Genomic DNA, 226,794 nt, shown 5'->3' with positions numbered 1-226,794 from the left:
GGAACCACATGGTGTCCCATTCCGGCGTGACCCATTTGCCGCCCGAGTGGCTTGCGCTGGCATAGCTGAGGGTGGAGGGCGCGCCCGTGGGCCAGCCGATGCTGCCCTTGGCGACGCCCTTGGTGCCTTCGACGCGCCAAGTGATGACCTGATCGTCTGCAAAGCTCTCTTCGCGCGGTCCGGCCCAGACGTCTTCGAGCGACAGTGCCATTACACCGGAAGCAAAGCGTAGCGTGGTGGCGACGATCCCATCCTTATGGGCAAAAGCGGTGCGCGGGTCTTGACGAGTAACAGAGGTGACCTCGGCCACATCGCCGAAAAGGAACCGGAGGGCATCAAGGTGATGCACGCTCATGTTCGCCAGTGTCAAACGGTCGTAGTCTTCCAGAAATCCTTGCCAATGCGGGATCGCATTCATGTTGATCTGGGCAAAGACAGGCTCCCCCAGCGCGCCCTGATCCAGCAATTGTTTGAGCACCTGCATGGATTGATCAAACCGCATGTTCTGGTTGACCGACAGGATCTTGCCCGCTGCTGCAGCCTCGTCACGCAGCGCAACGGCCTCCTCCAATGTCAGCGCCAGCGGCTTTTGCGCCAGGATCGCCTTGACGTTCGGGGCGGCGAGTGCTGCCCGGATCAATGCAGGTTGTTGATCAGGAGGATAGGCGATGTCGACAATTTCGACATCTGGATCAGCGATCAGCGCTTCTGGCGTGTCATGCACAACAGGGATGGACCAGCGTTTGGCCACGTCCTCGGCCCGCGACTTTGTGCGAGATGCGATCGCGACAACGTCAAACCCGGCTTCTGCGTAGGCGGCGAGGTGGCATTCGGCCATGATCATGCCTGCACCGATGCAACCGATCTTGAACTTTTTCACCCGAATGTCCGGGTCCGGTTTGAGGTCCAGCTTTGTCATCTCAATTGCCTTTCTTCATGCTGCGCTCAGCGCTTTGCCTTGTGCGTCGAAACAGTGCAGCGCCCCGGGTTCCACGCTTAACTCTACCGGTGCGCCGATGCTGTGCTCCGGCTGACCGCGCAAGGCGGCTTTCCAAGCCACCCCAGCGGCCTCAATCGACAGGATCGTAGTGGCACCCAGCGGTTCGATTCCGGTCACACGGCCTGGCCCGTCCTTGCGCGCCACGGTGAGGTGTTCAGGGCGGATACCGACAACGCTGGTGCTCTGGTTGATGTCCGGTGTTTTTGCCAGCGCGCCAATGGCCTCTGCCGTACTGGCCATGTTCATCGCAGGGGAACCCAGCATAGAGGCCACATAGGTGCTGTTGGGTGCATCATAGAGGTCATGTGGCGCTCCGATCTGGCACACGCGGCCTTCCTCCAAAATCAGCATCTGGTCAGAGACTGACATCGCCTCTTCCTGATCGTAGAGTCACATAAATCAGCGTCTTGGCCATGTCCTGCTGCATCCGGCGCAGCTCGACCCGTGTTTCCTCGCGCAGCCGCGCATCGAGCGCCGAGATCGGATCATCCATCAGATAGGCGACCGGATCACGCACCAACGCGCGGGCAATTGCAACGCGCTGCCGTTCCCCCCGGACAACTGGGAAGGCGGCTTGTGCAGGATGTGGGCCATGTGAAGCTTGTCAGTGACCTCAGCCACGCGGGCCTTGATCGTCGCCTCGTCGATGTTGCGTTCCACCAGCGGGAAGCCCACGTTTTCCAGCGCTGTCATATGCGGAAAGAGGGCGAGGTTCTGAAACACCATTGCCACGTTCCGGTCCGGCGGGCTGATGTCGCGCATGGGACGATCGTCAAAGAAAATCTCGCCGCTGTCGGGTGTTTCAAGCCCCAGAATGAGTTTCAGGATCGTGGATTTGCCGGAGAGTGGCGGCCCGAAGAAACAAAAGAATGCGTTGTCGGGCACGTCAAAGCTGACCTGATCCACCGCCAGCACACCGCCATAGGACTTGGACACATTTTCAAATCGGATGGAGGTCATTAATTCGGTCTCCCCATAAGCGCCTGACCCGTGACGGGGTCAAAGAGGCGAATGGCGTCATCTGGCACCGCGAAGGTCCAGTCTTTGCGCGCCGTTGGGGTGACGACGTCCGACAAAAGAACAGCCTTGGCCGACGCCGCGCCTTGCTCCATGTGCACGATTGTGCGTGCGCCGATCCGTTCGACAAATCCCACCTGCATTGTCAGTCCCGCCTTGGCCGCGTTGATCTGTTCCGGGCGGAACCCGACCAGGACATCGGGTGTTGTCAGCCGCGCTGCGGCGGCCTGCAAAGCAGGCGGCAGGGCGACCGAACCCAATCCCGGAAGGTCGACGGCGACGGTGTCTGCCTGCTGGGTGAGCCTGCCGTTGAGGATGTTCATGCCAGGTGCGCCAATAAACCGGGCCACGAAGGTATCCGCCGGGTTGTTGTAAATCTCCAGCGGAGTGCCGACCTGCAGGAGCTTGCCGTGATCCATCACCGCAATCCGGTCGGCCATTGTCATGGCCTCCAACTGGTCATGGGTCACATAGACCATTGTTTGTCCGAACTGTCCTTGCAGGCTCTTCAACTCCGACCGCATGACCGCACGAAAAGCCGCATCCACGTTGGACAATGGTTCATCGAGCAAGAAGATCGCGGGCTCCAGTATGGCGGAACGGCCAATGGCGAGACGTTGCAGGATGTTAACCGATAGGCCTGCGGCAGGGCGGTCCAGCATGGGCTCCAGTTGCAGCAGTTCCGCAAAGGCCTGCACGCGTTTGGTCATTTCGCCCGCCCGTACACCCTGCGCCCGAAGACCATAGGCGAGGTTTTCGCGCACCGACATATGGGTGAAGATCGCGTAGTTCTGAAAAACGAAACCCACACCGCGTTTCGCCATGGGCACGTCCACCACGTCCAGCCCGTTGAATTTGATGGTGCCTGTGGAGGGCCTTAACATGCCCGCAATCATGTTCATCGTCGTGGATTTGCCGCAGCCCGAGGGGCCCAGCAGCGCCATGAACTCGCCGTTGGCGATGGTCAGGTTCATATCTGCCAGCGCGGTGAAATCGCCAAAGCTCTTGCCAAGGTTTTCCAGTGCTATCTCGCTCATCCGTCTTGCCCCCGCTGCATGCGTTTGATGGCAAAGATCGAGACCACCGACAGTACGATCAGAATGGCCAATGCGATCGCCGCGACATAGCTCCAGATCAGTTCCTGTTGTGTGACCTTGTAGATATAGACCGAAATGGTCTCCGTCGCGACGCCGGGGCCGCCGCCGGTCATGATGAAGAGCGTGTCGAAAACCTTGAATATCTCGATCACCCGAATAGCCAGGGCAATGATGATGATCGACTTCATCCGGGGCAGCACGATAGTGAAGAACCGCCGCCACCATGACGCACCCAGCAGGATCGCCGCCATTTGCTGATCCTGTGGCACGCTGATCATCCCCGCCAGAAGGATCAGGAACATCAGCGGTGTCCATTGCCAGATGTCGGCCACCATGACCGCGATCAATGCAAGGTCGGGATCCGATAGCCAGGCGATGCGCACAGGCTCGCTGGTGAAGAAAGACAGCAGGTCATTGACCGGTCCCCCTGACTGGAACAGCATAAAGAACATGTAGCCGGCAACCGCTGGCACCACCATCATGGGAACCAAAAGGGTGGAATAGAGCACCCGCTTGCCGCGAAAGTCGTCCACAAACAGCACCGCGAGGCCAAGACCCAACAGGAACTGAACCGGCACACAGACCAGCATCACAAACAACGTGCGCCACAATGCGCCCCAGAACCGACTGTCCGCCATCAGGTCGGTGTAGTTGAGCAACCCGATCCAAAGCTCATGCGCCCGCCACCATGGGATGCCATCCAGCGGCGACCAGTCAGTCAGGGAAATGTAGACCTGCATCAGAATGGGAAACAGTGCGATGAATAGGACCAGCAACTGCGCAGGCAGCGTCAGCCACAGTCCGAGACGCGCGGCAGAGCTTGCTGGCGTTTCGGCTTTCTCAGTAGCTGGCATCAGTGTTGTGACCTCGGTCATTCTTTCAACGCTCCGAATGTCAGGCCGCGAACAAGGTGCTTTTGGATGGCGATGCCCATGATGATGGGCGGCACGGCGGCAATCACCCCCAAGGCGGCCTTGGCACCATAGAGCTGGCCTGTCATTGAGGATGAGAGCGACGCCATATAGACAGGGATGGTTGCCCAGTCGCGTGTCGTCAGCAGCAGTGCGATCAGGTAGTCCGACCAATTGAGGATAAAGACAAAGAGCGCGGAGGATGCCAGCGCAGGGCGCATCATTGGCAGCGTAATCCGCAGGAACACGCGCCAGCGCGTGCAGCCTTCGACCAGGGCCGCATCTTCGATCTCGCGCGGCATGTCGTCAAAGAAGGTTTTCATCAGCCAGAAGGCAAACGGCAGTGTCACGATGCCATAGATCAGCGACAGCCCGAACCAATTGTCGATCAGCCCCAAAAACGACCACATGATCATGACCGGGATCATCACGGCCATCGGTGGAAACAGGCGCAACTGGATCAGTGCCAAAGGCAGGTTGCCACCCTGACCAAAGCGTGAAAGCCCGTAAGCCGCAGCTGTTCCAGCCGTCATGGCGATCAGCGTGCCAACGCTCGCTGTTAGCAAAGAGGCGAAGATCGGCCGCCCTGCCGTGCGTTCCAACGCCACGATCAACTCGGTAGAAGATTGGCCAAAGATAAAGCGGAAATTGTCGAGTGTCGGATTGCGCGGCCACCACGTCAGATCAGCCCCCGCCGCCGACCATTCGGCGATCGGTTTGAACGCCATGGAAATCATCCACAGCGTCGGCACGAGCGAAATCGCGACGATAATGATGATCACGGCATATCTGAAAATCTCGAAAGTGACCGAGCGTTGCATGGGGCGTCCGTATGTTTCTGTATCAAAAGGAGGGAAGAGGCAGGTGGGAGTCCCCTGCCTCTTCGCTCAAGGCGTTGTGTTAGACAGGATCAACCAGATCCGGCCAAGCCGCCTTGTTGGCCCGGACGGCTTCGACCAGCTTGTCTTCGCCGACCCGTCGCGCGATGCGCTTCCACTGCCGTTCGGTATTGGCCATGGCATCCTCGGCAGACATTGATCCGGTCAATGCTGCCACAAGGTTTTCATCCAGCGCATTGTGGAAGGCCGTGGCACCGGGATAATTGATCGTTGGCACGGTCCGGCGCACGGATTCCCGCACGACATCCATGTGATAGTCATGATAGGTCTGACGTACCAACGGATCAGAGAAATTGGCCAGTTGGAAGGGATCAAAGAAGCCACCCGGGTTGGCCGTCATCCATGAATAGATACGCGACGAGCCCAGCCATTGCAGGAACAGATAGCACAGTTCGGGATGTTCCGACTGGGTCGAGACAGAAGCCGACAGGTTGAACCACAGCACCGTTCGGCTGACACGCCCATCCGCGTGGTCCCGGCCAGGCGGCAGGTGCGAGCCGATCTTGCCCGTCACGCTGGACCCGTCATTGCCCGGATTATCCAGGAATTTCGGCAAGTTGGAAAACGCACAGGTCATCGCGGCACCGCCAGTGGCAAAATTGCCGTACTGCTCGGGCCAGCCCCAGGAGATCGCGTCCGCCGAATGGTGCGATAGCGATGCGACATATTCCATCGTCGCCTGCACCCCTTGTTCGGAGTTGATCAACGCGGTGCCGTCATCGGCAAAGAGAAACTGGTTGGGCGACGCCATGGTCACATACCGCTGATACCAGTTGGTATAACCCCACCCCTGATTGCGCAGGTCCGTACAACCGATCAGCCCCTCGTCAGGACGGTGGAAGAACGCGGCGATTTCGTCATGCTCTTTCCAGGTCTTTGGCGGCGCGAGCTGGTAGCCGTACTTGTCGGCGAATGCAGCTTGCTCTGCCGGATCACCGAACAGGTCAGTCCTGTGGTTCCACGTTTGGAAATCTCCGTCCAGGCAAACTCCGTAGACCGATCCGCGATAGCCATTCAGCAGGCTGACCCCTTGTTCGCCGCCCACGTAGCCACGCTCCGGTGCGTCCCATTCCGGTTTGTGCGTCTCGACATATTCATCGAGATTGACGATCCCACCGGACTCGGCAAGGTCGCCCAACCGGTTCCATTCAACCGCATAGATGTCAAAACCACCCCCCTTGGTGGAGATGTCCTGCATCACCTTTGTGAATTCCTGACCGTTCGGGACACCTACGATATCCAGTGTGATGCCGGTTTCCTGCTCCCACAGTTCCTTGATCGATGGGGCGCCTTCGGGAAACGGCTGTGTGATCTGACCAATTGAGCCGTCGGACAGGCCCAGAACGATCCGATCCGGTGTTGATCCCGCGTCCTTCATCGCGCGCACTGCTTCGATGGCGCGGCCTTCGGGCGTATCAGGGCCATATTGATAGCGTTCAGCGCCGTCGAACCCGGTTGGTCCGCCAATCATCCCTGCAGCAAGGCCAGAGGCGGCGCGCGCACGATCCGGACGCAGATAAAGTGGTGTTGCGACTGCCAAGGCAGCGGCACCCGTTGATGACGTCAAAAACGACCGTCGTGACAGTTTGGATTGATCTGGCATTTTCCCTCCCACGGGATCTGAGTGTCCCTGGTGGAGCAGGTTTGATTGGAAATGGTCTTATCGCAAACATCATTTCCCATCATTTTCTGCCATTTTCTTTCTATTCGAACAAATTCACCCAAGAAGTGCAGAAATAATCTTCCAAAACTCTGAAATGATGGTTCTTGATGGTGTGAATTAGCCAAGTGAGGACCCCCAATGAAAGTCACCCTTGCCGAAATTGCATCGGAGGCCGGTGTTTCCGTCACCACCGTGGACCGGGTCCTGAACGACAGACAGGGCGTCCGCCTGCGCACGCGCGAAATCGTGTTGGAAATCGCGCGGCGGCGCGGGTGGTTTGGACCCGTCGAAGAAGAACCGGCCATCCGAATGGATTTCATACTACCGGCTGGCAGCAACACGTTCATGGGATTGTTGCACCAATACCTTCTGGAAGAGGCCCGAAACTATGGCGGGATACAGGCCATGGTGCATGTCGTGGATGGGCTTGAGCCTGACCACATGGCCCTGCGCCTGAACTCTTTGGTCGACAAAACGGATGCGGTTGGATTGGTCACTCTGGATCACCCCTCAGTGCGTGCGGCAATCGAAACGCTATCTGACAATGGCGTTCCGGTGGCTTCGCTGGTGTCAGATCTGCCGTCATTGCAAAAGGCGGGGTACATCGGCATCGACAACCGTTCTGCTGGTCGGCTTGCTGGTTTGCTGATGGGGCGGTTTTTGCACCCGGACAAAACGCATGACGTGGTGATCGTGATCGGCTCGCTGAGTTATCGCGGTCACGAGGAACGCGAGATGGGCTTCAAGTCCATCCTCGCTCAAGATTTTCGCAACCTGAAGATTTCTGAGATCGTCGAAGTCAGCGATGATCGTGACCGCGCCTACACCGAGATGCGCCGCATTCTTTCTAAATCGCCGCCCTCTGCCATTTACAGCGTGGGGTCAGGCAACCAGGGCATCGGGCAGGCCCTGAGCGAAGCAGGCATTCACCGCGAAACGGTGTTTATCGCCCATGACTTGACGGGCGCAACGAAACGGATGCTTCTGGATGGGACTTTGGATGCCGTGATCGACCAGAACCCCCGGGTCGAAGCACGTGAAGTTGTCAAACTGCTCGCTTCTTCGGTGCGTGGCGCAACCGAGCCTCAATATCTGCCACGCCTGCAAGTGGTGTTTGCTGAGAATATTCCGGAATTGTGAACCACTAGCTACCTAAGACGGAGACGAGTCCAAAGTCTGAATGAGTTGGAAAACAGTCCATCGCTTGGCAAGTCAGCATGCGCAGCAAACCAGCCGTTCAACAGCCCATACCAAATGACTGTAAAGTCTGCATACCGAACTTTCCATATCCCCACGCAAGACATTGCGTTTCACGTCACGTGAACACTGCGCCGATAAGCTGACGGAGGAACAACACCATTGCTGATGAAAAATCGCGAGAAACTGGCTTGGCTGGAGAAGCCGAGGTCAAAGCCGATGTCCGCCACAGCGTTCTCGGAATTCGCCAGCTGTTCAATCGCACGCTCCATCCGCAAGGCATTGCAAAAGAGGTTTGGTGTCAACCCGACCTGCGCGCGAAACAGCTTGAAGAAATGCGGGCGGGACAAGCCCACTTCGCGTGCGACATTGTTCAACTTAAGTGGCGCACCGACGTTGTCTTGCAGGTACTTCAAGGCCTTGCGAATGCGGAAATCCCGGCGCGGCAGGATCGGTCCTGTGAATTGCGCGCCGCGCGGTGTCCATTGCCAGGATTGATCAAACGCGGACTGCGTCAGATCACACAGCCGGTCTTCGATCAAGAGATCTTCGCGGTCCCCGTCTAGCATCGCCTGCGCTGTGCCAAAGACAAGACGGGACAGATGTTCAGTCATCTCGACGCCATTGCGGCCAAAGCAAAGCGAAGCTGACGCCCGCCGCGCGGCCTCCAGAAACCACGCCGGGCGTATGTAAAGGACCACAGCCAGAGTTGGCTCATGTCCATGCAGTGGTTTATAGTAATGACCTTGCCATGGGCTGACGGCGACGGCCTGCCCTGCGGATAGCGGATAGGCGGTGTCATTCACCACAACTTCGCCCGGCGGTCCTTGCAAGTGAAAGATGAGATGTCCTTCGCGATGCCCGTGTGGCACCATCTTGCGATCCATTGAGTACAAGCAGACACGGCCAAAATGCCCATGGTACACGGCCAATGATTCACTCATTGTTTCCTCCCAATTTTTTGTTTTTATTATTTTTATTTTGCCCGGACGTCTTTGGTCTCGTTTGGCTTTTCTGACGTTAACCTATAAACTGGCAGACACAAAACGCCCCGGTCCATACGGAACCGCATAAGTTAGACGTCACAGCGCTGCACGCATTATTCTTTCGTAGTCCCGTTCGGTCACATGGCGCGGATTGGTACGGCTTGACGGGTCTGCTGCGGCAGTGCGGGCGGCGGTGGGCACAAGCGCTGCGTCAACGCCGATCTCGGAAAGCCGCAAAGGCAGTTCGACGCGATGGCCCAAACGGCTGAGCGCATCCGCCAAATCGGCACCTTCTGGCAATCCCAGGACTTCGCGCAAAACGGTGAACCTGTCCGAAACCGCCGGGGCGTTGAAAGCCAGAAACTCAGACACAAGCGCGCTGTGCAGAACACCATGGCGCGCGTCAAACACGCTTTCGAGACCATGAGCCGCAGCCTCGATCCCGCCAAAGCCCTTTTCACCAGCCAGCCCTGCATCCAAAGCCGCAATCAGCATTTCACGCCGCGCGGCGATGTCAGTGCCGTCTTGCACAGCCTGCTCGAGGTTGACCACCGCACGCCGCAAACCATCAAGCGCTATGCCATCGGCAGGCGGGTTGAAGGTCGTGCTTAGATAGCTTTCGAGGCAGTGCACCAGCGCGTCCATCCCGGCCGCCGCCGTGGTCAATGGCCCCGCATCAAGCGTCAGCGTGGCATCACAAAGCACCGCGACCGGCAAATCTGCGCGCAGACTTGGCACGCCTTTGACGCTTTGACCCAGCGGACCCAGACCAACCGAGTTTGTGCGCGTGGGAATGGTGATCACAGGGACCTGTCGGCGCGACACGGTGCGCGCCAAATCCAATGCACGCAGGCCTCCAAAGGCGACAATGCCGTCGCTCTCGGCTTCCGCCAACAGCGCAATGACGCGGGCGCGATCTGCGGTGGTTTCGCTTGTATCGGGCAGGACAAACGTAGCCGGCGCGATGGTTGCAGGTATCGCATCCAGTAGCCTGTCAAGCGCGTCGGACTGTGTTGTGCTTTCGCTTGCGATCAACAGAGGCCGCGAAATCTGATGCCGTGTCATTTCAGATGGAAGAGCGTCTTCCAACGCACGATCCGCAAAATGGATGCGTGTGAGGTAGGTGATCAGAGACACGAGCCGTACCCCCATTGCGAACTGTCTCGGGCAAGATCAGAGCGAGCGTTGGTTTTTGGTCTGGTATTTAAAAGGCGGGGCCAAAAACAGTCTTTGGCCCCGCAGTCGGGAGTTTTCTAAAACCGAGGTTTCAGCCGCCGCCCAAAGCGGCGCAATCCGGTGTATCGCGCGACGGAAGCCCCATCGCCGTAAACTCTTCAACCGTCATCCCAAGGGTCTGGTTGACGTCGTCTGTGCGCGACTTGAACTCGTTTTTGAGCCCGCCTTCACCGTCTTCGACCACTTCGTTGATAAAGACCGATCCCGTTGCCTGTCGGTTTTCGTTCAAGGTGACGGGACCCAGCGGTGTGTCCAGCGTCATGCTGGAAAGTGCCGCCTGAAAGGCTGCCTGACCATCGGACAGGTCGCCCTCAACCGCGTTCAGACCCTCAATCGCCGCAAGTGCGGCAACGTAATAACCAACGCCAAAGAGCGATGGCGACGGAAAGCGCTCGCCTTCCGGGAAGGCGTCCTGATAGGCAGCAACGTATTCCTGCCAAGCCGCATCGGGGTTGTCATCGGCCATTGGGCCGGATGTCGGTGTACCGATCAGCGCGTCTTTCGCGCGGCCACGCGACGTCAGAACCGTTTGATCCGCCATGATCGTACCGCCGATGAGGTTCGTTTCGGCCCCCGCCTGCGAATACTGATTGAGGAAGTTGATGGCGTCCGTGCCACCCACACCCAGATAAATCGCGTCCACGTCATCGGGCAGCGCTGCAATGACGCCACCAAAGTCAGAGGAGCCAAGCGGCACCCAGAACCGTTCAACTATCTCACCACCCGACCGGCAGAAATCGACAGCAAAACCAAGGAAGTTCGTGTAGCCAAAGGAATAGTCCGCCGCGACCGTCGCGACCTTGGTCCAGCCCTTTTCATTCACAACATACGACCCAAGACCTGCACCCCATTGCGCGCCATCAAGGTTGAAGCGAAAGAAGTTGTCCGCAGGATCAACCCAGGTCGTTTCCAGCGCGCCCGAGATGCCATTGATCACCGTATTGCCCGGAACCGTCTTGGCGTAATCCCGCATCGCAATGCCTTCAGAGCCGGAAAGTGGCCCAAGGATTATATCCACTCCATCCTGTTCTATCAGCTTGCGCGCCTGGCGCACGGTTGTGTCGGGCGTGGTATCCGTTGGTGCGACAACGGTTTCGATTTTCATGCCACCGGCCATGCCCCCTGCTTGCTGAATCGCAAGTTCGACATTGCGCACACCGTCCGCGCCGCCTTCGGCAAATGCGCCTTCAAGTGCGACCAGAATGCCGATTTTCACCGTCCCATCCTGCGCCATGGCGGCTGCGGGCAACATAAACGCGAGCGCAGAAACCGAGGCGATCAACGATCTTTTCATGGTTTTCCTCCCAAATTTTGGCACAGGCTACAGCGTTGATTTAATTCCGCCCGGACGCCTGCAGATCAAAACGTGGCGGAGCGAAAAGGCTACGCGACTTTCGCCAAAATCCAGACCACACGGAGTGCGCCGACATATCCAATAGTCTCATTTTTTTGCATCTGACATGTTGTCGGTAACACCCAAGCGGCGGTGGGAATTGAGACGCGAGAGGTTACGGTTGAGAAAATTTTGGCTTGGCGCAGGAACTACAATGGAGAACGACTGCACAGCGCTATTCCTGCTTCCAAATCAGCCGGTAGAGGATGTTGGCGATGTCCCGCACATCGGCTAGTCGGTCGATGCCCAGGATCATGGTCAGGATCAAGCGCCCGATGATCTGGCTGGTGGACGGGTCCTCCTCAAAATCACCCTTTAGAACGCCCCATCCGTGATGTTCTCCCAAAGCCCACGCAAAATCCCGGGTTCTCGCTCTTGCAGTGGCGCAGCGGCCTTCGGATCTTCGTAAGGCTGCCGTCCTGGGTGATCGTGAAAGTAGAACTCGACCTGCGTGTGCTCATCGGGAAGCGGGACGTGGGCCTCGCCATTCTGGTCTTTTGTGCTTTGTCTCGCGTCCGAAACGTTCACGTTGAGTCCGCAAAAGCTCCGCTTTCACTGGTTGCCGGATCAGTCACTTGTCAGAACGTGATCCGTGACCGATGTGCAAGGGTTGCTGTCCTGCTGCCCCAAGCTGACCTCCGCCTGTTTTTTGTTGAACGCAGTGACCCGGAAAAATGATCGCGTACGATCCAGGCGTTGGCAAAACCTTGGTCGTTCTGCTTGCAACACTCTTCAATCTGGCCAATTCAGCGCAACCGTCAAATAACCGACATAGCGCGCCAGAATGCGATTTCATGTTGCACACACCGCGCACACGAGACCAATCAAGCGTTTGAATTTAAATATGAAACCGTCCAATCCATCATGGGCGCAGCGGACAAGCGTGCGGCGCACTTTGCCAAGCGCACCGGTCTGTTCTGCGCGTCCTCCGGCGCCAGATAGCGATAGGAGGTTACAAAAGCTCCCAGTCACTTACGCCAAAGACGGCAGCCATAGAACAATGGCCGGGAACGCGACCAGCAACGCAATTGTAATCGCGTCCGCGATGAAGAAAGGGGTAACTCCCCTGAACACGTCCTGCACGCTCAGATCATCGCGCACGCCCGCAACCACAAAGCAGTTGAGACCGATGGGCGGTGTGATCAAACAGAACTCGGCCATCTTGACCACCAGAATGCCAAACCAGATCGCACACATTGGCCCTGACATGCCAAATGTACTGTCCGCCGCACTTACGAATTCGCCCCCATTGAGCGCCATCACGGCCGGGTAGACCACGGGCAGGGTCAAGAGCAGCATGCCAATTGCGTCCATGAACATGCCCAGCACGGCATACGCCAAAAGTATGCAAACCAGGATCAACATGGGCGACACGGTCAGCGAAGTGATCCAGTCCGAGAATGCACCCGGCAGATCAGCGAACCCGAGGAAGCGCACATAGATCAGGACACCCCAGATGATGGTAAAGATCATCACCGTCAGTTTGGCCGTCTCGATCAACGCGTCCTTCAGCTCAGTCAAGCGCATGCCTCGGTACACCGCCATGAGGAATACAATGAACGCGCCCACTGCCCCGCCTTCCGTCGGCGTCCCCCATGCGTCGCCAAAGGGGTTGTAGACAAAGAAGATGATGATCACGACAACCGCTACGATGGGCAGCGCAGGTGGTAGAGCCAGCAAACGTTCTTTCCATGTGAAACCGGTAACGGGCGGGCCAACGGTTTTGAAAATGACCGCGATACCGATGATCAGAATGGCGTAGACAAAGGCGGAAAATGCGCCGGGGATGAAACCGGCCAACAGCAGTTTACCCACATCCTGCTCGACGATGATTGCATAGATCACAAGGATGGCTGACGGCGGGATCAACGACGCCAGCGTGCCACCGGCTGCGACAACACCAGCCGCGAATTGTTTGTTATAGCCGATCTTAAGCATCTCTGGGATCGCAATACGGGCAAAGACGGCTGCGGTTGCGACCGATGCACCCGACACTGCGGCAAAGCCTGCGGTCGAGAACACCGTGGAAACTGCCAAGCCTCCCGGCACCCAGGCAATCCACTTCTTGGCCGCGTCAAAGAGTGCGGTGGTGAGCTTGGCGTAGTAGGCCAGATAGCCAATCAGGATAAAGGTTGGGATCAGGCTCAGCGCATGTGCGGACACCTTGGAATGCGGCACTTGGCCCGCAACCTTGACGCTGATTTCCAGCGCTTTTCCAAAGCGTTCCGGCGCGTAATCAAAGCCGTTCCAGCGCAACCAGACCAAGCCAACGAAGCCAGCCAAACCAGCCGCAAACGCAACACGCATTCCCAGAAAAACAAGGCACAGCATGCCGCCTGTAACCCACAGGCCAATTGTGATCGGGTCCATCAGTCTGCTCCGTCCAGGGCTTCGGCTTCTGCACGCGCTTGCGCGGCGACACTCTGGATCAACGGCACTGCAACTGGGCGCTCAAGGTTCAGCCAGAAGGCACGCGCATAGCCGACGGCTTGCAGCACAAGTCGGGCGCACAGCACGGCAAAGGCTATTGGCACCAGCAGTTTCGATGGCCAGATCGGCAGCGAGATATCGATGGAACTGTCCCGACTGCAAAACGGCCGTGCGCAGTCAAAGGAACGGTCGAAATGGGCCCATGCCCCCCAAACCAAAGCAATCATGAGGACAAGGATCAAAACCACCATGATCAGCTCGACCAGCCACAGCAGGCGTCCCCGCATGGCACCGATAATGATGTCCATACGAATGTGCCCACCGTTTCGCTGAACATAGGACACACCCATAATGGCGATCAGAGGCATCAGCATTTCGATCAGGTCTACGTAACCCATGAGCGGTGCTTCGAAAAACTCCCGGCCTGCGACCGAATAAGCGGCAAGGAACATGAGGGAAAAGGCGGCCAGTCCGCTTAACAAGGCCATGACCCGCTCAATTGGCAATAGCGCCCTATCCAAACGGCTTAGAACACTGGAGTCTTCCAGCACTGTGGATGCACCTGCCATCCCTGCCCCCTGTTTTTATGTGTTTAGGGCGGGCCATGTGACCCGCCCCTTTAAGGCTTAGCTTCCGCCTTTGGCGTCAGCGAGTGTTTTGACGACCAGGTCATACAGTTCCTGACCGGGCAAGCCCTGCCCTTCCATGTCCGCGATCCACGCGTCACGTGCGGGATCAGCTGCAATCGACCGGAACTCGGCAATCACTGCGTCGTCGATCTCGACCTTTTGCACGCCCTTCTCTTCAAGAACACTGTCCCAACGCTCGAGCAATTCGGCATAGTTGGCCAGGTAGTGATCAATCGCCTCGGAAACCGAGCTTTCGAGCGCTGCCTTGTGCTCGTCCGACAAGCTGTCATATGCGTCGATATTCACAACCACCGGGCAGTTCACGGTGCCGGGGTTCAGGTTGGCCGTCCACCAGTCAGCCTGGTTGATCGTACCAAACGACAGGTGTGCGTGCTGGGCAAATGCCACCGTGTCCACAACACCGGACTCCATCGCCTGATAGGCCTCGGTTGCGGTGACAGATGTCGGAACGCCACCGACGCTTTCAAAGGCCTTGCCCAGGCCGCCTGTTGCGCGCACGCGCATACCTTCAAAGTCTGACAGCGTTGTCTTAGGTTCGCCCGTCCCGACCAAGTTGTACTGCGGCATCGGCGAGGTCATCAGAAGGCGTGCGTTCCACTGCTCCATCTCCTCGACGGCAGCGGGGTGTTGGTAGACGGCGGTCGCCACCGCCACTTCTTGCTCCAGGTTCTCGACCCCGAGGAACGGCAATTCCAAAACGGTGATCACCCGGTTCTTGTCCCGGTGATAGCCTGCGCAGAACTGTGCCATTTCGAACGCACCGATCGAGATGCCATCAAGGTTCTCGCGGTTCTTGGACAAGCCACCATAGCTGATGTTCATGGTGAATTCGCCGTTTGTCTTTTCAGAGACCAGCTCGGCCAGTTTTTCAACATGCTCGGTAAAGGCACGGCGCTTGCCCCAGACCGACACATTCCATTCCGTGGCCGCGGCTTCGAGCGCAAATGTACATGATACAGCGGCAACAACGCCGCCCAACGCGAATTTGTTCATGATGTTTCTCCCTTGATGCGGGACCTGACGGCCCGCTTAGAGTGGAAGCTAGCGTGGCGGCCTCGCGCTGCCAAGGGGCTGCAAACCGGCCAAATGCCAGCTTGATTCTCAAGCAACCGCCGTCGCTGCGATGCAGCAGGTGTTTTATCGCGGCTTTTCAAGTGCGTGGCGCGAAGATGCAGCGGGCCACCCTTCAAGGGATTTCGACAAAAAATATGTGTAAGTCATTGTAATTTATCAAATTTATCACCTCATCCGTCACATCACACGGCTTTGGCCCGACCTATACAACCAACGTCCCATTTATTTCCTTCTGCTCTGCATTGCGTATTATCACCAACAGAGGGAGGAGGCCGCGCGCACGGTTGCGTCATCATGGAGGATGGCACGTAAATCTTGCGCACCTCCAACAAGAATAGGACGACCCGGAGGAACCATGCCCGAAACCAAAACACACGCGCCACATCCCGATCTGGCCGCCAATGCACATGTGAATGCGGCCCGCTATGACGAGATGTATGCGGCATCCATGAGCGACCCGGCGGCCTTTTGGGGTGAGCAAGGGAAACGGGTGGACTGGATGACGCCCTATAGCGAGGTCAAGGACGTGTCCTATGATTTCGGCAACGTGTCGATCAATTGGTATGCGGACGGCACACTGAACGTCTCCGCCAACTGCATCGACCGGCATCTTGCAAAACGTGGCGATCAGACGGCCATCATCTGGGAACCCGACGATCCCAATGATACCGCCAAGCACGTCACCTATGCAGAGTTGCATGCAGAGACGTGCAAAATGGCCAATGTGCTCAAGGGGCTGGGCGTTAGCAAAGGTGATCGGGTGGTGATTTACATGCCGATGATCCCCGAAGCCGCCTATGCCATGCTGGCTTGCGCACGTATCGGTGCGATTCATTCCATTGTATTTGCGGGGTTTTCGCCCGACGCGCTGGCAGCGCGCGTATCAGGCTGCGATGCCAAGGTGGTCATCACCGCCGACGGCGCCCCCGCGGGGGCCGCGTGACCAACCTCAAGGACAATGTGAACCAAGCGCTGATCAACGTGATCAACGATACCAAGTGCCTGGTGGTGCAACGCACGGGACAGCAAATTGCATGGCGCGACGGGCTGGACTATTGGCTGCATGAAGAAACGGCCAATGTCCCGGCAGAGTGTCCACCGGAAGAGATGGGCGCAGAGGATCCTCTGTTCATTCTTTATACGTCTGGTTCGACGGGACAGCCCAAGGGTGTCGTCCACACCACCGGCGGCTACCTTGTCTATGCATCGCTCACGCACGAGATCACCTTCGACTACAAGGATGGTGAGATTTACTGGTGCACAGCAGATGTAGGTTGGGTGACCGGTCACAGCTACATCGTCTACGGCCCGCTGGCGAACGGGGCCACAACCCTGATGTTCGAAGGGGTGCCGACCTACCCCGATGCCAGCCGCTTCTGGCAGGTCTGCGAAAAGCACCAGGTGGCACAGTTCTATACTGCGCCTACGGCCATTCGTGCCCTCATGGGCCAAGGCAATGATTACGTGACCAAGTGCGATCTGAGCAGCCTTCGCATACTGGGTACGGTTGGCGAACCAATCAATCCGGAAGCCTGGAATTGGTACAATGACGTGATCGGCGGCGGGCGATGCCCCGTTGTAGACACGTGGTGGCAAACCGAAACAGGTGGCCATCTGATGACGCCCCTGCCCGGTGCCCATGCGACCAAGCCGGGCGCGGCGATGAAACCGTTCTTCGGGATCAAGCCATTGGTTCTGGAGCCTGCCACCGGCGACGTCATTGAAGGCAATGGTGTTGAAGGGGTGCTGGTCATCGCAGACAGTTGGCCGGGCCAGATGCGCACAGTCTGGGGCGATCACGAGCGCTTCGAGAAAACCTATTTCTCTGACTACAAAGGCTACTACTTCACCGGCGATGGATGTCGCCGGGACGAAGATGGCGACTACTGGATCACCGGCCGCGTGGATGACGTGATCAATGTCTCAGGGCACCGGATGGGCACGGCCGAGGTGGAAAGCGCACTTGTCGCGCACGCAAAAGTGGCCGAGGCTGCAGTGGTCGGCTATCCCCACGACATCAAAGGTCAGGGCATCTATTGCTATGTCACCTTGATGAACAACGAGAAACCGACCGAAGAATTGCGCAAGGAGTTGCGCACATGGGTCCGGTCCGAGATTGGCCCCATCGCCTCCCCCGATCTGATCCAGTGGGCGCCGGGCCTGCCCAAGACACGATCAGGCAAGATCATGCGCCGCATTCTGCGCAAGATTGCTGAGGATGATTTTGGCGCATTGGGCGATACATCAACCCTCGCCGATCCGTCCGTGGTTGAGGACCTGATCGAAAACCGGATGAACAAAAGCTGACCAAGCGGGGCCGCTTCACGCGGCCCCATGCGGCAACCCGATCACGCCAAATGACTTGCATATTCCGCCAAGCCGCTGGCTTGGTCGGGCAAATGTGGTCACACTGGCACCATGACCGCGACGCAAGAAACCTATTACAAGATTGCCCGGACGACCGAACAGTTGTGTGGGCTGTTGCAAGTGGATCCGACCGCCGTGATGCGGCGCATGCGGTTTCCGCCGGACTTTCTGCAAAACGAAGGGCGCGGCGTGTCCGCGGCGGACTATTTTGCGGGATGGAATGCAATCCTTGCCGAAGCAGATCGCGAAGACACCCCGCTCATGCTTGGTCGCGCCTATGCCCGCGGGCCATTCAACCCCGCATTCTTTGCCTTTACGTGCAGCCCCAACGTGGCCGTTGGACTGGAGCGACTGTCACTGTTCAAACCCCTGACCGGTCCACTCGTTCTCGGACTCAAGCGCACGCCATCGCAGGCTCTGGAGATCCACAAATCTTCGAACCAACCCAGCCTGCCCTTACCCGCGACCTTTGCAGCAACCGAGCTGGTCTTTCTGACCGAGGCGATACGCGCCTGCACCGGTCATCATGTGACACCGCGGACCGCCCGGCTGCCCGAACGGCTTGCCTGCCATGACGCTTTGGAAGAGTTCATCGGCATTCCCATTGAAACGGGAGGACCGAATATGATGATGCTTGCGCCCGAGGATGCCGACCGCAAGTTACTGTCGGCTGATCCGGCGCAATGGGCGCAGCTTGAACCTGGGTTCAAACGTCAGATGCAATTGCAGACCTCGGAACAGGCGATAACGGCACGGTTGCGCACAACACTGGCGGAAATGCTACCCGCTGGCGAAGCCACCATCGACGCCGCAGCGCGACGCATGCGGTTGAGCACCCGTAGCCTGCAACGGCATCTGCACGACGAAGGCACGCGATTTCAACAGGTCCTCGACACCACACGCGCAGACCTGGCGCGCGACTACCTGACCTCAACAGACTTGAACGTGGCCGAAATCAGCTACTTGCTTGCTTATCGCGACCCGAACTCCTTCTACCGCGCCTTCAACACATGGACCGGTCAAACGCCGCAGTCCGTACGCGCCACCGCCAATAGCTAGACGGCCTGCGTCACGTCGTGGCGATAAACCCAATCCTGCCGTGCATGTATCAGCCCGGGCACAATGCGCGCACCAAGAGCCATTGGCCCATAAAACGCGATACTGCCCAGCGGAGTGGCCTTGTGAAACATACGCGCGTTGGCGGCTGATCCCGCCTGGATACGTGCGGTACGGTCAATACGCAGGTCAAAATAGCGCTGCAAACCAGGCTCGACCGATGCAGCATTGTCAAGCACAGCCGCAAGCGTCCACGCATCCTCCAGCGCCTGCACCGCCCCTTGTGCCATGGATGGCAACATCGGATGCGCTGCATCGCCCAACAGGGTGACCTGCCCCTCATGCCAGCGGGGCAAAGGCGTCCGATCAAACAGGGCCCAGCGGTTCAAAACCCGGGCTTTTGCAATCAGCCCCGCGACAATTGGATGCCATCCGTCAAAGGCGGCCATCGCATCATCACGGCTGCCCTCGATCCGCCAACCTTCGGGCGCTGGCTCCGGCTCTTCAACCATGCCGACGAAGTTCGCCAATGTACCAGCGCGCAACCGCGTGGTGACGGCGTGGCGCTTGTCGCCCGCCCAGACACATGCCGTTGGCGGGGGCGGACGATCCAGTTCATCGACTGGCACCACCGCGCGCCAGGCAATATTGCCTGTGTATCGTGGCTTGTCCGGACCCAGCATTTGCTGACGGACCGCCGAATGCAGCCCATCGGCCCCAACAACCAGATCACCCGAGGCGCGGCTGCCATCAGTAAAAGCCACAGCACCGTCCGGATCATACCCAGAAACACCAAGACCGGTCTGCACGGCATCCGGTGACAACTCGTTCAAACGCTCCACCAACGCATCCACCAAGTCGACGCGATGGATATGTATGTATGGTGCGCCCCAGCGCTGGGCCGCATACCCTTTCATAGGAAGTGAAAACACCTGACGACCTGATACGCCCAGGCGCATCTCGATCGCTTCCGGTTCGAAGAGCGTCCGCGTCATGTGCGCAGACACGCCCAGCGCCTCAAGCACATGCCAGCCGTTAGGTGAGATTTGCAGCCCCGCACCCACTTCGGTCAACGCCGGGGCCTGCTCGAACACGGACACATCCCAGCCTCGCAAGCGCAAGGCAATCGCAGTGGACAGCCCTCCTATACCACCGCCGACGATCAATGCCTTCATGTCAGCGCTCCGTCCGCCCGAAGCGCGTCAATACTTGTCTGATCGTAACCGAGCTCGGACAGTACGGCCTCAGCGTCCTGCCCGGGTGCCGTCGACGATTTTGGATTACGCGGTGGAGTGTGATTCAGACGGGGCGCGGGTGCGGCCTGCCAAACGTCGTCAACGGACAAGTAGGTACCACGGCCCGCCATGTGCGGGTCATCCCGCGCTTCCTCCATCGACAGAACCGGTGCAACGCAGGCGTCCGTCCCAGCAAAGATGCGAGCCCATTCATCGCGCGGGCGCCGTGCAAACAATGTAGAGAACTTGCCGGTCAGTGCAGGCCATCTGCTTCGATCATTCTGATCCGGCAAGCTGATCGGCTCCAGCTCAAGCCCCGCAAGCAAGGCTGCATAAAATTGCGGTTCCAAGGCTGCGACGGCGACATCGCGCCCGTCAGCACAACGGTAACAGCGATAGAACGGTGCACCGCCATCCAACCAGTTCTGTCCGGGCTGATCAGTCCAAAACCCGTTGGCCATAAAGCCGTGCAGCAGCCCCATCATGGCCGGAACGCCATCCACCATGGCAGCATCAACCACCTGACCTTTGCCCGTCCAACCCCGTGCAATGACCGCAGAAAGAACCCCGAAAATCAGGAACATGGCCCCACCGCCGTAGTCCGCGATCAAGTTCAATGGCGGGCGCGGCGGTGCATCAACTGTCGCCATCAGGCTGAGCACACCCGTTTGCGCCAGATAGGTCAAGTCATGACCTGCGGTCTGCGCCAGCGGGCCGTCCTGCCCCCACCCGGTCATGCGGCCATAAATCAACGTGTCCGGCGTGTCATCCGGCCCCAAGCCAAGACGCTCCATCACGCCCGGGCGAAAACCTTCGATCAGGATATCAGCCTGTGCAAGCAAATCATGCGCAATACCTCGGCCCGTATCTGACTTCAGATTCAAGGCAATCGACCGCTTGCCGCGCCGGTTCACGTCGTACGGATCGGCAGGACCGGAGGCGCGGTCAATCACCACAACATCTGCCCCCATGTCAGCCAGAAGCTGCCCCGCCAACGGGGCCGGGCCAAGCCCGGCAAACTCAATCACCTTCAACCCGTGCAACGGTCCTGTCATCCATGTGCCTCAATCGTACCATCCGCAACCCAGCCATCAAAAACAGCCAGCGCTGCATCCACAAACGCATCGTCATTGATGTGAGCGGCAACCTCGGTAAACCCCAATGGTTCGGTGATCACCGTGCGCATCTCGTCGCAAAAGATGGCCAGCCCCTCTGGATCATGCGCCGGTTGCCCCAGACGATCCCATTCTTCGATCCCGCCAGATGGAAGGATCACATGCGCCGGGGTGTCACTCGCCTTGAGCCGCTTGGCAATTTCACGCGCGGTCGCGCGGCGTTCTTCCGCGTTGAATGCAGAGCATTTGATCAATCGATTATGCGCGTGGAACGGGCGGTCGCGATATTGCTCCGGGATCTCCTGCCAGCCCGCAAAGTCAATCAGGTCAAGACAACCCGGCGCGACGATCCGGGGAATGCCCGCGCGCCCTGCATTCAGCATGCGATCTTCACCGCCATTCACCACGGACCCCGCCATCAGGTTGCCAAGTTCGGACAGGGCAAAATCCATGACGCACACAAAGCCACCCTCGCGCGCAATGCTTTCAAACGCCATGCCGCCCATGCCGGTGGCGTGAAAGATCGCAACCTCGTACCCCCGCGCCTCCAGCTCTGGTTTCAGGCGCTTCATGTATCGCAGGCAAGATGAGCCAAGCGATGTCATACCAACCATTGGACGATTAGCCGCCGGAGGCTCAACGGCGCGTGCAGCCCCCAATACCGCCCCCGCCGCCTGGCTCAGCGATGCTTTGCAGACCGAATTCAGACCATAGAGGCCACCCGCCCACAGGATCATCTGTATGTCAGCCGACAACCGGTCTGTCGGGATGACTGGCGAAAAACTGACCGTGGACACCACATATTTGGGAACCCCCAAGGGCAACGCCTGACAGATATCCAGCGCGACATCCGTGCCCATGGAGCCGCCCAAGATGACCACCCCATCAAACCGTCCTTGATCCAGCAATGACCGCGCCAGCACACTCGCCCCACGCGCCATGATCTGCATGGCGGTGTTTTCATCACCGCTGTCGATCACCGCTTGAATGGTTGTGCCTGCCGCCTCCGCCACTTCAGATTTCCAGACATCGACTGGACGTTCGGGATCACCCAAAACCGAAATGTCCATTGCCAGCACGCCACCACCCATGGCGGTGATACGCTCGGCCATGTAGGTCAGTTCGTCATTCTTGGTATCGTAGGTCCCGACAACCAAAATGGTCTTGTCCGCCATATGCGCTTTCCCTTGCCATGCCACGACATGCAATCACAGGCGATCAAACAGGGAAACCGGAAAAGCTGTCGCGATCAGAGGCATCCAGACATGAGTGTTCAGAAACGCCATTCATGGGTGGTGCACGCGCCTACTTTTAGCTGAACACGCGACCCAAGACGGATTGCCGCCAGCATCAGGATCCTAGTCTAAAGACACAGCCGCCCAAACAAGGTCGTGGTCTGATAGCGGTTGCCCCGCGTCTGACAGCGACGTCCTGACACCACAGTCCCGGCAGCGCAAACCGCGTCCAGCAATCCAATCCAGCTTCATTTGCCGATCCGGATGCGGCGTGATCAGGCTGGGTCTCGTTGTCACACCCTCAGCTGTAAACTCCCACGAATAGCCGCGGCTTTCGGCCAGAGAAAACAGGGTTTCCTCGCGCCAGTCAAAGTCTGGCGGCATGTGGTTCCCGGTATTCAAATCACCGCCGATCACCACCGGGCCACTTGGCGCAAAATCGTCGATGGCATCCAACAAGATATCAAATTGGCGATGGCGATGTGGTGCATCCGCATTGCTTTCCAAATGCGTGGAAACAACTGTTATGGGTCCCTTCTCTGTCGGCAGTTCCGCCAACAAGGCCATCCGACCACCGACACGCGGCTGCTCCGGGTCCGATGCTCCGCTGTCGCTCGCAAACCAATGTCCATGATCATCGAGCCGAACCATCGTCACCCGATCGAAGGGAACGGCGGACAGGATTGCATTGCCGTGCCAGCCAAGCACATTGAAGTCGTCGGTGCACAGCGGCAGTTCAGTTGGGCCGCCTAGTCCCAACTCATGGAACTCGACTCCATAGGCGTAAACCATCGACAACGCGTCGGCAAAGCTTGCGGTTGTGTGGCGCTGGTTGGTACGGGCCATACCGTTGTCCACCTCTGACAACAGCACCACATCAGGCTTGATCGGTTCAAGATGATCCGCACAGGCTTCGGGGAACAGACACCGTTCAACATTCCATGCGACCACCGTAATGTCGCTTGGCAAGCGGTCCCGCTGCGCCCTGCCCCCACATTGAACCACGTTCATGGCAGGAATACCGTTCAGCAGCTGACGATGCGCGTCCGCCGTGCGCGGGGCAGACAGAATACGCGCGCGCTGTTCTTCGCTCACCGGTTCAAGAACCGTCCGAACATCGGTGATCATATCGCTTTACCGGTCTCCGGTTGGAACAGCCGGATCGCATCCGGTTTGATCTGCAGCCTGACCTCGCCTTCGGTTGCGGCGGCGTCCTTGCCGATATGAACGGTAAAGGCGTGCCCAGCCAAACGGCCATGCAACAGGCGATGGGCTCCCAGCTCTTCCACGATTTCAATCGTAAAGGGCGTCGAACCGGCTTCATCTATGAAAACGTCTTCAGGGCGAATGCCCATTGTGACCGGCCCGGAATAGGCTTGGTCCAAGGGAGCGGTCAGTACGGTGCTGCCGTTCATACGGATTTCGCCATTTTCCAGCTGCGTATCTATCAGGTTCATTGGCGGCGCGCCCATAAAGGACGCGACAAATTTCGACGCCGGATTGTGATAGATCTCTGCCGGGGTGCCGATCTGCTCGATCTCGCCACCGTTCAAGACAATGATACGATCCGCCATGGTCATGGCCTCGACCTGATCATGGGTCACATAGATCGACGTCACACCAAGACGTCGCTGCAAGGCCTTGATTTCGATCCGCATTTGGTTGCGCAATTTGGCGTCCAGGTTGGACAATGGCTCGTCGAACAGAAACAACGCCGGATCGCGCACCACGGCACGCCCCATCGCGACGCGCTGGCGTTGACCACCAGACAGTTGCGAAGGCTTGCGGTCCAACAAGGCGCTCAGATCGAGCATCTTGGCGGCATCCTGCACCTTCGCCTCGATCTCGGCGGCAGAGGTGCCACGGTTCTTGAGGCCATAGCCGATGTTCTTACGGACAGTCATGTGCGGATAAAGCGCATAGTTCTGAAAGACCATGGCGACATCCCTGTCCGCCGGATCAACGTCATTGACCTCGCGGTCTCCTATGTTCAGCGAGCCAGCGGTTATGTCCTCAAGGCCAGCCACCATGCGCAAAAGCGTTGACTTGCCGCAGCCTGATGGCCCCACAAGGACAACAAACTCACCGTCCGCAATGTCAAAGCTGGAAGGCTTCACCGCCTCAAATCCATTCGGGTAGGTTTTTCCAACCCCGTTCAGTGTAACTTGTGCCATTGGCGGTGTTCCTACTTGTCTGACTCGGTCAGGCCCTTGACGAACCAACTCTGGAAGAAAATGACGATCAGGACCGGCGGCAGCATCGCGATGATCGCAAGCGCCAGGGCCTGGCCGTATTCTGGGATGGAGTTTGCATCGATCATCGTCTGATAGATCTGCTTGATGCCCCGTACGAGGGTAAACAACCCCTCGTCAGTGGTGATCAGCGTGGGCCACAGATACTGGTTCCATCCGAAGACGAACATGATGATAAAGATCGCGGCAATCATGGTTTGCGACAACGGAACCAGAATATCGATGAAGAATTTCACCGGACCTGCCCCATCAATCCGGGCCGCCTCTGCGAGTTCTTCGGGCACTGATCGGAAGAACTGCCGGAAAAAGAATGTGCCCGTGGCGGATGCGATCAGCGGCACGATAAGACCCGAATACGTGTTGGCGAGGTTGAGGCGTTGAATAGCCTCGTAAGATGGCAGGATGCGCACTTCCAAAGGCAACAGCAGCGTTGTGAAGATGATCCAGAAGGCAAAGGTCGCAAAGCGAAGGCGGAAATAGACAAGGGCATAGGCGGCCAACATCGAAATGATGATCTTGCCGATGGCGAAACCCAACCCAAGGATCAGTGAGTTCTTGAGCATCACCATACCGTCGATCGTGGCAGTGAAGCCGCCCTTTTCAAACAGAGCCTTAGAATAGTTTTCTGCCAAGTGGCTTCCGGGAACGAACGATATGCCTTCTCGCGCAATCTGAACCGCGCTGTGACTGGACGTGATGAACGCAAGTGCCACGGGCACGAGCATGAAGAGCGCCCCGAGAATGAGGATCGTATGGTCGAATACGGGCGTCCATTTAAAGGACTTGCGGGTCTGTGTGCGTGCCATGACGTGGACCTCAGCTATAGTGAATGCGGCGTTCAATCAGCCGAAACTGAAAGACGGTAAGGACAAGGACCAGAACCATGAGGATCACGGATTGAGCTGACGAACCGCCCAGATCGTTTCCACGGAACCCGTCCATGTAAACCTTATAAACAAGGGTCATTGGATTGTTCCCGGGCTCGCCCTTCACCAGCGTATCGATGATGCCGAATGTGTCGAACAGCGCGTAGGTGATGTTGATGATCAACAGGAAGAATCCAGTCGGGGCGAGCAGTGGAAAGGTGATGTCCCAGAACCTGCGAACGCCCGAGCGATTGTCGATCATGGCCGCTTCGCGCACCGCCCGCGGAATGGATTGAAGGCCCGACAGGAAGAAGATGAAATTGACCGGAATTTGCTTCCAGACAGAGACAACGATGAACGCCGTGGCCGTGGAGTTATAGTCCACCAGAATTTTGAAATCCCAGCCCAGCGCCTTGAAAAAATCCGTCATGGGCCCCGTGTGCTGGTGAAACAGCATGATGCCCATGAACCCCGCCACCGGCGGCGCCACGGCATAGACCCACATCAAAAGCGTGCGATAGCTCTTGGCACCCCTGATGACCTTGTCCGCCTTCACGGCCAACAACAAGGCGATAGACAGTGAAAAGAAGGTCACAAGAACTGTGAACACCACGGTGAACCACGCGATCCGCATATACTCCGAATTCGCTGTCAGGTCGGTGTAATTTTCAAATCCCACAAATGTCGACCCAAAGCCAAACGGGTCCTGAAGATAAAAAGACGACTGAACCGCCCAGCCTGCTGGCCAATAGAAAAATATCGCGATGATCGAAAGCTGCGGAAAAAGCAATGCTACAGGCAGCCAAACGCTGGTAAACCCGGCTCGTTTCATTCGGAATCCCTTTGCAGAAAAGTGGCGGCCGCACTGAACGGTCGCCACCCAAGTATGAAACGTGCGGCTTAGCCTTGGGTCTTGGCGAAGCGCTCCAACAGCTTGTTGGATTCTTTCTCGATCGCCGCAAAACCGCTTTCGACATCGGTTTCACCGGTCAGGATGCGGCCGTATTCACGGTTCATCACGTCACGGATCTGGACGTAAAAGCCCATACGGTAGCCCCGAGTGAACTCGCCGGCAGGCAGCGAAAGCTGCTGGATGCCAACCTCGGCCGCCGGAAACTTGTCATAGTGGCCGTCCGCCTTGGCCGTTTCGTAGGCGGCTTCCGTGATCGGCACGTAACCTGTCGCCTGGTGCCAGAAATACTGCGTATCGGAGGCTGTCAGGTAACTGAAGAATTCAGCAGTTGCCTTGTTTTCCTCTGCCGATTGTCCAGACATGGCAAACAGTGCCGCGCCACCGATAAAGGTTTGTGTGGGTTCGGTTGTCACACCTTCCCAATAGGGCAGCATCGTCGCCGAGAAATCAAAGCCCAGGTCCTTGGCCAGCAATCCGCCGAAGGAGCCCGAAGATCCTAGCCACATCGCGACATTGCCGTCCTCGAACGGCTTGGCGTTGTCACCCCAACCGGTGCCGTACCATTCAAACAGCCCCTGATCTTTCCAATCTACCAAGGCAGAAAAATGTGCCTTGATGGCAGGGTTGTTGATCATGATCTGCGTGTCGTTGCTGTCGTATCCGTTATTGTTGGAGGCGAACTGCAGGTTGTGCCGGGAAAAGAAATTCTCGGTGAAAATCCACGGCAGGTGCGATTGGCTCAGCGGAATGTACCCGGCCTCTTTCAACGCCGGAGCGGTGACATTGGCGAATTCTTCCCACGTTGCGGGCGGCGTGACACCGGCTTTCTCAAGCGCCTGCACATTGTAGTACATGATCGGCGTCGAAGAATTGAACGGCATGCCGATCATCTTGCCATCCGCATCTGCATAGAAGTAACGCACACCAGCGATGTAGTCGTTGATGTCAAAATCGATGCCATTGTCCGCCAGCAGGTCCTGCACCGGGATAGTCGCACCTTGCGCACCGATAACCGTGGCTGCACCGGCATCAAAAACCTGGATGATGTTGGGTTGTTCACCCGCACGGAAGGCCGCGATGCCGGCAGTCAACGTTTCTTCATACGAACCTTTGAAAACGGGCGTGATTTTGTATTCGTCCTGGCTTGCGTTGAAGCCTGCGGCAACTTCGTTGACCGTTTCTCCAAGCTGGCCTCCCATCGCATGCCAGAAGGTGATTTCGGTTTCGGCCAAGGCCGCTTGGCCTGCAAATGCGATGCTGAAAGCAGCCGCGCCCAGTTTGAAAGATTTCATTACATTGCTCCGTGTGTCGTGAGACTAATAGAGTTTGGCAACTGGTGTCGGGACGTCTTTAGACCCCGGCAGGTCCAGCTGCTGTTTGGTTACAGGGAATAAACTGCCCCATGCTGCACGGAATGTGCACACGTGTTCAGTACGAGTTAAATGTAACGGCGATGCTACGGTTTCAGTTCCGTCTTGAAAAGTTTTTCCTACAACGGGAAGGTGCATGCGGATGCCCCAAACATCAATGAAACGCTTATAAATATGGCCAAACGCAAACGTATTACTGCTCAAATGGTGGCTGATCGTGCGGGCGTTTCGCGGTCTGCGGTGTCTCGTGCCTTCACCAAAGGCAGCTATTTGGAAGAATCAAAGCGCCGTCGAGATCTTGGGAATCGCGGCCGAAATTGGGTACCAGCCAAACGCACTCGCCGCGGGCCTGCAGGGCGGACGCTCCCGTTTGGTGGCGGTGATCGAGGGGGACATTCGCAACGCCCATGACACAACCCTGATCAGCCGATTGTGCAGCGCGCTCAATGCAAATGGCTTTTGGCCCATTCTTGTCAGCGGGACGCGGATCAACGGGTATACAGAGGCTCTGGCTTTTCCGCTGGATGCATTGATCGTGCGCGGCGGCAGCATGTCAAAAGACCTTGTCCACCGATGTGCCAAGCTCGGTATTCCAATGATCTGTTACGGGCGCCCGACCGAAGAGCTCAACATCGATTCAGTCCACTGCAAGAACCAGGCAGGGATGCAATTGGCAACCGAACTTCTGGTGTCAAAGGGCCGGCAAAAATTCGGTTTTCTTGGTGGACCGGACCAGTTCTATTCCTCCATGAAGCGGCGGAAAGGAGTGTTGAACGCACTCGAAAACGCGGGCTTGGATTTGCAGGCGGAGGCGGCCAGTGATTTTTCAGTGGATGGTGGTTTTACCGCAGCAAACACCCTGCTCGCGGAAAACAGACACATAGATGCGCTCGTCTGCGCAAATGATGCCATGGCCATTGGCGCACTCGGAGCGGCCCGCGCGCTTGGGATCGCCATACCAGACGCCTTGTCGATCGTCGGCTTCGATGATGCCGACATGGCGGATTGGCAGATCACACAGCTGACCACCGTGCGGAATCCGCTTGAGACGACAGTTCAGGAAGTTCTCAATCTGCTTGTCGACCGGATCAACAATCCCGATAGAGAGTGTCGTACGATCCGGGTCGAACCACAGCTTGTAATCCGCGGAACACACTAGTGTGGTTTGAGTGTTGCTTGCCAAAGCAACGTCGCTGCAACACAGCCGCCGCCGCAGAAAGCACCCATCAACTCAAGAGGGGAGCACTGTTTTGGCCGGTGAACGGTCCAGCCAATCACAAACCGGCGGGCCAGGTCGCGATTTCAACTCGGAAGGGTGGCGTGACCAGTCTGCCGCCCTATCTTTTTAAGTACCCACGTTCAGCACGGAGATCTAGGCATGGCACTTTCACTCAAGATCAATGGCAAGACCCAAGAAGTGGAGGCTGACCCCGGCACCCCGCTGCTGTGGGTCATACGCGATGAACTCAATATGACCGGCACCAAATTCGGGTGCGGTGTCGCGTCCTGTGGCGCCTGCACTGTGCATCTGAACGGCGAACCTGTCCGGTCTTGCCAAACCTACATCGAGGACGTCGAAGGTGCAGAGATCACGACGATCGAAGCCATCGGGGACAACGCAATCGGGGCCGCTGTGCAACAGGCATGGGTGGAACTGGACGTGGTTCAATGTGGTTACTGCCAGTCCGGGCAAGTCATGTCTGCCGTCGGCCTCCTGTCCGAAAACCCAAAGCCATCCGCTCAGGAGATTGACGACTACATGTACGGGAACGCCTGCCGCTGCGCCACGTACCAACGTATCCGCGCGGGCATTCAGCGCGCCGCAGACATCCTGGAGGCTTGATCATGACTGTGAACACATCCCGCCGCAGTTTTCTCAGGGGTGCTGCAGCCGCAAGCGCCGTATTGGTGGTCGGCATTCGCCCCGATGGCGCGCTAGCCGCCGCTGGAAATCCATCAATGCTGACACCCTTCGTGCAGGTTGGTGCCGATGGGTCGGTGACGGCCATCATCAAGCATTTCGAAATGGGTCAGGGTCCGTCAACCGGCCTCACAACGCTGATTGCCGAGGAAATGGGCCTGTTGATGGACCAGATCGGCTATGATTTTGCCCCGTCGAACCCACAGGTTTACAACAACACCCTCTTCGGCCCGATGCAGGGCACAGGCGGCTCAACAGCAATGGCCAACTCTTATCTGCAATATCGCCAAGCCGGCGCCGCCGCGCGCGAGATGCTTTTGCAAGCAGCAGCGGATGAATGGAGTGTGGACGCCAGCACACTCAGAATCGAAGACGGCATTATTTCCGGCCCGGCGAATGCCGCACCCCTCGGTCAGTTTGTGGAAGCGGCCGCCACTCTCGATGCGCCAGCAGAACCGCGCCTCAAGGATCCATCCGAGTTTCGCTTGATCGGCAACCCCGATGTCCGTCGCCTCGACAGCGCTGCGAAAGGCAACGGGACAGCGGTTTTCGCAATGGACATTCGGCGCCCGAACCAGATGGTTGCCATGATTGCCCGCCCCGAACAGCAACGCGCCACCGCCATCAGTGTCGATGCCACAGACGCCGAAGGGATCAAGGGGTTCATCAGCGCCGCGATCCTGCCCAATAAGGCGGGCGTGGCTGTATTTGCCGAAAATACATGGGCCGCAATGCAGGCCCGCGATGCGCTTTCAATCGAATGGGACACCTCAAACGCGGAAACCCGCAGTTCAGACCAGATCGAGGCGGACATACGCACAGCACTTGAGGCCGAACCGACCTATAATGTGAACAACGCAGATGTGCCTGCCGTGCAAGCGGCAATCGACGGCGCGGACACCGTGGTTGAGGAAACCTTCTACTTCCCCCTCCTTGCCCACGCCCCGATGGAGCCGCTCAACTGCACCATCGAACAGACCGAGGATGGCGGCATTCTGCTGCATGACGGGTGCCAGATCCCAACGATCCCCCATGGTGCGATTGCCCAAATCTTCGACCTGCCCTTCGAAAAAGTGCAGATCAAGACCGTGCTGGCAGGCGGATCGTTCGGGCGCCGGGCAACGCCCAGCGCCGACTACCAGGTCGAAGCCGCGCTCGCCTTCTCACTCACCGACCGATCACGCCCCGTGCATCTGGTCTGGTCGCGCGAGGATGACCTGCGTTCAGGCTACTACCGCCCAGCCTTTGGACACAAAGTGCGGGTCGGGTTGGACGGATCAGGCAACATCGTTGGTTGGGAACACCGCGTCGCTGGCCAATCGATCATGAAGGGCACGCCATTCAGATCCTTTGCTGTGCATGATGGCGTCGACCACTCCTCGATCGAAGGGACCTCGGACAGCCCGTACCAAATTCCGGGTGCAGCCTTTGGTTTGACAGATACCGAAAAGGCAACCAGCACCTTGTGGTGGCGCGCGGTCGGGCACACGCACACGGCCTATGTCATGGAGGTCATGATGGACATGGCTGCCAAGGCAGCTGGAATTGACCCCGTTGAATTCCGCCTGGCCTATCTCTCTGGTGACGGAGTTGACCAAACCCGCAAGGCAGGTGTCCTGAAACTGGTCGCCGAGAAAGCAAACTGGGGTAACCCTGCCGAAGGTCGCAGCCAAGGCATCGCCGTTCACAAATCCTTTGGCTCTTACGTGGCTGAAGTCGTGGAAATCTCCGGCAACGCAGAAGACGGAATCAGGATCGAAAAAATCACCTGCGCCGTCGATTGCGGTGTCGCGGTGAACCCGGACGTCATCAAGGCACAGATGGAAGGCGGAATTGGGTACGGCATCGGCCACAACATGCGTGACAAGATCACGCTGACGGACGGTGTCGTGGACCAGTTCAACTTCCCCGACTACGAACCGCTGCGGATCTCCGACATCGGTGAGATCGAAGTGCACATCGTGCCCTCGGCCGAGGCACCGACAGGCGTCGGCGAACCGGGCACACCGCCCGCGGCCCCGGCGCTCGCAAATGCCATCGCAGCGGCCAGTAACCTGCGCGTCGCGGCACTCCCCATGGAAGACAACGGCGTGTTCTTCGCCTGACCCAAGCCCCCGGCGTCAACGCCGGGGGCCACACTCTCTTGCCCTTCTGGCCGCGATGCCCATGATGGCGCCAAACGCAGGGACAGGAGACGCATATGCCCCACACCACCGCCGTCATCGGCCTTGGCTCAATGGGCTATGGCATTGCGCAATCCTGTCTGGCTGCTGGGCATACAACACACGGATTTGACATCGCCCCTGCGCAGGTCGAACGCTTCCGCACCGAAGGCGGTGCAGCCGGGAACCTCACCAGTATTGCAGACACGCTTGATGCCGTCATCGTGGTTGTCCTGAACGCTACCCAAACAGAAGCAGTCCTGTTCGGAGAGGCGGGGATCGTCCCGCATCTGAAACCAGGCACGGTGGTGATGGCCTGCGCAACCGTCCCCCCGGACTTCGCCAAGGACATGGAAGCGCGCTGCAACGCCCACAACATCCACTACCTAGACGCGCCAATTTCGGGCGGATCGGTGAAGGCTGCCCAAGGGGCCTTGTCCATCATGGCTTCCGGCACGCCAGATGCCTTTATCGCGGCAAAACCCGTTCTGGACGCCACCGCCGAAACCGTTTTCGAACTGGGGGATCATGCAGGCCCCGGCTCGGCTATGAAAGCTGTGAACCAATTGCTGGCAGGCGTACACATCGCCACGATGGCCGAGGCGCTGACTTTCGGCATGACCCAAGGCGTCGCCCCCGATCAGTTTGTCGAGGTGATTTCGAAATGTGCAGGGTCCAGCTGGATGCTGGAAAACCGCGCGCCTCATATCGTGAACGGAGACTACACTCCGCACTCATCGGTCAACATCTGGCCCAAGGATCTGGGCATCGTGCTCGACATCGCCAAGTCGTCCCGCTTCTCCGCCCCCATCACCGCCGCAGCCCTGCAACAATTCATCGCCGCCGCAGGCATGGGGCTCGGGGGCGAGGACGACGCCGCTGTCGCCAAGGTCTATGCCCGCAACGCGAGCCTTACCCTGCCCGGAGAGAGCGCATGAGGTTCTCTGCCAATCTGGGCTTTCTCTGGAACGACCGCCCCCTGCCCGATGCCATCCATGCCGCCAAGGCGGCCGGTTTCGATGCCGTCGAATGCCACTGGCCCTATGACATTCCAGCGGAAGACGTGCGCGCCGGGCTCGACGCAACGGGTCTGCCGATGCTGGGTCTCAACACCTCGCGCGGAGACGTGGCTGGCGGTGAAAACGGTCTCGCCGCCCTGCCGGGGCGCACGGATGATGCCCGCGCGGCCATAGATCAGGCGATTGCCTATGCCGGCATCGTCGACGCTGGCGCGATCCATGTCATGTGCGGCTTTGCAAACGGCCCCAAAGCCCATGCCACTTTCATCGAAAACCTGCGCTACGCCTGCGAAGCGACCATGCGCACGATCCTGATCGAACCGCTCAACCGCCACGACGCGCCCGGCTACTTTCTGCAAACGACAGATCAGGCCCGCGCGATCATCGCCGAGGTCAACGCACCCAACCTCAAACTGATGTTCGACTGCTATCACGTCGGCCGGACCGAGGGCGACATCCTGACCCGCATCGCTGACCTTGGCGATCTGATCGGTCATATCCAGTTCGCCTCTATCCCCGATCGAGGCGCGCCGGATCACGGAGAGTTGGATTACGCCACCATCTTCGCCGCGCTCAAAGACTGGCCACATCCGCTGGGCGCGGAATACAAACCCGTTGGAGACACAAATGCTACGCTGGGCTGGATGCAGCGCTATCGCTGATCCGGCCTATCGACAGCCAGCTCAGCACGATCATCACAGCCGCCGTTGCAAGGCACAGTGACACGCCGCCAAGCTGGTAGGCCAGTCCTGACAACACGGTGCCGATCAACCGGCCCGCCGCATTGGCCATGTAGTAGAACCCCACATCCATCGTGACCCGTTTTGCATCGGTAAAGGCAAGGATGAGATACGAGTGCAGCGACGAGTTGAGCGCAAAAAGCACGCCGAAGACCAACAACCCGAGCACGACAAAACCCGTCAGCCACAGCGTCGGCGTTCCCACGGACCAGACGGTCACAGCCAAAACAGCGGGCACGAAAAAGAGTGTTCCGACCCAAAACCGTGCCGCGCGTGCCAAATCCGCCTCGCTCCTCTGCGCGCTGCGCAGCATAGCTGGTGCCTTGGCCTGCACGGCGCCGTAAAGGATCACCCAAACAGCCATGAAAATGCCAATCATAAAGAACGCGGCCCGCTGCCCTTCCGGGCTGCCATCACTCAGCACCGAATAGAAATAAATTGGAATACCCACGACAAACCAGACGTCCCGCGCCCCGAACAGGAACACGCGGGCCGCACTCAGCCAGTTCACGCGCGGGTTCTTCGAAAATACCTCTTTGAACTTCGCGTCCTTCCGACCGGCCGGCAGCCCGCCGGGCATGCGTAGCAACACCACCAGAAGGATCACGGCAAGGATCGCGGCCATCCCCAGCACGCTTGGCGCAAAGCCAAACAGCGCCAGCGCCCCGGCCCCTAGTAGAAAGCCAAAGCCCTTGACCGCATTCTTCGATCCAGTCAGCAGCGCCACCCAACGAAACAACCCATCGCCCTCGGCGGGCGCCAGCAGCTTTACGGCAGATTTCGATGACATCTTGGCCAGATCCTTGGCCACGCCCGACAGCCCCTGCACCGCCATCACAAAAACAACCGATGCAGCGACGGACCATGCTGGATCAAGCTGCGCCAAGGCCAGAAGCGCAATCACCTGCAAACCTAGCCCGACATAGAGCGTCGAGGTCAGCCCAAACCGCGCGGCAATCCATCCCGCACTCAGGTTGGTCACAACACCCGCGATCTCGTACAGCACAAAGAGATAGGCCAGCTGCACCGGCGAAAAGCCCAGCGTGTTGAAGTGCAGCAGCACCAACATGCGCAAGGCGCCATCGGTCAGCATGAACGCCCAGTAGGCCGCCGTCACGGCCACATAGGCCGCAAAACCCTCCGGTCGGGTCAAAGGCTGTCACCTACCATCTGCGCCACATCGACAAGCCGGTGCGCATAGCCCCATTCGTTGTCGTACCAGGCATAGATTTTCACTTGTGTCCCGTTCACCACCATGGTGCTGGGCGCATCCACGATGCTCGACCGCGGATCGTTGGTGTAATCGGTTGAAACGAGGGGCCGCGTCTCGTACCCAAGAATGCCCTGGAGCGGCCCGTTCGCAGCCGCTTCAAACAGCGCGTTCACTTCTTCTACGGTTGTCTCCCGCTTCACCTCGAACACGCAATCGGTCAGGGAGGCGTTCAAGAGCGGCACCCGCACCGCATGACCATTCAGCTTGCCAGTCAACTCTGGATAGATCAGCGTGATCGCTGTGGCCGAGCCAGTGGTCGTCGGGATCAGCGAGTTCAGCGCCGACCGCGCGCGCCGCAAATCCTTGGCCGGACGGTCCACGATGGTCTGCGTGTTGGTTACATCATGGATCGTCGTGATCGACCCATGCTTGATACCCAACCCTTCGTGTATCACTTTAACAACGGGCGCTAAGCAATTGGTTGTACAGGATGCAGCCGTTACAATGGGTTGCCGAGTGTAGACGTCATTGTTAACGCCGTAGACAATGTTCGCCGTCTCTCCGTCCTTGACCGGTGCAGACACAACAACCTTCTCTACGCCCGCTTCAAAGTACGGGGTCAGCTTGGCTTCGGTTTTGAATACGCCGGTGCAATCAATGACAACGTCTACACCGTCCAGTGGCAGATCCTCGATGGTCCGGACAGACAGCGCAGGTATGCGCGTGCCATCAATGGTGATGCTGTCTGCATCTGCTGCAAAATCGGCATCCCAACGCCCATGCACCGTATCGAACTCAAGCAGATGCGCATGCATGGCCGGATCGCCGACCGCGTCGTTGACAAACGCAATCTCGCACCCGCGGTCCAGCAGCGGCTTCAGGGCCAGTTTTCCAATCCGGCCCAAGCCGTTCAACGCGTATGTCGTCATGTGTCTTCCTTGGTGCGACCGATCTCATCGACCTCGTTCTGCAGTGATGCGCGGCTCAGTGTGTCAAGCGGCAGCGCGGTAAAGGCGATGATGCGGTTGCGCATCGCGCCAAAGGTGTGTTGGAAGGCAAGTCGTTTTTCGGCATCTGTGCCTTCCACCTTGACCGGATCGGGCAGACCCCAATGGGCACTGATAGGTTGCCCTTCCCACGCTGCGCATTCCTCGTTCGCAGCCAGATCACAAACGGTAAAGACGAAATCCAGATGCGGCGAGTCTGGGCCTTGAAACTCCGAGACGTTCTTTGCCCGTAGGCTGCTCGTTTCGATCCCCTTCCCCGCAAGCATCTCAACGGCGAAAGGGTTCAACTCGGAAAATGGCTTCGTCCCCGCAGAATAGACGTTGAACCGGTCACCCGATTCATGGCGCATGATGGCTTCGGCCAAGATCGACCGGGCCGAATTGCCGGTACAGATGAACAGAACGTTATGTTTATGGTCAGACATGGGCGCCATCCTTTGCAGCGGATCGACCATTGCGGGCGGGCACAAATCGGGCCGACCATTGCAACAATCCGTGAAAAGCTGCGCCACCATGTCCCGCGCCCCGTCCAACTTCACAGCATAGCGCAGAGAATTCCCATCGCGGGTGTGATGGATCAATCCAGCCTTCTGCAAAGCCGACAAATAGACCGAGGTGGTCGAGGGCTTGAACCCCAGCACCTGTGCAACCTCACCCGCTGGCACCGCATCAGGACAGCGCCGCATCAGCAGGCGAAACACGCGCATCCGCTCAGGATGGCTAAGGGTCGAGAGTTGGTCGAGCAGCATGGTCCATATCTATTTCACGATTCCATGAAATATATATGACAGGAGGTGCCCGACCCTCAATCGTAAACGTTACAGGCTCAGCCGAAGAACCCCCGCAGCGGACAGCGCATGCCCCTCTACCTGCACCGGTTGATCGGTGTAGTTGAACCAGAACCGTTCGGTCCCCGTGTCGCGGCATCGCACGCCCTCTGGCATGGGCGTTGTTGCCAAATCAGGCGCGACCGCCTCGATCAGACGCATATGCGCCTCATCATCCCCCCATCCGGCGACATAGGTTGTCTGGGCGTCCAGACGCACAGCAACCGGTGCATCGGCAGTGTGCAAGACAATCTCGCCACCACCCTCAACCTGCTCAAGATAAAGATGAACGTGACCACCACCCTCAATCGGGACAGGCAGATCGGGGCGCATGGATTGCACCCGGCTGACCACCAGATCACTGCCGGGCCATGCGGGCGGCAGCGGGGTCGGAATGTTGAAATCGGCATCCCGCGCAGCCGTGCGCGGCCCCAGAATGACTTGTGCATCAGAGGCTTGCAGCGCAACCTTCAAGTCAAGCGGCACATGCATCATACCCGGCACAATCACGGCGACGTAGCCAGAAAACTCACGGGCCGAGGATGGCAAGATGTCAACCGACAGCCCCAGCTTCCGGCACGCCCGGTACCAGTCAAACACCAACCCGAAGTAACTCAGGGCCTCCCCATGCGGCTGCACAGACCACGCCCAATCCGCATCGTAATCAAAGACAATACCCACTGGCGCCTGCGCGGGCGCAACATCCGGCGCATCGGCCAGTTCTTCCATAACCTGCGCGGCCTCGCCAAATGCCTCCGCCGCAACTGAGTCTGGCCGCAACAGCCCGGCATGCATCTGCTCTTGGGCAAAAGGGGCCTGCCGCCAGCGGAAGTAGCACACGGCTTCTGCCCCATGGGCAAAGGCCTCCCAAGTCCACAACCGCACCATCCCCGGCAAGGGCGACGGGTTGTACGGCGCCCAGTTCACCGGACCGGGCTGCTGCTCCATGATCCACCAGCGGCCCTTGCCCACGGCACGATAGAGATCGTGGTGAAACGCCTGAAAGTCCGGGTCGCCCTGCCGCGCATAGGCACGCTGATGCGCAGCATCTGCCCCCACACGATCTTCAAGAAACCCAAGCGGGTAGCTGTCCCAAGACGCGATATCCAGATCGTCGCCAACCTTGAAATGGTCAAACTCGGTCACGCGGCCCATATAATTGTGGGCAATGGGCGCATCGGAATGGGCCCGAATGATCTCAACCTGTGCCCGATTGAAGGCCACGACCTCTTCGCTGGCAAACCGCCGGAAGGCGTGTACATGGGCCGGGTTCGGCTCGGTCACTGTCAGGTTCGGCAGGCCGATTTCGTCGAAATCATCATAATCCATCGACCAGAACACATTGCCCCAGGCGGCGTTCAGCGCGTCAATATCGCCGTCATTGCCCTGCCCCGGAAACTGCCTGCGCAACCAGCCGCGGAACCGGTCCCGCGCCGCATCGGAATAACTGATGACCGTGTCATGACAGCCATATTCATTGTCGGTCTGCCACGCGGCCACATGCGGGTTGCGGCCATAGCGTTCTGCGACGGCACGCACGATACCACGGCATTCCTCAAGAAAGCCCTGATGCGAAAAACAGTAGTGCCGGCGTGATCCGTAGCCCCGCGCATGGCCCTGTTCGTCCACTGCAAACATGTCCGGATGCTTCTTGCAGACCCATTTCGGTGGTGTTGCTGTTGGCGTGCCCAGCACGACCTTCAGTCCTGCAGCTCCCAGAGTCTCGATTGCGCGGTCCAGCCAGCCCCAGTCATAGTCACCTTCGCGCGGCTCCATCCGCTTCCAGGCAAATTCGCCAATCCGCACCCATGTCAGGCCCAGTTCGGCCATGCGCTGCGCGTCCTCGGCCCACTGCGCCTCGGGCCAATGTTCAGGGTAATAACACACCCCCAATGTTCGTTTCATAGGATCACCCGATGTTCGCGCTGGCCTGTTGTGCCAGCGGGTCCGTAAAGGTTTTCCCTCCCTCTGCTTCGTCCAGCCCGACTGCCGCAGTTGTGACGAAAAGCGTGGTGCCATCCGGCCCGCCAAAGGCCGGACAGCTTGTTTGCGATGCGGGCGCATCAATGGCGCGCACGAACGCACCCGCCGGGCTGTAGCCCGCCACACGGCTGGCCCCCCACTGCGCATTCCAAAGGTTTCCATCTGCATCCACGACAGCGCCATCGGGGTTCAGCCCCTCGCCCTGCAGATCCAGAAAGACCTCTGGCTCCCCCTCGGGCCAACCATCTGAATTCAGCGCAACCGCTTGTATTTGCTTCGAAAACGTGTCGCAAAAATAGGCGCGCGTGCCATCAGGCGCAAAGCAGATCGCATTGGGAATGGTGATGCGATCGAACAGCTTGCGCAGCTCCCCCTTGTAGTAGCGATAGATCGCCCCGGCATAGGCTTCAGCATTCAGGCCCATGGTCCCGATCCAGAACCCACCCTGCGGATCGGCCCGTCCGTCATTGGATCGCGTGATCGGATTGTCCGCCTCCAACGCCGTTACCAGCTCCCGATCCCCGGTCGGGACGTCAAAGCGCCACAAGCCAGAAGCCGACGCCATCAGCAGCGTATCCCTGTCCACCCAGCCACAGGCGGAAACATGTTCGTCAAACTGCCATTCGCGGCGCTGCGCGCCTTTTGCGAACATGCGCTTGCCCAGAATATCGAACCAGAACAGCTCGCCCCGCTCGGGGTGCCACATCGGCCCCTCGCCCAGAGCGCACGCCGTGTCATCAAAGACCTGCATCACGCCCCCGCGTCGTAGGCCGCCACCATGTCCACCGCACGCGATGCCACGTCAGCCACTGACATACCGGGCTTGAACACGGCCGAGCCGATACCAAACCCTGTGATGCCGGCGGCAAACCATTCCGAAAAATTGGCCGGTCCCACACCGCCCACGGCATAGGTCTTGGTTCCCTTGGGCAACACGGCACCAATCGCCTTCAACCCTTCAAGGCCAAGCAGCGAGGCCGGGAACAGCTTCAAACCATCAGCCCCCGCGTGCAGCGCCGCAAAACATTCGGTCGGTGTCATCACGCCGGGGAAGGACATCATGCCCGCCTGCTTTGTCGCCACGATCACGCTGGCATTGGCATCCGGTGACACAACCATATGTGCACCCATCTCGTGCAGGCGTTCGACGGATTGCACATCCAGAACTGTGCCTGCGCCGATCATTGCATGATCGCCGTGCGCCTCCAGCATTTTCCCAATGCTGTCAAAGGGATCGGGCGAATTCAGAGGGACTTCGATCCGCGTGATACCTGCGGCGACCAAGGCATCTGCAATCGGAAGGGCCTCGTCCGGGGTCACGCCCCGCAGGATGGCAATGATCTCACGGCTCATGCGGCCTCTCCATATATCTGGGTGTATGCGGCGGTCAGGCCCGCCAGTGTCATGTCTTCGGCGTCGGCCTGCTGGCACGGCACGCCCTGCGCCGCAAGGGCCGTGGCATAGGCATCAGATAAGCGATCCGCCCCGATCAGCGCCACCTGCTGGCCCAGCCAATACGGCCGCATGGACGCCAGCTCGGCCCCGATCAAAAGGCCAGACAAACGCGCCCGCGCCGCATCCTCGGCCAAGTCATCCAACAAACTTTCGGCCCGCAGCGAAAACAGGGCCGCCGCCAACCCCTCGGGTCGCGACAGGGATTGGTCAATGCCTGCCGCAAACGCATTAGCATCCCAGCCGTCGCCCATCGAATGGCGCAGCACGGATTGCTTGGACAAAAGGCCAAACATCTCGCCCGTCATGGCGGTGCGGAAACTCACGATCTCACCCGCGCTCACGTGCACCCACTTGGTGTGGGTACCGGGCAGGCAAATCACGCCGTCAAACCCGGGCGATGTGGCCAGATACCCGGCAATCTGCGTCTCTTCCCCGCGCATCACATCCGCGGGCCGGGCCTGTTTCACACCGGGCAGAATACGAACGTCCAACTCAGTGCCAGACACCTGGACTGCCTCCGCAGCCGAAGGCGGCGTACAAGGCACGGCACTGTAAGGCGCCTCTGCCCACCCCTGCCGCGACCCAACCATGCCACAGGCCAGAACCGGGGCGGGCAAAACATCCCCCACAAGGGCGCGCAACGCAGGCTCAAACCCAGCGCGGTCGAGCGTTCCCATCCCCTGCGCAGAAGACCGTCGATCCAGAACCGACCCATCCCCGCGCATCAACCACGCGCGCACATGCGACGTTCCCCAATCCACGGCAATCCACGCAACATCTGCCATCAGCCTGTCACCACAACACCACCGTCGATCACCATCGACTGGCCGGTCATCATGCGGCTTATCTCCGACGCCAGGAACAGCGTTGCACCCACTATATCGCGCGGCTCCAGATGCTCTTTCAGGCACTGACGCTCCATATGGGCGGCCAACCCCTCAGGTGTCGCCCATTTGTCGAGCTGTTTCTGAGTCAGAACCCAACCAGGCGCCAGCGCATTCACGCGAATCTTGTCGGGACCAAACTCGCGCGCCAACGAGCGTGTCATCCCGTTGATGCCGCTATTCGACCCCGTATAGATCGGATAGCCTGCATTCCCCATCATGTAGCTGATGGAGGAGAAATTGATGATTGAACCGCCACCAGCGGCCTGCATCCCCGGGATCACCGCCTGACAGGCAAAGAAATACGCCTTGAAGTTGATGGCAATCATCCAATCCCAAAACTCGGAATCCACGTCCATCGTGGCATGCCGCTTGTCGTTGGCCGCGTTGTTCACCAGCGCGGTAATCGGACCATGGGCCTCTGCCGCCTGCGCAATGCAAGACTTCAACAGTTCCGTATCGGTGATGTCGCATTGCATAAACAGCGGGCGCACCCCGTGCTTCTGCTCCATCTCGTCGCAGAATTCCGTGGCATCCGACCGCCCGACAAAAGCGATATGCGCCCCCTGCTCCATGAACCCATCCGTCAGCGATGCGCCAATGCCCGCGCCACCGCCGGTGATGAACACTGACGCGCCCTTCAGGTCGTGAAATGTGGCTGTCTCTTTCATGGCATCACTCTCAATTCAAAGGGTCAGGCAAGGTCGCCCTTGATCACCCACATCCGTTCCGGGAAACTCCATGGCAGCGTTAGGCCATGATACATCAGATACGCACCGCTCACCACGAACGGCCCGGTTTTGAGCGCATTCTGGCCGCGTGACAAATGGCTCGCGTCGGCGCGGTTTACAAGCTCAACACGATACTTCGCATCTGGTGACAAACGGGTCAGACGCAGGGGGCGCGGGGCAATCTGATCGCTGGTCGCAGCCTTGCCTGCGAATACTGCAAACTGCCCGCCGCCCTCTTCCAGATGCTGCTCGGCAAAGACGGCCGGATCAGCGCTATCAAGGCGCAGGATATCGGCGCCATACATCCAATCCCGGTTCTGCTTCCACCACCCCGTCACCTCGGTTAGCACATGCTTTTCGTCATCCGTCAGCTCACGCGGATCCATCTCGAACCCCATGTGCCGCTGGGCCGCAACCCAGGCACGGAAACGGATGTCGAGCGTGCGCCCAGACGTATGACAGGTGCGCGGCCCCACATGCGATCCAGTCACCGCCATCGGCAAGAAAATCGATGAATTGTGCTGAATGCGCAGCCGCTCGACGGCATCATTGGAGTCGCTCAACCAAACCCGCTGCGTCCGCTCCATGATACCGAAATCAATCCGGCCACCGCCCGACGCGCAGCTTTCAATCTCAACATCCGGAAACTCACGCCGCAAGCGGTCCAGCAAGGTATAGGACCCGCGCGTCTGCGCCGCATCGGGCATCGGCAGCACACGGTTGTGGTCCCATTTGATGTACTCGATGTCGTGGCGGCTAAGAATATCGCTCATCCGCGCAAACAGGAACGATTGCACCGCAGGCAGTGCCATGTTCAGCGCCATCTGCTGACGGCCCATGATCTGATCCTCGCCCCCCAGCGCCCAATCGGGATGGGCGCGGAAGATGTCGGAATTCTGGTTGATCATCTCTGGCTCGAACCAGATGCCAAAGGTCATGCCCAGCGACTTCACATGGTCAATCAGCGGCGTCAGGCCTTGCGGGTACTTGCGCGGGTCAACCTCCCAGTCGGACAACGCCTGTGTGTCGTCATCCCGGTTCCCGAACCAGCCATCGTCGAGCACGAAGCGTTCTGCTCCCAGCTTGGCGGCGCGCTCGGCAATATCCTTCAACTCATCTAGGTTGTGGTCGAAATAGACAGCTTCCCAGCAATTATAGTGTACCGGGCGCGGCGCATCTGGGCGCGGGAACGTGACGATCCGGTCGCGCAGATGGCGCTGGAAGGCGACGGCGCAGCCGTTCAAACCGTCATCCGAGAACACGGCATAGACCTTGCCCGTGGCAAAGTGTTTCTGTGCTGCCCCTTCAACACGAGCGGCATGACCGAACTGGATCTGACGGCGCCCATCGGGCAGTTCTTCGGCGACCATGCGGTGCCCGCCGGACCACCCATAGTGAAAGGCATAGGCGTGACCCGAGGCATTCGACGCCCCACGCACTGGTACGATCAAGCCGGGGAAATGCTCGTGCCCTGTCCGGCCGGTGCGGTTCTCGCGATAGCGGATGCCGGGCGACCAAGGCGTGCGGTTCATCTGGAACTCGCCGCACCAGCGGCCCGCAAAGTCGATCATCTCGTCTGCAAGCTGTGGCGCCGGAAACACCGGTGCGGACAGCCAGTGCAAGTGCATGGGTTCCAATGCATCCAACTCGGCACTCGCCTCGATCATGTGCGTGTCGGGATCGATGGCAAACCGCGCGCGATAGGTCAGCACCCGGTCCTGATCCATGTAGGTCAGGATCAGCACGTTGTCGGCCACATCCGACCGCTCAAGGCAGAACTTCGGAAGGAACGGCGTGCCGTCGCCGTGCCGGATGATCAGGCCCGGCTGTCCGGGAAAGGACCGCGTTGCCTCCGGGCAGATGCTGAGTTCGGGATTCGCATCCAGCATTCCGCCCGTCACATCAAGGGTATAAGCCTCGTAGAGAGTCGTCAGATCTTCTTCGTCCGGCAGGCGCGGTCCCCAATAGACAACCTCCGCCAATCGGCCCCTGTCGGAGCCGAGGACCAAAGTCTGACGCCCGTCATCCAGGCGCCAACATCTTATCACTTAACAGCCCCCAGCGTCAGACCGGCAATGAAGTGCCGCTGCATGAGAAAGAAGCAGACAACTGGTGGGATCGCCGCCAGCAGAGACGCCGCCGACACCAGATGCCAATTGTTCACAAACTGCCCGTTGAGCGCTCGCACACCCGCCGTGATCGGCTTGGCACTTTCGCCTTGGGTCAGCACGTTCGCCCAGAAGAAGTCGTTCCAGACAAAGGTAAAGATCAGCACGGCGAGCGCCGCGATGGCGGGCCGTACGAGCGGCAGAACGACGTACCAGAAGATACGCCATTCAGCGACGCCTTCGATCCGCGCAGATTCCACCAGATCAAAGGGCAAGGCCTTGATGAAGTTCCGCATGAACAGCGTGCAGAAGCCCGTCTGGAACGCCGCGTGGAACAGGAACTGTCCCGCGATCGTGTCATAGAGGCCCGTTTGGACCGACATATCCCGCACCGGCACCATCAGGATCTGGAACGGGATGAAGTTGCCCGCCACGAATAGGAAAAACAGCGGCAGAGCGACCCGGAACCGGTAGATCGCCAACGCGTAGCCCGCAAGGCACGCCAGGGCGACGGAAATGATAACCGTGGGTACGGTGATCAGAACCGAGTTGATCATGTACTGCGCCGCGGCCGACTGGGTGAAGACCGCTGTGTAGTTGGCGATCAGAGCGAACTCGCTGGGCCAGCCAAACACGTTGCCCGAGTTGATGTCCGCCGCCGACCGAATCGACGTGAGGAAAATCGCCAGCAAAGGCAGAAGCCACATGATCAGGGCGACCGGCAGGAACGCCTGGTAGGCCGCCTTGACCGTGGTGCCGGATTTTTCGATGGGACGTGGAAACATCTCAGCGCCCTCCCTTTTCATCCTGGTACATGCGCCACAGGAAATAGCTGATGAAGAACAACATGATACCGAACAGAACCGTCGCAACGGACGAGCCATAGCCGTACCGTTCGCCGTATTCGGAAATCGCAACTTCAAACATGTAGTGCGACAAAACGTTGGTTGAGCCGAAAGGTCCGCCCTGAGTCATAATGGCGATCATGTCGAAAGACCGCAGAGCACCGATCACTGTCACCACCACAGCAATGAAGGTGGCAGGCTTCAACTGCGGCACAACCACGTACCACAGCATCTTCCAACCCTTGGCTCCGTCCAAACGCGCCGCCTCGATCTGGTCAGCCGCCACGTTGTTCAGCCCGGTGAGATACAGGATCATGCAGTACGCAATCTGCGGCCACAGACCGGCGGCAATGATGCCGTAGGTCGCCCACTGTTCACTCGACAGAATATCGGGCACGGGGCGCTCGCAAATAAAGGTCGTGTTGCCAAGGATGTTGGTCGTTTCCTCGCAGAACATCGCCTTCCACACGGTCCCCACCACACCGAAATCCGGGTTGTAGAACCAGCCAAAGATCAGGCCGACCACCACCTGTGAGATCACGAATGGAAAGAAGAACATCGACTTATAAAAGCGCATCCCCGTCACCGTCTGGTTCAGGAACAGCGCGATAAAAAGACCCAGCGGAACCGCGAGCATGTAGAGGACCAGCCACGCAATGTTATTGCGGAGGGACGTCCAGAAATTGGGGTCATCCCAGAGCTTCACGTAGTTCTGGAACCCCACCCAAACGGCGGTCGAGTTGCCCTCGGCATCATAGAGACCGTTCCACTGATAAAGCGACAGCCACAGCGATTCAAAGATTGGGATGACCACATAGATCGCAAAAAAGATCAGGGCGGGGATCAGGAAAATCCACGGGGCGATGGCCAGCTTGTTGCGCCTGAGCCATCCCGGTTCAGACCGGGTTTCGGTTTCGGGCAAGACCGCATGTGTCATGGTCAACCTCCTGAGCTGGGGCATCTGTCCCCGCGGGGACAAACATAACCTTTTGAAACCACACGAATTAATATGTGTTTACAGAAGGTTAATCGATAAAATGAAGAAGGGGTGGGCACGACATGCCCACCCCGGAAAGGTCTTAGTAAACCTCGGCTTGGACTTCATCCAGACGCTGCAGGATCGCGTCTTTCTTGGACGGGTCCAGCATGAACTCCTGGAAGCCTTCCATGCCCGCCTTGGCCATGGCCGCAGGTGCGTCACGGTCATAGAACTGCGCCAGACCGGTGGCCGCGTTCAGCAGGGCAAAGCCTTCCTGGATGAACTTGTCATCCGAGATGTCCGCCTTGGAGTTGATGGGCAGCTGGCCGATGGTCTTGTTCCAATCGGTCTGCACATCGGGACGCGCGACAAAGGCCAGGAATTTCTTGGCGTCTTCAACGTTCTTGGCGTTTGTCGGGATAAAGAATGCGTCCGCAGGCGCTTCTTCCGCCGGAGGCACATCCGCGCTGATCGTCGGGAACGGCATGAAGTCGATCTGGTCTTCGGTCAGGCCAGCGTTCTTGTAGCCGTCGACCGAGAAGTTGCCCATCACGTACATCGCCGCGTCACCGTTGGCGAAAGGCGCAATCGCGTCCTGCCAGGACATCGAGGCGTGGTTGTCGACAAAGCCGCACTCGTTGATCAGCTGCTCCCAGTTGTCGAAGGTCGCGACAATGCGGGGATCGGTGTACTTGATCTCACCTGCTGTCAGTGCGTTGTGCACGTCATAGCCGTTGGTGCGCAGGTTGATGTAGTCGAACACACCGGCGGCGGTCCAAAGGAACTTGGTGCCGATGGTGAAGGGCGTGACGCCGTTCTCTTTCATCTTGCCGCAGGCCGCCAGCAACTCGTCCCATGTCTGGGGCTCTTCCAGCTCAAGCAGGCCAAAGATATCTTTGCGGTAGTAGATACCCCACTGGTAGTAGGAATAGGGCACACCCCAGATCTTGCCGTCGCGGCTCATGGTTGCCTTGATCGCCGACAGATCTTCGGAGAAGCCGTTTTCTTCCCATACATCATCGACGGGCTGGAACAATCCTGCGTCAACAAAGGGAGCCATACGGTTGCCCGGGTACCAGCTGGTCACGTCAGGCGCGTCAGCGGTCAGGAAGTTGCGGATCGCCGTCTTGTGCGCTTCGCGGTCGTTGATGTTGACGATCACGTTGATGTCAGGGTTTTCAGCCTTGAACTTTTCCACGGCATCTTCGAAGCCCTTTTTCGGGCCTGGATTCAGGTCATCAAAGTTGATGACCAGGTCGCGCGCGAATGCGGTGCCAGCAACAGCTGACAGAGCAATGGCCGCAACCGCGGTTTTAAGATTAAGGAACATGGTTCTCCTCCCGTTGGTTCCATTACGCTTCGCCGCCGAGCCTGAAGTCTTCCTGTCGGCGCCGAAATTCAGATTTTCTTTGACACCGGCCCCCGCATTGTGGAAGTTCCACATAGTGAAACCGGTTTCCAACTATTGGAACTATGCGGGGACACGACGCGCAGGTCAACAAGTTTCATGCGTGGCGTCTTGGGAGGAGACAGATGAATAATGCAGCCCCCGTTCGGGGGAGGGAACCATTGCCAAGGCGTTGGAAGTGCTGGACCTTGTCGCCCAGCTGGAGCGTCCTGTGCGGTTTTCCGAGCTGCTGTCATTGTCGCCCCATCCCAAGGCCACATTGTACCGTCTTGTCCAGACGCTGACCGCGCTTGGGATGCTGCGATATGACACCGATCGCCAGACTTATGCCCCCGGTTTGCGCCTTGTCCGCTTGGCCCATGCCGCTTGGCGGCAGAGTTCTTTGGCCCCTATCGCACGCCCCTTTATCGACGAACTGAGCACGCAGGTCGGCGAAACTGTGCATCTTGCGCAGATGGATGGCGGTCAGGTGCTGTATGTCGACAAACGCAATGCGGCAGAACCGCTTGAGATGTTCAGCCAGGCGGGCAAGGTCGGCCCGGGATATTGCACCGGCGTGGGCAAGGCGATGATGGCTTTTCTGCCCCCTGATGCGCTGGACATTGCCCTGTCCCAGCAAGCGTGGTTCGCGCATACGGCGCACACGCATACCAATCGCGAATCGCTTTGCGCTGAATTGGACGAGGTTCGCGCAGAGGGCGTGGCGTACGACCGCGAGGAGCACGAGCCCGGCATCATATGTGTGGCTGCCCCGATTCTTTCGGATGCAGGCCGCTCGATCGGCGCGCTGAGCGTCACCACATCCACCGCACGCAAATCCCTGGCCGATCTGGGCCAGCTTGCGCCGCATCTTCAATCCACTGCGCGCGACATCGCGAGTGCCGCTGCCAATTGGCAGTTTCCAAGTCAATAAGGGAGGACCACCATGACCGGTGTGACATTGCAAAAGGCCATCAAGAGGTACGGAGCCACACAGGTCATCCATGGTGTGGACCTGACCATTGAGGATGGAGAGTTCTGCGTCTTTGTTGGCCCGTCGGGCTGCGGCAAGTCGACTTTGTTGCGCATGATCGCAGGGCTGGAGGAGACGAGCGACGGCCAGATCAACATCGGCGCACGCGATGTGACCCATATGGACCCGGCCGAGCGCGGGGTGGCCATGGTGTTCCAGACCTACGCTCTGTACCCGCATATGACGGTCGAGGAAAATATGGGCTTTGGCCTGAAAATGAACGGTGTCGACAAGGCCGAGATCAAGCGCAAGGTCGATGGCGCGTCGAAGATTCTGAAGCTGGATGATTATCTGAAGCGCAAACCGGCCGCCCTGTCCGGCGGTCAGCGTCAGCGGGTGGCCATTGGCCGGTCGATTGTGCGCGGTCCCGAGGTGTTCCTGTTTGACGAACCACTGTCGAACCTCGATGCCGAATTGCGCGTGGACATGCGGGTGGAGATTGCCCGTCTGCACAAGGAGCTGGGGACCACGATGATCTATGTCACCCACGATCAGGTCGAGGCGATGACCCTGGCCGACAAAATCGTGGTGCTGCGCGCGGGCTACATCGAACAGGTCGGCAGCCCTATGCACCTGTATCAGGACCCGGACAACAAGTTCGTGGCCGGGTTTATCGGTTCACCCGCAATGAACTTCGTCAAGGGCGTTGTGGAAGATGGCGGTGTACGGGTGCCCGGTCTGGCCGACCGCGTGATCCCCACATCTGTATCCCTGCCCGCGACGGGAAGTGAAGTGACCGTTGGCGTGCGCCCACAGGACATGGCCTTGGATCAGGGGGCGTCACCGATCAAGCTGGACATCCGCGAACGGTTGGGCGGCGTGGCCTATGACTATCTGACCACCCCTACCGGAGAACGTCTGATCGTCGAGTCGCGTGGTGATATGGCGATGGACGAAGGCACCGAAGTGACCGTAAGCTTTGAGGATGATCGCGTGATGTTCTTTGACGCCACATCGGAGCAGCGGCTGCGCTAAGCGGTTTCGGACGCAAAACAGGCCGCCATCTGCGATGCAGGTGGCGGTTTTTTTGTGCTTTGCGAAGGGGGCGAGTGAGCTGTGAGTACTTCTTTGTTTTATCCGTTTATTGAAATTTATTGCGCAATATTACGGTATAAATATAAAATAAAGTTGAAATAAGAATATAATTTAGCTGACGAGCTCTGTCTTGACCCCTGACAGCACTACAGTACCGCGAAAACCTGCATCACGGCTGAAAATGACACAAAGCGTTCAGACACCGTCGCGAGAATTTGATTCTGGACGACTTTGCAGGGCATCAACCCTGATCGCGCAAATAGTCCATAATGGCCGGCCTGACGCTCATATCACCCCTGTGGCGTGCGTCAGCAATGACTTTGCGCACTTCGTCCAGATTTGAACGTCTTAACAATGACTTGACCGGACCGATGGACGCCGGGCGCATGGACAGGCTACGCAAACCGATGGCTGCAAAGCAAAGCGCCTCAACCGGGCGACCTGCGTCTTCACCGCAGAACGACAGCGGCGTATCTGTCTGGTCGCAGCGCTCAACGATGCGCTCGATGAAGCTGAGAAAAGATACATTCAGCGTGTCATAGCGCCGCCGCACCCGTTCATTCTCGCGGTCGGCCGCAAAGAAGAACTGCTTGAGGTCGTTGCCCCCGATGGACAGGAACTCCACCTCTTCAAAGAACTTCTGCGGGGAAAAGGCGAGACTTGGGGTTTCCAGCATCGCACCCACCTTGAGGGCCTCCGGCAGCACATGGCCCAGCCGCGCCTCACGCTCCATGGCTTTGTCCACCTCGGCGTGGGCACGGGTGTATTCTTCGTATTGCGCGACAAAGGGGAACATCACCGTCAATGGACGGCCGTTTGCCGCGCGGATCAGGGCCTGCAACTGCATCCGCATCACGCCCGGTTTGTCCAGCCCCACGCGGATCGCGCGCCAACCCAACGCCGGGTTCGGCTCATCGTTGGGTTTCATGTAGGGCAATACCTTGTCCGACCCGATGTCTAGGGTCCGGAACACCACCGGCTTGCCACCCGCAGCATCCAGAACACGGGCATAAAGCGCCGACAGTTCTGACCGCTTTGGCATTTGATTTCGGACAAGAAACTGCAATTCTGTGCGGAACAGCCCCACACCTTCTGCCCCGGACCCCTCCAGCGACGGCAGATCAGCCATCAATCCCGCGTTCATGTGCAACGACACGACCGATCCGCAGAGCGTCTCGGCTGCCTTGTCACGGATGGAGGCATAACGCTCAACCGCTGCTGCCTGCATCGCCATCTTGTCGCGAAAGGCCGTGACCACCGTGTCATCCGGGCGCAGGTGAACGATCCCCTGCTCGCCATCTACCATCACATGATCGCCGTTCAACGCCTCAAGCGTCGCCCGGTCCACATGAACGATCAGCGGAATCGCCAGCGCACGCGCAACGATGGCGGCGTGGCTGCCGACGGAACCGGCTTCCAGGATGATGGCCCGCAGGTTGCGCCCATAGTCCAACAGTTCGGCTGGTCCGATATTGCGTGCCACAAGGATGGGGTCCGCCGGCATCTCGGCCCCGGTGTCCGCCCCCTGCCCGGTCAGAATACGCAGCAGACGGTTCGACAGATCGTCCAGATCGCTTAACCGTTCCCGCAGGTAGTTGTCGGTCGCCTGCCCCATACGCGCCCGGGCCAGCGATTGTTCCTTTTCCACAGCAGCTTCCGCGCTCAGGCCATTGCTGATGTCCTCTTGCATGCGCCGCATCCACCCTTTGGAATTGGCAAACATGCGATAGGCTTCCAGCACCTGCGCCTGTTCCTTGTCAGCGGCCAGCGCCAGCATCTTGTCGACACCTACGCGCAGTTCCTCAACCGCTTCGGTCAGCCGCTCAAATTCGCGATGTGGGTCATCGGCGATCGGGTTCGTGACAACGACACGTGGCTCATGCAGCCAGATATGTCCTTCGGCCACGCCTTCCTGGGCGACGGTGCCACGCAGCATCGCGGGCTGCGAATGGCGCGCGCCCATGGCAGCACCTTCCCCAACAAAGGCACCAAGCTCTGCCATTTCAGCGAGGACCATGGCGACAACTTCAAGCGCATAGACCTCATCGGCAGAAAATTCGCGCGCTTCCTTCGATTGCACGACCAGCACGCCAAGCGACTCGCCCAGCCGCTGGATCGGCACACCGAGGAAGCTGGAAAACACTTCTTCCCCCGTCTCGGGCATATAGCGGAACCCGCGCGCGCTTGGGGCATCAGCGGTGTTCACAACCTGCCGACTACGGGCCACGCGACCCACCAAACCTTCCCCCAAACGCATCCGTGTCTGATGAACCGAGTCCGGGTTCAGCCCTTCGGTCGCACAAAGCTCAAGCGTCTCTTCATCTCGGAACAGATAGATCGAACACACCTCACACCCGATGCTGTTCGCAATCAGATGCGTGATCTTGTCCAGCCGCGCCTGGCCCGGGTCATCCCCCGCCATCGCGTCGCGCAAGCGGCCCAGCAGCTTGCGGCTTTCAGTTTCAAGGCGTTCGGCCATTGCCGCGCTGTCCCCACGTCCATTCTGCGACATCAGCTTAGATCACAGCAACACGCAAAGAGAAACGCCAAAGCGACCTGCCAGCCGCCATTATTCCCGCTTGAGTAGTATTTGCGCTGTAATCCGCGCCAGCAGGCGGATCACTCTGCCAACTGGGCAACCATCCTGTCGACATAGGCGCTGCATAGGAAAATTCTGCGCCCATTGCGCTGCCAGCCGGCCGTTCCGTCACATTGGGCCAGGTCCAGCGTGATGCGCGAATGCCAGTCGATACGGGAAAGTATCGTCAGAGCGTCCTCGACCAGATCGCGATTGGCGATGGCAATCGCTTCCAATTCCGGGTCCGCGCGCAGGCCCACCTCGGTCACGCGCGCCTCTGGGTCGATCCACAGCGGTGCAAGGGTCCGCCGCCAGCTGCGCAACAGTTCGGGGGCAATATCGGCGCAAGTGTCCCGCGCGTCTTCGTCCATTGCGTTGCGATCTGCCAACGCGGTGTAACGATCCGGATCAAAGCCATACAGCAGGCAAATCATGCGCCCGGCCATTTGATCATCCGGGCGGTATTCGGAAAACGGGCCAGGCCGAGCGCCATCGGCGCGATGTTGCGCGGCGCGCGCCTCGATGATCGCTTCGGCCCGGTCAGTTAGCGTGAGATAGATGAAGGTGGTGGCGAAATCCTCGGCGATGTCCTCTTCGGGGCCAAGGATCGGTAGATCGAATTCGCGCAAAACGGCGTGCCCTGCCTCATGCGCGATGACATGAAGCAGCGCGTTCCCGACCCGTTCGGGCAAAGTGTTGGCCAAGGCCGGGATCGCATAAATGGAAAGGATCAGAGCGTAGAGCGTGCGCAACATAGGATCGTCCCTTGACGTCTCGGTTGCGCTCTACATGGGGGTTCAGGCGGCCTTGTCCAACTCGAACGCATCATGCAGGGCCTGAACCGCCAATTCCATGTATTTGCGGTCGATCAGAACGCTGATCTTGATCTCGGACGTGGTGATGACCTTAATGTTGATGCCCTCGGCGCTCAGGCATTGGAACATCTTGGCCGCAACCCCGGTGTGGCTGCGCATCCCGATACCCACGACGCTGATCTTGGCCACATCCGTGTCGGCGATCAGTTCGTGGAAATTGATGATCCCTTCGCCCTTGGCTTCGGCCATCGCCCTTTCGGCACGTGCCACCTGGTCTGTGGGGCAGGAGAAGGTCATGTCTGTCCGCCCCTCTTCCGAGATGTTCTGGACGATCATGTCCACGTTCACGCCCGCATCGCTGAGCGCCGAGAAAATGGTGGCGGCGATGCCCGGGCGGTCCGCGACCGACACCAGCGTCATCTTCGCCTCGTCACGGGAAAAGGCCACACCGGCCACAACATTGCTTTCCATGATATCCTCCTCATCGCAGACCAGCGTCCCGGCCTCGTCGGATTGTTCCTCGAAACTGCTGAGCACGCGCAGTTTGACCTTGTAGCGCATCGCCAGCTCAACAGACCGGGTTTGCAGCACCTTGGCGCCGAGCGATGCCAGTTCCAGCATCTCCTCGAAGGCGATCTTGTCGAGCTTGCGCGCCTTGGGGCTCACACGGGGGTCAGTGGTGTAGACGCCATCGACATCCGTATAAATGTCGCAACGCTCCGCGTCGAACGCGGCGGCAAAGGCAACGGCGGTGGTGTCCGACCCGCCCCGGCCCAGCGTTGTGATCCGGCCTTCGGGGCTGATCCCCTGAAAACCTGCGACCACAGCCACGCGCATGCCTTCGCCAAACTTGGCATTGATGTTGTCAGGCGGGATCTCTTCGATCCGGGCGCTAGAATGCGAAGAGTTGGTTTTGAGCGGCACCTGCCAGCCCTGCCAGCTGCGCGCCGGAACGTCCATTTCTTGCAAGGTGAGCGCCATGAGGCCCGCCGTCACGTTTTCACCCGACGACACCACGGCGTCATATTCGCGCGCATCAAACAGGGGCGACGTTTCATTGACCCACCCCACCAATTCGTTGGTCTTGCCGGACATGGCGGACACGATGACAATCACATCATAGCCCTTGGCCACCTCGACACCCACGCGCTTGGCGGCGCGCCGGATGCGGTCCAAAGTGGCCACCGATGTGCCACCGAATTTCATCACGAGAACAGGCATGAAAGGCCCCAATTTTCCGTCCGCCTGCCTTTATCCCCCCGTATGCGGAGTTGCAAGGACAGCCCAGCAACACGTGACATGCGGCCTTCTTCTGACTGAAAATACCACGGGGAGTGTGAGGGGCAGCGCCCCTCACAAATCAAATCGAGCCGCGCGCCAGCGCGTCCATTGAACCACAGCTTGACGCACCGCACTCAGTACGCGTGGGCGCGCCCGTCCCATGTTTCAAAACAGCCGGTCGTTTCATGGCTCAGGGTGTCAAACCGCTCCACCAAACCTGACACTGCCTCATCCACCGTGATGTCGGCGCCTCCGCCGCCCATATCCGTTTGAACCCAACCCGGATGATAGATACCCACCGCCACCTCCCCCGCAAGCTCAGAGGCAAGGTTACGACCAAGGTTCAGCGCGGCGGCTTTGGACGCACGGTAGATATAACTGCCACCCGGCGCACGGGTGTGCGAAGCCATCTGCGACGAGATGATTGCGATACGCGGTGCGGGCGCTGCTCGAAGGTTGGGCAACAGGGTCTGTATGGTCAGAAAGACGCCCGTTACATTGGCCGCAAAACTCTGCGCCCACAGATCGGGGGCATAACCGGTCTCAAGCTCATTGCCCTTGTCCAGATAAACGCCAGCATTGCACACCAAGAGATCAATAGGTCGCCCCTCAAGCTGAGCAGCCATTGCGCGATGATCGGACGGTTGGGTGACATCCAGCGTGACCTCGGCCCCAGACGACCGGCCAGTGCCGGTCACATCATGGCCCTGTGCGCGGTAAGCCTCGGCCAACCCGGCTCCAATGCCTCGCGTGGCCCCGGTGATCAAAACATGCATGAAAAATCAGTTCGCTTTGCGTGATGGAACAAAAGGAAGCGGCGCAACCGGCACGCCGTCTTCAATCAGACGCTTGGCTTCTTCGCGGTTGGCCTCGCCCCAGATCGGGCGATCGGGCTGTTCACCCAGATGCTGTGCCAGTGCCTCGGATGCAAAGTTGCCACCCACATAGGTTGCGTTCTTCTCAACCGTCTCGCGCATCTGGATCAGGGCCGCTTCCACCTCTGATCCGGGTTGGCTCAAATCAGTGCCGGTGTCAGACACGTCAGTTTCCGTCGCGCGCGCGGTGCGGACGCGCGGTGCCATGATCGCTTTGTCCACATTCGCACTGCCACAGATCGCGCAAGACACGTGCCCAGCTGCCTTGAGACCATCAAAGGCATCTGCGCTGGCAAACCAGCTTTCAAAGCCGTGCCCATCGGCACATTTGAGTGTGTATTTGATCATCGTGATTCACACATATGCGACCCGGCGGTGCCGTCAAAGGCACAAAGATCAGAAATCAGACCAGAAACCTTGGGTCAAAGTCACGCAGGATGCGCGACAATTCGGGGGAATCCACCATTTGCGCCGCCTTTTTTCGTGTCACCCATTTGCGCTTCCGCTCTGCCGCCTCAGGGTAGTCGGTGGACAGTGACTTGACCTTCACGGCGTAGACCATGGCCGCGACAGGCAGGCCGTCGTCGTCGCCCATATGCTTGTTGTACGAAAACATGCCAAGCGGGCGTTGGTCAGCACGACCAACCACACCGGCCTCTTCCCACGCTTCTTGCGCGGCACTATCGCCGGGTGTTTGTCCATCGATCGGCCATCCTTTTGGAACGATCCACCGCTTGGTTCGGCGCGACGTCACCAGAAGCACCTGAACCTTGTCGTTCTTGATGCGGTAGCACAGCGCGGCGAACTGCGTCCGTACGTCTGCTTTCTTGGCGCGCCCCAGCGAAAGGGGAAGCTGTTTTATCATCGGGGCCGTCACTGCCCTGCCCTCCGTTATTCGGACTGTTATACTGGAATTAACCAAGAAAGACCAGTTTCGGCCCGTAACTACGCACCGTAACGTGAAAAAAGCGTTACATGCGCCGGGAACACTGGGGCCGAACCGCACCGTTTTTGGGCTTGAGCGCAAGCCGCCATTGCCCAATAGTTCTGCCCGATGAAAACTCCAAGATGGATCAAGGGCTTGTCCTTCGCTTGTACGGCGTGGCTCGTGGCAACCGCCAGTGCTGCAGAGACCGTCCGAGTCTTTGCAGCCGCCTCGCTGCAAGGTCCACTTGATGAAGTAGCCCACGCGTGGGACGGCGAGGTTGTCATCAGCTACGGCGGCAGTGGTGCAATAGCGCGTCAGGTCAGCCAAGGGGCACCCGCCGATGCCGTTATCCTTGCGAACGTCGCGTGGTCCGATTGGCTAGTGCAAGAGGGTCATGCCCCGGATACAGCGCGACCACTTCTATCCAATACCCTTGTGATCATTGGCCCTTCAGGGGCGCCTACCCTGCCCGGCCCCGAACCGGAAACGATCCTCGCGCGGCTTGACGGCCGGCGGCTCGCCATGGGTCAGCACATGTCCGTGCCCGCGGGGATATATGCGCAAGCATGGTTAGAGGGCATGGGCACATGGACCGCGCTGCGCCCCAAGTTGGCCGAAACCGAGAATGTCCGTGCCGCCCTGGCGCTCGTCGCGCGCGGAGAAACGCCATTGGGCATCGTTTATGCCTCGGACGCGGCCGCGAGCGATGACGTGTCCGTGGTGTTCGAAGTGCCTGCCGATGCGCACCCGCCCATTTTGTATCCGGGTCTCGCCCTGAGCCCCGGCGGGTCCGCCTTCCTGGATCATGTCGCGACGCATTCCGACGTTTTCACCGCCGCCGGGTTTCGCCTGCCATGATGCTGGATGAAGCCGGATGGACCGCCCTGCGCCTGTCGCTGCTGGTTGGCGTAACTGCCACGCTGTTGGCCTTGCCCCTTGCCATCTGGATCGCTTGGCTGCTTGCCCGCCGGGATTTCTGGGGCAAATCGGTGCTGAACGCGCTGGTCCATCTGCCTCTGGTCCTGCCCCCGGTGGTCACTGGCTACCTTCTGCTTCTGTCTTTTGGCCGTAACGGCCCTGCGGGGCGCTTTCTGGAAGAGACATTCGGTCTTGTGCTCGCCTTTCGCTGGACCGGTGCGGCACTGGCCGCCATGGTCATGGGCTTCCCCCTGATGGTCCGCGCCATTCGCCTTGCCATCGAAGCCGTGGATCCCAAAATCGAGGATGCGGCCCGCACCCTCGGCGCCCCCGGTTGGGCCGTCTTCGGGTCTGTCACCCTGCCCTTGATCCTACCGGGTGTGCTGGCTGGTGCCGTCATAGGCTTTGCCAAGGCCATGGGCGAATTCGGGGCCACCATCACCTTTGTCGCCAACATCCCCGGAGAGACCCAGACCCTGCCCTCGGCCATCTACGCCCTGTTGCAGGTGCCGGGCGGAGAGGATGCGGCGATCCGGCTGGTCCTCTGGGCCTGCATCATCGCACTGGGGGCCGTGGTCCTGTCCGAATGGCTGGCCCGCCGGGTCGCGCGCCGGATTGCGGGCACATGACGCTGTCGGTCGCCCTCCGCCACCGTTTTGGTGATTTCGCACTGGATGTCGCGTTCGAGGCCGGACCGGGTGTAACCGCCCTGTTCGGTCGCTCGGGTGCGGGCAAGACCACCATCGTGAATGCCGTTGCGGGCCTGCTGCGCCCCGATCATGCGCAGATCACGCTTGATGGGCTGCGCTTTGACACGCTGCCCGTGCACAAACGCCGTGTGGGATACGTGTTTCAGGATGCCCGCCTGTTCCCGCACATGACCGTCGCCGACAATCTGGATTACGCCAGCCGCTATGGTGCGCGGGCTTCGGATCGCCCCCGGATCATCGAAATGCTCGGGATTGGTGCCTTGCTGGATCGGCGCCCTGCAACGCTTTCAGGCGGAGAGAAACAGCGCGTGGCCCTTGGGCGCGCGCTTCTGTCGAACCCGCGCCTGTTGCTCATGGACGAACCACTGGCCGCGCTGGATGGCCCTCGCAAGGCCGAGATCCTGCCCTATCTCGACCGCCTCAAGCGCGAAGCGGGCGTGCCGATCCTTTATGTCAGCCATGCCGTGGACGAGGTTGCACGGTTGGCCGATCACATGGTGCTGCTGGCCGGGGGCGCGTGGCGCGGCAGGGGCCGATCTTTGACGTGATGGCCGATCCGGCTGCCGTGCCGCTACTGGGTGTACGTGAGGCTGGTGCAGTACTCCGAGCGCGGGTAGAGGCGCATGGAGAAGATGGTCTGAGCACCCTCCAGCTTGCTGCAGGCAGCGTCCAGTTGATGGGTGTGCAAGCCCCCGTTGGGGCAGCAGTGCGCCTGCGCGTGCTGGCGCAGGATGTACTCTTGTCCTTGTCACGTCCCGAAGGGTTGAGCGCGCAAAACACTCTGCCGGTGACCATCACCGCCATTCGCGCGGGCGACGGCCCGGGCGCAGCGATCGCACTGGACGCAGGCGGTGACGCGTTGCTTGCAAGGATCACGGCGCGGGCGGTGCAGACCATGGGTCTGCGCGAAGGGCAGTCTGTGTTCGCCGTGATCAAGGCAACCTCTGTTGCCCAATCCGCTATCTCGGGCGGCGCTACTTGAGCGCCAGCACCTCGGTCCGCAGCCGATCTACCATGGCTTCGTGCGGTTGATCCGCCTCGACCGCGAGACGCCGTAGTCCGAAATGCACATGCGCCATGTCGGTGTAGTAGCTGGTGTAGGCATAATTCGTTGCGGCCCCGGCCACGGCGCCCAGAACGGGCACGGTCTGTGCCGCCAGCTTTTGCCCCATCACCACGGCAAGCCTCGGGGCAACGCGTGCGACCAACGCCTGCATGGCAGCGCCGCTCAGCGCCATACGGGCGGACAGAAAGGCGATATCCGCCCCATCGTCATGCTCAAGGGGGCCTGCAGCGGCAAAGACCTGAACACAATCAAAGCGTACCGAGTCCATTGCAGGGTCAAATCCGTGCTCTACGGCCACGCCTTCGATCACGCGCAACAGCAGCGTTGTGGTCACGGGCAGCTCAGCCAATGCAGTGGGCAGACCACCGAAGCCACCTGCCGCACCCATCGCGGCACTGACGGTTGCGTTCAGCCACTCGGCCTGATCCGGCACCACGCTGCGCGACTTATTGGCCGCGCCCAGCGCTTGCACCAGCGCGGCACGGGTCGCCCCATCCAATTGATCGCGTACGGGACCGGGTAATCGACCCAGCAGCCCGTCGGCCCGCGTACCAAGAGTGTTGAGGACCTGAATGCCAAGACCACCCGCAGCCTTGTAACGGCGGGCCAGTCGATCCAGTTCGGCATCTGTGTCCAAGGGTTTGGGAACAAGGATAATTTCGTTCATGCCTTCAACATGGGAAGGCACGGCCGCGTTATCAACCGAAACGCATGACGTCGCCGCGCAAACCAGTCCACGCACCAACCTTCAGGTCGCGGCCCAGCACACGTTCAGGGTTGGTGGGCGGCGGCATGATGACCCCGGGCAATTTCTGGAACCCGAAACGGCCGTAATAAGGGGCATCGCCCACCAGCATCACCCGGTCCCACCCGGACTGCACCGCCTGCCCAAGCGAGGTTTCGATCAATTCGCCCCCAAGCCCCTCTCCTTGCCGGGTGGGGTGGACAGCCACCGGCCCCAGCAAAAGCGCTGTCTGAGCCGCGATCTGCACGGGCCAATACCGGATCGCACCCGCAAGGATGCCGTCGATATCCCGCGCCACATGGCTCAATCCCGCAACCGGGGGAACGTCATCGCGCAAACGGTAAGATGACAACGCCTCGCGCCCCGGTGCAAAGCACAGGTCATACAGGGCCTCGACCTCCCACCGATCGTCGGGCGTCTCTGTGCTCAGATGATACATGGGCGGTGCGTTCGGTCCGGGGTCTTATGGGCTGGAACCCGCCCTAGCATGCAGGTAACCCTTGCGCAAACGCACGAAACGGAGCCCGCATGTTTTACCGCCCCGCCGATGGCCACGGCCTGCCCCACAACCCGTTCAACGCCATCGTAACGCCCCGCCCCATCGGCTGGATTTCGACCCGGGGCAGCGATGGATCCGACAACCTTGCCCCTTATTCTTTCTTCAACGGCGTGGCCTATGTCCCGCCACAGGTCATGTTCGCATCAACCAGCACCAAGCCCGACCGCGACGGGACAAAGGACAGCGTGGCCAACATCCGAGATACAGGCGTGTTCTGCGTGAACGTGGTGGAGTACGCGATGAAGGACACAATGAACCAGACATCGGGCGAATGGTCAGCGGACACGGATGAGTTTGCGCTTGCCCAAATCGACAAGGCGGACTGTTCCGAGATCAACTGTGCCCGTGTCGCCGCATCCCCGGCCTCACTGGAATGCCGCATGACGCAAATCACCAAAATCGAGGGGGAAGCCAACTATGTCGTGTTCGGCGAAGTTGTGGGCGTGCACCTGCGGGACGACTGCATCGTCGACGGCATCTTTGACGTGCTGCAATACAATCCGCTCACGCGGCTGGGATACCGCGACTATTCGGTTGTACGCGAGAAATTCAGCCTGAAACGACCCGGCGAATGACCTTTCCAGACGCCGGACGCGCCTATCCCATCACCCTGCCCGACGGGTCGGATCACCAAGGGACCGTCTTTCTGAACAGGGTCATCGATCACCCTGGGTGGGAGATCGGTGACTACACCTACGCCTCAAACTTTGCCCCGGTAGCGGATTGGGCGGCGCATCTGGCCCCCTACATGTTCGGATACGGACCCGAAAAGCTGCGGATCGGCCGGTTTTGCCAGATCGCACACGGGGTGCGGTTCATCACATCCGGCGCCAACCACGCCATGGATGGATTGACCACCTTTCCCTTTCCCATCTTCGACCAAACGCAAATGGCGGGTTTTCAACCGGACACCCGCGACACGGTGATCGGACACGACGTCTGGCTGGGATACGGCGCAATCGTGTGCCCCGGTGCGCGGATCGGCAACGGTGTGATCGTCGGGGCCGGAGCCGTGGTACGGGGCAGCATTCCGGACTACGCCATTGTTGCCGGCAATCCGGCACAGGTGGTCAAGATGCGCTTTTCCGATGCTGATATTGCAACACTCAACCAGCTCTGCTGGTGGGATTGGCCCGCAGACCGCATCGCGGAAGCAGTGCCCGCACTGCAGGCCTGTGACGTCGAAGCATTGACGACCTGCTGATCAAGCAGGTCGGTGGGGTTCCTTAGTGTGCTCCGCCGCCTGCAAGCCCGACGCCGGATATCAACGCGCCCCAGACCTTGAGGCGCAGCCCCACCGCCTTGACCACACCTGTGGCCGCAATGATGTGCCCGGCCACGCCGCTGAGATTGCTGGTATAGGTCTGGATGATGCAACCGGAGCCATCGACCATGATCGCCTCATGCTCGGGGTGCTCAAGTTCAAAATAGACCAGCATCGATCCGCGTTGCAGCCCGTTTTCCGGCTCAAGCAGCCGACCGCCGGGCACCACCTGCCCTGCCGCGATGGCGGGTTGGATGGACGCGACGCGCGCAGGCAGAACGGCATTGCGGAATGACAGGCCGATATTGCTGTCGCAGGCGATCTCAGCGGGCATCCCCTCGTACAACGTGGCGCGGGCGACCTGTGAAAACCCGGCGGTGATGCGAAGAGGGACGCCTTCGGGTCGGTCAGGGATGATCACCATCGCCGGGCTCAGGATCAGTTGGGACGCCGGGCTGCCCACGCTCATGGCAAGCTGGGTGACGACACCATCAGAAAAGGCGCGCACCTCTGTCTGCGCCAGCGCCACCTGGGCGCGCTCCAGGGCCGCCTCGGCCGCGCGGCGCTCGGCCGGGATTGCCTGCGTGATGTCGGATTGGGCCAGATCAGCTTGCGCTTCGGCCGCGCCCTTTTCCGCCTCAGCGACAGCCACGGTGGATTCCAGTTCGCGCACCGTATCCTGCGTCCCCACATTGCGGGCCAGCAATGTCTGCGCGTTTTCCAGATCGACCCGCAGCTTTTCAAGCGATGCGGTTGCTTCGATCACGCTGGCCTGCGCCACAAGCAGTGTGTCCTGCGCCTTGACCTCAGCGGCTGCGAGGCGGTCAAACTCGGCCTCTGCCTGTTTGACGGCCGCAGCCTGGGCACTGTTTTCAATACGAAACAGAAGGTCACCCTTCGACACGCGTTGTCCGTTCACAGTGGGCAGTTCAGTAACCGGGCCGCTGGTTTGCGCCACAACGGACACAGTGCGGAACGGCAGCAGGCCGGAATAGGATTTTGGGTGGAAGTAGAAGATCACCAGAAAGAGCGCAAAGGCCATGATCGCCCACAGGAACACCGCCGTGCGCATGTTCCAGACCGTCAATGCCTCGCCTCGGCGCTTGAGTTGGAAATACCGGATAACGACCGGGAACGAAGTCAGGAGCAGTTCAAACATTCCGCGGCTGCACCTGATCGGTCCCTGTTTGCGTCGCGGCATCGGGGTATTCTGTAGATGGTATTTCGTTGCGACGAAGGTTGAACCGTGACCAGTCCGCCATCAGTGCAATCAGGATTGCGCTGAGCGGCAACAGGATATTGAAATGCCCCAAGGGAAAAATCTCGTAGAGCAGCGCAATGGTCAGCATGGTCGGTATCGTTTTGGCCAGCGGCGTGCCCTTGGACTGATGTTCAGCCCAGCGGTCGAAAGCGGCATACAAAGATACGAGCGCGTAGAGGGCCAGCGCAATGAAGATCAGTGAAATCCATGCCAGAGAATCCCCCTCCCCCGGCGCCACAAACCAAGACGGCGATGCATGCCCGCCATATTCCGTGCACCCAGTTATTTCACTTCTGATCATTCTCTAGCCTGAGTTGTCCACGGGTCCAACTGCAATTGGCAGTTTGCAGAGCATACAGGTATTGAGAAAGCGGTCAGGCCAGCAATCAACGATGAGTTTAGGTCATCAAAGCCCCATGACAATGCGGCGCCGATCGGCGATTTGGCGCGCAATTCCACGCATAGGGCGTTATCGTTTCGAGCCTCAGAAAGCCGCGTGCTAGCGTAGCGCAATACTAATTAGGCTCAGGAGTTCAGCCCATGCGTAAATTATTTGCCCTCGCTGCCATGGCAGCCATGACGACGGTTGCAGCCTGCGGCGACAGCACGCTCGAACGCGCGGTCGTTGGCGGCGCTATCGGCTGTGCAGCAGGCGAAGTGTTAACAGATGGACGCTGCGTCGAAGGGGCCGTTGTCGGCGCCGGTGTTGGCGTGATCACCAACTAGAGAAACCGCAGCATTTCCAAACAAAAGTGGCACGGGCCGGATGACACCGGCCCGATCCAAAAACCCAACAGACGTCAGTGTCCGCCCAAAATACCCGTGCGTACGCCGTAATCCGTCGCGATCTCGTAATCAGGGTCATCATCACTGTCGACAATCAGGTGACCCGCCTTGGTCAGCAGCTTGTGACAATCATGCGTCAGGTGACGCAGCTGAACGCGCTTCCCAGCCTCTTGATACTTACCGGCCACGGCTTCGATCGCCTGAAGGGCGGACTGATCCACGACACGGCTATCGGCAAAATCGATGATGACCTCGCGCGGGTCAGACTCGACCTTGAACATCTCGATGAAGCCAGTCGCCGAGCCAAAGAAAAGCGGCCCTTGCACCTGGTAGACGCGCGCGCCCTCGGGGGTGGTATAGGTCTTGGCGTGAATGCGGCGGGCGTTGTTCCAGGCGTAAGCCAATGCTGACACGATCACACCAACGACAACAGCGACGGCAAGGTCTTCCATAACCGTCACGACAGTCACCAGAACAATGACAAAGGCATCGGTCAGCGGCACCTTGCGCAGGATCTTGAGGCTGTTCCACGCAAATGTCCCGATTACCACCATGAACATCACACCGACCAGAGCGGCCAGCGGGATCAGTTCGATGATCGATGAGCCGACAAGGATAAAGGCCAGCAGGAACAGCGCTGCGGCAACACCGGCAATGCGTGTGCGCCCACCCGATTTCACATTGATCATGGATTGACCGATCATCGCGCATCCGCCCATGCCACCGAAAAAACCGGTTGCGGTATTGGCGACGCCCTGGGCAATGCACTCCTGGCTCGCCCCGCCGCGCTGCCCGGTCAGATCGCCCACAAGGTTCAGGGTCAGCAGGCTTTCGATCAGACCAATGGCAGCCAGGATGACCGCATAAGGCAGGATGATCTCAAGCGTTTCCCATGTCAGCGGCACCATCGGAATGTGGAATGGAGGCAACCCACCCTGGATCGAAGCAAGGTCACCTACACGCGGCACATCCAAACCAAAGGCAATCACGATGGCGGCAACAATCCCGATACCCGCCAGCGGTGCCGGAATGGCGCGTGTCACGCGCGGCGCCAGCCAGATGATTGCCATCGTCAACGCAACCAGCCCCAGCATCAAGAAAAGCGGCATGCCCGACAGCCAATCGCCACCCGCCATACCATGCCCGGATGCCTCGGCACTGCCCGGCACCTTGAATTGCGTCAGCTGGGCCAGGAAAATCACGATGGCGAGGCCATTCACGAACCCCAGCATCACCGGGTGTGGAACAAGGCGGATAAACTTGCCCCACTGCATCACGCCCGCAAAAATCTGCAAAAGCCCCATCAGGACGACCGTGGCAAACAGGTATTCAACCCCATGCTGCGCCACCAGCGCGACCATGACGACGGCCAAAGCGCCCGTCGCACCGGAAATCATGCCGGGACGCCCGCCGAAGATCGCGGTGATCAAACCAACCATGAACGCCGCATAGAGGCCAACAAGCGGGTGCACGCCTGCGACAAAGGCAAAGGCCACCGCCTCGGGCACCAGCGCCAGCGCCACGGTCAGACCCGACAGCAAATCCGTCTTGATCTGACCCGGTGTCAGCTTGGTGTCACCCGGCGCGATTGAGAAATCGCCGAAGCGGGTCTTGGTGTTGAGATTATCAAGAAAGGCCATTCGGAATCCGTCTGCTCGTGGGGGCGCGATCGGTGGCGTCTAAACCATCAGAGGGTTAATAACCATTGCACCAAAAGCGAGTCTGTTATGTGCGCTGCACATAGCAGGTTGTGCAGGAATGGCACGGTATTTCTGGGTATGCAGAACCTGACTTTATTTGGCGTCAGGCGATGTTAGGGTGCTCTCGGGAAACGGGAGTGTATGGGTATGGCGGTTCTGCGCACCTTTGATGATGTTTTGGCGTTCGACGACGGGCCGACGGAAGCCGAACAGAAGCTGATTGAGGCTTGCAAGGCAGGCGAGCCCTGCGTGCTTGGCGAAGATAGCCCAACAAAACCCGACGCAGATCGTAACATTCGCGCCGAAATTCTGCACTATCTGGTTCTTGGCGGGTGCAAAGACTGTGTAGTTGAAACAACGGGCGTCGCCTTAATCGGCGCATACATCATAGGCACGCTGGATCTTGATTTTGCTTCGGCACTAGGAGCGACACGCTTTTTTCGATGCCATTTTGAAAGCAGAGTCGAGTCCGAACTAACCACCTTCCAATCTGTGGCTTTCGTTGGCTGTCTATTGCCGGGTTGGCGCGCGCAGGGGGCCGACGTCAAAGGCGACGTTTTTCTCGACAACTCAACCGCAACCGGAATGATACGGTTGAGCGGGGCAATCATCGGCGGGCAACTCTCATGCGTGGGCACAACACTCTCCGTATCCGAAGACGAAGCACTCAATGCCCAAGGCGCTGATGTCAAAGGGGGCGTTTTTCTCAGCAACACTACCGCATTCGCAACGATACGGCTGAGCGGGGCAACCATCGGCGGGCAAGTCTCATGCGTGGGTGCGACACTCTCCGCATCCAAAGGCGACGCCATCAATGCCCAAGGCGCGGATGTCAATGACGGCGTTTTTATCCGCGACACAACCGCTACCGCAACGATACGGCTGAGTGGGGCAACCATCGGCGGGCAGCTCGCTTGCGAGGGCGCGACACTCTCCGCATCTGAAGGGGACGCACTCAACGCCCAAGGCGCTGATGTCAAAGGTGGTGTTTTGCTAAGCAACACGATTGCCAACGCAACAATAAACCTTAACACAGCGACAATAGGTGAACACCTTTATTGTGTCGGAACTGTATTCGGCGCCCATCAAGGAGACGCTTTGCGAGCGGACAACATGCACGTTAGTGGAACCCTACTTTGGTTGCCACAACCAAACTTTTCTGCGCACGTATATCTGACCAATGCACATGTCGGCACACTCATTGATCGCCCCGGAACATGGCCGCCTCGCGAGCTGCTCAATCTGGACGGGTTCACATACGACCGTATCGATAGTTCTCAGATAGATATCGAAACCCGCATCCATTGGCTAAAAAGGGTAGCTACACCAATGGGGAATTTTTTCCGCGACCCTTCACACAACTTGCCAAGGTTCTAGCCGAAACGGGACATGACGCGGATGCGCACAAGGTTCTGACCCGGCGCGAACACCTGCGCTACACACATCAGCGCAGGCAACTTGAACTACGCCCCGACGGCACGTGGTCGCGCGGCTTTGCAAGCCAGTGGCGAGACATTCGAATCCTTGGGCTTTGGCTGCTGCATATGGCGTTTCGATACGGCGCGGGCTATGGGCACAGCCCGTTCCGGTCACTTTACGTGATGGTTTTTCTGGTCGCGCTGACCACAGCGCCCGCCTTCCTTGCCTATCGGGAAGGGTCGATGGCCCCGAATTCCGGACCGGTCCTTGTGTCTGATAGTTGGAAGGCACTGGCCGCCAACACCAGCATCGTGAATACCGCAGAGGCATGGTCGAAGCGGATACCGGGCAAAGACTGGGAGAGCTTCAATGCGTTCGCATACGGCCTCGACGTCGTGATCCCGATCATCAACTTCGGTCAAACAGATGCCTGGGCACCGTCAACTGAGCGCAAGTACTGGGGGCGTTTTCTGTATGGGTGGCGGTGGATCATGACCGCAGCAGGTTGGGTGTTCACGGCTCTGGGCGCTGCAGCTGTAACCAGCGTCATCCGCCGAGGTTAGCCCGTTGCGCACTTATCCATCTCACCGCACGGTGGGGGTGCATGGGGGGTGTACGCGTGGTGCACGGCTGGTGTACGGGTGGTGACGGCCTGTTTTGGCTCGAAATTTTTCTTCTGTTCCGGCAAGAGAGACCCCAATGACCCAAACGAAAATCGCCGTGATTGGCGGCTCTGGCATCTACGATATCGACGGGTTGGAGGGGGCCGAATGGGTGCAGGTCGACACGCCTTGGGGCGCGCCATCTGATCAGATTCTGACCGGTCGTTTGGACGGGGTCGACATGGCTTTCTTGCCGCGTCACGGGCGCGGTCATGTGCATTCACCTACCACTGTTCCCTACCGCGCCAACATCGATGCGCTCAAGCGGTTGGGCGTGACGGATGTGATCTCGGTCTCGGCTTGCGGGTCGTTCCGTGAAGAAATGGCGCCGGGCGATTTTGTCATTGTGGATCAATTCATTGACCGAACCTTTGCCCGCGAGAAATCGTTCTTCGGCACCGGCTGTGTTGCCCATGTTTCGGTCGCGCATCCCACCTGCCCGCGCCTGTCAGACGCCTGCGAAACAGCGGCGCGCGATGCGGGGATCAACGTACACCGGGGCGGCACCTATCTGGCGATGGAGGGGCCGCAATTCTCAACTTTGACCGAGTCGAAAATGTACCGGGAAAGCTGGGGCGCGGATGTGATCGGCATGACCAACATGCCCGAGGCCAAACTCGCCCGGGAAGCCGAGCTGTGCTACGCCTCAATCGCCATGATCACAGATTACGACAGCTGGCATCCCGATCATGGTGAGGTCGACGTTACCCAAATTATTCAAACGCTTATGGGAAATGCAGATAAAGGCCGCGCGCTAGTCAAACGCCTCCCCGCCCTGCTGGGCGCGGACCGTGCCCCCTGCCCGCACGGCTGCGATCGCGCACTCGAATTTGCAATCCTTACATCACCCGATGCCCGCGATCCCACCGTGGTCGCCAAGCTTGACGCCGTTGCGGGCCGGGTGCTTTGACGCAAAGGAATTCACGATGTCTTTTGATCTTTGGCTGACATTCGTTGTCGCCTCCACCGCCCTCCTGGTCATCCCTGGTCCAACGCTCATGATGGTGCTGAGCTACGCGATGACCCAAGGGCGTAGGGTTGCCATCGCATCCGCGCTTGGCGTCGCGACCGGCGACTTGATTGCCATGACCCTGTCCGTGATCGGTCTTGGCGCTCTGTTCCTGACGTCAGCGCTGGCATTCACCGTTTTAAAATGGGTGGGCGCTGTTTACCTTGTTTATCTGGGCATTCGTATGTTGCTGAGCGCTCGGACACCCACCGCGACAACGCTGATGAACAAACCCGATGGCCAGAGCGCCAAGCGCGTGTTTCGCGATCTCACAACGGTTACCGCGCTGAACCCGAAATCCAATACGTTCTTCGTGGCCTTCGTGCCGCAATTCATTGATCCCAGAGACAGTTTTGCCCCGCAAGCCGCGACCCTGATTGCAACCTTTGTCATCATTGCCGGGATAAACGCGTTGATCTTTGCATTGGCCGCCAATGCCATGCGCAGCCGCATCACGCGCCCCACTGTCCAAATGTGGTTGACCCGCACAGGCGGTGCCACACTTGTGGGCATGGGCCTGCTGACCGCCACCCTTCGGAGAGCCACATGAAGACCGTTCAGGATTACATCCGCACCATCGTCGATTTCCCCCACGAAGGGATCATGTTCCGCGATGTGACCACCCTCTTTGCCGACCCGCGCGGGTTCCGTATTGCGGTGGACCAGATGCTGCATCCTTATGCCGGGCTTGAGATCGATAAAGTCGTGGGACTTGAAGCACGTGGCTTCATACTTGGCGGGGCTATTGCTCATCAATTGTCGATTGGCTTTGTCCCGATCCGCAAAAAAGGGAAGCTGCCCGGTGCAACGATTTCCGAGGCTTACACCCTGGAATACGGTGAGGCGATTGTCGAAGTGCATGACGATGCAATCAAAGCAGGTGAGAAGATACTGCTTGTTGATGACCTCCTGGCCACAGGGGGCACGGCCGAAGCGGGGATCAAGCTGGTGGAACGGCTTGGGGGCGAGATCGTGTCCTGCGCCTTTGTCATCGATCTGCCTGATCTGGGTGGGCGCGCACGGCTTGAGGCAATGGGCATGGACGTGCACGCCCTGTGCGCATTCGACGGAGAATAATGCCGCGAAAACGGGCATCAGGGGCGGAGCACCTTGGAAAGCAAGTCCGTTCCGCGTGTCCACACGTGCAAGACCAGCTAAGTTGACCGGATCACATACGCTGGACCGGACACCATGCCCAAACGCGATACGCGTCGTAAAATTGCGCTCATCACCGGCGGCGGCAGCGGCATAGGCCGGGCCACTGCGCAGCGCCTCGCTGCATCGGGGGCACATGTGGTGCTGACTGGGCGCCGCGCATCCACTCTCGACAGTGCAGTGGCAGACATCACCGCACAAGGTCAAAGTGCGCAGGCCATCGTGAACGATGTCACCGACAGCGACGCAGTGTCAGCCCTGCACAGCCAGATCCTGGCCGAACATGGTCGGCTCGACATCGCCTTCAACAATGCAGGCTGCCGTGAAGAGCGCGCGCATCTGAGCGATCAATCCCTCGATACCTACACGCGCGTTTTCGATACCAATGTCCGCGGGGTACTGGCCTGCCTGCACAACCAGATCGCGGCGATGCGAGCACAGGGCACAGGCGCTATCGTGGTCAATGCGTCCATCAGCGGTCTGCGCAATCCCAACCCTGGTTTCGGGCTTTACTCCGCGTCCAAGGCAGCCGTGATCTCGATGACCCGCAGTGCGGCAATGGAAGAGGCCCAGCATGGCGTGCGCATCAACATGGTCGCACCGGGGCGCGTGGTCACCGACATGATCATGGAGCCGGGGCTTGACCTTGATGCGGTCGCCGCGACGCTTCCCCTACGCCGGACAGGCACCCCCGAGGAAGTGGCTGAGGCAGTGCTCTGGCTCAGCTCTGACGCGGCGGCTTATGTTGTCGGACACGTGCTTTGCATCGATGGTGGCTTCATGGCGTCTTGACCGCTGCGGCCGAACCCAGAGCAACGGGGGGATTAGCCCGCAGAGCATCCACGATCCGCATTGCCCAGATATCATAAACCTGTGCCCCGGGGTGAAACCCATCGGCGGCCATGAGACCGGGTTCCAGCGGCAGATCAAAGGGCAGATGTTCCACCCCATCCTGATCGGCACACAGGTCAGCAAGGATCGCATCAAACCGCGCTGCACGTGCCCCCAACACATCGCGCAAAGGGCGTGGCAAAAGCGGGAAAGCCCCAAGCGGCGGCACGCCCGATGCATAGATACGCCGCACGCCGTGCCGTCTGCGCAATTGCTGAAGCAGCTTCACGTAGTTGGCGTTCCAGCGGGTTGGATGCATCCCGTTTTTTGTGTCATTCACCCCGAGAGCAATGACCGCCAAGTCAAATTCATGGGCAGGCTGTGTGTTCAGCATTCGCAACATGCCGGATGTCGTCAGTCCCGATTGGGCCCACAATGCCCATTGCACGTCGTAGTCCGAGTGCAGATGTGCGACCAGGCGACCCGCCAGTGCAGCATCCTGATGAGCCGCCCCGACACCAGCCGCTGAACTGTCACCCAGAATGAGTACCCTCAACAGAGGCCCTCCTCCCGACCGACCGTTTCGCGGCCCGTCGGCTTCTGGCAAGCGCGTGGCGCGCGCCGCCACCCAGATGGCCTGCACCAACAGGATCGGCGTAAGGACAAATGTGGGCAACCCCGCCATCAGACACGCCCTCGGGTCGGTGGGTGGGCGCCTTTCGCGGGCACAGCCTGCGAAACAGAGCCGCCCAACGACATCATCCGTGCCGCGCCCGCAAAACCGCACCAGGGTTCATAATCCCAAGGGGGTCAAGAGCATCCTTAATGGCGCGCATCGCCGTCAGATTTGCCGGGTCGCTGTAGCGCTCAAGGTCTTCGACCTTCAACCGCCCAACGCCGTGTTCAGCGCTGACTGATCCGCCCATTTCATGAACCAGATCGTGAACCATCCGTTTGATTTCGGGGCGCTCTGCCTCGTGATCCGAACGGCTTTTGCCTGGGACCGGGAAGACGTTGTAGTGCAGATTGCCATCGCCAACGTGCCCAAAGCAGTTGATGCGGAAGCTGCCAAGCCGGGCAATGCGTCGCCCACCTTCGGCGATGAACTCCGCGAGCGCCCCCAGCGGCACTGAAATGTCGTGCGAACTGATGGAGCCGATCCGGCGATTGGCCTCCGGGATACTTTCCCGGATCGTCCAAAAGTCACTTGCCTGCTGCGCGCTTTGCGCAATCATGCCGTCTTGCACAAATCCCGCCTCTGACGCCGCGACGAAAATCTCTTCCAGCGCAGCCGTCGGATTCTGGCCGCGCGACAGGCCCAACTCGATCAAAACGGACCATTCTGGTGTCGCCGCCCACGGGTTGCGGATTTGGGGCAGGGTCTCGTTCAGAAAGGCAAAACCCTGTGCATGGATCAACTCAAATGCGGATACGCCTTCGCCGACATGATCCCGCACGAGGGACAGCAAAGACAGCGCTGCCGCTGGAGAGGCGACTTGTAGCAAGGCCGTACCCGCCGCGGCAGGACGGGGCGACAGTTTGAGAGCCGCGGCGGTGATAACACCCAAGGTCCCCTCAGCCCCGATCAGAAGGTGCCTTAGATCATAGCCGGTGTTGTCTTTGCGCAGGCGGCTCAGACCGTGATAAATCTGGCCGCTCGGCAATACCGCCTCAACACCCAAGCACAGGTCCCGCGCATTGCCATATCGCAACACACCGGTGCCCCCCGCGTTGGTGCTCAGATTGCCACCGATCCGCGCCGATCCTTCGGCCGCGAGCGACAACGGAAACAAGCGGTCCACCTGCTCCGCTGCTGCCTGCACATCAGCCAGAATGACACCCGCCTCGGCAATCAGCACGTTTTCCTCGGGGTATGTGGCACGGATGGCCGTCATTTTCTCAAGCGACAAGATTAGAGGAACAGGACCTTCTTCAACCACCTGGCCACCAACAAGCCCCGTGCCTCCTCCATAAGGCACAACCGGCACACGCATGTCCGAGGCTATTGATACAAGCTTGGCCACTTCATCAGTGCTTTGGGGCAAAGCAAGCAATCCTGCCTGACCGGTATAGCGACCGCGCGGCTCTTTCAGATGCGAGGCATCAGCGGTCGCAAAGCGATCTGCGGGCAAGCTATTGCGGATGTTTTCCGCTATGTCAGCTGTCAGTGAATTCAGCATGAATGCCCCCTGCCCCTACCTGCGTTTGGTGCCAGAAACCTTCAGCCCCCACAACGCGAAAGGCACGCCTATTCGCCGTCGTCGCGCAGCCATTCCGGACGCAGGACCATGATCGTGGGACGCGCAGGCAAGCGGTCCAATGACACGTCCAGGGACGGACCGCCCACTTCAACCACCTGGAATTCATCGCGCATACCAGTCAAAAAGGCATCCAATGTGAACTCTCCAAACCAGTGCATCGGAATCACGATCGAGGATTTGAGCCGCGAAACGATGCGCATCATCGTTGGTAAATCCACGGTCATGCCTCCATCAACTGCGGCCATGACGACGTCCAGCCGCCCGATGGCCGCGTATTGCTCCGCACTGGGTTCGTGATGCAAGTGACCGAGATGCCCAATACAAAGACCGGCCAACTCGAAAATGAAAATTGAGTTTCCGTTCTCTTCGACACCGGACCATTGCGACCGGATGTCGGTCGAGACATTGCGCACAAGCACTTCTCCAAGATCGACACGATGGTCGATGCCTTGGCCAAATTCCTCTCCCCAGCCCGGCAGAACGTGGGGAATGGCCGGGTCCGGAAATGCGGTCCAATGCGTTTCATGTGCATGGTTCATGGTGACGACATCCGGGATCATCGGCACGTTGCCGACAAAGCCAGTAAAATCGGTGACCATGTTCAACCCCCCGCAGTGCGGAGCAGGAAAGAAGCATGGGCGATATAATGGATGCGCACTGTTTCGGGGGCGACCTCCACATTGTAACTGGCCTGCTGAATGTAACGTGCGCCGTCAATCTGATTGGCCAAGGCGATACAATGGCTCGGTGTTCGAACCTCTTGTGCTGCTGCTGCCATCGGCGCGATTAGAAAGGCGAAGGTAAGGAATACAAGGCGCATGCCTATCAGGTTAGTGCGCAATGCGATTTTTGCAAAACCTTGGGATAGGTTTGTGCCAGTTTTTAGCCTGCGTCAGTACGCCCGCGCCTGTCCATGCGCAAAGCTGCGTAAAGAACATGCGTTCGCCAGCGCCCATCGATCTGAAGATAGCTTTGGGCGACACCTTCATATTTGAACCCGCATGTCTCTAGCAATCCGCGCGAGGCCACATTTTCGGGCAGGCAGGCCGCTTCGATCCGGCTGAGGTCAAGCCGTGTGAACGCGTGATGCACAACCGCAAGGATCGCCTCGCGCATGTAACCTTGGCGCGCATGGGCCGCACCTGTCCAGTAGCCAAGGGTTCCGGCTTGGGCAGGGCCCCGCCGGATGTTGTCCAGCGTGATCGCGCCCAGAAGGGCGTCATCGCCACGCCGGAACAGGAATAAAGGCATCGCGGTGCCACTGGTCACCGACCGCTGCGCCCAATAGACACGATTGGTAAACGCCTTGCGCGTCAGATGATCATTTGCCCAGCTTGGCTCCCACGGGGTGAGGTGTTCAGCGCTGACGGCACGCAGCGTGGCCCAGTCCCGAAAATCGGAATGCGTTGGCGGACGCAGCGTCATCCGCTCCGTCTCAATCCGCAGTTTCCGCTTGTTCAGGATCATCAGGCGGCGCGCTGCTCCTGCAGGGCAAAGCGTGTCGGTGCGGCGTCAATCGGACCATAAAGCGCAAGCGCCATTGGGGCTTGTGTTGCCATATGCTCCGCGAATGCGCGGACATCCTCCACCGTAACGCTGTCGATTAGCGCAACGGTTTCGGTTAACGCAGGCACTCGATCCCAGATCTGCACCAGTCGCGCCAGCCGTTCTGCCCGGTTCGACGGGCTTTCGAGGCCCATCAGCAACCCGGCCTTCATCTGGGCACGTGCCCGATCGACTTCGGCGACTGTCATGTCATCAGCCGCACGCTTGATTTCGTCCACAGTAATGGTGGCCAGGTCGGCAACCTGTTCTGCTGACGTACCGGCGTACACCGTCGTCATGCCGGTGTCTGCATACGCCCCCGCTTGCGCGAAGATGGTGTAGCAAAGACCTCGGTTCTCGCGCACTTCCTGGAACAGGCGGCTGGACATGCCACCTCCCAATGCGCTGGCATAGATTTGTGCCGTGTAGATCGCATCGTCGCGGTAGCCGGGTGATTCAAAGGCCATGGCGAAATGCGCCTGTTCCAACGCCTTGCTGCGCCGTTCTTCGCCGCCTGCAAAAGTGGCAAAGTCGGCAACGCGCTTTGGCCGTGGGCTGAGATGACCGAACAGCTCCTCGGCCAATCGCACAATGGCGTCGTGATCCACCGCACCGGCCGCCGACAAGATCATCTGTTCCGGGCCATAATGCTCGTCAACGAAACGAGACAGATCAACGCACCCGAAGGACGATACCCGTTCGGACGGGCCAAGGATGGTACGGCCCAACGGCTGTTCGGGATAGGCCTGTTCCTGCAGCCAGTCAAAGATCACGTCGTCGGGCGTATCCAGTGCCTGCCCGATCTCTTGCAGGATCACACCGCGCTCGACCTCGATCTCGCTCTGATCAAAGATAGGGTTCAGCAGGATATCCGCCAGAACATCCAGTGCCAGCGGCACATCGTTTTCCAGAACGCGGGCATAGTAAGCAGTCACCTCGCGGCTGGTATAAGCGTTGATGTAGCCGCCCACATCCTCAATCGCCTCGGCGATCTGCAACGCGCTGCGCCGTTTGGTGCCCTTGAACGCCATGTGTTCCAGGAAATGGGCAATGCCGTTTTGCTCTGGCATTTCGTGGCGGGCGCCTGCGCCCACCCAGATGCCGATAGAGGCCGAAGCGAGCCCGGGCATGTGTTCGGTGACGATGCGAAAGCCGTTGCTCAGGCGATGGGTCTGCGTGGTCAAATTCGTCTCGCTACTGTGTTGTTACTGCGCGCGGTGCGTCATTATGTGGGCCTTGAGCGCCTCAAGATCATTCGGCGCGCGTGTCAGCCGTTCCGCGCGTTCATACAGGTCTGCCATCCTGGGTGGAAGGGGGGCGTGATCCCTGTCGCTGCCTCAACCGCCACAGGGAACTTAGCAGGGTGTGCGGTGGCGAGAGTGATCATGGGCGTGCCCACCTGCCGCTCGATATCCGCTACATGCACGCCGACGGCGCTGTGCGGACACAAAAGCTCTCCACTTGTTTTGAGCGAGGAGGCGATCTGGGCGCTGGTTTCGTCCTCGGACACCCGACCCGACGCGTAGTGTTCCTGCAGCACCTGCATTGCACCTTGGCTGATGTCAAAGCCACCCGCCTTCAGCTCATCCATCAACTGCGACACAGCCGCCCCGTCGCGGTCATAGCCATCGAACAGCGCGCGTTCGAAATTCGAGCTGACCTGAATGTCCATGGACGGGCTGATCGACGGGATGGTTTCGCCCTTGTGGTAGCCCTGCCCGCTCAGACACCGGTGCAGGATGTCGTTCTGATTGGTCGCCACCACCAGCTTGTCGATGGGTAGGCCCATACGCTTGGCAATGTAGCCCGCAAAGATGTCGCCGAAGTTGCCCGTGGGAACTGTGAAGCTGACTTTGCGATGCGGTGCACCAAGGGCCAGGGCGGAGGAGAAATAGTATACGACCTGCGCCAACACGCGCGCCCAGTTGATCGAGTTCACACCCGCAAGGCCAACACCATCCCGGAACTCGAAATCGTTGAACATGTCTTTCAGCCGCGCCTGGCAGTCGTCAAAATCACCGTCCAGCGCCAACGCATGCACATTGCTTTCCGTTGGCGTCGTCATCTGGCGACGCTGCACTTCTGACACACGACCGTGTGGGTACAGGATGAACACATCGACGTTGTCGAGACCGCGGAACGCCTCGATTGCCGCCGATCCAGTGTCGCCGCTTGTGGCCCCAACGATCGTCACGCGTTGCCCGCGCCGTTTCAGCGCCGTCTGAAACAGCTGACCAATCAGCTGCATGGCAAAATCCTTGAAGGCAAGCGTGGGCCCGTGGAACAGCTCAAGCAGGAAATGTCCCTGATCCAGTTGCACCATAGGTGCACGCGCCGCATGGCCGAAACCAGCGTAGGCACGGTCGATGCAGGATCGGAATTCGTCATCGGTAAAGGTGTCACCCACAAATGGGCGCATGACGGTGTAGGCGACCTCTTCGTAGGGGTGCCCCTCCATCCCGGCAATTGTTGCCTTATCAAGGGTCGGAATCGTCTCGGGAACATATAGACCACCGTCACGGGCAAGGCCGGTGAGCATCGTGTCTTCGAAGGTCAGTACGGGGGCCTGTCCACGGGTCGAGATATAGCGCATGGGTTCGTCTTTCTCAGCGCGGGCTGCGATTGGTGCGCAGCACGAAGTAGGCGGTCATCAGCACCCAGATCGCCGCAAGCGAAAACCAGGTGATTGCGTATTGCAGGTGATCGTTCGGAATGCCAGCGGTGTCTACAGGCCAAGGCGTCACGCCAAGGTCTGTTTCCGGCGCGTCGCGCAGAACTAACATGATGGGCTGTGTATTCAGCACCTCGGCCATTGCAGGCACATCACGGGCAAACCAGATATTCGTGTCAATCTCAGGTGCGGGTGTAAACCCGTCAACCTCATTCGGGGCATCCAGATTCCCCAAAAGACTAAGTCGCTCTAGCGACACCCCTGGCACATCAATGCCATCTCGAACCCAACCTGTATCAACCAAAATGCGGCCGTAGCCTTCCACTTCAAACGGACGAATAATCCGATAAACAGCCCCTGTGTTTCTACGTGACGCCAGTGCACTCAAATACTCGTGGTCGAGACCAAAAGTCCCGACGATTTTGACAGGGGCGTAGCGCCGAAACTCGGGAGTCGTGGCTTCCGCCAGCGACACGGGCGCGGCGTTGATCTGTGCTTCAATACGCGCAAGCAGATCCTGCTTCCAAGCAAGCCGTTGCACCTGCCAGACCCCAAGGCTGATCAGGATACCCGCCCCCATCAACCCGAATGTCATCAGAAAGAGTAAGCGACGCATGCGTCCGTGTGCCCAGCCCTAAAGTGAAAAGCGCGCGGAGACCGCGCGCTTTGAACAGTGTTGCGTATGACGCGGTTTAGTGGTCGAGGCCCGGCATCGTGCCCACGCCCCAGATGTAAACGGCGAAGAACAGGAAGAGCCAGACAACGTCAACGAAGTGCCAGTACCAGGCTGCCGCTTCGAAGCCGATGTGTTTCTCGGCCGAGAAGTGGCCCTTCATCGCGCGCAGCAGACACACGAACAGGAAGATCGTCCCGATGATCACGTGTGCGCCGTGGAAACCAGTCGCCATAAAGAAGTTCGAGAAGAACTTGTCGCCACCGAACTCCCAGCCTTGGTACAGCAGGTAGGAGTATTCGTAGCCCTGCAATGCGGTGAACGCCACGCCCAGCACAACCGAAATGGCCAGACCGTTGATCACGTCCTTGCGCGTGCCACCATGCACCAGCGCGTGGTGCGCCCATGTCACGGCACATCCCGACAACAACAGGATCAGCGTATTGATCAGCGGCAGGTGGAACGCGTCCACGTGGTAAATCTCGGGTTGGATGTACTCGGTGCCGACATACTCGCTCATCGGGTACATGGCGTGCTTGAAGAAAGACCAGAACCACGCGGCAAAGAACATCACTTCCGACATGATGAACAGGATGAAGCCATAACGCAGGCCGATGCGGACCACGGGCGTGTGATCCCCGACCTTGCTTTCTGCAACCACATCAGTCCACCAGCCGAACATAGTGTAGAGGACCGCGACGAAGCCGATCAGGAACAGCCAGGGGCCGCTCAGTTCGATCGACTTGAAAAAGATGGTCATGCCGCCGGACATCCAGGCGACAGCACCAAACAGCATGGTGAAGCCGGCCAAGGCACCCAGCAGGGGCCAGGTCGATGGCGCAAGAATGTGGTAGTCGTGGTTTTTTGCGTGGGCCATTGTCCGTCCCTCAGTTCAGGTTTGTATCGTTCGTTTGCTCGAGTGCTGCAAAGCCTTCGGGCAGGTCGATTTGGTAAAAGGTATAGCTCAGCGTGATCGTATGCACGTATTTTGCGTCACGATCTGTTACGATCTCCGGATCGACATAAAAGGTGACCGGCATCATGACACGTTCACCCGGCTGCAGCACCTGCTCTTCAAAGCAGAAGCAATCGATCTTGGAGAAAAAGCCACCCGCTTCGTATGGCGCCACGTTGTAGCTGGCCGAGCCTGCGATGGGTTTGTCCGTCGGGTTGTAGGCTTCGTAGAAGGCAAGGCCCGTCTCACCAATGCGCAACTCCATCTCACGCACTTCCGGAGTGAATTGCCATGGCATGTTGCGTTCAAGTGATGCGTCGAAGCGCACCTTGATGGTCTGGTCCAGAATCTCTCCGCTTGCAACCTCGGACACGCCCGGCGTGCCGCCAAATCCTGTCACACGACAGAACCAGTCATAGAACGGAACCGATGCCCAGGCGAGCCCCCCCATGAACACGACCAGACCCAATGTCTGAAAAACCGTCTTTTGTGGCCCAGAGAGGTGGCGCATTACTGTGTCTCCTCGATCCGGGGCAGCTCGAACGCGCCGCCCGTGATTTTCACAAAGGTCAATGCCAGTACCAAAACGACAAATGCGGCCAGCATCAGACCAACACCCACATTACGTCCCTTGCGACGTTGGTGGATCTCGTGCTCCGCCTTGATGCTCATGCCCAGATTCCCCAGGCTGTTGGCAGCATCGCTTCGACCAAGATCGCGCCAAAGTGCAGGAACAGATACAGCAGCGACAGTTTGAAGAACGATTTTTCTACAGCATAGCCATCGGCTTCGGCCTGTGCCTCGTCCCGGCGCCAGATGTCGAATGCTCCCTTTAGGAACAGTGCATTCAGAACCACAGCCACGGTCAGATAGACTGGACCACCAATGGCCGTAAATGCAGTGCCAACCGCAAGCGCGACCAACAGTACTGTATAGACCAAAATATGCAGACGGGTTGCCTTGCGCCCATGCGTGACGGTCAGCATCGGTACGCCAGCGTCATCGTAGTCAGACTTCATAAACAGCGCCAGCGCCCAGAAATGCGGCGGCGTCCACATGAAAATCAGGGCAAACATCAGCCACGCCTCAACGGACAGGGAGCCCGTGGCAATGACCCATCCGATGACCGGAGGGAATGCACCAGCAGCGCCGCCGATCACGATGTTCTGCGGTGTCGACCGCTTCAACCACATCGAATAGATCACGGCGTAAAAGAAGATGGTGAATGCCAGAAGACCTGCGGCCAGCAGATTGGCGCTCAGCGCAAGCATCATGACCGACATGCCCGACAGGGCCACGCCCAGAACCTTGGCCTCGTTTGGTGTGACTTTGCCTGCAGGAATGGGGCGCTTGACGGTCCGCTTCATCACGGCGTCGATATCCGCATCCCACCACATGTTCAGCGCACCCGACGCCCCTGCCCCGATGGCAACAAACAGGATCGATGCAAACGCGATGACGGGATGTACGGACACCGGAGCTGCCAACAATCCAACGAGCGCGGTAAACACCACAAGTGACATAACGCGCGGCTTGAGCAGCGCAAAATAGTCACCAAGGCTTGCTTCGGCCTCGTGGGTCTGATGCTGGTAGCTGACGTCCGTCATATGCGTCTCTGCCTGAAAACCGTAAGGCGGAGGTGTCCTCCGCCCTACCCGATTAGTTTGATGCGACTTGGAAATCTTGCGGTGTGCCGGCGAATTCTGCCTTCGCACCGGACAACCACTCAGCGTATGCTTCCTCGCTCACCACTTTGACGGTGATCGGCATGTAAGCGTGCGCAATACCGCACAGCTCGGAACACTGACCGAAGTAGATGCCTTCTTTCTCTGCGGTGAACCACAGTTCTGCCAAGCGGCCAGGCACGGCGTCCTGCTTCACGCCAAAGGCGGGAATAGTCCAGGCGTGGATCACGTCAGCGCCAGTCACCTGCACAACGATGGTTTTGCCGACCGGCACAACTACAGCGTTGTCGGTCGCCAGCAGGAAGTCTTCGCGGCTGTATCCAGCATCGACGAGTGCTTGCTCAGTCTCGGGGGTCAAGGAATTGTCGCCGCCGGTTGCGGGCGCGCCGATCATGTAACTGTCAAACGCAAGCCCTTCGTCCACGTACTCGTATCCCCAGAACCACTGGTAGCCAGTCGCTTTGATGGTCACATCAGCTTCGGGAATCTCTTGCTGGTGAAACAGCGTGGGCAGCGAAAACGCACCGATGAACACCAAGATGACGATCGGGATGACTGTCCAAGCAATCTCGACCGGGGTGTTGTGGGTGAAGCCAGCAGGCTCCGGGTTGCGCTTGCGATTGTACCGCACAATCACCCAAGCCATCAGACCGGTCACGAACAGAGTGATCAAGGTGATGATGACAAGGATCATACCGTCCAGCCACTGCAAGCGGCGGGCGATTTCCGTGGCTGCAGGCTGGAAGCCCATCGCACCATCCACGGGGCGGCCAATCACCTCAAGGCCGTCCTGGGCCCAGGCCGGGGCGGCGGCAAGGGCGCTCAGCACACCCGAAATCGAGAAAAGCTTTTTCATCTGGTCGTCCTGATCTTGAGTGATCAACATTTTGGTTCGGAGAAAGGCCGCAGCACTAACTGCGTTCGCCTCCCGTTGTATTGTCGCGACTTACAATCATATCTTGGCTGCAAGATAAAGACATAAGGGGCGCGTCAAACGGACGCTTGCCGTGGCGAAATGCCCCACAGCACACCGGAGTATACCAAATGACCGACGCCCCTTTTGCACCGCTGGATCGGGATATTGACCGCACGGTGGCCTTGCAGGTGTTGCGCGACGCCACAGCTGGCGCGGACGACGGCGAATTGTTCCTTGAACGCCGCCGATCAGAGGCATTGGTGTACGATGACGGTCGCCTGAAGACAGCCAGCTATGATGCAGCGCAGGGGTTTGGACTGCGCGCGGTAAGAGGAGAAGTGGCCGGTTACGCACATTCTACAGAAATTTCCGAATCTGCGCTGCGCCGCGCGTCAGAGACTGCGCGCCTCGCTGTTGGGGACGGCGGCGGCACGCTGGCTGACGCACCACGACCAACCAACTCGCAACTCTATACTTCGGACGATCCGATCGCCGGGGCCAGCTTTCCGGTCAAGCTGGAGACACTCAAGGACATCGACGCATATGTCCGCGATCTTGATTCGCGCGTCGTTCAAGTGTCAGCCTCCCTCGCCGCATCGATTCAGGAGGTCGAGATTTTGCGTCCCGAGGGTAATTCGGTGCGTGATATCCGCCCGATGACCCGGCTGAACATCTCCATCATCGTCGAACAGAACGGGCGCCGTGAAAGCGGCAGCGCTGGTGGCGGTGGGCGCGTGGGTCTGGATGGCCTGATCGACCGGAATGATTGGCAAGCCAAGGCACGTGAGGCACTTCGGGTCGCAGTGGTGAACCTGGATGCGGTCCCCGCCCCTGCTGGTGTCATGGACGTCGTTCTTGGTCCCGGCTGGCCCGGCATTCTTCTGCACGAAGCGATTGGCCACGGGCTTGAAGGAGACTTCAATCGCAAAGGCAGCTCGGCCTTTGCGGGATTAATGGGCGAACGGATTGCTGCGCCCGGTGTAACGGTGCTGGACGATGGCACCATTCCAGACCGACGCGGGTCGATCACCGTGGATGATGAAGGCACGCCTTCAGGCAAGAATACCCTGATCGAGGATGGCATCCTCGTTGGCTACATGCAGGATCGCCAAAACGCCCGACTGATGGGCGTGAAGGCGACCGGCAACGGTCGGCGACAAAGCTATGCGCACGTCCCCATGCCGCGTATGACCAATACGTACATGTTGGGCGGAGACAGCACGCCAGAAGACATCGTGGCTGATCTCAAGGACGGGATCTATGCCGTGGGCTTCGGGGGCGGGCAGGTCGATATCACCAATGGCAAGTTCGTGTTTTCCTGCACCGAGGCCTACCGCGTGGAAAACGGCAAGGTCGGCGCACCGGTGAAGGGGGCAACGCTGATTGGCGACGGAGCCACAGCGCTGAAACATATCCGAGGAATCGGAAATGACATGGCGCTCGATCCTGGTATGGGCAATTGCGGCAAGGCGGGTCAGTGGGTGCCAGTTGGCGTTGGGCAACCAACTCTGATGATTGGTGGACTGACCGTCGGGGGATCCGCGGCTTGAGCGGGCACTGATTCCAATTGTTTAAAATGCATGAAGATTTTGCGCCTTCCCGCGGCTTCGGATGCGGGAAGGGAAGCACCATGTATTTGGGGCATCAGAAGAGAAACCGTTTTTGGATATAAATTTCACAACGAATTCAAAGCATAAGCGCGCGTATTGATATGAAGCGACCAGTCTTCATGCGTTGTTAACCTTGCCGATTCTACAACGTTCTCAGCAACGGACGGAGCCTCGGATGACTGAAAAGGATACCCATCCTTCTTCCACTCACCCCCACTCCCACCCACCTCGGAAGATGACCAGTTTGCCCGTCTCCGTCTGTTGCGCTCACGCCGGGTCGGCATTTCAACGTATAAACGCCTGCTGATTGAACACGGCACCGCGCAAAACGCGCTGGCCGCGCTGCCCCAGGTAGCGCGCGCCGCCGGCGTTGAGAATTACCAAGTTTGTCCCGAAGGTGTCGTGCACGCCGAACTGAAGGCCGCTCGCGCCATCGGCGCAAGGCTCGTAGCGTTCGGCAGCTCTGACTATCCTGCTCCCTTGAAGGAGCTGAGCGATGCGCCGCCATTCCTCTGGGTGCTGGGCGAAACATCGCTGCTGAAAAAGCCGATGATTGCGCTTGTGGGCGCACGGAACGCGTCCTCGCTCGGCACCCGCATGGCACGATCATTGGCTCGTGATTTGGGCGCCGAGGGGTATGTCGTGGTTTCTGGGCTCGCGCGCGGTATCGACGCCTCTGCGCATCTCGCCGCACTGACAACCGGCACTATTGCCGTGCAGGCAGGTGGCGTTGATACGATCTACCCAGCCGAAAACACTACTCTGGCAGAAGATATCGCCGCCAAGGGCGCACGCATCAGCGAGCAGCCCATTGGCCTTCAGCCGATGGCGCGGCATTTTCCTGCCAGAAACCGCATCATCTCGGGCCTGGCCCAAGCCACTATTGTCGTTGAGGCAGCGGCCAAGTCCGGCAGCCTGATTACAGCGCGGGATGCGCTTGATCTGGGCCGTGACGTTCTCGCGGTGCCGGGTCATCCCATGGATGCGCGCGCATCAGGGTGCAATATGCTGATCCGTGACGGGGCGACATTGGTGCGTAACGCGTCCGATGTGCTTGAGGCTTTGGCACCGATCGCACCCGCTGCTGCACCAGAATTGCCGATGCAAGCACCGGCAAGGGCTCCCAAGGACCGCCGCACACTTCAAGAAACGGCGGCGCTGCACCAGCAGATTCTATCGCGCCTCGGCCCCTCCCCCTTGGCCGAAGATCAGTTGATACGGGACCTTGGTGCACCTTCAGCGGCTGTCGCACCGGTGCTTGTGGAACTCGAGCTTGATGGCGTCATTGATCGCGCCCCGGGTGGCCTTCTGACCCGCGCCAGTTGACCGCACCCCGTTGGACCGTGTTGACATTCGGGACTTGCACCCCACATGTTGCGCCGCCATAGAGCAGCAAATTATCCCGTTTGAGGTCACCCCAGTACATGCCTGTCGTCGTTGTTGAATCCCCTGCCAAAGCCAAGACGATCAATAAGTATCTGGGCGACGACTATACCGTTCTTGCCAGCTACGGACACGTGCGCGACCTGCCCCCCAAGGACGGATCCGTGGACCCCGACAACGAATTCGAAATGCTTTGGGAAGTGGCCTCCGACAGTAAAAAACACATGAAAGCCATCGCGGACGCGCTGAAGGACGACAACGCCCTGATCCTCGCAACCGACCCCGACCGCGAAGGCGAAGCGATCAGTTGGCACCTGCAAGAGGCACTGACAAAACGCAAGTCCATCAAGAAGGACACCGACGTCAAACGCGTCACATTCAACGCCATCACCAAAGCGGCTGTCACCGAAGCCATGCAAAACGCGCGACAAGTCGATATGCCATTGGTCGAAGCCTACTTGGCGCGCCGCGCGCTCGACTATCTGGTCGGCTTCAACCTGTCGCCGGTTCTGTGGCGCAAGCTGCCCGGTGCCAAATCCGCTGGGCGCGTTCAATCTGTTTGCCTGCGCCTCATCACCGAACGCGAGATGGAAATCGAAGCATTTCGTGCCCGCGAATACTGGTCTGTCAAAGCCGTTCTTGCGTCCCCGCGGGGACAGGAATACGAGGCGCGCCTCGTCAATCTGGCAGGCAAGAAGCTCGAGAAATACGATCTGGAGAACCAGACGCAGGCGGAAATGGCCCAGCAGGCTATCACCAGCCGCGACCTGAAGATCCAGTCGGTCGAGGCAAAACCCGCCTCCCGCAACCCGTCAGCCCCGTTCATGACGTCGACCCTGCAACAGGAAGCCAGCCGCAAATTCGGTATGGGCGCACGACAGTGTATGTCGTCGGCCCAGCGGCTCTATGAGGCGGGCTACATTACCTATATGCGGACAGACGGCATCGATATGGCGCCCGAAGCCGTGCAGAACGCTCGGGACGCGATCAAAGATCGCTATGGCGCTGAATACGTGCCCGCCCAACCGCGCATGTACAAAAACAAGGCCAAAAATGCCCAGGAAGCCCACGAGTGTATCCGCCCCACGGATATGGCGCGCGATGCGGCCAGCCTGAAAATCACCGACGACGATCAGCGCAAGCTCTATGACCTGATCTGGAAACGGACCCTCGCCTGCCAGATGGAAGGCGCACGGTTGGAACGCACCACGGTCGAGATCGGCAGTGATGATGGTCAGGTCGTGCTACGATCCACCGGTCAGGTTGTTCTGTTCGATGGCTTCCTGCGCGTCTACGAAGAGGGCCGCGATGATGATGTTGTGGATGATGACGACAAGCGCCTGCCACAGCTGAGCGAAGGCGAAAGCGCCGACAAGCGCACGGTCACGCCCGAGCAGCATTTCACCCAGCCCCCGCCCCGCTATACCGAGGCGACGCTGGTTAAGCGCATGGAAGAGTTGGGGATCGGCCGCCCATCGACCTATGCCAGCATCGTGACCACGATCCAGGACCGCGAATACGTCCGCAAGGATCGCAACCGCCTGATCCCAGAAGACAAGGGGCGGTTGGTGATCGCCTTCCTCGAAAACTACTTCCGCAAATATGTCGGCTACAACTTTACTGCCGGGCTTGAGGAAGAGCTGGACGACGTCAGCGCAGGGGACCGGAACTACAAGGATGTCTTGGGTCGCTTTTGGCAGGATTTTTCAGCTGCAATTGCCGAGACATCCGAACTGCGCATCACGGATGTGCTGGAAAAGATCAACGAGGTACTGGAACCGCATCTGTTCCCACCATTGGAAGATGGCGGCGATCCACGCCTGTGTCCGAATTGCGGACTTGGCCGTCTTTCGATGCGCACTGCCCGTTCGGGTGGCGCATTTATCGGCTGTTCGAACTATCCCGAATGCCGTTACACCCGCCCGTTTGGCCCGCCGGATCCAGAAGCCGAAGCCAGTGCCATCCCGCCCGAGGGCAAGCTGCTGGGTGAAGATCACGGTGACGAAATCCGCATATTCAAAGGTCGCTTCGGACCTTACGTGCAACGCGGAGCGATCACTGAAGAAAATAAAAAACCACCACGCCAGTCGATCCCCAAGGATTGGACGCCCGAGGAACTGGAGCTGGACCGTGCGGTCATGCTGCTGTCCCTGCCCCGCGAACTGGGGCCACACCCCGAAGACGGGATTATGGTCTGGGCCAATATCGGGCGCTATGGTCCGTATCTGAAACATGCGGAAAGCACGTCTGATCGCGGCGGCACCAATGCAAATCTCGAAAGCATTGATGAAGTGTGGACCGTCGGCATGAACCGTGCAGTCCAATTGCTGGCCGAAAAGGTGGCTAGCCGGGGCGGGCGTGGTGCCGCTGCAAAACCGTTGCACGAATTGGGCGAACACCCGGATGAAGGCGGACCGGTCAACGTGATGAAGGGCAAGTACGGCCCTTACGTCAAATGGGGCAAGGTCAACGCCACGATACCCAAAGGGACCGAGCCAGAAAACGTGACCATGGATATGGCCGTTCAATTGATCGCGGAAAAGGCACCAAAGAAGAAGACCACGCGCAAAAAGGCTGCTCCGAAAAAGAAAGCGGCCAAGAAAAGCGCCTGATCTCAGTCCTTGATTTCCAGCGCCTCGACACGGTCAGCGACCTTGCCGAGGAGCCTGATCAACTCGTCCTGCTCTGTGACTGTGAGGGCAGATAAAAAGATTCCCATGTCTGTCAGGTCCTGATCATGGATGGCATCCGCAATCACCTGCCCCTCGGGCGTCAGGGTTAACTGATATGCGCGTCTGTCTCCGGTGCATTGCCTGCGTTCAATCCAACCGCGATTGATCAGGCGCCCAATCACGCTGCTGGCCGTGGTCGCGGCGATACCGAGTGATCCGGCCACAACAGATGCACGCACACCCGGATCAGCGCGCACCATGCCCAGCGTGTGAAAGTCCAATGGATTGAACTTGATGATGTGCTGATGCTCGGGCCCGGTCCGCTCACTGATCAGCATGACGCGCATCACCGTTTTCACGTGGCGCAGAAGTTCGTGTTCCTTGGTCATCCCTAAAAATTGCGCAGACCTCTTGAACCTGCAAGGGGGCTTCCTAAATACTACGATAATCGCAGCAATAACTGCGAAAATCGTAGCAAAGGAAACGACCATGAAACGCTCGATCATTGCAACTGGTGTCGCACTTGCCCTGGTGTTTGGGGCAGTCACGTCTTCCGCAGCGATGACCTACACCTTCCCGCCGGATGTTCCCGTCCGTAGCGATGTAGATGGTGGTACCCAGACAAACTGGGTGTTTGAAAACTCGTAATTGGCGACAAGAACACAGCGCGCCCGGTTCACCCCGGACGCGCTTGATCAGCCCTAGGGCAGGTCCGCAATTCCAAGTTCCATCGGCGCGATTGTGAATTATTCCACATCACCATTCCGGAGAGTCGCCAGCATGGTGTAATATATCGCGCACGCTCCCCTCTTCGTTGACTTTGACAGTGCATACATTCACATACTGAACCCAGTGCGACTGCCCTCCCACGGGCTCTCTTGGGGAATAACATGAAGAAGATTTACGGCTCAGCTTCTGAAGCGTTGGATGGGCTTTTGTTTGACGGCATGTTCATTGCGGCGGGGGGATTTGGTCTGTGCGGCATTCCCGAGCTTCTGTTGGACGCAATCAAGGATGCGGGCACCAAGGACCTGACCTTTGCGTCAAACAATGCCGGTGTGGATGATTTCGGCATTGGTATCCTGTTGCAAACACGCCAGGTCAAAAAAATGATATCGTCCTACGTGGGCGAAAACGCTGAGTTCATGCGCCAATACCTGTCCGGCGAGCTTGAGCTTGAGTTCAATCCCCAAGGCACACTGGCCGAGCGCATGCGCGCTGGCGGTTGCGGCATTCCCGGGTTTTATACCAAAACTGGTGTCGGAACCGTCATCGCCGAAGGTAAAGAACACAAGGACTTCGGCGGCGAAACATACATTATGGAAGAAGGCATTTTTGCCGACCTTTCCATCGTCAAAGCCTGGAAGGCCGATGAAACGGGCAACCTCGTGTTCCGCAAGACGGCCCGTAACTTCAACCCGCCCGCTGCAATGTGTGGCAAGGTCTGTATCGCAGAGGTGGAAGAGATTGTTCCGACCGGCAGCCTTGACCCTGACGTAATCCACCTACCTGGTATCTATGTCCACCGCCTGTTTCAGGGCGAACATGAAAAGCGCATCGAACAACGGACAACGCGCGCCGCGTGAGGAACCAGGCCATGCCTGACACCATCGAAGAACTACTGCAGGACGACAAATCCTTTGATGGGTTTTCGCGTGCACAGGTTGCCATGGTGGTGACCAATCCGCACCTCGAAGACAATCCAATTGTCTACGTGAACCAGGCGTTCACCCGTTGCACCGGGTATGCGCGATCTGCATCGATTGGGCGCAACTGTCGTTTCCTTCAGGGTGAGGGAACACTCAAATCTGATGTGGACAAGTTGCGCGCGGGCGTCGAATCCGAAGAAAGCGTCACCGTTGACATTCTCAACTACCGCGCAAATGGCGATCCTTTCACCAACCGTCTAATCGTTGCACCCGTTCATGATTCACGCGGCGAAACCCAGTACTTCGTGGGTATCCAGAAAGAGCTGCGTCAAAATGAGATGGCAAGCAGCGCCGAGGAAGTAAATGCGCAACTGATCGAAATTCAGAACCGCGTTGCCTCTGACCTTTCAATGATCATCGGCATGATCCGCCAGCAATCCGGATCCACGTCTGTGCCCGAGGATTTTGCAGCGCTCAGCCGCCGGATTGAAACGCTCCAGCTGCTCTACGAAGAAATGAAGCTTAGCGATCAGCAATCCAACCGCGACCGCATACAGATGGGCAGCTACCTGTCCCGCCTGTCAGCCGCCATCGCGCATATCGAAGGGCGCTCCGGCATCCGGGTATCGCTGCAGATTGAATCGCTGGAAGTGCCGATCGAAACTGCGGCGCGTGTCGGCTTGGTCCTGTCCGAACTGCTTACAAGCGCGTTCCAACACGCCTTTGATCGCATCGACATGGGTTTGGTCGAGGTGCGGATGAGCAGGCTGAGCGCCGGTGGCCTGCGTCTGATCGTGGCCGACGACGGCGTGGGCATTCCGGCAGATATGGAATGGCCCGACAGCAAGACTGTAGGAGGCCGTATTGTGTCTGGTCTAATCGAAGGGCTAGAAGGTACATTGCATCTGGGCCGTGGCGCCGCAGGAAGCTTTGTTACCATTGACGTGCCCGCTGGCGCGGCACTCACCGACGAATAGTGAATAAGGACAATCGATGCCCTGGGATCGCAACCAAATGGCGGCGCGTGCCGCGCAGGAACTTGAAGACGGCTGGTATGTGAACCTCGGGATTGGGATTCCCACCCTGGTGTCGAACTACATCCCCGACGGGATCGAGGTTACTCTACAATCCGAAAATGGCATGCTTGGCATGGGCCCCTTCCCCATTGAGGGTGAAGAGGACGCCGATCTGATCAACGCTGGCAAGCAAACAATCACCGAACTGCCTCAGACAGCGTATTTCGACAGCGCGCAAAGCTTTGGCATGATCCGCGGCGGCAAGATCGCCATGGCGATCCTTGGCGCAATGGAAGTCGCCGAAAACGGCGACCTGGCCAACTGGATGATCCCCGGCAAACTGGTCAAGGGCATGGGCGGCGCCATGGACCTTGTTGCAGGCGTCGGTCGTGTTGTGGTGGTCATGGATCACACCAATAAACATGGCGACAGCAAAGTGCTCAAGGAATGCACGCTCCCGCTTACAGGGAAAGGCGTTGTTGATCGCATCATCACGAACCTTGGTGTACTGGATGTGGTTGATGGTGGCCTAAAGATCGTCGAGGTTGCCGAAGGCGTCACCGAGGACGAATTGCGCGCCGCCACCCAAGCGACCCTTGTCTGAGTTTGACATTCGCCTGGAAGAAGACGGGTCAAAAGGCCGATATGTCCTGACCCGTGATGGCGCAGAGGCGGAACTGACCTATTCGATCCTGTCGCCTCAGACGAGGATTGCGGATCATACAGGTGTACCAGATGTCATGCGTGGCACCGGTGCCGGGCAAGCGCTGGTGAAAAGGCTCGTCGAAGATGCACGGGCGGAAGGATGGAGGATTGTCCCTCTCTGTCCGTTCGTGAATGCCCAGCGGGCAACGCACCCCGATTGGGCCGACGCGTTTAATGTCTGACAGTACAGATTTGCACTAGATAATACGGGCAGGCTTTTTGCCCGGTTCCAGCATGTCAGTTCAATGCCGCAAACACACACCCGTCTGTAACGAGTTCCGGGGGCGTCACGCACAGGCCCTTCGCGACCTGAAATGTCGCCAGCACCTTGGGCACGTAATCCCGCGTCTCTGAAAAGGGCGGAACACCCTGATGGGTTCGTACAGACCCCTCGCCCGCATTGTACCCTGCAAGCACAAGCACAGGATCACGTTCAAACGTATCCATCAGCCAATCCAGGTATTTGACACCGCCCGCAATGTTGTCGGCAGGGGCAAAGCTGTCCTGCACCCCGAAACGCGCGGCCGTATCGGGCATCAACTGCATCAACCCCTGCGCCCCTGCCCCGCTCAGCGCATCCGCCTTGCCCGCAGATTCCACCATCATTACGGCCAGCACCAAAGCAGGCGAGACATCCGTGCCGATGGTTGCCTTGAGAATGTCGATGCCCTGCGCCTGGGCCAAGGCTTGCATTTGTTGCAGACGCGGCACAGGAACCGGCTGTTCCGCCCGGGCCAGCGCTCTCAGCGCCTCATCCAACCGGCCAGGGCCCGCCTTGTCCATCTCGGGCGAGATGTCCTGCCAGAACCAATCAAAGCGCGTAGTTGGCGTCTTGGGGGCGGTGGCAACATCGGATGCTTTAGGCACACTTGCTTCGGTCGCTGGCGCTTCGGGGTCGATCTGCACCGTGATCCGTTTCTTAGTTCCCGGCTGTGGCGGTTTCACGCGCTTGGCAGAGAAATCTTTGAAGGGCGGCGGATCATCAGCAAATGCATTGCCACACATCAGTGCAAGCGCTGCCAGAAGCATTACAGACAAACGAACCATGAAACTGCTCTCACTTTTGCGCCCGCTCTTTGGCCGGCTTTCTAAAATTATCGCAAAAATCCGGGTTTCAGGCCAGTCTGCACCGCGAAAAAATGGCAAAGCTGCCACATTTGCCATGCCGATTAACGAAAATTACACCAATTGCAGGTCACCCTCAAAAATTATTCCTTAAAAAACAACAGCTTAAAAAAACACTTCGAAAAAGTCTAACCGAGACGTGAAATCCTCAATTTGCCGTCAAATTCGTGCCCCAATCCCCCGACTATATAGCGGCATACCAAGTCGGACACGGGCCAATGAGAGAGAGCGGCTCACAAAGGACGGCGAGGTTAATGTAAATCTACTGATCCTTTGGAGGGACACTATCATGATCAAATTTATCAAAAACTTCCGCAAAGACGAAAACGGTGCAGTGACTGTTGACTGGGTTGTTCTGACCGCAGCCGTTGTTGGTCTGGCGATCGCAGCCTACACGTCGATCCAGACCGGTGCATCGGACCTGACAGCCGCCACCGAGACGTTCTTGGGTGAGCAAACTGTTGGTTCGATCGGCGCACCTGCTGGCGAATAATAATTCGGGCGTAATCGTCTGAACAAAGGGGCCGTGACCGCAACCGGACGCGGCCCCTATTTTAATTGAAGTCATTCAAGCATGTGTAGAGGTTGATGATGATCCAGTTCCTGAAAAACTTCGGACGCAGTGAACGCGGTGCAGTGACAGTCGACTGGGTTGTTCTGTGCGCGGCAGTCGTCGGCTTGGCAATTCTCATCGTCACGACCATGCAATCTGGCGCATTAACGTTGGCCGGCAATGTCGGAACATTCTTTGATGCTCACTTCTTCGCTGGGGAATAGTCCAGCACAAGAAGCCGTTTATGGTCAAAGGCCCGGCCGCTATATGCGCGCTGGGCCTTTGCTTTTTTAAACAAATACCGACCTGAATGCCTCGTGCCTTCCTCACCCCTTCCCAGAAATCGCCACATTCTTCCGTTAATAAAGTCGCAAGAGGTTCCGCCCGTTCCGGAGTAGGAGCCCAAGCAATGAGGTAATGAAATGCGACTGGTATTCGGATTGGTCTTGCTCGCGGGCATCGCGCTGGCGGGCGGGGCTGTTTACATGGCCAAAAACTATATCGGGAAGTATCAGGTGGCCTTGGCCGCCGAACGCGCCCAACGCGAGAAAATCGTACCAACGATTCCGGTCTATGTCGCGGACCGTCAACTAAAGTACGGTGAAGCGCTAACTGCTGAAGATGTGCGTGCCGTGGATTGGCCCGAAACGTCCGTGCCCGAAGGCGCGTTTACCGAAGACAACCCTCTCTTTCCCGACGGCGTGACCGAAAATCGCGTTGTTCTCCGAACAATGGAGAAGCACGAGGCAGTCCTTGCCGTAAAAGTGACGAAACCCGGTGAAGAAGCCGGCCTGACATCTCGTCTTGAGCGCGGCATGCGCGCCTTTGCCATTCGCGTCGACGTTGCAACCGGTGTTTCCGGATTCCTGCGCCCTGGTGACCGAGTGGATGTGTACTGGACCGGTCGAGTCGACAGAACTCTGGATCAAAGCCGCGGCGAAGTCACCAAGCTGATCCAGCCCGCCATCAAATTGATTGCCATTGACCAGAACGCTGCCGGAGACGTCGATGGCACGGTCATTGCACAGACCGTGACGGTCGCCGTCGCCCCGGCACAAGTAGCCAAGCTGGCTCAGGCACAATCCACTGGACGCCTTTCACTGTCCCTCGTCGGAGCCGAGGACGACACCGTCGCAGGTGCCATCGAAGTGGATCAACGCGCCCTTCTTGGCATCGAAAGCAAGGCCGTGAAGGTCGAAGTGGAAGAAGAAAAGACCTGTTCGATCCGGACGCGCCGCGGCGCGGACGTCGTACAAATTCCGATCCCCTGCACCAACTGATTGCCCCCATTTCAATCACTTACACCGGCGTCACCTCTTGTGGCGCCGGTTTTTAACTTTACCTTCTGTTGCCAGTTATCCACATAAAAGAATCACCTGAACCCATTGATTCTTGCAAAAAAATCTAAACTGCCGCATGGTATCAAGCATCACGGGCATCAAGACCCGGCATCGAGGCGTGATCAAAAAGGCAGGTCACATGAAAATTGACGGATTCTTCAAGGCGGCCCTCCTGGGGCTGTGTTTTGCTGCAGGCCCCATTGTAGAAGTGGCGCAGGCAGAAAACTTGCGGGTGGTACGCAAGTCCACAGATTCGACCCTGAGCGTGCCGATGAACCGCGCGGTCGTGGTCGAAAGCGAAACAGCATTCGCCGAACTGAGTATCGCCAACCCGGCGATCGCAGATATCTCATCGCTCAGCGACAAGACAATCTATGTCTTGGGCAAGGCACCGGGCCTGACGACGCTCACTCTGCTGGATGCAAACGGTCGACTGATCACAAACGTGAACGTGCGTGTGTCGGCAGACATCTCCGAATTCAAAGAGCGGTTACGCCAAATCTTGCCCGGCGAGAAGATTGAAGTGCGGACCGCCAATGACGGTATCGTATTGTCCGGCATAGTATCGTCCAGCGCGCGCCTACAGCGGGCTTTGGATCTGGCGGAACGCTACGCCGAAGGGCGTGTCAGCAACCTGATGAGCGTCGGTGGCATCCAGCAAGTGCTGTTGAAGGTGCGCTTTGCTGAAATGAACCGCAGCGTCTCGAAGTCACTTAGCTCATCACTGTCACTGAACGGTTCGCTGTTCTCTGGCGACATTGATGTGAACGGCGGCAGTGGAACAACTGTAGGTTCAGGCGCGCTTCAAAGATCGCTGGACAACCTCGTACCAGCCACCAACGAAAACAATGGCGCAATCGTCTTTGGCTTCAATGCCGGAAGCACGCGCGTCGGCCTTTTGCTGGAAGCCCTTGAAACCAAAGGGGTTGTGCGCACTTTGGCTGAGCCAAACCTCGTTGCCCTATCAGGTCAAGAGGCACGTTTTCTCGCCGGTGGTGAATACCCGGTTCCGATTGCACAGGAAGACGGCGTTATCACTGTTGAATTCAAACCCTTCGGTATCCAGTTGAGCTTTATCCCCCGGGTTGTCGACAAGGATCTGATCAACCTGGAACTTGAAGCAGCCGTGTCCGACATCGACCCGAACAACGGCCTGTCCTTCGATGGCTTCACCATTGATGCATTCAGCCGCCGCGAAACCGCGACAACGGTCGAATTGCGTGATGGTGAAAGCTTTGCGATTGCTGGTCTACTCGAAGACAACTTCATCGACGAGAACCAGCAACTGCCATGGCTCGGTGATGTGCCGGTATTGGGCGCCCTCTTCCGGTCAGCGTCCTATCAGCGCGACCAGTCAGAACTGGTGATTATCATCACCGCACACCTCGTTTCTCCGGTTCGTGGCGATGCACTGGCGCTGCCAACGGATCGGATCAAACCTCCAAGCGAGCGGGACTTGTTCCTCTTCGGTCGGACCGCCGCCGGCACACGAGCGCCCGAACAGGGCGGTGCAGGCGAGGTTGCCAAGCAGGACTTCTCCGGCTCATATGGATACGTGTTGGACTAAGGACAGGATCATGAAACCGATCTTCACCGTCGCATTGGCAAGCAGTTTGGCCCTTGGTGCCTGCACAGCATCCAATGATCCCGTCTATACACAGTTCTACCGCGAAGCGGGTGCAGTGGTAGATACGGGCCAGTTTGGAAACTCCACGGCAAACAATACGCTGATCCTGACGGGCGAACGCCAGTACACGTTCGATCTGGCGCGTCGTTTCGCATCAGAGGTCGGCACAACTGTCAATTTCGCGTTCAACTCTTCGCAACTTGATGCCGGTGCACGTGATGTTCTTAGAGAACAGGCAATCTGGATCCGCCAATTCCCTGAGATCCGGTTCCGCGTTTATGGGCATACGGATGCAGTTGGATCCGCTGCCTATAACAAACGTCTGGGTCTTGCCCGCGCAAACGCGGTTGTACAATACCTCAGCACCCAAGGGATCAGCCGGTCACGCCTGGAGGCAGTGGCCTCCTTTGGCGAAACCCAGCCTTTGATCGTGACCCAAGGCCGCGAGCGGCGCAACCGTCGCACCGTGACAGAGGTGAGTGGGTTCGTACAATCGCATCCCACCGTCCTGGATGGTAAATATGCTCAAATCATCTATCGCGACTATGTTGAATCGGCTGTAGCGCCCACTGGGCTGACCGGCACAGCTGGCGCCGATCTCAGAACCGAACAGTAACAAAATTCCTGTCCATCTACGTAAGGGGCCCGCAGACAATCCTGTCTGCGGGCCCCTTATCGTTCTGAGATACCCAACAATTGGAGCTTTTTGGCCCAAATCTCGCCTGAATTCGTTGCGACAACTGCCCCTGAGGACACGTATGCCCGGCAAAAGCACCGGGTGAGGGCCGCAGCATCCACATGCCGAAACGGCAAAGCCGGATGCCACGCCCATTGAGCAAAGGACGAGTGGGCAATGAGCAGCGCAATGCCGCAACCCGAAACTGCACCAATCACGGCCTGTACCATCAGCCGTGATGTTCAGAATTTCGACTTGTTGATCGAGGACATGGAGCAAGCACTGGGCGAAGCCTGGGGCGATCTTGGTTTTGCCGAAGCCTTGGCCTTTTTCAATCAACCCGATGCCGAAGCCATGGAATTTGTGGCGCTGGCACTGAATGAAGAAGACGAAGACAACCTCGTTCTTCTGGGCGAGATCATCACCCAAGCCAAAGCCCATGGCATAAAGGTGATCCTGATCGCCGAAGACGTCACGCCTGCATCCTTGCATCAGCTGCTGCGCCAAGGGGCTGACGAATTTGTCCCCTACCCGCTTCCCGAAGGCGAATTACAGCAAGCTATAGATCGCCTGAAATCCAGCGGGCAACCTCAGCCTGCCAATGATGAGAAGACTGCAAACCTCAAATCCGGTGCAGATAAACAAGGTGCCATCTTTGTGTGTCATGGTGTGGCCGGAGGGACAGGCGCCACGACGCTGGCTGTAAACCTCGCTTGGGAATTGGCGTTGCTGTGCGACGGCGATTCACCGTCGGTCTGCTTGTTGGACCTTGACTTTCAGTTTGGCTCGGCCTCGACCTATCTCGATCTGCCGCGACGCGAAGCCGTGTTTGAAATGCTGTCGGACACCGAAAGCATGGACGAGGAAATCTTTGGCCAATCGCTTTTGACATTCGAAGAAAAACTGCAAGTGCTGACAGCACCGGCTGACATGATCCCATTGGATCTTGTCGCACCCGAAGACGTGAGCCGGGTGATTGAAATGGCACGTGCGCATTTCGACTATGTCGTTGTCGATATGCCTTCGACGCTCGTCCAGTGGACAGAAACCGTACTGACCGCATCGCACCTCTATTTCACCACGCTTGAGATGGATATGCGCTCGGCCCAGAACACGCTGCGTTTCAAACGCGCCCTGCAAGCCGAAGACCTACCCATCGAAAAGCTGCGCTACGTGCTGAACCGTGCACCGAAGTTTACCGATCTGGGCGGCAAAGCCAGGGTCAAGCGTTTGTCTGAAAGTCTGGACATCTCGGTCGAGGTGCAATTGCCGGATGGTGGCAAGCCGATCAGCCAAGGCGCTGATCATGGCGTGCCGCTGGCAAGCTCGGCCACCAAGAACCCGCTGCGCCGCGAAATCGCCAAGCTGGCCGCATCCATCCACGAACTCAGCGAGGACCACGCCAAAGCGGCGTGATCCGTTAATCGGAGGATCCCTCGATGTTTTCCAAGTACAAAAAGGCCGAACCCAAGCCAGTCGCAGCGCCGGCGGAAAAGGTCGCGGAATTGCCCAAGGCGGACGAGAAGCCCAAGATTGCGCGCAAGGCGAACCCATCGCAGCCCGCTACCGTCACTCCAATGGACAAGGAACGCAAGCGTAAGGAACGCATGGGCGAGATCAAACTCGAACTGCACCGCGCGCTGCTGGACAACCTGAACCTCGCGGCCCTTGAACATGCGACCGAACAGGATCTGCGCCAGGAAATCAGCGCCATTTCGTCCGAGGTTCTGACGGAAAAGAACATCATCCTGAACCGCGAGGATCGCCAGACCCTCAACCAGGAACTGTTTGACGAAGTGACGGGGCTCGGGCCCCTTGAAACGCTTTTGAAAGACGAAAGCGTCAACGATATTCTGGTCAACGGCCCTCAGCAGATCTTTGTTGAACGGTCGGGCAAGCTGGAACTGACCGACGTCACGTTCAAGGACGAACGCCACCTGCTGCGCATCATCGACAAGATCGTGAGCGCTGTGGGTCGTCGTGTCGACGAATCCAACCCCTATGTGGACGCCCGTTTGCAGGACGGCTCGCGTTTCAACGCCATGGTGCCCCCCATCGCGGTGGACGGCAGCCTCGTCTCCATCCGGAAGTTCAAAAAAGATAAGCTGGGCATCGACGATCTGGTGAATTTCGGCGCTTTCACCGAAGAGATGGCCGCCTATCTACAGGCCGCGGTCGCCACACGGCTGAATGTGATTGTGTCGGGCGGTACGGGGTCCGGGAAAACGACCACTCTGAATGCGCTGTCGTCCTTCATCGACAATGCCGAACGTATCCTGACAATCGAGGATACAGCGGAACTCCAGCTGCAACAGACCCATGTGGGCCGGATGGAAAGCCGCCCGCCCAACGTCGAAGGCAAGGGCGAGGTGTCCCCACGCGATTGTCTGAAAAACGCGCTGCGTATGCGCCCCGACCGCATCATCGTGGGCGAAACGCGGGGCGAGGAAGTCATCGACATGCTCCAGGCCATGAACACCGGCCACGACGGGTCCATGACCACGATCCACGCCAACTCCGCCCGCGATGGGGTCAGCCGCCTGGAGAACATGATCGCCATGGCGGGGATCGAAATGCCGCTCAAGGCGGTGCGCTCGCAAATCTCCTCGGCTGTGAACCTGATCGTGCAGGCCTCGCGTCTGCAGGACGGCTCGCGCCGCATGACATCGATCACCGAGATCACCGGCATGGAGGGCGACGTGATTTCCATGCAGGAAGTGTTCCGCTTCCAGCGCGTGGGCCTCACGCCCGACAACAAGATCATAGGTCACTTCACCGCCACAGGCGTGCGCTCGCACTATTCCGAACGCTTCCGCATGTGGGGCTATGACCTGCCCGCATCCATCTACGAACCCGTCGCCGCCCAATAAGGATCCGAAGCCATGAGTGCAGAACCAATTATCTACGGCCTGATCTTTATCGGCGTTCTGGTACTGGTCGAAGGCCTGTACCTTGTCGCTTTCGGTAAGTCGATCAGCCTCAACAGCCGTGTGAACCGCCGCCTTGAAATGCTGAACAAGGCCGGGGGTCGCCGCGAGGAAGTGCTCGAACAACTCCGCAAGGAGATGCAGCAGCACATGGGCGCGCGGTCCATCCCGCTCTATTCGCTGCTGGCGGACAAAGCGCAAAAGGCCGCCATCGCATTCACGCCTCAACAGCTGATCATGATCATGGGTGGCCTGTCAGTGGTGGCCTTTGTCGGGCTCAGCGTGGGGACGGAAACAGACACGCCCGTGCGCATCCTCATGTCCATCGGCATCGGCATCGGTGCGGTTTATTTCTGGGTGTCGTCCAAGGCCAACAAACGGCTCAGTATGCTCGAAGAGCAACTGCCGGACGCTGTTGAGCTCATGGTGCGCTCCTTGCGCGTCGGTCACCCGTTCAGCTCGGCCATCCAGATCGTATCGAAAGAGGTGCAAGACCCCCTGGCTTCGGAATTCGGACTTATCGCCGATGAGAGCGCCTTTGGCCGCGACGTGGGCGAAAGCCTCAAGGACATGGCCGAACGGCTCGACATGCAGGATTTGCGCTTCCTGTCAGTCGCGGTGACGATCCAACAGCAATCTGGTGGTAACCTCGCCGAAATCCTCGCTGGTCTGGCCAAGGTGATCCGCGCCCGCTTCCGCCTGTTCCGCCGGGTCAAGGCGATCACGGCCGAAGCCAAGTGGTCAGGTAAGTTCCTGTCTGCCTTCCCGATCGTGGCGCTGATCGTGATCAACGTGACTGACCCGCACTACTACGACGACGTGCGCGACCATGCCTATTTCATTCCCGCCTGCTTTGCGGTGGGCATTTTCCTGGCCGCAAACCTGATGGTGATGCGCGTTCTGACCAACATCAAAGTGTAAGGAGCCTGCCATGGACGCCCTACTGCAACCCATAACGGATGCGCTTGGCCCGCTTGGCTTTATCGTGCTGGCTGGCGTGCTCGGTGTGATGATGGTCGCAATCGTGATCATCATGATGCTGCGGCAACCCGAGGACCCGCTGACCAAGCTCAAGAAGTCGAGCCAGATGGCAACCGCCAGTGGCCCGAACAAAGAGCGCCTGCGCCAGGGCTCGCGCAACGAGCAGCTTGAACGGTTCTCGAAATTCCTTGAACCCGAGGATGTGGCCGAACTGTCCAAACGGCAATTGACCCTGCGTCAGGCGGGCTACCAGTCCCGTGACGCGGTGCGCATGTTCCACGCGGCCCAGTTCCTTCTGGGTGTCTTCGGCCTCGCGTTGGGTGTTGTTTACACCAACTTCATTGTTGGTACGGACAACATGACGACCCAAAAAATCATCATGTTCACCATTGGCCCCGGCGGCGCAGGCTACTACCTGCCCCAGTATTGGGTGACGCGCCGCGTCGAAAAGCGGAAGGAAGAGATCACGCAGGGCTTCCCTGACTCTTTGGACATGCTTCTGGTTTGCGTCGAAGCGGGTCAGTCTCTGGATCAGGCCATCACCCGCGTCGCCTCAGAATTGCAGGCGTCCTACCCCGCATTGGCCGATGAATTCATGATTGTCAGTCTTGAAATGAAGGCCGGTAAGGACAAGGTGACCGTGCTGAATGACATGGGCGAACGCTGCGGCGTGCAGGACGTGGCCAGCTTCGTGACCGTGCTGGTGCAATCCGCCAGCTTCGGTACGTCGATCGCGGAAGCGCTGCGGGTCTATGCAGAAGAGATGCGCGACAAGCGCGTCATGCGCGCCGAAGAGGCGGCCAACAAACTGCCCACCAAGATGACGCTTGCCACCATGATGCTGACAGTGCCGCCTTTGCTTATGATCCTCGTGGGGCCATCTGCGCACGGCATTACGCAATTTGGCAACATGAGTTCACTCGGCAACTAGGCCAACGGCCTGACCCGTGCTACAACGCTTGCACCGCGCGTCCTTTCCGGGCGGGCGGTGCAGTCAATAATGAGACGTGGCAAAGACCACCATGATCACAGGCATCCGGGTATTCCTTGCCCTTCCCCTCGCATTTGCCCTGACCGCTTGTGGAGAGCCGGGCATTGACGCCTCGCAGACCGGGCCGTTTGCCCCGGGCGTCGACCGCCGCGCAAATGGGGTCGACGGTGTTGAAGTGGGCCACCGCCTCATTGCCGCGGGCGAATTTGAACTGGCCATCAAATCCTTTAATCGCGCCGCACTTGACCGGGGCGGGTTTGATGCTGAAATCCTGTCCGGCCTCGGCACTGCCAATCTCGGGCTTGGCAGATTGAACCAGGCTGAAAAGCTCTTGCGCCGCGCCACCACCGAATATGATCCTGTCCCCTCCGATCTGAACAACCTTGGGGTTGTGTTGATGGAACAGGGCAAAACGGCCGAAGCCGTACAGATCTTTCGCCGTGCATTCGCATTGGATGACGGAGAAAGCACACTTATTCGGGATAATTTGCGCTTGGCACTCGCAAAATCTGAAAATTCTGTTAGCGTAGCGCCCAATGAGAACCAGTACAAACTGGTCCGTCGAGGCAGCAGCGACTTTTTGATCCGCACTGCATCTTGATTTTTCCGCCTTCGGGTGGGTTTGAGGCTGCGCTGTCATAGGCGCAAAAGGGATGCGACCGGGCAGCAAAAAGCACGGCGCGAACGAGCAGGAAAAAGGACGCAAACATGCGCCACTCCGTATTCATGGCCGTCGCTCTTTCGAGCGCTATGGCCCTTGCCGCTTGCGATCAGAAAAACGCCGAAGAAACCGTCGAACGGGCCTTTCAGGACGTGAACGTCGTGGATGAAAGCGACCTGAACGACGTCATGCTGACTGTCGCGGACCCGAACGAAGCGGTGGCCCACTTCAGCCGCACAAGCAAAGAAAACCCGGGCCGGATTGACGCGCAGCGCGGCCTCGCCATCAGCCTCGTGCGAGCCAAACGCTATACCGAGGCCAGCTCGGCCTACGCAAGACTGGTGAAACTTGACGGGGTCACGAATGACGACCGCGTGGATTTTGCGGACGCGCTCCTGCGTTCGGGCGACTGGGCCCGCGCCGAGGAAGAGCTGGACAAGGTCCCCCCGACAGTCGAAACCTTCAAACGCTACCGCCTCGAAGCACTTGTCGCCGACAGCAACCAGGAATGGAAGAAGGCCGACAGTTTCTATGAAACCGCCGTAGGCTTGACCACGCGCCCCTCCGGCGTGTTGAACAACTGGGGTTACTCCAAGCTGACGCGCGGCGATTTCGGCGATGCCGAACGGCTGTTCACCGATGCGATCCGTCAGGATCCCAGCCTGTTCACAGCCAAGAACAACTTGATCCTCGCCCGTGGCGCCCAGGGCAACTACAGCCTGCCGGTGATCCCCATGGATCAGACGGAGCGTGCGCAATTGCTGCATACATTGGGTCTCGCGGCAGTCAAACAGGGCAACCTCGAAACAGGCAAGGGCCTGTTGCGCGATGCCATCGAGACCCACCCGCAGCACTTCGAGGCGGCAGTTCGGTCGTTGCGCGCGCTCGAGAACAACGTCTCGAACGGGTAAGACATGATTGCGCTTTCGGCCACCGTGGCCCTATGGTTCCTGCCGCTGCTGGTTCCGCTCTGCCTGTATGTCGCCTATACCGACCTGGCAGAAATGCGGATTACCAATCCAACGGTGCTTGCGATGGCCGCGATCTTCGCGGCCATGGGGCCATTCCTCTACCCGATGGACGCCTATCTGTGGCAGCTCGCCCATCTGGCCATTGTTCTCGTCGTAGGCATGATCCTGAACGCTGCTGGAGCCATGGGGGCGGGTGACGCCAAGTTCCTCGCAGCCGCCGCACCATACGTGGCGCTTGGGGATATTCGTATGCTTATGGCACTCTTTGCCACCGTCCTTCTGGCAGCATACGCGGTCCACACCATCGCAAAACGCACCCCTTTACGCACATTCGCCCCCAATTGGGCCAGTTGGAGCCAGGAAGGGCGCAAATTCCCCATGGGTTTTGCACTGGGCCCTACCCTTGCGATCTATCTCGGGCTGGCGGCGCTGTACGGCTCTTGACCTCTTAAAGCCATATTTTGGCCGAAGTGCTGCGCTAGACCACACACAACAAAACGCAGCAGAACACAGGCCCGCCTCATGAACATGCAAGTCTCGGACGTGATTGCGCCCCCGGCTCCCAAACGGCTGGAAGAGATGAAACTGCCCGTCGTGATGATGCGGGACATCTTGCTGAAAACCATGTTCCGAAAGAACCTCGACATGGTGTCCGACCTCAGCCCGGCGCTGTGTTTGCCCATTCCGGTTGTCCAGGAACTCATCGACATGTGTCGTGACCAGCGGCTGATGGAGGCGACTGGTACGCTCAATGCCAACAATGGCAATGAAATGGGCTATCAACTGACGGACAGCGGCAAGGCACGCGCCCTGGATGCGTTGGCCCAATCTGAGTATTTCGGCGCCATGCCCGTCCCGCTGGAAGTTTACCGCGCACAGGTGAAACGCCAATCCATCCGCAACATCATGGTCACACGGCAACAGCTAACCGGTGCGATGGGCCACCTCGTCCTGCCTGATGACCTTCTGGACCAGCTTGGCCCAGCGGTCAGCGCAGGCCGGTCGATCCTGATGTATGGCCCCCGGCAACGGCAAGTCGTCCATCTCGAACGGCATCCGCGATGCGCTGGGGGACAACGTCTATGTCCCGCGTGCCATCGAATATGCCGGTCAGGTCATCACGGTCTATGATCCGATCGTGCACGTGCAGGCCCCGGAAGAGGCACAGGACCCCAACTCGCTGCGGCGCACCACGCCTTATGACAAGCGCTACGTCAAATGCGAACGCCCCACGGTGATCACAGGGGGTGAACTGTCGCTGGACATGCTGGACCTCGTCTACAACCCCACGGCGCGGACCTACCAGGCGCCTCTGCAGCTGAAGTCCACCGGCGGCATCTTCATCGTGGACGACCTTGGCCGTCAGGCCGAACCGCCACAAGCGCTCGTCAACCGCTGGATCGTCCCACTCGAAGAATCCAAGGACATCCTCGCCCTGCAATCAGGTGAGAAATTCGAGGTGCCCTTCGACACGCTGGTCGTCTTCTCGACCAACTTCCACCCCAACGAAATCTTCGACCAAGCGGCCCTGCGCCGGATCTTCTTCAAGATCAAGATCGATGGCCCGAACCAGGCGAATTTCCTGAAAATCTTTGCCATGGTGGCCAAGAAGAAAGGGATGGCCCTGAACGAAGAGGCGCTCGTGTACCTGCTCAAGGTCAAGTATCCGACGATCGACAACATCTACGCCAATTACCAGCCAAATTTTCTGGTGGATCAGATGGTTGCCACCTGCAATTTTGAAGGCATCCCGCTTCAGATGACCCCGGAGCTGATCGACCGGGCTTGGGCCAACATGTTCGTCAAGGACGAACATATCGTCAAATGATCGGCCTCGCGGGCTGCGGACGCATGGGGCTGCCAATGCTGGCCGCCCTGCGCGACGGGGGCGCGCACGTCAAAGGCTTTGATGTGGTGGACAAGGGCCTGTCTGACACAACCACCAACATCATGGCCTTTGCCCCCGAGGTGGAAACCCTGTTTTCCGTTGTCCGGGACGAAGGTGAAACCAACGCTCTTCTGTTTGACACCCAGAACCTGATGGGCACCGCATCCAAGCTGCGGCGCGTCTTCATCTGCTCCACGCTGTCGCCGCGCTATGTTCTTGGCCTGCGCAACAGAGTTCCAAGCCACATCACCCTGATCGACGCGCCGATGTCCGGTGCGGTCATCGCCGCCGAAAACCGCACGCTCAGCTTCATGCTCGGTGGCACACAGTCTGACATCGACGATGCCAAGCCACTGCTCGCGCTCATGGGCCAACACTTTCACCACATGGGCGCCTATGGTGCCGGGATGCAGGCCAAGGTGCTGAACAACCTGCTCGCGGCATCTCACACCGCCATGACCCGGCTTGTGCTGGACTGGGCGGACGAGGCCGGGCTGGATACCCAACACCTCCTGAACCTGATCGAAACGTCGTCGGGACAAAACTGGCTCGCCTCTGGCTTCGACACGATCGAGTTTGCCAAACACGGCTACGCCCCCGACAATTCCATCGGCATCCTGGTCAAGGATGTATCAGCCGCCCTCGACGCCGCCCCGGACGGCGCCGACACGTCACTCCCGAAACAGGTGCAGGCGACAATCCGATCCTTGAAACCACGCAGTTGACCAAATCAGCAACACCTGCCGCTCAGCGCTTCATCGCTGCCTGCAGGATATCTGTTACCTCGTTCTTCCACCTGGACCATTTCGCATAGTGGATGGGCTGCACAGGCGCGTATTCGGCGTCATATGCAAGGGGATCAGCACCACAGTCCAAAAGATGTCGGACGACCGCGGGCGATGAAATCATCGCAACTCGGTGCAATGCGGTCTCGTCCAGCGTATGACGAAAATTCACGTCCGCTCCGGCCTCAATCAGCCTGTCAATCCAGGCGATGACGTCCTTTGTGCTCAAGGCGGGCGGAAATTGCCTTTCCATTTCCAACAACGATTTCAACGGGCCGTATCCTTCGTCGTCACAAAAGTTGACCGGTACCCTTTGGGCCAGCACCCAATCAAAAACTGTGTAGTGGCACGCATGTATGGCATGGGTTATCCAGAATCGCGTGAACGTCGTGCCCTGCCCAAACGGAAAAGGCGGATACGCCTCGGCAACAAACTTTAAAAAGGCGAGGTCGCCTTCAGACATCGCGGCATAGACTTCGTCGAAAAAATCCATCGTCTCATCGCGTTCAATCTCTGACATGGGCAATTACTTACACAGCCACGAACAAGCACCAAACGAAAGCATATGTACCGACCAGAACCAGCGTCGGCGCCCCACCGCACGTTGCGTTAACCCCACCCCTACCGCTCGATGGGGGTGCACAAGGGGTGTACGGATGCTGCACGCAGGGTGACACCCTGCCTTACACCCTTAAACTCCATGAATACCGGGTAAATCCCGCACGAATCGGCTCCATCTTCCCTGTTTCAAAAAATCCCCGCCGGAGGCTCCCGCACTTCCCACGCGCGCCACACCCGCTACATTGCGCCTCATGACCACCCTCCCCCGCATCTTCACCGATTGGTTCACCTCCAAAGGTTGGAGCATCCATCCCCACCAGCAAGAGATGCTGGAACGCGCAAACGATCCCGCCCTCCTGCTGATCGCGCCCACGGGCGGTGGCAAGACACTGGCCGGTTTCCTGCCCACATTGGCCGATCTGGCAGAGAATGACCACGAGGGGTTACACACTCTCTACATCTCCCCCCTCAAGGCGTTGGCCGCTGATATCAAACGAAATCTCCGCACACCTGTCGCGGAAATGAACCTTGATATCCGGATCGAGGATCGCACCGGCGACACCTCTGCTACACAGAAAAAACGCCAGCGCGCTGACCCGCCCCATATCCTGCTGACCACCCCCGAAAGCCTCGCGCTACTCACCAGCTACGAAGACGCGCCGCGCATGTTCGCGGGCCTCAAGCGGGTGATTGTCGATGAAATCCACGCGCTCGCGGAAAGCAAACGCGGCGACCAGATGTTCCTCGCCCTGTCGCGGCTTCAAGCCCTGCGCCCCGATCTCAAACGCGTGGGCCTTTCAGCAACGATCGAAGATCCACAGGCTATTGCCCATCTGCTGGCGAAACACCCCGATCCCTGCGACATACTCCATGCTGACCCGGGGCCACCGCCAGATATCCAGATGTTGGTTACAGAAGAGCCTCCCCCTTGGTCTGGCTCGGGGGGAAAATACGCCATCCCGGCGGTGCTGGAAGAGGTCAAAAAACACAAAACGACCCTCATCTTCCACAACACCCGCGCCCAGGCCGAGCTTTATTTCCACAACATTTGGCTCGCCAACGAAGACCAGTTGCCGATCGGCATCCACCACGGCTCTCTCGACCGCCAACAGCGCGAGAAAGTCGAACAGGCCATGATCGATGGGCAGCTCAAGGCCATCGTCTGTACCGGCACGCTCGACCTCGGCATAGACTGGGGCGACGTCGATCTTATCATCCAAGTCGGTGCCCCAAAGAACGTCAAACGTCTGGTACAGCGTATCGGTCGCGCCAACCACCGATACAACGCGCCTTCGAAAGCCCTTTTGGTACCCGCAAACCGCTTCGAAGTGGTCGAATGCGTGGCCGCCTTGGACGCCGTGAAAGAAGGCGCGCTTGACGGCGACCCACGCGGCCATGGCCCCCGCGACGTGCTTTGCCAACACATCCTGATACGCGCCTGCGCGGGCCCGTTCGATGCGGATGCCCTCTTTAACGAAATATCAACCACGGGCGCGTATACGTCTCTGTCTCGCGCAGAATTTGATGCCTGCCTCGATTTCTGTGCCACCGGTGGTTACGCCCTGCGCGCCTACGACCAATGGAAGCGGCTGCAACAACGCCCTGACGGACACTGGCAACTCCGCGATCCCCGCAGCGCCCAACGCATCCGTATGAACATCGGCACCATTCAAGACACCGACACGCTCAAGGTGCGCTACAAGGGCCGAGGGGGCAAACCTTTAGGCGAGATAGAGGAAGGCTTCGCCGCCTCTCTTACCCCGGGCGACACATTCCTGATCGGCGGGCAAATTGTCCGGTACGATTCCTTGCGCGAAATGACCGTCCAGGTGACCCGCGATGCGGCCAAGAAGCCAAAGATCGCCACCTTCCTCGGCACCAAGTTCGCCACCTCCACCCAGCTCAGCCACCGCATCATCGAGATGTTCCAGCAAGACACATGGCCCGCCCTACCGCCACACACATCCGAGTGGCTGACCCTCCAACGCGAAGTCAGCCGCCTGCCCGAACCGGGTCGCCTGCTGATCGAAAGCTTCCCACATGACAACCGGATTCACACCGCTGTCTACGGCTTTGCAGGCCGTAACGCCATGCAAACACTTGGGCTTCTGCTGACTAAACGGATGGAAGAAACGGGCCTGAATCCCCTAGGCTTCCTCGCGACCGACTACGCCACGCTGATCTGGGGCCTGAACAAGATCACCAACCCTGCCCCACTTTTCGACATCGACGCGCTGCGGGACGGCCTCGACCGCTGGCTTGCGGGTAACGCTGTTATGAAGCGCACCTTCCGCGCGTCGGCCACCATCGCCGGATTGATCGAACGCAACCTGCCCTCCAACCGCAAGACCGGGCGACAAGCCACCTTCAGCTCCGACATCCTCTACGACACGCTGGCAAAATATGACCCGGACCACCTCATGCTGCAGATCACACGCGAGGAGGCAATGCGTGGTCTTGTCGACTTTGGCCGGATCGAAGAAATGTGCGCTCGCATCGGCACCCGCATCGACCTGACAGAGCACGATCGCGTCACGCCTCTCGCCGCCCCACTGATGCTTGAAGTGGGTCGCGTCCCCATCAAAGGCCTTGCCGAAGAAAAACTGCTCGCCGAAGAAGCAGAACGGCTGATGACCACCGCCGGATTACCACCTGAGCCCAAGAAAAGGGAATGGCGCGTTCCCTTCTAACCTCAGCCTTCTTCTGAGCCAAAATACGACGGGGTTTGGGGCAGAGCCCCAACAGTAAGGCGCATCTTGATGCGCCCTTCCGCCGGCGCTATGAACAAAATATGAACACGTGCGATCTCACTCTCGCCGGCGCAGCGCTCAAGGCGCTCGGCTCCGGCGCACTTTTCTGGCCCGACCAAAACCTGCTCTGTATCTCGGACCTGCACTTGGGCAAAGCCGAACGCATCGCCAGACGCAGCGGTATGCAACTGCCACCCTACGAGACGCGCGACACGCTCACCCGCATCGCCTCCGACCTCGAAGCGACAGGCGCACGCATGGTCGTCTGCCTTGGGGACAGCTTCGATGACCTCACAGCGGCACGCAGCCTGCCCGAGGAGGAACGGCTGTGGATCACCAAACTGCAGGCGGGCCGCCGCTGGGTCTGGATCGAAGGCAACCACGACCCCGGACCGATAGAATTTGGCGGCACTCACCTGGCTGAACTGCCCATCGGTGCCCTCACCTTCCGCCACATCGCCAAACCGGGCGCAAGTGGAGAGGTGTCCGGCCACTACCACCCAAAGGCGACATTGCAGACACGCGCGCGCGCCATCTCGCGCCCTGCCTTCCTGATCGACAGCGACAAGCTGATCCTGCCCGCCTACGGCACGTATACCGGTGGCCTGCGCAGCCACAGCCAGACACTGAGCAAACTGATGCGTCCCGACGCAAGCGCCGTGCTGACCGGCCCACGGCCGGTGCAAGTGCCCATGCCCCGCGGGGCCGCATGAGGGACCGGATCAAAGCCAGCTTTGCCCGACAAAGCATGATGCAGACCTTTGGCGCCACTTTGGACGCCATCGAACCGGGTCTCGCAACCATCTCGGCGCCAATCCTGCCCGGCAGCCGCCAGCAACAAGGGTTTGCGCACGCTGCACTGACCTTTGGTCTTGGAGACAGCGCAGCAGGCTACGCAGCCCTCACCACGCTCCCCGAGGATCAGGAGGTCGTCACGGCAGAGATCAAGATCAACCTCATCGCCCCCGCAACGGGCGACCGCCTCATCGCAAAAGGCCGGGTCGTCAAACCCGGCCGCCGCCTCATCGTGGTCACATCAGAGGTGTTCGTCATCAATGGCGACACCGAAACCCTTGTCGCAATCCTTCAGGGCACGATGGTTCCGGTGCAAGCGTAAGGCGGAGGTGTCCTCCGCCTCACCCGTCTTCAGGCAGTCAGCCCTTCAGGCTCCGCCAAGCCGTTCGCCCGACAACACGCCGTCACGGTGTTCGCCAGCAGACACGCAATGGTCATTGGACCAACGCCACCCGGCACAGGCGTGATGGCCCCCGCCACTTCCGCGCAGCTGTCATAGTGACAATCCCCCACCAGACGCGTCTTGCCTTCACCCTTCTCAGGCGCGTCAATCCGGTTGATGCCCACGTCGATCACTGTGGCACCGGGCTTGATCCACTCGCCTGTTACCATCTCTGGCCGTCCAACGGCGGCCACAACGACATCAGCGCCCCGCACCACGTCCTGAATGTCCTTGGTCCGTGAATGCGCAATCGTCACCGTGCAGCTGTCGCCCAGCAGCAACTGCGCCATCGGCTTGCCCACAATATTCGACCGGCCAATGACCACCGCATTCAGCCCCGACAGCGACCCGTGGTGATCCCGCAGCATCATCAAACAGCCCAGCGGGGTGCAAGGCACCATCGACTTCTGCCCCGTGCCCAACAGACCCACGTTCGAGATGTGGAATCCGTCCACATCCTTGGCCGGATCAATGGAGTTGATCACAAGGTCCTCGTTCAGATGCCCAGGCAGCGGCAGCTGCACAAGAATACCGTGAATCTCCGGGTCTTCGTTTAGCGATTTGACGACGGCCAGCAGATCCGCTTCGGACGTGTCTGCATCCAGCTTGTGCTCGACACTCTTCATACCGACTTCTACGGTCATCTTACCCTTGGACCGGACATAGACCTGGCTGGCCGGATCTTCGCCCACCAACACAACCGCAAGACCGGGCGTGATCCCGTGCGCTTCTTTCAGGCGGGCCACATGGTCGGCCACCTGGCCCCGCACTTTGGCCGCAAAGGCCTTGCCATCAATTACAGTCGCGGTCATGTCGATTGGATCTCCTACTTATCGGATGAAATTCACCTGATGCGCCCATGACTCGCCATCGCTGATCACCAGCGTGTCGAATTCCATCAGTTGCAACAGATCAAAAAAGGTCGCTACGAATTGCAGCTCTTGCGCACGAAAGAAGTCGTTGTTGCGCATGTTGGATGTCATTTGCGCCAGTACCGCGCGGGCCCGGAACAGGGTCGAAAACACTTCGTCATCCAGGGCGATAACGGTCAGATGTTTGGCATCCGCGCCCTTGGCAAAAAAGACAAAGCGGGGGCTTTCGGGGGCGGCCAGTTGGGCCACCGTCAGGTTGGTCACGAACTCGACGCGCACACCCTTGCTGGAATCGGGCGCTTGCCGGATCACACGCGTGAAGTCTTCGGTCGAGGTGACTTCCGGATAGTAATACCCTTCGTACCGCTCCTGCGCATGGGCCGCTGCAGCGGCAAAAACGAGGGTGGCAATCAGTGCAAGTAATCTGGTCATAGGTCGTCCTCCAAGTGATGGAGAGCACGCTGACCGCCGGGGCGGTGTCGGGTCAATGAGATTTCAGCCCCGTCATCGCTTTGTGACGGGGCCGAGAGGGGTTTTGCAATTAGAATAGACCTTCGATCTGGCCGTCGTCATTCAGCATGATGTTTTCCGCAGAAGGCACACGGGGCAGGCCCGGCATCGTCATGATCTCGCCGCAGACGGCGACGATAAAGCCGGCCCCCGCACTCAGACGTACTTCGCGCACCGGCACCGAGTGGCCCGTGGGCGCTCCGCGCAGGTTCGGATCGGTCGAGAACGAATATTGCGTCTTCGCCATGCAGACAGGCAAGTGGCCATAGCCTTGCTCTTCCCACAGCTTCAACTGATCGCGGATCTTCTGGTCCATCAATGCTTCGTCCGCGCGGTAGATACGCTTGGCAATGGTCTGGATTTTTTCGGCCAGCGGCATGTCATCGGGGTAGATCGGCGCGAAGTTCGCGGTGTCTGCATCAGCCAGTTCCGCCACTTTGGTAGCCAGACCAGCAGAGCCTTCCGAGCCCAGTTCCCAGTGACGCGACAAGATGGCTTCCGCCCCTTGCTCGGCCACGAAGTCTTTGACCGCCTGAATTTCAGCATCGGTGTCGGTGACAAAGTGGTTGATCGCCACGACTACCGGTACACCAAAGGATTTCAGGTTCTCGATGTGACGGCCAAGGTTTGGACAACCCGCCTTCACAGCGTCCACGTTCTCGGCACCCAGATCGGCCTTGGCCACACCACCGTTCATCTTCATCGCACGCACGGTCGCCACACAGACAACGACGGACGGGGCAAGACCCGCCTTGCGGCATTTGATGTTCATGAACTTTTCGGCACCCAAATCGGCACCAAAGCCTGCTTCGGTGACCACGTAGTCCGCCAGCTTCAGGGCTGTGGTGGTGGCGATGACCGAGTTACAGCCGTGTGCGATGTTGGCGAAGGGACCGCCGTGTACGAAGGCCGGGTTGTTTTCCAACGTCTGCACGATGTTTGGCTGCATTGCATCCTTGAGCAGAACAGTCATCGCGCCATCGGCCTTGATGTCGCGCGCGAAGACTGGTGAGCGGTCACGGCGGTAAGCCACGATCATGTCGCCCAAGCGCTTCTGCAAGTCCTTGAGATCCTTCGCCAGACACAGGATCGCCATGACTTCGGATGCCACGGTGATGTCAAAGCCTGCCTCACGCGGGAAGCCGTTGGCCACGCCGCCAAGCGAGGCTGTGATCTGGCGCAGCGCCCGGTCGTTCATGTCAACCACGCGACGCCACACGACGCGACGGGTGTCGATCTCAAGGGCGTTGCCCCAGTAGATGTGGTTGTCGATCATGGCCGACAGCAACGAGTGGGCCGAGGTGATGGCGTGGAAGTCACCCGTGAAGTGCAGGTTCATCTCTTCCATCGGCACAACTTGGGCATAGCCACCACCCGCGGCGCCGCCCTTCATGCCGAAGTTCGGGCCAAGGGATGCTTCGCGGATGCAAACGCAAGCGTTCTTGCCGATGCGGTTCAGGCCGTCGCCTAGACCGACGGTAGTCGTGGTCTTGCCCTCCCCTGCAGGCGTGGGGTTGATTGCTGTGACGAGGATCAGCTTGCCGTTCTCGCGGTCCTGGACCGAGTTGATGAAGTTCTGGCTCACCTTGGCCTTGTCATGACCATAGGGCAGCAGGTCGGTACTTTCGATGCCCAGCTTGGCCCCGATCTCCTGGATCGGCTTCTTCTGCGCCTCGCGCGCGATTTCGATGTCGGATTTATAGGCCATGGTAGCTCCCCGCAGTCTTGAATGGGCTCGTCTTTCGTGGCCTGCATACAGGCGTATGCCTAGGGGAGATGCGTGCGATTCCGACATTTTGGGACGTTGCAGCGGCCCAATTGCGATCACCGGTTTCATTTCGGAAACGGTGGGCAGGAACGCGAAACCTGGCACGGGGCGCAGGACACCTGCGCCTTACGAATAGGATTTGCCGCGGTAAGGCGCAGTTTACTGCGCCCGCATGGCAGAGGACACCTCTGCCTTACCGAGTGCCGAACCTGTAAGACGCAAGTGTCCTGCGCCGCTCTTGTTCAGCCTGCGCGCGCCGCCTCCAGATGGGGCCAAACCGGCTGATCAGGCACGTGCAGGGTCAGCACATCCCCCACGACCAAAAGGCCACCATGTTCGACCCAAGCCGTCACACCGCGCCGTCCCTTGGCCGCAGGCTTGTACAGCTTGCCCAGGCCCTGCGCCTCTTCGTCGATTTCCTTGCCCGGATAGATGCAGGGACGGTTTTCAATATCAATGGCCAGACCGACACCGCTTTCCGACATCAGGCGGGAGGCCGGGGGCACATGGGTAAAATTCGGAATCCCTTCGATCACCAGAGATGCACCGACCCATGCGGGATCAATGCGCTCCAGCCCCATCTCAGTCGCAGTCGCGGCCAGTTCCTCAGCACTCAGGATCGACAATTGGCGCGTGTTCCGTATTTCTGTTCCGGGTGTGTATTGCGACCGCACCCGCACGCAGGACGGACGCGTCGGTCCACCATGATCCTCGCCCGGAAAGCCATCCAACGTGACGTCGACAGATTCGGCGGCTACAGCCCGCAGGCTGGCTTCCCGGCTTGGAACGTGACCCAGCCATGTGATTTTCGCCGTAAAGGATGTCGGTTTCAGTGCAGGCATGTCCACCCCTCAATCAAGTGTTTCCGAGGTCCTATCAGCGCGCTGCCTGCATGGCCAATGACGCTTTGCTACCGCGCGCGCACAATTCGTGATGACTTACGACTGGATCGGTCTGCGCACACGACGCAAGGCCGGGCGGATCACCAACGGCACCAGGCAAACACCGCACCAGAAGATGGATCGACCGACATACCAATCCAGCAAGTACCAATGCCACAGCGCCAGCGCTGCAGCAGGATAGACCAACAAGTGCAATGACTTCCATTTCCGGCCCAATCGACGCACTGACCAAGCGTTTGACGTCAGTGCAAGGATAACAAACAGCGCGAAACTCAACCAGCCAACGGCAAATTCCAGTTGCCACAGATCGAATAATACGGCGGGCAGACTGCGTTCATGCGCCAAGTAGTACCACAGATGCAGCGCCGCATAGATTGCGCTGCCAAGACCCAGATGCCGCCGCCTGCGCAACAGCCAACGTCCAAATCCCTGCCCACGACCAACACGGCCAATCAACAGCAGGATCGGGGTGACCGACAGCGTCGCGATCAAAAACCAAACCGACCATACGCCGCTGTCATACATCAGGGCCGGATAATAGGCATCAGCGCTCCACAATCCGCGAAACGCGGTCCGTCCCGGCCACAACATGGCAAGATAGAACACAGGAACAGACTGGGCTGCCGCCTGCAAGAAAGCGATTGGGGACCACATGGTTCAGAACCTGACCACATTGATCAAATGGCACAAGCCTGCTCGCACGGACGTGATGTAGCGCCCCAAAGAAAAAGGCCCGCTCAAAAGCGGGCCTTCTTGCATCTATGTCTCAGGATCAGCCTGTCGGCTCGGGTTCCATCCCGCCATCACCCGAAGGACCCGACTTTTTCTTGGCCTTGGGAATGGCTGTCAGGCTGGGCTTCTTGTCCTCGACAGCCGACCCACCGTCCTCATCATCGGGGGCATGGGGCGGCTCGCCGTTCATGACACGCTCAATCTCCTCGCCGGTCAGGGTCTCGTATTCAAGCAAGCCCTGCGCCAGACGTTCGAACTTCTCTTCATTCTCGGTGATGACCTTCAGCGCCCAGTCATAACCATCCTGAATGAATTTTTGAACCTCCTGCTCTACCAACTCCTTGGTGTTGGCAGAGACAGAGAAACCAGCCGTGTTGCCTTGATAGCCCTGGGCCGCTTCGGAATAATCGATGTTGCCGACCTTGTCCGACATGCCCCATTGCAGGACCATTGCGCGCGCCAGAGCCGAGGCTTGCTGGATATCGCCAGCGGGGCCATTCGACACCGAATCTGGGCCGTATTTGTGAATCTCAGCCGCTTTACCCGCCATGGTCATGGCCAGACGCTGGTGGCATTCGTCCTTGAACATGTTCAGGCGATCCATCTCTGGCAGGCTCATCACCATGCCCAGTGCGCCACCGCGCGGAATGATCGTCGCCTTGTAAACGGGATCGCACTTGGGCAGCAGGTGCCCGACCAGCGCGTGCCCCGCCTCGTGATAAGCGGTCATTTCCTTTTGCTCAGGTGTCATGACCATGCTGCGCCGTTCGGGGCCCATCATGACCTTGTCCTTGGCGCTTTCGAAATCGAGCATCGTGACAAAACGGCGCCCGATCCGCGCCGCCATCAGCGCCGCCTCGTTCACCAGGTTGGCCAGATCAGCCCCCGAGAAACCCGGTGTACCGCGTGCGATGATGCGCAGATCAACGTCAGGGCCAAGCGGCGTCTTGCGGGCGTGCACGCCCAGAATCTTCTCGCGGCCCTTGATGTCGGGGTTGCCAACAGTGACCTGACGGTCAAAGCGGCCTGGACGCAGCAGCGCAGGGTCCAGCACATCCTTACGGTTGGTAGCCGCGATGATGATCACGCCTTCATTGGCTTCAAAGCCATCCATCTCGACCAGCAGCTGGTTGAGCGTCTGCTCACGCTCGTCGTTACCGCCGCCATAACCGGCACCCCGATGGCGACCCACGGCGTCGATTTCGTCGATGAAGACGATACACGGCGCATTTTTCTTTGCCTGCTCGAACATGTCACGGACACGGGACGCCCCCACACCGACAAACATCTCGACGAAATCAGAACCGGAAATGGTGAAGAACGGCACACCCGCTTCACCTGCCACGGCGCGGGCCAGCAGCGTCTTACCAGTACCCGGAGGGCCCACAAGCAACGCACCTTTGGGGATCTTGCCGCCAAGGCGGGAGAATTTCTGTGGATTGCGCAGGAACTCGACAATCTCGTCCAGCTCATCCTTGGCTTCGTCAATGCCCGCAACATCGTCAAAGGTCACGCGCCCATGCTTTTCGGTCAGCATCTTGGCCTTAGACTTGCCAAAGCCCATGGCACCGCCTTTGCCACCGCCCTGCATCCGGTTCATGAAGTAAATCCACACACCGATCAGCAACAGGAACGGCAACAATGACAGGATAAAGGTCTGGAACCCGGACTGTTGTTGCGGCTCGACCTGTACAGGCACCTCGTTGGCGATCAGCAATTCGGTGACCGACGCATCTTCGGGCTTGATGGTCACGAAGTCGTCGGTTCCACGGCGAAAGCGCACCTGCTCGCCATCCAGGGTCACCTGGGTAACAGATCCGTCTTGGACGGCTGAAACGAACTCGGAATACGTGACCTCGCGGCTTTGCAGCGTGTTGCCCGACCCACCAAACAGGTTGAACAGCGCGAGGATCAGCAGAAACAGAACTACCCAGAAGGCGATATTACGTGCGTTTCCCAAGGAAAATCTCCTGATAATACCGGTACGCGGCCCTCGCCCGCACCGTTTCCTCTAAGATAGACATGCTGCGCACATGTTCAATGCGATAAAAGTGCAGCGAAAAAAGCGTCTTTTCCACCGTCCAGCTCGGCGCTCCACTCGTCATCGAGCCCGACAAAGGGCGCCGCGACCAGACGATCCTCGTACCAGACCGCCGGAGACGCCGCCAGTGCAGCGCGCGGAAGACCAATATCACGCCATCCTTCGATGTCCGCCAACGCTTCATACCCAAGCGGGCGCACCTCAAGATCGGGATCGTCTTCCGGACCTGAGATCATCCAACGGTCATCCCACATATCGCCCACTTCGCACACGGTATCCTTGACCGCGTTCAACTCGCGGAACACCCAGATCTTCCCGTTTTCAACGCAGATATGGCAGCCATCCAAGGTTGCGGGCTGTCCTGCCCGGACCGCCGCTAAGGTGCGCGCCACTGGGTCCTTGCGCGGAGGATAGACGCTTTGCGAAGTCCAGCTCAGGGTGTGCAGCATCAGCCTGCGTGCGGTTTCCTGCGGCAGCAACCGAAACTTTGCCAGATCAATGGCAATCACGCCATGGACAACCTCGGCCATGTCCCGGGCGGCCAGGAAGGTCTGCCAATCCAGCGCTTCGCGGGCGCGCGCCATGTGTTCGGCCACTTCAACAAGCTTCCCGGTTGTCACGCCCAGCGTCCCCAGGACTGTCAGAGCCTCACGCACCCGCACACGTTCAAAATCATGTGACAGGTTGCTTGGGTCGTCACACCAGTTGATCCGGGCGTCCCGCAAAAAAGCACGCAAAGTTGCACGCTCAATCTCGAGAAAGGGCCGCACCCACGTGATGCCATGATGCACACGTCGCGCCGCCATGGCACTCAACCCGTCCACTCCGGACCCGCGGGCCAGACGCATCACAAAGGTTTCGGCCTGATCGTCAGCGGTATGGCCCAGCGCAATATGACTGATGCGGTTGGCATAGGCCCAATCCGCCATGATCTCGTACCGGGCATCCCGGGCGGCGGCCTGTAAGTTGCCCTGCCCATCCCACCCGGTCCAGTATTCGACGTGATGTGGCAAATTCCAGCGAACGCACAGATCCGTGACAAGGGCGATCTCGTCCCGGGTCTCTTCCCGCAAACCGTGGTCGACGGTGATGACATGCAGTTCAACGTCTTGATCACGGCAATACTCTACAAGGGCGGCCAGCAGCGCGACTGAATCCCCTCCTCCCGACACGGCCACGGCCATGCGTTCAGGCGGGTTTGCCCCCATGTGCGCCTCAATCGCCGCGATCAGGGGTGCAATCATGGATCAGGAACAGCCGATATTGCGCATCGCGTTCTGGGCATCGGCAATGACAGCAGCGCCGGGAAAACGGACGCCGACCTCGGCCAGTGTCACACACGCTTCCTGGGTCTGGCCCAACCGGCCCAAGGCGGCCCCCAACTTGAACAAGGCCTCTGGCGCAAGCGGACCTTGCGGCGACAGGGTAAAGGCAGACAGGAATGCCCGCGCGCCCTCGCGCACATCACCAAGCCCCTCAAGCGCATCACCCCGCCGCAGCTCCGCCTCTATTGAGAGCGGTCCACCGGGGTAGGTCTGATTAAAGGTCGCAAACTGGTCTGCGGCGGTGCGAAAGTCACCGGTGGCGAGCGCCTCCTGCGCCCGCTCAAAGTCTGCTTTTTCCTGTGTGGCCAGTTGTGGCGCATCCGTCGCGGGTTGCTGGACGACCGGCGCGGTTGCGGTCGGTGCCTCACCTCCGCCCAGTGTCGAGGTGTCGCCGAGGGCGGAGATATCACAGCCCTCTTCGAGCTCACACAAACGGAACTCCAGATCGCCGACCCGGTTGGTGCCATCGGTCACGACGCTGTTGATGCGAAACTCAAGCTGCTCAGTCTTATCAGTCAGGCGCCGCAACTCGACCTCGATGGTGTTGACGCGGTCCAGTACGGACCCACCCGCCGCACCGCCGCCGACACCACCGGTTGTCGACAGCTCACGCTTCAGACGCTGCACCTCGGTGTTGAGCACCACCAGCTCCTGCCTGATGTCGGCCAGGGTCTGATCCTGCGCCAGCGCCGGGCCCGTCAGACCAACCGCCAGCGCCAATGCGACAAAATACCGTTTCACCAAAGACATTCCCCGTCGTGTTTTCTTATCTTAGCTGGTCAAACCACCTGCCAACACCGTAACAGCCCGGCGGTTCTTGGCATAGCAGGCTTCTTCGCTGCACACCTCGATCGGGCGTTCTTTCCCGAAGCTGACAACCTGCAAACGGCCCGGCTGCACACCCTGGCTGACAAGGTAAGCACGGGCTGCATCAGCACGACGCGCACCAAGGGCAAGGTTGTATTCGCGCGTGCCCTGCTCATCCGCGTGGCCTTCGATGACGGCGGTGAAATCGGCATTCTGCAACAACCAAACCGCCTGACCATCCAACGTGGCGCGCCCTTCGGGCGTCAGCGTGGACTGGTCCACCGCAAACAACACTCGGTCACCGACAGCCTGTTGGAAATAGGCGGGCGATGCGGGGTCGGACGCGCTGCCCGGCACCACACCACCGCTGTTTGCCAGCGGATCAGTCCCGTCAGTCCCGCCACCAAAGCGGGCCGGATCGGTACATGCGGCCAGGCTCACGGCCGCACAGATCATCAGGATCGAAGATTTCAGTTTCATGGCCTGTGCCTCTCTGTTTATCGCGCCTACTGCTTGGCGTCTTTCTGTTTGTCTACCACGTTCCTGCGCACAAGAAAACGTGGGCCTTTATCGCTGCAACGGTCCCCAGGACGGGTCCGACCCGCCTTCAGGCGTGCGCACAGGGCGCAGGTTTCGGCCCGTGATGTCAACGGAATAGAGCGTCGACCGCCCCGCCGCCCCTTGGGTTTCTCGGGCAAACATGATGACGCGACCGTTGGGCGCCCACGTTGGCCCCTCGTCCAGGAAGGATGCCGTCAAAAGCCGTTCCTCGCTGCCATCCGTGCGCATCACACCAATGTGAAAGCGGCCCTTCGACTGCTTGGTAAAGGCAATCAAGTCACCACGCGGCGACCAGACCGGCGTGCCATAGCGTCCTTCGCCAAAGGAAATGCGGCGCGCTTCGCCACCGCCAGCGGGCATGACGTAAAGCTGCTGGGTGCCGGAGCGATCACTTTCAAACACGATCTGACTGCCATCGGGGCTGAAGCTTGGGGCCGTCTCGATCGCCGGAGTCGAGGTCAGGCGCTGCGACTGGCCCGACCCTACATTCATGGCCCAGATGTCCGTGTTCGCCCCTTGGGTCAGCGAATAAACCACCGTTTGCCCATTGGGGGCAAACCGGGGCGCAAAACTCATCGTGCCGGGCTGGCTTTCCAGCACACGACGCTGCACGCTGCCCACATCCAGCACGTAGATGCGCGGGAACCCGGTTTCGTAACTAGTGTACAGCACGCGGTCTCCGGTCCCGGAAAAACGCGGTGCCAGAACGATATCTTCGGACCCCGTCAGGTACTGGATATTTGCGCCGTCATAATCCATGACTGCCAAACGCTTGCGGCGGCTATCTTTTGGCCCCGTTTCGCTGACAAAGACCACGCGGCTGTCAAAGTATCCCGTCTCGCCGGTGATCCGGCTATAGACGACATCCGCCATCTTATGCGCGATGCGGCGCCATGCGTCGGTGGTGCCCGCCAGTTGCAGGCCCTCCCCCAGCTCTGCGCCCGAGAACACGTCGTACAACCGGAACTTCACCGAAATCTGGTCGCCATTGACGCTGACAGCGCCCGCAACAAGCGCTTGCGCATTGATCGCTTTCCAGTCGGCATATTGCACCGGTGCCGCGAAACTGCTGACCTGACTGATAAAGGCCGAAGACGGGATTTCCCGGAAAAGGCCGGTGCCCGTCAGGTCCTCGGCCACAACGCGGGCGATGCGCTGGCCCCAATCACCAGTGGCTCCGCCTTCGGGCACCAGATCGGGGATGGCGACGGGTAAGGGTTCAATGACACCCTCGGTGATCTCGATCCGCAGGGGGCCGCTTTGTGCTGCAGCCCATGCTGGGGCCAAGCACATCAGCATCAAAAAAGCGCTCGAACTATCATTTGATACGCATCCTTTCGGGATTGAACGTCATCTCGATTTCCTTCCACTGCCCGTACTTCTCGGCAGGCAGGTCATATCCATCACGTGTACAGCGAATAATCGCCCGGCGCGCGGCTTCAAACGCCTGCTGCGCCGCGGTCTGGCTGCCGCCCGAGCTTGAGGCCAGGCGGATCGACGGAACCACTGGCTTGCCATCCTGCGACATATCTACTGTGACAACCACTGTGGTCTGCAATGCTTCGGACGACAGCGATCCGACATTCCAGCAATTCGAAACCGCCACACGAAGGGCGTCTTTCTCTCCTGCTGACAAGGGCGGGCCTTGCGGCACCTCTTCTTGCTCTGCGCCGCCCAGCGCCTCGCGCAGGGCGTCATTCACATCGTCCGCGGTATCTGCAGGCTCGGCCGTCTGGGTATCGGGCTGTGCTTCTGTCTCGGGTTCAGATGCGGGTTCTGGTTCGGACGCAGGCTCTGCCCTCTGTACAGGCGGGCTGGGTCGCCGCGCAGGAGGACGCAAGGACGCCGTGGGCGCGCGCGCCGGTTCCTCGGCTTCTGTGACAATCTCGGTCGTCGCCTCTTCCGGCGCCGTAGCCTCCTGCTCTTCGGCCTGTGTCTCGCCATTGTCCGCTTCGGTGACGGCATCCTGCTGCACATCATCCGGCGTCGCCTCTGGCTCCGGCGGAGCGACAGGCTCGGGCGCGACACGCTCGGAGGCGCGCGGAATGGGCCGTGGCGCGACCTCGGGTACAACCACGGCCTGATCCTGCGGCACCGGCTGCACGGGCGCATCATCAACAACTTCGGGCTCAGGGTCAGGTTCGGGCGGCTCGGGCGCAACGTCAGGCTCGGGCGCCGGGGTCGGTTCAGGTGGTTCCGCCTCGACCGCTTGATCGGGCACAGGTGTTTCAACGGGATCGGGCTGCACGTCAGGCTCCGCTGGCAAAGCCACATCAGTTGCCGTGTCCGGCGCAGGTCCACTGGGCAAAAGCGCCTCGAACGCGCCAGACGAGATGACAGACACCTCCGTCACTTCGAACGGCAACGGCTCGGACTGAAAGGACCCGCCAAACAGCATCCAGCCGATCAGGCCCGCATGCCCGATGCCCGATATGACCTGTCCGGTGTTCAAGGGTTACTCCCCCTCGCCATCCAGCGTCGGGCCGCCAATATCCGTCACAAGGCCGATGTTGGAAAAACCGCCCGCATTGAGGGCTCCCATAACCTGCATCACCTGCTCATACGGGACGGCACCGTCAGCGCGTAGGAACACCCGGTCGCTGTCGCGCTCGGCCGCGATGGCCCTCAGACGACCGACCAGATCGGCACGCTCAACTGCGGTGGTCTGGATTTGCACCTCGCCCGTTGAAGTCACCGTGATGGTCAGCGGCTCTTCCTGATCGCTGGGCAGCGCATTGGCCGCCGTCTCGGGCAGGTTCACCGGCACACCCACGGTCAACAAGGGGGCAGCCACCATGAAGATGATCAAAAGCACCAACATCACGTCCACAAAAGGCGTGACGTTGATCTCGGACATCGGACGCGCCCGGCTGTGCTTGCGCCGCCGGGACCCGCCGCCATCCTTTTGAATGACACCTGCTCCCATGGCTCAGCCGTCCAACTGGCGGCTCAGGATGGTGGCAAACTCGTCCGAGAACGCCTCGTATCCCGCCACGATCCGGTCACTGTCCGCGCTCAGCTTGTTGTAGAAGATCACCGCCGGAATAGCAGCCAGCAGACCCAGACCGGTCGCCAGAAGCGCCTCGGCAATACCCGGTGCCACGACCGCAAGGTTGGTGTTTTGCTGCTCTGCAATCTCGATAAACGCGTTCATGATGCCGATCACAGTGCCAAAGAGACCGATGAACGGGGCAGACGACCCCACGGTCGCCAGCACGGTCAACCCGCCCTGCAAACTCTCGGCCTCTTTCGCAATCGCAACATCCATGCTGCGATCAATCCGGCTGGTGGCCCCGGCAATCAACCCGCCATCCTCGCGGTGCGAGCGCTGCCACTCGATCATGCCCGAGGCGAAGACCTTCTCCGAGGCCCCATCCGGCTCCGGCCCAATCTTCTCAAACAAGCCATCAAGGGGCTCACCCGACCAGAACGCGCGATCAAATCGATCCGCCTCGGCCCGTGCACGACGGTAAACCAGCAATTTCTGAATAATGATGCCCCACGCCCAGAACGATGCAACGATCAGCACGATCATCACCAGTTTCACCGTAAAGGTCGCGCGCAAGAAAAGCCCCCACATCGAGAAATCAACCTCGTGCGCCAGGGCGAGCGTTTCTGCTTCCATACTGCCTGCTCTTTTTGCTTGGCCGCTATTCGGCTCTTTCTTGGGCAGATTTATAGGGCAGACCCAAGGGGAAAGCTATCACTTCGGCGTCAGAACGCGTTTATTTCGCCTGCATTGCGCGGATTTCCGCGGGCAAACGGACGGGTTTTCCGGCTGTCGTCATGGTCACGGCAATGACATGCGCCCGAAAAAGCACCTGCCCGTCCCGCTGCACTTCCTGGTCAAATGTCCATCGTGCGGGGCTCACAGCCTGATGCGTGGTGACCACCTCCAACCGATCCGCCATGCGGGCGGGGCTGATGTAGTCGGCCTCAACCCGCGTGATGACAAAGACTATGCCTCTTTCCCGCATCTCATTCTGGTCCAGCCCCATCTCCTCGACAATGGTTGATCGGGCGCGCTCAATGTAGCGCAGGTAGTTCGCATAATAGACGACACCGGCCAAGTCGGTGTCTTCATAATAAACAATGATAGGAAAGCGGTGCGGGGTCATAGGGCCTGCTCAAATTGGGTAACGCCATAGATACCGACCAACGAAAGGCGCGCAAGCCCACCCGGGACCGGGGATGGGGCAGTTGCTTGGGCGACAACCGAAGACGCGTTGTCGCTTTATCTCGAAGCGGACATCAGCACGCGCTGCGGGTTGCCCGCCCTGCTGGACCAAGCCACCATAGATCAATGTTCGCATTTCGAAAATCTGAGCCTGCAGAGGTCTCCAAAAAGCCAGGAACCCCCCGATGAAATAGGGAGCGATGTGTCCACCTTCTGTCGAATTGAGTAAACGGCCGCAAAGTGCATTGGGCCACCACCCACCAGACCCGGAGAGAGTATTTAGGGCGCAATCTTGGCATATGTGGTTCTCTTTCATTCCATCGCTGGCTTAGGAAAGCAAAGCGCGACATCGCATCTTCTTAAGAGGAAGATGGGTATATTGTGTCACTGCCGGGTATCTTCGCTGGGGAAACCGCAAAAACCTATGAAGACGGTTTTGCGCTGAAAGATGCACTTGGGGACGACCTCATTTAAGCGGGCATTCGCTAGCTGTGACCTATCCATCCGAAAACGTACCCTGCAGCAAGCGATCCTAAAACTGCAAGAAACAGGTAAAGTAGAAATGGTTTCAGTTTGAGGACCGGGGCAATTGCCATGGCACCCCAAATACTGACCACACCACCCGAGACTAAAAACGCCATGGCAGCGCCCTCGGACATGCCATTGTCAATCAATCCACGCGCCAAAGGCAGCGCGGCATATCCGTCGATGTACGCGGGTGCGCCAACAAATACCGCAGCGGGGATAGCCCACCACTGATCCTTGCCAACGTACGCTGCAAGCGCCCCTGGGGTCAGTGCGGCGTTCAGGGCATATTCAGCGGCGAAGGCAGGGATCAGGCAAATCAGGATGAGCCGCCCAGTTGCTCGGAACTGTTTGCCGAAGGATTGCCGCCGCACCTTTGTTTGCCAGACCCATGGATCAAATGTCTTATCTCCGCCACAGCGTGCAGCGCTCAGTTGGCGCGCAAAGCCGTTGTCGCGAAGCGCGTCTCGTGCCCAAGGTGCCTTGGCAAATAGGACGGTCGCTGCGCCACCGAACAAACCCAACCCAATTGCTGCGAGCGTCTTGCCGACAGCAAAACCTATACCAAGCGTTGCAGCCGTGGTTGCGAGCATTGCAGGGTCCGTGATCGGTGATGACAGCCAGAACGCCATGATCGGGGCAAGCGGCACGCCAGCCGCCAACAACCCAGCCATCAAGGGCAGTACGGTAACACCGCAGACCGGCGTGATGGCCCCGATCAATGATGCGGCCACCACCGTTCGCAAAGTTCTGCCCTCGAACGCACTGGCAATATACGTGTCCGCGCCGCTGGCGATGATCCAAGCCGCCAGAAGAATGCCCGGAATGACAATGGGGGCGACAACAACCAACCCCCACACCACGAACTTGGCCGCGTTCATGGTGTGTTGCGGCCAAACAAAAGCGATGACAACTGACAGAGAGAGGCACATCCCCCAAACCAGATGTCTTTTATTTGTTTGTCGGCGGGCAATTGTCTGATCGGTCATCGCAAACTCCTCTGTCCTTGAAAGTTAGTGACGGGAACGGCATGTGTGAAACGAATAGTTTTAATATCTGGCATTGGAAAAACAGATGGATGATCTGGATAGCGACCTACTGCGCACCTTTGTCGCCGTGGCTGAAGCTGGAAGTGTCACGGAAGGCGCAGCGCGCATCTACCGTTCCCAATCTGCGACCAGTCTTCAGGTCAAACGTCTCGAAACCATCCTGGGCCAATCCGTTTTTGAGCGCCACGGGCGCGGCGTTGTCCTGAGCGACACAGGTCGTCGCTTGTTGCCAGTTGCAAGAGAGGTGACTGCCCGCCTCGACGCAGTACTACGGGACATCTCCCAAGATGCGGTGGCAGGCAAACTACGCCTGGGTATTCCCGACGATCACGGACGATCCAAGCTGGCGCAGATCATTGCAGCATTTGCGCACAACCATCCGAAGGTCGAACTGGACGTGACCTGTGCATTGAGCACAGATTTCCCTGAGGCGCTGGACAAGGGCGCGCTGGACCTTGCGATTTATGAGGTGGAACAGCCGAAAAAGCATGAAGAGGTGCTGTTTGAAGACCCAACCTGCTGGGCGTCGTCCGCACATCGCAGTTTCATAGCCGATAAAACCCTGCCAGTAGCCCTATTCGATCATGCCTGCTGGTGGCGCGACGTTGCAATCGCGTCCCTGAAAACTCTTGGGAAGCCATACCGTATTGTCTACTCTAGCCAAAGCGTGTCTGGCGTGATTTCAGCCGTTGAAGCCGGGATCGCAGTCGGCCTGCTGGGCCGGTCATCGCTACATTCGGGCTTGTCGATAGTCGGAAATGAGCTTGGCCTCAGAAGCACGCCCACTTCGAAACTTGTGATGGTCGGAAATGAGCTCGCTGACGTCGAACCCCTGGATGCAATGAAAGCAGCTATTCGCGCCGCGTTTTTGTCCAAGCTCTAAGCGAAACAACCCGCCGGCCAGTCGCTGCGAATAAACACCTGGGACTCTGTCCGAACGTTTTCTGCAGTTTAGGATGCGCCAAAGATTCAACTGTTCTGCCGCCGTCGGTAGCGACAGGTTTTGGCTGCACAACCGGCGGGCCTTCGGGGTCGAAGCATACAGGTTTCTTGCGGCAACTTTTTTCCCGATACGAGCAGTGATCATCTGGATCTCATCGTCAGGAGCTCTTGCGAAGCAACCAGAAAGGTCAGTCCAAATCCGCCAAAAATTCGACATTCGAACCGGATACAGCGTTCGTCAAATCTGGTTCACATCCGACATCACGGATGTTCCGCATTACCGTGGCTTTGACATTTATTGACATCCGCTGTGCGGACGAAGCCGTCTGTCGCGTGTACGGCAACGGCTGCTTGGACGAAGTAATAAAGTAACTGACGGCGCGCGTCTTATGAAGCACTTGCATGTATCGGAGATGACAGAGACCCGACTGTTTCCAAATCACACGCCTAAGCGTTCCAGAAGGTGATGAACAACGGCTGAATGGGCTTCATCAATTCCCCTAAAGCCGGGGAAGACATTGACGTCCACGATCTTTGGCCCTCGTACTCCCAGAAGCACGTCAACTCCGAATATCTCCAGTCCTGTTTCTACTCCCACGGCCATTGCCAGACCGACCAATTCTGGCAATGCATCGAACGACTGTGCAGGCACGTCCGGGTTCCGAGGCCAAGGTTTGATAAGACCGAAACAGCGCGATCCGGCCACATACAACTTTCGATCCAGACCGTCGTTTTCAATGTATTCTTCTACAAGATACGGTCCAGAAAATGGGGCTACCTTAGGCAAGGTGTTTCGTATGGCAATCACAACCTGTGTCCCCCGGCCGACTGTGCCGTCTGCCGCTTTGACGACCACAGATCGCTCGGTCCCTATTCGAATGACATCCGCCCAGTCCGGCAGTCGCTGCCATTTCGGAACGGGCAGACCCGCGTTTCGCAAACGGCACATCAATGCGCTACGATCTCTTGCCAGAACACTTGATGTCGGGCTGTTGCAGAAACGCCATCCGTCCGCCTCCTTCTGCGCGAGTTGGTCAAGCATTTCTTTGTTCAGGCCCCGATGAACAACCAAGGTATTTTCGGGCCATTGCTCGGTGCCAAGAGTGCGAGAATTATGTGGCAAAAGCACCTGCACCGCCACCTTCCTCGCGATCAGACTATCGTGGACCAGATCGAAAATTGTGCCTGGTTTGGGCGATTTGCCAAGCAGGCAGGTTACAGAAGGGCTCATCATTCCATCATAGATCCTCGGGTTTGGGCTCGGGCTCGGGACAACGCGGCTTAGGTCTCAATTGGACGCAAACCAGACCTGCGGCAGCGTAGCACAACTGACTGCAGCAAACGGGTCTTAACGTCGGGAGAGCGGACAATTCGGTCTTTCGCCAGATGCGTGCGAACGACCTAAGTTGAAAGTTGTGTCTGCCATTACGCCGCTTGTGCGGTTGTTCCGCGTGCTCGTGCAAGAAACCGTCGACAGCGGCAACGGCCTGATCGACCTCATCTTCACAGGCATCCAAGAGTGTGGCTTTGCAAGGTCTCCGGCGCGGGCCACGGTTCTCGCCCGCTTGGCTTAATGGCTGTCCATTGAGTGAACCCACACCTCCGCTTCCGGTTCATGCGGAGCCCGCGTTCCGTCCGTGACGGCGCCGAGCCTCTTCGCCACAGCCTGTGAACGCGTATTCTGCGTGTCTATGTAGCTGTATAGCCGATCTAACCCCAGATCCTCACGAGCCCATTTCTTGACGGCCCAAGCAGCTTCCGTGGCAAAGCCTTTTCCCTCCGCGCCTTCGAACAAATGCCATGCCAGCTCTATGTCCGGCCATCCCAAATGCTTGATCAGGCCCACGCGGCCGACGGGACGCTCCGTCCGCTGTTCTACGACCGTAAAAAAGCCGAAACCGTGCCAATGCCAATGACCAATGCCAGATAGAAACCCGAACCAGGCCTGTTCCGCTGTGATCGTCTCGCCCTGCGCTTCCATCGACGGGGCACTGGTCATGAAACGGGTGAACTCCGGTAAATCATCCCGTTCGGGTCCACGCAAAACCAACCTTTGCGTCGTCAGCATGGGTGCAGTCGAGAGACTTTGCATGCGCCGCCTTTCCGTTCGCAGGCTTGGGTTTCAGCCAGGTTCAGCATAGCGAACGGTCGCGCATAACTGAAAGTAGCCATTCAAACATACCGCAGTATTCTTCAGTAAGGGCCCAAAGCCCCATTTGCTGCAACTCGCACAGGTTTTCGCTTTTCGAAGAGGCGTTGCCCGAAGGCAATAGGGCGTCCCGTCATCATCGGGGCGTCCCATTGTCATCGCCACCCCAAAAAACACATGAATGCTCCTTGAAGGACCAAGCGTGGGATTTCCGGCGAAGCATTCAGCCGTGCAGTTTTGCAGCCCCAATGCCCGGCTCGACGGGTATTCACGCCACCTCTGACGTTTCGGGTATGTTGCCGCGCCGCCAATTTAACAGAAGGCGATGCTCGGGTTGAACTTGTTCTGCCATGCCTCCGCTAAATTCAAGGAATGCATTCGTGTTCAATTCATTGAGGCCAAGCAATACTGGTAGGCCAAGATCAACTGCGTCTGCGACAACCGGACGAAACCCCCGCCCATATGCCAAAGGTCCAGAGTTGGGAATCAGCCGCACTGTCGTTCCGAGCTACCACGTGGAAACCGTATCCTAGCCCAGCTTATGAGGGCGCAATTCCGGCTGGGCGGGCTTGACGTCTAAATCGCCAAAAGTAACTGTAAACTAAGTGAAATGGTGCCCCCACACGGACTCGAACCGCGGACCTACTGATTACAAATCAGTTGCTCTACCAGCTGAGCTATAGGGGCCGTGGGCGCAGCATGTACTCTGAGAGTCGCGCGGTGGCAAGCTTGTTTTTCGTTCCGCGTCAGAGGTTTTATCCGGACGCAAAACAGGTATATCTGAGCCACTGTAACTCACGCCCATCAGGTCGAACTACATGCAAATTGTCCTTCACGCTGGCGCGCATTTCACCGAAGAAGATAGGCTTATGCGCTGCCTATTGCGGAACAAGGAAGATTTTTCAAAACGCGGTGTCGCCGTGCCCGGTCCAGGCAAGTACCGGGCACTTCTGAAAGACACGGTTGCGGCACTGCAAGACGCCCCACCTGCCGCGGATGCACGCGATGTCCTGATGGACCTGATCCTCGATGAAGAAAACGCGGATCGCATGATCCTGAGTCACATGTTCTTATTTGGGGCTCCTCGGGGTTGTGTGCGCGATGGCACAATCTATCGCTCGGCGCCGGAACGGATGGCCCAGCTGTCTGCCCTGTTCGCCCATGACGAGGTTGAGCTTTTTCTTGCCATCCGGAACCCTGCCACGTTCTTACCGGCCCTCTTCGACAATGCGCCACAAAAGGACATGAATGCGTTTCTACGGGGCGCCGATCCCTACAGCATTCGCTGGTCCAATACCCTGTCAGCCATACGAACAGCCGCGCCTGACGTGACCATTACCACCTGGTGCTTTGAGGACATGCCGATGCTGTGGGCGCAGATCGTCCGAGAGCTTGCTGGCCTGGAACATGGCGAAAAGATCATCGGTGGTTTCGATCTGCTCGCGGACATCATGTCAAAAGAAGGGATGCAACGGTTTCGTGCCTATCTGAAATCGCACCCCACGATGACAGAAATGCAAAAGCGCCGGGTGATTGCTGCCTTCCTTGATAAGTTCGCGATCGAAGATCAGATCGAAGAAGAGCTTAATGCGCCCGGCTGGACCGATGAAACGGTCGAGACAATGACCGAAATCTACGAAGAAGACATGGAACGCGTGGCCCGTATTCCCGGTGTCACCGTTATTGCGCCTTAGACGCCGGGCAGTCCGTCGAACACCTGAACCCCCTCAGGCACTGTGTGAAAACCCAAGGCATCCGCGTGGCAAATCGCAACACGCGGGACAAATCCGCCTGGGTTATCCAGGGTGCCGATCTTGACGATGTATCCTGATGTGTCCTGCCGCGTGGTCACAAGCTGCGTTCCGCATGTCTTACAAAAGTATCTTGTGACCGCGTTTTTCAAATCTGGGTGTGTGAAATGTGCTGGCTTTCCCGCTGTCCACGCAAACCCATTTGGCGGTACGAGGATGAAGTATTGGGGCGCACCGCCTGACATTCGCTGGCATGGTTGGCAATGACATTGCCCCTTGACCAACGGCGGCTGCGAGACGACGTACCTGACCGCTCCGCAATAGCAACCACCTGCGTTCACTGCGTTTTCAGTGGCTTGCGACGTCATTTCGGTATATCCTGACTGCAACAATAAAACACTGGCAGAGCAGAGTTCAAATGTCAAACCCAGAAGATTCACCTGTGCGTGAAAGCCCTGTGCCGATGTCAGAATGCGGTGCGGCCCTTGCCATCGAACAAGTCCCAGATCGCTGGACATGGTTGATATTGCGGGAAATGTTGTACGGGGTAAGCCGTTTTGCGGACATTCAGGCGGACATCGGAATACCGAAATCCGTGTTGTCCGGGCGGCTGGCTCAGATCGTTGAAAACGGGTTGGCCAAGAAAAAAGCGTATCGCGATGGGTCGTCGCGCACGCGCCATGCCTATGTTTTAACCCAAAAGGGCCGCGAACTTGCGCCCGTGATCCTCGCGCTGATGCAATGGGGTGACAAGCATATCAAGAATGGTGAATCCGCGCTTGAATTGACAGATAAACGCTCAGGGAACCCCGTAAAAATCGGGATTGTGCCCAAGGGCGGCGCGTTGCCACTGCGCTGGCTGAATTTTGCGCCAGCGCGCAAAGAAAACGAAGGCAAGAGCTGAGGCTAACCGCTCAGCTCATACCAAGCGCTTCCTTATACATCTCCAGAACGGCTTCCTCTTCGGCGATGTCATCGCTGTCTCGCTTGCGCAGTGCAATCACCTTGCGCATCACCCTGGTGTCGTACCCGCGCGCCTTGGCCTCGGCCATCACCTCTTTTTGCTGGTCGGCGATGTCCTTCTTCTCCATCTCAAGCCGTTCGAACCGTTCGACGAACTGGCGCAACTCATCCGCCGTGACACGGTAGCTTTCGGCGTTGGTGGCAGTCTCGGTCATTGCGCGCTCCTTAGGATCAGATCAGCCCGCTGGATAGCGGGGCGCGCGCGGTGCTGCAAGAGGCGTTGGCACCTTGCCATCACGGCAATGCTCGGATAGCCGGATGGCATGGAACAAGAGACAGCTTTCACCCTGTTGGATGGCTTGATCTGGGGCGGGGCCGCATTGTCGGTCATCGGCCTGATCGGCCTTGTCTGGTGCATCATCAAAGTATGGCGGGCGCGTGCTGCGGGCTTGGACGATACTGACATGCGCGCGGTCATGGCACGGGTGCTGCCACTGAATTTGGGAGCACTGTTCGTGTCGGTCATTGGCCTGATGCTTGTCATCGTTGGCATCTTCCTCAGCTGATCAAGGAGCAACCTATGCCTATTGACTGGATTTGGGGCCTCGTCGGCGGCGTAATGACCGGGACAGCGGCGGCGGTTCTGCTTCTGGGGACTGGTCGCATCATGGGAGCCAGCGGGATCGTTGGCGGGTTGATTGACGGAACAGGTCAAGATCGTTCAACCACACTTGCCTTCCTGATCGGTTTGATCGGGATGCCCGCGTTGATGACACTTGGCGGCTGGGCGGCAGACACACATGCCACGTCCCTGCCATGGCTTTTGATCATAGGCGGAGTGTGTGTCGGGATTGGAACACGCTTTGCCAACGGATGCACGTCCGGGCACGGCGTGTGTGGGATGTCACGCCTTTCGGTGCGCGGGTTCGTGGCAACGCTCGCCTATATTGGCGCAGGCGCTGCAACCGTCACACTCGCGCGCGTGGGGTTGGGCCTGTGATGCGGGGTTTCATCGCCCTGCTGAGTGGCGCCCTGTTCGGCGCGGGCCTGCATATATCGGGTATGACCAATACTGCCAAAGTACGCGGCTTTCTTGATTTCGCCGGTGCCTGGGACCCAACACTGGCTTTTGTCATGGGAGGCGCCATGCTGCCCATGGTCTTTGCCTGGCGGTTGACCCGTGGCCGCACACCGCTGACGGGCGGCAGCCACCCTGCCCCGCCGCGTTCCGAAATCACCCGCCCCCTGATCGCGGGATCCATCCTGTTTGGTATCGGGTGGGGGCTGGTCGGTCTCTGTCCGGGCCCGGCACTCGCATCCATCACCTATGGCGGTTGGCAAGGTGTGCTGTTCCTCGTTGCCATGCTGGCTGGCATGTGGGCGGTTCCACCACTGCGACGTGGTCTGGACAGACTGATGCCCACGACATAAGTCGGTGGCATGGATATTCGACAGATCACACCGACCTATTTTGTGGCACCACAACTGGATCCAGCCGATCTGCCCGATATTGCGGCGGCCGGGATCAAGACTGTGATCTGCAATCGCCCTGATGGCGAAATCCCACCTGCTTTTCAGGCGGACGCAATCGAAACTGCCACTCTTGCGGCAGGGCTGACCTTTCACCAGTTGCCCTTGACGCATCAGACAATGACGCCTGACATTGTTGCCAAGCACATGGCGCTGGCCGAGGAAACGGAAACTCCGGTTCTGGCGTATTGCGCATCCGGCACGCGGTCGACGGTGGTGTGGTGTTTGGGCCAGGCCGGGCGCATGCCAACCGATGACATCCTGCGCACCGCGCGTGAGGGTGGCTACGATCTGGATGCCTTGCGCCCGACCTTGGACGCGATCGCTTCGCAATCGGGTGGGTGACCAGACTAAACAGCCGCCAAATCAGGCAATTCAGACAGGTCTGGAAGGTCTGAGAGATCGGGCAGCCTATCAAGATCAGGCAAATCGTCAAGTTCCGGCAGATTTGCATCTCCGGCCTTCCTATCCTCAAGCGGGCCCGTATCAACCGCTTTGCCGTCCGACGCATCGGCTGGTGGCAATGCGGGCAGGCTTGCATCCACCCCTATCGTTGGCACATTGGGCGCATCTTCTTCCCGCCGTGCTGGTCCAGAGATTTCCTCGACCTGGGGCATCTCGACAAGGGGCTCGTCCGCCTCGCGGCGCAGTGGTTGCGTTGCGTGGGACGGCGCGCGTTGAGGTTTGACAGCGCGCACCCCGTCCACATGACCGACAACGCCGCGGCCGACCACGCGGCCTGTATTGGTCGTGATTTGAACGTTTGGAAACGCGGCAGGCGTCAGTGGCAACTCGTCCCCAACGGCCAATGCTTGCAAAGCGTTCAACGGCAGATGCAGGCTGCAGACAATCATGTTCAGATCAGTGTTCAGGCCCATGACCGTATCGGTCATAGTGGGTGCATCACCGCTTTCGTCCTCTGTCTCACCTTCATCCAGGTCGGCATCGCGCGTATCTGACGGTGGAAGAACCAATGTGATTTCACCCTGCCGGGCGCCACGCGCGATGTCGACCGTCAGGCGTATCAAAGTGTAATCCTGAGCATCCAGCGCCATTGCAAGCGTGCGCGCGTCTTCCGCTTTTGCCCCGAATCGAAAGCCGTCAAGCAGCGCGGCATCCTCTGGGTCCTCCAGTACCGGGCACGTTTTCTCGAGCAACATGTCGATCAACGGCGCACAAATGGCAGCATCCGTGCGGGTCATCGCCCGTGCCACGCCGCCATCGGCAAGCACAACACCCATGGTTTGCTGTTGGATCAGGCCACCCACAACAATGGGGTCAAACACGGCTGCCCCGGCACGACCATCCGGTCCATCAAGCAGCATCAGCAAGGCGTCGTCGTTCAGTTGTGCCTCAACTGCTTCGCCGTCAACCTTGTCGACCACGGCACCGATGACAGCAATGGGCAGTTCCATCAGCGCATCGGCCACTTTGGCCAATGTAAGACGCAAGGCTTTTGCCAGCGTCATAACACGCGCCTGACGCTCTTCCCGGCCCGCGGTCGCCATCCGTCCCAAGATACTGTTTTTTGCGGTTTCGCTCATAAACTCCGCCGTTTCTACGGCCTGAACATGCACGTCGGGTCTAAGGAAGATAGGTTACCAACCGCTTTATGAAGACAAAGCTTTTGGCACTATTGCGCCGCCAGCGCAGCCCGGACAGGCAAGTGCACAACAAACGCATTGCCGTCAGTGCGCGGCTCGTGGGTGATATCGCCACCAAGACGCGCCATGATCTCGCGACATATGGCAAGGCCCAGACCAGCACCTGATCCATCCTTGTCATTGATACGAGAGAATTTTTCAAAGATCAGCGACCGCGCTTCGGAGGGTATAGGCGTGCCGTTGTCGTAAAAAACAACCTGCAACCCATCGCCGCGGTCCATCACATCGATGCGCAACTCGGGTTCTGGCGCATCACAATACTTCTGGGCGTTGGTGATCAGGTTGATGAACACCTGCCGCAACCGGTCAAGGTCGGTTGTCAGCGGCCGATCGACCTCCGCTTGCTCATGCCTGACCGTCAGTCGCGTGCTCCGATCCCCCCGGCAGACAGCACTGCCTGCCCGATCACGTCGTTCAGGTTGCCGGTATCCAGGTTCAGGCTCACCTGCCCGTTTTCAAGTACGCTCAGATCAAGAAGGTCATCCAGCAGGCGCGTCAACCGGATCGTTTCCCCATGAATAATCGACGCGTATTTGGTCTTTTCCGACTGCTCCAATTCATCGGTGTCGCGCAAAATCTCTGAGAAAGACCGGATCGATGTCATCGGCGTCCGCAACTCGTGACTGATTTGCCCCAGAAACGCATCCTTCTGCACCGACAGCGCCGTCAGCTTTTCGTTGGCTTCCCGCAACTTGCGTGCGGTGCGACTCAGTTCCGCCGATTTCGCCTCAAGCCGGTTGGAGTATTCAAGGATCTGCGCAGACTCGTCGGCCACAGCCATAAGATCTTCGACCGATACCGAAGCTCCGCCAACCAACTGGCTGATCATCGCATGAGCCGTTGCCGATCCCACGGACCCTGCAAGTTCCCGTTCAAGCGCCTGCAGGAACCCTTGTGTCGGTTCAGGCAAATGGCCGGTCACCCCTTGCCGCTGCGCTTCCGCCCGAAACAACGCCAATGCATCATCCGGTCCAAGGATACGCTGCGCCATGACCATGAGATCCTCGGACGTCGCAGGGGCAGCGTCCCAGCCGCGCGCCTGTGCGGAATGATCGAAGACGTTTACGAATTGAGCACCCTGCAAGCGTTCAAGAGGCTGTGGAAAGGTGACAATCGACACGCCAAGGAAGGCAACCATGTTCAGGGTTATGGACCACACGATCGCATGCACGGTTGGGTCGATCCCTTCAACTCCAAACAGCGCTTGCGGTCTCAGCCAGCCCATTCCGGCGATGCCATTGTCAAAGACAGATGCACTCAGCACGGCGTCCGGCCCAAAGCTCGGCAGAAGCGAGCAAAAGACCCAGACAGTAAAACCCACCACCAGACCTGCAAGCGCGCCCCACCGCGTGGCACCCCGCCAAAAGATACCGCCCAGCATGGCGGGCAGAAACTGCGCCACCCCGACAAAGGAGATAAGGCCAATCGCCGCCAGCGCAGCGCCGCCCCCGGACAACCGGTAATAAAGATAGCCAAAGAAGATAATCAGAAGAATCGAGGCGCGCCGCGCCAGTATCACGACATTCCGAACATCTCCCGACACCTGTGCCCCTTCGGCTTGAGTACTCAGCCAGATGGGCATCACGATATGGTTCGACACCATTGTGGAAAGGGCGAGCGTCGCAACGATCACCATGGATGTGGCCGACGAAAACCCACCAAGGAAGGACAGTGTCGCGAGGCCACCCTGCCCCTCGGCCAATGGAACTGTCAGGACAAACAGATCCGGGTTGCTGCCCGGCGGCAAGATGTCGAGGCCGATCACGGCAATCGGCACCACGAACAGGCTCATGAGCATAAGATAAAGCGGAAATGCCCAGCTTGCGATCTGCAAATGGCGCTCGTCATCGTTCTCGACCACCATGACCTGGAACATGCGGGGCAGCGCCAGAAAGGCCGCCGCGGACAAAGCCGTCAGGGCAACCCAGCGGCTACGATCCATGCTCCACTCTCCGATGGGAGATGAATCGATGCGCTCCAGCATCGGACCGATACCGCCTGCGATCCCCCAAACGACAAAGATGCCAACAGCCAGCAGGGCAATCAGCTTCACCACCGCCTCGACCGCAATGGCAATCACCACCCCGTCATGGCGTTCGTTGGCATTCAGGTTCCGCGTCCCGAACAGGACGGTGAAGATGGCAAGACCACATGCCACCCAGAACGTGGCCGTGGACTGGCTCAGGCCATCGGTCTGGACCGGATCGGAAAAGATGGACACAGACAGTGTCACCGATTGCAGCTGCAGCGCGATGTAGGGCGTGACACCCACCACGGCCATCAGCGTCACAACGATGGCCAAAAGATTGGATTTACCGTACCTCGCCGAAATCAGGTCAGCCACCGAAGTGGCCCGTTGCGCGCGTCCGATGCGGACCAGCTTGCGCAACACCCACCACCAGCCGATCATCACCAGGCTTGGGCCCAGATAGATGGTGACAAACTCCATCCCGGACCGCGCTGCATAGCCCACCGCCCCATAGAAGGTCCACGCCGTGCAGTAGATGGATAGGGACAAGGTATAGACCAGCGGCGACCGCAGCCAGCCACTGCGCCCACGAACCGAGGCGCGCTCGGCAAAAAAGGCGATGGCAAACAGAAACGCCACATAGACCAGACTGACGGCAACCAGCTGGTTGACGGATATCATCGGCCCTGCTCCGGCGGCTCAGTCCCCTCACCGGCTCTTTTGGACAAACCCCACCACAGCGCCAAGGCCGACAGGATCAACACCCCCCAGACCAAAAACACGTATGTGACTGCACCAGACATGGACACGGATGCGGGTGCATCCGGGCCATCTTTTGCATTTGGCCAGAACACCGGGAACAACCACAACAACAGTCCCACAATCGGCAAAAGGCGCAATGCGTCCATCAACCGGCGACGGCGGTAACTGCGCCGTTCTAGAAACAGTGTCGTGTTTGTGTTGTGGTCGGTCATTGCGCCAATTGCACAAGATCGCGAACAGCCGTCACCACCTCTGTATTGGAAAACGGCTTGGTCATGAAACGGCTGACCCCTGCCCGCTCGGCCAAATCCCGATCCCTGCTTTGACCACGTGCGGTCAGCATCAGAACCGGCAACCGTTCAAAGTCCGGATCGGCCCGCAACTCGGTCAGAATGTCGATGCCATTCTTGCCCGGCAACATGTAATCCAGCACGACCAGATCGGGGCGCATATTGCGCACCTTGTCGACGGCCGTGGCCCCGTCCGAATGCGTATCAACCTGCCAGCCCTCACGGCTAAGTAGGAACTGGATTGCCTCTATGATGTTAGTCTCGTCTTCAACGAGCAGAACATGCTTACCCATGTCTGCGACTCCTCCCCAAAATCGCACCAACCCGCGGCAGTTTCACCTCTTGGTCGGCGCGCCCAACTATGTGCGTATTTGGTCAGGCTGTCAAAAACCTCCGAACCCATCACTCAGGATCGACGGCTCGCGCCGTCCTGCACAACCACCGCGCGGACAGATGCGACATGCGGGACCGATATCTTGGACCGGAACATCGTCTGCCGTGGGACTATCCGGCACCGGCAGAATAAGCATTGCAGCTTCCAAAAGCCGCGGGGCGTTGAAAACCACCGGACCGACGGGTTCGGCTGCCGCAAAGCAATCAAATACGACACCGTCGCGTGACGGCATCTGAACCCGCGCACGGATCACTTGCCCCGGTTGCCCCATCACCTGAAACAGCGGCCACAACGGACAAGCTGCCCCGTGGCGCGGGATGGTGAAACCTTCGATATCCTTGCGAAACAGCAGACTGCCCGCGCGGTCGGATACGACCAGCCCAGCATCAAGTCCCGGGACAGCAGCAAGGCGGCGCATCATATGCGGGACAGAAACGCCAAAGCGATCAGACAGCGCAATCACATCCACGTCATCTTCGGCAAGTGCTGCCTGCAAGTCGGTCATCCCGACCTGCGCACTGTCCTGAACCACACGGTTAAGCACCGTGCGGGCAAGATGACGGGATTGGACCGACACCAATTCGGGCGCCCCCGACACAAGGCTGTCAACGCTCCCCGACCCGTCCTCAAGGGATACAAAGCCGTAGTCGTGCGCCGCCAGAAACTGCGCCACCTCTTCTTGGGGGGATCCAGAGGGCGCGGCCTCACCGGTTTCCGCATCCAGAAAGCCCACCAGCGCCTTCGAGCTGTCGGCAAGGCGGCGACTGTCGGCATCGATATTGGTGTGGAACCTGTTGCGCCACTCCTCCGTGATCGTCTTATCTTCAGCCAGGATGGAGGCCGTTGACCGGATCGACGCCGCCGTCGACAGAACTTCATGGACCGAAGCCGCCAGCTCCGGGTCATGCGCGAGGCGGTCACTTAGGGTTTCAACCGTGCGCTCCAGATCTGCAATCTTGCGGTGGGCCGCCGCCAGCGCATCGGCCCAGCCGGGAAAACGACCAGCGAATTCCTCCGCCCGCCCGCTTTCGGAATCAGACATGTTCGCGCGTTGGGCAGCTTCTTGCAGCGAGGCGATCAGGGCAGCCTCGGCGCCCTCGCTCAATACGGTAGGTTCAACTCCCAAAGCCGCCGCAATATCCAGCAGCAGCTTGCCACCGATTCTGCGACGATTGTGTTCAATCAGGTTCAGATAAGACGCCGAGATGCCGATCTGACGCGCCAAATCAGACTGCTTGAGCCTTCCCATTGTCCTGCGCTCGCGTATCCGTGTTCCTGTGAGTGCGTCTCGCGCCATGACCATTCCCGCCCGTTTGCAAGTCATTTCAACGCGTTTCTGCGCTGCGACATAACAAAGTTTACAAAGCATACCGTCGTATTGTGCAAATGTTTACAAAATAATTCTGCAAAACAAAGGGTTTATTGCGCAATTTTCCAACCATGCGCGATAGTACCTTTGCACGAAAAGTGCATGCGCGATCCGGTTGAGGAGCAGGATCGCGCTTTTCAACAATTGGGAGGATATTCATGTCCAAAATGAATCTGACGCGCCGTGGCGTGCTCAAGACCGGTGCCATCGCAGGCGCCGGCGTTGCTGCGCCAACGATCTTTACGGCGCAGTCGGCCGCTGCTTTCACGAACGAACCCACAGGGTCCAGCGTGACGCTTGGCTTCAACGTGCCGCAAACCGGTCCCTACGCTGACGAAGGTGCAGACGAACTGCGCGCCTACGAACTTGCTGTCGAGCACCTGAACGGTGGCGGCGACGGCGGCCTGATGAACACGTTCTCGTCCAAAGCCCTGCAAGGCAACGGCATCATGGGCAAGAAGGTCGAATACGTCACGGGTGACACGCAGACCAAATCTGACGCAGCCCGTGCATCGGCCCGGTCGATGATCGAAAAAGACGGTGCCGTGATGATCACCGGCGGTTCGTCGTCGGGTGTGGCTGTGGCCGTGCAAGCACTCTGCCAAGAGGCAGGCGTGATCTTCATGGCGGGTCTGACCCACTCCAACGACACCACCGGCAAGGACAAGAAAGCAAATGGCTTCCGCCATTTCTTCAACTCCTACATGTCCGGTGCGGCCCTCGCGCCGATCCTGGCCAACAACTACGGCACGGATCGTAAAGCGTACCACCTGACAGCCGACTACAACTGGGGCTACACGACCGAAGAAGCCGTGCGCACCTCGACCGAAGCCATGGGTTGGGAAACTGTCGCAGCCGTGAAAACGCCTCTGACACAGACCGACTTCTCGTCCTACATCGCGCCGGTTCTACAATCAGGTGCGGACGTTCTGGTTCTGAACCACTACGGCGGCAACATGGTGAACTCGCTGACCAACGCGGTTCAGTTCGGCCTGCGCGACAAGCTGGTGAACAACAAGAACTTCGAGATCGTTGTGCCGCTCTACTCCCGCCTGATGGCGAAGGGTGCGGGTGCCAACGTGAAGGGGATCTTCGGGTCCACCAACTGGCACTGGTCGCTGCAGGACGAAGGCTCCAAAGCATTCGTCAAATCCTTCGGCACCAAATACGGCTTCCCGCCCAGCCAGGCCGCACACACCTGCTACGTTCAGGCCCTGCTCTATGCAGACGCTGTGGAACGTGCTGGGTCGTTCAACCCATGTGCTGTTGCCGAAGCTCTCGAAGGCTTCGAATTCGACGGCATGGGCAATGGCAAGACGCTGTACCGCGCCGAAGACCACCAGTGCTTCAAGGACGTGCTGGTCGTGAAAGGGAAAGAGAACCCGACATCCGAGTTCGACCTTCTCGAGATCGTGGAAGTCACGCCGACAAGCCAGGTCACCTACGACGCGCCGATCTTCGGTGGCGAACTGGGGTCCTGCAACCCCGGCGCCTAAGCCACAAGACGTTGGGTGGGCCCGCCGTGGCCCACCCTTCCCTGGCACCTGATCCCAGGCATCCCGATATTTAACATAATGTGTCCCATCATGGGACAGATGCCCCCCAACCAGAGGTTCGGCCGATGGAAGCGATCATCCTTCAAATTCTAAACGGGCTCGACAAGGGCTCGGCCTATGCGCTGATCGCGCTGGGTCTCACGCTGATTTTCGGCACCCTGGGCGTGGTGAACTTTGCCCACGGCGCCCTGTTCATGATCGGCGCGTTCTGCGCCGTCACGCTGAGCCGAATCCTGACCATCAGCCACACGGTTGTAGACGAAACCCAAAAGGACTTTCTGGGCAATCCCCTCAAGGTGGATGTTCCTTATGTCTATGATTGGTTCGGAGAGGCTGCAGGCAACACGATCATCGACTGGGCCGTCCCGCTCTCGATCCTGTTTGCCATCCCGGTGATGATCGCCATCGGGGTCATCATGGAACGCGGCCTGATCAAGCATTTCTACAAGCGCCCGCACGCGGACCAGATCCTCGTGACCTTCGGTCTTGCCATCGTTCTTCAAGAGATCATCAAGTACTACTACGGCGCCAACCCGATCCCGACCCCTGCCCCTGCGGCGTTCAAAGGGTCGTTCGATTTCGGGGCCATGATGGGCTTTGATCCCAACACGATTATTTACCCGTATTGGCGCATCATCTATTTCGCCTTTGCCGCCGTCATCATCGGTGCCGTGTTTGCCTTCCTCCAGTTCACCACCTTCGGGATGGTTGTGCGGGCAGGTATGGCCGACCGCGAGACGGTGCAGCTGCTTGGCATCAACATCGACCGCCGCTTCACGCTGATGTTCGGTATCGCCGCCGCCGTCGCGGGGCTTGCCGGTGTGATGTACACGCCGATCAACTCACCAAACTACCACATGGGCATGGACTTCCTCGTCCTTAGCTTCGTGGTGGTCGTGGTGGGCGGCATGGGCTCCCTGCCCGGTGCTGTCGCTGCGGGCTTCCTGCTTGGCATCCTCGAAAGTTTTGCCTCCATGCGCGAGGTCCTCGCGGTGCTGCCCGGCCTGAACCAGATCATCATTTACCTGGTGGCCATCATCATTCTGTTGACCCGTCCTCGGGGCCTTATGGGCCGCAAGGGCGTGATGGAGGACTGATCCATGTTTGGACTGGACAAAAAAGACTTTCGCCTGCTCCTGCTGGTTGCCGTACTGGTGGCATTGGCCCCCTTCATCCTGAACCCCTTCCCTGAAGGCTCCGGCATGGCGCAGTTCAACGCAGGCTACCCGGACCTGATGCAGCGGTTCGTGATCTTTGGCATCTTCGCTATCGGCTTCAACATTCTCTTCGGCCTCACCGGCTACCTGTCCTTTGGACACGCGGCGTTCCTGGGGGTTGGCTCCTACGCCGCGATCTGGATGATGAAGCTGCTGACCATGAATGTGATCCCGGCCATCATGGTGTCGGTCATCGTTGCAGGCATCTTCAGCCTCGCCGTGGGTTGGATCAGCCTGCGCCGCTCGGGCATCTACTTCTCGATCCTGACGCTGGCCTTTGCGCAGATGTCCTACTCGCTCGCCTATTCGGTTCTGACACCGATCACGGGCGGTGAAACGGGCCTGCAGCCCAAGGTCAACGACCCCCGCATTCTGGACGGCGCATTGGCCAATGGTGGCACGCCAAAGGCCAATCTGTTCGGGCTTGAGATGGGATCAAGCTTCAACCTGGATGTCGGGGCATGGGTCTTTACTTTCAACGTTGGGTACTACCTCGCAGGCATCGTAATGCTGCTGGCCTTCTACCTGTCGATCCGCATCTTCCGCTCACCTTTCGGCATGATGCTGCGGGCGGTGAAGTCGAACCAGCAGCGCCTGAACTATACCGGCCTGAACGCCAAACCCTACACCCTCGCTGCATTCGTCATTTCAGGCATGTATGCCGGTTTGGCCGGTGGCCTGATGGTGGCCATGGACACGCAAGTGGGCGCAGAACGCATGTTCTGGACGGCCTCTGGTGAGGTTGTCCTCATGTCGATCCTCGGAGGTGTCGGCACGCTGATCGGCCCTGTGCTGGGTGCTGGCGCGATCAAGTACATGGAAAACATCCTGTCCAAGATCAACAAAGAGATCCTACACCAGTGGTTCGCCTTTATGCCCGACGGGGTTGAGGACATCCTCGTCAGCCTCGTCTACCCGTTCATCGGCAAGGGTTGGCACCTGACGCTTGGCATCATCTTCATGCTGGTCGTGATCTTCCTGCCCGGTGGACTTGTGGAAGGCGGCCAACGTGTTGCGCGCTTGTTCAAGCGCAAGAAGCCGACCACCGACAGACCTGACGGCAAAACAACGCCCGCGGAATAAGGAGAGAAACCAATGGGTATTCTTGAAGTCAAAAACGTAGGCAAACGTTTCGGTGGTCTGCAAGCGCTGGGGGACGTGAACCTGAGCGTGGCCGAGAACACGGTGCACGCGATCATCGGGCCAAACGGTGCAGGCAAATCAACCCTGCTGAACTGTCTGGTTGGCAAGCTGATCCCTGACACCGGGTCGGTCATGTTCGACGGACAGTCCGTGCTGGGCCGTAAGCCGTTCGAGATCAACCAGATGGGCATTTCCCGCGTGTTCCAGACGCCAGAGATCTTTGGTGATCTGAGCGTCATGGAAAACATGATGATCCCCTGCTTTGCCAAGCGCGACGGGGCTTTCACGGCCAATGCCTATGCCGCGATGATGAAGGACAAGGAAATCATCGAACGGGCTGAACACGTCCTTGAGGACATGAACATGGCCGACAAGCGGCACATGAACGCAGCCTCGATGTCGCGTGGGGACAAGCGGCGGCTTGAGATTGGCATGTGCCTGTCACAAGAACCGCGCCTTCTGTTGTTGGACGAACCCACCGCCGGTATGGCGCGGGCGGACACCAACAACACCATCGACCTGCTCAAGCAGATCAAGGACGAGCGGGACATCACCATCTCGATCATCGAACACGACATGCATGTGGTGTTCAGCCTTGCTGAGCGGATCACCGTTCTGGCCCAAGGCACGCCGCTGGTCGAAGACACGCCCGACAACATCAAGGGCCACCCCAAAGTGCGCGAAGCCTATCTGGGCGAAGCGGCTGCAGCCTGACGCGCGGGGCGGACGGCACGTCCGCCTTACAAGACACAAGTAAGGCGGAGGTGTCCTCCGCCTTACCCCGCCAAAAGCGAGGATACGGACATGAACGTCAAACCCGACTTTTCGAAACACGCGAACCATGCCGCGACCGCCCCGGCGTTCCTGAGCATCTGGGATATGCACAGCTACTACGGCGAAAGCTACATCGTGCAGGGCATCAGCTTTAACGTGCACGAGGGCGAAATCCTCGCCCTTCTGGGCCGCAACGGCGCAGGCAAGACATCGACCCTGCGGTCCATCGCTAGGATCGGCGACCCGCAGGTCACCCATGGCGAGATCTGGCTGGACCACCAGCCGCTGCACAAGATGTCGAGCCACGAGGCCAGCCAGGCCGGTCTGGGCCTGGTGCCCGAAGATCGGCGCATCATCCCTGGCCTCACGGTCGAAGAGAACCTGAAGCTTGCCCAGATTGCACCGCCGATCGGGTGGTCAATCGAACGGCTCTATGACCTGTTCCCCCGCCTCGGCGAACGGCGCACCCAAGAGGGCACGACCCTTTCAGGCGGTGAACAACAGATGCTGGCCATCGCACGTGCGCTGGCCCGGGACATCAAGGTTTTGCTTCTGGATGAGCCCTATGAAGGGCTGGCGCCGGTGATCGTGGACGAAATCGAAAAGACCCTGACCGTGATCAAGGAACAGGGAATCACGACAGTGATTGTGGAACAGAACGCGGTGCGTGCCCTGCAGCTGGCTGACAGGGCCGTGATCCTTGATACTGGCGGGATCGTGTTCGATGGCACCGCATCCGAGGTGCTTGAAAACGAAGAGTTGCGGGCGGAATACCTCGCCATCTGACTGAACCTGGGAAGGTCGGATGTCACAGCCGGTCCCCTCGTGGGGCCGGTTTTTTCGTTGAAGGCCGCGTCCGGTCCACAAGTCTGCGGCACCAGCATCACCGAAATGTCACAGCGCTTTCCTCTGCGTCATTGCAAGGCTATAAGCGCGAAGAGCACTACGGGCTGCGTATTGGACTGCGCGGCAACGACCAAACGGTTGAGGACAAGAATGACAAAGAGCAACCATGACGCGGATGTGGCCTTTATCCAGGCACTGGCCGAACTGCTGCGCGAAAATGATCTGACGGAACTGCAGGTCAAACGGGAATATGGCGAAGATGACAGCCTGAACGTGCGCGTGTCGCGCCAAATGGCGCAACAGGTTGTCGCCCAAGTTGCGGCCCCGGCGCCTGTCGCCGCGGCAACGCCCGCAGCGGCAGCTGCCGCGCCGGCATCGGAACCGGCGGCCGATCCAGCAAATGATCCGGGCGCCGTCACATCCCCCATGGTCGGTACCGTGTACATGCAGGCAGAACCGGGTGCGCCGTCCTTCATCAAAGTCGGACAGCAGGTCAGCGAAGGCGACACCCTGCTCATCGTCGAAGCGATGAAAACCATGAACCACATCCCTGCCCCACGCGCAGGCACGATCAAACGTATCCTGGTTGATGACGGCGCCGCTGTTGAATTTGGCGCTCCGCTTGTGATCCTCGAATAAGGGTCGGCGCATGTTCAACAAAATCCTGATTGCCAACCGCGGAGAGATTGCCCTGCGCGTCATCCGCGCCGCGCGCGAGATGGGCATTGCCACCGTGGCCGTGCACTCCACGGCGGACGCCGACGCGATGCATGTGCGCATGGCCGACGAATCCGTTTGCATTGGCCCGCCCGCATCACCGCAATCCTATCTGAGCTTTCCAGCCATCATTTCGGCTTGCGAGATCACCGGAGCCGAGGCGATCCACCCCGGCTACGGCTTCCTGTCTGAAAATGCGCAATTCGTGCAGATCGTCGAAGATCATGGCCTGACCTTTATCGGCCCAACTGCCGAACATATCCGCGTCATGGGCGACAAGATCACTGCCAAGGACACGATGAAGGACCTTGGCGTACCCTGCGTGCCGGGTTCTGACGGTGGCGTGGCCACGCTGGACGAGGCGAAAGCCATCGGTGAAGAATTCGGCTATCCGGTCATCATCAAGGCCACGGCTGGTGGTGGCGGACGCGGCATGAAAGTGGCGCAGACAGCCGCTGACATGGAAAGCGCGTTCATGACCGCCCGGGCCGAGGGCAAAGCCGCCTTTGGCAATGACGAAGTCTATATCGAGAAATACCTGACCACGCCGCGCCATATCGAGATCCAGGTCTTTGGCGATGGCAAGGGCCGTGCCGTGCATCTGGGTGAGCGGGATTGTTCCCTGCAACGCCGTCACCAAAAGGTGTTTGAAGAGGCACCCGGCCCCGCGATCAGTGCGGCAGAGCGAGCCGAAATCGGACGCGTCTGTGCCGATGCCGTTGCCAAGATCAATTACATCGGCGCGGGGACCATCGAGTTCCTCTATGAGAACGGTGAATTCTATTTCATCGAAATGAACACCCGACTGCAGGTCGAACACCCAGTGACCGAGGCCATCTTTGGCGTTGATCTCGTCCGCGAGCAAATTCGCGTGGCGTCTGGCATGGATATGTCCTTCCAACAGGACGATCTGCAGATCAACGGGCACTCGATCGAAGTACGACTGAATGCTGAAAAGCTCCCCAACTTCACGCCCTCACCAGGTCGTATCACGCAGTACCATGCGCCGGGCGGTCTTGGGGTGCGCATCGATTCAGCGCTTTATGACGGCTACTCGATCCCGCCCTACTACGACAGCCTGATCGGGAAACTGATTGTGCATGGCCGCGACCGGGCCGAGGCACTGGCACGGCTCAATCGCGCATTGGGTGAGTTGATCATCGACGGCATCGACACAACCGTGCCGCTGTTCCACGCACTGCTGGCGGAAAAGGACATCCATACAGGGGATTACAATATCCACTGGCTGGAAAAGTGGCTTGAAGCACAAGCTGACTAAGGCACGTTCGATGAATTTTGAGGGGATCGCGGCCTGCGGTCCCCTTTTTATGTGCAAGCGGCAGAGTAGTCTGAGCGCAAGCCTGACGGACACCCGGACATGAAAGACGACATTCGACTGACCCCCAACCTGTTGTTGCAGGGCTATGCCGCGGGCATTTTTCCGATGGCAGAATCACGTGATGATCCGGAAGTGTTCTGGGTCGATCCGCGGATGCGCGGGGTATTGCCGTTGGATGGGTTTCACATGTCCCGATCCCTCGCGCGAGCCATGCGAAAAAGCGATTGGACACTTCGGATTGATGCCGATTTCGAAGGTGTCGTCGATGGCTGTGCGGATCGGATCGATACCTGGATCAACCCGGAAATCCGAGGTCTTTACAACGCACTCCATGAACAAAAACAGGCGCGGTCCATTGAAATCTGGGAAGGATCGCACCTGGTTGGCGGAGTTTACGGCGTTGTTTTGAAAGGGGCGTTTTTCGGCGAAAGCATGTTTTCGCGTCGCACAAATGCGTCAAAAATGGCACTGGCCGCGGCTGTTGATCATCTGCGCCGCGCAGGCTTTGCCCTGTTCGATACACAGTTTCTGACAACACATCTGGCAAGCCTTGGCGCAATCGAAATCGCAAGGGATACATATCACGCCCGTCTTGACCGCGCGCTGAACATACATGGCGCCAATTTTGATGCCGTTCCCGTTGGAACGCTTCAGGACGTGGTGCAACGCATGACCCAGACGTCGTAGCGCGCATGCTCCATCGCATTCAGTGCGGGAGCCGACGCAATCATCCAGCCTGAGAAGACCACACCATCGCGGCCAGCTTCCGTAATTTGCAACCCGGCATAGGCGTTGCCTGACGGGTTACCTGCAGGATACCGGCATTCGGTCAGGGTGATGCTGAGCCGTTCGAACCGAACGGTTCGGCCCGCCAGCATCTGAATGTCAACAACCTGACCGCTGAATTTGTCCAGCCCGCGCAGTACGGCCCCCGGTGCGGATTCGGTTTCATCCTGCGCCACGACCCCGGTGCCCAGCACCGCAATCGCGAGCGCCGCAACCTGTGCGGCGCGCCGGATCATTCGCCTTCACCCCCAGAGACGAATTTAAGCAACAATGAAATCAGGCTTACGGATCCTTGAGTGTCAGTGATTTCATCCCCGGCTTCGAAGAAAAAGGGCGATCCGCCCGGCATGATTTCAACGAAATTGCCCCCCAACAGCCCTTCGGAGCTGATGACGATAGCACTGTCATCAGGGATTTGCGTGTCGGTCCGCAGGGACACAACCGTGTCGGCACGATACGTTTCGGGGTTCAAGGCGACATCCGTGACGGTCCCAACCTTGACGCCAGCAAGACGCACATCGGTGCCGACATTCACGCCCTCAAGACTGCGGAAGCTGGCGGTCAGCGGATAGGCGGAGCCGTTGTTGTTGCCAAGACCAGCGACTTGCGCGCCATAGACGGCAAATCCAATGGCCGCTGCCAGCACAACACCGCCAACCAGAACCTCGGTCGTGTTCTCAGCCATTTATTCGGGCGTCCACGCTTCGTAGTCCGAACGGTCAGCAGGCGCTGCACGTCGAATAGAACCTGCCGGGGCATAGGCCATGACCGTACCTGTCAGGTTCGGTTGATGCGGCTTTTCCCAGTCCTTGCGCTTGAGGGGTTTGTCGGTGGGCGGTTCATCCCATGTGCGGTGCAACCAGCCGTGCCATTCGGGGTCCACGCGGCTTGCCTCGGCCTCGCCATTGTAGATGACCCAACGACGGCTATCGTCCTGCGTTTTGTAAAAGACGTTGCCCTGACTGTCTTCACCCACTTTCACGCCCTTGCGGGCCGTAAAAATCTGCGTGTTGAGCGTTTGGCCGTTCCACCAAGTCACCGCGCGCAACAGCGTGTTGAGAATGCCCATGTTTCGCCTCCGACGTTTGGACGAGTCTATGCCGCAATACCGCACAGAGGTCCAGTGGCACAGGCGCCGCAGGTCTTTATCACCTGAAAACTCGCTCAAATTTCAGTGGGAACCTGCTACCCCAACGTGTATCTAAATATTAACAACTTGTAACTTGAGGCATGTCATGAGGGACAGCATAGACGCGTGTGACCCATCATCGGAAATCGCGGCCACATGTTTCGGGGTGAATGTACCCGCATCCCCATTCCTGAACGAAACCCGCATCCGCCGCATGAATGAGGGGCGGTACGAGGGGGAAGAAATCAAGGGAGCGTTGGACGTTGTCCAACCCGGTGATCGTGTGCTTGAGCTGGGCGCCGGTCTGGGTGTGGTCGGGGCAGTCATTGCCAAAAACGCGCAGCCGGATGCAGTTCTGTCCTTTGAAGCAAATCCGAACCTGATTCCGCACATCAGAGCGTTGCATCGCTTGAACGGGCTTGAGGACATGATGGAGGTGCGCCACCAGGTTGTTACTGTCGGCGCAGATCAGCCGGATTATGTCACCTTTCATTTGCGGACGTCTTTCCTTGGGTCATCCCTGATCCAGAATGAGCGACGCCGCACGACGCCTGTCGAAGTTGAAACGGTTTCATACGACACGATCATCAAGAGCTTTCGTCCAGACGTATTGATCATGGATATCGAAGGGGGAGTTGGAGCTGCTGCGCCATGCCAACCTGCGCGGTATTCGTGCCATAGTGCTGGAATTCCACCCCGACGCATATGGCAAAGCCGGCACACGCGAGTGCAAGGCCATCCTTCGGAAGTCGAAATTCACGAAGAACGAAGAGCTTTCGACACGCTTTGTCTGGACCTGCACCCGGGATGAGATTTGGTCACACCCAGATGCCAGCTGGCCCGACCCCGCTGGAGGCTGGTCGGAGCGGATACAGACCTGCGAAAATGCGATAGTCAAACCGAGTGAAACAAGTGGGTTCATCAGCTTGTCCGGCGTGCAGACGGCGCAAGGCCATGATGTTCCGATGGCCGCCCATTGGAGAAATCGAGGTCGCACGACCTTGCCGTTCGGTCCTCTGAACGACACGCCCAAGCCCTTGGCCGGGCGTTGGATCTGGGGGGTGCTGTATCGCAACTTCGCCCATTTCGTAGCTGAATCGCTTGGTCGCTTGTGGGCGTTGGATGCCGTTCAGGGCGATATCGACGGGATATTGTTTACACCCAGACGCCCCGACAGTCCGCTTTCACTGAAGTCATTTCAGAGTGATATGTTCGCCGCCATGGGCGTCAACGTCCCGATCAAGGTGCTTGGCAAACCGCGGCGTGTGGAGCAATTAATCGTCCCAGGCCAGGGTTTTGGTCTGGGGGCCATTGTCACGGGTACACCATCGTTTCGACGGTACCACGAAAACAACTTTGGCAAGGAAATTGCTCAAGACGGCGGTGAAAAACTCTATATCTCGCGGTCAAAGCTGTCTCTCGAAAAGGGTGGTTTGCTTGGCGAAAAGCAGATTGAAGAGCATCTAAGCGCCCAAGGATACGAGATTTTCCACCCGCAACATCACTCGGTCCGCGACCAGATCGCCCGTTACAAGGCCGCAAAGCAGGTGATTGCCTGCGAAGGCTCGGCACTGCATTTGACGGCGTTCTGCGGTGTTACAGACCAACGGGTTGCCGTGATCGCGCGTCGGAAATCCAGCGCAACAGGTATGATCACGCGGCATATTGAAGCTTTCTCGGGCAACAAGGCGTTGGTCATCTCCCACCTGAAGTCCATATGGGAACGTCCTGACACGCCGCGCGGACGTTTGGCCATGGGAGAACCGGAGATGGGGCAAATCCAGACGGCTCTTGTCGAGGATGGTTTTATCACTTCGGGAACGCCGTGGCGCGAGCTTGATCCAGATGACGTTCAAGCCGTTTTGAACAAGCGTTTCAAGAGCGTCGCTTAGTTCTGATTTGGCGCCAAAGCGGTGACTTCAATTTCGATCCTGTATTTTGGATCGATCAAACCACATTCAATCATCGTGGCCGCAGGGGGATGCGCACCAAAGGTGTCTTTCAAGACGGGCCAACATGGTTCGAACTCGTGTCGGTCCGGCAGCATGTAAGTCACGCGTACAACGTCTTTCCAATCCGCACCGGCCTCAGTCAAAGCAGTATGTATTATGTCCAGCGCGTTCTTGCACTGCTCAGTCACGGAGTCACCCGGCCCCACCGTGCCCGCAACATGAATCCATCCGCCGGCGACAACTGCGCGGCAGTACCCGATCTTTGGTTCAAACGCACCACCAGAATGAATACGTGAAATCATCATTGCGCTCCCCTTCAATGGCGCACGCAAAAGTGCGCCTTACCGTTTCAGTCGAGTGTCTCCGAACAACGTTCAAAAAAAGGCGGGTTTGAAACCCGCCTTACTCTTTGTCCCGCCATGTCAAAATCAGCTCGCTGAAGCTGGTTTTTTCTCTGCCTCGGCATGGATCATGAGGGGCGCCGCGTCGGACATTGCCGCTTCCTCATTCACGACAACTTCCGTGACGGACTCAAGGCCCGGCAATTCAAACATGGTATCGAGCAGAATGTCTTCAAGGATCGAACGCAGCCCCCGAGCACCTGTCTTGCGTTCGATTGCACGTTTGGCAATCGCGCTCAACGCATCTTCGGTGAAAGTCAGCGTCGTGTCTTCCAGCTCGAACAAGCGCTGGTATTGCTTGACCAGCGCGTTTTTGGGCTGCGTCAGGATAGTGACAAGCGCGTCCTCGTCCAAATCTTCGAGCGTGGCCAGAACAGGCAAACGGCCGACAAATTCCGGGATCAGGCCGAATTTCAGCAAGTCTTCTGGTTCAAGATCGGTAAAGATTTCACCCACGCCGCGTTCATCATTGCCGCGCACGTCAGCCCCAAAGCCCATGGCCGAGCCCTTGCCGCGCTGCGCAATGATCTTGTCAAGGCCCGCAAACGCGCCACCGCAGATGAACAGGATGTTAGTGGTGTCGACCTGCAGGAACTCCTGCTGCGGATGCTTGCGCCCACCTTGCGGCGGGACCGAAGCCACGGTGCCTTCCATCAGCTTCAGAAGCGCCTGCTGCACGCCTTCGCCCGACACGTCGCGGGTGATCGAAGGGTTTTCGGACTTGCGCGTAATCTTGTCGACCTCGTCGATATAGACGATGCCGCGCTGTGCACGCTCGACGTTATATTCAGATGACTGCAGCAGCTTGAGAATGATGTTCTCGACATCCTCACCCACATATCCAGCCTCGGTCAGCGTGGTTGCGTCTGCCATTGTGAACGGTACGTCCAGAATGCGCGCAAGAGTCTGGGCCAACAAGGTCTTGCCGCAGCCAGTGGGACCGATCAACAGGATGTTGGATTTCGCCAGTTCGATATCACCGCCCTTCTGAGCGTGATTCAGGCGTTTGTAGTGGTTGTGCACGGCCACCGACAACACGCGCTTGGCCATGGCCTGACCAATCACGTAGTCGTCGAGAACTTCGCAGATGTCCTTGGGCGTGGGTACGCCATCGGTGGACTTCAGACCCGAAGCCTTCGTCTCTTCCCGAATGATATCCATGCAAAGCTCGACACACTCGTCGCAAATGAAAACTGTTGGTCCCGCAATCAGCTTGCGGACCTCATGCTGGCTCTTGCCGCAGAAGCTGCAGTAGAGGGTATTCTTGCTGTCGCCGCCCGAGTTCGTGGCCATGTCGCGTCCTTCCCGGCAAATGCCGCCAATCCAGGTGCCGGAAATCTCCGGCGCGCCCCGCGTTGACCGTCAGCTTAGGACAGGCCCGCGGGGTCCACAATCGTCTTTTTACCTGACCTCGCGGCCAAATCACGCACCCCGTGAGGTGCGCGATCAGTTGATCAATTACTCGTCATCACCAGACTTGGCCCGCTCTTCGACGATCTCGTCGATGTGGCCCCAATCCTTGGCTTCTTCCGGTGTCATCCATGTATCACGGTCCAGCGCCTGCTGCACCGTTTCATAGTCCTGACCGGAATGCTTCACATACATCTGGTACATACGCTCGCGTGTGCGTTCGATGTGGCGGGCCGAGATCAGGATATCAGCCGCCATGCCCTGCGATCCGCCCGATGGCTGGTGCACCATCACTTCTGAATTTGGCAGGGCGAACCGCATGCCCGGCTCACCGCCGATGGCAATGGCTGACCCCATGGACGCCGCCATGCCGCAAATCAGAGTCGACACCTTCGGCTTGATGTATTGCATCGTGTCATAGATCGAAAAACCGGCCGTCACCTCGCCGCCGGGCGAGTTGATGTACATGCTGATTTCCTTGGACGGGTTTTCCGCTTCAAGGTGCAACAGCTGGGCCACGATCAGATGGCTCATGCCACTGTGGACCGGACCGTTGATGAATACGATCCGCTCCTTCAGGAGGCGCGAAAAGATGTCATAGGCCCGCTCGCCCCGGCTGGTCTGTTCAACCACCATGGGCACCAGGTTGTTGGTGAAATGTGCATATTGGTCGATGGGATCGCGCATAGTATTCTGCCTCGTCAGACTTCCGCGAGACCATACCCGCAGAGAAGTTACCCGAGTCTTAGTATCGGCGTTCGGGGGCTGCAAGGGCACGCGGACGCTTGAAGCTGTCGCACTGCCGCCTAGCTGAGCTTGCATGACCGAGGCTCTGACACGATTCCCCCGACACGCACCGCGGCACTTGAGCGCTTGAACAGGTTCCTGCCCCACGCAGGACGTGATTATGCAGCGCGCCGAAACTATGATCCGGGCCGCAATGGGCACGACGCTGTGTCGACCCTGTCGCCCTACATCCGTGCGCGCCTTGTGACCGAGGCGGACGTGTTGGAAGCGACACTGGCCCGCCACAGCGCAAAATCCGCGGAAAAGTTCATTCAGGAAGTGTACTGGCGCACCTATTGGAAAGGGTGGCTGGAGCTGCGGCCCGCCGTTTGGACACAGTACAAGACGGCTCTCAAAGGAGCGTTCAACAACGTGCAGACGCAGGCCGGCTTACGCGACAGGTGGGAAGCCGCATGCAAAGGTGAAACGGACATCGATTGCTTCAATACCTGGGCACAAGAGCTTGCTGAAACAGGATATCTGCACAATCACGCACGGATGTGGTTCGCATCCATCTGGATATTCACCCTGCGTTTGCCATGGGAATTGGGTGCCGACTTCTTTCTCCGGCATCTGCTTGATGGTGATCCGGCGTCCAACACGCTCAGCTGGCGGTGGGTGGCGGGTATCCAGACGCCCGGCAAGACATATCTGGCCCGCACGTCGAACATCTCAAAATATACCGAAGGTCGTTTTGCGCCGAAATGGCAATTGGCTGGCGAAGCACCTGCCCTCTCCGGACCACCCAAACCTGACATCATGCCTCTGTCTGATGACGATCTACCAACCTCGACAGCACGAACCGGCCTGATCCTCCATGACGACGATCTGAGCCCGGGCTTTATTCTGGATGCTGGCATCGCGCCGGTTGCGACAGCTGTCATTTCCACGCGGTCCGGCCTGTCCCCATTGTCGGTAGCGGATCATGTCACCGCGTTTGCGCACAGTGCTGCACAAGATACTGCAAATCGTTTTGACGCGCGTCTTGGTGCTGTTTCGCACCCCGCGCCTACGGCGGTTGCGCTCGCTTCTTGGGCAAAGGACGCTGGTTTGGATCAGATCGTGACGGCATACGCGCCGGTAGGACCGACTGCAGACATTCTGTCCCGATTGACTGCGACGGAGGACACGCCGCCCCCACGCACGGTGCGGCGCGCATATGATAGTTCTGCCTGGCCTCATGCGACCCACGGGTTCTTTCGATTCAAGGACAAGATCCCCCAACTACTGGGGGATCTTCGAGGGGTACGAGCGGCAGAATGATCTATTTCAGGCAGGCTGCCAGTGACGTAGCCATATTGCGGATCAAGGTTGCATAAAGGTCGGGACCAGGTTCAACCGACACACCGATGGGGTCGATCTCACCCACGCGCACATCGCCCAGCGCATTGATGATGCCCGGATTGAATTGTGGCTCAGTCAACGCGCAGACAGCGTCGAGCGCCTCGATCTCTTCGCCCAGCTCGGCAAGGCGCCGGGGGCTTGGGTCCTCGGCATCGGACGTAGAAACCGCCCCAACTGCAGCGACCCCAAAGCGCGTTTCAAAGTACTGATAGGCATCGTGGAACACGATGAACGGTTTGTCAGAAACAGGTTGCAACTCTTGTTCAATCTCTGCGGTCAGCGCTTTGATTTCGCTTCCGAAAGCTGTGGCGTTGTTTGCGTAAGCCTGCGCATTGTCGGGGTCGAGATGCCCAAGCTCTTCGGCAATCGCGGCCGCCCAGATCACTGCGTTTTGCGGATCGAGCCAAGCATGCGGGTCCACACCGTCAGCATGTGCATGGCCGTGACCATCATGGCCTGCTTCGTCATGCGATGCCTCTTCATGATCATCGTGCTTGTGTTCACCGTGCGCATGCTCATCTTCATGCGCGTGGTCGTCGTGGGCATGTTCATCGTGATCTGCGTGCTCATCGTGGCTGGCGTGCTCATCACCATGATCGTCGTGCTTATCATCGTCGTGATCTTCATGATCATGATCATCATGCTCTTCTTCACCATGCCCGTGATCATGCGCAGCGAAGGTCGCACCTTCCCGCAATTCCATGAGCCGGGTTGCAGGCAGTTTCAGCAGTTCGATCTTTTCAGCCCCCTCACCAAGGCTGTCCAACGGCCCTTCCAACCAAGGCGTAAGGCCATGCCCAACCCACACAATCAATTCCGCTTCATCCAGCGCACGCGCCTCAGAGGGTCGCAGGCTGTGGTCGTGCGGCGAGGCCCCAGTGGGCACGATCAGATCAGGCGTGCCGACCCCTTCCATTACAGCTGCTACGATGCTGTGCACGGGTGCAATGTCCACCGCCACGCGGGGCGCATCGGCCAGTGCTGTTGTGCCAAGCAGAACGGCCAAAGTTGTCGGAAGAAGAGTGCGCATCATTGCCCCTAAGTTGATATGTTATAACATTCAATCAGGGTTGCTATACGTCATAGTATAACATATCAACCCCCAAATCTGACGGCGCAGCCCCGAGGCCCCATGCCCACCCTTGGTTTTCACAAACACGACCATGCAAGTTGCATCAGCTCGACCCTTGAGCGGGCCGAGGCGCATTGTGTTGCGCACAATCTCAAGTTCACGCCTGTCCGAAAGCGCACATTGGAAATCCTGCTGGCCGAACACCGGGCACTTGGCGCCTATGACTTACTGGCTATGCTGTCGAAAGAAGGGTTGGGAACGGCGCCCCCCGTCGCCTATCGCGCATTGGACTTTCTGACCGGCGCCGGTTTTGCGCACAAGATCGAAGGGCTGAACGCCTATATCGCCTGCGCGCATCTGGGCGAGGATCACGCACCCGCGTTTCTGGTCTGTACCCGCTGCAAGACCGTGGCCGAAGCCGATACCGCCGCCGACAAGGGCCGTCTGGGACAGGCTGCCGCCGCAACCGGGTTCCAGATTGAAAAGACAGTGATCGAGGCCATGGGCATCTGCCCCGCCTGTGTGGAGGACGCCGCATGCGCCTGATGACCGCCGATGGGCTGACACTGGGGCATGGCACCACGCCAGTGCTCCGCGATGTCGATTTTCACATCGACCGGGGAGAGATTGTCACATTGGTCGGCCCCAACGGATCGGGCAAATCCACACTGGTCAAAGGGCTGATCGGTGCGATCCGCCCCATAAAAGGCCGAGTGGATCAGGTCCGCGGCCTGCGCGTCGGCTACGTGCCGCAAAGCCTTCAAATGGACGGGTTTCTTCCGCTGACCGTCTCGCGTTTCCTATGCCTGCCACACAGACATTCGGACGACGCCATGGCGCGCGCCTTGCAAGAGGCGGGCGTGCCCGATCTGGCCAAACGTCAGATGCGCGACCTGTCCGGCGGGCAGTTCCAGCGTGTTTTGCTGGCACGGGCCCTTCTAATGGAACCTGACATATTGATCCTGGATGAGGCCACCCAAGGCCTCGATCAACCCGGGGCCGCTGCCTTTTATCGCCAGATCGCAGATGTGCGTGACCAGTTGGGTTGCGCAGTGCTGATGGTCAGCCACGATCTGCACGTGGTCATGGCCGCTTCCGACCGGGTACTTTGCCTGAACGGCCACGTGTGCTGTCAGGGCACGCCGGACGTTGTGCAGGACGCGCCCGAATATCGCGCCCTGTTCGGAACCGGGACGCAAGGGGCCTTTGCCCTTTATCGTCACCAGCACGATCACCACCATCATCATCACGACCAAGACCACGGGCACGACCACGAAGATGCTTGACGATTTCCTTGTGCGCGCGGGCCTTGCCGGTGTCGGCACGGCCCTCGCCGCCGCCCCTCTTGGTTGCTTTGTCGTGTGGCGCCGCATGGCCTATTTCGGCGATGCTACGGCCCATGCCGCACTTCTGGGTGTCGCACTGTCCCTCGCCTTCCAAGGCCCAATCATGATCGGTGTGCTGGCGACGGCCCTCATCATGGCGACGCTGGTGCAATCCCTGTCGGGCCGTGGATTGGCCGAAGATACGCTGCTGGGCGTGATGGCACATGCAGCGTTGGCCGTCGGCCTCGTCGCCGTGTCCCTGTTGTCGGGCGTACGGGTGGACCTGATGAGCTACCTGTTCGGCGACATCCTTGCCGTGTCGAAGACCGACCTGGCTCTAATCTGGACCGGCGCCGCCGCCGTGGTCGGCCTGATCCTGTGGCGCTGGCAAAGACTACTCACAGCCACGCTGAATCCGGATCTTGCACAAGCCAGCGGAATCTCGGCCAAGACCGAACAACTGGTCCTGACGGTTGCCCTTGCCGTGACCGTTGCGGTGGCAATCAAGGTGGTCGGAGCGCTTCTGATCGGCGCCCTTCTGGTCATCCCGCCCGCCGTGGCACGCCCTCTCGCGCGCACGCCCGAGGTTATGGCACTGCTGACAGCGGGTATCGGCAGCTTGTCGGCGCTTGGTGGTTTGGGCGCGGCCTACCAGTTCGATACCCCGACCGGACCGACCATCGTCTGCGTCGCAGCCGGGCTGTTCATCATCACGACCTTGTTTGGCGCACGCACCCTTCGGTGACGCAACGATCAAACACCCAGATAGGTGTTTGCAACGTCGCCGGACACGTCGGCCATCGCACCGTGCCAGACCGAGCGGCCACGTTCTAGGATCACAGCATGATCCGCAATCCGGCCCAATTCGGCCAGCGACTTGTCCACCACCAGCAGCGAAAGCCCGGTGTCCCGGCGCACAGCATCCAGCGCCGCCCAGATCTCTTGCCGCACAACCGGGGCCAGCCCTTCAGTCGCTTCGTCCAGAAGCATCAGGCGCGGATTGGTCATCAGCGCCCGACCGATGGCCAGCATCTGCTGCTCACCACCCGACAAATGCCCCGCTAGTTGGCCTGACCGTTCCGCCAACCGGGGAAACAGACCCGTCACCTTGCGCAGATCCCATGCCCCCGGACGGGCCGCAGCGATCAGGTTCTCGCGGACCGTCAGTCGGGCAAACACGCGCCGCCCTTCAGGCACCAGCCCCAACCCGGCGCGAGCGGCCAAATGCGATGGAATGCGGGCCATGTCCCGTCCATCAAACTGCACTGTCCCCCGCGAGTGTTTCATCAGCCGGCAGATCACCCGGATCGCCGTGGACTTGCCCATGCCGTTTCGGCCCATGAGAGCCAGCACCTCGCCCTCCTCCACGGCCAGATCAACGCCAAACAGCGCTTGCGCCGCGCCATAGGCCGCTTCGATCCCCTCCAGACGCAACAGGCTCATGGCGCGTGTTCCTCGCCCAGATAGGCGGTGCGCACGTCCGCATTGCTCCGGATGTCAGCCGGTGTTCCCGTTGCGATCACCTTGCCGGACACCAGGACCGAAATGCGATCCGCGAGGGCAAAGACAGCATCCATGTCGTGCTCAACCAGCAGAATGGGTGCTTCGCTGCGCAAACCATCCAGAAACCCGGTCATGCGCGCCGATCCCTCCGCCCCCAGTCCTGCCATCGGTTCATCCATCAGGAATACCTTGGGGCGTAGGGTCAGTGCGACGGCCACCTCCAGCAGGCGGCGTTGCCCGTGGCTCAACTCTCCAACACGCATGTCGGCGACGTCAGACAGGCCGACGCGGTCCAAGGCCGCCTCGGCTTGGGCGCGCACGCCGCCATCCCGCATGACCGATCGCGCAAAGCGCCACACACGGCGCGACGCACCAACGACACCCAGAACAGTGTTCTGCAACACCGTGTTCTCCATTGCGAGCGCGCTGATCTGAAAGGTGCGACCCAAACCCGCACGGGCCCGCTCAGCCGTGCCAAGGGTGGTCATATCACGCCCATCGAACAGGATGCGGCCCGCGTCAGGGACAACGCCACCAGCAACTTGCTGGATCAAGGTCGACTTGCCCGCCCCGTTTGGTCCGATCAGCGCATGAATCTCCCCCGACAAAAGGGTCAGCGACACATCGTCCGTCGCACGCAACGCGCCAAAGGACTTGGATACCCCCTGTATGTCCAGCAGCGGATCAGCCATGCTGCCGCCCTCGCCCGGCCAAGGCGCCAATGACACCGCCTCGTGCAAAAAGGACAACAAACAGCAGGATGGCGCCCAGGTAGATCAACCAGAACTCACTAACCCCGCTCAGCAGATGCTCCAGCAGCACAAACAGACACGCCCCCACCACCGGCCCGAACAACCGGCCAATGCCACCCAGCACGATGAAGACAATGAACTCCCCCGACATCTGCCAACTGAACATGGTCGGCGACACAAAGCGGTTGAGGTCTGCAAACAGCGCCCCCGCCAGCCCCGTCACCGCACCGGAAATGACAAAGGCCACAAGGCGCAGATGAAACGGGCTAAGGCCCACGGTCTCAGCCCGCGCCGCGTTCTGCCGCGCGGTGCCAAGCGCCAGACCAAACGGGGACCGCTCAATGCGCCCCAAGATAAGCAGCACAACGGCCAGAACGGCGAACACAAGACCAAAGAACTGGATGGGATCAAGCGTATTGAGGCCAGGAAAACTGTTGCGCACATAGATGCTCAACCCGTCTTCACCGCCGTAGGCCGGCCAGGAAATGGTGAAGTAATAAAACATCTGCCCGAAGGCGAGCGTGATCATGATGAAGTAGACACCCGCCGTGCGCAGCGCCAGCAGACCAATCAGCAACGCCGCCAACGCACTGACAAAAACAGCCGTCAGCCAGATCACCGGCATGGACTTGGTGCCCTCGATCACGAACAGTCCAAGGTCCAGCGGCGCATAGCTTTGCGCGTGGCTCGCCAGAATGCCCATGGCATAGCCGCCCAGCCCGAAGAACACCGCGTGTCCAAGGCTCACCAGCCCGCCCAGACCAAGGGCAAGGTTCAGACCCACAGCCGCAAGGGCAAGGATCGCCGCACGCGTCGCAAGCGTGATCGTAAACGGCTCGTCCAACACAAGCGCAATGACAGCGACCGCAGGCAGCGCCAGAAAGACAAGGGTGTTCAGAACCGCCTCGCGCTGCATCATGCCGTCCCGTACAGGCCAGTTGGGCGAAAGATCAGAACCAACGCCATCAGGATGTAAATCGACATGGACGCCAGCGCGGACCCCACGGAGGTTGCCGCAGACGCGTCCATCACGCCACTCAGTGCAAGGGGCAACAGAACGCCGCCGAGCGTATCGGTCAAACCAACCAGAAGCGCACCGACCAGCGCGCCCTTGATCGACCCTATGCCACCAATGACGATCACAACAAAGGCAAGGATCAGGACAGGCTCCCCCATGCCGACCTGCACCGATTGGATGGCTCCAACCAAGGCTCCGGCCAGCCCAGCCAGCGCCGCACCCAACGCGAAGATCAACGTGTAAAGCTTTGATATATCAACACCAAGGGCTGCGATCATCTCACGATCACTCTCACCTGCGCGGATTTGGATCCCAATGCGGGTCCGTGCGATCAACAGGAATAACCCTACCGCAATCGCCAGCCCGACACCGATGATCAGCAATCGGTATGCGGGGTATTGAATCCCGCCGGGCAATGTAACCGGCCCCGCCAGTGCCGCAGGTACGTCCAGATAGAGCGGAAAGGACCCGAACGCCCAACGTGTCCCTTCGGACAAGATCAGGATCAGCGCAAAGGTGGCCAATACCTGATCCAGATGATCGCGATCATAGAGGCGGCGGATCACTCCAATTTCAATGATTACCCCCGCCGCAGCAGCTGCAATCAGGCTTGCCCCCAAAGCCAGCACAAAAGACCCGGTGGCCCCAGCAACCGCAGCCGCCGCAAAGGCCCCGATCATGTAGAGCGAGCCGTGCGCCAGATTGATCAGGCCCATGACGCCAAAAATCAGAGTCAAACCAGCCGCCATCAGGAACAGCATGATCCCCGATTGCAGCCCGTTCAGCACCTGCTCAATCAACAGAAGCGTCGTCATTCGCCCCGTCTTGCGAGATCACCTTTGCCTCGCAAGCCTCTCATTTTTATGGAAGGTATGGCCTCGGGCATAACCGAGACCAATCAGATCAAAGCTTGCAATCCACCGCATAAGGATCGCTGTGATCCGTCGCAGCCGTGCCGACGATCCTGTTGGTGACCAGATCACCTTCCTTGATCACTTCGCGCATGTAGATGTCCTGTACGGGGTGGTTGTTTGCCCCGAACGAGAATTTGCCGCGCACAGACTGAAAATCCGCCTCTTTCAACGCAGCACGGAAGGCATCGGCATCACCCACATCTGCCTTGGCCGCAGCCGAGGCCAGCAAAAGACCGGTATCAAAGCCCTGCGCCGCGTAGATCGACGGCAGACGGCCATACTCCGCCTCGAATGCCGCAACAAACTCGGCGTTGCCGGGGACATCCAGATCCTTGGACCAGTGCGCCGTGTTCTTGGCCCCCACGGCGGCATCGCCAATGGCGCCCAGAATGCCCTGATCAAAGCTGAAGGCAGGGCCGGACACGGGCTTGTCCACGCCCGATCCCGCATACTGCTTCATGAACGAAATCCCCATGCCTCCCGGCAGGAAGAAATAGATCTGGTCGGCATCGCTCGCCCGCATCTGCGCAATCTCGGCGGCATAGTCGGTCTGACCCAGCTTGGTATAGACCTCGGCCGCAATCTCGCCTTGGAAGGTGCGCTTGAAACCGGCCATGATGTCCTGCCCCGCAGGATAATTCGGGGCCATCAGGAACACTTTGCCTGCCTCACCACTCAGCGCCGTGCCCGCCGCTTCGGAGAACGCGTCGTTCTGCCAACTGACATTGAAATAGTTCTGATGACACCCCTTGCCCGCCAGCGCCGATGGACCCGCATTGGGCGACAGGTAAAACTTGCCCTGTGCTGTCGCCGCGGGCACCACCGCCATGGCCAGGTTCGACCAGATGATCCCGGTCATCACGTCTACCTTCTCGGACTGAATCATCTTGTCGGCCAGCTGCACCGCGATGTCAGGCTTGCGCTGATCATCCTCGATCACCAGTTCGATGCCGTCATTGCCTTTCACGGCCAACAGGAACCCGTCGCGCACGTCGATGCCAAGGCCCGCGCCACCGCCCGAAAGCGTTGTGATCATGCCAACCTTCACCCCATCGGCTTGCGCGCCCGCACCCAGGGCCGCGACGCAGGTCGCAGCCAGAAGCTGTTTGAATGTCATTGAAATCTCTCCCTTGTCTGCCGGGCTCTGACGGCCCGTCTTTCGCAACTATCAGGCGCTTATACGCACCCGTTCTGTCAAGCCCTAGGTCACCCTTTGGCGGGTCATAAAGGTCGGATCGTCCCACAACCGGTCTCGCATAACCGTTTCGATATGATCCACAGCCGCCAACACATCTGCTTCGTCCAGATAGAGCGGCGTAAAACCGAACCGCATGATGTCCGGCGCGCGGAAGTCCCCGATCACGCCCCGTGCAATCAGTGCCTGCATCGCCGCATAGCCATTCTCGAAGCCGAACGATACCTGACTGCCGCGCTGCGCTGCATCGCGCGGGCTGGCAAGGGTCAGCTCGGGCACGCGCGCCTCGATCTCGCGGATAAATACTTCCTGCAAAGCCACTGATGCGGCACGCAAATCTTGCATGTCGATGCCTTCCCACACCTCCAGGGCCGCCTCCAACGCGGTCAACTGGATCACCGGCGGTGTGCCGACCCGCATCCGCTCGATACCCGGCGCCGGGCGATAGTCAAGGTCGAAGGCAAAGGGCGCGTCATGCCCCAGCCACCCGGCCAGCGCCGGATCAACGCTGTCAGCCAAGTCAGGCCGCACATAGATAAATGCAGGCGCGCCCGGCCCACCGTTCAGATACTTGTAGGTACAGCCCACCGCGAATTCGCAAGCACAGGCAGCCAGATCAACGGGCAGCGCACCCGCGCTGTGCGCCAGATCCCAGATCATCACGGCCCCCGAACTGTGCGCCAGTTCCGTAATGGCCCCCATGTCATGTACCCGACCTGTACGATAATCGACCTGCGTCAGCATCACCGCCGCAATAGTGTCGTCAATAGCTTCCGCAACCGCCTCGGGCTCGACCACGCGCAGCTCGTACCCACCATCCAGCATCTGGATCAGGCCTTGCGCCATGTAAAGATCGGTAGGGAAGTTACCGGAATCACTCAGAATAACCTTGCGATCCGGCCGCATCTTAAGAGCGGCAGCCAGTGCCTGATAAACCTTGATCGACAGCGTATCGCCCATCACGACCGAGCCTGCGGGCGCACCGATCAACCGACCCACCATATCTCCGACCCGGCTCGGTTGTGCCATCCAACCGGCACTGTTCCACCCCTTGATCAGCTGCGCGCCCCATTCATCCTGCATCATCTCGGCCACGCGCGCCTTGGCATTCCGCGGCAGCGGGCCAAGAGAGTTGCCATCAAGATAGATGACACCCTCAGGCAGATCGAAAAACTCTTTTCTCAAAACCATCTACAGGGCCCCTCTCACATTCCAAAGCTCAGGAAACAGAACAACGTCCAGCATCTTGCGCAAATAGCTGACCCCGGCCGTTCCGCCAGTGCCGCGCTTGAAGCCGATAATGCGCTCGACCGTGGTGACATGGTTGAATCGCCAGCGACGGAAATAGTCCTCAAGATCCACCAGCTTCTCAGCAAGTTCATAAAGCTCCCAATGGGTTGCTGGATCTTCATAAACTTTTCGCCACAAATCCTGCACGAGATCGCGCGCAGCCCACGGCCCGGTGTGCGCCTCCCCCGCCAGATCGGTCGCGTCAAAATGACTGCCCAATCGGGCCAATGCCACCTGATACAGGCTCGGGCGCGCCAACTCCGCGGACAAGATGGCGAACGCCTCGGGCCGATGTTCATGCACCTTGGACACGGCAAGCTGCCGGTTGCCTAACACGTACTCGATCAATCGATACTGATGCGACTGAAAGCCCGATGAATTGCCAAGGCTGGGTCGAAAAGTCGTGTATTCACTGGGAGTCATCGTGCGCAGCACATCCCACGCCCCATTGAGTTGCTCAAATATGCGCGCCACCCGCGTCAGCATCTTGAAGGCCGGGGCCAGTTCACCGCCCGCAATTGCGTCCCGGGCCGAGTTCAACTCATGGATGGCCAACCGCATCCACAGCTCGGATGTCTGGTGCTGGATGATGAACAGCATCTCGTCATGGGCGTCCGAACGCGGATGCTGGGCAGTCAGCAGCGCGTCCAGCTCAAGATAATCGCCGTAAGACATATCGCCTTTGAAATCGAGCTTGGCACCATGGTGTTCGTCATTGCCGGTCATTGCGTGTCTCCCCCGCACGATAATGTTCAGGCACGCGGCGATGTCCATAGCAGCACATGACGGAAAGCCCCGAACGCAACCGATGTGATGCAACCGGTTTTCAAAATCCGGCCCCATCAGCAGCCACGCCGTTGAAGTCCAACCACCCAGTATTCCCGGCCCAAAGGCACGCGCGCTGATAAAACCCGCCCTATTTGACATGGGACAAGTCAACGTGGCGGCGAGTGGCCTAATATCTCCAACGAGAGGTAAAGCCATGACCATTTTGATCGCATTTGGAACGGTCGAAGGACAAACGCGCAAAATCGCGCAATTTGTGGACGACCAGCTTCGCAAAGCCGGACAGGAAACGGTCCTGTTTGATACGGACGAAAGGACCGAAGGGTTGGCGTTTGATGGCGTCGACAAGGTCATACTTGCGGCATCAGTCCATGAGAGACGCCATCCAAAGCCGTTTGAGATCTTCGTCGCGAGCAGTCGCCAGGATCTGGCCAAACGACCAACACTGCTTTTGTCTATAAGCTTGAAAGCCGCATTCCCGGACGGTCGGGAAGAAGCGCAGGACTACGTGGATGAAATGAAGCTTCGCACTGGTCTCACCACCACCCGTGAACTTTTGGTGGCCGGAGCCATTCGCTCGGACAGCTACGACTTTTACGCGTCGCAGGTCTTGCACCACGTTGTTTTGTCGGATCAGACGTTCGATCCCTCGGCACGTGATTACGAGTTCACGGACTGGGACGAACTCGGTTCATGCGTTGCCGACTTTTTGTTGAACGATGCAGCCGGCCTACACGACGAAACCGCAACCTAGTCCGCAGCAGTCCAAAACAACACTTTTCAAGGCTTGTGGCTGCCTTGGCTTCAAACGGGTCATTGGTGCCCATCGCGCCACAGGCCCTCTCGGTCAGTCACTGACGCAAGCGGCAAACGCGCCTGAACTCTTGCAGTGGGACCAGTGGCGGAGGCTGTGGGATTCGAACCCACGGGACGCTCTCACGCCCAACGGTTTTCAAGACCGCCGCATTCGACCACTCTGCCAAACCTCCGGTGGACCCGCTTTATGCGGGCACACGTGATTCGGCAAACCCCACATCCAAGGGAAAAATCGCCGACAAACGAATCACATGCTTTTCAGATCGGGCGGATCAGGCTATGGTTGCGTCAGAACCCTGCCATAGTGGGGCAAATCGCTGTGTCGGACGCGACACCAATAGAGCCCAAAAATGGGCATACAGGCAACAGCAGGCAAGGACTTGGTCCATGAGCAGATATTCTTCCCGTTTCACATTTCGCAGCAGCACCGCCCTCCTCCTCGCCATTGGCCTGTTGGCCGGATGCGACGAAAGCGGTCAGTTTGTGGCGATGGACGCGCTCAAACGCTCCAACACCTCGGTCGAGGGCACGGCACAGGACGCCACGTCGATCAAGACCGTCGAACGGGACGTGGAAGCGCCCGACGTCTTCTCTGCAACTGAGGCCGGCCTGTGGGACGGACGTCCCTCTCTGGGCGGTGTCTGGGTCGCGCACCCCGACGTGACCGAGCCTGAGCGCGTCATCATCCGCAACACCGAAAACGACAAGTTTGTCGTCGGCGCACTGTTCCGCCGGGAACGCGATATTCCCGGCCCGCGCCTGCAGATCAGCTCGGACGCGGCCGAAGCGCTGAGCATGCTGGCCGGTGCACCATCCCAGCTGAACGTGACAGCCCTTCGCAAGGAAGAAGTGGCTGTTGAGCCCGAATTGACCGAAGCCGCCGCAGCCGTAGCCGCACCGGCGGACATCACTGAAACACCCCTCGATCCAATCGAAAGCGCGGCCGCGGTGCTTGATGCACCAGTCGAAGCCGAAACCGCAGCGGCTGCAGCGCCCACAGCCGCGCAGGGCATCCAGCCCGCTCCGACACCCACCGCGATCCCTGCGGCTGCAACAACGCGGCCCACCGCTTCCAAACTGGACAAGCCGTTCATCCAGATCGGCATCTTCTCGGTTCAGGCCAATGCCGACCGGACCGCCACGCAAATGCGCAATGCAGGGGTCATCCCCACCGTGAAAACCTTTGAGCGCGACGGCAAATCGTTCTGGCGCGTTGTTGTTGGCCCCGCCGGCACATCCTCGGAACGCAGCCAGCTGCTGACCAAGATCAAGGACGAAGGGTTCACGGACGCATACGCCGTCACCAACTGACCAGGAGCATAACCCCCGTGATCCGCCCTCTTGCCGCCGCCGCCCTTTTGATTGCAACCACCGCGCTGCCTGTCACCGCGTTTGAGACGCGCGCGTCAGCTGCCTATGTCATCGATCATACGACCGGCACGGTGCTGCTGAACAAGAACGCGGATGATCCGCTGCCGCCTGCGTCCATGTCCAAGCTGATGACGCTCTATATGGCATTCGAGGCGATTGAACGTGGCCAAATGTCCATGACGGACGAATTGGTCGTGTCGGCACATGCCAACAGCTTTGGCGGCTCAACCCTGTTTTTGAAACAGGGCGAACGGGTCACGGTCGAGGATTTGATCCGCGGCATCATCGTCCTGTCGGGCAATGATGCCTGCGTCGTGATCGCCGAAGCCCTTAGCCCGGACGGGACCGAAGCGGGCTTTGCCCGCCTGATGACCCGCCGCGCGCAAGAGATGGGGATGACGAACTCGACCTTCGCCAATTCAAGCGGCTGGCCTGCCGCAGGCCACCTTATGTCCATGCGGGACCTGGGCCTTCTGTCGCAGCGTCTGATTGCGGACTATCCCGAATACTACCCTATGTTTTCGGAAACCGAGTTCCTGTTTGACGAAGAAGAAAGCTCGAACCGGTACAACCGGAACCCACTGCTCACGCTTGGCATCGGCGCGGACGGCCTGAAAACCGGCCATACGGAAGAGGCTGGCTACGGCCTCACCGGCTCGGCCAAGCAAGGGGACCGCCGCGTTGTGTTCGTGATCTCGGGCCTTGATACGGCCGCAGGACGGGCACAGGAATCCGAAGCCATCGTAAACTGGGCCTTCCGTCAATTTGCCGAACGCACCGTCGTCGAAAGCGGGTCCCGCGTTGCCACCGCACGGGTCTGGGAAGGGGCGGAACCCGAAGTCGGGCTTGTCCCGCAAGAGGACGTGACCATCCTCCTGCCTATTCTTGCTGGCAAAACCGTGGATGCTGAAGTGGTCTATACCGGCCCGATCCAGGCCCCCATTTCCGAAGGGACAGAACTGGCCGAGCTGGTCATCCAACCCGAAGGTTTGCCCGAAGTACGTATTCCCCTGGTGGCCGAAGCCGACATCGCCCATGGCGGCTTCCTGGCCAAGCTTTCTACCGCAGCCCTGTCGCTGATTGAACGGATGAATTCAGGCAACACAGCCGAAGGTGACGTGTGACGTCCAAAGGGCACTTTATCACCTTCGAAGGCATTGATGGTTCCGGCAAATCCACGCAAGCGCGGATGCTGGCGGATCGTTTGCGTGACGAAGGCCACGATGTTGTTCTGACACGCGAACCCGGCGGCAGCCCAGGGGCCGAGGAAATCCGCGCGCTTGTCCTGCAAGGGGACCCCGACCGCTGGTCCGCCGAAACCGAGCTTTTGCTGTTCACAGCAGCCCGCCGGGACCACATGGAACGGTTGATCCAACCTGCGATCGACGCGGGCCAGATCGTCATCTGCGACCGCTTTGCCGACAGCACACGCATGTATCAGGGCCTCAGCCGGGGCGATCTGCGCTCAAAGGTCGATGTGCTGCACGACCTCATGATTGCGCGCGAACCCGACCTGACCATCCTGATCGACATGGACCCCGCACAGGGGCTGGCCCGCGCAAAGGGGCGTCAGGGAGTAGAGGAGCGGTTCGAGGATTTCGGCGCCGACCTGCAAAAGAAAATGCGCGCAGGCTTTCTCACCCTCGCCACTGAGTTTTCGGATCGCTTCCGCACCATTGATGGCGCGCGCGCCATCAACAACGTGGCCACCGACGTGCATGCCACGACCATGACCTATCTGGCTTCTTCTGACTGAAAACACGACGGGGGACGGCGCGGATGCGCCGGGGGCTGGCCCCCTCCCCGCTCCGATGCTAGAGCAATCCCATGGCTGACGAGACCCAAGACCCAACCCGCGTTCCCGGCGCACCGCACCCGCGCGAGACGCAGACGCTGATTGGCCAGGACGCGGCACAACAGACATTCCTAGACGCGTTCAACACCGGCCGCCTGCACCATGCGTGGCTGCTCACCGGCCCGCGCGGCGTGGGCAAGGCCACGCTGGCCTGGCGCATCGCCCGCTTTCTGCTCGCCACACCCGACCCGGACCCCGACGATATGTTTGGCGCCCCCGTACCCGCGACGCTCGATGTCTCGCCAGATCACCCCGTCGCACACCGCATCGCGGCAGGCGCAGACCCGGGCCTCAAATCCGTACACCGGACCGAAAACGAAAAGACCAAGCGGATGCGCGACCAGATCACCATCGACGATATCCGCGCACTTGGCTCGTTCTTCCAACTGTCCTCGACCGATGGCGGACGCCGGGTGGTCATCATCGATGCCGCTGACGACATGAACGTGAACGCAGCCAACGCGCTCCTGAAGATGCTGGAAGAGCCGCCGGCCCGCACCACGCTCCTGCTGATCTGCCACCAACCCAGCCGCCTTTTGCCGACAATCCGGTCGCGCTGCCGTACACTCAGGCTCGGCACGCTCAGCTCCACCCAGATGGAACATGCGATGGCGCAAGCGGGCATTGACCCGGGCGCTGATGCTGCCGCACTTGCCGAACTCAGCGCCGGATCGGTGGGCGACGCGCTGCGCTTGTCCCTGCTCGATGGGCTCAAGCTCTACCGCGAAGTCATCCACCTGCTGGGCACCCTTCCAAATCTCGACCGCGCCCGCGCGCTGGCCCTTGCCGAAGCCGCGGCAGGCCGCGGGGCCGAAGAAAAGCTCGACCTGCTCTACACACTCATTGACGTGGCCCTTGGCCGCCTCGCCCGCACCGGCGCCCTCGGCCAGCCCCCGCAGGTCGAGGCCGCCCCGGACGAGGCTGCGACCCTTACGCGGCTGGCCCCGAACGCGGCCCAAGCCCGCGCCTGGGCCGACACCGCGCAACAGGCTCTCGCCCGCGCACGCCATGGTCGGGCGGTCAACCTTGACCCTGCCGCCCTCGTCCTAGATACGCTGTTCAAGCTTACCGACACGGCCCCTGCCCGATGACGCCAGAAATCACCGACAGCCACTGCCACCTCGACTTCCCTGATTTCGACGGACAGCTGCCCCAGATCATCCAGAACGCCGCCGACGCGGGCGTCACCCGCATGGTCACGATCTGCACCAAGCTGCGGCTTGAACGGCAGGTGCGCGCCATTGCCGAAGCACATGCGCCGGTCTTTTATGCGGCAGGCACCCACCCGATGAGCGCAGCGGACGAGCCGCTGGCCACCACAGATCAGCTGATCGCGCTGACAGACCACCCCAAATCTCGTCGGCATCGGTGAGTCTGGCCTCGATTACCACTACACATCCGACAGCGCGGACATTCAGAAAACGTCCCTGCGCATCCATATCGATGCCGCACGGCAAACCGGCCTACCCCTGATCATCCACGCCCGTGCAGCGGATGACGACATGGCCCAAATCCTGACCGAGGAATACAGGCAAGGTGCCTATACCTGCGTCATGCACTGCTTTTCGTCGTCCAAAGCACTGGCCCACGCAGCACTCGATCTGGGCTTTTACCTCAGCATGTCCGGCATCACGGCCTTCCCCAAATCGCAAGAACTGCGGGACATCTTTGCCGAAGCGCCGATGGACCGCATCCTCGTGGAAACAGACGCGCCATACCTCGCGCCGCCACCCCACCGCGGCAAGCGAAACGAACCGGCCTACACCGCGCATACGGCACGCAAAGGGGCCGAAACGATGGGCCTCGACTACGCCGACTTCGCCGCGCAGACACAAAAGAACTTCGACCGCTTGTTCTCCAAGGCGGCGGCCTACACAGTGCCCGCATGAGCGACACCATAACCTTCACGATCCTGGGCTGCGGCTCCTCCGGCGGTGTGCCCCGGCTGGGCGGACACTGGGGCGCCTGTGACCCCAAAAACTGGAAAAACCGCCGCCAGCGCTGCTCGCTGCTGGTCGAACGGAAAAGCGATGCAGGCACCACAACCGTCCTAGTCGACACGTCCCCCGACCTGCGCAACCAACTGCTGAACACCAACACCGGCAGGCTCGACGGCGTGATCTACACCCACGCCCATGCGGATCATGTCCACGGGATAGACGACCTGCGTATGATCGTCTTCAACATGCGCGAACGGCTGCAGGTCTGGGCGGATGGCGACACGCAACATGACCTGATCAGCCGCTTCGGATACGCCTTCGTACAGCCCAAAGGCTCACCCTACCCCCCGATCCTCGAACTCAACACGATCAATGGCGACACGGTGATCGACGGCGCCGGCGGGCCGATCACCTTTACCCCGTTCAAGGTGAACCACGGCAGCATCGACGCGCTTGGCTTCCGCATCGGCGACGTGGCCTATCTGCCCGACGTGGCACAGATCCCGGATGCGGTGTGGGGCCAACTCGACAACCTCGACACCTGGATTGTCGACGCACTGCGCCGCGACCCGCACCCGACACACAGCCACCTCGCAAACACGCTTGAATGGATCGACCGGGTCAAACCCCGCCGCGCGATCCTCACGAACATGCATATTGACCTCGATTACGACACGGTCCTGTCCGAAACGCCCAGCCACATCGAACCCGCCTATGACGGGCTGACGGTGACGCGCCCCGTGTCCTGACCTTCCCTGTTTCAAAAAATCCCCGCCGGAGGCTCCCGCCCTCTGACGCCGCCGCAAAGGCCCGACCATGCAAGCGCTCCTCGACGTCATCCTGCCAGTCTTCCTGGTGATCGGGTTCGGCTATGTCGCGGTCTGGCGCGGGGTGTTCAGCCCGCAAGGCATCGACGCGCTGATGAAATTCAGCCAGAACTTCGCCATCCCCTGCCTGCTCTTCTCGGCCATCGCCACGCTCGACCTGTCCACGAGCCTCGACATCCGCCTGCTCGGCAGTTTCTACGCCGGTGCAGCGACAGGCTTTGCGCTCGGCACGGCCGGGGCGTACTTTATCTTCAAACGAGATATCGAGGACAGCATCGCCATTGGCTTCTGCTGCCTTTTCTCCAACTCGGTCCTCTTGGGGCTGGCCATCAACGAACGGGCCTATGGTGCGGATGCCCTCGCCGGAGCCTACGCGATCATCGCCTTCCACTCACCCTTTTGCTACGGGCTGGGCATCACCGCGATGGAGATTGCGCGCAACCGCGGTCAAAGCCCACTTGTCATGGCACGCGGCGTGGTCCGTGCAATGTTCCGCAATGTGCTGGTGCTGGCGATCATGGCAGGGTTCATCGTGAACCTCAGCGGGATCACCCTGCCCGGCGTGCTCAGCGACGGGCTAGACCTCGTGATCCGGGCAGCCCTGCCCACCGCGCTCTTTGCCCTTGGCGGAGTGCTGATCCAGTACAAGCCCGAGGGCGACGCGCGGGTGATCGCGATGGTCTGCGCGATCTCACTGCTCATCCATCCCGCCATCACCTTCACGCTGGGCAACGCCCTTTCAGTGCCGACAGACGCCTACAAGGCTGCCGTCCTGACAGCCGCGATGGCCCCGGGGGTCAACGGCTATATCTTCGCAAACATGTACGGACGGGCCAAGCGTGTGGCCGCCACCTCCGTTCTGGTGGCAACCGCGCTCACGATCCTGACGGCGTGGATGTGGCTGGTGGCTCTGGGATAGCCAACTTGGCGCGACGTGCCCGGGCCAGTTCGGCATTCAAAGCCCCCCCGAGCAGCACCAGATAGGCGCTGATGAACAACCACATCAGCATCACGATCACCGCCCCGATCGAACCATAGATTTCATTGTACCGGCCAAAGTTCTGCAAATAGATGGAAAATCCGCTCGACGCGGCAATCCAACAGATGACGGCAAAGACAACGCCGGGTGAAATCAGGCGCGGGCGCCTCCCCTCCAAGTTCGGACCCAGCCGATAGATCACGGCAAACCCCACCAACAGAACCCCAATACCCACGCCCCAGCGCAACAGCTCAACCCCAAGGTTGGCCCAAGGCCCCAAGGGCAGAAACGCAAGGACAACCGGCACCACCACAATGCATGCCATCGCGATAAGGACAACGCCGATCAGGCTCAGCGTCAGCAGAAAAGCCCGTAGATACTGCGACAGCCCCGACCGGTTCGGCGCATCGTAAATAGCGTTCAATCCCTGCATGAGCGCGGCAACCCCCGCACGCGCCGACCACAGGGCAAACCCAAAGGACAACAGCGACGCCCACCCAAGGGTCAGACCATCCGTCGTTGCCAGTTTGGTCAATTGGGCCGTGAGCAGGACATAAACATCCGACGGAATCAGCGCCCGAAATTCTTCAATCTGCTCCAGCGCAAGGGCCGGATCGCCGATCATCCCCCACAAGGCAATGGTCGCCGCAATGCCCGGAAACACCGCAAGGATGGCATAGAACGCGACGCCCGCCGCGATCAGGCCCAGATGCTTTTCATCGTTCAACCGTGCCACATGGGTTATGGCGCGCCACCACAGGGCGACGTCCTTGGGCGGTCTGTCTGTTGTTTCCGGATGCATCATACCGGGCCGAAGGTATGGAACCCGCACGCGTTTCTCAACACTCCTGATGCGGTCCGCAGCGGTATGGCGGCGATCCAAGTCATACCGGACAGGCGATGCCGATCGTCCAATTCGCCTGTTTCAGTCAGACTCCGCTGCGCTGGGTTGCAAAACGTCTTCGATCGCGGCAACCGCAACGGAAACGCCATCCTCCCGCCTGAGCGTTTGACCCAGAGCACGGGCATTCTCCCGCAAGGTGGGATCACCGACGGCCAAACGCAAGGAAGACGCAAGCGCATCAGAGGTCAGGCTTCGTCTCGGAACAGGCGGCGCGCCAACGCCCAGCGCGACGCTTTTTTCCGCCCAACCGGGCTGATCCCCAAAGAACGGGCAAATCACGCAAGGCACGCCCGCACGAAACCCTTGCGCCGTGGTCCCTGCCCCTCCGTGATGGACCACCGCCGCCATCCTTGGGAACAACCATTCATGCGGCACTGGCGGGATGGTGATAAGCGCGTCAGACTCCGCCGCTTTCAGACCTGCCCAGCCCGACCCGACAACACAGCGCAGACCAGTGTCGTCCAAAGCCCCTCTGATGATGCGCAACAGCAAAGCGGGATCTTCTGACATCATGCTGCCAAAGCCGATGTATATGGGCGCCGGACCGGCATCAAGAAACCGCGCAAGACGGTCCGGTGGCTCATAGTCAAGCCTTAGCGGAAGGAACCAATAGCCGGTCACACTGGCTTCCGGCGGCCAATCTGCCGGTCGCGGTAAAACCGTTGGGCTGATTGCATGAAGGATACGGACGATCCTTGCGCCGGGCGGCGTCAGCACCTCGCGGCCGCCTCGCACCGGTCTCAAGCCAAGCTGATCAACTCGAAAACGATTGATGGATCGTCTGAACGCACCATAGGAAACAGTGATCAACCAATAGGCAATCCTGGTGTAGCCCGGTATCGGCAGCTTGGGCAGGCCGGTCGGCGGGAAAGCCTTGGTTGGAACGATCATGGGCTGCAACAACCCCATGATCGCAGGAACGCCAAGGGCTTCGGCGATGTGTGGCGCGGCCATGACTTTAGGATGGTAGACAATAAGGTCCGGTTTGGCGGCCTTTGCCGCCTCCCACGCGTCACGGCATAGCAGCGCATTGATCGAACCCGATTTGCGCGCCAGCCGCATCCCAGCCACGATACGCGCCAACCTGCCAGAGCTTCCCTCCAGCAATGTCTTGCCGTCTTTCGTGTCCATCTGGTCAAGGGAAACATCCGAAATAGGCGCAAACGGAATGCCAAATTCCTTGATCCATTCTTCAAAGCGCCGTGCCGTGCACAGGGTCACGGCGTGCCCGCGCGCCATCAGGCCATGTGCAAGGGCGAGAAAGGGCTCAACGTCTCCGCGCGTTCCATAAGTGAAAAGGAGTATCCTGGAGCTGGCCGCCATAGCGAAATACTTAAGAGCCGCTCGATCAAATTGAAGGTTTGCACGCCGAAGACAATCACGCACATATCTGTTGCCCATGCCCACACTTGTGGTCATCGGTACGACCCGATACCCAAGAACGCACTGTAGAAGGAGATTTATGCACAGAAGCCTCAGTTGAACCGCATGACGCGGTAAGCCGCAGCGTCAATCTGGCGCTGTCTTTCTATGCATAAATATCTCTGGAACCATCATGAAAAACATGGACACACGCATCCGTGCCTACCAAGCGGCAACGGACCTCAACACGCTGTCGACCATCTGGTTTGACGCATCCAGTCTCGCGCATGACTTTGTCGGCCGCGAGCGTCTGCACGCACAGCGCACCTTGATCGAAACGCAATACCTGCCCAATGCGGAAACCTGGGTGGCCGTGCAAGACGAACTGCCGGTTGGCTTCATCAGCTTGCTCGACACGTTCATCGGCGGGCTGTTTGTCGCCCCACATCATCAGGGACAAGGGGTCGGTCGCCAATTGATTGCGCATGCCTTGGACCTGAAAGGGGAACTGTCGCTAGAGGTGTATACTCAAAACGTTCAAGCGCTGACCTTCTACGAAGCCCTTGGGTTCAAAGAGCTTTCAAGGCGCGCAACGGATGACGAGGGCATGCCATTTGAAAACGCCAAAATGCGCCTGAAGCGCTGAACCTGTGGTCAGGCCGCCCAGAACACGCGGCCTGACCTGACCCGGTACAGCCTTCAAAGCGGACTATCCGATACCACCGTCAACCACCTGTTCAGGGTGCTGCTCTGACCAGTCCAGCAGGAACTCCACGATCTCATCCGGCCCCGCCAACTCGATGGCGCGGCGGGGCAACGCCACGCCCTCGTTCAACGCGAGGCGCAGGCAGGTCACGTAATCACGTTCTTCCCGCTGCGGGCAGTTTTCCGATCCATGCAGGATCGTGGACAGAAGTGTGCCGCCATAACCGTTCACGTGGGTCAGGTCCGGCTTCAAGGACAGCAGGTACTCCAACACGTCCGGCAATCCCTCCCATCCCGCGACATGAACCGGGGTCAACCCCTCCGTGTCAGGAAGGTCATAGGCAACACCAACAGAAACCAGCCTTTTGACATGATCCAGCTTGCCCGGGATATGGATGATCATGCGAATGATGTTGCGGTAGGCGTCCGGAATCTCATCCGGGTCCAGAACGCCGGCATTTGGCGCTGCCTCCACAGCTGCCGCCAGACCTCGCTCAATCGCGCTCAACATCGTATCGGCACCGCGGTCGGCAAGCAAGTGGGCCAATCGCTCATTCCCGAACACACGGGCATAGGCATACGGTGTCGCGCCCTCAAAGCGGCGGTTCAGATCGGCACCATTCTTCACGATCAGGTCGATCATGTCCGGGTCAGCCATCCGTCGCGCGGCCTGGTGCAGGGCTGGCACGACCCAGGGCGCTTCGCCGCCAACATGTGCGCCGTTGAACTCATCCACCTTTGCACCATGGTCGAGCAGCATCTGCACAGCCGTCGTGTCGTGAAAATCCATCGCGCGCAGCAGCGCATTGGTCCCCTTCGGATCGGCCCCATGCTTAAGCAGCATCCGCAAACCTTCGTGATGGCCCAGCTCGGTCGCATGATACAGGCTCTCGTCATCGTTGGGGTTGGCACCATTTTCAAGCAACCAGCGGCCAAGCGGCATGTTATTTGCATGCCCAATCGCAAAATAAAGCGGCGACAGCTTATGGGGATTGCCGTCATACATCGGCGACCCAAGATCAATGTCCGCGCCATTGGCAAGAAGTGCGCGCGCGATGTCCAGCATGTCATCCGCCAATTCGGGCGCATGATGAATCCACTTCGACCGTGCCAAAACGGTCAAAGGGGGCGCGATGTTGCCAATCAACTGCGCCGCCAGGTCCGGGCTTTCCTGCAAAAACGCCAACACATCCGCCTTGCGATACAGGCCCAGGCAAAGGCTAAAATCGCCTTCCGCAAGGGTTGGCGTATCCGCAAGCAACTGGTCCGCCACGCTGAACTGACCATTGTAAAGCGCCGCCTTCAGACGCTGCCGCTTGGCCGCTGTCTCCATCCCAACCATATCGGCGGCAAATTTGAGTGCGGGCCATGACAGAAAGCCGTTTTCGCGGGCAATCACATGCAGGTAGTCCGCATGTTTGAGGGCAACACCTTCGGGGCGCGGAGGATAGTTTGCAATGCGCTGACCGGCGCGTATCTCACCGGCCTCGTGAGCTGTGCGAAGCGCCTTGGCATCACGGCGCAATTGTTCAAGGGATTTTGTCATCGGAGTTCTCACTTTTGGCTCGACGGTCCGCTGGGCACGAGCATGAGACATACCGAGATGAATGTGTCGGCTCTGTACTGGGGTGCCGATGACAGCTTTCCGCGGACCTGGACGCTTTCCCAAAAGCCTCTTTATGGTAGACAGCCACTTTTTCACCGGCAAGGTTTTTCTCAGGGGCGTTCTACCACTCCAGACAAGTGATACGGCAGTGCAGGTGGTTAAGATGAGAGGCCCAGCAACGATCCCAATGCCAGATCAAACCATGTTGTACTGTCCTTCAATCGTCTGTTGTAGGTCAGAAACACGGCACGGCTGAACGCCGGAGCGTCCGGCAATCGGAAAAGACGCCCCTCCTCCACCAGCCCCTCAACCGATCTCCACGGCAAATATGCACTGCCGCCATTTCGCAAAATGTGCTCTTGCGCAATCGACGCGTTGCCAAAGCTGATGCGTGCAGTGCCCGCATCAGCATAATGGATTGCGTGCTCCCGGCCAAAGGCCTCCCCAGCATCAACAAGGACGTATTTGGGATCAAACCGGACAGGACCATTCGGATCAGTTGACACCAACACCAATTCGTCAGGCTTCAGGGTCATCTGCTCATGCGCCGACGGGCACGCCGACCTGTAGGTAAACGCAAGGTCAGACTTCCCCTCATCCAGCCATTTCATCACATCCGACTGGCTGCCCAGCCAGACTGAAATGCCCAGATCCGGAAACTGATCCATCAAGGTCTGGGCGCGGCGATCCCCCAACCCAAGCCACAGATCGAATTCGCAGGCCAGGTTGCACACACCCGACATCCCGTCGGGCAGCGCCGTCTCCTGCCGCGCCTGCTGCCAAAGCTTCACGATGGTGTCGGCATAGCGATGCAGACTGAGCCCTGCCGCCGTCAGCGTCGCGCCAGACTTGTTGCGGATAAGCAGGGTCTGCCCAAGGTCATCCTCCAGCGTTTTCAAACGGGCGGTCACGGTGGATTGCGTGACGTTCAGCCTCTCCGAGGCCCGCACAAGGCTGCCTGTTTCGACAATTGCAAGGAATGTACGGAGCGCTTGAAGGTTCATGGATAAGTTCGATTATCTCGAATTTAACATGCAATATTATTCAATATCCTGCTTTTAAGCTTCGCGCTAGCCTGCCGCAAGGGAGGATATGCCGATGACTGCAGAACGGTATCAGATGCTGATCAATGGTGCCTGGGTCGATGCATCGGACGGCGCCCGGTTTGACAGCCTCTGCCCGGCAACGGGCCATGTCTGGGCCACGGTGCCAGAGGCCACCCCGCAGGACGTGGATCGCGCGGTACAGGCAGCAGCGGATGCCATGTCAGGTCCATGGGGACAGATGACGCCAACAGCGCGCGGTAAGTGTCTGACAAAGCTCGCTGATCTACTGGCTGCGAATTCAGAAGCCATTGGCCGGATCGAAACCACAGACACAGGCAAGATGTTCAAGGAAACCGCATGGCAGGCGACATATATCGCCGAATACCTGCATTTCTACGCAGGGGCTGCGGACAAGATACAAGGGGAAACCCTGCCCATCGACAAACCGGACATGTTTGTCTTCACCGACCGTGAACCGATTGGCGTGGTGGCCGCCGTTGTCCCGTGGAACAGCCAGATGTTCCTGAGCGCGGTCAAGATCGGCCCCGCCCTCGCCGCAGGCAACACCATCGTGCTCAAGGCATCCGAACACGCATCAGCCCCCTTGCTGGAATTCGGCAAGCTGGTGGCACAGGCCGGTATCCCCGACGGCGTCGTCAACATCGTCACCGGCGGCCCGGTGTGTGGAACCGCACTCACCACGCATCCCCTGGTTGCCAAGATCGCCTTCACTGGTGGCCCAGACGCAGCCCGCCACATCGTGCGCAACTCGGCTGAAAACTTCGCCGAGGTCTCGCTTGAACTTGGCGGGAAGTCCCCGTTCATCGTCTTCGACGACGCGGATCTCGAAAGCGCGGTCAATGGTTCTGTTGCCGGGATTTTCGCCGCCACCGGGCAAAGCTGCGTCGCAGGCTCGAGGCTCTATCTGCACGAAGACATCGCAGACGCCTTTCTGGAAAGGATGGTCGCGATTGCCAGGAACATTCGCATTGGCGACCCGCAGGCAGACGAGACCGAGATGGGCCCCCTCTGCACGCCGGGACAAATGCAACACATCGAAGCGCAAGTCGCCCTCGCAACAGAAGAAGGCGGCACAGTGCTGGCCGGTGGCAAGCGGGCGGACCTGGACGGGGTGTATTACCAGCCGACCATTATCGAGTGCCCGCGTCAGGACATGACAATTGTCGATACAGAGCTTTTTGGCCCCGTCCTCGCCGTGCAACGCTTCCGAACCGAGGACGAAGTTGTCGCGCTTGCCAACGACACCAAACACGGCCTTGCCGCGGGCATTTTCACCCGTGACGCCGCGCGATCCTTACGCATGTCCAAGCGCGTCAAGGCCGGCATCATCTGGGTCAACACCTACCGCGCCATCAGTCCAATCGCTGCCTTCGGCGGCCTGAAGTCCAGCGGTTATGGGCGCGAGGCGGGCTTACAAGCCGTCTATGACTACACCCGCCCCAAAACGGTTTGGATGAACCTGTCGGACGCACCCATCGCAAATCCTTTCAAGCCAAGGTGAAATCATGAAATTTCAACTCGCCATCAACCTGGAGCGCATGAACGATACCACCGCGATGACGGATGTACGCGACCATACGCTTGAGATGGTAAAGACAGCCGATCACGCCGGGTTCGAGGTGGTGTGGGCGGCCGAACATCATGCGCTTGAAATGACCATCGCGCCGAACCCGTTCCAACTGATGACATGGTGGGCGAACCACACACAAAACATCCGGATCGGCTGCGGGGTCGCCAACGCATCATACTGGCACCCGATCAACCTGGCCGGAGAGGCGGCAATGGTCGATCTGTTGTCCGACGGACGCCTGGAACTAGGACTGGGATCAGGTGCCTACCAGCGCGAGTTTGACCGGATGCACCCGGGCCTCGCTCAAAAGGACAGCCATCATTTCATGCAGGAAATGATGCCACTGGTGCGCAAGCTGTGGAAGGGCGATGTCGAGCATAACGGCGAAAAATGGCAGTTCCCGAAATCCACCGCCTGCCCCAAACCGTTGCAGGACGAGGTCCCGATGTGGGTCGCCGCACGGTCGCCTATCACCTTTGACTATGCCGTTGCCAATGATTGCAACGTCATGTGCTGGCCTTTGACGATGCCCATGTCAGAGGCAGAGAAATACAAACAGCAACTGGATGAGGCTGTGGTCAAGGCAGGCGGCTGGAACCGCACCTTCGCCCTGATGCGCCACACCGCGGTTTATGAGAACGAGGCCGACAGGGCCTCCGTTTTGACCGCCGTGCGCAGCGCCCTCGGCCGGTTTGGCAACCTGATGATGAAAAAGGGGGACGTCATCAATGGTTTCCCCGAAATCGTGCCGTTGGATGAATTGGAAGGCAATGTCAGGGTGGACCCGGACATGCTGGAAGAGAACCTGGTGTTCGGATCCCCCGAACAGGTCATCGCCAAGCTGAAAGCCTACGAAGCCTTGGGCGTTGACGCCTTTATCTACTACGCCTCGATGGGGCTCGATATGGAGGTACAGAAACGCTCCATGGACCTGTTCATCAATAAAGTCATGCCGGAGTTTGCCTGATGCCTGCCGAAATTCGCCGAACGATCCTCAACATCCAAGACACCCATATCGAGGGTTGGAAGAAGGTTGAAACACCCACACGCCTTATCGCGGCCATGGCCATCATCAAAAACCCATGGTTCGGGCGCGGTCATGTCGAAAACCTGCGCCCCGAGATCCGCGAGATCGGGCCCGAGATTGGTGCGCTGCTGACCAAGATGATCCTCGATGTGACCGGCGACAAGCTCGAAGGATACGGCAAGGCGTCCGTGGTCGGTATGGGCGGAGAGATTGAGCACGCCCAGGCACTGACGCACACGCTTTGGTTCGGCAACAAATACCGCGAAGCCGTGAACGCGCAGTCCTACCTGGTCTTTGCAAACACACGTGGCGCTGCCGGAACATCACTGATGATACCGCTGATGCACAAGGACGATGGCGGCATGCGATCACATTACCAGACCATCCACCTGTCGGTCCAAGACGCCCCGGCCGAAGATGAGATCATCGTGGCCTTGGGCGCATCGATCGGCGGGCACCCGAACCACCGGATCGGCAACCGTTATGAGGATCTCAAGGAAATGGGACACGACGTGGATAACCCGGCCGGTGTCTGAGGTTGCGCCAGACGGCACGGCGTATGACCTGACAGGCCCAGCGGATGCGCCCTGCGTGGTGCTGATCCATGGGCTGGGCCTGTCACGTGCCTTGTGGGACCCACATCTGGTCGCGTTCAAGGGCTGGCGCGTACTCCGCTATGACCTGTACGGCCACGGCGACAGTGCCCCGGCACCATCACCCGCTACATTGGCCTTGTTCGCCGATCAGATCGCCGGATTGATGCACAGCCTTGGCATCCATCAGGCGCACATCGTCGGCTTCTCCATTGGCGGCATGATCAATCGCCGCTTCGCGCTCGATCATCCAGACAAGTGCCTGTCGCTCGCCATACTCAACTCCCCCACAACCGTGGGACCAAGGCACAGGCAGAGGTCGAAGAACGCGCACGTGCAGTCCGCGATCAGGGCGCGTTCTTCACCTTCGACGCCGCGCTCAAACGATGGTTCACCCCCGCTTACCTTGCCACAGGCGATGGCCCAGCGCAGGTGCGCGCATGGCGCGGCCACGTCGATGCAGAAAGCTACGCACAAACCGCCTGGGTTCTGGCAAACGGTGTCCGAGAGCTGACCGGACGCCCAAATGAGATTGCCGCACCTACCCTTGTGATGACATCCGAAAATGACAGCGGTTCAACCCCTGCCATGGCCCATGACATTGCCGCCGAAATTCCGGGCGCTCAGACGATCATCATCCCACGCCTGCAACATCTGGGCCTGATGGAAGACCCCAACGCCTTCACAAAACCACTTCTGCAATTCCTGGGAACCCAAGCCACATGACCACCCAAATGAGCGGCGGACAGGCTGCAATCGAAGCCCTGAAAGCCGAAGAAACCAGTCACGTCTTTGGCCTCATTGGATCGGCCACGATGGAGATGTTTGATGCGCTCTACGACGCCGAGGGCATTGCCTTCATCGGTGTGCATGACGAACGCACCGGCACGCATATGGCCGATGGGTTTGCCCGCGCATCAGGAAAAGCCGGGGTCGTGCTGGCCGGGCAAAACGGCCCGGGCGCAACAAATCTGGTAACGGGCCTCAGCCAGGCCAAGGCGGCCTTCTCGCCCGTTGTCTCCATCGCGGGAATGCTGGCTCAGGGCCACATCTATCGCGATGCGTTTCAGGAGGTGGATCAGCAATCGCTTTTCACACCGGTGACCAAGAAAACCTGGACGGTCCCCTCTGCCGATCGCGTGCCCGAACTGTTCCGCGAAGCTTTTCGGACAGCCCTGTCACCGCGACAGGGTCCGGTGCAGCTCAACCTGCCTCGCGATGTATTGTCAGCACAGGCAGAGGTCCCACCGCTTCAAGAGCCCAAGGGATACAGAAACATGTCTGTCCCCGCAGGCCACCCAGAGAGCATTGCGCATGCGGCCAAGATGCTCGCCGGGGCGACACAACCGGTCATCATCGCCGGTGGCGGCATCAAGAACACGCGCGGGCACGAGGCGGCGATTGCGCTGGCGGAAACCTTGAACTGCCCCATGGTGACCTCGCCCGGACACGGTGACGCGATCCCGTTCGGGCATCCCCTGAATGCCGGGCAAATGGGGCCGCGCGGCAATGCTGTCGCCTCGCGCCTCGTGAAGGAAGCGGATGTGATCCTCGCACTGGGCACACGGCTCGGGTTCAATGCCACGTTCTACACCTACGACAATATCAACCGCGATGCGGCGATCATCCAGATCGAACTTGAGCCGACCTCCATCGGGCGCTTCTTTCCTGTCGATCTTGGCATCTGGGCCGATGCGCCCACCGCCGCCCGGCAACTCACAGATGCGCTCAAAGGATTGCAAAACCGCGCCACAGCCGACGCTTGGACGAAGGCATTCCAGTCAGAGCGCGCAGCCTTTCTGACCCAGCGCGACACGGACGCTATCGAAACCAATCCGACCCAGCCTTCCGGCCTGTTCAAGGCCTTACGCGGGGTCCTGCCCCGGGACGCGGCCATCACGATGGACGCAGGCACATTATGTCTGCAAGCCACCGATGCGCTGAACTACTGGTCCCCCGGCAGCCTGTTTACACCGCTCGACTTCGGGCTGGTCGGCTTTTCCATGGCCTGCGGCATGGGGGTGAAATGCGCGCAACCGGACAGACCGGTGGTCAGCCTCATGGGCGACGGCGGGTTCGGCATGACAGTCAGCGAACTGTCCACTGCGGTCGACCACAGCATCAACACGGTCACGGTTGTGATGAACAACCAATGCTGGGGGGCTGAAAAAGCCTACCAACGCGATTTCTTCAACGGGCGCTACATCGGGGCTGATGTCTCCAGTCCGCGCTTTGATGAACTGGCGGCACTCTACGGGGCCAAAGGCTACCGCGCCGACACGCTCGCCGATGTCGCCCCGACGATCGAGGCGGCATTGGCCTGCGGATCGCCTGCGGTCGTGGATGTGGCCGTTGACCCCAACGCGCTCTACTCCTTCCGGCGCGACAGCTTCAAACACAGAGGTGGCTAAGATGATCACGCGCTATGCGATTTTCGGCGGCACGGTCAAAGACGGCAAAGAGGCCGAAATGCGGGCGTGGGTCACCGAACATCTCACCCCGCTCTGGCGCAAATTTGCCTGTGCCGAGGAAGTGCGCGTGCTCTACGGGATGGATCAGGATGCCGACGGACCAAACATCCCACTGATCCTTGCGATCACCTATGCGGACCGCGCGGCCATGGAAAAAGGGATTACCAGCCCCGCCCGTCACGCCGCCAAGGCGCGGCTGCCAGAGTTGTACGACCGGTTCTATGACAAGATCGAGCTCTGGCACTACCTGATGGATCGAGAGCAGTATTTCGACTAGCGCAGCAAGACGCCGGCCTCACCCACCACATTAAGCCGTTCACATCCGAACGTCTTTTGGATCCGCAAAAGGTCTACGGACACAGCTCTCGGCGCAGAATTGCCTACCGCTGGATGCGGCGCTTGACTCGGACATTCCGATACTACTACTTCAACCTCAAGGTGTCGTTTAGCAAGGAGGGCAACTATGATTATCAGCATGTATTTCCTCCCGGGACGCTTCCGTGTCGGAGCTTCCGCGTCCTGACAGCACAAGGCTAACGCAGCCTTTCACGTCAGTTGCAAACGTCCACCCTTCGGACATCCTTCCATTTGAATAATAGGCGCGGCTTTACTGTCCGCGAACGTTCCATGTCCCGCATTACTGCCAGTGGCGCCTTTGCGCGCGTGCTCACCTTTGCCCTGCGTCTTTGGTTGCGCAGGCGTGGCCTTCTTGCGGCCATTCTCCTGCTTGTCCTGACCTCAACCGCAGCCGACGTGGCAATCCCGGTCGTCACCGGGCGCCTTGTTGCCGCCGTCTCTGAAACAGCCTCCCCCTGGGGTGCGTTCGGATTGCTTCTTGGCCTGGGCGTGGTGTCGATTGCTGCCAAAATTCTCAGCTATTTCTCAATCATTGCGCTGACCATACCAACAATGCGTGTGGCCGAGGCCGAAGCCTTCGCACATGTCCAGCGACTGCCTGCAGACTGGCACGCCAACGCCTTTGCCGGTTCGACCGTGCGCCAGATCACGCGCGGCACCTGGGCTCTGGATGACATGGCCGACGTATTGCTGCTGGCGCTGCTGCCTTCCACGCTGGTCCTGCTGGGCACGATCGGCACATTGACGGCCTTCCAATGGCAGGTCGGGCTTGTCGCGGCCCTGGGGGCGGCACTGTTCCTCACGCTGTCCCTGCTGCTCACGCTGTTCTGGGTCGCTCCGGCGGCGCGGCTGTCAAACGCGCAGGACAGCCGGGTTTCAGGTGCGCTGGCCGATGCGATCACATCGAACGCCGTTGTCCGTGCCCATGCGGGTGAAGTGCGAGAAGACGACCGGCTGGGCCGTGTCCTGTCGAAATGGGCGCACAGGACACGCCGGACATGGCGGCGCGGTACCTGGTCCGGGTTGACGCAGGACCTGTCGCTTTGGGTGTTGCGGGCTGCCGTGCTGGGTGGCGCATTGCTTGCATTCGTCAGGGGCCTCGCCGGTGCCGGAGAGATTGCCTATGTCGTGTCGGCCCTTGGCATGCTCGATGGCTACCTGCGGCAGATCGGCAATCACGTGCGTCAGCTCCAGAAGTCGGTGAACGATGCCGAGGAACTGGTCGATCTGATGTCCGCCGTCGCCGAGCGTGACGTGGCCCGCCTGCCCGCCACAGTATTGCCCGCACGCGCGGCAACGCTTGCCTTCAATCACGTGGATTACGGCTATGCCGGGGCGCAATCGCCGCTCTTTAGCAACCTCAATGTGCACATACCCGCTGGTCAAAAGGTGGGGCTGGTTGGGCGTTCAGGCTCGGGCAAGACGACCTTTGTCAAATTGATCCAGCGGATTCACGAATTGACCGATGGGTCGATCACGTTGGGCAGCACGGACATTGCGCAGGTTTCGCTGTCCGAACTGCGCCGCCACATCGCGCTTGTTCCACAGGAGCCCGTGCTGTTTCACCGGTCGCTGGCTGAAAACATCGCCTATGCCCGTCCCGGGGCCACTTTGGATGAGGTCCGCGAAGCGGCAGAGCGTGCAGGCGCGGGTGACTTTATCGCCCGTCTGCCCAAAGGATACGGGACCGCAGTGGGCGAGCGCGGCGTGAAGCTATCGGGGGTGAGCGTCAGCGCGTGGCCATCGCGCGCGCCTTCCTGTCCGATGCGCCTGTCCTCGTGATGGACGAGGCAACGTCTTCGCTCGACTCGGAAGCCGAGGCAAAGGTTGCCGAGGCCGCCGAGCGGTTGATGGAAGGGCGCACGACACTGGTCATCGCCCACAGGCTTGCGACGGTCGAAAGGATGGACCGCATCCTCGTCTTCGACCGCGGCAGAATCGTGGAGGACGGCACACCCGCCGAACTGATGGAGCGCGAAGATGGCCTGTACCGGGCGCTCCGCCAGCGCCAGATGCTTGCAGCTTGATGAAAACAGGCGGGGCGCATCTCCTTTTGTTGGAGATATGCCCCGCCATATGTCTGATTTGCGCGGAAAACGCTGCCACTAACGTTCAAGGCTCAATAGCCCACGAATGAACAGCGGCCTTCGCAACGCGCAGGCATCTGCCGTGACGTCTATGGTCTCGAAACAAGATGTGGGAAATGGTGCGGCCGGCGAGACTCGAACTCGCACGAGTGTTACCTCACAGCGACCTCAACGCTGCGCGTCTACCAATTCCGCCACGGCCGCACGCCTTGACTTGGTGAGCGGGGTTTAGCGATGAACGCGCCCCTTGCCAAGACCGAAAACTCAAAGAAAAACCGGGGCCGTGGATCGGCCCCGGTGTCTGTCCTCAAACGAGGTGCCTATCAGTCGCTCGCCAGACCAAAGGTCGGCAACGCAGCAGGCTGCACCGTGGGTTGGGCAGGTGCCACCAGACCGGAGTTTGACGTGCCCAGACGCAGCGATGCCTGACGCAGCAACTCGACACGCTCGGGCTGACCGGGTGCGAACACGGCCGGTGCGCCGGAATCCACGGCCTTCAGTCCTTCGGCATACCAGACACGGGCGCTATCAATCCGTTTGCTGGTGCCAAAGCCCTGCGCCAGATGGTGGCCCATCATCTCACCGTAAACCTGGTCGCCCATGGCAAACAGCATCAGGGCCGAGCCCAGCGCGACATCCATGTTGTCCGTCCGGTATCCGACACCCATGCAAATCTTGGCGGTGCCCTGCAACTGCGCGGGGGACATGCCTGTTGTCAGGATGAAGCCCGCAACATCCTGAACCACTTCAGGCTGCGACTTGAGCGCGAGGGACGCCACATAGGGCTGCATCGCCGGACCAAACTGCTCGCACTGCGAGGCAACCTGAGCAGGGGTAAAGCCCTGCACCTTGGCAATCATGTCTTCGCTTGTCGCAATCGCATAGGTCCGGGCCAGGCAGAACTGTTCGTTCAGCGCGACATCCGGGTCGGTCATTGCCGCCGCCGTGGTGAAACCACCATTGGTGTTGGTCAGCAGCGACACGGTGTTGCAATGCGATGCAAGCGATGCGGTTGCACCACCACCAAGGAAGTTTGGCAAGGCGGGTGCGGCCGCTTCGGTGGGTGCCGCGGGCGTCGCTGCTTCGGGTGCTGCTGCGACAACCGTGGTTGTCGTGGTCGTGCCAACGGTCGGCGTGACCGGCTGCGGAGCAACGACAATGGTCGTGTTCGGCGCCAGTGGCACCGCAGGCTGCTGGCCCGCCAACTCGGCGCGGTAGGTCTTGAGAAGGCCGCGCGTGCCATCCGGTGTCGTCGCGATCTGCTGCGTGACGGCATAGCCACCCGCCTGCGCACGGTTGTAGGACGTGATCAGCAGATTTTGCTCAAACGGGGTCAGCTGGCCGGTTGCGGGATAGCCAAGATAGGCTTGGTAGGCCGACACCGCGTTTCTGGACCGGCGACCCAATTGCCCGTCGACCGTGCCCGCGTTGAAGCCGAAATAATTCAGCGATGCTTGTATCTCGCGCCCTTCTTGCGTGGATGGCAGGCGCGGCTTGTAGGTCTTCTTGGTATAGGTGCGCTGTGTCGCCTTTCGGCGCTGGTTCTGCTTGGTGGCCGCGTGACCGACGATGCCGCCAATAATGGCACCGGCCACGAAGTCGCCGGCATCCGCGGTCACACGCGTCGCGGGAACAATGGCCATGGACAGTGCAACACAGGAAACAGCAATGGATTTTGTAAACATGAATAACCCTCCAGAATATGCGCATATGCTATCAATTCCGCGCGATTTGGGGAGTCACAAATTCCATACCTGCCCGTTCAGAGGCCCAAAAGCTTGAAACTTGGGCTCATCAGGGTGATGTAGGCCAAACCAACAGCGCCACAGGAGCGCAAATCATGCCCGACACAGACTCACCCGTCATAGATATCGACATCGTTTCAGACGTGATGTGCCCTTGGTGCATCGTGGGATTCCGTCAATTGGAACAGGCTCTGGGCACAACAGGCATGGGCGCGCGGGTGCGGTGGCACCCGTTCGAGTTGAATCCGGACATGCCACCCGAAGGTCAGAACCTGGCCGAACATATCGCCGAGAAATACGGCTCTTCCCCCGAACAATCCGCGCAGAACCGGGCACACATGCAAGCCTTGGGTCGCGATCTGGGCATCGACTTCGCGTTCTCGCCCGACAGCCGCATCGTCAACAGCTTCGACGCCCATCAGCTTCTGGATTTTGCCCTGGCCCAAGGGTTGCAACACCCGCTGAAGCTGGCGCTGTTCAAGGCCCACTTCACCGACCAACGCGATGTCTCTGACCGCACCGTTCTCCTGGATGTCGCCGAAGGCGTCGGTCTGGACCGGTCAGAGGCAGAAGATGTCCTACAGTCGGGCAAACTCAAAGACAGCGTCCGCGAGAAACAGGCCTTCTGGACTTCGAACGGTATTTCCGGGGTTCCGTCCATGGTCTTTGGTGGCAAATACCTGGTCACAGGTGCGCAAGGGGCGGAGAACTATGCCCAGATCCTCCGCAAGGCGGCCGAGGACAAGGCGAGCTGACGCAATGGTCGAATGGATCACGACCCCGGGGCTGACCGATTACCGAGAGGCCGAGGCCTGGATGGAAGCGCGCGCGACCGCGATTGCGGCGGGTGAGGCCGAGGAATGCATCTGGCTGGTCGAACACCCGCCACTTTACACCGCAGGCACGTCAGCCAAGCCTGACGATCTGACCGATCCGGATCGCTTTCCCGTTTTTGAAACGCGACGCGGCGGCCAGTACACTTATCACGGCCCCGGGCAACGGGTGGCCTATACCTTGCTGAACGTGGGCAAGCGCGGACACGATGTGCGCGCCTTTGTGCAGGACCTCGAGGCGTGGGTGATCGCCACGTTGGACACGTTCAACATCAAGGGCGAGATCCGCGAGGGCCGCGTCGGGGTCTGGGTCACACGCCCCGAAAAACCGCTCCGCCCCGATGGCGGGCTGGCCGAAGATAAGATCGCCGCGATTGGCATCCGGTTGCGGAAATGGGTCAGCTTCCACGGCCTGAGTATCAATGTCGAACCCGTCCTGTCCCATTTCGACGGCATCGTCCCCTGCGGCATAGCCGAGCATGGGGTGACGTCATTGGTGGATCTGGGCCTGCCCGTGACGATGGAAGACGTGGATGTGGCCTTGCGCCAAAGCTTTGACAGCGTGTTCTCAGAACAAGCGTGATCCCAAGGCCGCTTGCGCGACACCATGCTTCAGGGGGCTCTGCCCCCGCCTGCGGCTCCCCCGAGGTATTTCCAGCCAGAAGAAGAGCTTAGCCGACCATCCCGGCCAGCGCCCGTGCCTCGTAGCCTTTCATGACCGGGCGCACGCAACGGCTGGCGCACATCAGCAATTCCGGGAACAGCCGGGCGATTTCGGCGGCCACCGCCCACTCTTCGCCGTCACCATATTCTGCAGCCTCAGCGGCTTCACGAGTGAGATGGAAGCTTTCGGTTGGCGCACCTTCGGCAAAGATCACTTCATGTCGGTCCATCAGGATATGGTAGTAGGTCACCGTCCGCATCGGTGCGCGGTAGATCAGGTCGCCCCGCACAAGGTTTGCAGCACTCACCAGCACTTCGTCAGCGCCAAACAGCATCTGCGCCCGCCAGTCCGAGATCAACATGCGGTGCGCGGGCGATACAATCAGGTCACGATCATTGCCCAGCGCACCGGCCGAGATATGGACAGGCGCAAGCGTGCCCGATCCATCAACCTGACGGCGCAGGACAGCCCTGACTGGCCGGTCGCCATTGTCCCATGTGCGCAGACGCATGCCCTTGCGCAGGTTTTGCACCTCGACCGGGCCATCGACCGTGTCGATCAGCGCACCTTTGGTGAAACAGGCCACGTTGGTGTTGTCAAAGGTCAGATCGCCGCCCGTGACACCGGTCATGGTGATCGACCCGCCCAGACCGGTATTGTCGCCGAAATCGCCCACCGACTGGTTCAGGACACCGTCATCTGCCAGATCCGCGCGCAGCTCGAAGATGTTCGTGTAGTATGAACTCAGGTCGATGAAGTCGTTGTTGGTCTGGTCGCCATCCGTGATGGAGCCCGTGTTGCCTGCGTTGAAATCCGTGATGACATCGTCATCGTCGCCCGGGTTGAAGACATAGATGTCATCACCCGCCCCGCCGGTCAGCGTATCGTCGCCTGTTCCACCGGCCAGCGTGTCATCGGCGGTATCCACCCGCACAACGCTGAAATTGTCGATGGCAAAGCTTTCATTGGTGATACCGGAATTGAGCGTGCTGCCCAGTCCCAGGTCCAGCGTTTCCGGCGGATTGTCGATCGTGATCACAACATTCATGATCGTGTCTTGCGAGTTCGACACCGATCCGCCGGTAGTATAGCCCAACTCACCCGTTGCGGTGTTGGTGAAGTCCAGCGTGTAGGTCGCCCCGTCCGCCCCGACAAAGCTCTGGCTGGCCGGAGAGGACGTGTCACCCGCGAGGTGGCTGAAACGGACCTCTTCCCCGTTCAGGGTGATGATGAAATCTTCGCCATCCCAGCTGTCGAGCAATAGCGCGTCAAACTCGACCTGCACCTGCTCTGCATCTGAACCCAGATCAAAGCTGCGCTCGGTGGCGATGGTGCCGTCCGGTGATCCAAAGCGGCCCAGCGATGTGCCAAGGTCCGGGTCCGTCTCGGTCGTGTTGTTGGTCCAGCCGCTGGCGCCGCTTTCAAAGTCGTCTTCGTAGAGTGTTGTGGTCTCGGACCCATTATCGCCGACCAGAATGTCGGCTCCCGCACCGCCCACAAGACTGTCCGATCCTTGTTCCCCTTCCAAGGTGTCGGCGCCACCGCCGCCCTCAAGGGTGTCATCTCCGGTGCCGCCGCTCACACTGTCACCGCCGCCACCGCCGGTCATCGAATCGTCGCCCGATCCGCCCGTCAGCGTGTCGGCACCGCCGTTGCCTTGCACAACGTCATCCCCACTGCCGCCATCGACACTGTCATTGTCGGTGCCGCCGGACAGGGTATCATTGCCGCCGTCGCCGGTGATCGTGTCGTCACCCGCACCGCCGTCAATCACATCATCGCCTTCGACGCCGGCAGGCGTGCCCGTCACCGAGTATTCCGGACCCGGCGGCGTGCCTATCATGGATGAGGTCAAAAGGTTTTCGCTGACATTGCCCGTATCCGGCCCACTGATCGTGGCCGACAACGTGTCACCGCCGCGATTTTCCCAGTACCGGATCTGGACCGTGTAGGTTTCGTTCGGGTCCAGCGTGACATCGCCAAAGCGCGTGGTCGTCCCTTGGTGAAAGTCGTTGTTCAGATAGTCCAGCGTGCCGCCGGCCTGGTTGCTGAACTGAAGCGGATTGCCATTGGAATCAAAGATTTGGATGGTTGATCCATCATCTGATGACGTGGTCAGACGGTAGGTGCCGCCGCTCGCAACGTTGAGCGTGCTGGTATAGATGACACCGAAATCTTCGGGGTTGCCGGTGGTGCCACGCACCGTGTTGGTCAGCCCGCTTTCGTTGAAATCGGTGACATAGCCCGATCCGGTCTGCACACCGCTTTCGATGTCAAAGGCCTGCCCCGCCGACGACGAAAAGTCGAAATCGAATGTCTCGAAATGCCAGGCACCTTCGACCGGGCCGTCCCCGCTCAGGACATCGTTGCCCGAACCGCCCGTGATGGTGTCAGAACCCAACCCACCGGTCAGCGTGTCGGTTCCGGTGGTGCCCGAAATGACCTGATCGCCTTCGGTGCCCGGATTGGTATTGTCGTTGGTTGCCATGTTTTGCACTCACTGCTCGACGCATTGATGCGTCTTTGCGGTCGGTTTGGCTGCGGATTCGGGCGTTACGAAGGATGAACAACGCCTTGAATGGCCCTTTATTATGGCATTTGAAGGGCAGTACGAGCAAACTGGAAACGATGCAGCGGTAAACTGCCGATCTGTTTCTGCATCATAAACGTGCAAACCCCAGCCCTGGGTTCGGATCAAGAAGTCAGATCAAAGGGTGCAGGATGTTTCACACGCGACAATTCATCCCGGCCCTTGCGCGTATCTTCCATTGATGCGGGCGGGCCAAAACTCTAGAACCACTCAAGAATCCGGGCGCGGAGAGGGAACCCTGCGCGCGAAGTAACCAACAGCCAGGAGGCACCGCATGGCAGACGCAGCCATTCACGGGCACGAGCACGAAGACGAACGGGGCTTTTTCACCCGTTGGTTCATGTCCACCAACCACAAAGACATCGGTATTCTGTACCTGGTCACCTCGGCCCTCGCCGGCTTCATCTCGGTCGCATTCACTGTTTACATGCGCCTCGAACTGATGGATCCGGGCGTTCAGTACATGTGTATGGAAGGCGCTCGCCTGACTGCCGCAGCCGCGGGCGAATGTACCCCCAACGGGCACCTTTGGAATGTTCTGATCACCGGGCACGGCATCCTGATGATGTTCTTTGTGGTCATTCCCGCCCTCTTCGGCGGTTTTGGCAACTATTTCATGCCCTTGCAGATCGGTGCGCCGGACATGGCGTTCCCGCGGCTGAACAACCTGTCCTTCTGGCTATATGTCGTTGGCACAACGCTGGCGGTCTGCTCGGTCCTGGCACCAGGTGGCAACGGCCAGCTTGGCTCGGGCGTGGGCTGGGTTCTGTACCCGCCGCTGTCCACCAACGAAGCGGGCATGTCCATGGACCTCGCAATCTTCGCGGTCCACGTCTCGGGCGCGTCATCGATCCTGGGTGCGATCAACATGATCACCACCTTCCTGAACATGCGGGCCCCGGGCATGACACTGTTCAAGGTGCCGCTGTTCTCATGGTCGATCTTTGTCACATCGTGGCTGATCCTGTTGTCCCTGCCGGTTCTGGCGGGTGCAATCACCATGCTGCTGATGGACCGCAACTTCGGCTTCACCTTCTTTGATCCCGCAGGCGGCGGTGACCCAGTGCTCTACCAGCACATCCTGTGGTTCTTCGGCCACCCCGAGGTTTACATCGTGATCCTGCCGGGCTTTGGCATCATCAGCCACGTGATCGCGACCTTCGCGCGCAAGCCGATCTTCGGCTACCTGCCGATGGTTTGGGCCCTGATTGCCATCGGCGCATTGGGTTTCGTGGTCTGGGCGCACCACATGTACACCGTGGGGATGAGCCTCAACCAGCAGGCCTACTTCATGCTGGCGACCATGGTCATCGCGGTCCCAACGGGCGTGAAGATTTTCAGCTGGATCGCAACGATGTGGGGCGGCTCGGTTGAGTTCAAAACACCCATGCTCTGGGCGTTCGGCTTCCTCTTCCTCTTCACAGTGGGCGGCGTGACAGGCATCGTTCTCAGCCAGGCTGCCGTGGACCGCTACTACCACGACACCTACTATGTTGTGGCGCACTTCCACTATGTGATGAGCCTTGGTGCTGTCTTCGCCATCTTCGCGGGGATCTACTTCTACTTCCCCAAGATGACGGGCCGCATGTATCCTGAATGGGCGGGCAAGCTGCACTTCTGGGCGTTCTTCGTTGGTGCAAACCTGACATTCTTCCCGCAGCACTTCCTGGGCCGTCAGGGCATGCCACGCCGCTACATCGACTACCCCGAGGCGTTTGCCTACTGGAACTGGTGGTCGAGCATTGGTGCCTTCATCAGCTTCGCCTCGTTCCTGTTCTTCTTCGGGGTGATGGCCTACGCCCTGCGCCGTGGCGCCGTCGTGACCGAAAACAACCCGTGGAACGAATATGCGGACACGCTGGAATGGACACTGCCCAGCCCACCGCCAGAGCACACGTTCGAAACCCTGCCCAAGCAGGAAGACTGGGACAAAGCGCCGTCGCACTAAGCATTGCGCTAACCTGAAAATCCAAAGGGCTCCGGTGGCGACCGGAGCCCTTTTTAAATTGAACCGTCAAAAAGCTATGCTGCACGCCCCCGTACTGGACCCGTTTTCAATCGCTTGTGTGTTGGTGCTGTTTGCCCTGAGCATCGTCATGTTTCGACGCCAGCTCTCAGCATCAAGACATGCGCTTGTACTTGCGGGATTGTTCGGCGTTATCGTTGCAATGTGGATTGCGGTTGAAACGCTTGGTCTGCTCGCCCAAGGCTCCGACCCAACCACTGACATAATTGCCGCGGCAAACCGCCCCCTCTCGGTCGCCAGCGAATTCACGGTTCCAGCTCTCATTTTTCTATGCCTCAGCGGGTGGCACTGGGTGATGCACCGGTAGCAGAACCAGCCTTTGCGCCCTTTCACCTATGCGATGCACTGGATCATTGTGATCGGGTGGCTTGCCGTAAGCCTTTTGCACCCCACCAACCCTTTTGCGCTCACGCACGAGTTGCCAGACATCCCTGTAGCTGAACGTGTCGCAATCTTGGAACAAAACTCCGCTGCCGTTCGTTTTCATGAACATGCAGTTCTGGGATACATTGCCCTTGTCATTGCGATCTTTGTGCTGCCCCTGGTGCTCTGCTTGCGCCGAAAGGTCTGACCCCCTTCACTTTGCCAGATAGACTTCGGGGTTTGGGGAAAAGCCCCAAGAAACACGTGCAAAAACCGCACTCCCACATGCGTTGTTATGCAATATCACGTAACAAAACTGGGCCATTCGCCGCCCACCTCCCGCTCAAAACGCGCAGATCACCGCCCACGCGCGCGCAAGGCACACAAACCACCTTCCACCGTCTGCACACCGTCCCATATGCAAATCACTACTGCTGCCCGCGGACCGCGTTGCCCGAACATGCGAACCGCTTCCCGCAGGACACCAGACGAAAGGAGCATTTCATGCTGTCGAAAACAATTTTATCCGCTGCCGTTGCAGCCTCGCTCGCCCTTGTGCCTGCCACCCGCGCCGCGGCCGACAAAAAGGACTTTATCGCCGGCGCCATTCTTGGCGGTATCGGCGGCGCAATCATCAACAATGAGGTGCGCAAGAACAAACAGCGCCAGGCCGCCCGTTCGCGCGCCGTGGCGCCCCGCACCTACGCGGCGCAACCGCGCAGCTACTCGGCTCCGAAGAAGAAAAGCTACCGACCTTCAATCCCGGCGACCCCCGAAGGGCGCGAGATCCAGTCCTCGCTCAACTACTTCGGCTTTGACGCCGGTCCGATTGATGGCCAGGTCGGGGGCAAGACCCGCGACGCCATCGCAGACTACCAGCGCTACATGGGCTATCAGGGCACCGGCACGCTCACGACGTTCCAACAGCACCTGCTGACAACGTCCTATCTGCGTGCCGAAGCGGGCGGCAGCCGCACGCTGCAGGACATCGCAAGCCTGCCTGACGGCACCCGTGGCCTGCTGAAGCTCTACCGCGAGGACCTTGCCTCGGGCGGCACGCAACAGCGCAGCCTGAGCCCGGAACCGTCGGCCTCCTATACCGACCTGTAACACCCCCGCCGCTATGCCACCGCCCCTTATACTCCTCCAGGGGGGCGGTGGCACCCTAGCCGCGACAACCTGACCTTCGACTTGTTTCGTGCGCGGCGTATAACATCCATATGCCGTACCGCTGGACAACAGAACCCGAAGCACAGGTGCAGGAACTCCACCTCTGGCCACACAACTCCCTTCCACAAAGGGGTATGGCCGCGTTCGTGCTGGCAACCTTCACCCTCATTCTGATCCCGACACTGCCCTTATTGGGCTCTGTCGTGTTGTGGGGTCTCCTCCCCTTCGCCATGGGGGCCGTCTGGGCGATGTATTTCGCCCTGCGCCGCAACCGTCGCGCGCGCCAGATCATCGAAGTGCTGACACTGGATCCAGACGAAACCCATCTGACCCGCACCGATGCCAATGGCGAGGTGCAGGAATGGGATTGCAACCGCTACTGGACCAAAGTGACCAAGTACGAAGATGAAGGGCCGGTGCCGCACTATGTCACGCTTAAGGGCAAGGGGCGCGAAGTCGAAATAGGTGCTTTCCTGAGTGAAGAAGAGCGCATCGCGCTCTACGACGACCTGACACGCGCCCTGCGGCGTTAACCGGTCTTAACGCCGTCTTTGGGGTGGGGTCCGGAAAATGTGCAGTTTCGGCTCGAAAACACGCAGTTTCGCCAAACAGACCTGAAATCAGTCGCCTTGAGTGGATGCAAAAGCCGCAGTTTCAGGACGAAACTGCGCATTCTTCGCGAACAAATGAGCCAGCGAAGGTGCGAAAAAGCGGGCATTAACCCGCTTTAATGCATCGTGCGATCCCCTTAGTGGGCCGCCGCGCAGAGCCGTTCCTTGACCATCGGACCCACCGCGCCGAAATCCATCTGGCCGGTGTATTTCGACTTGAGAACACCCATGACCTTGCCCATGTCCCGGATGCTCTCGGCACCGACCTCGGCAATGGCGTCATCCACCGCTTTGGCCGACGCATCCGCGCCCAGTTTTTGCGGCAGGAACTCTTCGATGACCTTGATCTCGGCCAGCTCGCGCTCAGCCAGATCAAGTCGTCCACCTTCTTCATAGGTCTTCGCACTCTCGTTGCGCTGCTTGACCATTTTGCCAAGGATCGCAAGGACTTCACCCTCGCCAACCCCGTCATCCTGACCGGCGGCACGGGCGTCGATATCCTTGTCCTTGATGGCGGCGTTGATCAGCCGCAGCGTCGAAAGTCGGTCTGCATCCTTGTCTTTCATGGCCTGCTTGAGCGCGGCCGAAATCTTGGTGCGCAAATCCATTTGATGTCCATCCCCATGGGCACGTGTTGAAGGGTTAAGGTACGTGATACGCTAGGTTGAAGCAAGGGCACGTCAACTCTGTAAATTATTGATTTAAAACAATAAAGTAAATTCACCAATAGGCTTGACCAATACCAGCCCCCACATTAGTTTCCGCCCAATTTGCCTGCACCCGCTGTCTTTGCCCGCATCAGGAAGCCCTGCCATGACCCCTGCCAAACCCACTGCATGCCTTGCCCTTGCCGATGGCACCCTGTTCTACGGACAAGGCTTTGGGGCGACCGGCCAAACACAGGCTGAACTGTGCTTTAACACCGCCATGACCGGCTATCAGGAGATCATGACGGACCCTTCTTATGCCGGTCAGATCGTCACCTTCACCTTCCCCCATATCGGCAATGTGGGCGTGAACCCGGAAGATGACGAAACGGGTGATCCGGTCGCCTCCGGCATGGTTGTCAAGTGGATGCCCACCGCCCCCTCGAACTGGCGCGCAGCCGAAGGGCTGTCGGGCTGGTTGGCATCGCGGGGACGCATTGCAATTGGCGGTGTCGACACACGCCGCCTGACCCGGGCCATCCGGCAGGCCGGCGCCCCGCATGTCGCCCTTGCCCACAACCCTGATGGTGTTTTTGATATCGAAGCGCTGGTCGCTTCCGCCCGCGACTTTGCAGGGTTGGAAGGCATGGATCTGGCCAAGGACGTCACCTGCGCTCAATCCTACCGTTGGAACGAAAAACGCTGGGCCTGGCCTGACGGCTACACTCCTCAGAAGGACCCAAAATTCAAGGTTGTTGCAGTAGACTACGGCGCAAAACGCAACATCCTACGCTGCCTCGCATCCGCCGGATGTGATGTTACCGTGCTGCCCGCAACCGCAACAGCGGACGAGGTGATGGCGCACAAGCCCGACGGTGTATTCCTGTCGAATGGCCCAGGGGATCCCGCAGCTACAGGCGAATATGCCGTGCCGATGATCAGGGACGTTCTGGACAAGGACGTGCCCGTCTTTGGGATTTGCCTCGGCCACCAGATGCTGGCCCTCGCCCTGGGGGCCAAGACGATCAAGATGAACCACGGCCACCACGGTGCAAACCATCCTGTGAAGGACCTCGATACCGGCAAGGTCGAGATCACGTCGATGAACCACGGCTTTGCTGTGGATGCACAAACATTGCCAGAGGGCGTTGTAGAAACACATACGTCACTCTTTGACGGGTCCAACTGCGGTATCCGCGTCGAAGGCAAGCCGGTCTATTCCGTGCAATACCACCCGGAGGCCAGCCCCGGCCCCCAAGACAGCTACTACCTGTTCGAGCGGTTTGCTGAGGCAATGGCCGCTCGCGCCCGTTGAAAACCAAGCGATTACAACAGTCTTAACGACCTGTTAACCACGAGACGCCATTGCTGAAGGTTCCTGAGCCTGGGACCCGCAATGAGCGATCCGCTATTACGTCTGTCTTATCCGCAGCCGGTCACCCGGCCTGTGCGTCCTGCTTTGCCGGTCGGTCGTCAGCTGGTCAATGCCGGACTGATCAGCCAGACGACCTTGCTTGAGGCGCTCGCACTGCAACATCAGCTCGATGCCCCGCTGGGCGAGATACTGGTGGCCGAAGGGCATGTTGAGCCTGATGACGTGCTGGCCGCACTTGCGGTGCAACACGATGCAGATCGTGTAGATCTGGCCATCGATCCACCCAATTCGCTGATGAAACAGGCCATGCCTGCACAGATATGCCAACACTTTGGCATCGTGCCATGGCGTTGGATCGGCAATACGCTTCTGGTGGCTACGGCCCGGCCGGATCAGCTGTCTGCCGTGAGCGACATGCTGGATCAACCCTCCATCACGCTGTTGCCGGTCATCGCATCCATCGACCAAATCCACGACCAAATCACCTTGATCTATGGCGTGCAGCTTGCACATCAGGCCGCGCACAAAGTGCCGCAAGAGGTCAGTTGCCGTACATGGACCCCAAGCATGTTCGCCGCACTCACGCTACTGGCTCTTTTGATGCTGTCTCTGGGGCTGTTTCCCGCCTGGACCGCAACGGCACTTATTGGCTGGGCGGTCTTTACGCTGGCACTGACCACGGGTCTTAAACTGGCCGCGGTCGTTGCCCGGCTGATGCACCGTTTGCCCGCGCAACCCGAACCTGTTTCCACGCCGTTGGCTGGCCGCTTGCCCCGCGTCTCGGTGATGGTTCCCCTGTTCAACGAAGAACGGATTGCAGAGGCGCTGATCACACGCCTGTCCCGCCTGACATATCCCAAGGCCCTGCTGGATGTTGTTCTGGTCCTCGAATCCAAGGACAGCGTGACACGTGCAACCCTCGCCCGCACGCGTTTGCCAAAATGGATGCGCGTCGTGGAAGTACCTGATGACGGCACCATCACCACGAAACCCCGCGCCCTCAACTATGCGCTGGACTTCTGCAAGGGCGAAATCATCGGAGTATGGGACGCCGAAGATGCGCCCGAACCGGATCAGATTGAAAAGGTCGTATCAAAATTTGCGGCTGCGGGCCCTGACGTTGCATGCCTGCAGGGTATGCTTGACTACTACAACGCTCGGCACAACTGGCTCGCGCGCTGCTTCACGATAGAATACGCAAGCTGGTGGCGGCTGGTACTGCCCGGTGTCCAACGTCTTGGGCTGGTTTTGCCCTTGGGCGGCACGACTCTGTTCTTCAGGCGTGCGATCCTCGACGAATTGGGCGGTTGGGACGCACACAATGTAACCGAAGACGCGGACCTCGGCATACGACTGGCACGCCGTGGTTACCGCACCGAATTGATCCCCACTGTCACCTATGAAGAAGCAAACTGTCGCGCCTGGCCTTGGGTGAAACAGCGATCTCGCTGGATCAAAGGGTTTTTCATTACCTATTGCGTACACATGCGGCGACCCAAGGAACTCCTGCGTGATCTTGGCTTCAAAAAGTTTCTCGGCGTACAAGCGATGTTTCTCGCTACGGTCTCGCAATTCGCGGCGCTCCCATTGCTTTGGAGCTTCTGGCTGCCCGCCGCGGGCCTGCCACACCCGGTCACGGCGACACTGGGCGAAACCGCTCTCTGGTCCGCCGCATCATTCTTTATAGCAGCGGAATTGTTGAACATGGCCATCGGGATGCTTGCGGTATCGGACCGCGATCACCGCCATCTCCTGCCTTGGGTTCTGACCCTACCGCTCTATTTCCCGCTCGGCGCCATCGCCAGCTACAAGGCCATCTACGAACTGGTGCGCGCACCGTTCTATTGGGACAAAACCCAGCACGGCACCGCCAGTGGCGATGTAGTCGAACCGATCAAGAACGCGGATTAGGCTTCGTCGCGCCGCGTCTCTGCATCCTGCTTCAATCGGGTCATGAACGCGACCGAGATATGATCACGCAGCGCCTGCCCTGCCTCGGCTTCGTCCTTGGCTTCGATCGCGCACACGATACGGTCATGTTCATCCTGGGCGATGCGCGTGCGGCCATCCGCGGCCAGCGACGTGGTCGCCATCAGCGCCATAGTCCTGTGCACAAGGTCAAGCTGTTGAACAAGGTAGCGGTTGTGTGACGCAAGGTGGATCTGCGTATGGAACCGCCGGTTCGCGCGTGCCAGCGCAGGCGGATCATTGATCAACGCATTGTCGGCCTCCACCATTTCGCGCAGGATGCGCACCTCTTCCGCCGTCGCATGCTGTGCGGCCAGTGATGCAGCCAAGCCCTCAAGCTCACGCCGGACAACATACAATTCGGACATCTGGTTGTGATCGAGCGAGGCAACGATCAGGCTGCGCCCGTCGCGCGACAACAGGGACTGCGTTTCCAACCGTTGCAGCGCCTCGCGCACAGGCGTCCGCGACACGCCAAACCGTTCCGCCAGCTCGCTTTCAACCAACCGATCACCGGGCCGGTAGGTGCCGATGTCGATCGCTTCGAGGATCATGGAATAGGCATCGGTATGTGTCGGGCGTGCGGCGCGCATGGCATCCTCGCAAGTCATTGAATTTCCAAACCATAGTGTGCACGCCCATATGCACGCAACCCCAAGCACTTGCGTACCGGGCGCGCCACGCCTATCCACGACTCCATGCCAGCTGATGATTTTGCACATGTACACTCCTGGGTCTTTGACCTGGACAACACACTCTACCCGCCTGCCGTGCGCCTTTTTGATCAAATCGAAGTGCGGATGGCCGCCTATGTCATGGAGGCTTTGAAGGTCTCACGCGCCGAGGCTGATCGCCTGCGCAAGCATTATTGGCGCACCCACGGCACGACGCTTGCCGGGCTGATGCGGGAACACGAGATCGACCCGCTGCCATTTCTCGAAGATGTGCACGACATCTCCTTCGATCAGCTGTCACCCGACGCCGATCTAGCCGCGCGGATCGATACGCTGCCCGGTCGCAAGATAGTCTACACAAACGGATGCGCGCCCTATGCCGAACGGGTGCTGGCCGCACGCGGGCTGTCGGGCAAGTTCGATGCGATCTATGGTATCGAACATGCGGATTTTCAGCCCAAGCCGGACCGCGCCGCGTTTGATCGCGTCTTTGCCCGCGACGGACTGAACCCCGAACGCGGTGCGATGTTTGAGGATGAACCTCGGAACTTAGCGGCGCCCCATGCCATGGGTATGCGCACCGTTCACGTGGCCCCAGCACGGGCCGATGGGGACCACATTCATCACCACACCGATGACCTAGCAGAGTTCCTGTCCCGGCTCACCGGGTAGGACAGGATGCCACCTTGGCACCGGGACCGGGCGGCATAGTTTGCCTGTATCGGAGGTGCGATATGACCAAAACCTGTGACATCCTGATTTCCGGCGGTGGCATTGCAGGCCTGACCGCTGCGGCTGCTTTTGGATCGGCCGGATTCAACGTCATCTGCGTTGATCCAACCCCACCGGTGACTGAGCGTGAGGCGGAGGGTTCGGACATGCGCACCACGGCAATGCTGCAACCGGCGCGTGACTTGCTTGAGCGTGCAGGCGTTTGGGACGCGCTCGCCCCGCACGGCGCGGCACTTGAGGTGATGCGCATCGCTGACGCCGCCACCGACACAGGTGCGGCACGCGAGGTCAAATCCTTCCGTGCGTCGGACGTGTCTGATCTGCCCTTTGGCTGGAACTTTCCCAACTGGCGCTTGCGGCGCGAACTGGTGGCAAGACTTGATGCCCTGCCAAATGTCGACTTCCAACCGGGAACCGGCACCAGCCGCTTCCTGGGTCGCACAGCAGAAGCGCGGGTCACGCTGAGCGACGGAACAAGTATCAAAGCCAAACTGGTTGTGGCCGCGGATGGCCGCAACTCGCCCGTGCGACAGGCAGCCGGAATTGGGGTCACAACCAAGCGCTATGGTCAAAAGGCACTGGCCTTTGCCGTCACGCATCCAATTCCGCACGACAATGTCTCGACCGAAGTGCACCGCACGGGTGGTCCGTTCACGCTCGTTCCGCTGCCAGACCACGAAGGCATGCCTTGCTCAGCCGTTGTGTGGATGGATGACGGTGCAAAGTCGGTGGCCCGCATGGCGTTGGAGACCGCGGAATTCGAAGCAGAGATGAGCAAACGCAGTTGCCATATACTCGGGCCGCTCACCCTCGCCTCGCGCCGCACGATCTGGCCGATCATCAGCCAGATTGCCGAACGTTTGAGCGGCACACGCGTAGCTCTGATTGCCGAGGCCGCCCACGTCGTACCGCCGATTGGGGCGCAGGGGTTGAACATGTCGCTGGCCGATACCGCGACGCTGCTCGATCTGGTGATGGATCAACCCGAAAACCTGGGGGATGCGGCAATGCTCGCCCGCTACCATAAGGCGCGCTATGGCGATATCCGCATGCGCGTGACGGGCATCGACCTCTTGAACCGGGCAAGCCAGGCCACATCACCACTGGCTCGCGATGCAAGGGCGCTCGGCCTGAACACGTTGCATGAGATCACTCCTATCCGCAAATCACTGATGGAATTGGGGTTGGGCGTACGACGCGCGGGGTAAGGCAGACCCTTGGTTCGCCGGGCGCACGGCACGTGCGCCTTACAGCACCTGATCTACGACACGCCGGAGCCGCGCGATCGTGCGGTCCACGTCATAAAGTTTGTCCAAACCAAATAGCCCGATGCGGAACGTCCGGAAATCAGCGGGCTCATCACATTGCAAAGGCACCCCCGCAGCGATTTGCATGCCCTGCGCCGCAAAACGCTTGCCGGTCTGGACATCAGGATCGGCGGTATAACTCACCACCACACCCGGAGCGCCAAACCCATCCGCTGCAACCGACGTCACACCTTTCTCAGCCAGCATGGCCCGCACGGCATTGCCCAACGCCCATTGCGCGTCCTTCAACTTGTCGAACCCGTACGCTTGCGTCTCAACCATCGTGTCACGGAAATCACGCAGCGCATCTGTTGGCATCGTCGCATGGTACGCATGACCACCGTTTTCATAGGCCTGCATGATCTGGTGCCACTTCTTGAGATCAATGGCAAAGCTGTCGGATGTTGTCTCTTCCATCCGTGCCACTGCGCGGTCAGACAGCATCACCAAGCCCGCACAGGGCGATGCGCTCCAACCCTTTTGCGGGGCAGAGATTAGCACATCGACACCTAAGGCACGCATATCCACCCACGCACAACCCGACGCGATGCAGTCGAGAACCATCAACGCGCCAACTTCGTGCGCGGCTGTCGCCATCGCAGCCACATAGTCGTCGGGCAGGATCACTCCGGCACTTGTCTCAACATGCGGGGCAAAAACCACATCCGGTTTTTGATCCCGAATGGTTGTCACGACCTCGTCGATCGGGGCCGGGGCAAAAGGCGACGGCGACGCGTTTCCGGTCTGCCGCGCTTTCAACACGGTCGTATTGCCGGTCAGCCCCCCGGTTTCGAAAATCTGGCTCCAGCGGTAGGAAAACCATCCGTTGCGCACCACCAACACATCTGCGCCGCGCCCGAACTGGCGGGCCACAGCCTCCATCCCAAAGGTGCCGCCGCCCGGCACCACAACCACCGCATCGGCGGCGTAGACCTCTTTCAGCATGAATGAGATGTCGTTCATCACGCCTTGAAAGGCTGCACTCATATGATTGAGCGAACGGTCGGTGAAAACGACGGAAAACTCCTCAAGACCTTGCGGATCAACGGTATCAAGCAATGCGGGCATAATGCAGTCCTTTCTCTTTCCGCAGGACATAGCGGCTTGGGCCAGGCAGAACAAAGCCTATCACCGTATACATTCGCGGCAGTGCGGCATGGCGCGTCGCCTATGGGAACGGTTTTCAGCCAATGGGCCCCGGTCGGCGCTCTTCACTCAGCAGCACGTTCGCTTCAACCTCACCCGCACCGGGCAAAGTCATGATCCGGCGCCGCAGCACGCGCTCAAAGTCAGGTAAGTCGCGCGCCACCACCCGCAGGCGGTAGTCATACAGCCCCAGCACATGCTCAACGGTCTGCACTTCAGGGATGGCCGAGACCGCGCGTTCAAAATCCTCAAGGCTCACCCGACCCTTGGTCGCCAACTTCACCCCCAGAAAAACTGTCACACCGAAACCCAGCTTTTCCGCATCAAGGCTCAACCGCTGTCCACGGATCACGCCAGCCTCGCGCAACCGCTTGATGCGCCGCCATGCGGCAGGCTGCGAAAGCCCACAAGCCCGCCCGATGGCTCCTGCCCCCTGCCCCGCGTCGTCGACCAACAAACGCAGAATGGCGAAATCCGTATCATCCAGATCGATCACAGCGGCAATGCCTCATCACTCTTGATCCGCGCCACCTGCATCAGAGCCTCGATATCCGCGATATGGGGCAAGGTCAGGATACGGCTGCGATAAATGTGCTGATAGTGCGGCATGTCGCGCGCGATGACGGACAGGCGTACGTCCACACGCCCCAGAAAGGTCTGGATTTCGATGACTTCGGGCACCTCTCGTGCTGCTTCGATGAAGTCATCGAAGGCACGCGCTTGTGTCTTATCCAACGTGACGCGCAAGGACACCTCGACCGCGTAACCCAGTGCAGCCCAATCGATCACGGCCTGCACCGACTTGATCACCCCCGCGTCGCGCAGCTTGGCCTGCCGTCGCGCAAGTTGCCCTGGACTGACCCGTGCGCGTTCCGCCAGTTCCGCGGGGGCAAGCGTCGGGTCGGACTGCCATTGCCGCAGGATACGACGATCCGCATCATCTAACATGATTTCTCCATATTTAATCTCGTTTGGCGCATGAGTTTGTCTTCATACTGCCAAATAAACTCAAAACACAACGCTGACCAGAGGCAACAGCCTGCGTATAACGCCCCTCAGCAACCAAACCCGGAGGGACTGACATGCGCGTGTATTATGACCGCGATTGCGACATCAACCTGATCAAGGACATGAACGTGGCCATCCTCGGCTACGGCTCCCAAGGCCACGCCCACGCGCTGAACCTGCGCGACTCGGGCGCCAAGAACGTTGTCGTCGCCCTGCGCGAAGGCTCCGCATCCATCGCCAAGGCCGAAGGCGAAGGCCTCAAAACGATGGGCATCGCCGAGGCGGCAGCCTGGGCCGACCTGATCATGTTCACAATGCCCGATGAACTGCAGGCCGAAACCTACAAGAAATACGTACACGACAACATCCGTGAAGGTGCCGCGATTGCCTTCGCCCACGGCCTGAACGTCCACTTCGGCCTGATCGAACCCAAGCCCGGCATCGACGTGGTGATGATGGCGCCCAAGGGACCCGGCCACACCGTGCGCGGCGAATATGTCAAAGGCGGCGGCGTGCCCTGCCTCGTGGCCGTCGACAAAGACGCATCAGGCCGCGCACTGGAAATCGGTCTGTCCTACTGCTCGGCTATCGGCGGTGGCCGCTCGGGCATCATCGAAACCAACTTCCGCGAAGAATGCGAAACCGACCTCTTCGGTGAACAGGCCGTTCTGTGCGGTGGCCTCGTGGAACTGATCCGCATGGGCTTTGAAACGCTGGTCGAGGCGGGCTACGCACCCGAGATGGCGTATTTCGAATGCCTGCACGAAGTGAAGCTGATCGTGGACCTGATCTACGAAGGCGGCATTGCCAACATGAACTACTCGATCTCGAACACGGCCGAGTACGGTGAATACGTTTCCGGCCCCCGTGTCCTGCCCTACGACGAGACAAAAGCTCGGATGAAGGCAATCCTGACCGACATCCAGACCGGCAAATTCGTGCGTGACTTCATGACGGAAAACGCGGTTGGTCAGCCCTTCTTCAAAGGCACACGTCGCATCAACGACGAACACCAGATCGAAGAAACGGGCGAGAAGCTGCGCGGCATGATGCCGTGGATCTCGGCTGGCAAGATGGTCGACAAGTCCAAGAACTAAGTTGTCCTACGGAAAAGGCGCCCAATTAGGCGCCTTTTTCATCCAACAGCGGCGGCGTAACGCTCGCCCAATACGAAATCCCAACCGCTGTCATAGTTCTCACGCTTGGCGTGGGCCTCATCTGCCCAGACTTCCCAACCACTATGGGTCAGCGTGACACGCGTCTTGGCCTCGTTGATCGCATCGAACTGAACATCAACGCGTGTTGCGGAATCCGCATTGCTGCCCGGGTGCCAAGTCATTGCCAGATTTCGGCCCACCTCGAACTCCAGCACTTTGCCCCAGTCACTGCGTGTACCGTCATACATCGTCTCATACACTGCCCCGCCCACGTGCGGTTCGATTGTCACTGCAAGCGCAGCTTTCCCTGTCGCGGCTGACACCGCGTGCCGATCCATCGGCCACCAGGTCGCAATTCGGGTGACAAAGATATCGAATGCACGGTCAGCCGCACATGGTACGTCAATTGTTTTGATGATTGGACTGGTCATGCGCCGTGCCCTCCATTTGCTGAACATCCTCGGCAAACTCCTGCATCACCGCATCCCAGAACTTATCAAGATAGGCCCGCAACTCCGCGAGTCCTTCGGCCCTGACCGAGTAGATGCGCCGCGTTCCCTCGGCGCGCGCATGCACCAGGCCAGCATCTGACAGAACCTTCAAATGCTGTGAAACCGCCGGTCGAGATACAGGAAGGTTGCGCGCCAGAACTGCAACTGAACTGGGCGAATGGGCCACTGCCTCGAACACGGATCGCCGCGTCGGATCAGAAAGGGCTGCAAGCGATTCTTCGTAAGCCATGACTTACGGTAAGCAATAGCTTACGGTTTGTCAAAGCCGTGGAAATGCAGCATCAAACGAATGTTGCCCCATGGGTGTCATCAGAACGGCGCGGCTGCCCGCATCCCGTCGCATCCACCCTTGCCCCTCCATCCGGGTCAGCATGGCACGACCAAGCGAACCGGCCAGATGGTTGCGCCGTTCGGACCAGTCAAGGCAGGTCCGGCACAAAAGGGTCCGCCCCTTCTCAAGCGCCGCCAGATCAATGCCGAACCCGGATGCAAAGTCGCGCCCAGTCCCGGTCAGTATGACGTCTTCACCATCTTCAGCCAGCAAGTCACGCGCGATCAGGCTGCGATACATCTGCACCCCCATCCGTCCGGCCAAGTGATTGTAACACACCCGCGCCACCTGCATCTGAGCATCCTTCGGCCCTGTCCGCACCCGCGTGGCGCCACGCCGTGCGGCCAATCCCATCAGGGCTTCCAGCACACCCGCAACCTCGGCATCCGCAAGATGAAAGTATTTGTGACGCCCTGATTTGCGCGGGCTGACGAGATCCGCGTCCGTCAGCTTGGACAAATGCCCACTGGCCGTGGACAACCCCACGCCCGCTTCTTCGGCCAATTCGGACGCGGTCAGTGCGCGCCCGTCCATCAAGGCGGTGAGGATATTGGCACGCGCCGGGTCACCGATCAACGCCGCGATTTGCGAGATATCTGGACCTTCTTTCATAGTTCGACCGTAACCGAAGTATTGACGCAAGTCAAAGTGCTACACCGGCGGCGTGAACGAAAGGACCCCATATGCTGACCTGCATCATTCAATATCAGATCGACCCAACCAAACGCGCGGCCTTTGCCGAGTATGGTCAACGATGGGGCGAAGCGATCCCACGCTGCGGCGCAGACCTTGTGGGATATTTTGCGCCGCACGAAGGATCATCCACGCTCGCCTATGGCATCTATCACATTGAAAACCTTGCCGCTTACGAAGAATACCGCGCCCGACTCGCCGCAGACCCGCTGGGACGTGAGAATTACCTGTTTGCACAATCCGAGAAATTCATTCTCAAAGAAGATCGGACATGGCTGACCAACGTCTCAATGCCGCAGGGAGGTTCCACATGATCGCTGTCATCTTCGAGGTTTGGCCCAAGGACGGGCATCGCACCCCCTATCTGAACAGGGCCGCTGCGCTCAAAGAACACCTTGGCGACATCCCCGGGTTCATTTCGGTCGAGAGATTCGAGAGCCTTGTGGAGCCGGGCAAGCTGCTGTCGCTGTCGTTCTGGGAAGATGAGGCCGCCCTCGAACATTGGCGCAAGCTGCCGGAACACCGCGACGCACAATCCGCAGGACGCGATATCCATTTCGACAACTACCGCCTACGTGTGGCGGGGGTGATCCGTGACTATGGCATGACGGAACGAGACGAGGCGCCCGCCGACAGCAAGGCGCTGCATGACCGATAGCCCGCGCATCACCGCAGCCAGTTGGGTGATGGTGGCCATCCTCGGTTTCACCTGGGGTGGCACCTTTCTGGTGACCGAGATTGCCCTGACCGGGATCACCCCGTTCTGGCTGGCCGCTGGGCGCATTTGCTTTGCCGCCATATTGATGGTCGCCATTTGGACTGCACTTGGTGCCCGCTTGTTCAAAAGCCCCGTGCCATCGGGCACGTGGTTGTCGTTGGGCGCAATTGGCGGGTTCAGTTCCGCGATCCCTTTCATGCTGCTGGCATGGGGACAACAATACGTCACCTCGGGTTTTGCAGGTGTTTCGATGGCATCCGTCGCGCTGATCGTGCTGCCGTTGGCACATCTGCTGGTTCCTGGCGAACGCATGACCGTGCGACGTAGCCTCGGCTTTGTCATCGGGTTTGTTGGTGTCTGTATCCTGATCGGCGGCCAAGCTTTTGAGGCCAGCGGCGCCCAGTTAGAGACCGCTGGACGGATTGCCTGCATCGGGGCGGCAAGTTGCTACGGCATCTCATCCATCCTGATGCGGCGCCTGCCGCCGGTGGATCCGATCGGGCTTTCGACTGTTCTGCTGCTGATCGCCGCTCTGATCGTGCTGCCCGCCGCCTGGATTGTTGAGGGGCCGCCGCCCCTGCCGAACACACAGACTGTCGTGGTCATCGCCTTTCTCGGGCTGATCCCCACAGCGGCGGCCAACATGCTGCGCGTCTTGGTGATCCGCAGCGCAGGGCCAGTCTTCATGTCGATCACGAACTACCAGGTGCCGATCTGGTCCGTTGTCATGGGCGCTGCACTCCTGAACGAACCACTGCCTCCAAGCCTGCTTTGGGCCATGTTGCTGATCCTCGCCGGTGTGGGCCTAAGCCAATACGGCGCACTACGTAGGCTGTTCGTACGCTGATCCCTGCTTCATTTCGTCAAGTACACCGCCCCCGGGAGAGCCCGGTAGGCATCACGGCGCGACGGCTGCCTCTACCGCTTTGACGACGTGCTCCACACTGGCGTTAAGCACGGTTTCGTCTTCGCTTTCCGCCATGACCCGGATCAGCGGCTCGGTCCCGGATTTGCGGATCAGCAACCGACCGTTGCCATTCAACTGGCCCTCGGCCTCGGTGATGGCCGTCTTGACGCTGTCCATATCCAGCGGAGCCTGCCCGGCAGCGAAACGTACATTCTTGAGAAGTTGAGGAACGGGGTCAAAAACATGCAGTACCTCGCTGGCCTGCTTGCCGGACTGCACCAGTTCCGCCAGGAATTGCAGCCCCGCCATAAGTCCGTCGCCAGTCGTGGCGTAGTCGGTCATCACGATGTGACCCGATTGCTCACCGCCCAGATTGAAGCCACCCTCGCGCATGCGTTCAACCACGTAGCGGTCGCCCACACCAGTGCGCTCCAGACCAACACCGCGCCCTTGAAGGAAGCGCTCAAGGCCCAGATTGGACATGACTGTCGCGACAAGCGCATTGCCCTTGAGCCGCCCCTCAGCCGCCCAGCGGGCCGCCATGAGGCCCATGAACTGATCGCCGTTGCCCACACGCCCCTTTTCATCCAGCAGGATGACCCGGTCAGCATCCCCATCAAGGCAAATGCCGACATCGGCGCCATGCGCCACAACCGCTTCCGCTGCCGTTTGGGGCTGGGTGGACCCGCATCCCTCGTTGATATTGTGCCCGTTCGGCGCCACCCCGACCGGGATGACCGTGGCCCCAAGTTCCCAAAGGGCTTCGGGTGCCACGCGGTAGGCGGCGCCATTCGCGCAATCCACAACCACCTTCAGTCCGTCCAGCCGCATCTGGCGCGGGAACGAGGATTTCACACGTTCCACATAGCGGAAGCGACCATCATCAATCCGCTTCGCACGCCCGATTGTCCCCGCGGGGACAGGGTCAACCCCTTGGGACACAAGGTTTTCTATTTCCGCTTCCGCCGCATCGCTCAGCTTGTAGCCATCGGGACCAAAGAACTTGATACCGTTGTCATGGGCGGGGTTGTGGCTGGCTGAAATCATCACGCCCAGATCGGCCCGCATGGATCGCGTCAGCAACCCGACGGCCGGTGTTGGCACCGGCCCCAGCAGCAAGACATTCATGCCCGTGCTGGTCAGACCTGCCGTCAGCGCGTTTTCAAACATGTATCCGGACAGGCGCGTATCCTTGCCAATCACTACGCGGTGCACACTGTCGCCATCCCTGCGAAAGTACCGCCCCACTGCCGCGCCGATGCGCAGCGCCATCTCGGCCGTCATGGGCGCGGTGTTGGCCGTGCCGCGGACGCCGTCCGTCCCGAAAAGCTTTGTCATGCTAGCGATGTGCCACGGAAGCGCGCCACAGCGCAATGGCCTGCGCGTGTTCGGCAACGTCATGCGCACGAATGATCTGCACACCTTGGGCAAGGGCGGCAAGGGCCACGGCCACCGAACCGGGCGCACGGGCGGAGGCTTCGGGCGCGTTGCCGATGGTGCCAATGAACCGCTTGCGCGACGCACCCAAAAGGATCGGCACACCAAGGCTGTGAAACAGGCTGATCCGGTTCAGCAGGGTCAGGTTGTGATCCAGCGTCTTGCCAAACCCGATGCCGGGGTCAGCGATGATCTTGTCCCTGGCAATGCCCGCCGCCTGCAATGCCGAAATCCGTTCGGCGAGAAAGTCATAAACGTCGAGTAGAACGTCACTGTAAAATGGATTGTCCTGCATGGTCTGCGGATCACCCTGCGCATGCATCACGCAAACAGGCACACCGCGCGTGGCGCAGAGCGTGGCAAGAGCAGGATCGTAGGTAAAGCCCGACACATCGTTGACAATGGACGCACCGGCATCCAGCGCCGCCTCTGCGACCGCAGCCTTGCGCGTATCAATAGAAATGGGCGTGGTCACGCCTGCAGCGCGCAGGTCGCGGATCACCGGCGCAGTACGCGCGATTTCTTCATCCATGTCCACTGTTGCAGCGCCCGGCCGGGTGCTTTCGCCCCCGATATCGAGGATATCTGCGCCCTGCTTTATCAACGCCTGACCATGCGCTACTGCATCGTGGCGCGCGTTGTGCTGTCCCCCGTCCGAGAAGCTGTCGGGTGTAGTATTCAGGATGCCCATGATCTGCGGCGCAGACCCAGGGTCTCGAAACCGCGCGCGTTCGACATCTGTTAAGTCAGACACCGGAACGATATGTGCGGCGTCGGTACGTGACAGGGTTTCGGCATGTGTGAACCAGCACCCGCCAAAGACAATCGCCTCATCCGGACGGGCTGGTCCCACCTGCATCAACGGGCGGACATACCGCATTACAGCTTGGCCTGATCCACGGGAACCGCGCGCAAAGCAACCGGGGCATCCTTGGGACCATCATCGCCAATCACAAGCATTTCCAGAACGTCAAACGTGGCTGCAAACCACGATGCCAATGCGACAGCATCCGCGCCTTTAGCAGAGGGGCCGTCCACCGCATCCAAAACGATCTTGGAGGGCGCCCAGACGCAGGCCTGACCGTTCCGCATGGCCCAATCCAGCTCGGTCCGGGTGTCCACGACCTTGCACCGCGAGTCACGGGCCGCGAGCACCCACGCATTCTGTTCGATGGCGAGCAAGTCGATGCGCCGTTGCGCCAGCGGGTGGCTGGCCTCAGGCGCGTCAATATCGGCGGGCCCAACACAGAAGATCAGGGGGCGGCCCATCGCCTCAAGCTGATCAATCCAACCACTCAGGTTTTCGGAGGCTATGGCCTCATTGGACAGATACACCAGTTCGGGGTGCATCACGTCCTCTTCCATATCCTCGGTCGCGACGGGACGGGCCGTGCCCCGGCTGCGCACAATCTCGACCCCCAGCGCGCCCGGGCCACGGTCCAGTTTCTCGATGCGGACAAAGACACGCATCGCCTGCGGTTCCATCAGGATGCGGTCGGCCACACGTTCGGACAGGGTTTCAAGCAGGTTCAGACGTTCGGCGGCCAGTTCATAGGCGATCGCCTCAGTCACCTTGTCATAGGACAGGATGCGATCCACGTCGTCATCAATCGGACCGGTGAGCGGGCGCACCTCGACCACGATGTTGAAACAGATGCGCTGCGTGACTCCACGCTCGGCCTGAAAGGCGCCGATTTCGACCTCGACCGTGTGGTCGCGGACCGAGATGCGATCCAGTGGTGCCGATGTGGCAGTTGCTTCCGACCGTTCAGACGGATGGGAAAAGGCAAGACGGATTTCGGACGCCATGATGCGGACCTATGCAGTCAAAGTTGCGTCCTTCTACCCAAGCTGTCCCCGCGGGGACAGGGGCAAAGACGCCGCCCTTGGGCCCGAAAACGTCAGTTTGAGGCGGTGCGGAAGGTGTGCCGATAAAAGACATGCACGCCGATGGCAGCCGTCTTGGTGTAAACGCGGCTCCAGCGTGGGCGCACTGCGGTCGTGTGATAGTGCGTTGCACCTTCTGTCAGGGCAGGCGCACGACCATCCAGAACGGTTCGGGCCACTTTGGACACACGCTCAAAGGCGCGTTGCTCGCGGATGGTTTCCGGAGCGCCATCGCAGGTATAGGTAAATTGACACTGGTACTTGCGCCCCGTCCCTTGATTGATCACGCCACAGACACTGTCGGGAAAACGGGCGCTGCGCACACGGTTCATAATGACCTCGGCCACGGCAAATTGACCTTTGACCGTTTCTCCACGCGCCTCGAAGTAAAGTGCCTCGCTCAGGCACCGCCAATGTGCATCACCCAAGGCTTTGGGCTGTGCATCAACCCAGCTGCGCGAAAACGATATGTCGGTATTCCTGTCCGGTTCCGTCAGCAAAGCCGCAAGCCGTGTTGACGGCACACCTCGCAATCCACGATTCTCCGCGTTTCGCAACGCCTCACCAGTTACACTCGTATTCTCGGCATCTGCCGCAGCAAGCTGCGTCCCTGCCAGCATGGACCATGCCAGCAGCGCCTTTACCAAACGTCGCATTGATCACCCCAGGATCGTTTCCGATCAGCGGCATTTAGGGAAAATTGACCAGTTCGTCCAGTTTTTGGGCGATTTGGTCGCACATGGCCGCTATGCGTGGGCGCGATATCGCTTGTGAGATGCCTCAGCATACTGTGGCGAATGGAGCGGAAACCTACCCGATTTTGTGGGAAATTGCCAATTGAGCGGAAGCCAGCCGAGCCACCGGAACCCTGAACGGAGAACACGAAACATAGTCAAAACCAGCCTGCCGACAGAAGGCGATTGATTCGGGGTTGCCGCCATGTTCACCGCATATGGACAGCGTCACGTCCGGCCTGGCCGCCCGCCCGCGTTCTGAACCAAGTTTGAGCAACTCGCCGACACCATCGATATCGAGAGAGTGAAACGGGTCTTCGACAAAGACCTCTTGCCTGACATAGTCGGACATGAACCGCCCAGCGTCGTCCCGCGACAATCCATATGTCATCTGTGTCAGGTCGTTCGTGCCAAAGGACAGGAAGCTACAGTGCTGCGCGATGTCACCCGCCCGTAGCGCCGCGCGTGGCGTTTCAACCATGACGCCAAGACGGTAGTCAAAGTCCTCTCCCCTTTCAGCTGCAACGGCCGCCGCAATTGCGTCGACGCGTGTGCGCACCAACTCGACCTCCCTCTTGGCGCTCACCAGCGGGATCATGATCTCGGGTACGACTGGCGCACCGTCACGGCCAGCATCAAGCGCTGCTTCGAAAATCGCACGGGCTTGCATATCGTAAATCTCGGGGACGGTCACCCCAAGACGCACGCCGCGCAGACCGAGCATCGGGTTATATTCGGTCATCGCCTCGATCCGACGGGTGACATCGGACAGGGGCAGGTTCAGCGCATCAGCAAGCTCGCGTTGACCGTTGCGATCGGTGGGCAGAAATTCGTGCAGCGGCGGGTCAAACAGGCGGATACAAACCGGCTTGCCCTGCATGATGCGGAAAAGCTGGTTGAAGTCAGTCCGCTGCATGGGCAAGAGCCGTTCCAGCACCGCCCGCCTGTCGTCGCTGGTTTCGGCAAAGATCATCTCACGCATGAGCGTCAGTCGACCCGGCTCGAAGAACATGTGCTCTGTCCGGCACAACCCGATGCCTTGGGCATTGAAATTGCTTGCGGTTTTGGCGTCGGCTGGTGTGTCGGCATTGGCGCGGATGTCGATATCGCGCTCGGCGTCGGCCCAATCCATCAGGTCGGTAAACGCGTCATCAAGGGCCGCTTCCTGCATCTTGGGCGCGCCCAAAAGGATCGTACCATTGGTGCCGTCCACGGTGACGACGTCGCCCGCGGCGACTGTGCGCCCGTCCGGCGTCGTCAACAGCCCTTTGCGGGTCTGGAAGCGGATGTCGCTCACCCCCACCACGCAAGGCAGTCCAATGCCGCGCCCGATCACAGCCGCATGGCTGGTGATCCCGCCACGTTCAGTGATAACGGCCTTGGCCGCATGCATACCCCGAATATCCTCAGGCGAGGTTTCGCGGCGGACGAGGATGCAATCCTCGTTTCGAGCCGCGCTTGCTTGTGCTTCATTGGAGGAAAACACCAGCTTGCCTGTGGCAGCACCAGGGCTGGCGGCAATTCCGGTGCCGAGAATGTCACGCTTGGCATGGCGATCCACCTGCCGGTGCAACAACTCATTCAATGCGCGCGGTTCGATCCGCATCAGTGCCTCTTGCCGCGGAATGATTCCGTCACGCGCAAGCTGTACGGCAATCCGGACCGCTGCGCGGGAAGAGCGCGCCACGCGTACACCGTCAAGAATATGCAAGCGCCCGTTTTCAATGGTGAATTCGACCTGCATCTCTTCGCGCAGTTTGGTGCGCATTAGGCGGGCGTGCTCAACCAATTGGGCGAAAACATCCGGCACCAGCTCCTCAAATGAGGGGCCACGGGGGTCTCGTGTGATAAATAGCGACTTTGCATCGCTCCGCAGGGCGTCGCGGCCCTGGCTTTGGCGCAAATAGCGCCCCGTGATCTGCGGCATGCCGGTCTTTGACGACACCAGCTGCAGGACGCCCGACCCGCTTTCGCCCTGCCCGACGCCAAAGGCCATTTGCTGTACGATCAGGCCCAGACCTGCTTCTGCGGGGGCGCCTTTGGCCTGCCGCAGCAGGCGGGCGGAGGTGCCTTCCCACGCACGGGCCATGGATTTGAGAACGCCTGCCAATTGTTCGGCTTGCGTTGCAGGGAACGCGAATTCCGTTTCAATTTCATAAGCTTCCAAGGTCTGTCGCAGCGCGTCCGGCCCTTCGCCAGTCACGTCATCGAACATGTCCGGGTCCAAGCGGTCGACATGGATGGCGTAGCTTTGCACGAAGCGCGTGAACAGCGCCGCAGCAGCGTCAGCGCCAAGCGTGTCGCAGAGCGCCGCGTACCGTGTTTTGTTCATGCCGACATTAAGGATGGCGGAGGGGCCGCCCCAATCCGGGTCCTCGGACGAGGGGCGGACGCAGAGCAGCGCCTCGTCCGGGAATTGGTCAAGAATCGCTGGAATATCAGGGAGATGGCCGCTGGCGATGTCGTGCACGGCATCGAAGGACAGCGCCACCGTGGGCGGCACCGGCAGGTCGAGCCGGGTCAGCCGTTGCAGGCATTTTGCCCGCCCGCCATGGGTTTCGGTGGCGATGGGGGCGGTGGGGGTGACCAAGGTGGTGTTCGGGTTATTCTGCACTGCGGCATCGCTCCTTTGCGAGGCGCAGCATAGCTGTAAAGCTTGACCGCACAAGGGTTTAGGATGTGCAACTTTCGGCCTGTGACAGGGGGACACCCCCGGTGCAGCATCCGTACACCCCCTGTACACCGGGCGCGGGCGCAGAAACGCGGGTGCGCGCAACGGTTTTCGAGCGTTGGAAGGGGGCCAGCCCCCTTACCCCCGAAGTTTATCTGGCAAGATGAAGGAGATCAGCCTTCGACTTTGGTGAGGTCCGCGACCGACAGGCACAGCGTGCGGATGCGGCTGAGCAGGTTGAGGCGGTTTCGGCGGACCGTTTGGTTGTCGGCGTTGATCTGGACGGCCTCGAAGAAGGCGTCGATGGGGCCGCGCAGGGTGGCCATGGCGGACATGGCGGCTGCGAAGTCCTGCGCCTCCATCGCCGGGGCGATCTTGGCCTCGGCGGTATCGAGGGCTTCGAACAGGGCGGTTTCCTGCGGTTCCTCGGCGAATTTGATGTCGGCGCCGTACGAGTATTCGACCCCGTCGGCGTCCTCGGCCTGGGTCAGGATGTTGTTGGCGCGTTTGAAGCCCTGGATCAGGTTTTCGCCATCGTCCGTGGCGAGGGTTTCGGACAGGGCACGGGCCCGTTTGACCAGCAGGGTGAGGTCGTCGTTGTTCTGCATCGCGATGCAGGCGTCGATGATGTCGTGGCGAATGCCTTGGTCGCGCAGGTGGACTTTGAGGCGGTCGTGGAAGAAGGCGAGGAGGTCGCTAGCAAGAGGTAGTGTCTTTGAGCCAACATCGTTGAAACCGAAGGAATGCAGTACTCCCTCTCTATCCGCCTTGATCGCATCAAACTTGGATTGAAAATCGGCATCAAGCCGCAGGTTTTTTTCAAGGTCCTCGCACTCGTCCGAGGATGTGCTTTCCGCGAGCATGGCAACGTGAAGACCAATGCGTGCCGCAAAGGCATTTTTTAAAGCAAGTGCCAACTTGTTATCCAACACCAGCCGAATAATGCCCAACGCCGCCCGACGCAGCGCATACGGGTCTTTCGATCCTGTCGGCTTCTCCTCAATCGCCCAAAAACCAGTCAGCGTGTCCAGCTTGTCCGCCAGTGCGACAGCAACCGACACCGGCGCAGTCGGCACATCATCCGACGGACCCAGTGGCGAATAATGTTCCTCGCACGCTTCCGGAACGCCGTCATTGTGACCCGCGGCTTCTGCGTAGTATTTGCCCATGATCCCTTGCAGTTCAGGGAATTCGTAGACCATTTCGGAGGCGAGGTCGGCTTTGGCAATCCGGGCGGCCTCGGCGGCGAGGTCGGGTTTGGCGCCGACCACTGGCGCAAGTTCGCGGGCCAGTGCTTCGATCCGGGCGACGCGCTCGGCTTGAGATCCAAGTTTGTTGTGGAAGGTGACGTCAGCCAATGGCTTTGCCATGCCTTCAAGTCCAACTTCACGAACGGTGCGCAAGTCATTCTCCCAGAAGAACTTTGCGTCCGCCAGCCGCGCGCTCAGCACCTTTTCGTTGCCCGCCAAAATCGTAGCCCCATTGTCCGCCGTTTCGCGGTTGGCCACGGTGATGAACCGTTCGATCCGGCCCGTTTTGGGGTTCCGAACTGAGAAGAACTTTTGGTGCTCTTTCATCGAGGTTTGCAGCACCTCGGGCGGCAGGTCCAAAAAGTCATCGCCGATCTTGCCCATCAGCACCACGGGCCACTCGACCAGCCCCGCGACCTCGGCCAGCAGGCCTTTGTCCTCGACCACCTCCAGCCCGGACGCAAAGGCCGCGTTGGTCGCGTCGTTCCAGATACTGTTGCCCCGTTCGGAGGCGTCCAGCACCACGTGGGCGCGGGCAAGCTTGGCGCTATAGTCGTCAAAGGACGTGACGGCGAAGCGGCCCGGGGCCATGAAGCGGTGCCCTTCGGTGGTGTCGCCGAAGGTGATGCCATCAACCTCGCCCGGTACGACGCTGTGCCCTGCCTCATCCGTCAGGATACAGAGGACCGAGTGCAGCGGACGCACCCATTTCAGCGCGCCAGTACCCCAGCGCATGGATTTGGGCCATGGGAAATTGCGGATCGTCGCCTCAAGCACCTCGGCAATGATCTCGGCCGCGGGACGGCCCGGTTTTTCGATCACGGCAAAGAGCACGTTACCCTTGGGCGTCTCGCGCTCCTCGACCTGGTCGCGGGTCAGGCCCGCGCCGCGCAGGAACCCTTCGATCGCCTTTTCGGGCGCGTCGGCCTTGGGGCCTTTGCGCTCTTCCCGGGTGGTGGGGCTTTGATCCAGCAGACCTTCGACCGTCAGCGTCAGGCGGCGCGGCGTGGTAAAGGCGGCGGCAGAGGCGTAGGTCAGCCCAGCCTCGACCAGACCGTTAGTGGCCAGCTTTTGCAGGTCCTCGCCCGCGCGTTTTTGCATGCGTGCGGGGATTTCTTCGGAGAAGAGTTCGATCAGAAGGTCAGGCATTGGGACGCTCTAGAGATTGACGAAGAATTGGATAGCGATGGCGTTGGCAATATCGACAAAGAAGGCCGAGACCAAGGGCAGGATGACAAAGGCCATGGGCGACGGGCCATATCGTTTGGTCACGGCCGTCATATTGGCAATGGCCGTGGGGGTGGCGCCGAGGGCAAAGCCGCCGAACCCTGCCCCCAGAACGGCGGCCCGGTAGCCGCCGCCCATGAGCGGGAACAGGATGAAGATCACGAAAGCCAGTGTGGCCAGCGTTTGCAGCGCGAGGATCAACCCGATGGCCGCCCCCAGTTCAACCAGTGTCCAGAGTTGCAGGGACATGAGCGACATGGCGAGGAACGCGCCGAGTGCGATTTCAGAGATGAGCGCCAGTGCGGGGGTCCGCGCCACGGGGATTGCGTTTGGAAACAGCGCGCTGCGGGTGTTGGCGATCAGGATGGCCATGATCAGGCAGGGCACGAAGAGCGGGAGTTTTATGCCGGCTTCGTTCAGGCCGAGATGGGCCGAGTAGCCCCCGATGATAGCGAGGTTGAGATAGAGCAGCACACGCGAGACGGTGATCGGGTCGATGGGTGTCTTGGGGCCATTGTCGGCGGGCAGGCCAACCGTCAGCCCTTCGTCCGGTCGATCCGGGGTCAGGGTTTTGCCTTCCACCAGGTAGCGCGCAATGGGGCCACCAATCAGCGCGGCCAGAACGAGCCCAAGCGTGGCGACAGCAATCCCAAGCTCCGGGGCATTGGTCAGTCCGCTGGCTTCGGCCACCTCGGGCGACCACGCAATTGCCGTGCCGTGCCCTCCGATCAGGGCGGCGGAGCCGAACAAGACACCCGTAGCGGCGGGATAGCCCAACAGGACTGCCCCCACCGTGCCGATCCCGTTTTGCACGAGGATCATCACCAGAGTCAGGATCAGAAGCATTGCCAGTGGCTTACCGCCGGTAAGCAGGTCTTCGAACCGGGCATTCAGACCGATGCCGGCAAAGAACAGGACGAGGAAGAAGTCCCTGGCGTCCATCTCGAATGCGAACTGTACATCAAGGAACAAGTAGAGGAGCAGCCCGATCACGGCGGCGATCAGCCCGCCCGACACAGGTTCCGGGATGTTGAACCGGCGCAGGACCTCGAACTTTGCGTTGAGAATTGTCCCGAACAGGAAAACGGCGAGGCCCAGCGTGGCGGTGATGAAGGCTGGAACGGCCAGTGTCATTGACTGATCTGGTCGCGATCCGGGCATTCTTCGCCCACGATGGTGCCGTCATAGGCCTTGTCGCCGCAATCGTTCAATTCGTGCCAGACATAGCCACGCCCATCTTCGGTGATCGCGACGATGCGGTCGACACCGAAATCGACGTTCTTTTGCCCGAGGAACGGGAGGGCGGTGCCTGCGTCAAGTTCTGCCGCGATGGCTTCGGCGTCGAAGCAGTCGAACCAGCCCGGCGCGTTGCGCGGCGTTGCCTCTTCCAGCCCCACATAGGTTTCGGTCAGCAGGGCCAGCGACATGTCCGTCGTGAAGCAGGCCCGATAGCGGATGGGCGAACTGTCGGCGTCGATGGCCTGGAAATCGGCAAAGGGGATGGGTTCCGGCGTGTCGGAGACGACGGACACCAGCTGCACCTCAGCCGTCTCAACCTCTTCGTAGAAGCCGTAGATTTGCAGGTAGTAGAGGGTTGCGCCTGCGATGATGGAACTCAGCACGATGACAACCCCGATGATTTTGCCGCTCACGCCGCATCTCCCGGCTGCCAGCCACCGGCCGGAGTTTGCACGAAGGCATCGGCGCATTGCTTGGCCAGCGCGCGGACCCGCCCGATGTAGGCTTGCCGTTCGGTGACTGAAATCACGCCGCGGGCGTCCAGAAGGTTGAAGATGTGGGAGGCCTTGATGCACTGATCATAAGCCGGGTGCACCATGATGATGCGCTTGCCGGTTTTGGGGTCGTCATGCGCCTGGGCTAGAATTTTTTCGCACTCGGCCTCTGCCTCTTCGAAATGACGCAGCAACACCTCGGTGTTGGCGACATCAAAGTTCCAACGGGCGTATTCTTCTTCCGTCTGCTTGAAGATGTCGCCGTAGCTGAGGGCGATGGGCGTTTGCGGGTCATTGAAGGGCATGTCCATCACGTGATCGACGCCGAGGATGTACATCGCCAGACGTTCCAACCCATAGGTCAGCTCACCCGACACCGGATGGCAGTCATGCCCACCAACCTGTTGAAAATAGGTGAATTGCGAGACTTCCATGCCGTCGCACCACACTTCCCACCCAAGGCCCCACGCACCAAGCGTTGGGCTTTCCCAGTCATCCTCGACAAAGCGGATGTCGTGCAACGCCATATCCACGCCGATGGCCGCAAGGCTGCCCAAATACAGCTCCTGAAGATCGGGGGGGCTGGGTTTGATCAACACCTGGTACTGGTAGTAGTGCTGCAAGCGATTGGGGTTTTCACCGTACCGCCCATCTGTGGGGCGGCGCGAGGGCTGGACATAGGCCGCGGCCCAGGGCTGCGATCCGAGGCTGCGCAGCGTTGTGGCGGGGTGAAAGGTCCCTGCCCCGACCTCCATGTCATAGGGTTGCAGCACCGCGCAGCCCTTGAACGCCCAATAAGTCTGAAGGCGTAGGATGATTTCCTGGAAGGAACGGGGCGGTGTAACGGTGTCGGACATGGGTCAAGCCATCGATTGAATTGCGTGACTTACCTACGGCCCGCCCCCCAAATGGTCAATTGCGCGCGAGGTGGGTTTTTTACGGGTATTCCACCATTTCCATTAGAGCGGAATCCTGCTTAATCTGCCGCCCACGGAAAGCATGGCACCAAGACCAACCAAGGGGATATCGGGTGATGTTGAAGCGTATTGTGCTGGCGTGGGTTGTCCTGCTTGCGTCGGTGGTGACCTTGAGTGCGCAGGACGATGCCGTCTGGATCCAGATCGAGGCGCGACCCAACCTGAACGAAGCGACCGCGCGTGCCCGTGTCTATGCCGCTGATCTGCCTGATGTGAATGGCTTTTCCCTGGGTGGCGGCTGGTACGGCATTGCCCTTGGCCCCTATGCCCGATCAGATGCCGAACAGGTGCTGCGTGTGTACAGGTCCGAGGGCGTGATCCCGCGCGACAGCTTCATCGCGTTCACCTCGTCTTTCCGACAGCAATTCTGGCCCATCGGTGCGAATGTGCTGAACCGGGGCGTGGTACAGGCCCCTGTGCCAACCGAGCCCGAAGAGACCACGCCCGTCCTGGACACCCCTGCCCCGCCGCCCGCTGACGAAACCCCGGCACAGGCTCAACGCAGCGAACGGCAGTTGAGCCGCGCCGAGCGCGAAGACTTGCAGATCGCGCTGCAATGGGCCGGAACGTATCAGGGGGGCATTGACGGCGCCTTTGGCCGTGGCACCCGCAACGCAATGGCACGGTGGCAAGAGCAAAAGGGCTTTGACGTTACCGGCATTCTGACGACACAGCAGCGGGTTGTCCTGTTACAGGACTACAATTCCGTTCTGGATGGTCTGGGCCTTGAGGTCCTGAGGGACGAGACAGCCGGGATCGAGATGGTGATGCCCACCGGTGTCGTTGCATTTGAGAAATACGAGTATCCGTTCGCCCATTACACAGGCATGGGGGACATTGAAGCAACCGTACTGCTGATCAGCCAGGAGGGCGATCAGACGACCCTTTTTGGCCTCTATGACATCATGCAGACCTTGGACATCGTGCCGCTGGACGGTCCGCGCGAGCGCAAGGACCGGTCCTTTGTCCTGGTTGGGGAAGATGCAACGCGCGTGTCGGAGACCCGGGTTGCGCTGGAAGATGGGCAGATCAAGGGGTTTACCGTGGTGTGGCCCGCGGGTGATGAAGAGCGTCGCACACGCTTGCTGGACGAAATGGAAAAGAGCTTTGTCCGGATCGAAGGCGTAATCCCTGCCAGCGCCAGCACGCAGGAACAGGCGATTGATCTGGTCTCCGGGCTGGAGGTGCGCAAACCGCGCTTGTCGCGCTCCGGGTTCTTTGTTGACAATCGTGGCACTGTTCTGACCACCTCCCAAGCCGTGGACAGCTGTACACGCGTAACTGTCGATTCCGAAACGGATGCAGAGGTTGCGGTGGTAAATGAAACGCTTGGCGTTGCTGTACTGAAGCCCACATCCACCCTCGCCCCGTTGGCAATCGCGCGTTTCAGCGATGTACAACCGCGCCTGCAGTCCGAAGTGGCCGCCGCCGGGTTCAGCTTTGAAGGCGTGCTGGGCGCCCCTTCGATGACGTTTGGCACGCTCAGCGATGTGCGTGGTCTGGGCGGTGAGCAGAACCTGTCGCGCCTTACCATGAATACGTTGCCGGGTGACGTGGGCGGTCCTGTTTTGGACGCCGGTGGCGGTGTTCTGGGGATGCTCTTGCCCCAGGAGCAAGGCGGCCGCGCCCTGCCCGATGGCGTGCGCTTTGCACTGGATCGGGAGGCGCTGCAGGGTGTGCTTGCCGAGGCAGGGTTGGCTGCGGCCAGCACGAACAGCGCTGCCCCGATTGACCCGGTTGATCTATCAGCTGCGGCAACGGGCATGACGGTGCTGGTCAGCTGCTGGGACTGATAAGGGTTTCAATCAAATCGAACACACTTCGCCGACGGTCGTTAGGACTGCGTTAACAGGCATGAACACAGGTTAAGGCCAAGGCGTGGGAGCGCTGTACCTTATTCAGTGATCGGAGTGTGTCATGTTCAAACCCTTTTTCAAATCCATCGTTGCGGCGATATCCATCGCAGTGCCTGCCGCAATCGTCCTGGCCGGAACTGCGAGCACCGCGACGGCAAGCACTGCGGTCGTCAAACCATCGCCCGCCTATCAGGGCCAGTGGTGGACCCATCCGCTGGGCTGCGAATACAGCCGCGCGGGCCGTCCCGGCGAAACGATGTGGTTTCTGATCGTCAACACACGGAAAAAGGGATGCCCGGCCTATATCTCAGGCACCACCTGGGGCGGGATCTACCGCGCTCAGGGCTCCAAGACGTAGTTTGGTGGGCGCACCACAGGTGCGCCTTACCCTGATATCTGGGGCGTCAGGTAGATCAAGGTTGGACCGTCGGCATTGAATGCAGCGCGGACGGTGTCCTGCATCTCGTCCAGCGTTTGCGGGGCGGCTGCATGGGCTCCGAAGGCTTCGGCCAGTTTGCAGAAATCCGGGTTGCGGGCGACCACGGCGTTGGGGGCGATCTGGGCGCGCACCATACTTTCTTCGATTTCCTTGAGCTTGCCATTGTCCCAGAGGATGATGGGCAGCGGCAGGCCCAGTTCGACGGCCACTCCAAGTTCCTGCATCGTGTAGTGAAAGCCGTAGTCCCCGATGATCGCCATTGTTGGCTTGCCTTTGCGCGCAACAGCCCCGCCGATGGCCGCTGGAGTTGCGTAGCCGAGGGTGCCGAAGCCAGTTGGGTGGTGCCAGTGGCCGGGGCGGTCCATGTCCCAGACTTCCTTGGCCGTGTAAGCGAATTGGGTCATGTCGGAATAGATCATCGTGCCTTTGGGCAGGCAGTCTCGCAGAGAGTCGCAGACTGGGACGATACCGGGACGTTCGGCGTCAACCTCGGCGCGCCAAATGGTGCGCATTCGGGCAATTTCGTCTTCCGTCCATTCTGACGCGGGCTCTCGACGTGTTTCAGCAGGCCATTTGGCGAAAACGTTGGACAAGCCTTCGAGAAAACGTAAAGCGTCTTCTTGGATATGCGTCGACGATGGGTGCTCTTTGATGAGAACGTCAGTGTCAGTGTCAGTGTTCACCACGATTGCATCGGATGCATGCCCTGCGGTTGGCCGCCACAGATCGACTTCTGCCAAATCGGTGCCCACCAAAACAACGCAATCTGATTGCCGAAGAATGGCTTCGCTCGTCGGTCTCGCCAGCGTCGCGCCAAAGCAATATGGATGTTGCGCTGGCAGAATACCTCGTCCGGCGTAAGTAAGAAATGCCGCAGCACCGGTTTGCTTTAGTACGTCAACGGCAGGGCCAAAACGCCCACCGGCGCCAACAGAGCCGCCTCCAAAGACAAAGATCGGACGTTTCGAACGCAAGATACGCCCGGCAATCTGTCGTATTTTTGCTCTGCGTAAATCGGTCAACCCACTGTCAAGAGCGCCGGATTGTGGAAGGCGTCGAACGGTTCCGAATCCTCCATCTTGTCGGCTCAACATCGAAAAAGTTGCAGCTGGTGTTTCCAAACGCTGGATCGGAACCTGAATATGCTTCGGTCGCCTTCGTTGCGTACCAAATTCCGTCAGCGCCTTGTCAATCAGCGCATATGCCGCCTCTGCCGTGCGCGCCTCTTCCGACCAGTCGCACACCGTTTCAGCCGCTGCGCGCTGATCCTTCATCTGGTGCAATTGCCCCTTCTTTGCCGCCGTTTCATCCAGACAGGACGAAATCACCAGCATCGGCACACTATCCGAATATGCCTGCCCCATCGGTGTCATGATGTTCGTCAGCCCGGGCCCGGTGATGACATAGGCTACGCCCGGTTTGCCCGTCGCCCGCGCATATCCATCGGCCATGAAGCCGGCACCCTGTTCATGCCGCGCCAGCACGTGAGTGATCCCCGCCTCTTCGATCCCGCGGTACATTTCCTGATTGTGCACCCCCGGAATGCCAAAGATCACATCGACGCCGCGGTCCTTCAACATGTGCGAAATTTGCGCGCCAAGGGGGCGAGTTTGGGCCATCAGGCTCTCCAGAATTGAATGGTAAAGATGACGTAGACGGCCATAAGCTCCAGCCGCCCAATCAACATCGCAGCGGCAAGCAGCCATTTAGCGGTATCGTTGAGACCCGCGAAATTGCCCGATGGGCCGATCTGTTCACCGAACCCCGGGCCAATATTCGCAAGGGCCGTGGCCGCACCGGACAGCGCCGTCACGAAATCAAGGCCTGTCATCGCCAATGCCACCGACAGGACACCAAGCGTCACCACGAAAAACATGAAGAAGGACATGACCGAGTTCAGCACATCCTCGCCCACAGGCCGCCCCGCGTAGCGCGGGGTGAAGATGCCATGCGGGCTGCGCGTCTTTTGCAGCTGTGCTTTGATCGAGGCGAACAGCAACTGATAGCGGAACACTTTGATCGAGCAGGCGGTTGATCCGGCGCAGCCGCCAATGAGGCCAGTAAAGAACAACACGGCAACCGCGAAACTGCCCCACTGACCGTAGTCGGCGTTGGCATACCCTGTGCCCGTCATCAACGACACGGTATTGAACAGGGCCGCCCGCACAGCCCCCTCGTTCACTGCATTTTGCTGCAGCAGATTCCACCCGGCGATCAGCGTGACGATAACCAAGGCCGTGACCAGAAAGACGTGGATTTGCCGGTCCTTCAGCAAGGGACGCGCGGTGCCCGCGCTGAGCTGCACAAAGCGCACGAAGGGCAAGGCCGCCAGGATCATGAACAAGGTCGCGACATAGGACGGCGCAGGGCCAAAGACGGCAAAGGACGTGTCGTAGTTGGCAAATCCGCCCGTTGCGATGGTGGTCATCGCATGCACCGTGGCATCGAATGCGCCCATGCCTGCCGCGATGTAGGCCAGCGCACAGATCAACGTCAGGGCGACATAGATCACCGAGATACGGCTTGCAATCTCGGTCGCACGAGGCAGGATTTTTCCAAATGTATCGAAGGCTTCGGTACGGAAAATCTGCATCCCGCCCACGCGCAGTTCAGGCAAAAACACCATGGCGACAACGATGATACCGATGCCGCCCAGCCATTGCAGGATGCCGCGCCACAACAACAACCCCTTGGGCAGCGCATCGAGGCCCGACAGGACTGTCGACCCGGTTGTGGTCAGGCCCGACATCGCTTCGAAAAAGGCGTCGACAAATCGGGCTTCGGTTGCACCGAGAAAGAAGGGTAGCGCACCAAAAATGGGCAGTGCCAACCAGACACCGGTGGTCAGAAGAAATGTCTGCTGAATGGTCAGCCCTTGCTTGAGACCGTTCTGGCAACTGAGTGCGATCATGCCTCCGACCATGACAGTGATCAGCGCACATTCGGCGAAGACGGGCCAATGCCCGCGTCCTTCGGCCAGATCAACCAGCATGGGCAGGATCATGGCCAGTCCAAGCACAGCCACGAGCAGGCCAATCACATATCCAACAGGGCGCAAGTCGATCATTGCGCTCAGCGTTGGCGGGCCGCGCGGGCGGTGTCAAGCAGGTGACACCGCGCCGTAGGGTAAGTCCTCAAAAGGCCGGGAACATTACCGGGCCGGATCAGAGTTCACAGATGCATCATGTCGCGGAACACATATGCCGCGATGTCTTCGCGGCGCAGGTTCATCGCAGCCAACTCTTCGTCTGTTTTGGCATTCAGTGCTTCAATGCGATTGAAGCGGCTTTCTGCGGCAGCCGACATGGCGGCGGAGTGACCCAGAGCGGCAAAGAAATTGGTGATCCGGTCGAGGATCGCGCTCAGGATAGATGTGTTGGAATGGGTGACATAAGCCATTGGGATACCTTGCATATCATGCGTTTAACTGTGTCCTCCCGTTGACCGAAATATAGGTGTTGGGCCGCAAAAACACCAATGCCGATACTGCATGGCCGCCTTGCGCAATTGTACGCTGTAAGGCGGGGGTGTCCCCCGCCGAAACGAAAAAAGCGTGCCTGTAGCGGCACGCCTTCATGCTTCGTAAGGCGGAGGTGTCCTCCGCCCTGCCGACGATCAGCCCACGTGGAAAAGCGTCTGGAACATGCGCGGGTCGATACTGTCGCCAGCGAACGTGTCCCCTTCGGTTAGGACTGAAACAGCGTCATGGCTGTGCAGGCTTTCCTGATGGCTGGCGACCACACGGAAATCTCCGATGCGTACATCTGCCAATAGCTGTTCGCTGAACAGACGCGCCGCATCCTCGACAAAGATCGGGTTGGCTGCGTTCAGCTCGGCAAATGCCTGTTCGTCCTCGCGCTTGACCATCACCTGCGTTTCCGTTGGGACTGCACGACGGCAGGCGTCAATCAGATCTTCGAACCACAGCGTGTCTGCGTCATCCTCGAGCGTAACCGAGATGCGGGCCACTGACCGTTGCGAGTGGGGTGTCGCCAATTGACCACGGGTTGCGCGGGCATGTTCGCTCAGTTCCAGCGAACATGGGCAAGTCGAAGAATAGACGTAGTCGAGATGCACAATGCGTTTGCGCACGCCCGCCTGCTCGACCAATTCCAGCGCGATGTCATAGTATTGGTAGCCCGACAGACCTGAACGCAGGCTTTCCACCTGCACCGGCATGCTGAACCGCATCTGAATGCGTGCGTCAAAGCTGTCGAGATCGGCCTTGTAGTCATCCAGCGCCGCCTCGATTACGCCAAAGGAGAACGTCTCTTCTGCATGCTTGTAGAACGACCGCATGATGCGGGACATGTTGATGCCCTTCTTGTCCGCCTCAAGGCTGACAGTACCGGTCACCGACGTCTCGAGCGTCAGAGGGGCGCCGTCGCGGCTTTCGATGCGCAGCGGCAGCCGGAAGTTCGAGATGCCCACATGCTGGATTCGTGTTTTTGCGCCGCGGATCAGACTGGATGGCCCGTTCTGCAGGTCGGGCAACGTGTCTTTGTACCCTTCGTCCACATCGAACCCCTCGGGGTAGTCGCGGGAAAAGGCCGGGTACTCGACCCCATCGCTGCCCGGCACAAGCCGCGCGACCGATGGATCGAGTTCAATGATATCTGTTGTTGTGGCGTTCTCGGCCCAGCGGCGGAGAAGATCCAGTGCTGCTTCGGCCTCGTCGCGTTCGGGTATTGCGGTGATGTCGGGCGTATGAATGTTCATAAAGTAGCCCCCCTTTCTGTCTGCGTGCCCAAGGTAGGTAAGCCGCCTTAGGCACATTTCCAATATTGCTAACAGTTACGTGTGAACCTGCAATATGGATGACAATTAAAAGGGGGCGCTGTCAGATTGCGGCACGATAACCCAAAGATGCATTATTGTGCCTTTTCCAAGGCTTG

Annotated in this window: 223 protein-coding genes, 3 tRNA genes and 7 pseudogenes (2 of these 233 running past the window's edge); 102 read left to right on the top strand and 131 right to left on the bottom strand. The window is 59.4% G+C overall.

Annotated features, from left to right (window positions below):
* From ACZ1HN_RS11490 to ACZ1HN_RS11455, 8 genes are all read right to left on the bottom strand, one after another.
* Positions 1-919: the 5' portion of a Gfo/Idh/MocA family protein gene (locus ACZ1HN_RS11490; protein ID WP_472727587.1), read on the bottom strand. 167 nt of this gene lie to the left of the window's left edge; 919 of the gene's 1,086 nt are visible here — the first part of the coding sequence; it begins with the start codon at positions 917-919; the stop codon falls past the left edge of the window.
* 15 nt (positions 920-934) lie between these two features.
* On the bottom strand, positions 935-1,369 hold the full coding sequence (locus ACZ1HN_RS11485; RefSeq protein WP_472727586.1) for a TOBE domain-containing protein: 435 nt from the start codon (positions 1,367-1,369) through the stop codon (positions 935-937).
* Complete coding sequence (locus ACZ1HN_RS11480; RefSeq protein ID WP_472727585.1) at positions 1,356-1,517, bottom strand: hypothetical protein; 162 nt, start codon at positions 1,515-1,517, stop codon at positions 1,356-1,358. The genes ACZ1HN_RS11485 and ACZ1HN_RS11480 overlap by 14 nt, the downstream gene beginning before the upstream one ends.
* Complete coding sequence (locus ACZ1HN_RS11475) at positions 1,493-1,960, bottom strand: ATP-binding cassette domain-containing protein (protein WP_472727584.1); 468 nt, start codon at positions 1,958-1,960, stop codon at positions 1,493-1,495. The genes ACZ1HN_RS11480 and ACZ1HN_RS11475 overlap by 25 nt, the downstream gene beginning before the upstream one ends.
* The gene (locus ACZ1HN_RS11470) at positions 1,960-3,054 is read right to left on the bottom strand and encodes an ABC transporter ATP-binding protein (RefSeq protein ID WP_472727583.1); all 1,095 of its coding nucleotides are present in this window, start codon (positions 3,052-3,054) and stop codon (positions 1,960-1,962) included. The genes ACZ1HN_RS11475 and ACZ1HN_RS11470 overlap by 1 nt, the downstream gene beginning before the upstream one ends.
* On the bottom strand, positions 3,051-3,989 hold the full coding sequence (locus ACZ1HN_RS11465; RefSeq protein WP_472727582.1) for a carbohydrate ABC transporter permease: 939 nt from the start codon (positions 3,987-3,989) through the stop codon (positions 3,051-3,053). The genes ACZ1HN_RS11470 and ACZ1HN_RS11465 overlap by 4 nt, the downstream gene beginning before the upstream one ends.
* Positions 3,986-4,846 (bottom strand): carbohydrate ABC transporter permease, encoded by an 861-nt coding sequence (locus ACZ1HN_RS11460; protein WP_472727581.1) that lies wholly within the window; start codon positions 4,844-4,846, stop codon positions 3,986-3,988. Before ACZ1HN_RS11460 ends, ACZ1HN_RS11465 begins: the two co-directional genes overlap by 4 nt.
* A 79-nt stretch (positions 4,847-4,925) precedes the next feature.
* Positions 4,926-6,527, bottom strand: coding sequence for an extracellular solute-binding protein (locus ACZ1HN_RS11455; protein ID WP_472727580.1), 1,602 nt, complete (start codon positions 6,525-6,527; stop codon positions 4,926-4,928).
* Between the two features lie 198 nt (positions 6,528-6,725).
* Between ACZ1HN_RS11455 and ACZ1HN_RS11450 the strand changes: the two genes are divergently transcribed.
* A complete protein-coding gene (locus ACZ1HN_RS11450) occupies positions 6,726-7,727 on the top strand; it encodes a LacI family DNA-binding transcriptional regulator (protein ID WP_472727579.1) in 1,002 nt (333 codons plus the stop codon).
* A 170-nt stretch (positions 7,728-7,897) separates the two neighbouring features.
* On the opposite strand, the gene ACZ1HN_RS11445 is transcribed toward ACZ1HN_RS11450, so the two are convergent.
* From ACZ1HN_RS11445 to ACZ1HN_RS11415, 7 genes are all read right to left on the bottom strand, one after another.
* Positions 7,898-8,728 carry a helix-turn-helix transcriptional regulator gene (locus tag ACZ1HN_RS11445; RefSeq protein WP_299205942.1) on the bottom strand — a complete coding sequence of 277 codons (831 nt, stop codon included), beginning with the start codon at positions 8,726-8,728 and terminating at the stop codon, positions 7,898-7,900.
* 138 nt (positions 8,729-8,866) lie between these two features.
* Positions 8,867-9,907 (bottom strand): iron-containing alcohol dehydrogenase, encoded by a 1,041-nt coding sequence (locus ACZ1HN_RS11440; protein WP_472727578.1) that lies wholly within the window; start codon positions 9,905-9,907, stop codon positions 8,867-8,869.
* A gap of 130 nt (positions 9,908-10,037) precedes the next feature.
* A complete protein-coding gene (locus ACZ1HN_RS11435) occupies positions 10,038-11,300 on the bottom strand; it encodes an ABC transporter substrate-binding protein (RefSeq protein ID WP_299605200.1) in 1,263 nt (420 codons plus the stop codon).
* Between the two features lie 274 nt (positions 11,301-11,574).
* Positions 11,575-11,745 (bottom strand): hypothetical protein, encoded by a 171-nt coding sequence (locus tag ACZ1HN_RS11430; RefSeq protein ID WP_472727577.1) that lies wholly within the window; start codon positions 11,743-11,745, stop codon positions 11,575-11,577.
* Positions 11,746-12,371: 626 nt separating this feature from the next.
* Positions 12,372-13,769, bottom strand: a complete 1,398-nt coding sequence (locus tag ACZ1HN_RS11425; RefSeq protein ID WP_472727576.1) for a TRAP transporter large permease — start codon at positions 13,767-13,769, stop codon at positions 12,372-12,374.
* A complete protein-coding gene (locus ACZ1HN_RS11420) occupies positions 13,769-14,398 on the bottom strand; it encodes a TRAP transporter small permease subunit (protein ID WP_472727575.1) in 630 nt (209 codons plus the stop codon). The genes ACZ1HN_RS11425 and ACZ1HN_RS11420 overlap by 1 nt, the downstream gene beginning before the upstream one ends.
* Before the next feature lie 57 nt (positions 14,399-14,455).
* Positions 14,456-15,472 (bottom strand): C4-dicarboxylate TRAP transporter substrate-binding protein, encoded by a 1,017-nt coding sequence (locus ACZ1HN_RS11415; RefSeq protein ID WP_299209179.1) that lies wholly within the window; start codon positions 15,470-15,472, stop codon positions 14,456-14,458.
* A 436-nt stretch (positions 15,473-15,908) separates the two neighbouring features.
* Between ACZ1HN_RS11415 and acs the strand changes: the two are divergent.
* A pseudogene (gene acs / locus ACZ1HN_RS11410) lies at positions 15,909-17,860 on the top strand (acetate--CoA ligase).
* Between the two features lie 111 nt (positions 17,861-17,971).
* Positions 17,972-18,979 (top strand): AraC family transcriptional regulator, encoded by a 1,008-nt coding sequence (locus ACZ1HN_RS11405; protein ID WP_472727574.1) that lies wholly within the window; start codon positions 17,972-17,974, stop codon positions 18,977-18,979.
* Here the strand turns inward: ACZ1HN_RS11405 and ACZ1HN_RS11400 are convergent.
* The 8 genes from ACZ1HN_RS11400 to ACZ1HN_RS11365 form a co-directional block, all read right to left on the bottom strand.
* Positions 18,976-20,151: an FAD-dependent monooxygenase gene (locus ACZ1HN_RS11400; protein ID WP_472727573.1), complete on the bottom strand. Its 1,176-nt coding sequence runs from the start codon at positions 20,149-20,151 to the stop codon at positions 18,976-18,978. The genes ACZ1HN_RS11405 and ACZ1HN_RS11400 overlap by 4 nt on opposite strands.
* The gene (locus tag ACZ1HN_RS11395) at positions 20,148-21,266 is read right to left on the bottom strand and encodes a CaiB/BaiF CoA transferase family protein (protein ID WP_472727572.1); all 1,119 of its coding nucleotides are present in this window, start codon (positions 21,264-21,266) and stop codon (positions 20,148-20,150) included. Before ACZ1HN_RS11395 ends, ACZ1HN_RS11400 begins: the two co-directional genes overlap by 4 nt.
* The gene (locus tag ACZ1HN_RS11390) at positions 21,263-22,501 is read right to left on the bottom strand and encodes a Tm-1-like ATP-binding domain-containing protein (RefSeq protein ID WP_472727571.1); all 1,239 of its coding nucleotides are present in this window, start codon (positions 22,499-22,501) and stop codon (positions 21,263-21,265) included. The genes ACZ1HN_RS11395 and ACZ1HN_RS11390 overlap by 4 nt, the downstream gene beginning before the upstream one ends.
* A 183-nt stretch (positions 22,502-22,684) precedes the next feature.
* A complete protein-coding gene (locus ACZ1HN_RS11385; RefSeq protein ID WP_472727570.1) occupies positions 22,685-23,689 on the bottom strand; it encodes an endonuclease/exonuclease/phosphatase family protein in 1,005 nt (334 codons plus the stop codon).
* Positions 23,686-24,735, bottom strand: a complete 1,050-nt coding sequence (locus ACZ1HN_RS11380; protein WP_472727569.1) for an ABC transporter ATP-binding protein — start codon at positions 24,733-24,735, stop codon at positions 23,686-23,688. Before ACZ1HN_RS11380 ends, ACZ1HN_RS11385 begins: the two co-directional genes overlap by 4 nt.
* Before the next feature lie 11 nt (positions 24,736-24,746).
* The gene (ugpE, locus tag ACZ1HN_RS11375; protein ID WP_472727568.1) at positions 24,747-25,619 is read right to left on the bottom strand and encodes a sn-glycerol-3-phosphate ABC transporter permease UgpE; all 873 of its coding nucleotides are present in this window, start codon (positions 25,617-25,619) and stop codon (positions 24,747-24,749) included.
* Positions 25,620-25,629: 10 nt separating this feature from the next.
* On the bottom strand, positions 25,630-26,511 hold the full coding sequence (locus ACZ1HN_RS11370) for an ABC transporter permease subunit (protein WP_472727567.1): 882 nt from the start codon (positions 26,509-26,511) through the stop codon (positions 25,630-25,632).
* 68 nt (positions 26,512-26,579) lie between these two features.
* Entirely contained in the window at positions 26,580-27,884 is a 1,305-nt protein-coding gene (locus ACZ1HN_RS11365; protein ID WP_472727566.1) for an extracellular solute-binding protein, read from the bottom strand.
* A gap of 376 nt (positions 27,885-28,260) precedes the next feature.
* Between ACZ1HN_RS11365 and ACZ1HN_RS11360 the strand changes: the two genes are divergently transcribed.
* From ACZ1HN_RS11360 to ACZ1HN_RS11340, 5 genes are all read left to right on the top strand, one after another.
* The gene (locus ACZ1HN_RS11360) at positions 28,261-29,121 is read left to right on the top strand and encodes a LacI family DNA-binding transcriptional regulator (protein WP_472727565.1); all 861 of its coding nucleotides are present in this window, start codon (positions 28,261-28,263) and stop codon (positions 29,119-29,121) included.
* A gap of 219 nt (positions 29,122-29,340) precedes the next feature.
* Positions 29,341-29,805: a (2Fe-2S)-binding protein gene (locus ACZ1HN_RS11355; protein ID WP_472727564.1), complete on the top strand. Its 465-nt coding sequence runs from the start codon at positions 29,341-29,343 to the stop codon at positions 29,803-29,805.
* A gap of 2 nt (positions 29,806-29,807) precedes the next feature.
* Complete coding sequence (locus ACZ1HN_RS11350) at positions 29,808-31,988, top strand: xanthine dehydrogenase family protein molybdopterin-binding subunit (protein ID WP_472727563.1); 2,181 nt, start codon at positions 29,808-29,810, stop codon at positions 31,986-31,988.
* Between the two features lie 95 nt (positions 31,989-32,083).
* Entirely contained in the window at positions 32,084-32,983 is a 900-nt protein-coding gene (gene ltnD, locus ACZ1HN_RS11345; protein WP_472727562.1) for an L-threonate dehydrogenase, read from the top strand.
* Positions 32,980-33,726, top strand: coding sequence for a hydroxypyruvate isomerase family protein (locus ACZ1HN_RS11340; protein WP_299772165.1), 747 nt, complete (start codon positions 32,980-32,982; stop codon positions 33,724-33,726). Before ltnD ends, ACZ1HN_RS11340 begins: the two co-directional genes overlap by 4 nt.
* On the opposite strand, the gene arsJ is transcribed toward ACZ1HN_RS11340, so the two are convergent.
* The 12 genes from arsJ to ACZ1HN_RS11280 form a co-directional block, all read right to left on the bottom strand.
* Positions 33,695-34,957 carry an organoarsenical effux MFS transporter ArsJ gene (gene arsJ / locus ACZ1HN_RS11335; protein ID WP_472727561.1) on the bottom strand — a complete coding sequence of 421 codons (1,263 nt, stop codon included), beginning with the start codon at positions 34,955-34,957 and terminating at the stop codon, positions 33,695-33,697. The genes ACZ1HN_RS11340 and arsJ overlap by 32 nt on opposite strands.
* The gene (locus tag ACZ1HN_RS11330) at positions 34,954-35,946 is read right to left on the bottom strand and encodes an ArsJ-associated glyceraldehyde-3-phosphate dehydrogenase (RefSeq protein ID WP_472727560.1); all 993 of its coding nucleotides are present in this window, start codon (positions 35,944-35,946) and stop codon (positions 34,954-34,956) included. The genes arsJ and ACZ1HN_RS11330 overlap by 4 nt, the downstream gene beginning before the upstream one ends.
* Positions 35,943-36,773, bottom strand: coding sequence for an arsenate reductase/protein-tyrosine-phosphatase family protein (locus ACZ1HN_RS11325; RefSeq protein WP_472727559.1), 831 nt, complete (start codon positions 36,771-36,773; stop codon positions 35,943-35,945). The genes ACZ1HN_RS11330 and ACZ1HN_RS11325 overlap by 4 nt, the downstream gene beginning before the upstream one ends.
* A 69-nt stretch (positions 36,774-36,842) precedes the next feature.
* A complete protein-coding gene (locus tag ACZ1HN_RS11320) occupies positions 36,843-38,756 on the bottom strand; it encodes a beta-galactosidase (protein WP_472727558.1) in 1,914 nt (637 codons plus the stop codon).
* A gap of 4 nt (positions 38,757-38,760) precedes the next feature.
* Complete coding sequence (locus ACZ1HN_RS11315) at positions 38,761-39,585, bottom strand: SMP-30/gluconolactonase/LRE family protein (RefSeq protein WP_472727557.1); 825 nt, start codon at positions 39,583-39,585, stop codon at positions 38,761-38,763.
* Positions 39,585-40,187 carry a 2-dehydro-3-deoxy-6-phosphogalactonate aldolase gene (locus ACZ1HN_RS11310; protein ID WP_472727556.1) on the bottom strand — a complete coding sequence of 201 codons (603 nt, stop codon included), beginning with the start codon at positions 40,185-40,187 and terminating at the stop codon, positions 39,585-39,587. Before ACZ1HN_RS11310 ends, ACZ1HN_RS11315 begins: the two co-directional genes overlap by 1 nt.
* Positions 40,184-41,074, bottom strand: a complete 891-nt coding sequence (locus tag ACZ1HN_RS11305; protein WP_472727555.1) for a 2-dehydro-3-deoxygalactonokinase — start codon at positions 41,072-41,074, stop codon at positions 40,184-40,186. The genes ACZ1HN_RS11310 and ACZ1HN_RS11305 overlap by 4 nt, the downstream gene beginning before the upstream one ends.
* Positions 41,074-41,844 (bottom strand): SDR family NAD(P)-dependent oxidoreductase, encoded by a 771-nt coding sequence (locus ACZ1HN_RS11300; RefSeq protein ID WP_472727554.1) that lies wholly within the window; start codon positions 41,842-41,844, stop codon positions 41,074-41,076. The genes ACZ1HN_RS11305 and ACZ1HN_RS11300 overlap by 1 nt, the downstream gene beginning before the upstream one ends.
* 23 nt (positions 41,845-41,867) lie before the next feature.
* Entirely contained in the window at positions 41,868-43,952 is a 2,085-nt protein-coding gene (locus ACZ1HN_RS11295; protein WP_299603576.1) for an alpha-galactosidase, read from the bottom strand.
* Positions 43,949-44,797 (bottom strand): carbohydrate ABC transporter permease, encoded by an 849-nt coding sequence (locus tag ACZ1HN_RS11290; protein WP_472727553.1) that lies wholly within the window; start codon positions 44,795-44,797, stop codon positions 43,949-43,951. Before ACZ1HN_RS11290 ends, ACZ1HN_RS11295 begins: the two co-directional genes overlap by 4 nt.
* Position 44,798: 1 nt before the next feature.
* A complete protein-coding gene (locus ACZ1HN_RS11285) occupies positions 44,799-45,794 on the bottom strand; it encodes a carbohydrate ABC transporter permease (protein ID WP_299603579.1) in 996 nt (331 codons plus the stop codon).
* Between the two features lie 142 nt (positions 45,795-45,936).
* A complete protein-coding gene (locus ACZ1HN_RS11280; protein WP_299603581.1) occupies positions 45,937-47,166 on the bottom strand; it encodes an ABC transporter substrate-binding protein in 1,230 nt (409 codons plus the stop codon).
* A gap of 238 nt (positions 47,167-47,404) precedes the next feature.
* On the opposite strand from ACZ1HN_RS11280, the gene ACZ1HN_RS11275 reads away from it, so the two are divergent.
* Together ACZ1HN_RS11275 and ACZ1HN_RS11270 are read left to right on the top strand one after the other, a co-directional pair.
* Positions 47,405-48,157, top strand: coding sequence for an IclR family transcriptional regulator (locus ACZ1HN_RS11275; RefSeq protein WP_472729310.1), 753 nt, complete (start codon positions 47,405-47,407; stop codon positions 48,155-48,157).
* Between the two features lie 12 nt (positions 48,158-48,169).
* On the top strand, positions 48,170-49,231 hold the full coding sequence (locus tag ACZ1HN_RS11270) for an ABC transporter ATP-binding protein (protein ID WP_472727552.1): 1,062 nt from the start codon (positions 48,170-48,172) through the stop codon (positions 49,229-49,231).
* 301 nt (positions 49,232-49,532) lie between these two features.
* On the opposite strand, the gene ptsP is transcribed toward ACZ1HN_RS11270, so the two are convergent.
* The 6 genes from ptsP to ACZ1HN_RS11240 form a co-directional block, all read right to left on the bottom strand.
* Positions 49,533-51,770, bottom strand: coding sequence for a phosphoenolpyruvate--protein phosphotransferase (gene ptsP, locus ACZ1HN_RS11265; protein WP_472727551.1), 2,238 nt, complete (start codon positions 51,768-51,770; stop codon positions 49,533-49,535).
* 140 nt (positions 51,771-51,910) lie between these two features.
* A complete protein-coding gene (locus ACZ1HN_RS11260) occupies positions 51,911-52,624 on the bottom strand; it encodes a DUF4344 domain-containing metallopeptidase (RefSeq protein ID WP_472727550.1) in 714 nt (237 codons plus the stop codon).
* 42 nt (positions 52,625-52,666) lie between these two features.
* Complete coding sequence (locus ACZ1HN_RS11255) at positions 52,667-53,905, bottom strand: aspartate kinase (protein ID WP_299209090.1); 1,239 nt, start codon at positions 53,903-53,905, stop codon at positions 52,667-52,669.
* Positions 53,906-54,099: 194 nt separating this feature from the next.
* On the bottom strand, positions 54,100-54,741 hold the full coding sequence (locus tag ACZ1HN_RS11250) for an SDR family NAD(P)-dependent oxidoreductase (protein WP_299209088.1): 642 nt from the start codon (positions 54,739-54,741) through the stop codon (positions 54,100-54,102).
* Between the two features lie 6 nt (positions 54,742-54,747).
* Positions 54,748-55,188, bottom strand: coding sequence for a DUF1178 family protein (locus ACZ1HN_RS11245; RefSeq protein ID WP_299209086.1), 441 nt, complete (start codon positions 55,186-55,188; stop codon positions 54,748-54,750).
* Positions 55,189-55,243: 55 nt separating this feature from the next.
* On the bottom strand, positions 55,244-55,705 hold the full coding sequence (locus ACZ1HN_RS11240) for an NUDIX hydrolase (RefSeq protein WP_299209084.1): 462 nt from the start codon (positions 55,703-55,705) through the stop codon (positions 55,244-55,246).
* Positions 55,706-55,894: 189 nt separating this feature from the next.
* Here ACZ1HN_RS11240 and modA point away from each other — a divergent pair, with 189 nt between their 5' ends.
* From modA to modC, 3 genes and pseudogenes are all read left to right on the top strand, one after another.
* Positions 55,895-56,626 (top strand): molybdate ABC transporter substrate-binding protein, encoded by a 732-nt coding sequence (gene modA, locus ACZ1HN_RS11235; RefSeq protein ID WP_472727549.1) that lies wholly within the window; start codon positions 55,895-55,897, stop codon positions 56,624-56,626.
* Complete coding sequence (gene modB / locus ACZ1HN_RS11230) at positions 56,623-57,315, top strand: molybdate ABC transporter permease subunit (RefSeq protein WP_472727548.1); 693 nt, start codon at positions 56,623-56,625, stop codon at positions 57,313-57,315. Before modA ends, modB begins: the two co-directional genes overlap by 4 nt.
* Positions 57,312-58,378, top strand: a pseudogene (modC, locus tag ACZ1HN_RS11225) (molybdenum ABC transporter ATP-binding protein). Before modB ends, modC begins: the two are co-directional and overlap by 4 nt.
* On the opposite strand, the gene ACZ1HN_RS11220 reads toward modC, so the two are convergent.
* Positions 58,371-59,129, bottom strand: a complete 759-nt coding sequence (locus ACZ1HN_RS11220; protein WP_472727547.1) for an EcsC family protein — start codon at positions 59,127-59,129, stop codon at positions 58,371-58,373. The pseudogene modC and the gene ACZ1HN_RS11220 sit on opposite strands and share 8 nt — an antisense overlap.
* Positions 59,130-59,160: 31 nt before the next feature.
* Positions 59,161-59,646, bottom strand: coding sequence for a GNAT family N-acetyltransferase (locus tag ACZ1HN_RS11215; protein ID WP_472727546.1), 486 nt, complete (start codon positions 59,644-59,646; stop codon positions 59,161-59,163).
* A gap of 89 nt (positions 59,647-59,735) precedes the next feature.
* On the opposite strand from ACZ1HN_RS11215, the gene ACZ1HN_RS11210 reads away from it, so the two are divergent.
* Positions 59,736-60,341: a flavin reductase family protein gene (locus ACZ1HN_RS11210; RefSeq protein ID WP_472727545.1), complete on the top strand. Its 606-nt coding sequence runs from the start codon at positions 59,736-59,738 to the stop codon at positions 60,339-60,341.
* Positions 60,338-60,970, top strand: coding sequence for a CatB-related O-acetyltransferase (locus ACZ1HN_RS11205; protein WP_472727544.1), 633 nt, complete (start codon positions 60,338-60,340; stop codon positions 60,968-60,970). The genes ACZ1HN_RS11210 and ACZ1HN_RS11205 overlap by 4 nt, the downstream gene beginning before the upstream one ends.
* Positions 60,971-60,992: 22 nt before the next feature.
* On the opposite strand, the gene ACZ1HN_RS11200 is transcribed toward ACZ1HN_RS11205, so the two are convergent.
* Both ACZ1HN_RS11200 and ACZ1HN_RS11195 read right to left on the bottom strand, forming a co-directional pair.
* Entirely contained in the window at positions 60,993-62,189 is a 1,197-nt protein-coding gene (locus ACZ1HN_RS11200) for an HlyD family secretion protein (protein ID WP_472727543.1), read from the bottom strand.
* On the bottom strand, positions 62,182-62,592 hold the full coding sequence (locus tag ACZ1HN_RS11195) for a hypothetical protein (protein ID WP_472727542.1): 411 nt from the start codon (positions 62,590-62,592) through the stop codon (positions 62,182-62,184). Before ACZ1HN_RS11195 ends, ACZ1HN_RS11200 begins: the two co-directional genes overlap by 8 nt.
* A gap of 239 nt (positions 62,593-62,831) precedes the next feature.
* On the opposite strand from ACZ1HN_RS11195, the gene ACZ1HN_RS11190 reads away from it, so the two are divergent.
* The gene (locus ACZ1HN_RS11190; RefSeq protein ID WP_472727541.1) at positions 62,832-63,017 is read left to right on the top strand and encodes a hypothetical protein; all 186 of its coding nucleotides are present in this window, start codon (positions 62,832-62,834) and stop codon (positions 63,015-63,017) included.
* Between the two features lie 74 nt (positions 63,018-63,091).
* Here ACZ1HN_RS11190 and ACZ1HN_RS11185 read toward each other — a convergent pair whose 3' ends face one another.
* Positions 63,092-64,717, bottom strand: a complete 1,626-nt coding sequence (locus tag ACZ1HN_RS11185; RefSeq protein WP_299209054.1) for a SulP family inorganic anion transporter — start codon at positions 64,715-64,717, stop codon at positions 63,092-63,094.
* Positions 64,718-65,026: 309 nt separating this feature from the next.
* Here ACZ1HN_RS11185 and ACZ1HN_RS11180 point away from each other — a divergent pair, with 309 nt between their 5' ends.
* From ACZ1HN_RS11180 to ACZ1HN_RS11155, 6 genes are all read left to right on the top strand, one after another.
* Complete coding sequence (locus ACZ1HN_RS11180; RefSeq protein WP_472727540.1) at positions 65,027-66,154, top strand: hypothetical protein; 1,128 nt, start codon at positions 65,027-65,029, stop codon at positions 66,152-66,154.
* Positions 66,082-66,759, top strand: a complete 678-nt coding sequence (locus ACZ1HN_RS11175) for a hypothetical protein (protein WP_472727539.1) — start codon at positions 66,082-66,084, stop codon at positions 66,757-66,759. Before ACZ1HN_RS11180 ends, ACZ1HN_RS11175 begins: the two co-directional genes overlap by 73 nt.
* A 136-nt stretch (positions 66,760-66,895) precedes the next feature.
* The gene (locus ACZ1HN_RS11170) at positions 66,896-67,768 is read left to right on the top strand and encodes an S-methyl-5'-thioadenosine phosphorylase (RefSeq protein ID WP_472727538.1); all 873 of its coding nucleotides are present in this window, start codon (positions 66,896-66,898) and stop codon (positions 67,766-67,768) included.
* 16 nt (positions 67,769-67,784) lie between these two features.
* Positions 67,785-68,417: a LysE family translocator gene (locus ACZ1HN_RS11165; RefSeq protein ID WP_472727537.1), complete on the top strand. Its 633-nt coding sequence runs from the start codon at positions 67,785-67,787 to the stop codon at positions 68,415-68,417.
* Entirely contained in the window at positions 68,414-68,944 is a 531-nt protein-coding gene (locus ACZ1HN_RS11160) for an adenine phosphoribosyltransferase (protein WP_189368826.1), read from the top strand. The genes ACZ1HN_RS11165 and ACZ1HN_RS11160 overlap by 4 nt, the downstream gene beginning before the upstream one ends.
* 114 nt (positions 68,945-69,058) lie before the next feature.
* Positions 69,059-69,814, top strand: a complete 756-nt coding sequence (locus ACZ1HN_RS11155; protein WP_472727536.1) for an SDR family NAD(P)-dependent oxidoreductase — start codon at positions 69,059-69,061, stop codon at positions 69,812-69,814.
* Here the strand turns inward: ACZ1HN_RS11155 and ACZ1HN_RS11150 are convergent.
* The 12 genes and pseudogenes from ACZ1HN_RS11150 to coxB all read right to left on the bottom strand — a co-directional run bounded on the left by ACZ1HN_RS11150 (position 69,801) and on the right by coxB (position 80,499).
* Positions 69,801-70,538 (bottom strand): SGNH/GDSL hydrolase family protein, encoded by a 738-nt coding sequence (locus tag ACZ1HN_RS11150; protein ID WP_472727535.1) that lies wholly within the window; start codon positions 70,536-70,538, stop codon positions 69,801-69,803. The genes ACZ1HN_RS11155 and ACZ1HN_RS11150 overlap by 14 nt on opposite strands.
* 73 nt (positions 70,539-70,611) lie before the next feature.
* Positions 70,612-72,033, bottom strand: coding sequence for an FAD-binding oxidoreductase (locus tag ACZ1HN_RS11145; RefSeq protein WP_472727534.1), 1,422 nt, complete (start codon positions 72,031-72,033; stop codon positions 70,612-70,614).
* A gap of 68 nt (positions 72,034-72,101) precedes the next feature.
* Positions 72,102-72,934: pseudogene (locus ACZ1HN_RS11140) on the bottom strand (MBL fold metallo-hydrolase).
* A 62-nt stretch (positions 72,935-72,996) separates the two neighbouring features.
* Positions 72,997-73,581: a GNAT family N-acetyltransferase gene (locus ACZ1HN_RS11135; protein ID WP_299209033.1), complete on the bottom strand. Its 585-nt coding sequence runs from the start codon at positions 73,579-73,581 to the stop codon at positions 72,997-72,999.
* Entirely contained in the window at positions 73,581-74,843 is a 1,263-nt protein-coding gene (locus ACZ1HN_RS11130; protein ID WP_472727533.1) for a M16 family metallopeptidase, read from the bottom strand. Before ACZ1HN_RS11130 ends, ACZ1HN_RS11135 begins: the two co-directional genes overlap by 1 nt.
* Before the next feature lie 21 nt (positions 74,844-74,864).
* Positions 74,865-76,252: pseudogene (gene thrC, locus ACZ1HN_RS11125) on the bottom strand (threonine synthase).
* A gap of 13 nt (positions 76,253-76,265) precedes the next feature.
* Positions 76,266-76,925 (bottom strand): SURF1 family protein, encoded by a 660-nt coding sequence (locus tag ACZ1HN_RS11120; RefSeq protein WP_472727532.1) that lies wholly within the window; start codon positions 76,923-76,925, stop codon positions 76,266-76,268.
* A gap of 97 nt (positions 76,926-77,022) precedes the next feature.
* Positions 77,023-77,880, bottom strand: coding sequence for a cytochrome c oxidase subunit 3 (locus tag ACZ1HN_RS11115; protein WP_299209021.1), 858 nt, complete (start codon positions 77,878-77,880; stop codon positions 77,023-77,025).
* A 10-nt stretch (positions 77,881-77,890) separates the two neighbouring features.
* A complete protein-coding gene (locus ACZ1HN_RS11110) occupies positions 77,891-78,469 on the bottom strand; it encodes a cytochrome c oxidase assembly protein (protein ID WP_472727531.1) in 579 nt (192 codons plus the stop codon).
* Positions 78,469-78,630 (bottom strand): cytochrome C oxidase assembly protein, encoded by a 162-nt coding sequence (locus tag ACZ1HN_RS11105; RefSeq protein ID WP_299209015.1) that lies wholly within the window; start codon positions 78,628-78,630, stop codon positions 78,469-78,471. Before ACZ1HN_RS11105 ends, ACZ1HN_RS11110 begins: the two co-directional genes overlap by 1 nt.
* Positions 78,627-79,565, bottom strand: a complete 939-nt coding sequence (gene cyoE / locus ACZ1HN_RS11100) for a heme o synthase (RefSeq protein ID WP_472727530.1) — start codon at positions 79,563-79,565, stop codon at positions 78,627-78,629. Before cyoE ends, ACZ1HN_RS11105 begins: the two co-directional genes overlap by 4 nt.
* Positions 79,566-79,617: 52 nt before the next feature.
* A complete protein-coding gene (coxB, locus tag ACZ1HN_RS11095; RefSeq protein WP_472727529.1) occupies positions 79,618-80,499 on the bottom strand; it encodes a cytochrome c oxidase subunit II in 882 nt (293 codons plus the stop codon).
* Positions 80,500-80,687: 188 nt separating this feature from the next.
* On the opposite strand from coxB, the gene tldD reads away from it, so the two are divergent.
* From tldD to topA, 3 genes are all read left to right on the top strand, one after another.
* Positions 80,688-82,109 (top strand): metalloprotease TldD, encoded by a 1,422-nt coding sequence (tldD, locus tag ACZ1HN_RS11090; protein WP_472727528.1) that lies wholly within the window; start codon positions 80,688-80,690, stop codon positions 82,107-82,109.
* 321 nt (positions 82,110-82,430) lie between these two features.
* Positions 82,431-83,495, top strand: a complete 1,065-nt coding sequence (gene dprA, locus ACZ1HN_RS11085) for a DNA-processing protein DprA (RefSeq protein ID WP_472727527.1) — start codon at positions 82,431-82,433, stop codon at positions 83,493-83,495.
* 98 nt (positions 83,496-83,593) lie between these two features.
* A complete protein-coding gene (gene topA, locus ACZ1HN_RS11080; RefSeq protein ID WP_472727526.1) occupies positions 83,594-86,164 on the top strand; it encodes a type I DNA topoisomerase in 2,571 nt (856 codons plus the stop codon).
* 2 nt (positions 86,165-86,166) lie between these two features.
* Here topA and ACZ1HN_RS11075 read toward each other — a convergent pair whose 3' ends face one another.
* On the bottom strand, positions 86,167-86,613 hold the full coding sequence (locus tag ACZ1HN_RS11075; RefSeq protein ID WP_299208996.1) for a MarR family winged helix-turn-helix transcriptional regulator: 447 nt from the start codon (positions 86,611-86,613) through the stop codon (positions 86,167-86,169).
* 100 nt (positions 86,614-86,713) lie between these two features.
* Here ACZ1HN_RS11075 and ACZ1HN_RS11070 point away from each other — a divergent pair, with 100 nt between their 5' ends.
* The 5 genes from ACZ1HN_RS11070 to ACZ1HN_RS11050 all read left to right on the top strand — a co-directional run bounded on the left by ACZ1HN_RS11070 (position 86,714) and on the right by ACZ1HN_RS11050 (position 89,776).
* On the top strand, positions 86,714-86,872 hold the full coding sequence (locus ACZ1HN_RS11070) for a hypothetical protein (RefSeq protein ID WP_299208993.1): 159 nt from the start codon (positions 86,714-86,716) through the stop codon (positions 86,870-86,872).
* A gap of 242 nt (positions 86,873-87,114) precedes the next feature.
* Complete coding sequence (locus ACZ1HN_RS11065) at positions 87,115-87,810, top strand: CoA transferase subunit A (protein WP_299703460.1); 696 nt, start codon at positions 87,115-87,117, stop codon at positions 87,808-87,810.
* Between the two features lie 11 nt (positions 87,811-87,821).
* Positions 87,822-88,850, top strand: a complete 1,029-nt coding sequence (locus tag ACZ1HN_RS11060) for a PAS domain-containing protein (RefSeq protein ID WP_472727525.1) — start codon at positions 87,822-87,824, stop codon at positions 88,848-88,850.
* Positions 88,851-88,866: 16 nt separating this feature from the next.
* On the top strand, positions 88,867-89,493 hold the full coding sequence (locus ACZ1HN_RS11055) for a 3-oxoacid CoA-transferase subunit B (protein ID WP_299208985.1): 627 nt from the start codon (positions 88,867-88,869) through the stop codon (positions 89,491-89,493).
* On the top strand, positions 89,486-89,776 hold the full coding sequence (locus tag ACZ1HN_RS11050) for a GNAT family N-acetyltransferase (RefSeq protein WP_472727524.1): 291 nt from the start codon (positions 89,486-89,488) through the stop codon (positions 89,774-89,776). The genes ACZ1HN_RS11055 and ACZ1HN_RS11050 overlap by 8 nt, the downstream gene beginning before the upstream one ends.
* A gap of 55 nt (positions 89,777-89,831) precedes the next feature.
* Here the strand turns inward: ACZ1HN_RS11050 and ACZ1HN_RS11045 are convergent, their stop codons facing one another.
* Positions 89,832-90,641: a lytic transglycosylase domain-containing protein gene (locus ACZ1HN_RS11045; protein WP_472727523.1), complete on the bottom strand. Its 810-nt coding sequence runs from the start codon at positions 90,639-90,641 to the stop codon at positions 89,832-89,834.
* Positions 90,642-91,008: 367 nt separating this feature from the next.
* Between ACZ1HN_RS11045 and ACZ1HN_RS11040 the strand changes: the two genes are divergently transcribed.
* The 14 genes and pseudogenes from ACZ1HN_RS11040 (at position 91,009) to ACZ1HN_RS10975 (ending at position 104,059) form a co-directional block, all read left to right on the top strand.
* Positions 91,009-91,212 carry a Flp family type IVb pilin gene (locus tag ACZ1HN_RS11040; protein WP_472727522.1) on the top strand — a complete coding sequence of 68 codons (204 nt, stop codon included), beginning with the start codon at positions 91,009-91,011 and terminating at the stop codon, positions 91,210-91,212.
* 95 nt (positions 91,213-91,307) lie between these two features.
* A complete protein-coding gene (locus tag ACZ1HN_RS11035) occupies positions 91,308-91,496 on the top strand; it encodes a hypothetical protein (RefSeq protein ID WP_366523111.1) in 189 nt (62 codons plus the stop codon).
* A 198-nt stretch (positions 91,497-91,694) separates the two neighbouring features.
* Positions 91,695-92,552 carry a Flp pilus assembly protein CpaB gene (gene cpaB, locus ACZ1HN_RS11030; protein WP_472727521.1) on the top strand — a complete coding sequence of 286 codons (858 nt, stop codon included), beginning with the start codon at positions 91,695-91,697 and terminating at the stop codon, positions 92,550-92,552.
* Between the two features lie 199 nt (positions 92,553-92,751).
* A complete protein-coding gene (locus ACZ1HN_RS11025; RefSeq protein WP_299208974.1) occupies positions 92,752-94,179 on the top strand; it encodes a type II and III secretion system protein family protein in 1,428 nt (475 codons plus the stop codon).
* Between the two features lie 10 nt (positions 94,180-94,189).
* Positions 94,190-94,855: an OmpA family protein gene (locus ACZ1HN_RS11020; RefSeq protein ID WP_299748119.1), complete on the top strand. Its 666-nt coding sequence runs from the start codon at positions 94,190-94,192 to the stop codon at positions 94,853-94,855.
* A gap of 237 nt (positions 94,856-95,092) precedes the next feature.
* Positions 95,093-96,331, top strand: a complete 1,239-nt coding sequence (locus ACZ1HN_RS11015) for an AAA family ATPase (protein WP_472727520.1) — start codon at positions 95,093-95,095, stop codon at positions 96,329-96,331.
* A 23-nt stretch (positions 96,332-96,354) separates the two neighbouring features.
* Entirely contained in the window at positions 96,355-97,785 is a 1,431-nt protein-coding gene (locus ACZ1HN_RS11010; RefSeq protein WP_299208966.1) for a CpaF family protein, read from the top strand.
* Between the two features lie 12 nt (positions 97,786-97,797).
* Positions 97,798-98,763, top strand: coding sequence for a type II secretion system F family protein (locus ACZ1HN_RS11005; protein WP_299208963.1), 966 nt, complete (start codon positions 97,798-97,800; stop codon positions 98,761-98,763).
* Between the two features lie 10 nt (positions 98,764-98,773).
* Positions 98,774-99,754 (top strand): type II secretion system F family protein, encoded by a 981-nt coding sequence (locus ACZ1HN_RS11000; protein ID WP_472727519.1) that lies wholly within the window; start codon positions 98,774-98,776, stop codon positions 99,752-99,754.
* A gap of 91 nt (positions 99,755-99,845) precedes the next feature.
* The gene (locus ACZ1HN_RS10995) at positions 99,846-100,415 is read left to right on the top strand and encodes a tetratricopeptide repeat protein (protein ID WP_472729309.1); all 570 of its coding nucleotides are present in this window, start codon (positions 99,846-99,848) and stop codon (positions 100,413-100,415) included.
* Positions 100,416-100,522: 107 nt separating this feature from the next.
* The gene (locus ACZ1HN_RS10990) at positions 100,523-101,386 is read left to right on the top strand and encodes a tetratricopeptide repeat protein (RefSeq protein ID WP_299603679.1); all 864 of its coding nucleotides are present in this window, start codon (positions 100,523-100,525) and stop codon (positions 101,384-101,386) included.
* 3 nt (positions 101,387-101,389) lie between these two features.
* Positions 101,390-101,890, top strand: a complete 501-nt coding sequence (locus tag ACZ1HN_RS10985) for a prepilin peptidase (RefSeq protein WP_299603682.1) — start codon at positions 101,390-101,392, stop codon at positions 101,888-101,890.
* 78 nt (positions 101,891-101,968) lie between these two features.
* Positions 101,969-103,274 (top strand): annotated as a pseudogene (locus ACZ1HN_RS10980) (ATPase).
* On the top strand, positions 103,271-104,059 hold the full coding sequence (locus tag ACZ1HN_RS10975) for an NAD(P)-dependent oxidoreductase (RefSeq protein WP_299772079.1): 789 nt from the start codon (positions 103,271-103,273) through the stop codon (positions 104,057-104,059). The pseudogene ACZ1HN_RS10980 and the gene ACZ1HN_RS10975 overlap by 4 nt, the downstream one beginning before the upstream one ends.
* 22 nt (positions 104,060-104,081) lie before the next feature.
* Here the strand turns inward: ACZ1HN_RS10975 and ACZ1HN_RS10970 are convergent, their stop codons facing one another.
* Positions 104,082-104,639, bottom strand: coding sequence for an ankyrin repeat domain-containing protein (locus ACZ1HN_RS10970; protein ID WP_472727518.1), 558 nt, complete (start codon positions 104,637-104,639; stop codon positions 104,082-104,084).
* A gap of 292 nt (positions 104,640-104,931) precedes the next feature.
* On the opposite strand from ACZ1HN_RS10970, the gene ACZ1HN_RS10965 reads away from it, so the two are divergent.
* From ACZ1HN_RS10965 to ACZ1HN_RS10955, 3 genes are all read left to right on the top strand, one after another.
* A complete protein-coding gene (locus ACZ1HN_RS10965; RefSeq protein WP_472727517.1) occupies positions 104,932-107,370 on the top strand; it encodes a ligase-associated DNA damage response DEXH box helicase in 2,439 nt (812 codons plus the stop codon).
* 101 nt (positions 107,371-107,471) lie between these two features.
* Positions 107,472-108,143 carry a ligase-associated DNA damage response endonuclease PdeM gene (pdeM, locus tag ACZ1HN_RS10960; RefSeq protein WP_472727516.1) on the top strand — a complete coding sequence of 224 codons (672 nt, stop codon included), beginning with the start codon at positions 107,472-107,474 and terminating at the stop codon, positions 108,141-108,143.
* The gene (locus ACZ1HN_RS10955; protein WP_472727515.1) at positions 108,140-108,547 is read left to right on the top strand and encodes a PaaI family thioesterase; all 408 of its coding nucleotides are present in this window, start codon (positions 108,140-108,142) and stop codon (positions 108,545-108,547) included. The genes pdeM and ACZ1HN_RS10955 overlap by 4 nt, the downstream gene beginning before the upstream one ends.
* Positions 108,548-108,576: 29 nt before the next feature.
* On the opposite strand, the gene folD is transcribed toward ACZ1HN_RS10955, so the two are convergent.
* From folD to ACZ1HN_RS10880, 15 genes are all read right to left on the bottom strand, one after another.
* Positions 108,577-109,479, bottom strand: coding sequence for a bifunctional methylenetetrahydrofolate dehydrogenase/methenyltetrahydrofolate cyclohydrolase FolD (folD, locus tag ACZ1HN_RS10950; RefSeq protein ID WP_472727514.1), 903 nt, complete (start codon positions 109,477-109,479; stop codon positions 108,577-108,579).
* Positions 109,480-109,497: 18 nt separating this feature from the next.
* Positions 109,498-109,971, bottom strand: coding sequence for a hypothetical protein (locus ACZ1HN_RS10945; protein WP_472727513.1), 474 nt, complete (start codon positions 109,969-109,971; stop codon positions 109,498-109,500).
* A gap of 109 nt (positions 109,972-110,080) precedes the next feature.
* A complete protein-coding gene (locus ACZ1HN_RS10940; RefSeq protein ID WP_472727512.1) occupies positions 110,081-111,757 on the bottom strand; it encodes a formate--tetrahydrofolate ligase in 1,677 nt (558 codons plus the stop codon).
* Between the two features lie 302 nt (positions 111,758-112,059).
* Positions 112,060-112,659 carry an MOSC domain-containing protein gene (locus tag ACZ1HN_RS10935; protein ID WP_472727511.1) on the bottom strand — a complete coding sequence of 200 codons (600 nt, stop codon included), beginning with the start codon at positions 112,657-112,659 and terminating at the stop codon, positions 112,060-112,062.
* 96 nt (positions 112,660-112,755) lie between these two features.
* On the bottom strand, positions 112,756-113,373 hold the full coding sequence (locus ACZ1HN_RS10930) for a ferric reductase-like transmembrane domain-containing protein (protein WP_299772066.1): 618 nt from the start codon (positions 113,371-113,373) through the stop codon (positions 112,756-112,758).
* A 118-nt stretch (positions 113,374-113,491) separates the two neighbouring features.
* A complete protein-coding gene (gene ftsH, locus ACZ1HN_RS10925) occupies positions 113,492-115,411 on the bottom strand; it encodes an ATP-dependent zinc metalloprotease FtsH (RefSeq protein WP_299208924.1) in 1,920 nt (639 codons plus the stop codon).
* Positions 115,412-115,488: 77 nt separating this feature from the next.
* A complete protein-coding gene (gene tilS, locus ACZ1HN_RS10920) occupies positions 115,489-116,736 on the bottom strand; it encodes a tRNA lysidine(34) synthetase TilS (protein ID WP_472727510.1) in 1,248 nt (415 codons plus the stop codon).
* A 3-nt stretch (positions 116,737-116,739) separates the two neighbouring features.
* Positions 116,740-117,567 carry a tol-pal system protein YbgF gene (gene ybgF / locus ACZ1HN_RS10915; RefSeq protein WP_299748087.1) on the bottom strand — a complete coding sequence of 276 codons (828 nt, stop codon included), beginning with the start codon at positions 117,565-117,567 and terminating at the stop codon, positions 116,740-116,742.
* Between the two features lie 21 nt (positions 117,568-117,588).
* Positions 117,589-118,104, bottom strand: a complete 516-nt coding sequence (gene pal / locus ACZ1HN_RS10910) for a peptidoglycan-associated lipoprotein Pal (RefSeq protein WP_472727509.1) — start codon at positions 118,102-118,104, stop codon at positions 117,589-117,591.
* Positions 118,105-118,191: 87 nt separating this feature from the next.
* On the bottom strand, positions 118,192-119,478 hold the full coding sequence (tolB, locus tag ACZ1HN_RS10905) for a Tol-Pal system beta propeller repeat protein TolB (protein ID WP_472729308.1): 1,287 nt from the start codon (positions 119,476-119,478) through the stop codon (positions 118,192-118,194).
* 25 nt (positions 119,479-119,503) lie between these two features.
* A complete protein-coding gene (locus tag ACZ1HN_RS10900) occupies positions 119,504-120,637 on the bottom strand; it encodes an energy transducer TonB (RefSeq protein ID WP_472727508.1) in 1,134 nt (377 codons plus the stop codon).
* A 3-nt stretch (positions 120,638-120,640) separates the two neighbouring features.
* Complete coding sequence (gene tolR, locus ACZ1HN_RS10895; protein WP_299603726.1) at positions 120,641-121,111, bottom strand: protein TolR; 471 nt, start codon at positions 121,109-121,111, stop codon at positions 120,641-120,643.
* 3 nt (positions 121,112-121,114) lie between these two features.
* Positions 121,115-121,810, bottom strand: a complete 696-nt coding sequence (gene tolQ / locus ACZ1HN_RS10890; protein WP_189368878.1) for a protein TolQ — start codon at positions 121,808-121,810, stop codon at positions 121,115-121,117.
* A 100-nt stretch (positions 121,811-121,910) separates the two neighbouring features.
* Positions 121,911-122,303 carry a YbgC/FadM family acyl-CoA thioesterase gene (locus ACZ1HN_RS10885; protein ID WP_299208860.1) on the bottom strand — a complete coding sequence of 131 codons (393 nt, stop codon included), beginning with the start codon at positions 122,301-122,303 and terminating at the stop codon, positions 121,911-121,913.
* Positions 122,304-122,847: 544 nt separating this feature from the next.
* A complete protein-coding gene (locus tag ACZ1HN_RS10880; RefSeq protein WP_472727507.1) occupies positions 122,848-123,876 on the bottom strand; it encodes a permease in 1,029 nt (342 codons plus the stop codon).
* 85 nt (positions 123,877-123,961) lie between these two features.
* Between ACZ1HN_RS10880 and ACZ1HN_RS10875 the strand changes: the two genes are divergently transcribed.
* Complete coding sequence (locus ACZ1HN_RS10875; protein ID WP_472727506.1) at positions 123,962-124,819, top strand: LysR substrate-binding domain-containing protein; 858 nt, start codon at positions 123,962-123,964, stop codon at positions 124,817-124,819.
* Between the two features lie 498 nt (positions 124,820-125,317).
* Here the strand turns inward: ACZ1HN_RS10875 and ACZ1HN_RS10870 are convergent, their stop codons facing one another.
* Positions 125,318-126,112: an ATP-grasp domain-containing protein gene (locus tag ACZ1HN_RS10870; protein ID WP_472727505.1), complete on the bottom strand. Its 795-nt coding sequence runs from the start codon at positions 126,110-126,112 to the stop codon at positions 125,318-125,320.
* Between the two features lie 181 nt (positions 126,113-126,293).
* Between ACZ1HN_RS10870 and ACZ1HN_RS10865 the strand changes: the two genes are divergently transcribed.
* Positions 126,294-126,452: a hypothetical protein gene (locus ACZ1HN_RS10865; RefSeq protein WP_472727504.1), complete on the top strand. Its 159-nt coding sequence runs from the start codon at positions 126,294-126,296 to the stop codon at positions 126,450-126,452.
* Here the strand turns inward: ACZ1HN_RS10865 and ACZ1HN_RS10860 are convergent.
* From ACZ1HN_RS10860 to ACZ1HN_RS10850, 3 genes are all read right to left on the bottom strand, one after another.
* Entirely contained in the window at positions 126,449-126,970 is a 522-nt protein-coding gene (locus tag ACZ1HN_RS10860; protein WP_472727503.1) for a GNAT family N-acetyltransferase, read from the bottom strand. The genes ACZ1HN_RS10865 and ACZ1HN_RS10860 overlap by 4 nt on opposite strands.
* 325 nt (positions 126,971-127,295) lie before the next feature.
* Positions 127,296-127,523 (bottom strand): DUF2478 domain-containing protein, encoded by a 228-nt coding sequence (locus tag ACZ1HN_RS10855; RefSeq protein ID WP_472727502.1) that lies wholly within the window; start codon positions 127,521-127,523, stop codon positions 127,296-127,298.
* A gap of 115 nt (positions 127,524-127,638) precedes the next feature.
* Positions 127,639-127,714: transfer RNA gene (locus tag ACZ1HN_RS10850), tRNA-Thr, on the bottom strand.
* A gap of 131 nt (positions 127,715-127,845) precedes the next feature.
* On the opposite strand from ACZ1HN_RS10850, the gene ACZ1HN_RS10845 reads away from it, so the two are divergent.
* Complete coding sequence (locus tag ACZ1HN_RS10845; protein ID WP_472727501.1) at positions 127,846-128,721, top strand: hypothetical protein; 876 nt, start codon at positions 127,846-127,848, stop codon at positions 128,719-128,721.
* Here the strand turns inward: ACZ1HN_RS10845 and ACZ1HN_RS10840 are convergent.
* Complete coding sequence (locus ACZ1HN_RS10840; RefSeq protein ID WP_299603744.1) at positions 128,718-129,146, bottom strand: GFA family protein; 429 nt, start codon at positions 129,144-129,146, stop codon at positions 128,718-128,720. The two genes, ACZ1HN_RS10845 and ACZ1HN_RS10840, sit on opposite strands and share 4 nt — an antisense overlap.
* 50 nt (positions 129,147-129,196) lie before the next feature.
* Between ACZ1HN_RS10840 and ACZ1HN_RS10835 the strand changes: the two genes are divergently transcribed.
* Positions 129,197-129,682 (top strand): winged helix-turn-helix transcriptional regulator, encoded by a 486-nt coding sequence (locus tag ACZ1HN_RS10835; RefSeq protein ID WP_472727500.1) that lies wholly within the window; start codon positions 129,197-129,199, stop codon positions 129,680-129,682.
* A gap of 10 nt (positions 129,683-129,692) precedes the next feature.
* Here ACZ1HN_RS10835 and ACZ1HN_RS10830 read toward each other — a convergent pair whose 3' ends face one another.
* Positions 129,693-129,956 carry a DUF2312 domain-containing protein gene (locus tag ACZ1HN_RS10830; protein ID WP_299603750.1) on the bottom strand — a complete coding sequence of 88 codons (264 nt, stop codon included), beginning with the start codon at positions 129,954-129,956 and terminating at the stop codon, positions 129,693-129,695.
* A 108-nt stretch (positions 129,957-130,064) separates the two neighbouring features.
* Between ACZ1HN_RS10830 and ACZ1HN_RS10825 the strand changes: the two genes are divergently transcribed.
* From ACZ1HN_RS10825 to ACZ1HN_RS10810, 4 genes are read left to right on the top strand one after another with little or no spacing between them, the layout of a single operon-like run.
* Positions 130,065-130,307 (top strand): hypothetical protein, encoded by a 243-nt coding sequence (locus ACZ1HN_RS10825; protein ID WP_472727499.1) that lies wholly within the window; start codon positions 130,065-130,067, stop codon positions 130,305-130,307.
* Between the two features lie 14 nt (positions 130,308-130,321).
* A complete protein-coding gene (locus ACZ1HN_RS10820) occupies positions 130,322-130,741 on the top strand; it encodes a YeeE/YedE family protein (RefSeq protein WP_472727498.1) in 420 nt (139 codons plus the stop codon).
* On the top strand, positions 130,741-131,172 hold the full coding sequence (locus tag ACZ1HN_RS10815) for a DUF6691 family protein (RefSeq protein WP_472727497.1): 432 nt from the start codon (positions 130,741-130,743) through the stop codon (positions 131,170-131,172). Before ACZ1HN_RS10820 ends, ACZ1HN_RS10815 begins: the two co-directional genes overlap by 1 nt.
* 9 nt (positions 131,173-131,181) lie before the next feature.
* The gene (locus ACZ1HN_RS10810) at positions 131,182-131,616 is read left to right on the top strand and encodes a protein tyrosine phosphatase family protein (protein ID WP_299772012.1); all 435 of its coding nucleotides are present in this window, start codon (positions 131,182-131,184) and stop codon (positions 131,614-131,616) included.
* A 5-nt stretch (positions 131,617-131,621) separates the two neighbouring features.
* On the opposite strand, the gene ACZ1HN_RS10805 is transcribed toward ACZ1HN_RS10810, so the two are convergent.
* The 5 genes and pseudogenes from ACZ1HN_RS10805 to ACZ1HN_RS10785 form a co-directional block, all read right to left on the bottom strand.
* Complete coding sequence (locus tag ACZ1HN_RS10805) at positions 131,622-132,815, bottom strand: hypothetical protein (RefSeq protein WP_472727496.1); 1,194 nt, start codon at positions 132,813-132,815, stop codon at positions 131,622-131,624.
* Between the two features lie 89 nt (positions 132,816-132,904).
* Positions 132,905-135,585 (bottom strand): annotated as a pseudogene (locus ACZ1HN_RS10800) (ATP-binding protein).
* Positions 135,582-135,878, bottom strand: a complete 297-nt coding sequence (locus tag ACZ1HN_RS10795; RefSeq protein WP_299603771.1) for a hypothetical protein — start codon at positions 135,876-135,878, stop codon at positions 135,582-135,584. The pseudogene ACZ1HN_RS10800 and the gene ACZ1HN_RS10795 overlap by 4 nt, the downstream one beginning before the upstream one ends.
* Positions 135,875-136,249, bottom strand: a complete 375-nt coding sequence (locus tag ACZ1HN_RS10790; RefSeq protein ID WP_299209287.1) for a response regulator transcription factor — start codon at positions 136,247-136,249, stop codon at positions 135,875-135,877. Before ACZ1HN_RS10790 ends, ACZ1HN_RS10795 begins: the two co-directional genes overlap by 4 nt.
* A gap of 90 nt (positions 136,250-136,339) precedes the next feature.
* Positions 136,340-137,647: a short-chain fatty acyl-CoA regulator family protein gene (locus tag ACZ1HN_RS10785; protein WP_472727495.1), complete on the bottom strand. Its 1,308-nt coding sequence runs from the start codon at positions 137,645-137,647 to the stop codon at positions 136,340-136,342.
* A 230-nt stretch (positions 137,648-137,877) separates the two neighbouring features.
* Between ACZ1HN_RS10785 and ACZ1HN_RS10780 the strand changes: the two genes are divergently transcribed.
* From ACZ1HN_RS10780 to aat, 8 genes are all read left to right on the top strand, one after another.
* Complete coding sequence (locus ACZ1HN_RS10780) at positions 137,878-139,215, top strand: substrate-binding protein (RefSeq protein ID WP_472727494.1); 1,338 nt, start codon at positions 137,878-137,880, stop codon at positions 139,213-139,215.
* 125 nt (positions 139,216-139,340) lie between these two features.
* The gene (locus ACZ1HN_RS10775; RefSeq protein ID WP_299209296.1) at positions 139,341-140,372 is read left to right on the top strand and encodes a branched-chain amino acid ABC transporter permease; all 1,032 of its coding nucleotides are present in this window, start codon (positions 139,341-139,343) and stop codon (positions 140,370-140,372) included.
* Positions 140,373-140,375: 3 nt separating this feature from the next.
* Positions 140,376-141,575 (top strand): branched-chain amino acid ABC transporter permease, encoded by a 1,200-nt coding sequence (locus ACZ1HN_RS10770; RefSeq protein WP_472727493.1) that lies wholly within the window; start codon positions 140,376-140,378, stop codon positions 141,573-141,575.
* 12 nt (positions 141,576-141,587) lie between these two features.
* The gene (locus ACZ1HN_RS10765; protein WP_299209301.1) at positions 141,588-142,349 is read left to right on the top strand and encodes an ABC transporter ATP-binding protein; all 762 of its coding nucleotides are present in this window, start codon (positions 141,588-141,590) and stop codon (positions 142,347-142,349) included.
* A 90-nt stretch (positions 142,350-142,439) separates the two neighbouring features.
* The gene (locus ACZ1HN_RS10760) at positions 142,440-143,195 is read left to right on the top strand and encodes an ABC transporter ATP-binding protein (RefSeq protein WP_299209304.1); all 756 of its coding nucleotides are present in this window, start codon (positions 142,440-142,442) and stop codon (positions 143,193-143,195) included.
* 210 nt (positions 143,196-143,405) lie between these two features.
* Entirely contained in the window at positions 143,406-143,894 is a 489-nt protein-coding gene (gene accB / locus ACZ1HN_RS10755; RefSeq protein ID WP_299603789.1) for an acetyl-CoA carboxylase biotin carboxyl carrier protein, read from the top strand.
* Positions 143,895-143,904: 10 nt separating this feature from the next.
* Positions 143,905-145,251: an acetyl-CoA carboxylase biotin carboxylase subunit gene (accC, locus tag ACZ1HN_RS10750; protein WP_472727492.1), complete on the top strand. Its 1,347-nt coding sequence runs from the start codon at positions 143,905-143,907 to the stop codon at positions 145,249-145,251.
* Positions 145,252-145,362: 111 nt separating this feature from the next.
* A complete protein-coding gene (gene aat / locus ACZ1HN_RS10745) occupies positions 145,363-145,998 on the top strand; it encodes a leucyl/phenylalanyl-tRNA--protein transferase (protein ID WP_299209549.1) in 636 nt (211 codons plus the stop codon).
* Here the strand turns inward: aat and ACZ1HN_RS10740 are convergent.
* Genes ACZ1HN_RS10740 through ACZ1HN_RS10730 form a run of 3 tightly spaced genes read right to left on the bottom strand, consistent with a single transcriptional unit; the run spans position 145,962 to position 147,166 of the window.
* Positions 145,962-146,333 (bottom strand): DUF2155 domain-containing protein, encoded by a 372-nt coding sequence (locus ACZ1HN_RS10740; protein ID WP_299750513.1) that lies wholly within the window; start codon positions 146,331-146,333, stop codon positions 145,962-145,964. The genes aat and ACZ1HN_RS10740 overlap by 37 nt on opposite strands.
* On the bottom strand, positions 146,330-146,782 hold the full coding sequence (gene mlaD, locus ACZ1HN_RS10735) for an outer membrane lipid asymmetry maintenance protein MlaD (protein ID WP_299603795.1): 453 nt from the start codon (positions 146,780-146,782) through the stop codon (positions 146,330-146,332). Before mlaD ends, ACZ1HN_RS10740 begins: the two co-directional genes overlap by 4 nt.
* Positions 146,783-147,166, bottom strand: coding sequence for an NADH:ubiquinone oxidoreductase subunit NDUFA12 (locus ACZ1HN_RS10730; protein ID WP_472727491.1), 384 nt, complete (start codon positions 147,164-147,166; stop codon positions 146,783-146,785).
* A gap of 166 nt (positions 147,167-147,332) precedes the next feature.
* Between ACZ1HN_RS10730 and ACZ1HN_RS10725 the strand changes: the two genes are divergently transcribed.
* On the top strand, positions 147,333-148,037 hold the full coding sequence (locus tag ACZ1HN_RS10725) for an FkbM family methyltransferase (RefSeq protein WP_472727490.1): 705 nt from the start codon (positions 147,333-147,335) through the stop codon (positions 148,035-148,037).
* Positions 148,038-148,227: 190 nt separating this feature from the next.
* Complete coding sequence (locus ACZ1HN_RS10720) at positions 148,228-149,118, top strand: glycosyltransferase family 61 protein (RefSeq protein ID WP_472727489.1); 891 nt, start codon at positions 148,228-148,230, stop codon at positions 149,116-149,118.
* On the opposite strand, the gene ACZ1HN_RS10715 is transcribed toward ACZ1HN_RS10720, so the two are convergent.
* The 3 genes from ACZ1HN_RS10715 to ACZ1HN_RS10705 form a co-directional block, all read right to left on the bottom strand.
* Complete coding sequence (locus ACZ1HN_RS10715; protein ID WP_472729307.1) at positions 149,115-149,480, bottom strand: RidA family protein; 366 nt, start codon at positions 149,478-149,480, stop codon at positions 149,115-149,117. The genes ACZ1HN_RS10720 and ACZ1HN_RS10715 overlap by 4 nt on opposite strands.
* A 126-nt stretch (positions 149,481-149,606) precedes the next feature.
* A complete protein-coding gene (gene clpX / locus ACZ1HN_RS10710) occupies positions 149,607-150,872 on the bottom strand; it encodes an ATP-dependent Clp protease ATP-binding subunit ClpX (RefSeq protein ID WP_472727488.1) in 1,266 nt (421 codons plus the stop codon).
* A gap of 165 nt (positions 150,873-151,037) precedes the next feature.
* Positions 151,038-151,676: an ATP-dependent Clp protease proteolytic subunit gene (locus ACZ1HN_RS10705; protein WP_299209331.1), complete on the bottom strand. Its 639-nt coding sequence runs from the start codon at positions 151,674-151,676 to the stop codon at positions 151,038-151,040.
* A gap of 129 nt (positions 151,677-151,805) precedes the next feature.
* Between ACZ1HN_RS10705 and ACZ1HN_RS10700 the strand changes: the two genes are divergently transcribed.
* Positions 151,806-153,038, top strand: a complete 1,233-nt coding sequence (locus tag ACZ1HN_RS10700; protein ID WP_472727487.1) for an FAD-binding domain-containing protein — start codon at positions 151,806-151,808, stop codon at positions 153,036-153,038.
* Position 153,039: 1 nt separating this feature from the next.
* On the opposite strand, the gene ACZ1HN_RS10695 is transcribed toward ACZ1HN_RS10700, so the two are convergent.
* Positions 153,040-154,152: a zinc ABC transporter substrate-binding protein gene (locus ACZ1HN_RS10695; RefSeq protein WP_472727486.1), complete on the bottom strand. Its 1,113-nt coding sequence runs from the start codon at positions 154,150-154,152 to the stop codon at positions 153,040-153,042.
* A gap of 99 nt (positions 154,153-154,251) precedes the next feature.
* On the opposite strand from ACZ1HN_RS10695, the gene ACZ1HN_RS10690 reads away from it, so the two are divergent.
* From ACZ1HN_RS10690 to ACZ1HN_RS10680, 3 genes are read left to right on the top strand one after another with little or no spacing between them, the layout of a single operon-like run.
* Positions 154,252-154,737, top strand: coding sequence for a transcriptional repressor (locus ACZ1HN_RS10690; RefSeq protein WP_299703583.1), 486 nt, complete (start codon positions 154,252-154,254; stop codon positions 154,735-154,737).
* Positions 154,728-155,477 carry a metal ABC transporter ATP-binding protein gene (locus tag ACZ1HN_RS10685; protein WP_299209343.1) on the top strand — a complete coding sequence of 250 codons (750 nt, stop codon included), beginning with the start codon at positions 154,728-154,730 and terminating at the stop codon, positions 155,475-155,477. Before ACZ1HN_RS10690 ends, ACZ1HN_RS10685 begins: the two co-directional genes overlap by 10 nt.
* A complete protein-coding gene (locus ACZ1HN_RS10680; RefSeq protein WP_299604041.1) occupies positions 155,470-156,261 on the top strand; it encodes a metal ABC transporter permease in 792 nt (263 codons plus the stop codon). Before ACZ1HN_RS10685 ends, ACZ1HN_RS10680 begins: the two co-directional genes overlap by 8 nt.
* 8 nt (positions 156,262-156,269) lie before the next feature.
* Here ACZ1HN_RS10680 and ACZ1HN_RS10675 read toward each other — a convergent pair whose 3' ends face one another.
* From ACZ1HN_RS10675 to ACZ1HN_RS10645, 7 genes are all read right to left on the bottom strand, one after another.
* Positions 156,270-156,959: an ABC transporter ATP-binding protein gene (locus ACZ1HN_RS10675; RefSeq protein ID WP_472727485.1), complete on the bottom strand. Its 690-nt coding sequence runs from the start codon at positions 156,957-156,959 to the stop codon at positions 156,270-156,272.
* On the bottom strand, positions 156,956-157,711 hold the full coding sequence (locus tag ACZ1HN_RS10670) for an ABC transporter ATP-binding protein (protein WP_472727484.1): 756 nt from the start codon (positions 157,709-157,711) through the stop codon (positions 156,956-156,958). The genes ACZ1HN_RS10675 and ACZ1HN_RS10670 overlap by 4 nt, the downstream gene beginning before the upstream one ends.
* A complete protein-coding gene (locus tag ACZ1HN_RS10665; RefSeq protein WP_472729306.1) occupies positions 157,704-158,687 on the bottom strand; it encodes a branched-chain amino acid ABC transporter permease in 984 nt (327 codons plus the stop codon). Before ACZ1HN_RS10665 ends, ACZ1HN_RS10670 begins: the two co-directional genes overlap by 8 nt.
* The gene (locus ACZ1HN_RS10660; protein ID WP_472727483.1) at positions 158,687-159,604 is read right to left on the bottom strand and encodes a branched-chain amino acid ABC transporter permease; all 918 of its coding nucleotides are present in this window, start codon (positions 159,602-159,604) and stop codon (positions 158,687-158,689) included. Before ACZ1HN_RS10660 ends, ACZ1HN_RS10665 begins: the two co-directional genes overlap by 1 nt.
* 88 nt (positions 159,605-159,692) lie before the next feature.
* Positions 159,693-160,820 (bottom strand): ABC transporter substrate-binding protein, encoded by a 1,128-nt coding sequence (locus tag ACZ1HN_RS10655; protein WP_472727482.1) that lies wholly within the window; start codon positions 160,818-160,820, stop codon positions 159,693-159,695.
* A gap of 84 nt (positions 160,821-160,904) precedes the next feature.
* Positions 160,905-162,089 carry a kynureninase gene (kynU, locus tag ACZ1HN_RS10650; protein WP_472727481.1) on the bottom strand — a complete coding sequence of 395 codons (1,185 nt, stop codon included), beginning with the start codon at positions 162,087-162,089 and terminating at the stop codon, positions 160,905-160,907.
* The gene (locus tag ACZ1HN_RS10645; RefSeq protein ID WP_472727480.1) at positions 162,090-162,914 is read right to left on the bottom strand and encodes a tryptophan 2,3-dioxygenase; all 825 of its coding nucleotides are present in this window, start codon (positions 162,912-162,914) and stop codon (positions 162,090-162,092) included. It abuts the gene before it with no gap.
* 199 nt (positions 162,915-163,113) lie between these two features.
* On the opposite strand from ACZ1HN_RS10645, the gene ACZ1HN_RS10640 reads away from it, so the two are divergent.
* On the top strand, positions 163,114-163,728 hold the full coding sequence (locus ACZ1HN_RS10640) for a flavodoxin domain-containing protein (protein WP_472727479.1): 615 nt from the start codon (positions 163,114-163,116) through the stop codon (positions 163,726-163,728).
* Positions 163,729-163,873: 145 nt separating this feature from the next.
* On the opposite strand, the gene ACZ1HN_RS10635 is transcribed toward ACZ1HN_RS10640, so the two are convergent.
* A tRNA-Ser gene (locus ACZ1HN_RS10635) sits at positions 163,874-163,963 on the bottom strand.
* Between the two features lie 214 nt (positions 163,964-164,177).
* Here ACZ1HN_RS10635 and ACZ1HN_RS10630 point away from each other — a divergent pair.
* The 7 genes and pseudogenes from ACZ1HN_RS10630 (at position 164,178) to ACZ1HN_RS10600 (ending at position 170,702) form a co-directional block, all read left to right on the top strand.
* Positions 164,178-165,101, top strand: coding sequence for an SPOR domain-containing protein (locus tag ACZ1HN_RS10630; protein ID WP_472727478.1), 924 nt, complete (start codon positions 164,178-164,180; stop codon positions 165,099-165,101).
* Between the two features lie 17 nt (positions 165,102-165,118).
* Positions 165,119-166,285: a D-alanyl-D-alanine carboxypeptidase family protein gene (locus ACZ1HN_RS10625; RefSeq protein ID WP_472727477.1), complete on the top strand. Its 1,167-nt coding sequence runs from the start codon at positions 165,119-165,121 to the stop codon at positions 166,283-166,285.
* The gene (tmk, locus tag ACZ1HN_RS10620; protein WP_299209372.1) at positions 166,282-166,917 is read left to right on the top strand and encodes a dTMP kinase; all 636 of its coding nucleotides are present in this window, start codon (positions 166,282-166,284) and stop codon (positions 166,915-166,917) included. Before ACZ1HN_RS10625 ends, tmk begins: the two co-directional genes overlap by 4 nt.
* Before the next feature lie 71 nt (positions 166,918-166,988).
* Positions 166,989-168,107, top strand: coding sequence for a DNA polymerase III subunit delta' (locus ACZ1HN_RS10615; RefSeq protein ID WP_472727476.1), 1,119 nt, complete (start codon positions 166,989-166,991; stop codon positions 168,105-168,107).
* Positions 168,104-168,905 (top strand): annotated as a pseudogene (locus ACZ1HN_RS10610) (TatD family hydrolase). The gene ACZ1HN_RS10615 and the pseudogene ACZ1HN_RS10610 overlap by 4 nt, the downstream one beginning before the upstream one ends.
* The gene (locus ACZ1HN_RS10605; RefSeq protein ID WP_472727475.1) at positions 168,902-169,705 is read left to right on the top strand and encodes an MBL fold metallo-hydrolase; all 804 of its coding nucleotides are present in this window, start codon (positions 168,902-168,904) and stop codon (positions 169,703-169,705) included. Before ACZ1HN_RS10610 ends, ACZ1HN_RS10605 begins: the two are co-directional and overlap by 4 nt.
* 67 nt (positions 169,706-169,772) lie before the next feature.
* The gene (locus ACZ1HN_RS10600; RefSeq protein ID WP_472727474.1) at positions 169,773-170,702 is read left to right on the top strand and encodes an AEC family transporter; all 930 of its coding nucleotides are present in this window, start codon (positions 169,773-169,775) and stop codon (positions 170,700-170,702) included.
* Here the strand turns inward: ACZ1HN_RS10600 and ACZ1HN_RS10595 are convergent.
* Both ACZ1HN_RS10595 and ACZ1HN_RS10590 read right to left on the bottom strand, forming a co-directional pair.
* On the bottom strand, positions 170,659-171,567 hold the full coding sequence (locus tag ACZ1HN_RS10595; RefSeq protein ID WP_299603850.1) for a YihY/virulence factor BrkB family protein: 909 nt from the start codon (positions 171,565-171,567) through the stop codon (positions 170,659-170,661). The genes ACZ1HN_RS10600 and ACZ1HN_RS10595 overlap by 44 nt on opposite strands.
* 120 nt (positions 171,568-171,687) lie before the next feature.
* Positions 171,688-172,989 (bottom strand): glycosyltransferase, encoded by a 1,302-nt coding sequence (locus tag ACZ1HN_RS10590; RefSeq protein ID WP_472727473.1) that lies wholly within the window; start codon positions 172,987-172,989, stop codon positions 171,688-171,690.
* A gap of 232 nt (positions 172,990-173,221) precedes the next feature.
* Here ACZ1HN_RS10590 and ACZ1HN_RS10585 point away from each other — a divergent pair, with 232 nt between their 5' ends.
* Positions 173,222-173,674: a GNAT family N-acetyltransferase gene (locus ACZ1HN_RS10585; protein ID WP_299209390.1), complete on the top strand. Its 453-nt coding sequence runs from the start codon at positions 173,222-173,224 to the stop codon at positions 173,672-173,674.
* 63 nt (positions 173,675-173,737) lie between these two features.
* Here the strand turns inward: ACZ1HN_RS10585 and ACZ1HN_RS10580 are convergent, their stop codons facing one another.
* Positions 173,738-175,279, bottom strand: a complete 1,542-nt coding sequence (locus ACZ1HN_RS10580) for an ankyrin repeat domain-containing protein (protein WP_472727472.1) — start codon at positions 175,277-175,279, stop codon at positions 173,738-173,740.
* Between the two features lie 218 nt (positions 175,280-175,497).
* Positions 175,498-176,343, bottom strand: coding sequence for a LysR family transcriptional regulator (locus ACZ1HN_RS10575; protein WP_472727471.1), 846 nt, complete (start codon positions 176,341-176,343; stop codon positions 175,498-175,500).
* A gap of 94 nt (positions 176,344-176,437) precedes the next feature.
* Here ACZ1HN_RS10575 and ACZ1HN_RS10570 point away from each other — a divergent pair, with 94 nt between their 5' ends.
* The 9 genes from ACZ1HN_RS10570 (at position 176,438) to ACZ1HN_RS10530 (ending at position 184,451) form a co-directional block, all read left to right on the top strand.
* Positions 176,438-177,907 (top strand): aldehyde dehydrogenase, encoded by a 1,470-nt coding sequence (locus ACZ1HN_RS10570; protein ID WP_472727470.1) that lies wholly within the window; start codon positions 176,438-176,440, stop codon positions 177,905-177,907.
* Between the two features lie 4 nt (positions 177,908-177,911).
* Complete coding sequence (locus ACZ1HN_RS10565; protein ID WP_472727469.1) at positions 177,912-178,943, top strand: LLM class flavin-dependent oxidoreductase; 1,032 nt, start codon at positions 177,912-177,914, stop codon at positions 178,941-178,943.
* Positions 178,943-179,539 carry an amino acid synthesis family protein gene (locus ACZ1HN_RS10560; RefSeq protein WP_472727468.1) on the top strand — a complete coding sequence of 199 codons (597 nt, stop codon included), beginning with the start codon at positions 178,943-178,945 and terminating at the stop codon, positions 179,537-179,539. The genes ACZ1HN_RS10565 and ACZ1HN_RS10560 overlap by 1 nt, the downstream gene beginning before the upstream one ends.
* Positions 179,421-180,110 (top strand): alpha/beta fold hydrolase, encoded by a 690-nt coding sequence (locus ACZ1HN_RS10555; protein ID WP_472727467.1) that lies wholly within the window; start codon positions 179,421-179,423, stop codon positions 180,108-180,110. The genes ACZ1HN_RS10560 and ACZ1HN_RS10555 overlap by 119 nt, the downstream gene beginning before the upstream one ends.
* A 38-nt stretch (positions 180,111-180,148) precedes the next feature.
* The gene (locus tag ACZ1HN_RS10550) at positions 180,149-180,322 is read left to right on the top strand and encodes an alpha/beta fold hydrolase (protein ID WP_472727466.1); all 174 of its coding nucleotides are present in this window, start codon (positions 180,149-180,151) and stop codon (positions 180,320-180,322) included.
* On the top strand, positions 180,319-182,007 hold the full coding sequence (locus tag ACZ1HN_RS10545) for a thiamine pyrophosphate-binding protein (protein WP_472727465.1): 1,689 nt from the start codon (positions 180,319-180,321) through the stop codon (positions 182,005-182,007). The genes ACZ1HN_RS10550 and ACZ1HN_RS10545 overlap by 4 nt, the downstream gene beginning before the upstream one ends.
* Before the next feature lies 1 nt (position 182,008).
* Positions 182,009-182,344: a hypothetical protein gene (locus tag ACZ1HN_RS10540; protein WP_299703633.1), complete on the top strand. Its 336-nt coding sequence runs from the start codon at positions 182,009-182,011 to the stop codon at positions 182,342-182,344.
* A 350-nt stretch (positions 182,345-182,694) separates the two neighbouring features.
* Positions 182,695-184,206: an ABC transporter ATP-binding protein gene (locus tag ACZ1HN_RS10535; RefSeq protein WP_472727464.1), complete on the top strand. Its 1,512-nt coding sequence runs from the start codon at positions 182,695-182,697 to the stop codon at positions 184,204-184,206.
* Positions 184,161-184,451, top strand: coding sequence for a hypothetical protein (locus tag ACZ1HN_RS10530; protein ID WP_472727463.1), 291 nt, complete (start codon positions 184,161-184,163; stop codon positions 184,449-184,451). Before ACZ1HN_RS10535 ends, ACZ1HN_RS10530 begins: the two co-directional genes overlap by 46 nt.
* A 177-nt stretch (positions 184,452-184,628) precedes the next feature.
* Here ACZ1HN_RS10530 and ACZ1HN_RS10525 read toward each other — a convergent pair.
* A tRNA-Leu gene (locus ACZ1HN_RS10525) sits at positions 184,629-184,715 on the bottom strand.
* A gap of 119 nt (positions 184,716-184,834) precedes the next feature.
* Positions 184,835-186,196, bottom strand: coding sequence for a peptidoglycan-binding domain-containing protein (locus ACZ1HN_RS10520; RefSeq protein ID WP_472727462.1), 1,362 nt, complete (start codon positions 186,194-186,196; stop codon positions 184,835-184,837).
* Positions 186,197-186,351: 155 nt separating this feature from the next.
* On the opposite strand from ACZ1HN_RS10520, the gene ACZ1HN_RS10515 reads away from it, so the two are divergent.
* Positions 186,352-187,011 (top strand): DsbA family oxidoreductase, encoded by a 660-nt coding sequence (locus ACZ1HN_RS10515; protein WP_472727461.1) that lies wholly within the window; start codon positions 186,352-186,354, stop codon positions 187,009-187,011.
* Between the two features lie 4 nt (positions 187,012-187,015).
* Positions 187,016-187,672, top strand: coding sequence for a lipoyl(octanoyl) transferase LipB (gene lipB, locus ACZ1HN_RS10510; protein ID WP_472727460.1), 657 nt, complete (start codon positions 187,016-187,018; stop codon positions 187,670-187,672).
* 88 nt (positions 187,673-187,760) lie between these two features.
* Here the strand turns inward: lipB and ACZ1HN_RS10505 are convergent, their stop codons facing one another.
* A complete protein-coding gene (locus tag ACZ1HN_RS10505; RefSeq protein ID WP_472727459.1) occupies positions 187,761-190,241 on the bottom strand; it encodes a Hint domain-containing protein in 2,481 nt (826 codons plus the stop codon).
* Positions 190,242-190,617: 376 nt separating this feature from the next.
* Here ACZ1HN_RS10505 and ctaD point away from each other — a divergent pair, with 376 nt between their 5' ends.
* The 3 genes from ctaD (at position 190,618) to ACZ1HN_RS10490 (ending at position 194,435) form a co-directional block, all read left to right on the top strand.
* Positions 190,618-192,291: a cytochrome c oxidase subunit I gene (gene ctaD / locus ACZ1HN_RS10500; protein WP_472727458.1), complete on the top strand. Its 1,674-nt coding sequence runs from the start codon at positions 190,618-190,620 to the stop codon at positions 192,289-192,291.
* A gap of 945 nt (positions 192,292-193,236) precedes the next feature.
* On the top strand, positions 193,237-193,842 hold the full coding sequence (locus ACZ1HN_RS10495; RefSeq protein WP_299209436.1) for a peptidoglycan-binding domain-containing protein: 606 nt from the start codon (positions 193,237-193,239) through the stop codon (positions 193,840-193,842).
* 110 nt (positions 193,843-193,952) lie between these two features.
* Positions 193,953-194,435: a DUF2244 domain-containing protein gene (locus tag ACZ1HN_RS10490; RefSeq protein ID WP_472727457.1), complete on the top strand. Its 483-nt coding sequence runs from the start codon at positions 193,953-193,955 to the stop codon at positions 194,433-194,435.
* A 215-nt stretch (positions 194,436-194,650) separates the two neighbouring features.
* On the opposite strand, the gene ACZ1HN_RS10485 is transcribed toward ACZ1HN_RS10490, so the two are convergent.
* Positions 194,651-195,121, bottom strand: coding sequence for a GatB/YqeY domain-containing protein (locus ACZ1HN_RS10485; protein ID WP_299209442.1), 471 nt, complete (start codon positions 195,119-195,121; stop codon positions 194,651-194,653).
* 205 nt (positions 195,122-195,326) lie between these two features.
* On the opposite strand from ACZ1HN_RS10485, the gene carA reads away from it, so the two are divergent.
* Complete coding sequence (gene carA, locus ACZ1HN_RS10480) at positions 195,327-196,475, top strand: glutamine-hydrolyzing carbamoyl-phosphate synthase small subunit (protein WP_472727456.1); 1,149 nt, start codon at positions 195,327-195,329, stop codon at positions 196,473-196,475.
* An 81-nt stretch (positions 196,476-196,556) separates the two neighbouring features.
* Positions 196,557-198,446, top strand: coding sequence for a glycosyltransferase (locus ACZ1HN_RS10475; RefSeq protein ID WP_472727455.1), 1,890 nt, complete (start codon positions 196,557-196,559; stop codon positions 198,444-198,446).
* Here the strand turns inward: ACZ1HN_RS10475 and ACZ1HN_RS10470 are convergent.
* A complete protein-coding gene (locus ACZ1HN_RS10470) occupies positions 198,443-199,114 on the bottom strand; it encodes a GntR family transcriptional regulator (RefSeq protein ID WP_472727454.1) in 672 nt (223 codons plus the stop codon). The two genes, ACZ1HN_RS10475 and ACZ1HN_RS10470, sit on opposite strands and share 4 nt — an antisense overlap.
* A gap of 87 nt (positions 199,115-199,201) precedes the next feature.
* Here ACZ1HN_RS10470 and ACZ1HN_RS10465 point away from each other — a divergent pair, with 87 nt between their 5' ends.
* Positions 199,202-199,849 carry a pyrimidine 5'-nucleotidase gene (locus ACZ1HN_RS10465; RefSeq protein ID WP_299703663.1) on the top strand — a complete coding sequence of 216 codons (648 nt, stop codon included), beginning with the start codon at positions 199,202-199,204 and terminating at the stop codon, positions 199,847-199,849.
* A 62-nt stretch (positions 199,850-199,911) separates the two neighbouring features.
* The gene (locus tag ACZ1HN_RS10460; RefSeq protein ID WP_472727453.1) at positions 199,912-201,117 is read left to right on the top strand and encodes a UbiH/UbiF family hydroxylase; all 1,206 of its coding nucleotides are present in this window, start codon (positions 199,912-199,914) and stop codon (positions 201,115-201,117) included.
* Positions 201,118-201,156: 39 nt separating this feature from the next.
* On the opposite strand, the gene ACZ1HN_RS10455 is transcribed toward ACZ1HN_RS10460, so the two are convergent.
* The 3 genes from ACZ1HN_RS10455 to ACZ1HN_RS10445 form a co-directional block, all read right to left on the bottom strand.
* A complete protein-coding gene (locus ACZ1HN_RS10455; RefSeq protein WP_472727452.1) occupies positions 201,157-202,284 on the bottom strand; it encodes an aminotransferase class V-fold PLP-dependent enzyme in 1,128 nt (375 codons plus the stop codon).
* 115 nt (positions 202,285-202,399) lie between these two features.
* Positions 202,400-202,858: an Lrp/AsnC family transcriptional regulator gene (locus ACZ1HN_RS10450; protein WP_299603909.1), complete on the bottom strand. Its 459-nt coding sequence runs from the start codon at positions 202,856-202,858 to the stop codon at positions 202,400-202,402.
* Entirely contained in the window at positions 202,855-203,310 is a 456-nt protein-coding gene (locus ACZ1HN_RS10445) for an Lrp/AsnC family transcriptional regulator (protein WP_472727451.1), read from the bottom strand. The genes ACZ1HN_RS10450 and ACZ1HN_RS10445 overlap by 4 nt, the downstream gene beginning before the upstream one ends.
* A 134-nt stretch (positions 203,311-203,444) precedes the next feature.
* On the opposite strand from ACZ1HN_RS10445, the gene ilvC reads away from it, so the two are divergent.
* Positions 203,445-204,467: a ketol-acid reductoisomerase gene (ilvC, locus tag ACZ1HN_RS10440; RefSeq protein ID WP_472727450.1), complete on the top strand. Its 1,023-nt coding sequence runs from the start codon at positions 203,445-203,447 to the stop codon at positions 204,465-204,467.
* A gap of 38 nt (positions 204,468-204,505) precedes the next feature.
* On the opposite strand, the gene ACZ1HN_RS10435 is transcribed toward ilvC, so the two are convergent.
* Genes ACZ1HN_RS10435 through ACZ1HN_RS10425 form a run of 3 tightly spaced genes read right to left on the bottom strand, consistent with a single transcriptional unit; the run spans position 204,506 to position 205,982 of the window.
* Entirely contained in the window at positions 204,506-204,958 is a 453-nt protein-coding gene (locus tag ACZ1HN_RS10435) for an SRPBCC domain-containing protein (RefSeq protein WP_472727449.1), read from the bottom strand.
* The gene (locus ACZ1HN_RS10430) at positions 204,930-205,268 is read right to left on the bottom strand and encodes an ArsR/SmtB family transcription factor (protein WP_472727448.1); all 339 of its coding nucleotides are present in this window, start codon (positions 205,266-205,268) and stop codon (positions 204,930-204,932) included. Before ACZ1HN_RS10430 ends, ACZ1HN_RS10435 begins: the two co-directional genes overlap by 29 nt.
* A 30-nt stretch (positions 205,269-205,298) precedes the next feature.
* Complete coding sequence (locus ACZ1HN_RS10425) at positions 205,299-205,982, bottom strand: ArsR/SmtB family transcription factor (protein ID WP_472727447.1); 684 nt, start codon at positions 205,980-205,982, stop codon at positions 205,299-205,301.
* A 71-nt stretch (positions 205,983-206,053) separates the two neighbouring features.
* Between ACZ1HN_RS10425 and ACZ1HN_RS10420 the strand changes: the two genes are divergently transcribed.
* Genes ACZ1HN_RS10420 through ACZ1HN_RS10410 form a run of 3 tightly spaced genes read left to right on the top strand, consistent with a single transcriptional unit; the run spans position 206,054 to position 207,628 of the window.
* Positions 206,054-206,377, top strand: a complete 324-nt coding sequence (locus ACZ1HN_RS10420) for an NIPSNAP family protein (RefSeq protein ID WP_299209477.1) — start codon at positions 206,054-206,056, stop codon at positions 206,375-206,377.
* Positions 206,374-206,721 (top strand): antibiotic biosynthesis monooxygenase family protein, encoded by a 348-nt coding sequence (locus ACZ1HN_RS10415; RefSeq protein ID WP_299603924.1) that lies wholly within the window; start codon positions 206,374-206,376, stop codon positions 206,719-206,721. The genes ACZ1HN_RS10420 and ACZ1HN_RS10415 overlap by 4 nt, the downstream gene beginning before the upstream one ends.
* Positions 206,711-207,628, top strand: a complete 918-nt coding sequence (locus ACZ1HN_RS10410) for a DMT family transporter (RefSeq protein WP_472727446.1) — start codon at positions 206,711-206,713, stop codon at positions 207,626-207,628. The genes ACZ1HN_RS10415 and ACZ1HN_RS10410 overlap by 11 nt, the downstream gene beginning before the upstream one ends.
* Positions 207,629-207,679: 51 nt before the next feature.
* On the opposite strand, the gene glmM is transcribed toward ACZ1HN_RS10410, so the two are convergent.
* The 9 genes from glmM to ACZ1HN_RS10365 all read right to left on the bottom strand — a co-directional run bounded on the left by glmM (position 207,680) and on the right by ACZ1HN_RS10365 (position 219,484).
* Positions 207,680-209,026, bottom strand: coding sequence for a phosphoglucosamine mutase (gene glmM / locus ACZ1HN_RS10405; RefSeq protein WP_299209486.1), 1,347 nt, complete (start codon positions 209,024-209,026; stop codon positions 207,680-207,682).
* Position 209,027: 1 nt separating this feature from the next.
* The gene (folP, locus tag ACZ1HN_RS10400; protein ID WP_472727445.1) at positions 209,028-210,005 is read right to left on the bottom strand and encodes a dihydropteroate synthase; all 978 of its coding nucleotides are present in this window, start codon (positions 210,003-210,005) and stop codon (positions 209,028-209,030) included.
* Positions 210,005-210,934, bottom strand: a complete 930-nt coding sequence (locus ACZ1HN_RS10395; protein WP_472727444.1) for a dihydroneopterin aldolase — start codon at positions 210,932-210,934, stop codon at positions 210,005-210,007. Before ACZ1HN_RS10395 ends, folP begins: the two co-directional genes overlap by 1 nt.
* A gap of 92 nt (positions 210,935-211,026) precedes the next feature.
* Positions 211,027-211,668, bottom strand: a complete 642-nt coding sequence (locus ACZ1HN_RS10390) for a cell wall hydrolase (RefSeq protein WP_472727443.1) — start codon at positions 211,666-211,668, stop codon at positions 211,027-211,029.
* A gap of 154 nt (positions 211,669-211,822) precedes the next feature.
* Positions 211,823-214,360 (bottom strand): putative PEP-binding protein, encoded by a 2,538-nt coding sequence (locus tag ACZ1HN_RS10385; protein WP_472727442.1) that lies wholly within the window; start codon positions 214,358-214,360, stop codon positions 211,823-211,825.
* Positions 214,361-214,590: 230 nt separating this feature from the next.
* Positions 214,591-216,816 (bottom strand): glycine--tRNA ligase subunit beta, encoded by a 2,226-nt coding sequence (gene glyS / locus ACZ1HN_RS10380; protein ID WP_472727441.1) that lies wholly within the window; start codon positions 216,814-216,816, stop codon positions 214,591-214,593.
* A gap of 9 nt (positions 216,817-216,825) precedes the next feature.
* Complete coding sequence (gene gltS / locus ACZ1HN_RS10375) at positions 216,826-218,028, bottom strand: sodium/glutamate symporter (protein WP_472727440.1); 1,203 nt, start codon at positions 218,026-218,028, stop codon at positions 216,826-216,828.
* The gene (locus ACZ1HN_RS10370; protein WP_472727439.1) at positions 218,025-218,546 is read right to left on the bottom strand and encodes a DUF6446 family protein; all 522 of its coding nucleotides are present in this window, start codon (positions 218,544-218,546) and stop codon (positions 218,025-218,027) included. Before ACZ1HN_RS10370 ends, gltS begins: the two co-directional genes overlap by 4 nt.
* Entirely contained in the window at positions 218,543-219,484 is a 942-nt protein-coding gene (locus tag ACZ1HN_RS10365) for a glycine--tRNA ligase subunit alpha (RefSeq protein ID WP_472727438.1), read from the bottom strand. Before ACZ1HN_RS10365 ends, ACZ1HN_RS10370 begins: the two co-directional genes overlap by 4 nt.
* A gap of 176 nt (positions 219,485-219,660) precedes the next feature.
* Between ACZ1HN_RS10365 and ACZ1HN_RS10360 the strand changes: the two genes are divergently transcribed.
* On the top strand, positions 219,661-221,397 hold the full coding sequence (locus ACZ1HN_RS10360) for a serine protease (protein ID WP_472727437.1): 1,737 nt from the start codon (positions 219,661-219,663) through the stop codon (positions 221,395-221,397).
* Positions 221,398-221,521: 124 nt separating this feature from the next.
* Complete coding sequence (locus ACZ1HN_RS10355; RefSeq protein WP_472727436.1) at positions 221,522-221,818, top strand: hypothetical protein; 297 nt, start codon at positions 221,522-221,524, stop codon at positions 221,816-221,818.
* A 26-nt stretch (positions 221,819-221,844) separates the two neighbouring features.
* Here ACZ1HN_RS10355 and ACZ1HN_RS10350 read toward each other — a convergent pair whose 3' ends face one another.
* From ACZ1HN_RS10350 to metZ, 5 genes are all read right to left on the bottom strand, one after another.
* A complete protein-coding gene (locus tag ACZ1HN_RS10350) occupies positions 221,845-223,479 on the bottom strand; it encodes a thiamine pyrophosphate-binding protein (protein ID WP_472727435.1) in 1,635 nt (544 codons plus the stop codon).
* A 38-nt stretch (positions 223,480-223,517) separates the two neighbouring features.
* The gene (locus ACZ1HN_RS10345; protein WP_472727434.1) at positions 223,518-224,966 is read right to left on the bottom strand and encodes a TrkH family potassium uptake protein; all 1,449 of its coding nucleotides are present in this window, start codon (positions 224,964-224,966) and stop codon (positions 223,518-223,520) included.
* Positions 224,967-225,070: 104 nt separating this feature from the next.
* A complete protein-coding gene (locus ACZ1HN_RS10340) occupies positions 225,071-225,298 on the bottom strand; it encodes a hypothetical protein (protein WP_299209523.1) in 228 nt (75 codons plus the stop codon).
* Between the two features lie 216 nt (positions 225,299-225,514).
* A complete protein-coding gene (gene folE2 / locus ACZ1HN_RS10335; RefSeq protein ID WP_472727433.1) occupies positions 225,515-226,618 on the bottom strand; it encodes a GTP cyclohydrolase FolE2 in 1,104 nt (367 codons plus the stop codon).
* 152 nt (positions 226,619-226,770) lie between these two features.
* Positions 226,771-226,794, bottom strand: partial view of an O-succinylhomoserine sulfhydrylase gene (gene metZ / locus ACZ1HN_RS10330; RefSeq protein ID WP_472727432.1) — the final stretch only. 1,164 nt of this gene lie beyond the right edge of the window; only the last 24 of its 1,188 coding nucleotides appear in the window; the start codon falls outside the window, past its right edge; the stop codon is at positions 226,771-226,773.

The sequence above is a fragment of the Tateyamaria sp. GN1-10 genome, assembly GCF_055693845.1.
This window is presented reverse-complemented; position numbering and strand designations above follow the sequence as displayed.

Bases quoted from the DNA above. Each gene is read 5' to 3' on its own strand.
- ACZ1HN_RS11485 (WP_472727586.1), bottom strand. From the start codon at position 1,369: ATGTCAGTCTCTGACCAGATGCTGATTTTGGAGGAAGGCCGCGTGTGC.
- ACZ1HN_RS11475 (WP_472727584.1), bottom strand. From the start codon at position 1,960: ATGACCTCCATCCGATTTGAAAATGTGTCCAAGTCCTATGGCGGTGTG.
- ACZ1HN_RS11470 (WP_472727583.1), bottom strand. From the start codon at position 3,054: ATGAGCGAGATAGCACTGGAAAACCTTGGCAAGAGCTTTGGCGATTTC.
- ACZ1HN_RS11465 (WP_472727582.1), bottom strand. From the start codon at position 3,989: ATGACCGAGGTCACAACACTGATGCCAGCTACTGAGAAAGCCGAAACG.
- ACZ1HN_RS11460 (WP_472727581.1), bottom strand. From the start codon at position 4,846: ATGCAACGCTCGGTCACTTTCGAGATTTTCAGATATGCCGTGATCATC.
- ACZ1HN_RS11455 (WP_472727580.1), bottom strand. From the start codon at position 6,527: ATGCCAGATCAATCCAAACTGTCACGACGGTCGTTTTTGACGTCATCA.
- ACZ1HN_RS11450 (WP_472727579.1), top strand. From the start codon at position 6,726: ATGAAAGTCACCCTTGCCGAAATTGCATCGGAGGCCGGTGTTTCCGTC.
- ACZ1HN_RS11445 (WP_299205942.1), bottom strand. From the start codon at position 8,728: ATGAGTGAATCATTGGCCGTGTACCATGGGCATTTTGGCCGTGTCTGC.
- ACZ1HN_RS11435 (WP_299605200.1), bottom strand. From the start codon at position 11,300: ATGAAAAGATCGTTGATCGCCTCGGTTTCTGCGCTCGCGTTTATGTTG.
- ACZ1HN_RS11425 (WP_472727576.1), bottom strand. From the start codon at position 13,769: ATGGACCCGATCACAATTGGCCTGTGGGTTACAGGCGGCATGCTGTGC.
- ACZ1HN_RS11420 (WP_472727575.1), bottom strand. From the start codon at position 14,398: ATGGCAGGTGCATCCACAGTGCTGGAAGACTCCAGTGTTCTAAGCCGT.
- ACZ1HN_RS11415 (WP_299209179.1), bottom strand. From the start codon at position 15,472: ATGAACAAATTCGCGTTGGGCGGCGTTGTTGCCGCTGTATCATGTACA.
- ACZ1HN_RS11405 (WP_472727574.1), top strand. From the start codon at position 17,972: ATGACCGCGACGCAAGAAACCTATTACAAGATTGCCCGGACGACCGAA.
- ACZ1HN_RS11400 (WP_472727573.1), bottom strand. From the start codon at position 20,151: ATGAAGGCATTGATCGTCGGCGGTGGTATAGGAGGGCTGTCCACTGCG.
- ACZ1HN_RS11395 (WP_472727572.1), bottom strand. From the start codon at position 21,266: ATGACAGGACCGTTGCACGGGTTGAAGGTGATTGAGTTTGCCGGGCTT.
- ACZ1HN_RS11390 (WP_472727571.1), bottom strand. From the start codon at position 22,501: ATGGCGGACAAGACCATTTTGGTTGTCGGGACCTACGATACCAAGAAT.
- ACZ1HN_RS11385 (WP_472727570.1), bottom strand. From the start codon at position 23,689: ATGATCACCGATGTTCGGACGGTTCTTGAACCGGTGAGCGAAGAACAG.
- ACZ1HN_RS11380 (WP_472727569.1), bottom strand. From the start codon at position 24,735: ATGGCACAAGTTACACTGAACGGGGTTGGAAAAACCTACCCGAATGGA.
- ugpE (WP_472727568.1), bottom strand. From the start codon at position 25,619: ATGGCACGCACACAGACCCGCAAGTCCTTTAAATGGACGCCCGTATTC.
- ACZ1HN_RS11370 (WP_472727567.1), bottom strand. From the start codon at position 26,511: ATGAAACGAGCCGGGTTTACCAGCGTTTGGCTGCCTGTAGCATTGCTT.
- ACZ1HN_RS11365 (WP_472727566.1), bottom strand. From the start codon at position 27,884: ATGAAATCTTTCAAACTGGGCGCGGCTGCTTTCAGCATCGCATTTGCA.
- ACZ1HN_RS11355 (WP_472727564.1), top strand. From the start codon at position 29,341: ATGGCACTTTCACTCAAGATCAATGGCAAGACCCAAGAAGTGGAGGCT.
- ACZ1HN_RS11350 (WP_472727563.1), top strand. From the start codon at position 29,808: ATGACTGTGAACACATCCCGCCGCAGTTTTCTCAGGGGTGCTGCAGCC.
- ltnD (WP_472727562.1), top strand. From the start codon at position 32,084: ATGCCCCACACCACCGCCGTCATCGGCCTTGGCTCAATGGGCTATGGC.
- ACZ1HN_RS11340 (WP_299772165.1), top strand. From the start codon at position 32,980: ATGAGGTTCTCTGCCAATCTGGGCTTTCTCTGGAACGACCGCCCCCTG.
- ACZ1HN_RS11330 (WP_472727560.1), bottom strand. From the start codon at position 35,946: ATGACGACATACGCGTTGAACGGCTTGGGCCGGATTGGAAAACTGGCC.
- ACZ1HN_RS11325 (WP_472727559.1), bottom strand. From the start codon at position 36,773: ATGCTGCTCGACCAACTCTCGACCCTTAGCCATCCTGAGCGGATGCGC.
- ACZ1HN_RS11320 (WP_472727558.1), bottom strand. From the start codon at position 38,756: ATGAAACGAACATTGGGGGTGTGTTATTACCCTGAACATTGGCCCGAG.
- ACZ1HN_RS11315 (WP_472727557.1), bottom strand. From the start codon at position 39,585: ATGCAGGTCTTTGATGACACGGCGTGCGCTCTGGGCGAGGGGCCGATG.
- ACZ1HN_RS11310 (WP_472727556.1), bottom strand. From the start codon at position 40,187: ATGAGCCGTGAGATCATTGCCATCCTGCGGGGCGTGACCCCGGACGAG.
- ACZ1HN_RS11305 (WP_472727555.1), bottom strand. From the start codon at position 41,074: ATGGCAGATGTTGCGTGGATTGCCGTGGATTGGGGAACGTCGCATGTG.
- ACZ1HN_RS11300 (WP_472727554.1), bottom strand. From the start codon at position 41,844: ATGAAAGAGACAGCCACATTTCACGACCTGAAGGGCGCGTCAGTGTTC.
- ACZ1HN_RS11290 (WP_472727553.1), bottom strand. From the start codon at position 44,797: ATGTTTCCACGTCCCATCGAAAAATCCGGCACCACGGTCAAGGCGGCC.
- ACZ1HN_RS11285 (WP_299603579.1), bottom strand. From the start codon at position 45,794: ATGACACATGCGGTCTTGCCCGAAACCGAAACCCGGTCTGAACCGGGA.
- ACZ1HN_RS11280 (WP_299603581.1), bottom strand. From the start codon at position 47,166: ATGTTCCTTAATCTTAAAACCGCGGTTGCGGCCATTGCTCTGTCAGCT.
- ACZ1HN_RS11270 (WP_472727552.1), top strand. From the start codon at position 48,170: ATGACCGGTGTGACATTGCAAAAGGCCATCAAGAGGTACGGAGCCACA.
- ptsP (WP_472727551.1), bottom strand. From the start codon at position 51,770: ATGGCCGAACGCCTTGAAACTGAAAGCCGCAAGCTGCTGGGCCGCTTG.
- ACZ1HN_RS11260 (WP_472727550.1), bottom strand. From the start codon at position 52,624: ATGTTGCGCACGCTCTACGCTCTGATCCTTTCCATTTATGCGATCCCG.
- ACZ1HN_RS11255 (WP_299209090.1), bottom strand. From the start codon at position 53,905: ATGCCTGTTCTCGTGATGAAATTCGGTGGCACATCGGTGGCCACTTTG.
- ACZ1HN_RS11250 (WP_299209088.1), bottom strand. From the start codon at position 54,741: ATGCATGTTTTGATCACCGGGGCCACGCGAGGCATTGGAGCCGGGTTG.
- ACZ1HN_RS11245 (WP_299209086.1), bottom strand. From the start codon at position 55,188: ATGATCAAATACACACTCAAATGTGCCGATGGGCACGGCTTTGAAAGC.
- ACZ1HN_RS11240 (WP_299209084.1), bottom strand. From the start codon at position 55,705: ATGATAAAACAGCTTCCCCTTTCGCTGGGGCGCGCCAAGAAAGCAGAC.
- modA (WP_472727549.1), top strand. From the start codon at position 55,895: ATGAAAACTCCAAGATGGATCAAGGGCTTGTCCTTCGCTTGTACGGCG.
- modB (WP_472727548.1), top strand. From the start codon at position 56,623: ATGATGCTGGATGAAGCCGGATGGACCGCCCTGCGCCTGTCGCTGCTG.
- ACZ1HN_RS11220 (WP_472727547.1), bottom strand. From the start codon at position 59,129: ATGAACGAAATTATCCTTGTTCCCAAACCCTTGGACACAGATGCCGAA.
- ACZ1HN_RS11215 (WP_472727546.1), bottom strand. From the start codon at position 59,646: ATGTATCATCTGAGCACAGAGACGCCCGACGATCGGTGGGAGGTCGAG.
- ACZ1HN_RS11210 (WP_472727545.1), top strand. From the start codon at position 59,736: ATGTTTTACCGCCCCGCCGATGGCCACGGCCTGCCCCACAACCCGTTC.
- ACZ1HN_RS11205 (WP_472727544.1), top strand. From the start codon at position 60,338: ATGACCTTTCCAGACGCCGGACGCGCCTATCCCATCACCCTGCCCGAC.
- ACZ1HN_RS11200 (WP_472727543.1), bottom strand. From the start codon at position 62,189: ATGTTTGAACTGCTCCTGACTTCGTTCCCGGTCGTTATCCGGTATTTC.
- ACZ1HN_RS11195 (WP_472727542.1), bottom strand. From the start codon at position 62,592: ATGATCAGAAGTGAAATAACTGGGTGCACGGAATATGGCGGGCATGCA.
- ACZ1HN_RS11190 (WP_472727541.1), top strand. From the start codon at position 62,832: ATGCGTAAATTATTTGCCCTCGCTGCCATGGCAGCCATGACGACGGTT.
- ACZ1HN_RS11185 (WP_299209054.1), bottom strand. From the start codon at position 64,717: ATGGCCTTTCTTGATAATCTCAACACCAAGACCCGCTTCGGCGATTTC.
- ACZ1HN_RS11170 (WP_472727538.1), top strand. From the start codon at position 66,896: ATGACCCAAACGAAAATCGCCGTGATTGGCGGCTCTGGCATCTACGAT.
- ACZ1HN_RS11165 (WP_472727537.1), top strand. From the start codon at position 67,785: ATGTCTTTTGATCTTTGGCTGACATTCGTTGTCGCCTCCACCGCCCTC.
- ACZ1HN_RS11160 (WP_189368826.1), top strand. From the start codon at position 68,414: ATGAAGACCGTTCAGGATTACATCCGCACCATCGTCGATTTCCCCCAC.
- ACZ1HN_RS11155 (WP_472727536.1), top strand. From the start codon at position 69,059: ATGCCCAAACGCGATACGCGTCGTAAAATTGCGCTCATCACCGGCGGC.
- ACZ1HN_RS11150 (WP_472727535.1), bottom strand. From the start codon at position 70,538: ATGGCGGGGTTGCCCACATTTGTCCTTACGCCGATCCTGTTGGTGCAG.
- ACZ1HN_RS11145 (WP_472727534.1), bottom strand. From the start codon at position 72,033: ATGCTGAATTCACTGACAGCTGACATAGCGGAAAACATCCGCAATAGC.
- ACZ1HN_RS11135 (WP_299209033.1), bottom strand. From the start codon at position 73,581: ATGATCCTGAACAAGCGGAAACTGCGGATTGAGACGGAGCGGATGACG.
- ACZ1HN_RS11120 (WP_472727532.1), bottom strand. From the start codon at position 76,925: ATGACATTCGGGTTGATGGGGGCGGGTATCCTGATCAGCCTTGGGGTC.
- ACZ1HN_RS11115 (WP_299209021.1), bottom strand. From the start codon at position 77,880: ATGGCCCACGCAAAAAACCACGACTACCACATTCTTGCGCCATCGACC.
- ACZ1HN_RS11110 (WP_472727531.1), bottom strand. From the start codon at position 78,469: ATGCGCCACCTCTCTGGGCCACAAAAGACGGTTTTTCAGACATTGGGT.
- ACZ1HN_RS11105 (WP_299209015.1), bottom strand. From the start codon at position 78,630: ATGAGCATCAAGGCGGAGCACGAGATCCACCAACGTCGCAAGGGACGT.
- cyoE (WP_472727530.1), bottom strand. From the start codon at position 79,565: ATGACGGACGTCAGCTACCAGCATCAGACCCACGAGGCCGAAGCAAGC.
- coxB (WP_472727529.1), bottom strand. From the start codon at position 80,499: ATGAAAAAGCTTTTCTCGATTTCGGGTGTGCTGAGCGCCCTTGCCGCC.
- tldD (WP_472727528.1), top strand. From the start codon at position 80,688: ATGACCGACGCCCCTTTTGCACCGCTGGATCGGGATATTGACCGCACG.
- topA (WP_472727526.1), top strand. From the start codon at position 83,594: ATGCCTGTCGTCGTTGTTGAATCCCCTGCCAAAGCCAAGACGATCAAT.
- ACZ1HN_RS11075 (WP_299208996.1), bottom strand. From the start codon at position 86,613: ATGACCAAGGAACACGAACTTCTGCGCCACGTGAAAACGGTGATGCGC.
- ACZ1HN_RS11070 (WP_299208993.1), top strand. From the start codon at position 86,714: ATGAAACGCTCGATCATTGCAACTGGTGTCGCACTTGCCCTGGTGTTT.
- ACZ1HN_RS11065 (WP_299703460.1), top strand. From the start codon at position 87,115: ATGAAGAAGATTTACGGCTCAGCTTCTGAAGCGTTGGATGGGCTTTTG.
- ACZ1HN_RS11060 (WP_472727525.1), top strand. From the start codon at position 87,822: ATGCCTGACACCATCGAAGAACTACTGCAGGACGACAAATCCTTTGAT.
- ACZ1HN_RS11055 (WP_299208985.1), top strand. From the start codon at position 88,867: ATGCCCTGGGATCGCAACCAAATGGCGGCGCGTGCCGCGCAGGAACTT.
- ACZ1HN_RS11045 (WP_472727523.1), bottom strand. From the start codon at position 90,641: ATGGTTCGTTTGTCTGTAATGCTTCTGGCAGCGCTTGCACTGATGTGT.
- ACZ1HN_RS11040 (WP_472727522.1), top strand. From the start codon at position 91,009: ATGATCAAATTTATCAAAAACTTCCGCAAAGACGAAAACGGTGCAGTG.
- ACZ1HN_RS11035 (WP_366523111.1), top strand. From the start codon at position 91,308: ATGATGATCCAGTTCCTGAAAAACTTCGGACGCAGTGAACGCGGTGCA.
- cpaB (WP_472727521.1), top strand. From the start codon at position 91,695: ATGCGACTGGTATTCGGATTGGTCTTGCTCGCGGGCATCGCGCTGGCG.
- ACZ1HN_RS11025 (WP_299208974.1), top strand. From the start codon at position 92,752: ATGAAAATTGACGGATTCTTCAAGGCGGCCCTCCTGGGGCTGTGTTTT.
- ACZ1HN_RS11020 (WP_299748119.1), top strand. From the start codon at position 94,190: ATGAAACCGATCTTCACCGTCGCATTGGCAAGCAGTTTGGCCCTTGGT.
- ACZ1HN_RS11015 (WP_472727520.1), top strand. From the start codon at position 95,093: ATGAGCAGCGCAATGCCGCAACCCGAAACTGCACCAATCACGGCCTGT.
- ACZ1HN_RS11010 (WP_299208966.1), top strand. From the start codon at position 96,355: ATGTTTTCCAAGTACAAAAAGGCCGAACCCAAGCCAGTCGCAGCGCCG.
- ACZ1HN_RS11005 (WP_299208963.1), top strand. From the start codon at position 97,798: ATGAGTGCAGAACCAATTATCTACGGCCTGATCTTTATCGGCGTTCTG.
- ACZ1HN_RS11000 (WP_472727519.1), top strand. From the start codon at position 98,774: ATGGACGCCCTACTGCAACCCATAACGGATGCGCTTGGCCCGCTTGGC.
- ACZ1HN_RS10995 (WP_472729309.1), top strand. From the start codon at position 99,846: ATGATCACAGGCATCCGGGTATTCCTTGCCCTTCCCCTCGCATTTGCC.
- ACZ1HN_RS10990 (WP_299603679.1), top strand. From the start codon at position 100,523: ATGCGCCACTCCGTATTCATGGCCGTCGCTCTTTCGAGCGCTATGGCC.
- ACZ1HN_RS10985 (WP_299603682.1), top strand. From the start codon at position 101,390: ATGATTGCGCTTTCGGCCACCGTGGCCCTATGGTTCCTGCCGCTGCTG.
- ACZ1HN_RS10975 (WP_299772079.1), top strand. From the start codon at position 103,271: ATGATCGGCCTCGCGGGCTGCGGACGCATGGGGCTGCCAATGCTGGCC.
- ACZ1HN_RS10970 (WP_472727518.1), bottom strand. From the start codon at position 104,639: ATGTCAGAGATTGAACGCGATGAGACGATGGATTTTTTCGACGAAGTC.
- ACZ1HN_RS10965 (WP_472727517.1), top strand. From the start codon at position 104,932: ATGACCACCCTCCCCCGCATCTTCACCGATTGGTTCACCTCCAAAGGT.
- pdeM (WP_472727516.1), top strand. From the start codon at position 107,472: ATGAACACGTGCGATCTCACTCTCGCCGGCGCAGCGCTCAAGGCGCTC.
- ACZ1HN_RS10955 (WP_472727515.1), top strand. From the start codon at position 108,140: ATGAGGGACCGGATCAAAGCCAGCTTTGCCCGACAAAGCATGATGCAG.
- folD (WP_472727514.1), bottom strand. From the start codon at position 109,479: ATGACCGCGACTGTAATTGATGGCAAGGCCTTTGCGGCCAAAGTGCGG.
- ACZ1HN_RS10945 (WP_472727513.1), bottom strand. From the start codon at position 109,971: ATGACCAGATTACTTGCACTGATTGCCACCCTCGTTTTTGCCGCTGCA.
- ACZ1HN_RS10940 (WP_472727512.1), bottom strand. From the start codon at position 111,757: ATGGCCTATAAATCCGACATCGAAATCGCGCGCGAGGCGCAGAAGAAG.
- ACZ1HN_RS10935 (WP_472727511.1), bottom strand. From the start codon at position 112,659: ATGCCTGCACTGAAACCGACATCCTTTACGGCGAAAATCACATGGCTG.
- ACZ1HN_RS10930 (WP_299772066.1), bottom strand. From the start codon at position 113,373: ATGTGGTCCCCAATCGCTTTCTTGCAGGCGGCAGCCCAGTCTGTTCCT.
- tilS (WP_472727510.1), bottom strand. From the start codon at position 116,736: ATGATTGCACCCCTGATCGCGGCGATTGAGGCGCACATGGGGGCAAAC.
- ybgF (WP_299748087.1), bottom strand. From the start codon at position 117,567: ATGTCTTTGGTGAAACGGTATTTTGTCGCATTGGCGCTGGCGGTTGGT.
- pal (WP_472727509.1), bottom strand. From the start codon at position 118,104: ATGAAACTGAAATCTTCGATCCTGATGATCTGTGCGGCCGTGAGCCTG.
- tolB (WP_472729308.1), bottom strand. From the start codon at position 119,478: ATGTGCTTGGCCCCAGCATGGGCTGCAGCACAAAGCGGCCCCCTGCGG.
- tolR (WP_299603726.1), bottom strand. From the start codon at position 121,111: ATGGGAGCAGGTGTCATTCAAAAGGATGGCGGCGGGTCCCGGCGGCGC.
- tolQ (WP_189368878.1), bottom strand. From the start codon at position 121,810: ATGGAAGCAGAAACGCTCGCCCTGGCGCACGAGGTTGATTTCTCGATG.
- ACZ1HN_RS10885 (WP_299208860.1), bottom strand. From the start codon at position 122,303: ATGACCCCGCACCGCTTTCCTATCATTGTTTATTATGAAGACACCGAC.
- ACZ1HN_RS10880 (WP_472727507.1), bottom strand. From the start codon at position 123,876: ATGACCGATCAGACAATTGCCCGCCGACAAACAAATAAAAGACATCTG.
- ACZ1HN_RS10875 (WP_472727506.1), top strand. From the start codon at position 123,962: ATGGATGATCTGGATAGCGACCTACTGCGCACCTTTGTCGCCGTGGCT.
- ACZ1HN_RS10870 (WP_472727505.1), bottom strand. From the start codon at position 126,112: ATGATGAGCCCTTCTGTAACCTGCCTGCTTGGCAAATCGCCCAAACCA.
- ACZ1HN_RS10860 (WP_472727503.1), bottom strand. From the start codon at position 126,970: ATGCAAAGTCTCTCGACTGCACCCATGCTGACGACGCAAAGGTTGGTT.
- ACZ1HN_RS10845 (WP_472727501.1), top strand. From the start codon at position 127,846: ATGCAAATTGTCCTTCACGCTGGCGCGCATTTCACCGAAGAAGATAGG.
- ACZ1HN_RS10840 (WP_299603744.1), bottom strand. From the start codon at position 129,146: ATGACGTCGCAAGCCACTGAAAACGCAGTGAACGCAGGTGGTTGCTAT.
- ACZ1HN_RS10835 (WP_472727500.1), top strand. From the start codon at position 129,197: ATGTCAAACCCAGAAGATTCACCTGTGCGTGAAAGCCCTGTGCCGATG.
- ACZ1HN_RS10830 (WP_299603750.1), bottom strand. From the start codon at position 129,956: ATGACCGAGACTGCCACCAACGCCGAAAGCTACCGTGTCACGGCGGAT.
- ACZ1HN_RS10825 (WP_472727499.1), top strand. From the start codon at position 130,065: ATGGAACAAGAGACAGCTTTCACCCTGTTGGATGGCTTGATCTGGGGC.
- ACZ1HN_RS10820 (WP_472727498.1), top strand. From the start codon at position 130,322: ATGCCTATTGACTGGATTTGGGGCCTCGTCGGCGGCGTAATGACCGGG.
- ACZ1HN_RS10815 (WP_472727497.1), top strand. From the start codon at position 130,741: ATGCGGGGTTTCATCGCCCTGCTGAGTGGCGCCCTGTTCGGCGCGGGC.
- ACZ1HN_RS10810 (WP_299772012.1), top strand. From the start codon at position 131,182: ATGGATATTCGACAGATCACACCGACCTATTTTGTGGCACCACAACTG.
- ACZ1HN_RS10805 (WP_472727496.1), bottom strand. From the start codon at position 132,815: ATGAGCGAAACCGCAAAAAACAGTATCTTGGGACGGATGGCGACCGCG.
- ACZ1HN_RS10795 (WP_299603771.1), bottom strand. From the start codon at position 135,878: ATGACCGACCACAACACAAACACGACACTGTTTCTAGAACGGCGCAGT.
- ACZ1HN_RS10790 (WP_299209287.1), bottom strand. From the start codon at position 136,249: ATGGGTAAGCATGTTCTGCTCGTTGAAGACGAGACTAACATCATAGAG.
- ACZ1HN_RS10785 (WP_472727495.1), bottom strand. From the start codon at position 137,647: ATGGCGCGAGACGCACTCACAGGAACACGGATACGCGAGCGCAGGACA.
- ACZ1HN_RS10780 (WP_472727494.1), top strand. From the start codon at position 137,878: ATGTCCAAAATGAATCTGACGCGCCGTGGCGTGCTCAAGACCGGTGCC.
- ACZ1HN_RS10775 (WP_299209296.1), top strand. From the start codon at position 139,341: ATGGAAGCGATCATCCTTCAAATTCTAAACGGGCTCGACAAGGGCTCG.
- ACZ1HN_RS10770 (WP_472727493.1), top strand. From the start codon at position 140,376: ATGTTTGGACTGGACAAAAAAGACTTTCGCCTGCTCCTGCTGGTTGCC.
- ACZ1HN_RS10765 (WP_299209301.1), top strand. From the start codon at position 141,588: ATGGGTATTCTTGAAGTCAAAAACGTAGGCAAACGTTTCGGTGGTCTG.
- ACZ1HN_RS10760 (WP_299209304.1), top strand. From the start codon at position 142,440: ATGAACGTCAAACCCGACTTTTCGAAACACGCGAACCATGCCGCGACC.
- accB (WP_299603789.1), top strand. From the start codon at position 143,406: ATGACAAAGAGCAACCATGACGCGGATGTGGCCTTTATCCAGGCACTG.
- accC (WP_472727492.1), top strand. From the start codon at position 143,905: ATGTTCAACAAAATCCTGATTGCCAACCGCGGAGAGATTGCCCTGCGC.
- ACZ1HN_RS10740 (WP_299750513.1), bottom strand. From the start codon at position 146,333: ATGATCCGGCGCGCCGCACAGGTTGCGGCGCTCGCGATTGCGGTGCTG.
- mlaD (WP_299603795.1), bottom strand. From the start codon at position 146,782: ATGGCTGAGAACACGACCGAGGTTCTGGTTGGCGGTGTTGTGCTGGCA.
- ACZ1HN_RS10730 (WP_472727491.1), bottom strand. From the start codon at position 147,166: ATGGGCATTCTCAACACGCTGTTGCGCGCGGTGACTTGGTGGAACGGC.
- ACZ1HN_RS10725 (WP_472727490.1), top strand. From the start codon at position 147,333: ATGAGGGACAGCATAGACGCGTGTGACCCATCATCGGAAATCGCGGCC.
- ACZ1HN_RS10715 (WP_472729307.1), bottom strand. From the start codon at position 149,480: ATGATTTCACGTATTCATTCTGGTGGTGCGTTTGAACCAAAGATCGGG.
- clpX (WP_472727488.1), bottom strand. From the start codon at position 150,872: ATGGCCACGAACTCGGGCGGCGACAGCAAGAATACCCTCTACTGCAGC.
- ACZ1HN_RS10705 (WP_299209331.1), bottom strand. From the start codon at position 151,676: ATGCGCGATCCCATCGACCAATATGCACATTTCACCAACAACCTGGTG.
- ACZ1HN_RS10695 (WP_472727486.1), bottom strand. From the start codon at position 154,152: ATGATGCGCACTCTTCTTCCGACAACTTTGGCCGTTCTGCTTGGCACA.
- ACZ1HN_RS10690 (WP_299703583.1), top strand. From the start codon at position 154,252: ATGCCCACCCTTGGTTTTCACAAACACGACCATGCAAGTTGCATCAGC.
- ACZ1HN_RS10685 (WP_299209343.1), top strand. From the start codon at position 154,728: ATGCGCCTGATGACCGCCGATGGGCTGACACTGGGGCATGGCACCACG.
- ACZ1HN_RS10680 (WP_299604041.1), top strand. From the start codon at position 155,470: ATGCTTGACGATTTCCTTGTGCGCGCGGGCCTTGCCGGTGTCGGCACG.
- ACZ1HN_RS10675 (WP_472727485.1), bottom strand. From the start codon at position 156,959: ATGAGCCTGTTGCGTCTGGAGGGGATCGAAGCGGCCTATGGCGCGGCG.
- ACZ1HN_RS10670 (WP_472727484.1), bottom strand. From the start codon at position 157,711: ATGGCTGATCCGCTGCTGGACATACAGGGGGTATCCAAGTCCTTTGGC.
- ACZ1HN_RS10665 (WP_472729306.1), bottom strand. From the start codon at position 158,687: ATGCAGCGCGAGGCGGTTCTGAACACCCTTGTCTTTCTGGCGCTGCCT.
- ACZ1HN_RS10660 (WP_472727483.1), bottom strand. From the start codon at position 159,604: ATGACGACGCTTCTGTTGATTGAGCAGGTGCTGAACGGGCTGCAATCG.
- ACZ1HN_RS10655 (WP_472727482.1), bottom strand. From the start codon at position 160,820: ATGACATTCAAACAGCTTCTGGCTGCGACCTGCGTCGCGGCCCTGGGT.
- kynU (WP_472727481.1), bottom strand. From the start codon at position 162,089: ATGGTTTTGAGAAAAGAGTTTTTCGATCTGCCTGAGGGTGTCATCTAT.
- ACZ1HN_RS10645 (WP_472727480.1), bottom strand. From the start codon at position 162,914: ATGACCGGCAATGACGAACACCATGGTGCCAAGCTCGATTTCAAAGGC.
- ACZ1HN_RS10640 (WP_472727479.1), top strand. From the start codon at position 163,114: ATGGGACAAGTCAACGTGGCGGCGAGTGGCCTAATATCTCCAACGAGA.
- ACZ1HN_RS10630 (WP_472727478.1), top strand. From the start codon at position 164,178: ATGAGCAGATATTCTTCCCGTTTCACATTTCGCAGCAGCACCGCCCTC.
- ACZ1HN_RS10615 (WP_472727476.1), top strand. From the start codon at position 166,989: ATGGCTGACGAGACCCAAGACCCAACCCGCGTTCCCGGCGCACCGCAC.
- ACZ1HN_RS10605 (WP_472727475.1), top strand. From the start codon at position 168,902: ATGAGCGACACCATAACCTTCACGATCCTGGGCTGCGGCTCCTCCGGC.
- ACZ1HN_RS10600 (WP_472727474.1), top strand. From the start codon at position 169,773: ATGCAAGCGCTCCTCGACGTCATCCTGCCAGTCTTCCTGGTGATCGGG.
- ACZ1HN_RS10595 (WP_299603850.1), bottom strand. From the start codon at position 171,567: ATGATGCATCCGGAAACAACAGACAGACCGCCCAAGGACGTCGCCCTG.
- ACZ1HN_RS10590 (WP_472727473.1), bottom strand. From the start codon at position 172,989: ATGGCGGCCAGCTCCAGGATACTCCTTTTCACTTATGGAACGCGCGGA.
- ACZ1HN_RS10585 (WP_299209390.1), top strand. From the start codon at position 173,222: ATGAAAAACATGGACACACGCATCCGTGCCTACCAAGCGGCAACGGAC.
- ACZ1HN_RS10580 (WP_472727472.1), bottom strand. From the start codon at position 175,279: ATGACAAAATCCCTTGAACAATTGCGCCGTGATGCCAAGGCGCTTCGC.
- ACZ1HN_RS10575 (WP_472727471.1), bottom strand. From the start codon at position 176,343: ATGAACCTTCAAGCGCTCCGTACATTCCTTGCAATTGTCGAAACAGGC.
- ACZ1HN_RS10570 (WP_472727470.1), top strand. From the start codon at position 176,438: ATGACTGCAGAACGGTATCAGATGCTGATCAATGGTGCCTGGGTCGAT.
- ACZ1HN_RS10565 (WP_472727469.1), top strand. From the start codon at position 177,912: ATGAAATTTCAACTCGCCATCAACCTGGAGCGCATGAACGATACCACC.
- ACZ1HN_RS10560 (WP_472727468.1), top strand. From the start codon at position 178,943: ATGCCTGCCGAAATTCGCCGAACGATCCTCAACATCCAAGACACCCAT.
- ACZ1HN_RS10555 (WP_472727467.1), top strand. From the start codon at position 179,421: ATGAGATCATCGTGGCCTTGGGCGCATCGATCGGCGGGCACCCGAACC.
- ACZ1HN_RS10550 (WP_472727466.1), top strand. From the start codon at position 180,149: ATGACATCCGAAAATGACAGCGGTTCAACCCCTGCCATGGCCCATGAC.
- ACZ1HN_RS10545 (WP_472727465.1), top strand. From the start codon at position 180,319: ATGACCACCCAAATGAGCGGCGGACAGGCTGCAATCGAAGCCCTGAAA.
- ACZ1HN_RS10540 (WP_299703633.1), top strand. From the start codon at position 182,009: ATGATCACGCGCTATGCGATTTTCGGCGGCACGGTCAAAGACGGCAAA.
- ACZ1HN_RS10535 (WP_472727464.1), top strand. From the start codon at position 182,695: ATGTCCCGCATTACTGCCAGTGGCGCCTTTGCGCGCGTGCTCACCTTT.
- ACZ1HN_RS10520 (WP_472727462.1), bottom strand. From the start codon at position 186,196: ATGTTTACAAAATCCATTGCTGTTTCCTGTGTTGCACTGTCCATGGCC.
- ACZ1HN_RS10515 (WP_472727461.1), top strand. From the start codon at position 186,352: ATGCCCGACACAGACTCACCCGTCATAGATATCGACATCGTTTCAGAC.
- lipB (WP_472727460.1), top strand. From the start codon at position 187,016: ATGGTCGAATGGATCACGACCCCGGGGCTGACCGATTACCGAGAGGCC.
- ACZ1HN_RS10505 (WP_472727459.1), bottom strand. From the start codon at position 190,241: ATGGCAACCAACGACAATACCAATCCGGGCACCGAAGGCGATCAGGTC.
- ctaD (WP_472727458.1), top strand. From the start codon at position 190,618: ATGGCAGACGCAGCCATTCACGGGCACGAGCACGAAGACGAACGGGGC.
- ACZ1HN_RS10495 (WP_299209436.1), top strand. From the start codon at position 193,237: ATGCTGTCGAAAACAATTTTATCCGCTGCCGTTGCAGCCTCGCTCGCC.
- ACZ1HN_RS10490 (WP_472727457.1), top strand. From the start codon at position 193,953: ATGCCGTACCGCTGGACAACAGAACCCGAAGCACAGGTGCAGGAACTC.
- ACZ1HN_RS10485 (WP_299209442.1), bottom strand. From the start codon at position 195,121: ATGGATTTGCGCACCAAGATTTCGGCCGCGCTCAAGCAGGCCATGAAA.
- carA (WP_472727456.1), top strand. From the start codon at position 195,327: ATGACCCCTGCCAAACCCACTGCATGCCTTGCCCTTGCCGATGGCACC.
- ACZ1HN_RS10475 (WP_472727455.1), top strand. From the start codon at position 196,557: ATGAGCGATCCGCTATTACGTCTGTCTTATCCGCAGCCGGTCACCCGG.
- ACZ1HN_RS10470 (WP_472727454.1), bottom strand. From the start codon at position 199,114: ATGACTTGCGAGGATGCCATGCGCGCCGCACGCCCGACACATACCGAT.
- ACZ1HN_RS10465 (WP_299703663.1), top strand. From the start codon at position 199,202: ATGCCAGCTGATGATTTTGCACATGTACACTCCTGGGTCTTTGACCTG.
- ACZ1HN_RS10460 (WP_472727453.1), top strand. From the start codon at position 199,912: ATGACCAAAACCTGTGACATCCTGATTTCCGGCGGTGGCATTGCAGGC.
- ACZ1HN_RS10455 (WP_472727452.1), bottom strand. From the start codon at position 202,284: ATGCCCGCATTGCTTGATACCGTTGATCCGCAAGGTCTTGAGGAGTTT.
- ACZ1HN_RS10445 (WP_472727451.1), bottom strand. From the start codon at position 203,310: ATGTTAGATGATGCGGATCGTCGTATCCTGCGGCAATGGCAGTCCGAC.
- ilvC (WP_472727450.1), top strand. From the start codon at position 203,445: ATGCGCGTGTATTATGACCGCGATTGCGACATCAACCTGATCAAGGAC.
- ACZ1HN_RS10435 (WP_472727449.1), bottom strand. From the start codon at position 204,958: ATGACCAGTCCAATCATCAAAACAATTGACGTACCATGTGCGGCTGAC.
- ACZ1HN_RS10430 (WP_472727448.1), bottom strand. From the start codon at position 205,268: ATGGCTTACGAAGAATCGCTTGCAGCCCTTTCTGATCCGACGCGGCGA.
- ACZ1HN_RS10425 (WP_472727447.1), bottom strand. From the start codon at position 205,982: ATGAAAGAAGGTCCAGATATCTCGCAAATCGCGGCGTTGATCGGTGAC.
- ACZ1HN_RS10420 (WP_299209477.1), top strand. From the start codon at position 206,054: ATGCTGACCTGCATCATTCAATATCAGATCGACCCAACCAAACGCGCG.
- ACZ1HN_RS10415 (WP_299603924.1), top strand. From the start codon at position 206,374: ATGATCGCTGTCATCTTCGAGGTTTGGCCCAAGGACGGGCATCGCACC.
- ACZ1HN_RS10410 (WP_472727446.1), top strand. From the start codon at position 206,711: ATGACCGATAGCCCGCGCATCACCGCAGCCAGTTGGGTGATGGTGGCC.
- glmM (WP_299209486.1), bottom strand. From the start codon at position 209,026: ATGACAAAGCTTTTCGGGACGGACGGCGTCCGCGGCACGGCCAACACC.
- folP (WP_472727445.1), bottom strand. From the start codon at position 210,005: ATGCGGTATGTCCGCCCGTTGATGCAGGTGGGACCAGCCCGTCCGGAT.
- ACZ1HN_RS10395 (WP_472727444.1), bottom strand. From the start codon at position 210,934: ATGGCGTCCGAAATCCGTCTTGCCTTTTCCCATCCGTCTGAACGGTCG.
- ACZ1HN_RS10390 (WP_472727443.1), bottom strand. From the start codon at position 211,668: ATGCGACGTTTGGTAAAGGCGCTGCTGGCATGGTCCATGCTGGCAGGG.
- glyS (WP_472727441.1), bottom strand. From the start codon at position 216,816: ATGCCTGACCTTCTGATCGAACTCTTCTCCGAAGAAATCCCCGCACGC.
- gltS (WP_472727440.1), bottom strand. From the start codon at position 218,028: ATGACACTGGCCGTTCCAGCCTTCATCACCGCCACGCTGGGCCTCGCC.
- ACZ1HN_RS10365 (WP_472727438.1), bottom strand. From the start codon at position 219,484: ATGTCCGACACCGTTACACCGCCCCGTTCCTTCCAGGAAATCATCCTA.
- ACZ1HN_RS10360 (WP_472727437.1), top strand. From the start codon at position 219,661: ATGTTGAAGCGTATTGTGCTGGCGTGGGTTGTCCTGCTTGCGTCGGTG.
- ACZ1HN_RS10355 (WP_472727436.1), top strand. From the start codon at position 221,522: ATGTTCAAACCCTTTTTCAAATCCATCGTTGCGGCGATATCCATCGCA.
- ACZ1HN_RS10350 (WP_472727435.1), bottom strand. From the start codon at position 223,479: ATGTTGAAGGACCGCGGCGTCGATGTGATCTTTGGCATTCCGGGGGTG.
- ACZ1HN_RS10345 (WP_472727434.1), bottom strand. From the start codon at position 224,966: ATGATCGACTTGCGCCCTGTTGGATATGTGATTGGCCTGCTCGTGGCT.
- ACZ1HN_RS10340 (WP_299209523.1), bottom strand. From the start codon at position 225,298: ATGGCTTATGTCACCCATTCCAACACATCTATCCTGAGCGCGATCCTC.
- folE2 (WP_472727433.1), bottom strand. From the start codon at position 226,618: ATGAACATTCATACGCCCGACATCACCGCAATACCCGAACGCGACGAG.